The 230,686-nt window shown below is 55.3% G+C and carries 191 protein-coding genes, 8 tRNA genes, 1 other RNA gene and 4 pseudogenes (1 of these 204 cut by a window edge); 77 read left to right on the top strand and 127 right to left on the bottom strand.

Annotated features, from left to right (window positions below):
- Both P2R09_RS08815 and rplY read left to right on the top strand, forming a co-directional pair.
- Nucleotides 1-1,389: the 3' portion of a DEAD/DEAH box helicase family protein gene (locus tag P2R09_RS08815; RefSeq protein ID WP_275768862.1), read on the top strand. It extends 366 nt beyond the left edge of the window; 1,389 of the gene's 1,755 nt are visible here — the last part of the coding sequence; its start codon lies beyond the left edge, outside the window; the stop codon is at nt 1,387-1,389.
- A gap of 176 nt (nt 1,390-1,565) precedes the next feature.
- Entirely contained in the window at nt 1,566-1,850 is a 285-nt protein-coding gene (gene rplY / locus P2R09_RS08810) for a 50S ribosomal protein L25 (protein ID WP_003854168.1), read from the top strand.
- A gap of 120 nt (nt 1,851-1,970) precedes the next feature.
- Here rplY and yejK read toward each other — a convergent pair whose 3' ends face one another.
- Nucleotides 1,971-2,975, bottom strand: a complete 1,005-nt coding sequence (yejK, locus tag P2R09_RS08805; RefSeq protein WP_275768858.1) for a nucleoid-associated protein YejK — start codon at nt 2,973-2,975, stop codon at nt 1,971-1,973.
- A gap of 158 nt (nt 2,976-3,133) precedes the next feature.
- Between yejK and P2R09_RS08800 the strand changes: the two genes are divergently transcribed.
- The 6 genes from P2R09_RS08800 (at nt 3,134) to P2R09_RS08775 (ending at nt 8,649) form a co-directional block, all read left to right on the top strand.
- The gene (locus P2R09_RS08800; RefSeq protein ID WP_010248348.1) at nt 3,134-3,361 is read left to right on the top strand and encodes a YejL family protein; all 228 of its coding nucleotides are present in this window, start codon (nt 3,134-3,136) and stop codon (nt 3,359-3,361) included.
- A 22-nt stretch (nt 3,362-3,383) separates the two neighbouring features.
- Nucleotides 3,384-5,138: an LPS biosynthesis-modulating metalloenzyme YejM gene (yejM, locus tag P2R09_RS08795; RefSeq protein WP_275768854.1), complete on the top strand. Its 1,755-nt coding sequence runs from the start codon at nt 3,384-3,386 to the stop codon at nt 5,136-5,138.
- Nucleotides 5,139-5,211: 73 nt separating this feature from the next.
- Nucleotides 5,212-5,288: transfer RNA gene (locus P2R09_RS08790), tRNA-Pro, on the top strand.
- A 451-nt stretch (nt 5,289-5,739) separates the two neighbouring features.
- Nucleotides 5,740-5,943: a hypothetical protein gene (locus tag P2R09_RS08785; protein WP_003854174.1), complete on the top strand. Its 204-nt coding sequence runs from the start codon at nt 5,740-5,742 to the stop codon at nt 5,941-5,943.
- Nucleotides 5,944-6,011: 68 nt separating this feature from the next.
- Nucleotides 6,012-6,728 (top strand): 4'-phosphopantetheinyl transferase superfamily protein, encoded by a 717-nt coding sequence (locus P2R09_RS08780; protein ID WP_275768849.1) that lies wholly within the window; start codon nt 6,012-6,014, stop codon nt 6,726-6,728.
- Nucleotides 6,729-6,984: 256 nt separating this feature from the next.
- A complete protein-coding gene (locus tag P2R09_RS08775) occupies nt 6,985-8,649 on the top strand; it encodes a carboxylesterase family protein (RefSeq protein ID WP_275768847.1) in 1,665 nt (554 codons plus the stop codon).
- 230 nt (nt 8,650-8,879) lie between these two features.
- Here the strand turns inward: P2R09_RS08775 and P2R09_RS08770 are convergent, their stop codons facing one another.
- The 3 genes from P2R09_RS08770 to apbE form a co-directional block, all read right to left on the bottom strand.
- Entirely contained in the window at nt 8,880-10,532 is a 1,653-nt protein-coding gene (locus tag P2R09_RS08770; protein ID WP_275768845.1) for a multidrug ABC transporter permease/ATP-binding protein, read from the bottom strand.
- A gap of 101 nt (nt 10,533-10,633) precedes the next feature.
- Nucleotides 10,634-11,275: a DNA oxidative demethylase AlkB gene (gene alkB / locus P2R09_RS08765; RefSeq protein WP_275768843.1), complete on the bottom strand. Its 642-nt coding sequence runs from the start codon at nt 11,273-11,275 to the stop codon at nt 10,634-10,636.
- Nucleotides 11,275-12,324 carry an FAD:protein FMN transferase ApbE gene (gene apbE, locus P2R09_RS08760; protein ID WP_275768841.1) on the bottom strand — a complete coding sequence of 350 codons (1,050 nt, stop codon included), beginning with the start codon at nt 12,322-12,324 and terminating at the stop codon, nt 11,275-11,277. Before apbE ends, alkB begins: the two co-directional genes overlap by 1 nt.
- Before the next feature lie 168 nt (nt 12,325-12,492).
- Here apbE and P2R09_RS08755 point away from each other — a divergent pair, with 168 nt between their 5' ends.
- Nucleotides 12,493-12,603: a hypothetical protein gene (locus P2R09_RS08755; protein ID WP_008926126.1), complete on the top strand. Its 111-nt coding sequence runs from the start codon at nt 12,493-12,495 to the stop codon at nt 12,601-12,603.
- 361 nt (nt 12,604-12,964) lie between these two features.
- On the opposite strand, the gene ompC is transcribed toward P2R09_RS08755, so the two are convergent.
- The 6 genes from ompC to P2R09_RS08725 all read right to left on the bottom strand — a co-directional run bounded on the left by ompC (nt 12,965) and on the right by P2R09_RS08725 (nt 39,640).
- Nucleotides 12,965-14,077 carry a porin OmpC gene (gene ompC, locus P2R09_RS08750; RefSeq protein WP_275768838.1) on the bottom strand — a complete coding sequence of 371 codons (1,113 nt, stop codon included), beginning with the start codon at nt 14,075-14,077 and terminating at the stop codon, nt 12,965-12,967.
- Between the two features lie 598 nt (nt 14,078-14,675).
- Nucleotides 14,676-15,845 carry an HlyD family efflux transporter periplasmic adaptor subunit gene (locus P2R09_RS08745; RefSeq protein WP_008926127.1) on the bottom strand — a complete coding sequence of 390 codons (1,170 nt, stop codon included), beginning with the start codon at nt 15,843-15,845 and terminating at the stop codon, nt 14,676-14,678.
- Nucleotides 15,842-17,986 (bottom strand): type I secretion system permease/ATPase, encoded by a 2,145-nt coding sequence (locus P2R09_RS08740; protein WP_275768835.1) that lies wholly within the window; start codon nt 17,984-17,986, stop codon nt 15,842-15,844. Before P2R09_RS08740 ends, P2R09_RS08745 begins: the two co-directional genes overlap by 4 nt.
- Nucleotides 17,987-18,002: 16 nt before the next feature.
- Nucleotides 18,003-19,358 (bottom strand): TolC family outer membrane protein, encoded by a 1,356-nt coding sequence (locus P2R09_RS08735; protein ID WP_275768833.1) that lies wholly within the window; start codon nt 19,356-19,358, stop codon nt 18,003-18,005.
- 303 nt (nt 19,359-19,661) lie between these two features.
- The gene (locus tag P2R09_RS08730) at nt 19,662-21,596 is read right to left on the bottom strand and encodes an Ig-like domain-containing protein (RefSeq protein WP_275768832.1); all 1,935 of its coding nucleotides are present in this window, start codon (nt 21,594-21,596) and stop codon (nt 19,662-19,664) included.
- A gap of 341 nt (nt 21,597-21,937) precedes the next feature.
- On the bottom strand, nt 21,938-39,640 hold the full coding sequence (locus P2R09_RS08725) for an Ig-like domain-containing protein (protein WP_275768830.1): 17,703 nt from the start codon (nt 39,638-39,640) through the stop codon (nt 21,938-21,940).
- 748 nt (nt 39,641-40,388) lie between these two features.
- Here P2R09_RS08725 and P2R09_RS08720 point away from each other — a divergent pair.
- The 3 genes from P2R09_RS08720 to rcsB are packed head-to-tail and all read left to right on the top strand — an operon-like array spanning nt 40,389 to nt 44,872.
- On the top strand, nt 40,389-41,543 hold the full coding sequence (locus P2R09_RS08720; RefSeq protein ID WP_275768828.1) for an MFS transporter: 1,155 nt from the start codon (nt 40,389-40,391) through the stop codon (nt 41,541-41,543).
- Between the two features lie 19 nt (nt 41,544-41,562).
- Entirely contained in the window at nt 41,563-44,220 is a 2,658-nt protein-coding gene (gene rcsD, locus P2R09_RS08715; protein ID WP_008926131.1) for a phosphotransferase RcsD, read from the top strand.
- A 1-nt stretch (nt 44,221) separates the two neighbouring features.
- On the top strand, nt 44,222-44,872 hold the full coding sequence (rcsB, locus tag P2R09_RS08710) for a response regulator transcription factor RcsB (protein WP_003854204.1): 651 nt from the start codon (nt 44,222-44,224) through the stop codon (nt 44,870-44,872).
- A gap of 52 nt (nt 44,873-44,924) precedes the next feature.
- Here the strand turns inward: rcsB and rcsC are convergent, their stop codons facing one another.
- The gene (gene rcsC / locus P2R09_RS08705; protein ID WP_275768825.1) at nt 44,925-47,777 is read right to left on the bottom strand and encodes a two-component system sensor histidine kinase RcsC; all 2,853 of its coding nucleotides are present in this window, start codon (nt 47,775-47,777) and stop codon (nt 44,925-44,927) included.
- Nucleotides 47,778-48,221: 444 nt separating this feature from the next.
- Entirely contained in the window at nt 48,222-50,894 is a 2,673-nt protein-coding gene (gene gyrA / locus P2R09_RS08700) for a DNA topoisomerase (ATP-hydrolyzing) subunit A (protein ID WP_275768823.1), read from the bottom strand.
- A 177-nt stretch (nt 50,895-51,071) separates the two neighbouring features.
- On the opposite strand from gyrA, the gene ubiG reads away from it, so the two are divergent.
- The 4 genes from ubiG to yfaE all read left to right on the top strand — a co-directional run bounded on the left by ubiG (nt 51,072) and on the right by yfaE (nt 56,053).
- On the top strand, nt 51,072-51,797 hold the full coding sequence (gene ubiG / locus P2R09_RS08695; RefSeq protein WP_275768821.1) for a bifunctional 2-polyprenyl-6-hydroxyphenol methylase/3-demethylubiquinol 3-O-methyltransferase UbiG: 726 nt from the start codon (nt 51,072-51,074) through the stop codon (nt 51,795-51,797).
- A gap of 504 nt (nt 51,798-52,301) precedes the next feature.
- On the top strand, nt 52,302-54,587 hold the full coding sequence (gene nrdA / locus P2R09_RS08690) for a class 1a ribonucleoside-diphosphate reductase subunit alpha (protein WP_275768819.1): 2,286 nt from the start codon (nt 52,302-52,304) through the stop codon (nt 54,585-54,587).
- A 72-nt stretch (nt 54,588-54,659) separates the two neighbouring features.
- Nucleotides 54,660-55,790: a class Ia ribonucleoside-diphosphate reductase subunit beta gene (gene nrdB / locus P2R09_RS08685; protein WP_003854217.1), complete on the top strand. Its 1,131-nt coding sequence runs from the start codon at nt 54,660-54,662 to the stop codon at nt 55,788-55,790.
- 2 nt (nt 55,791-55,792) lie between these two features.
- Entirely contained in the window at nt 55,793-56,053 is a 261-nt protein-coding gene (gene yfaE, locus P2R09_RS08680) for a class I ribonucleotide reductase maintenance protein YfaE (protein WP_003854219.1), read from the top strand.
- Nucleotides 56,054-56,192: 139 nt separating this feature from the next.
- Here the strand turns inward: yfaE and P2R09_RS08675 are convergent, their stop codons facing one another.
- On the bottom strand, nt 56,193-57,389 hold the full coding sequence (locus tag P2R09_RS08675) for a nicotinamide mononucleotide deamidase-related protein YfaY (protein WP_275768815.1): 1,197 nt from the start codon (nt 57,387-57,389) through the stop codon (nt 56,193-56,195).
- A gap of 246 nt (nt 57,390-57,635) precedes the next feature.
- Nucleotides 57,636-57,947, bottom strand: a complete 312-nt coding sequence (gene elaB, locus P2R09_RS08670) for a stress response protein ElaB (RefSeq protein ID WP_003854223.1) — start codon at nt 57,945-57,947, stop codon at nt 57,636-57,638.
- A gap of 335 nt (nt 57,948-58,282) precedes the next feature.
- Between elaB and P2R09_RS08665 the strand changes: the two genes are divergently transcribed.
- Nucleotides 58,283-59,941 (top strand): glucan biosynthesis protein, encoded by a 1,659-nt coding sequence (locus tag P2R09_RS08665; RefSeq protein ID WP_275768813.1) that lies wholly within the window; start codon nt 58,283-58,285, stop codon nt 59,939-59,941.
- A gap of 342 nt (nt 59,942-60,283) precedes the next feature.
- On the opposite strand, the gene P2R09_RS08660 is transcribed toward P2R09_RS08665, so the two are convergent.
- The 15 genes from P2R09_RS08660 to lrhA all read right to left on the bottom strand — a co-directional run bounded on the left by P2R09_RS08660 (nt 60,284) and on the right by lrhA (nt 77,591).
- Entirely contained in the window at nt 60,284-60,742 is a 459-nt protein-coding gene (locus P2R09_RS08660) for a GNAT family N-acetyltransferase (protein WP_275768811.1), read from the bottom strand.
- A 125-nt stretch (nt 60,743-60,867) separates the two neighbouring features.
- Nucleotides 60,868-62,325, bottom strand: coding sequence for an NADH-quinone oxidoreductase subunit NuoN (nuoN, locus tag P2R09_RS08655; RefSeq protein WP_003854230.1), 1,458 nt, complete (start codon nt 62,323-62,325; stop codon nt 60,868-60,870).
- A 6-nt stretch (nt 62,326-62,331) separates the two neighbouring features.
- Entirely contained in the window at nt 62,332-63,852 is a 1,521-nt protein-coding gene (nuoM, locus tag P2R09_RS08650) for an NADH-quinone oxidoreductase subunit M (RefSeq protein ID WP_003854232.1), read from the bottom strand.
- 210 nt (nt 63,853-64,062) lie between these two features.
- Nucleotides 64,063-65,898 carry an NADH-quinone oxidoreductase subunit L gene (nuoL, locus tag P2R09_RS08645; RefSeq protein ID WP_008926469.1) on the bottom strand — a complete coding sequence of 612 codons (1,836 nt, stop codon included), beginning with the start codon at nt 65,896-65,898 and terminating at the stop codon, nt 64,063-64,065.
- Entirely contained in the window at nt 65,895-66,197 is a 303-nt protein-coding gene (gene nuoK / locus P2R09_RS08640; protein ID WP_003854236.1) for an NADH-quinone oxidoreductase subunit NuoK, read from the bottom strand. Before nuoK ends, nuoL begins: the two co-directional genes overlap by 4 nt.
- Nucleotides 66,194-66,745, bottom strand: coding sequence for an NADH-quinone oxidoreductase subunit J (gene nuoJ / locus P2R09_RS08635; protein WP_003854237.1), 552 nt, complete (start codon nt 66,743-66,745; stop codon nt 66,194-66,196). The genes nuoK and nuoJ overlap by 4 nt, the downstream gene beginning before the upstream one ends.
- Before the next feature lie 10 nt (nt 66,746-66,755).
- Nucleotides 66,756-67,298 carry an NADH-quinone oxidoreductase subunit NuoI gene (gene nuoI, locus P2R09_RS08630; RefSeq protein ID WP_003854239.1) on the bottom strand — a complete coding sequence of 181 codons (543 nt, stop codon included), beginning with the start codon at nt 67,296-67,298 and terminating at the stop codon, nt 66,756-66,758.
- A gap of 11 nt (nt 67,299-67,309) precedes the next feature.
- Nucleotides 67,310-68,287, bottom strand: a complete 978-nt coding sequence (gene nuoH / locus P2R09_RS08625; protein WP_003854240.1) for an NADH-quinone oxidoreductase subunit NuoH — start codon at nt 68,285-68,287, stop codon at nt 67,310-67,312.
- On the bottom strand, nt 68,284-71,007 hold the full coding sequence (gene nuoG, locus P2R09_RS08620; protein ID WP_275768803.1) for an NADH-quinone oxidoreductase subunit NuoG: 2,724 nt from the start codon (nt 71,005-71,007) through the stop codon (nt 68,284-68,286). Before nuoG ends, nuoH begins: the two co-directional genes overlap by 4 nt.
- 110 nt (nt 71,008-71,117) lie before the next feature.
- The gene (nuoF, locus tag P2R09_RS08615) at nt 71,118-72,458 is read right to left on the bottom strand and encodes an NADH-quinone oxidoreductase subunit NuoF (protein WP_175501446.1); all 1,341 of its coding nucleotides are present in this window, start codon (nt 72,456-72,458) and stop codon (nt 71,118-71,120) included.
- A 2-nt stretch (nt 72,459-72,460) separates the two neighbouring features.
- Nucleotides 72,461-72,976, bottom strand: coding sequence for an NADH-quinone oxidoreductase subunit NuoE (gene nuoE / locus P2R09_RS08610; RefSeq protein ID WP_003854243.1), 516 nt, complete (start codon nt 72,974-72,976; stop codon nt 72,461-72,463).
- 2 nt (nt 72,977-72,978) lie between these two features.
- Nucleotides 72,979-74,778, bottom strand: coding sequence for an NADH-quinone oxidoreductase subunit C/D (nuoC, locus tag P2R09_RS08605; RefSeq protein ID WP_275768801.1), 1,800 nt, complete (start codon nt 74,776-74,778; stop codon nt 72,979-72,981).
- A gap of 113 nt (nt 74,779-74,891) precedes the next feature.
- Nucleotides 74,892-75,569: an NADH-quinone oxidoreductase subunit B gene (locus P2R09_RS08600; RefSeq protein ID WP_003854245.1), complete on the bottom strand. Its 678-nt coding sequence runs from the start codon at nt 75,567-75,569 to the stop codon at nt 74,892-74,894.
- Between the two features lie 15 nt (nt 75,570-75,584).
- Nucleotides 75,585-76,028, bottom strand: a complete 444-nt coding sequence (locus P2R09_RS08595; protein WP_003854246.1) for an NADH-quinone oxidoreductase subunit A — start codon at nt 76,026-76,028, stop codon at nt 75,585-75,587.
- Nucleotides 76,029-76,667: 639 nt separating this feature from the next.
- Nucleotides 76,668-77,591: a transcriptional regulator LrhA gene (gene lrhA / locus P2R09_RS08590; RefSeq protein ID WP_003854247.1), complete on the bottom strand. Its 924-nt coding sequence runs from the start codon at nt 77,589-77,591 to the stop codon at nt 76,668-76,670.
- A gap of 963 nt (nt 77,592-78,554) precedes the next feature.
- Between lrhA and P2R09_RS08585 the strand changes: the two genes are divergently transcribed.
- Both P2R09_RS08585 and yfbR read left to right on the top strand, forming a co-directional pair.
- Complete coding sequence (locus P2R09_RS08585) at nt 78,555-79,772, top strand: pyridoxal phosphate-dependent aminotransferase (RefSeq protein WP_275768794.1); 1,218 nt, start codon at nt 78,555-78,557, stop codon at nt 79,770-79,772.
- A gap of 69 nt (nt 79,773-79,841) precedes the next feature.
- Complete coding sequence (yfbR, locus tag P2R09_RS08580; protein WP_275768792.1) at nt 79,842-80,441, top strand: 5'-deoxynucleotidase; 600 nt, start codon at nt 79,842-79,844, stop codon at nt 80,439-80,441.
- Between the two features lie 28 nt (nt 80,442-80,469).
- Here yfbR and P2R09_RS08575 read toward each other — a convergent pair whose 3' ends face one another.
- From P2R09_RS08575 to yfbV, 3 genes are all read right to left on the bottom strand, one after another.
- Nucleotides 80,470-81,129, bottom strand: coding sequence for a sugar phosphatase (locus P2R09_RS08575; protein WP_275768790.1), 660 nt, complete (start codon nt 81,127-81,129; stop codon nt 80,470-80,472).
- Between the two features lie 13 nt (nt 81,130-81,142).
- Complete coding sequence (locus P2R09_RS08570) at nt 81,143-81,637, bottom strand: YfbU family protein (protein WP_275770654.1); 495 nt, start codon at nt 81,635-81,637, stop codon at nt 81,143-81,145.
- 145 nt (nt 81,638-81,782) lie between these two features.
- Nucleotides 81,783-82,235 carry a terminus macrodomain insulation protein YfbV gene (gene yfbV / locus P2R09_RS08565; RefSeq protein WP_008926473.1) on the bottom strand — a complete coding sequence of 151 codons (453 nt, stop codon included), beginning with the start codon at nt 82,233-82,235 and terminating at the stop codon, nt 81,783-81,785.
- A 337-nt stretch (nt 82,236-82,572) separates the two neighbouring features.
- Here yfbV and ackA point away from each other — a divergent pair, with 337 nt between their 5' ends.
- The gene (gene ackA / locus P2R09_RS08560; RefSeq protein WP_033763118.1) at nt 82,573-83,775 is read left to right on the top strand and encodes an acetate kinase; all 1,203 of its coding nucleotides are present in this window, start codon (nt 82,573-82,575) and stop codon (nt 83,773-83,775) included.
- Nucleotides 83,776-83,861: 86 nt separating this feature from the next.
- On the top strand, nt 83,862-85,991 hold the full coding sequence (gene pta / locus P2R09_RS08555; protein WP_033743374.1) for a phosphate acetyltransferase: 2,130 nt from the start codon (nt 83,862-83,864) through the stop codon (nt 85,989-85,991).
- Nucleotides 85,992-86,101: 110 nt separating this feature from the next.
- Here the strand turns inward: pta and yfcD are convergent, their stop codons facing one another.
- Together yfcD and yfcF are read right to left on the bottom strand one after the other, a co-directional pair.
- A complete protein-coding gene (gene yfcD, locus P2R09_RS08550) occupies nt 86,102-86,626 on the bottom strand; it encodes an NUDIX hydrolase YfcD (RefSeq protein WP_003854255.1) in 525 nt (174 codons plus the stop codon).
- Between the two features lie 108 nt (nt 86,627-86,734).
- The gene (yfcF, locus tag P2R09_RS08545; RefSeq protein ID WP_008926475.1) at nt 86,735-87,376 is read right to left on the bottom strand and encodes a glutathione transferase; all 642 of its coding nucleotides are present in this window, start codon (nt 87,374-87,376) and stop codon (nt 86,735-86,737) included.
- Nucleotides 87,377-87,558: 182 nt separating this feature from the next.
- On the opposite strand from yfcF, the gene P2R09_RS08540 reads away from it, so the two are divergent.
- The gene (locus P2R09_RS08540) at nt 87,559-88,458 is read left to right on the top strand and encodes a TIGR01777 family oxidoreductase (protein ID WP_275768785.1); all 900 of its coding nucleotides are present in this window, start codon (nt 87,559-87,561) and stop codon (nt 88,456-88,458) included.
- 36 nt (nt 88,459-88,494) lie between these two features.
- On the opposite strand, the gene hisP is transcribed toward P2R09_RS08540, so the two are convergent.
- The 15 genes and pseudogenes from hisP to P2R09_RS08465 form a co-directional block, all read right to left on the bottom strand.
- The gene (gene hisP / locus P2R09_RS08535) at nt 88,495-89,268 is read right to left on the bottom strand and encodes a histidine ABC transporter ATP-binding protein HisP (RefSeq protein ID WP_275768783.1); all 774 of its coding nucleotides are present in this window, start codon (nt 89,266-89,268) and stop codon (nt 88,495-88,497) included.
- A gap of 8 nt (nt 89,269-89,276) precedes the next feature.
- Nucleotides 89,277-89,993: an ABC transporter permease gene (locus P2R09_RS08530; RefSeq protein ID WP_003854259.1), complete on the bottom strand. Its 717-nt coding sequence runs from the start codon at nt 89,991-89,993 to the stop codon at nt 89,277-89,279.
- Entirely contained in the window at nt 89,986-90,675 is a 690-nt protein-coding gene (locus P2R09_RS08525; RefSeq protein ID WP_275768781.1) for a histidine ABC transporter permease HisQ, read from the bottom strand. The genes P2R09_RS08530 and P2R09_RS08525 overlap by 8 nt, the downstream gene beginning before the upstream one ends.
- Before the next feature lie 179 nt (nt 90,676-90,854).
- The gene (gene argT, locus P2R09_RS08520; RefSeq protein WP_275768779.1) at nt 90,855-91,637 is read right to left on the bottom strand and encodes a lysine/arginine/ornithine ABC transporter substrate-binding protein ArgT; all 783 of its coding nucleotides are present in this window, start codon (nt 91,635-91,637) and stop codon (nt 90,855-90,857) included.
- Between the two features lie 259 nt (nt 91,638-91,896).
- The gene (locus P2R09_RS08515; protein ID WP_008926477.1) at nt 91,897-92,466 is read right to left on the bottom strand and encodes a UbiX family flavin prenyltransferase; all 570 of its coding nucleotides are present in this window, start codon (nt 92,464-92,466) and stop codon (nt 91,897-91,899) included.
- A gap of 112 nt (nt 92,467-92,578) precedes the next feature.
- Nucleotides 92,579-94,096, bottom strand: a complete 1,518-nt coding sequence (gene purF, locus P2R09_RS08510) for an amidophosphoribosyltransferase (protein ID WP_003854264.1) — start codon at nt 94,094-94,096, stop codon at nt 92,579-92,581.
- Nucleotides 94,097-94,133: 37 nt separating this feature from the next.
- The gene (cvpA, locus tag P2R09_RS08505; protein ID WP_003854265.1) at nt 94,134-94,619 is read right to left on the bottom strand and encodes a colicin V production protein; all 486 of its coding nucleotides are present in this window, start codon (nt 94,617-94,619) and stop codon (nt 94,134-94,136) included.
- Between the two features lie 265 nt (nt 94,620-94,884).
- Nucleotides 94,885-95,667, bottom strand: coding sequence for a cell division protein DedD (gene dedD / locus P2R09_RS08500; protein ID WP_275768766.1), 783 nt, complete (start codon nt 95,665-95,667; stop codon nt 94,885-94,887).
- Nucleotides 95,657-96,925: a bifunctional tetrahydrofolate synthase/dihydrofolate synthase gene (folC, locus tag P2R09_RS08495; protein ID WP_275768764.1), complete on the bottom strand. Its 1,269-nt coding sequence runs from the start codon at nt 96,923-96,925 to the stop codon at nt 95,657-95,659. Before folC ends, dedD begins: the two co-directional genes overlap by 11 nt.
- Nucleotides 96,926-97,019: 94 nt before the next feature.
- Nucleotides 97,020-97,934 (bottom strand): acetyl-CoA carboxylase, carboxyltransferase subunit beta, encoded by a 915-nt coding sequence (gene accD, locus P2R09_RS08490; RefSeq protein WP_275768763.1) that lies wholly within the window; start codon nt 97,932-97,934, stop codon nt 97,020-97,022.
- A 144-nt stretch (nt 97,935-98,078) separates the two neighbouring features.
- On the bottom strand, nt 98,079-98,741 hold the full coding sequence (locus P2R09_RS08485) for a DedA family protein (protein ID WP_008926480.1): 663 nt from the start codon (nt 98,739-98,741) through the stop codon (nt 98,079-98,081).
- A 29-nt stretch (nt 98,742-98,770) separates the two neighbouring features.
- Nucleotides 98,771-99,574, bottom strand: a complete 804-nt coding sequence (gene truA, locus P2R09_RS08480; protein WP_003854269.1) for a tRNA pseudouridine(38-40) synthase TruA — start codon at nt 99,572-99,574, stop codon at nt 98,771-98,773.
- Between the two features lie 2 nt (nt 99,575-99,576).
- Nucleotides 99,577-100,584, bottom strand: coding sequence for an aspartate-semialdehyde dehydrogenase (locus P2R09_RS08475; protein WP_003854270.1), 1,008 nt, complete (start codon nt 100,582-100,584; stop codon nt 99,577-99,579).
- A 304-nt stretch (nt 100,585-100,888) separates the two neighbouring features.
- Nucleotides 100,889-102,022 (bottom strand): 4-phosphoerythronate dehydrogenase PdxB, encoded by a 1,134-nt coding sequence (pdxB, locus tag P2R09_RS08470; protein ID WP_275768757.1) that lies wholly within the window; start codon nt 102,020-102,022, stop codon nt 100,889-100,891.
- Nucleotides 102,023-102,077: 55 nt separating this feature from the next.
- Nucleotides 102,078-102,241: pseudogene (locus P2R09_RS08465) on the bottom strand (AraC family transcriptional regulator); the annotation flags it as partial.
- 153 nt (nt 102,242-102,394) lie between these two features.
- Between P2R09_RS08465 and P2R09_RS08460 the strand changes: the two are divergent.
- A complete protein-coding gene (locus P2R09_RS08460; protein ID WP_275768755.1) occupies nt 102,395-103,294 on the top strand; it encodes a DMT family transporter in 900 nt (299 codons plus the stop codon).
- Here P2R09_RS08460 and P2R09_RS08455 read toward each other — a convergent pair.
- Together P2R09_RS08455 and tctD are read right to left on the bottom strand one after the other, a co-directional pair.
- Nucleotides 103,275-104,663 carry a sensor histidine kinase gene (locus tag P2R09_RS08455; protein WP_275768753.1) on the bottom strand — a complete coding sequence of 463 codons (1,389 nt, stop codon included), beginning with the start codon at nt 104,661-104,663 and terminating at the stop codon, nt 103,275-103,277. The two genes, P2R09_RS08460 and P2R09_RS08455, sit on opposite strands and share 20 nt — an antisense overlap.
- Nucleotides 104,654-105,325, bottom strand: coding sequence for a transcriptional regulator TctD (tctD, locus tag P2R09_RS08450; protein ID WP_275768751.1), 672 nt, complete (start codon nt 105,323-105,325; stop codon nt 104,654-104,656). Before tctD ends, P2R09_RS08455 begins: the two co-directional genes overlap by 10 nt.
- Nucleotides 105,326-105,445: 120 nt before the next feature.
- Here tctD and P2R09_RS08445 point away from each other — a divergent pair, with 120 nt between their 5' ends.
- The 4 genes from P2R09_RS08445 to flk all read left to right on the top strand — a co-directional run bounded on the left by P2R09_RS08445 (nt 105,446) and on the right by flk (nt 109,546).
- Nucleotides 105,446-106,426: a tripartite tricarboxylate transporter substrate binding protein gene (locus P2R09_RS08445; RefSeq protein WP_275768749.1), complete on the top strand. Its 981-nt coding sequence runs from the start codon at nt 105,446-105,448 to the stop codon at nt 106,424-106,426.
- Between the two features lie 12 nt (nt 106,427-106,438).
- Nucleotides 106,439-106,870, top strand: a complete 432-nt coding sequence (locus tag P2R09_RS08440; protein WP_275768747.1) for a tripartite tricarboxylate transporter TctB family protein — start codon at nt 106,439-106,441, stop codon at nt 106,868-106,870.
- 10 nt (nt 106,871-106,880) lie between these two features.
- Nucleotides 106,881-108,386, top strand: coding sequence for a tripartite tricarboxylate transporter permease (locus P2R09_RS08435; RefSeq protein WP_003854278.1), 1,506 nt, complete (start codon nt 106,881-106,883; stop codon nt 108,384-108,386).
- Between the two features lie 113 nt (nt 108,387-108,499).
- Nucleotides 108,500-109,546, top strand: coding sequence for a flagella biosynthesis regulator Flk (flk, locus tag P2R09_RS08430; RefSeq protein WP_003854279.1), 1,047 nt, complete (start codon nt 108,500-108,502; stop codon nt 109,544-109,546).
- Between the two features lies 1 nt (nt 109,547).
- Here the strand turns inward: flk and P2R09_RS08425 are convergent, their stop codons facing one another.
- Nucleotides 109,548-109,991, bottom strand: a complete 444-nt coding sequence (locus P2R09_RS08425; protein WP_275768743.1) for a rhodanese-like domain-containing protein — start codon at nt 109,989-109,991, stop codon at nt 109,548-109,550.
- A gap of 87 nt (nt 109,992-110,078) precedes the next feature.
- Here P2R09_RS08425 and P2R09_RS08420 point away from each other — a divergent pair.
- A pseudogene (locus P2R09_RS08420) lies at nt 110,079-111,503 on the top strand (PLP-dependent aminotransferase family protein).
- Nucleotides 111,504-111,581: 78 nt separating this feature from the next.
- On the opposite strand, the gene fabB reads toward P2R09_RS08420, so the two are convergent.
- On the bottom strand, nt 111,582-112,802 hold the full coding sequence (fabB, locus tag P2R09_RS08415; RefSeq protein WP_003854282.1) for a beta-ketoacyl-ACP synthase I: 1,221 nt from the start codon (nt 112,800-112,802) through the stop codon (nt 111,582-111,584).
- A gap of 154 nt (nt 112,803-112,956) precedes the next feature.
- On the opposite strand from fabB, the gene mnmC reads away from it, so the two are divergent.
- Nucleotides 112,957-114,963 (top strand): bifunctional tRNA (5-methylaminomethyl-2-thiouridine)(34)-methyltransferase MnmD/FAD-dependent 5-carboxymethylaminomethyl-2-thiouridine(34) oxidoreductase MnmC, encoded by a 2,007-nt coding sequence (mnmC, locus tag P2R09_RS08410; protein ID WP_275768740.1) that lies wholly within the window; start codon nt 112,957-112,959, stop codon nt 114,961-114,963.
- A gap of 36 nt (nt 114,964-114,999) precedes the next feature.
- Here the strand turns inward: mnmC and P2R09_RS08405 are convergent, their stop codons facing one another.
- From P2R09_RS08405 to prmB, 6 genes are read right to left on the bottom strand one after another with little or no spacing between them, the layout of a single operon-like run.
- A complete protein-coding gene (locus P2R09_RS08405) occupies nt 115,000-115,284 on the bottom strand; it encodes a YfcL family protein (RefSeq protein ID WP_003854283.1) in 285 nt (94 codons plus the stop codon).
- A gap of 32 nt (nt 115,285-115,316) precedes the next feature.
- Nucleotides 115,317-115,862 (bottom strand): elongation factor P hydroxylase, encoded by a 546-nt coding sequence (locus P2R09_RS08400; RefSeq protein WP_275768732.1) that lies wholly within the window; start codon nt 115,860-115,862, stop codon nt 115,317-115,319.
- Nucleotides 115,863-115,881: 19 nt separating this feature from the next.
- Nucleotides 115,882-116,685 carry a sulfite exporter TauE/SafE family protein gene (locus P2R09_RS08395; RefSeq protein WP_275768730.1) on the bottom strand — a complete coding sequence of 268 codons (804 nt, stop codon included), beginning with the start codon at nt 116,683-116,685 and terminating at the stop codon, nt 115,882-115,884.
- Nucleotides 116,686-116,693: 8 nt separating this feature from the next.
- Complete coding sequence (gene mepA, locus P2R09_RS08390) at nt 116,694-117,518, bottom strand: penicillin-insensitive murein endopeptidase (protein WP_275768728.1); 825 nt, start codon at nt 117,516-117,518, stop codon at nt 116,694-116,696.
- Between the two features lie 4 nt (nt 117,519-117,522).
- Nucleotides 117,523-118,608 carry a chorismate synthase gene (gene aroC, locus P2R09_RS08385; RefSeq protein WP_078804626.1) on the bottom strand — a complete coding sequence of 362 codons (1,086 nt, stop codon included), beginning with the start codon at nt 118,606-118,608 and terminating at the stop codon, nt 117,523-117,525.
- Between the two features lie 45 nt (nt 118,609-118,653).
- On the bottom strand, nt 118,654-119,586 hold the full coding sequence (prmB, locus tag P2R09_RS08380) for a 50S ribosomal protein L3 N(5)-glutamine methyltransferase (protein ID WP_008926490.1): 933 nt from the start codon (nt 119,584-119,586) through the stop codon (nt 118,654-118,656).
- Between the two features lie 159 nt (nt 119,587-119,745).
- On the opposite strand from prmB, the gene smrB reads away from it, so the two are divergent.
- On the top strand, nt 119,746-120,294 hold the full coding sequence (gene smrB, locus P2R09_RS08375) for an endonuclease SmrB (RefSeq protein WP_008926491.1): 549 nt from the start codon (nt 119,746-119,748) through the stop codon (nt 120,292-120,294).
- Between the two features lie 29 nt (nt 120,295-120,323).
- Here smrB and sixA read toward each other — a convergent pair whose 3' ends face one another.
- From sixA to P2R09_RS08355, 4 genes are all read right to left on the bottom strand, one after another.
- Nucleotides 120,324-120,806 carry a phosphohistidine phosphatase SixA gene (gene sixA / locus P2R09_RS08370; protein ID WP_033763107.1) on the bottom strand — a complete coding sequence of 161 codons (483 nt, stop codon included), beginning with the start codon at nt 120,804-120,806 and terminating at the stop codon, nt 120,324-120,326.
- 224 nt (nt 120,807-121,030) lie between these two features.
- Nucleotides 121,031-123,127 carry a fatty acid oxidation complex subunit alpha FadJ gene (gene fadJ, locus P2R09_RS08365; protein ID WP_275768723.1) on the bottom strand — a complete coding sequence of 699 codons (2,097 nt, stop codon included), beginning with the start codon at nt 123,125-123,127 and terminating at the stop codon, nt 121,031-121,033.
- Nucleotides 123,127-124,437, bottom strand: a complete 1,311-nt coding sequence (gene fadI, locus P2R09_RS08360; RefSeq protein ID WP_003854288.1) for an acetyl-CoA C-acyltransferase FadI — start codon at nt 124,435-124,437, stop codon at nt 123,127-123,129. Before fadI ends, fadJ begins: the two co-directional genes overlap by 1 nt.
- Before the next feature lie 158 nt (nt 124,438-124,595).
- Nucleotides 124,596-124,892 carry a YfcZ/YiiS family protein gene (locus P2R09_RS08355; RefSeq protein ID WP_003854289.1) on the bottom strand — a complete coding sequence of 99 codons (297 nt, stop codon included), beginning with the start codon at nt 124,890-124,892 and terminating at the stop codon, nt 124,596-124,598.
- A 358-nt stretch (nt 124,893-125,250) separates the two neighbouring features.
- Between P2R09_RS08355 and fadL the strand changes: the two genes are divergently transcribed.
- Nucleotides 125,251-126,534 (top strand): long-chain fatty acid transporter FadL, encoded by a 1,284-nt coding sequence (fadL, locus tag P2R09_RS08350; protein ID WP_275768720.1) that lies wholly within the window; start codon nt 125,251-125,253, stop codon nt 126,532-126,534.
- A 318-nt stretch (nt 126,535-126,852) separates the two neighbouring features.
- On the opposite strand, the gene mlaA is transcribed toward fadL, so the two are convergent.
- From mlaA to ccmA, 10 genes are all read right to left on the bottom strand, one after another.
- Nucleotides 126,853-127,617, bottom strand: a complete 765-nt coding sequence (gene mlaA, locus P2R09_RS08345) for a phospholipid-binding lipoprotein MlaA (protein ID WP_003853085.1) — start codon at nt 127,615-127,617, stop codon at nt 126,853-126,855.
- A 150-nt stretch (nt 127,618-127,767) separates the two neighbouring features.
- Complete coding sequence (ccmI, locus tag P2R09_RS08340) at nt 127,768-128,979, bottom strand: c-type cytochrome biogenesis protein CcmI (protein ID WP_275768717.1); 1,212 nt, start codon at nt 128,977-128,979, stop codon at nt 127,768-127,770.
- The gene (locus P2R09_RS08335) at nt 128,979-129,431 is read right to left on the bottom strand and encodes a cytochrome c-type biogenesis protein (RefSeq protein WP_003853088.1); all 453 of its coding nucleotides are present in this window, start codon (nt 129,429-129,431) and stop codon (nt 128,979-128,981) included. Before P2R09_RS08335 ends, ccmI begins: the two co-directional genes overlap by 1 nt.
- Entirely contained in the window at nt 129,428-129,985 is a 558-nt protein-coding gene (locus tag P2R09_RS08330) for a DsbE family thiol:disulfide interchange protein (protein ID WP_003853089.1), read from the bottom strand. Before P2R09_RS08330 ends, P2R09_RS08335 begins: the two co-directional genes overlap by 4 nt.
- On the bottom strand, nt 129,982-131,940 hold the full coding sequence (locus P2R09_RS08325) for a heme lyase CcmF/NrfE family subunit (RefSeq protein WP_275768713.1): 1,959 nt from the start codon (nt 131,938-131,940) through the stop codon (nt 129,982-129,984). Before P2R09_RS08325 ends, P2R09_RS08330 begins: the two co-directional genes overlap by 4 nt.
- Entirely contained in the window at nt 131,937-132,422 is a 486-nt protein-coding gene (ccmE, locus tag P2R09_RS08320) for a cytochrome c maturation protein CcmE (protein WP_275768710.1), read from the bottom strand. The genes P2R09_RS08325 and ccmE overlap by 4 nt, the downstream gene beginning before the upstream one ends.
- A complete protein-coding gene (ccmD, locus tag P2R09_RS08315) occupies nt 132,419-132,652 on the bottom strand; it encodes a heme exporter protein CcmD (RefSeq protein WP_003853092.1) in 234 nt (77 codons plus the stop codon). Before ccmD ends, ccmE begins: the two co-directional genes overlap by 4 nt.
- Nucleotides 132,649-133,389, bottom strand: a complete 741-nt coding sequence (locus P2R09_RS08310) for a heme ABC transporter permease (RefSeq protein WP_275768707.1) — start codon at nt 133,387-133,389, stop codon at nt 132,649-132,651. Before P2R09_RS08310 ends, ccmD begins: the two co-directional genes overlap by 4 nt.
- A gap of 67 nt (nt 133,390-133,456) precedes the next feature.
- Nucleotides 133,457-134,116, bottom strand: a complete 660-nt coding sequence (gene ccmB / locus P2R09_RS08305) for a heme exporter protein CcmB (protein ID WP_275768705.1) — start codon at nt 134,114-134,116, stop codon at nt 133,457-133,459.
- Nucleotides 134,116-134,733 carry a cytochrome c biogenesis heme-transporting ATPase CcmA gene (gene ccmA, locus P2R09_RS08300; protein ID WP_275768703.1) on the bottom strand — a complete coding sequence of 206 codons (618 nt, stop codon included), beginning with the start codon at nt 134,731-134,733 and terminating at the stop codon, nt 134,116-134,118. The genes ccmB and ccmA overlap by 1 nt, the downstream gene beginning before the upstream one ends.
- A gap of 242 nt (nt 134,734-134,975) precedes the next feature.
- On the opposite strand from ccmA, the gene P2R09_RS08295 reads away from it, so the two are divergent.
- The 3 genes and pseudogenes from P2R09_RS08295 to P2R09_RS08285 all read left to right on the top strand — a co-directional run.
- Nucleotides 134,976-135,911, top strand: a complete 936-nt coding sequence (locus P2R09_RS08295; RefSeq protein WP_275768701.1) for a formate/nitrite transporter family protein — start codon at nt 134,976-134,978, stop codon at nt 135,909-135,911.
- Nucleotides 135,912-136,151: 240 nt separating this feature from the next.
- Nucleotides 136,152-136,226, top strand: a tRNA-Arg gene (locus tag P2R09_RS08290).
- Between the two features lie 169 nt (nt 136,227-136,395).
- Nucleotides 136,396-136,572 (top strand): annotated as a pseudogene (locus P2R09_RS08285) (Arm DNA-binding domain-containing protein); the annotation flags it as partial.
- 748 nt (nt 136,573-137,320) lie between these two features.
- On the opposite strand, the gene P2R09_RS08280 reads toward P2R09_RS08285, so the two are convergent.
- Nucleotides 137,321-138,136, bottom strand: a complete 816-nt coding sequence (locus P2R09_RS08280; RefSeq protein WP_275768699.1) for a serine protease — start codon at nt 138,134-138,136, stop codon at nt 137,321-137,323.
- A gap of 94 nt (nt 138,137-138,230) precedes the next feature.
- Here P2R09_RS08280 and P2R09_RS08275 point away from each other — a divergent pair, with 94 nt between their 5' ends.
- Nucleotides 138,231-138,545 carry a hypothetical protein gene (locus P2R09_RS08275; RefSeq protein ID WP_275768697.1) on the top strand — a complete coding sequence of 105 codons (315 nt, stop codon included), beginning with the start codon at nt 138,231-138,233 and terminating at the stop codon, nt 138,543-138,545.
- A gap of 1 nt (nt 138,546) precedes the next feature.
- Here P2R09_RS08275 and P2R09_RS08270 read toward each other — a convergent pair whose 3' ends face one another.
- Nucleotides 138,547-138,846 (bottom strand): DUF4225 domain-containing protein, encoded by a 300-nt coding sequence (locus P2R09_RS08270; RefSeq protein WP_345799224.1) that lies wholly within the window; start codon nt 138,844-138,846, stop codon nt 138,547-138,549.
- A 50-nt stretch (nt 138,847-138,896) separates the two neighbouring features.
- Between P2R09_RS08270 and P2R09_RS08265 the strand changes: the two are divergent.
- Nucleotides 138,897-139,277, top strand: a pseudogene (locus P2R09_RS08265) (type VI secretion system tube protein Hcp); the annotation flags it as partial.
- 304 nt (nt 139,278-139,581) lie between these two features.
- Here P2R09_RS08265 and P2R09_RS08260 read toward each other — a convergent pair.
- Complete coding sequence (locus P2R09_RS08260; RefSeq protein ID WP_275768693.1) at nt 139,582-140,451, bottom strand: AraC family transcriptional regulator; 870 nt, start codon at nt 140,449-140,451, stop codon at nt 139,582-139,584.
- 177 nt (nt 140,452-140,628) lie between these two features.
- Between P2R09_RS08260 and P2R09_RS08255 the strand changes: the two genes are divergently transcribed.
- Nucleotides 140,629-141,528 (top strand): EamA family transporter, encoded by a 900-nt coding sequence (locus P2R09_RS08255; protein ID WP_275768691.1) that lies wholly within the window; start codon nt 140,629-140,631, stop codon nt 141,526-141,528.
- A gap of 36 nt (nt 141,529-141,564) precedes the next feature.
- On the opposite strand, the gene P2R09_RS08250 is transcribed toward P2R09_RS08255, so the two are convergent.
- Nucleotides 141,565-141,798, bottom strand: coding sequence for a hypothetical protein (locus tag P2R09_RS08250; RefSeq protein ID WP_003848934.1), 234 nt, complete (start codon nt 141,796-141,798; stop codon nt 141,565-141,567).
- Between the two features lie 285 nt (nt 141,799-142,083).
- Between P2R09_RS08250 and P2R09_RS08245 the strand changes: the two genes are divergently transcribed.
- Nucleotides 142,084-143,310 (top strand): MFS transporter, encoded by a 1,227-nt coding sequence (locus tag P2R09_RS08245; RefSeq protein WP_275768688.1) that lies wholly within the window; start codon nt 142,084-142,086, stop codon nt 143,308-143,310.
- Between the two features lie 48 nt (nt 143,311-143,358).
- Here the strand turns inward: P2R09_RS08245 and P2R09_RS08240 are convergent, their stop codons facing one another.
- The 5 genes from P2R09_RS08240 to P2R09_RS08220 all read right to left on the bottom strand — a co-directional run bounded on the left by P2R09_RS08240 (nt 143,359) and on the right by P2R09_RS08220 (nt 147,364).
- Nucleotides 143,359-144,234, bottom strand: a complete 876-nt coding sequence (locus P2R09_RS08240; protein ID WP_008926512.1) for an SMP-30/gluconolactonase/LRE family protein — start codon at nt 144,232-144,234, stop codon at nt 143,359-143,361.
- A gap of 512 nt (nt 144,235-144,746) precedes the next feature.
- Nucleotides 144,747-145,028 carry a lipoprotein gene (locus P2R09_RS08235; RefSeq protein ID WP_275768685.1) on the bottom strand — a complete coding sequence of 94 codons (282 nt, stop codon included), beginning with the start codon at nt 145,026-145,028 and terminating at the stop codon, nt 144,747-144,749.
- 274 nt (nt 145,029-145,302) lie between these two features.
- Nucleotides 145,303-146,109 (bottom strand): hypothetical protein, encoded by an 807-nt coding sequence (locus P2R09_RS08230; protein WP_275768683.1) that lies wholly within the window; start codon nt 146,107-146,109, stop codon nt 145,303-145,305.
- 9 nt (nt 146,110-146,118) lie between these two features.
- Nucleotides 146,119-146,571: a universal stress protein gene (locus tag P2R09_RS08225; RefSeq protein ID WP_275768681.1), complete on the bottom strand. Its 453-nt coding sequence runs from the start codon at nt 146,569-146,571 to the stop codon at nt 146,119-146,121.
- A 13-nt stretch (nt 146,572-146,584) separates the two neighbouring features.
- A complete protein-coding gene (locus P2R09_RS08220; RefSeq protein ID WP_003848922.1) occupies nt 146,585-147,364 on the bottom strand; it encodes an IclR family transcriptional regulator in 780 nt (259 codons plus the stop codon).
- Nucleotides 147,365-147,513: 149 nt separating this feature from the next.
- On the opposite strand from P2R09_RS08220, the gene P2R09_RS08215 reads away from it, so the two are divergent.
- The 3 genes from P2R09_RS08215 (at nt 147,514) to ypdK (ending at nt 150,421) form a co-directional block, all read left to right on the top strand.
- Nucleotides 147,514-149,112 carry an MFS transporter gene (locus tag P2R09_RS08215; protein ID WP_275768678.1) on the top strand — a complete coding sequence of 533 codons (1,599 nt, stop codon included), beginning with the start codon at nt 147,514-147,516 and terminating at the stop codon, nt 149,110-149,112.
- A gap of 2 nt (nt 149,113-149,114) precedes the next feature.
- Complete coding sequence (locus P2R09_RS08210) at nt 149,115-150,143, top strand: HlyD family secretion protein (RefSeq protein ID WP_275768676.1); 1,029 nt, start codon at nt 149,115-149,117, stop codon at nt 150,141-150,143.
- Between the two features lie 203 nt (nt 150,144-150,346).
- Nucleotides 150,347-150,421, top strand: a complete 75-nt coding sequence (gene ypdK, locus P2R09_RS08205) for a membrane protein YpdK (RefSeq protein WP_099257831.1) — start codon at nt 150,347-150,349, stop codon at nt 150,419-150,421.
- A 51-nt stretch (nt 150,422-150,472) separates the two neighbouring features.
- Here the strand turns inward: ypdK and alaC are convergent, their stop codons facing one another.
- Nucleotides 150,473-151,705 (bottom strand): alanine transaminase, encoded by a 1,233-nt coding sequence (gene alaC, locus P2R09_RS08200; RefSeq protein WP_008926517.1) that lies wholly within the window; start codon nt 151,703-151,705, stop codon nt 150,473-150,475.
- 117 nt (nt 151,706-151,822) lie between these two features.
- Nucleotides 151,823-152,347 (bottom strand): GNAT family N-acetyltransferase, encoded by a 525-nt coding sequence (locus tag P2R09_RS08195; protein WP_275768673.1) that lies wholly within the window; start codon nt 152,345-152,347, stop codon nt 151,823-151,825.
- A gap of 269 nt (nt 152,348-152,616) precedes the next feature.
- On the opposite strand from P2R09_RS08195, the gene P2R09_RS08190 reads away from it, so the two are divergent.
- Together P2R09_RS08190 and P2R09_RS08185 are read left to right on the top strand one after the other, a co-directional pair.
- Entirely contained in the window at nt 152,617-154,287 is a 1,671-nt protein-coding gene (locus tag P2R09_RS08190; protein ID WP_039659607.1) for a sensor histidine kinase, read from the top strand.
- Entirely contained in the window at nt 154,284-155,012 is a 729-nt protein-coding gene (locus tag P2R09_RS08185) for a LytTR family DNA-binding domain-containing protein (protein WP_003848909.1), read from the top strand. The genes P2R09_RS08190 and P2R09_RS08185 overlap by 4 nt, the downstream gene beginning before the upstream one ends.
- A gap of 166 nt (nt 155,013-155,178) precedes the next feature.
- Here P2R09_RS08185 and glk read toward each other — a convergent pair whose 3' ends face one another.
- Together glk and ipdC are read right to left on the bottom strand one after the other, a co-directional pair.
- Nucleotides 155,179-156,144: a glucokinase gene (gene glk, locus P2R09_RS08180; protein ID WP_275768667.1), complete on the bottom strand. Its 966-nt coding sequence runs from the start codon at nt 156,142-156,144 to the stop codon at nt 155,179-155,181.
- A gap of 160 nt (nt 156,145-156,304) precedes the next feature.
- Nucleotides 156,305-157,957: an indolepyruvate decarboxylase gene (ipdC, locus tag P2R09_RS08175; protein ID WP_275768665.1), complete on the bottom strand. Its 1,653-nt coding sequence runs from the start codon at nt 157,955-157,957 to the stop codon at nt 156,305-156,307.
- A gap of 219 nt (nt 157,958-158,176) precedes the next feature.
- Between ipdC and mgrA the strand changes: the two genes are divergently transcribed.
- Nucleotides 158,177-159,166 (top strand): L-glyceraldehyde 3-phosphate reductase, encoded by a 990-nt coding sequence (mgrA, locus tag P2R09_RS08170; RefSeq protein WP_275768663.1) that lies wholly within the window; start codon nt 158,177-158,179, stop codon nt 159,164-159,166.
- 171 nt (nt 159,167-159,337) lie between these two features.
- On the top strand, nt 159,338-159,757 hold the full coding sequence (locus P2R09_RS08165) for a DUF2502 domain-containing protein (protein WP_140033165.1): 420 nt from the start codon (nt 159,338-159,340) through the stop codon (nt 159,755-159,757).
- A 46-nt stretch (nt 159,758-159,803) separates the two neighbouring features.
- On the opposite strand, the gene P2R09_RS08160 is transcribed toward P2R09_RS08165, so the two are convergent.
- The gene (locus P2R09_RS08160; protein WP_275768660.1) at nt 159,804-161,045 is read right to left on the bottom strand and encodes an Nramp family divalent metal transporter; all 1,242 of its coding nucleotides are present in this window, start codon (nt 161,043-161,045) and stop codon (nt 159,804-159,806) included.
- A 369-nt stretch (nt 161,046-161,414) separates the two neighbouring features.
- On the opposite strand from P2R09_RS08160, the gene P2R09_RS08155 reads away from it, so the two are divergent.
- Nucleotides 161,415-162,605 carry a NupC/NupG family nucleoside CNT transporter gene (locus P2R09_RS08155; protein ID WP_003848895.1) on the top strand — a complete coding sequence of 397 codons (1,191 nt, stop codon included), beginning with the start codon at nt 161,415-161,417 and terminating at the stop codon, nt 162,603-162,605.
- Nucleotides 162,606-162,919: 314 nt separating this feature from the next.
- On the opposite strand, the gene P2R09_RS08150 is transcribed toward P2R09_RS08155, so the two are convergent.
- Together P2R09_RS08150 and P2R09_RS08145 are read right to left on the bottom strand one after the other, a co-directional pair.
- Nucleotides 162,920-162,995: transfer RNA gene (locus P2R09_RS08150), tRNA-Ala, on the bottom strand.
- A gap of 45 nt (nt 162,996-163,040) precedes the next feature.
- Nucleotides 163,041-163,116 (bottom strand) — tRNA-Ala (locus P2R09_RS08145).
- A 359-nt stretch (nt 163,117-163,475) separates the two neighbouring features.
- Between P2R09_RS08145 and P2R09_RS08140 the strand changes: the two genes are divergently transcribed.
- Both P2R09_RS08140 and P2R09_RS08135 read left to right on the top strand, forming a co-directional pair.
- Nucleotides 163,476-164,264: a formate/nitrite transporter family protein gene (locus P2R09_RS08140; RefSeq protein ID WP_003848892.1), complete on the top strand. Its 789-nt coding sequence runs from the start codon at nt 163,476-163,478 to the stop codon at nt 164,262-164,264.
- 111 nt (nt 164,265-164,375) lie between these two features.
- Nucleotides 164,376-164,729 carry a YfeC-like transcriptional regulator gene (locus tag P2R09_RS08135; protein ID WP_003848889.1) on the top strand — a complete coding sequence of 118 codons (354 nt, stop codon included), beginning with the start codon at nt 164,376-164,378 and terminating at the stop codon, nt 164,727-164,729.
- A 35-nt stretch (nt 164,730-164,764) separates the two neighbouring features.
- Here P2R09_RS08135 and gltX read toward each other — a convergent pair whose 3' ends face one another.
- A complete protein-coding gene (gene gltX, locus P2R09_RS08130; RefSeq protein WP_275768657.1) occupies nt 164,765-166,180 on the bottom strand; it encodes a glutamate--tRNA ligase in 1,416 nt (471 codons plus the stop codon).
- Between the two features lie 271 nt (nt 166,181-166,451).
- On the opposite strand from gltX, the gene P2R09_RS08125 reads away from it, so the two are divergent.
- The 6 genes from P2R09_RS08125 (at nt 166,452) to P2R09_RS08100 (ending at nt 167,798) form a co-directional block, all read left to right on the top strand.
- Nucleotides 166,452-166,527, top strand: a tRNA-Val gene (locus P2R09_RS08125).
- Between the two features lie 41 nt (nt 166,528-166,568).
- Nucleotides 166,569-166,644, top strand: a tRNA-Val gene (locus tag P2R09_RS08120).
- 36 nt (nt 166,645-166,680) lie between these two features.
- A tRNA-Val gene (locus P2R09_RS08115) sits at nt 166,681-166,756 on the top strand.
- A gap of 4 nt (nt 166,757-166,760) precedes the next feature.
- A tRNA-Lys gene (locus tag P2R09_RS08110) sits at nt 166,761-166,836 on the top strand.
- 43 nt (nt 166,837-166,879) lie between these two features.
- A non-coding RNA gene (locus P2R09_RS08105) (RtT sRNA) lies at nt 166,880-167,012 on the top strand.
- A gap of 447 nt (nt 167,013-167,459) precedes the next feature.
- Complete coding sequence (locus P2R09_RS08100) at nt 167,460-167,798, top strand: FlxA-like family protein (protein ID WP_275770647.1); 339 nt, start codon at nt 167,460-167,462, stop codon at nt 167,796-167,798.
- Here the strand turns inward: P2R09_RS08100 and P2R09_RS08095 are convergent.
- Nucleotides 167,795-168,715, bottom strand: a complete 921-nt coding sequence (locus tag P2R09_RS08095; protein ID WP_275768656.1) for a LysR family transcriptional regulator — start codon at nt 168,713-168,715, stop codon at nt 167,795-167,797. The genes P2R09_RS08100 and P2R09_RS08095 overlap by 4 nt on opposite strands.
- Nucleotides 168,716-168,810: 95 nt before the next feature.
- Here P2R09_RS08095 and P2R09_RS08090 point away from each other — a divergent pair, with 95 nt between their 5' ends.
- Nucleotides 168,811-169,827 carry a bile acid:sodium symporter family protein gene (locus P2R09_RS08090; protein WP_003848880.1) on the top strand — a complete coding sequence of 339 codons (1,017 nt, stop codon included), beginning with the start codon at nt 168,811-168,813 and terminating at the stop codon, nt 169,825-169,827.
- A 27-nt stretch (nt 169,828-169,854) separates the two neighbouring features.
- Here the strand turns inward: P2R09_RS08090 and P2R09_RS08085 are convergent, their stop codons facing one another.
- From P2R09_RS08085 to zipA, 3 genes are all read right to left on the bottom strand, one after another.
- Nucleotides 169,855-170,073, bottom strand: a complete 219-nt coding sequence (locus P2R09_RS08085; protein ID WP_275768654.1) for a DUF3820 family protein — start codon at nt 170,071-170,073, stop codon at nt 169,855-169,857.
- A gap of 1 nt (nt 170,074) precedes the next feature.
- Entirely contained in the window at nt 170,075-172,093 is a 2,019-nt protein-coding gene (gene ligA / locus P2R09_RS08080) for an NAD-dependent DNA ligase LigA (protein WP_275768652.1), read from the bottom strand.
- A gap of 75 nt (nt 172,094-172,168) precedes the next feature.
- Nucleotides 172,169-173,173: a cell division protein ZipA gene (gene zipA, locus P2R09_RS08075; RefSeq protein WP_275768650.1), complete on the bottom strand. Its 1,005-nt coding sequence runs from the start codon at nt 173,171-173,173 to the stop codon at nt 172,169-172,171.
- 218 nt (nt 173,174-173,391) lie between these two features.
- Here zipA and cysZ point away from each other — a divergent pair, with 218 nt between their 5' ends.
- Nucleotides 173,392-174,159 carry a sulfate transporter CysZ gene (cysZ, locus tag P2R09_RS08070; RefSeq protein WP_275768648.1) on the top strand — a complete coding sequence of 256 codons (768 nt, stop codon included), beginning with the start codon at nt 173,392-173,394 and terminating at the stop codon, nt 174,157-174,159.
- A gap of 141 nt (nt 174,160-174,300) precedes the next feature.
- Nucleotides 174,301-175,269 (top strand): cysteine synthase A, encoded by a 969-nt coding sequence (gene cysK / locus P2R09_RS08065; RefSeq protein WP_003848872.1) that lies wholly within the window; start codon nt 174,301-174,303, stop codon nt 175,267-175,269.
- Here the strand turns inward: cysK and P2R09_RS08060 are convergent.
- A complete protein-coding gene (locus P2R09_RS08060; protein WP_275768646.1) occupies nt 175,247-175,561 on the bottom strand; it encodes a hypothetical protein in 315 nt (104 codons plus the stop codon). The two genes, cysK and P2R09_RS08060, sit on opposite strands and share 23 nt — an antisense overlap.
- A 95-nt stretch (nt 175,562-175,656) precedes the next feature.
- Here P2R09_RS08060 and ptsH point away from each other — a divergent pair, with 95 nt between their 5' ends.
- From ptsH to crr, 3 genes are all read left to right on the top strand, one after another.
- Nucleotides 175,657-175,914 carry a phosphocarrier protein Hpr gene (ptsH, locus tag P2R09_RS08055; protein ID WP_003848868.1) on the top strand — a complete coding sequence of 86 codons (258 nt, stop codon included), beginning with the start codon at nt 175,657-175,659 and terminating at the stop codon, nt 175,912-175,914.
- Between the two features lie 161 nt (nt 175,915-176,075).
- Nucleotides 176,076-177,803, top strand: coding sequence for a phosphoenolpyruvate-protein phosphotransferase PtsI (gene ptsI / locus P2R09_RS08050; RefSeq protein ID WP_003848857.1), 1,728 nt, complete (start codon nt 176,076-176,078; stop codon nt 177,801-177,803).
- A gap of 42 nt (nt 177,804-177,845) precedes the next feature.
- Nucleotides 177,846-178,346 carry a PTS glucose transporter subunit IIA gene (gene crr, locus P2R09_RS08045; RefSeq protein WP_008926530.1) on the top strand — a complete coding sequence of 167 codons (501 nt, stop codon included), beginning with the start codon at nt 177,846-177,848 and terminating at the stop codon, nt 178,344-178,346.
- 61 nt (nt 178,347-178,407) lie between these two features.
- Here crr and P2R09_RS08040 read toward each other — a convergent pair whose 3' ends face one another.
- The 10 genes from P2R09_RS08040 to P2R09_RS07995 form a co-directional block, all read right to left on the bottom strand.
- Nucleotides 178,408-179,748: an ATP-binding protein gene (locus tag P2R09_RS08040; RefSeq protein WP_275768643.1), complete on the bottom strand. Its 1,341-nt coding sequence runs from the start codon at nt 179,746-179,748 to the stop codon at nt 178,408-178,410.
- Complete coding sequence (locus tag P2R09_RS08035) at nt 179,745-180,425, bottom strand: response regulator transcription factor (protein WP_003848852.1); 681 nt, start codon at nt 180,423-180,425, stop codon at nt 179,745-179,747. The genes P2R09_RS08040 and P2R09_RS08035 overlap by 4 nt, the downstream gene beginning before the upstream one ends.
- A 170-nt stretch (nt 180,426-180,595) precedes the next feature.
- Nucleotides 180,596-181,480 (bottom strand): cysteine synthase CysM, encoded by an 885-nt coding sequence (cysM, locus tag P2R09_RS08030; RefSeq protein WP_003848848.1) that lies wholly within the window; start codon nt 181,478-181,480, stop codon nt 180,596-180,598.
- A gap of 80 nt (nt 181,481-181,560) precedes the next feature.
- Nucleotides 181,561-182,649: a sulfate/thiosulfate ABC transporter ATP-binding protein CysA gene (gene cysA, locus P2R09_RS08025; RefSeq protein ID WP_003848847.1), complete on the bottom strand. Its 1,089-nt coding sequence runs from the start codon at nt 182,647-182,649 to the stop codon at nt 181,561-181,563.
- Nucleotides 182,639-183,514 (bottom strand): sulfate/thiosulfate ABC transporter permease CysW, encoded by an 876-nt coding sequence (cysW, locus tag P2R09_RS08020; RefSeq protein WP_003848844.1) that lies wholly within the window; start codon nt 183,512-183,514, stop codon nt 182,639-182,641. The genes cysA and cysW overlap by 11 nt, the downstream gene beginning before the upstream one ends.
- Nucleotides 183,514-184,347 (bottom strand): sulfate/thiosulfate ABC transporter permease CysT, encoded by an 834-nt coding sequence (gene cysT / locus P2R09_RS08015; protein ID WP_003848842.1) that lies wholly within the window; start codon nt 184,345-184,347, stop codon nt 183,514-183,516. Before cysT ends, cysW begins: the two co-directional genes overlap by 1 nt.
- Nucleotides 184,347-185,363 carry a sulfate ABC transporter substrate-binding protein gene (locus P2R09_RS08010; protein ID WP_039659584.1) on the bottom strand — a complete coding sequence of 339 codons (1,017 nt, stop codon included), beginning with the start codon at nt 185,361-185,363 and terminating at the stop codon, nt 184,347-184,349. The genes cysT and P2R09_RS08010 overlap by 1 nt, the downstream gene beginning before the upstream one ends.
- Before the next feature lie 253 nt (nt 185,364-185,616).
- Complete coding sequence (locus tag P2R09_RS08005) at nt 185,617-186,234, bottom strand: RpoE-regulated lipoprotein (RefSeq protein WP_039659582.1); 618 nt, start codon at nt 186,232-186,234, stop codon at nt 185,617-185,619.
- A gap of 65 nt (nt 186,235-186,299) precedes the next feature.
- On the bottom strand, nt 186,300-186,767 hold the full coding sequence (locus P2R09_RS08000; protein ID WP_275768638.1) for a DUF2919 family protein: 468 nt from the start codon (nt 186,765-186,767) through the stop codon (nt 186,300-186,302).
- Nucleotides 186,757-187,182, bottom strand: a complete 426-nt coding sequence (locus P2R09_RS07995) for a GNAT family acetyltransferase (RefSeq protein ID WP_003848834.1) — start codon at nt 187,180-187,182, stop codon at nt 186,757-186,759. The genes P2R09_RS08000 and P2R09_RS07995 overlap by 11 nt, the downstream gene beginning before the upstream one ends.
- 207 nt (nt 187,183-187,389) lie before the next feature.
- Between P2R09_RS07995 and amiA the strand changes: the two genes are divergently transcribed.
- The 5 genes from amiA (at nt 187,390) to ampH (ending at nt 194,028) form a co-directional block, all read left to right on the top strand.
- Nucleotides 187,390-188,235: an N-acetylmuramoyl-L-alanine amidase AmiA gene (gene amiA / locus P2R09_RS07990; protein WP_275768635.1), complete on the top strand. Its 846-nt coding sequence runs from the start codon at nt 187,390-187,392 to the stop codon at nt 188,233-188,235.
- Between the two features lie 100 nt (nt 188,236-188,335).
- The gene (gene hemF / locus P2R09_RS07985; RefSeq protein WP_275768633.1) at nt 188,336-189,250 is read left to right on the top strand and encodes an oxygen-dependent coproporphyrinogen oxidase; all 915 of its coding nucleotides are present in this window, start codon (nt 188,336-188,338) and stop codon (nt 189,248-189,250) included.
- Nucleotides 189,251-189,596: 346 nt separating this feature from the next.
- Complete coding sequence (gene tal, locus P2R09_RS07980; protein ID WP_003848827.1) at nt 189,597-190,547, top strand: transaldolase; 951 nt, start codon at nt 189,597-189,599, stop codon at nt 190,545-190,547.
- 57 nt (nt 190,548-190,604) lie between these two features.
- Nucleotides 190,605-192,605 (top strand): transketolase, encoded by a 2,001-nt coding sequence (gene tkt, locus P2R09_RS07975; protein ID WP_008926536.1) that lies wholly within the window; start codon nt 190,605-190,607, stop codon nt 192,603-192,605.
- A 259-nt stretch (nt 192,606-192,864) separates the two neighbouring features.
- Nucleotides 192,865-194,028 (top strand): D-alanyl-D-alanine-carboxypeptidase/endopeptidase AmpH, encoded by a 1,164-nt coding sequence (gene ampH, locus P2R09_RS07970; RefSeq protein WP_275768629.1) that lies wholly within the window; start codon nt 192,865-192,867, stop codon nt 194,026-194,028.
- On the opposite strand, the gene P2R09_RS07965 is transcribed toward ampH, so the two are convergent.
- The 4 genes from P2R09_RS07965 to P2R09_RS07950 form a co-directional block, all read right to left on the bottom strand.
- Nucleotides 194,025-195,098: a DUF1176 domain-containing protein gene (locus tag P2R09_RS07965; RefSeq protein ID WP_275768627.1), complete on the bottom strand. Its 1,074-nt coding sequence runs from the start codon at nt 195,096-195,098 to the stop codon at nt 194,025-194,027. The genes ampH and P2R09_RS07965 overlap by 4 nt on opposite strands.
- A 189-nt stretch (nt 195,099-195,287) precedes the next feature.
- On the bottom strand, nt 195,288-195,866 hold the full coding sequence (nudK, locus tag P2R09_RS07960; protein ID WP_275768625.1) for a GDP-mannose pyrophosphatase NudK: 579 nt from the start codon (nt 195,864-195,866) through the stop codon (nt 195,288-195,290).
- A gap of 144 nt (nt 195,867-196,010) precedes the next feature.
- Nucleotides 196,011-197,507 (bottom strand): L-asparagine permease, encoded by a 1,497-nt coding sequence (gene ansP / locus P2R09_RS07955; RefSeq protein ID WP_008926539.1) that lies wholly within the window; start codon nt 197,505-197,507, stop codon nt 196,011-196,013.
- A gap of 280 nt (nt 197,508-197,787) precedes the next feature.
- Entirely contained in the window at nt 197,788-198,060 is a 273-nt protein-coding gene (locus P2R09_RS07950) for a DUF1471 domain-containing protein (protein WP_275768623.1), read from the bottom strand.
- Between the two features lie 257 nt (nt 198,061-198,317).
- Here P2R09_RS07950 and narQ point away from each other — a divergent pair, with 257 nt between their 5' ends.
- From narQ to P2R09_RS07920, 6 genes are all read left to right on the top strand, one after another.
- Nucleotides 198,318-200,006, top strand: coding sequence for a nitrate/nitrite two-component system sensor histidine kinase NarQ (narQ, locus tag P2R09_RS07945; RefSeq protein WP_275768621.1), 1,689 nt, complete (start codon nt 198,318-198,320; stop codon nt 200,004-200,006).
- Nucleotides 200,007-200,134: 128 nt separating this feature from the next.
- A complete protein-coding gene (locus P2R09_RS07940) occupies nt 200,135-200,764 on the top strand; it encodes a response regulator (RefSeq protein WP_003848809.1) in 630 nt (209 codons plus the stop codon).
- Nucleotides 200,765-200,931: 167 nt separating this feature from the next.
- Nucleotides 200,932-204,048, top strand: a complete 3,117-nt coding sequence (acrD, locus tag P2R09_RS07935; protein ID WP_275768618.1) for a multidrug efflux RND transporter permease AcrD — start codon at nt 200,932-200,934, stop codon at nt 204,046-204,048.
- Between the two features lie 595 nt (nt 204,049-204,643).
- Nucleotides 204,644-205,012, top strand: coding sequence for an ArsC family reductase (locus P2R09_RS07930; protein ID WP_275768617.1), 369 nt, complete (start codon nt 204,644-204,646; stop codon nt 205,010-205,012).
- Between the two features lies 1 nt (nt 205,013).
- Nucleotides 205,014-206,141, top strand: a complete 1,128-nt coding sequence (gene dapE, locus P2R09_RS07925; RefSeq protein WP_275768616.1) for a succinyl-diaminopimelate desuccinylase — start codon at nt 205,014-205,016, stop codon at nt 206,139-206,141.
- Nucleotides 206,142-206,163: 22 nt separating this feature from the next.
- Nucleotides 206,164-206,352, top strand: coding sequence for a YpfN family protein (locus P2R09_RS07920; protein WP_003848800.1), 189 nt, complete (start codon nt 206,164-206,166; stop codon nt 206,350-206,352).
- 260 nt (nt 206,353-206,612) lie between these two features.
- Here the strand turns inward: P2R09_RS07920 and ypfH are convergent, their stop codons facing one another.
- The 6 genes from ypfH to dapA form a co-directional block, all read right to left on the bottom strand.
- The gene (gene ypfH, locus P2R09_RS07915) at nt 206,613-207,293 is read right to left on the bottom strand and encodes an esterase (protein ID WP_275768615.1); all 681 of its coding nucleotides are present in this window, start codon (nt 207,291-207,293) and stop codon (nt 206,613-206,615) included.
- Nucleotides 207,294-207,369: 76 nt separating this feature from the next.
- Nucleotides 207,370-209,343, bottom strand: a complete 1,974-nt coding sequence (locus P2R09_RS07910) for a GNAT family N-acetyltransferase (RefSeq protein ID WP_275770644.1) — start codon at nt 209,341-209,343, stop codon at nt 207,370-207,372.
- The gene (locus P2R09_RS07905; protein WP_003848793.1) at nt 209,343-210,209 is read right to left on the bottom strand and encodes a neutral zinc metallopeptidase; all 867 of its coding nucleotides are present in this window, start codon (nt 210,207-210,209) and stop codon (nt 209,343-209,345) included. The genes P2R09_RS07910 and P2R09_RS07905 overlap by 1 nt, the downstream gene beginning before the upstream one ends.
- 140 nt (nt 210,210-210,349) lie before the next feature.
- The gene (gene purC / locus P2R09_RS07900) at nt 210,350-211,063 is read right to left on the bottom strand and encodes a phosphoribosylaminoimidazolesuccinocarboxamide synthase (RefSeq protein WP_003848791.1); all 714 of its coding nucleotides are present in this window, start codon (nt 211,061-211,063) and stop codon (nt 210,350-210,352) included.
- Between the two features lie 145 nt (nt 211,064-211,208).
- Nucleotides 211,209-212,240: an outer membrane protein assembly factor BamC gene (gene bamC, locus P2R09_RS07895; RefSeq protein WP_003848789.1), complete on the bottom strand. Its 1,032-nt coding sequence runs from the start codon at nt 212,238-212,240 to the stop codon at nt 211,209-211,211.
- Nucleotides 212,241-212,254: 14 nt separating this feature from the next.
- On the bottom strand, nt 212,255-213,133 hold the full coding sequence (gene dapA, locus P2R09_RS07890) for a 4-hydroxy-tetrahydrodipicolinate synthase (protein ID WP_003848787.1): 879 nt from the start codon (nt 213,131-213,133) through the stop codon (nt 212,255-212,257).
- A gap of 143 nt (nt 213,134-213,276) precedes the next feature.
- Between dapA and P2R09_RS07885 the strand changes: the two genes are divergently transcribed.
- Entirely contained in the window at nt 213,277-213,858 is a 582-nt protein-coding gene (locus P2R09_RS07885; RefSeq protein ID WP_003848785.1) for a glycine cleavage system transcriptional repressor, read from the top strand.
- 155 nt (nt 213,859-214,013) lie between these two features.
- Nucleotides 214,014-214,481, top strand: coding sequence for a thioredoxin-dependent thiol peroxidase (bcp, locus tag P2R09_RS07880; RefSeq protein WP_003848783.1), 468 nt, complete (start codon nt 214,014-214,016; stop codon nt 214,479-214,481).
- A 93-nt stretch (nt 214,482-214,574) separates the two neighbouring features.
- On the opposite strand, the gene P2R09_RS07875 is transcribed toward bcp, so the two are convergent.
- From P2R09_RS07875 to P2R09_RS07835, 9 genes are all read right to left on the bottom strand, one after another.
- Nucleotides 214,575-216,140, bottom strand: a complete 1,566-nt coding sequence (locus P2R09_RS07875) for a sensor domain-containing diguanylate cyclase (protein ID WP_078804650.1) — start codon at nt 216,138-216,140, stop codon at nt 214,575-214,577.
- A gap of 160 nt (nt 216,141-216,300) precedes the next feature.
- Nucleotides 216,301-217,131, bottom strand: a complete 831-nt coding sequence (locus P2R09_RS07870) for a phosphodiesterase (RefSeq protein ID WP_275768610.1) — start codon at nt 217,129-217,131, stop codon at nt 216,301-216,303.
- Nucleotides 217,132-217,141: 10 nt separating this feature from the next.
- Nucleotides 217,142-218,125, bottom strand: coding sequence for an ABC transporter ATP-binding protein (locus P2R09_RS07865; protein WP_003848773.1), 984 nt, complete (start codon nt 218,123-218,125; stop codon nt 217,142-217,144).
- The gene (locus P2R09_RS07860) at nt 218,122-218,937 is read right to left on the bottom strand and encodes an ABC transporter permease (RefSeq protein WP_003848771.1); all 816 of its coding nucleotides are present in this window, start codon (nt 218,935-218,937) and stop codon (nt 218,122-218,124) included. The genes P2R09_RS07865 and P2R09_RS07860 overlap by 4 nt, the downstream gene beginning before the upstream one ends.
- A complete protein-coding gene (locus P2R09_RS07855; RefSeq protein ID WP_275768607.1) occupies nt 218,934-219,809 on the bottom strand; it encodes an ABC transporter permease in 876 nt (291 codons plus the stop codon). Before P2R09_RS07855 ends, P2R09_RS07860 begins: the two co-directional genes overlap by 4 nt.
- Complete coding sequence (locus P2R09_RS07850) at nt 219,809-220,831, bottom strand: ABC transporter substrate-binding protein (RefSeq protein WP_275768605.1); 1,023 nt, start codon at nt 220,829-220,831, stop codon at nt 219,809-219,811. Before P2R09_RS07850 ends, P2R09_RS07855 begins: the two co-directional genes overlap by 1 nt.
- Nucleotides 220,815-221,837, bottom strand: coding sequence for a substrate-binding domain-containing protein (locus P2R09_RS07845; RefSeq protein WP_039659558.1), 1,023 nt, complete (start codon nt 221,835-221,837; stop codon nt 220,815-220,817). The genes P2R09_RS07850 and P2R09_RS07845 overlap by 17 nt, the downstream gene beginning before the upstream one ends.
- Before the next feature lie 125 nt (nt 221,838-221,962).
- Nucleotides 221,963-222,571, bottom strand: a complete 609-nt coding sequence (locus P2R09_RS07840; protein WP_003848763.1) for a DsrE family protein — start codon at nt 222,569-222,571, stop codon at nt 221,963-221,965.
- A 30-nt stretch (nt 222,572-222,601) separates the two neighbouring features.
- The gene (locus tag P2R09_RS07835) at nt 222,602-223,207 is read right to left on the bottom strand and encodes a DsrE family protein (protein ID WP_003848761.1); all 606 of its coding nucleotides are present in this window, start codon (nt 223,205-223,207) and stop codon (nt 222,602-222,604) included.
- Between the two features lie 753 nt (nt 223,208-223,960).
- Here P2R09_RS07835 and P2R09_RS07830 point away from each other — a divergent pair.
- Nucleotides 223,961-225,424, top strand: a complete 1,464-nt coding sequence (locus P2R09_RS07830) for a M48 family metallopeptidase (RefSeq protein WP_275768601.1) — start codon at nt 223,961-223,963, stop codon at nt 225,422-225,424.
- Between the two features lie 50 nt (nt 225,425-225,474).
- A complete protein-coding gene (gene arsC / locus P2R09_RS07825) occupies nt 225,475-225,816 on the top strand; it encodes an arsenate reductase (glutaredoxin) (RefSeq protein WP_275768599.1) in 342 nt (113 codons plus the stop codon).
- Here the strand turns inward: arsC and hda are convergent.
- The 3 genes from hda to upp form a co-directional block, all read right to left on the bottom strand.
- Nucleotides 225,813-226,520, bottom strand: coding sequence for a DnaA inactivator Hda (gene hda, locus P2R09_RS07820; protein ID WP_033743385.1), 708 nt, complete (start codon nt 226,518-226,520; stop codon nt 225,813-225,815). The genes arsC and hda overlap by 4 nt on opposite strands.
- 102 nt (nt 226,521-226,622) lie before the next feature.
- A complete protein-coding gene (gene uraA, locus P2R09_RS07815) occupies nt 226,623-227,906 on the bottom strand; it encodes a uracil permease (protein WP_078804659.1) in 1,284 nt (427 codons plus the stop codon).
- A 137-nt stretch (nt 227,907-228,043) separates the two neighbouring features.
- Nucleotides 228,044-228,670, bottom strand: coding sequence for a uracil phosphoribosyltransferase (gene upp / locus P2R09_RS07810; protein WP_003848753.1), 627 nt, complete (start codon nt 228,668-228,670; stop codon nt 228,044-228,046).
- Nucleotides 228,671-228,898: 228 nt separating this feature from the next.
- Here upp and purM point away from each other — a divergent pair, with 228 nt between their 5' ends.
- Together purM and purN are read left to right on the top strand one after the other, a co-directional pair.
- Complete coding sequence (purM, locus tag P2R09_RS07805; RefSeq protein ID WP_275768596.1) at nt 228,899-229,939, top strand: phosphoribosylformylglycinamidine cyclo-ligase; 1,041 nt, start codon at nt 228,899-228,901, stop codon at nt 229,937-229,939.
- The gene (gene purN / locus P2R09_RS07800) at nt 229,936-230,574 is read left to right on the top strand and encodes a phosphoribosylglycinamide formyltransferase (RefSeq protein ID WP_140033153.1); all 639 of its coding nucleotides are present in this window, start codon (nt 229,936-229,938) and stop codon (nt 230,572-230,574) included. Before purM ends, purN begins: the two co-directional genes overlap by 4 nt.
- The last annotated feature ends 112 nt before the right edge of the window (nt 230,575-230,686 follow it).

Here is a 230,686-nt window from a genome sequence, read left to right as displayed (position 1 = left end):
GGCGATGATAAAGAGAGTCAGTATCAGCAGATCTTTCATCATCTGCGTCAGCACAATCCGCAACTGCGTTTACTGGGACTGACCGCTACGCCGTTCCGTCTGGGTAAAGGCTGGATTTATCAGTTCCACTATCACGGCATGGTGCGTGGCGATGAAAAATCGCTGTTTCGCGACTGTATTTATGAACTGCCACTGCGCTACATGATCAAGCATCAGTTTCTGGTGCCGCCGGAACGACTGGATATGCCGGTGGTGCAGTATGACTTCAGCCGTCTCACGGCACAGTCTAACGGCCTGTTCAGCGAAGCCGATCTGAACCGTGAACTGAAACAGCAGCAGCGCGTGACGCCCCATATTATCCGCCAGATCGTGGAGTTTGCTGAAGATCGGCTGGGCGTGATGATTTTCGCTTCTACGGTGGAGCATGCGCGTGAAATCCTGCGGCTGCTGCCAGAAAACAGCGCGCTGGTCTCGGCCGAAACGCCAGCCAGAGAGCGCGATGCCCTGATTCTGGCATTTAAGGCGCAGCAGCTGAAATTCCTGGTGAACGTGGCGGTGCTGACCACCGGGTTTGATGCACCGCACGTTGACCTGATTGCAATCCTGCGCCCGACCGAGTCGGTCAGCCTCTATCAGCAGATCGTCGGACGCGGCCTGCGGCTCTCACCGGGTAAAACCGACTGCCTGATCCTCGATTACGCGGGTAATCCGCACGATCTCTTTACGCCCGAAGTTGGCGCCCCCAAAGGGGCCAGCGACAATCAGCCGGTTCAGGTTTTCTGTCCCGCCTGCGGTTTCGCCAACACCTTCTGGGGCAAGGCGACCGAAGATGGCATGGTGATCGAGCATTTTGGCCGACGCTGTCAGGGCGTACTGGAAGATGACGAAGGTGAGCGCGAACAGTGTGATTTCCGCTTCCGGTTTAAAAGTTGCCCCGACTGCGGCGCAGAGAATGATATTGCCGCCCGACGTTGTCACCAGTGCGACAAAATTCTGGTCGATCCGGACGATATGCTGAAAGCGGCGCTGAAACTGAAAGACGCACTGGTGCTGCGCTGTGGTGGCATGACGCTGGAACAGGGACATGACGCCAAAGGGGAATGGCTGAAGGCAACCTATTTTGATGAGGAAGGCACCAGTGTCAGCGAACGCTTTCGTCTGCAGACGCCAGCCCAGCGTAAGGCGTTTGAACAGCTCTTTATGCGTCCCCATCAGCGCGCCCCCGGCGTGCCGCTGGGCTGGCAGACCGCCGCTGATGTCCTGGCACTCCAGCCGCTGCTGCGTCATCCCGATTTTGTGGTGGCGCGGGCCAAAGGCCAGTTCTGGCAGATACGCGAGAAAATGTTCGATTATCAGGGCCGCTATCGCCGCGCCAATGAGCTGCGTTAATACGTGATGCCTGGCAGGGCTGACCGGATGCTGAACCCGGCGAGCGGGTATATCGTTTGCTACCACCCGGCATAACGGCTATACTGCCGCCCGCTTTTGCATGTGCATTAGCGGTATTGAATAACCTGCCTGTTACTGGGTCGCCTGTAGCAGGATTTAAATAAAGAGATATATTAATGCTCACTATCAATGCAGTAGAACGTAAAGAGCAGGGTAAGGGTGCGAGCCGCCGCCTGCGTACAGCAAACCGTTTCCCGGCCATCATCTACGGTGGTTCTGAAGCGGCTGTTGCCATCGATCTGGATCACGACTCAGTAATGAACCTGCAATCTAAGCCAGGTTTCTACGACGAAGTTCTGACCCTGTCAGTTGACGGCAAAGAAACTAAAGTGAAAGTTCAGGCTGTTCAGCGTCACCCGTTCAAGCCAAAACTGTTCCACATCGACTTCGTTCGCGCTTAATCGCGAATTACGTTGAAATGTAAAAGGGCCGGTTGCGAAACCGGCCCTTTTATTTTGTCCCTGATACACAGAGATAATCGACGTGTCAGAGAACAGAAGCCGGGCTAAGCCCGGCTTTTTTTATTTGCTGCTGGTATGGCGCTGAAGCTGGTCGCGCAGATTGGGTGGTGTGCCCTTAATCGTCAGGGTGTCCGTGGCCGGATCCCAGAAAATGCGCTCGCCCAGTAACATCGCATCAAAATTCAGGGTCAGTCCCCCGCCGCTGCCGGCAAACTTCGTCAGCTGACGCAGCGTACTGCGATCCGCCGGGAAGCTCTCTTCCAGCTCGTAGCCCTGCTCCTGGGTAAAGGCCTGGAAGGTTTTTTCGCCCAGTGGGGGCAGCTCGCTCGACAGATCTTCCAGCGCGATTTCCTCGCCCGCCTGCAACTGTTCGTTGCAGTAGCTGTAAACCTGCTGGCGATAGTTCTGCCGTTCCTGCTTATCCAGTTCGGATTCGTTACAGTAGTCATCAACGGCCTGCAACAGACCGCGGTTCTGCGCCTTCGTGTCTAATCCCACTTCGGCACCCAGGAAGTCCATAAAGAAGTCAGCCACTTTACGTCCGACGCGACCGCGCAGGAAGGTCAGGTAACGGGTCGATTCCGGGTTGGTTTCCCACTCGGTTAAATCAATCCGCGCCACGATGTCCGCATGATTGATGTCGAGATAATGGGTGCTGCTGATATCCATCTGCTCATTGACGCGCATACTGGACTGGCTGTTCAGCACCGCAATCAGCAGATATTCCACCGCCAGATAGCGATAGTGAATAAACAGCACCACGCCACCTTCAGCGAACGGATATTTGGCCAGCTCGTCGCGCAGACGACCGGTTGCAGCACGGCTAAAAGCGAGAAAATCATCGTTGCCCTTACGACAATTACGCAGCGCTTCTGCCAGTTCACTTTCTGCATTGAACAGGCCATAGGCTTTGCTTTTTGCGCTGTAAACCCGGTGTAACTCCTCCACCATCGCGTTAACCGTGTTGGTGGCAGGCAGCAGTGAATCGCGCAGCGCCAGTTCAAGCTGGTTTTCATCGCGTTTAATTAACTGATGCAGGGCAATCTGGTCGATATCCAGACTCATGGTAGACTCTCCTTTTAGCACAGGCGCGTATTCAAACACCGCCAGCATCGGCTTTCAACTCTATGCGTGAAGCGAACGTGCTGCTTTCGATAAAATTGCGGTAAAAAGTGCGCTATTCCGGTAATATATCGCCTTTTGAAATGAGCTTAGACGACGATATGGCACAATCATCCCGTTACAGTGACGAACGCGTGGAACAACTCCTCGCGGAAATGGCCCAAATCCTGCACAAGGACAAGGCCCCCACCGATCTCTCCCTGATGGTTCTGGGAAATATGGTGACCAACTTAATTAACAGCGATGTCGCTCCGGCGCAACGTCGTTCACTGGCACGTTCTTTCGCCGATGCCCTTCAGGCATCAGTGCGTGACGATAACGCCCATTAATTGGCTGATTTGATTTCATAATATGGTAACCAACCGGCAGCGCTACCGCGAAAAAGTCTCCCAGATGATCAGTTGGGGGCACTGGTTTGCTCTGTTTAACATCTTATTCGCGCTGATTTTAGGCAGTCGCTACCTGTTGGTCGCCGACTGGCCTTCTTCGCTGGCGGGGCGCATCTACGCCTATACCAGCTGGGTTGGCCACTTTAGTTTTGTCGTTTTCGCTGCCTATCTGCTGATTATCTTCCCGCTGACCTTTGTGGTGATGTCGCAACGGCTGATGCGGGTGTTAACCGCGGTGGTCGCCACTGCCGGACTGACGCTGATAATGGTCGACAGTGCGGTGTTCAGCCGTTTCCACCTGCACCTCAATCCTGTGGTGTGGGAGCTGGTCATTAACCCTGACCAGAGCGAGATGGCGCGCGACTGGCAGCTGATGTTTATCAGCGTGCCGCTGATATTCCTGGTCGAGATGCTGTTTGCGACCTGGAGCTGGCAGAAGCTGCGCAGCCTGAATCGCCGCTCATTTGGTAAACCTGTCGCCGCTCTGTTTATCAGCGCCTTCTTCGCCAGCCACCTGATGTATATCTGGGCCGATGCCAACTTCTATCGCCCGATTACCATGCAGCGTGCCAATCTGCCGCTCTCCTATCCGATGACGGCCCGTCGCTTCCTTGAGCGTCACGGTCTGCTGGATGCGCAGGAGTATCAGCGCCGGTTGATTCAGCAGGGCGATCCGGAAGCGGTGGCGGTAGAGTATCCGCTGAGCGATATCACCTTCCGCGATGCTGGCACCCGTAACAACCTGCTGGTGCTGACTGTTGATGGTCTCAACAATGCTACGCTTGCCAAAGCGCTGCCGCAGCTTAATCAGTTCGCCAGCGAAAACGTGCGTTTTACCCAGCATTACAGCGCCGGTGATACGCCTGAGAAAGGGTTGTTTGGCCTGTTCTATGGCATCTCCTCCAGTTACATGAACGGTATTCTGGCATCACGAACACCGTCGGCACTGCTGGGGGCGCTGAGTACTCAGGGTTATCAATTTGGCCTGTTCTCCTCGGAAGGCTTTAATCCGCCGCTCTACCGTCAGGCGCTGCTGACCGACTATTCACTGCCTGCGACAGCCAGCCAGCCCAACGCCAGCACCGTGGCGCAATGGCAGAACTGGCTGGAGAAACAGAAGGCTTCGCAGGCGCCGTGGTTCTCATGGATTGCTCTGAACGGGCCTGATGTCACCGGCGACAACAGCAAAGCGCGTCAGCGCAGTTATCTGCGTCAGGCACCTGCTGTTGATGAACAGATTAGCGCCGTGCTAAGCAGCCTGCAGGCGCGTGATTTGCTGAAGAACACCGTCGTAGTGATTACGGCGCAGCGTGGTCTGGCACTGGATGGCGATCCTGACAGCGCCGGAAACCGTCAGACGCTGCAGGTGCCACTGGTGATTCACTGGCCTGATACACCGGCGCAAACTGTTGATCGGCTCTCTGATCATCAGGATGTAATGGCAACGCTGATGCAGCGACTGCTGCATGTGCGGACCAATCCGGTGAACTATTCACAGGGTGAAGATTTGTTTGCTGCACGTCGCCGTCATGACTGGGTGGCGAGCAGTGAAGAGAATAAGCTGGTGATTACCACGCCGCAGGTGACGCTGGTGCTCAACAACAACGGCAGCTATCGCGCTTATGATGCACAGGGCAACGCGCTGAAAGATCACAAGCCAGAGCTGGCGTTGCTGTTGCAGGTCCTGACCGAGGAGAAGCGGTTTATCGCTAACTGATTAATTATCAGGCAAATAGTCGGCAGGCATCTTGCATTCATGACGATAACCAGTAGACTAATCCTCCAGTGTTCGGCACGTAGCGCAGCCTGGTAGCGCACGGTCATGGGGTGTCCGGGGTCGGAGGTTCAAATCCTCTCGTGCCGACCAAATTCCCTGAAAAGCAGCCCAAAAGGCTGCTTTTTTCGTTTCTGTCATCAAAACATAACTTTCATCACATCTCCTCCAAAGCGTTCTATACTTAACAGCGTGTGGGTAACAAGAGGAGAGTTCATGACATTAATCGAAAAAGATGATCCATCCGAAGCACCCGAGTCCGGCGATAAGCAACCTTCCCCGCCAGACCAGAAGTAACCCACAGGGCCGCGTATGACGCGGCCTTTCTGTTTCTGTTCTCTCTGCCCACTCTCTCCTGCGTAACATTCAGAATTGGCCCATGTAGCAGTTAACATTTCTCTTACAATCAGCAGGTTAACGCGGGCACCAGAAACTGATCCGTCTCACAAAATCGGCCATTAGTCGCGTCTTTTCATCAAACTGAAACAAAAATGTCACAGAAATTGCCTACTCTAAACTCCCCAGAAATTGACGGATAATTTTTATGGCGATCAAAGCGAAAAGCCTGAAAGATGCGGAAGCTTTACTGCATTCAGGCATTAGCAAAGTGGAACTGGCGTATGACATTGGTAGCGACGACTTCTTTCGTCTGGCGAGCCACTGGTGCGACCGGGGTGCACGCATCAGCAGGGGTCACCACCATTTTGTTGTTTCTCTGAAGAGTTTTGCCATTCCTCCCAACGACTGATTACGGCGGGCTGCTTGCCCTGATGCATCGTGCCTGATTTAATGCCTTTTTGGCTTAAATGGTTTCGCATGCGCTATCCCGACCTGCCGCTGCCGCCTGTTCCAGGCGGCTTTATTCTTTCCAGCCACCTGAACCACAGCGATTATTTGCTGGCGGTGAGTCGCTTTGACCCGCAAAAGTATCATGACGTGCTGGCTGTCGAATGGGGTATTCCCTTACCTGCCCGACTGCAGCAGGCTGTCACTAAACGGCGTGCTGAATACCTCGCCAGCCGTTTACTGGTCCGGTCGGTAATGACAGAGCTGGGCATTGCCGATTTCATCCTGACCAACGCACCCGATCGCTCCCCCTGCTGGCCTGCTGGCGTTCAGGCGTCGCTGTCGCACAGTGCCGGTGTGCTCGTGGTAGCGGCAACCCGGCAACCCTGTGCGGTTGGCGTCGATGTTGAGCAGTTGATGTCAGAGACGACGGCGCAGGAAACGGCAGAGCTGTTGATGAATAAGCCGGAACAGCAACTGTTGCAGACGCTGCCCGTCTCCTTCAGCACTGCCGCGACTCTGCTCTTCTCCCTCAAAGAGAGCCTTTATAAAGCGCTGTGGCCACAACTGCATCAGCCGATGGATTTTCTGGATGCTGCACTGGTGTCGGTAGATTTCGCGCAGCAGCGCGCGACGCTGCAACTGGCTCAGGACTTCGGTGACTGTTTTGCGATGGGGACGTTACTGGAGGCGGAGTTTATGTGGCGCGATAATCAGGTGATCACGCTGATTAAGCATCGGCTTTAAAAAAGCATTCTAAACAGAATGCCAGTATGTTTTTTCCTGGCCTGACACCTTGTGATTTGCGACCACCACTAAAGCAGAATTCACAATAAGCAGAGGCACAACAGGGTCGATGCGTTCCGCCAGCCACAGGCATATTCCACCACTAAAAAAGAGTAACACGCGATAATGGCTGGATTTGTGCTGTTTTGTGAGCCAGACATGAGTGGGTATTGCGACACTTCAGGTATAAGAAATATTTCCCTGGAACAAGGTACGCATGAAAAATTCTCTGTTCAGATTGTCCCCTACTTTTTTACTCTTTTTGCTTGCCTCATCAGCCACTGCACAAACGATCTCCCCTGAAATTACGACGCAGTCAGGCAAAGTCAAAGGCACAGAGCATCAAAACACGCTGTCCTGGACCGGTATTCCTTATGCAAAAGCACCGGTCGGGGAACTGCGCTGGAAAAAACCGATTTCCCCTGACGCATGGCAAACCGTTTTCGATGCGACCCGGCCCGCTACGGACTGTATCCAGGTTTCCCCGGACGGAGCCAAAGGTCATGAGGATTGCCTGAATCTCAATATCTATCGCCTGACAGAGAGCAGCACACCACTTCCGGTGCTGGTCTATATTCATGGTGGCAATAATCAGCTGGGCAGTTCCACTGAGTTCGCGCCGGCGTTTATCGCTGAAAAATACAATGCCGTGATTGTCACCGTAAACTACCGTCTTGGCGCACTCGGCTTTAACCCATTGAAAGCGCTGAACGATGGCAACCCGCTGGATGACTCCGGGAATTACAGCTTACTCGACATCAAACAATCGCTTTCGTGGATCAAAGACAATATTCCGGCTTTTGGGGGTGACAGAAATAATATTACCGTTTCCGGATTTTCAGCGGGTGGCAGAGACGTGATGGCGATGCTTATATCGCCCCTTTTTAAAAATACTTTCAACAAAGCCATCGTTTTCAGTGGTGGCATGACCACCTCTGACAAACATGAAGCAGAAAGCATCTTCGCGCAAAGAGTGGCACCTCTGGTCGTTAAACAGGGCATTAAACCGGATGCAGGCGCGGCGAAAAGCTGGCTCCTGTCGGGCTCACCAGAGGTACGTCATTTTCTCTATCAGCTTCCGGCGGCAGATCTGGCAATGCTTTTTGGCGATGCGGGAATCCGCATGAATCAATTCCCGCATCTCTACCGCGATGGTGTGGTGATCCCGAAGGATGGCTTTGAGACCAAAAATTATAATGCCGTCCCCGCCATCATGGCCACAGGACAACAGGAGTTTTCTTTCTTCGCCCGTAACGACCCCCTGTTTGCAACACAGGTGAAAGACGGTTCGCTTAAAAATAATACCGCGCTGCTGAATAAATACACCTTTGCAAATTATTATGGCGGGCTGCTATACAGCCTGTTTAATGTTAACCAGTCTGCTGAGCGCATGTATAAAAATTATAACGCGCCGCTGTATGGGATGGAGTTCCGTTATGGCACGGATGCGTTTGTTACAGGTGATAAGTTATCGGCCATCGGTTCTTTCCACGGCGTGTTTATGCCTTTTTGGGATAAAAATAAGTATGCTGAATTTACGCAGGATGCGCTGAAGCTAAAAGGCTCTCAGGCATTAGGTGAATCTTTTAATTCCTACATTAAAAACTTCCTGGCAACAGGGTCACCCAACGATCAGACCCTTCCGGAATGGAAGAAATGGACGCCGGAAAATGCCGCAGCGGGGGAATCACTGCTGGTGATGGATGCTAACAAGCAGAAAGCTATTATTTACATGAGCAATAAGACTTATAGCTATAACGATATTCTCACCCGCATTGAACAGGACAACGCCCTGTCAGCAGCAGACAAAAATATTGTCATCAAAAACGTGCTGAACAATCGCTGGTTCAGCGCACCGCTTGATCAACATTTCGCCCACTAATCCGCTGCCTCCTGCGCTGGCAGGAGGCAAACTTTAACGCATCGACTTCACTGCAGATGACCTGCCGTACAGGGCTGTTATCCTTGATGTAGTGCATATGAGGCACACCTGCCAATAGATTGTTCAGTCAGCACGGTTGCCTGCTGCAGATGCTTACAGAAGTGTTAACACCGTGTTCAGCGACCTGCACGACACTTAACGCGGTAGCTGCTGAGTGTTGCCATCTGCCGTCAAAGCCCGGTATCGGTGCGTTTAACCGAGTCGAGCGTGGCGAGGTCGCGTTCATTACCGGTCAACTCCGTCAACTGGCCTTCGCGCATCTCCAGCAGCCGATCGGCATGAATGAAGTAGTGATCGTCATGGCTGATAGCAAACACCGTTTTACCCGCCTGCTGCAGCCACGGCAGCAGCTCACGATAGAAGATGCGTCGGAAATGTGGGTCCTGATCTGCCGCCCACTCATCCAGTAGCAGCACATCGCGTTCTTCTGCCACCGCCAGTAACAGTGCCAGTCGCTTACTCTGTCCTTTTGAGAGCCGCAGATTGAGCACTTTATTGCCTTCAATCTTCAGCTTGTCCTGCATCTTCAGCCTCTCCAGCCACTGCTGCACCAGCGCCGGATTGGCGACCACGCCTTCCCGCCCGATTAACCGGTCAAACAGATGCAGGTCGGTAAAGACCGCGGAGAACTGACTGCGCCAGACATCCAGCTCCTCTGCCGTGATCGCTTTACCATCCAGCAGCAGCGTGCCGGACTGCGGTTGATACAGCCCGGTCAGCAGCATCGCCAGCGTCGATTTTCCGCTGCCGTTGCCACCAATCAGAAACACCAGTTCGCCCCGGCGCAGCGTCAGGTTAATCGGCCCGACCTGGAAGCCGTTGTCACCATAGTGAAAAGAGACGTCGCGCAACTCCAGGGTTTGCCAGTCTGACGCCGCCGATGGCGCGTGAAACCCTGACTGATAAGGCGCGAGGTCAAAGGCGTTGAGCTTACGGAATGCGACCTGGGCGCTGAGTAACGTGGGTAACGCGCCCACAGCAGAAAGCAGCGGCGTGCGTAAGAACAGCAGCGTCAGGGAGAAAGTCGCGGCCACAGCAGTATTGGCCCAGCCCAGGCTGTTAGCCATGAAAAAGACCATGCCGATAGCGCCCAGGGTCATGATATTTGACCAGTTGACCGCACTCAGATGATAAGTATCGGCACGCACAATATGGTGACGCCAGGCGCGGGCATCTTCCTGATAAACCGTGTCATAGACCTGTTGTGCACGTGAGCGGTTAAGCTGTAACTCTTTACGCCCCTCAATCACCGTCTGGTAATCACGATAGAGGTTGTCTTCGATTTCGCGCAACTTTGCCATGTGCTGGTAAACCCGCGAGACCAGCATCCAGCCGCCCACCAGCGTCACACCCAGCCAGACACTCGTCACCAGCAGCATTTTTGGTGACAGCCACGCGAGATAGATGGCTGAGCCGAGAGTAATGATAACGCCCTGAAACAGCTCCGGCAGGCGCACAAAAGCCAGCGTAATTGCCCGCACGTCGCTGGTCAGTCCCGCCAGCAGTTGTGCACTGCCGAGTTGCTCGATGCGTTCAACCCGGCTATCAAGGATTCGCTTGATGAACTCGCCACGCAGTCGCCAGACAAACTGATGCCCGAGCATTGTCAGTGCCAGCTGCGAAGCCAGCGTCACCGCCATCAGCACCACCAGCTGCAACAGGAACTGCGGCAGCACCGCGAATGAGGTGTTGATGGCGACAATCATTTCGCGGTTGATAAAGGCGATCATGCCGATACCCAGCACGGCGCTTAACAACGTCAGGGCAATGACCCCGATAAAAGGCCAGCGAAACTGGCGGAAAACAACGCTTAACAACGTCATGCAGGCAATCCAACCCATCAGCTAAAAAACAGCCTGCAGTGTAATGGGATGCCAAATGATAGCAATAGTTATTCTCACCACGCCGTGACTGCCGTGGTGGGTTAAAAGGCGCGACGAAATGTCAGGTTATAACGCCAGGCACCGGCCAGCGGATGCACCCCTGGCTTAAGCGGCAGAATGCCGTGGTAACGCAGGCGCGACGGCCCGCCCCACACCACAATATCGCCATGCTCAAGCAGCACACGCTGGGTGCTGTCACCCCGTTCGAAGCCGCCGAACTGAAACACGGCCGGCAGACCCAGCGACACCGAAACGATGGGCTGGTGCAGGTCTTTCTCATCTTTATCCTGATGCAGCGTCAGCTTCGCGCCCGGCTCATAGCGGTTAAGCAGGCAGGCATCCGGATTAAAGCCAGGAAAGCCCGCCTCCGCCGCGGCCTGCTGCGCCAGCTCGCGAAACAGCGGTGGCATGGGCGGCCATTTGCGGCCATTGAGGTTATCCTGCTGCTGATAATTGTAACCGCGTGAATCCACCGACCAGCCAAAATCGCCGCAGTTGGTCATCGCCACCGACATGCGATGGCCGCCGGGCGTGATGCGATGGGCAAAGGGGTTCTGTTCCGCAATCGCCAGTATCTGCTGATACAGCGCCTCTGCGTCATCACGTGCGCGGCGCCGCAGGATAACGGCCCCCTCCGCCAGCGGCTCCTGCCAGGGTTGCTCTTCACTAAAAAGATCTAACATCAGGGTTCTCCGGATTCAGCGGGAATCAGAAAAGCAGCAAACTGCGGCGACATCCAGCTGACAAATTTATCGCCCTGCTTGCTGATCAGATAGACCGCCAGATGCTGTTCAATTGCCAGCGCTTTGGCTTTCTCGGTGCCGAGCACCATCAGTCCGGTGTCCCAGCCATCGGCTTCCAGCGCCGTGGTGGCAATCACCGTGGCAGAAACCAGTTTATGCTCAATGGGTCGTCCGGTAACGGGATCGATCACATGAGAAATGCGCTTGCCGTCCAGTTCATAATAGTTGCGATAGCTGCCGGATGTACTGATACCGTGTCCCTGCAGACTCACGCGTGCCTGCACCGCATTCTCCTGATCGGTGGGTTTCTGGATCGCCACCCGCCACGGCTGCTGTTGCGCATTAAGACCCCGGCTCAGTACGGCACCGCCGACTGACACCAGATAGTTGTTGATACCGAGCTGCTCCATCAGCCGTGCCAGATGATCGGTGGCAAAGCCCTCACCCACCGTCGAGAGATCGACATAGAGCTCTGGCAAATCTTTCTGCAACCATTGTCCATCCGCACCCTGCAGCACTCTCAGATGCTGCAATCCGGTCTGCGCACGGGCGGCGGCAATTTCGGCTGCATCCGGTGTATGGATGGGCTGTTTCGTCGGGCCAAAGCCCCATAAATTAACCAGTGGACCGACGGTAATGTCCATCGCCCCGCCGGTTTTACGGCCAATCCGCAGCGAGGTCGTAACAATGTCCGCCATGTTTTCACTCACCGGCTGCGGTGACAGGTCACGGCTCTGGTTAAAGCGCGATAACGCAGAGTCCGGCTTCCAGGTGGAGAGCTCAGCATCATCCGCGTCCAGCTGCTGCTGAATCCGCTGCTGTAAGGCCGCTTTACGCTCACTCTCAACACCCGCCAGGCTCACCCGCCAGACAGTGCCCATGGTTTTTCCTTCCAGCACCATCGGCGTTGTCGGTGCTGATTGATCACAGCCCGCTACGACCAGCAATAAAAACGACATAAACAGCAGATTAATCTTATAACTCATCATTCCTCGCCTGTAACACTTTATTAATAGCCACTACAAAGCATAAAGTTTGGGTAAATTCGCTTAAATAGAGTTGAATATTTTACTGAATCACGAGAGCATTCCCCGGTCATCTATCCTGATCCCGCCTCGCGACAGGGGATTAACATTAATCAAAGTAAGGAGCTACAGATGATCTATGCGATTCTGGTCGTTGCCCTGGGTCTGTTTGTTTACGGCAGTTATAAAGTTGTCGAACAGCGTCGTCATCGTCACATGACCCCTTCCCGGCCGCGCCAGTAACGGGCTTAACTGCACCTGATTGGGGCAATCGCTCCCTGACGTGCGCGGCAAGTGTATCAAAACGGGCGTAATGCCTGTGGCTGTGAGAGCGGTAAAGCTGGCATGAATTCTGCACTGTTGAAACAGTGTTTATCTCTGAGAGGTGCAGAATGAAAAATTCACAGAAGTGGCAGTCAGCATGGCATCACTGGTTGAGCTTTTCAGCTTTCACTCTGGCAGGCGTGGCATTTGAAGGCGCGCGGTTTGGCAGCGTTATGTCATCAGAAACAACGGCGCCGGAAGCAACGAAGTGGCCAAAGGCTGACGCGTTTAGCCCGGAAGATAACGCAGGAGCGCAGCCGTAACTGCGCTCCCTTATCACTTAGAACTGGTAAACCAGGCCTACACCCACCACGTCGTCGGTATTGATACCGGCCGCGTCGGTGAAGGCGTTGTCGTCCAGCAGGTTGATCTGGTAATCAACATAGGTAGACATGTTTTTGTTGAAGTAATACGTCGCGCCAACATCGATATATTTTTTCAGATTCTGTGTGCCCCAGTTCTGAACATCGGTGCCACGTGAGGTCACGTACGCCAGAGATGGACGCAGACCAAAGTCGAATTGATACTGCGCAACCAGTTCCCAGTTGTCCGCTTTATCCGCATAACCAAACGCTGAAGAGTCGGTGCTGCCGAAGCGGGTTGCGTTGAAGGAGCGTGAGTACATCGCTGCCAGATAGACGTTGTTCGCGTCATATTTCAGACCGCCAGTATACACTGCCGCTTTATCGCCATGGCCGAGGATACCTGATGTTTCGCTGTTCTGGTCGTTGGTACGGTCAGACTGGAAGGTTGCCGCACCAATGCCGAAGCCTGAACCCAGATCATAGGTCGTGCTCAGACCCCAGCCGTCGCCGTTCTGGCCCAGCACGTCACGGCCATTCGGTGACTCGCTGCTGTTGCCATTCTTGCCCTGATACTGGACTGCGAAGTTCCAGCCATCCACCAGACCGAAGAAATTGTTGTTACGGTAGGTCGCCATGCCGTTACCGCGCTGATACATGAAGTTATCCGCGCCATAGGTATCGCCGCCGAACTCAGGCAGCACATCAGTCCATGCGCCGATGTCATAGGCTACGCCGTAGTTACGACCATAGTCGAAGGATCCCGCATCACCAAATTTCACACCGGCGAACCCAACACGGGTAAAGCTGTCTGCTGTCCCCTGGTCTTCAGAGTTGTTCAGTGCTGCCTGGTATTCCCACTGGCCGTAACCGGTCAGCTGATTGCTGATTTCTGTTTCGCCTTTGAAGCCGAAGCGAACGTATGACTGGTCGCCGTCGGAACTGCTGTTGTCAGAGAAGTAGTGCAGGCCGTCAACTTTACCGAAGAGATCTAATTTGTTGCCGTCTTTGTTATAGATTTCAGCTGCGTTTGCTGATCCTGTTGCAACCAGCAGTGCAGGAATCATCAGGGAGAGAACGCGACGTTTCATTTTATTACCCTCTGTTATATGCCTTTATAATTTGCCACTGCTAACTGAATGATTAAAAATTCAGCCGGCAGGTCATTGTTGTTTTATAGCGGGTAATAATCCACCAGGAAAATGCTACTAAATTTCCAAAACTGTTTCATCCATCGAAACAGTTATTTCATAATGTAAATAGCGGGGAACTAATAACCAGCACAGATCGGTAAAAAAAACCGCACAAATTGATACACCCCTTCCGATATCTTTGTTATCAACAACTTACATCAGAGCATTCCGAAGCACTGAATGATAAAACTTATACGACATCTGGTAATAGAATAGACCCCGCTATCATCATTTATTCCATTATTACCTTCATTCTCCCCGAATGAGATGTACAACTTATTATTTCCCGCCGGACAATCTGTCCGGCATTTTTTTGCCTGTCATTTGCCATCGCACTATATCTTCGTAAACATTTTTAATCCGGTTAAATTAACTTCACTCTGCTTCCGCACAGTTTGTTAAATTGCGCACACTTTGTGCCCGGATAGTCTGAATATTCGCCATGTTAATTTATCACCGTAATTAAGCAAATAAGCCTCTCAGCTGGGCCGCATTTTCAGCGCTCGCGCAGCGATTCTTTGACTTTATTCAGTGGTTTAATCAGGTAATCCATGACGGATTTCTGACCGGTTTTAATCTCCACATTGGCCACCATTCCGGGCACAATCGGGAATTTTCGGCCAGCGCGGTTGGTCAGCTCGGCTTTCTGGGTACGAACGTAGACACGATAGTAATATTGATCACGTTTCACCTCATCCTGCAGCGTGTCTGGCGACACCGTTTCCACTTCGCCGTGCAGATCGCCATAGATAGAGGAGTCATAGGCGGTGACTTTCACGGTGGCGGCCAGTCCGGGCCGAATCCAGGCGATATCGCGTGGATTGATACGCGTCTCAATCAGCAGTTGATCCTCCAGCGGCACGATTTCCATCAGTTTACCGCCCGGCTCCAGTACGCCACCCACCGTGGTGACCTGAATGTCTTTGACGATGCCGCGCACCGGCGAGTAGAGCGTCGCGCGCGTCAGCTGATCCTCTTTGCCTGCGGCAACCTGCAACTGCGCATCCAGTTCCGCATTGTTTTTCACCTGCTCTTCGTGAGCGCGCACCAGATAGTCATTGCGCGCCTCGTCGATTTTGCCACGCAGATCGCTGACCTGACGACGCAAACGGATCACCTCAACCTGCCCTGCCGCGCCTTTCGCCACCAGCGGTTCGGTGAGCCGCAGCTCATCCTGCACCAGTTTCAGCGACTGCTGCAGGTTACTGATGGTTTCGGTGAGATTACGACGTCGCGACTCATAGAGCTGCCGCTCGCGCGTAACCAGGTTCGGCTCCTTCAGCGTTTCGGCACTGAACTTCAGCGGCGTGCCCGACAGCTCCGCCTCCAGTCGCTCGGACGAGGCGCGAAGCGTGCGCACTTTAGCCTGCGCCTCACCAAAGTTGGACTGGAAGCGCGTTGGATCGAGGGTCGCCAGCACCTGCCCTTTCTCAACAATGTCACCTTCATGCACATTAAGCTGTTTGACGATGCCGCCATCCAGGCTGTCGATCACCTGCGCGCGGCTGGAGGGCGTCACTTTACCGGTGCCAACTGTGACCTCATCCAGAATGGCAAAGTGCGCCCAGATCAGAAATATCGCCAGCGCGGCGGTGCAGAGCCAGATAATCGCCGATGTCCGGCGCTCATGACGGGCAAGATCTTTATCAACAATCACCAGACTCATGCCACATCTCCTTTACCTGCCGTAGCAGGTGCAGTCGCGCGGCGCAGGATCTCGTCGCGCGGACCATCAGCGACAATGCGCCCGTTATCCATCACCACAATACGATCGACCATTTTCAGCAGTGCCGGACGGTGCGTCACCAGCACCAGCGTCCGGCCGCTGATCCAGCCCTGCAGCTGACGAATCACATGCTCCTCCAGCTGTTCATCCATTGCCGCAGTGGGTTCATCCAGCAGCACCACCTGCGGCTGACGCAGGATCAACCGGCTCAGCATCACCATCTGACGTTGCCCGCCAGAGAGCCCGCGACCGCCTTCATTGATAATACGATCCAGGATGGCGGCGTCCTGCTGGATCAGCGACAGTGCACCGCTGATACGCAGCGCCTGCAGCATCTCCTGTTCGCTGGCATGGGGATTGCCCAGCATCAGGTTCTGCCGCAGCGTGCCAAAGAAGAGGCGGGAGTCATGCGACAGCCACCCGAGCTGACGGCGTAGATCAGTGGGATCGATACGCTCAATATCGACACCATCAACAATCACCTTGCCCTGACTGGCCTGTGCCTGACCGGCAAGAATCTTCAGCAAGGTCGACTTCCCTGCCCCGACCTTACCCAGAATGGCAATCTTCTCGCCGGGCTTGATCTGCAGCTGCTGCACGTTGAGCACATTCTTTTCATTCTCTTCGTCATAGCTGTAATGCACATTGCGCAGATCGTACTGGCCGGTGAGCGTCGGACAGTGCGCCAGCGTGGCGGCTTCAGGTTGATCGAGCGGCTTTTTCAGCAACTCATCCAGCCCTTTCATCGCCATTTTGGCGTGCTGCCAGCGTGAGAAGACCATGGTCAGCTGCATCAGTGGAGCGATAGTGCGGGATGAGAGCAGACTACAGGCGACCAGCGTACCGGTGGTGATTTGTGAATCGAGCACCAGGTAAACCCCAAACACCAGCATCCCTGCATAGGTGAGCTGCTGCACCGTCGATGCCCAGCCGGTAAGGCGCGCGCCCCACAACCGCTGCTGATTGCTGATGGCGGCGCTGACTTCATGCGTCTGCTCCCACTGACGCTGGAAATAGGGTTCAGCCTGAAGTGCCTTGATATCCTCAATGCCTTCAATAGTCTCCACCAGTACCGCATTACGCAGCGCGCCCTCACGCAGCCCCTCTTTAGCCAGCCGCGCCATGGGAATCTGAACCAGCAGACCCGGAATGACGATCAGCGGGATCGCCGCCAGCGGAATCAGCACCAGCCAGCCGCCTATAAACGACATGATGAACAGGAACAGGATAACAAACGGCAGATCGGCCGCGGCACCGACCGTGGTCGAGGTCAGCAACTCGCGCACCTGGTCGATCTCACGCAGCTGCGAGATAAATGAGCCGGTCGATTTCGGCCGCGCCTCATTACGGATGCTCATCGCCCGGGCAAACAGCATGGCGGAAACTTTCAGGTCGATGCGTTTACCCATTAAGTCTGAGACCTGGGTTCGCATCAGCCGGATAAGATATTCAATCGCCGCAGCGATCAGTACCCCGACAAACAGCACCCACAGCGTGGACTGTGACTGCGCCGGAATCACCCGATCGTAGACCTGCATCGAAAAAAGAATTCCGGCCAGTGCCAGCACATTACCGATCACCGACGCCAGTGAGATCTCGGTGATACGTCGCCCCATGCCGCGAAAGTTTTTCCAGAACCAGTGTGGCTCATAAGGCTGAATGAATTCGTCGATGCGTGCATCACGGCCACGCGCCGCCACCCCAATCACGCCGACATCGCCCTGAGCACGTGTCAGCAGCTCCGATAAGGCGCTTTCACGCACCACATCGCCGCCTTCACTGAGCCAGTAACGCGCGCTGCCGTCCGCATCGATATTCTCCAGCACCGCTACGCTGGCATTTTCCAGCACCAGCACCACCGGCGTGATCTCCTGACGCCAGCGCAGTTTGTTCTGCGGCACCATGGTCAGATGCAGTCCCAGCAGGCCGGAGAGCCGCTCCAGCTGCTGTGACACCGGCAGATGTTCAAACCAGCGCATCTGCTGACGCAGGGTTTTGCCATCGGCAGGCTTACCGAATCGCGCGGCGACGCGCAGCATGGCCGCAATCCAGTTATCGGTGTTCAGGGTTAACGTACTCATGATTTTTGCCTTATCGCTATTGCAGCGAAGGAAGGAGGTCGCCGCTGCTTTGCTGGCGATCGATACCCATGATATCGAGCAGATTGTCTACTGCGGCGGCATAGCGCACGGTGGCGTCCCAGCCATCGTAAAGCGCGGTGATACGTGAGCTGTCAGCCTGAAAAACATCCTGTTCTACACTCAGCAGATCGTTCAGGCTGCGCTTGCTCAGGCGATATTCATCGGCATAGACATTGCGGGTATGGTCGGCGCTGGCCAGCTGCACTTCCCCGGCAGCCTGCCGTTGCTGCGCGCCAATCATGTCGGCATAGGCGGTTGAGGCGTTCTGATTAATGGCGAGTTTGGCTTGCTGTACCGCAGCCTGCGCTGCCTCACGGTCGCCCTCCGCTGATTCAGTTTTGGCATTGACCATGCCACCCTGATAGAGCGGCGCTTCCACCTGCAGCTGCACTTCATCATCCCAGTAAGACTGGCGATCGTTTTCATAGCGGGTCCGACCCGCCTGCACTTTGATGGTTGGCCAGTGACCGGACTGTGCCTGGCGTACCCGTTCACGGGCGGCCTCCTGTTTAGACTGTGCGCTGCGCACCGCCGCGCTGCTTTCATAGGCAATTTTGTCGAGGGTGATCTGCTGTTTCAGGAGTTCCTGGGGCAGTTCTGGCAGTGTGGCGGGCACCACGCCGGTCAGTACAGTGAGTTGGGCGGTAGCGGAGCGCAGCTGGGCGCGATACTGCTCAAGCGTGGCCTGCATTGCGGCGATGCGGGTTTCCGCCTGCAGCACGTCTGACTGTGAGTTGAGCCCCGCATCGGCGCGCAGTTTCGCGATATCCCGCACCCGCTGCAGTGAAGCGATATTAGTGTGCGCGATGTCTGCCAGCGCCTGGTAGCGTTTGACTTCGAGGTAGGCCTGCAGCGTATCTTCCGCCACGGTGGTCATGGAGTCGAACAGGCCGAAGCGATAAGCCTCTGACAGTGCATGCTGTTCATCGATGGCGCTGCCGGTACGCCCAAAGTCGTAGAGCAGCTGGCTAAGCGTGATACCGCCGGAGCCATTGTTGTTGAGGCTCCCGGCGGAGTCAGCCTGATGGGAGCGGCCCGCCGCACCCTGTAGTGAGATCTGCGGATACCAGGCGCTGCGGGCGGCATCAAGATCGCCCTCGCCAACGTGGATCTGTGCCGCCGCTTCCGAGATTTTCGGATTACGGGCGAAGGCCCGGAGAATGGCGTCGCGCAGCGTTAAGCTGGCAATCTGTTCTTCGGTCGGCGCTGCGCGCCAGTTAAATTCTGCTTTGGGTAAGGGTGCGGAAAAGACCGCATTCACTGACACGCCGCTTAGGGCGCACAATAAAAAAGTTAATTGCGCTTTGTTCATTATCCATACCAACAGGGGGTTTTATCATCATGATGTTTTTCCTGGTGAACAAAGCGAGCAAAAGGGATGAAGATCAGATCCTGACAGATTTATTGCATTATTTTATTTATGATTAACATCAGAGACACTAAACAACCATTAACATTATTAGATCATATCCTGTACTTATTCCTGTTAAAAACTGATGAAATCGTTAATATTCCACGCGAACGAATGAAAATTAACCACCCGGCCACGTCTGACCACTCCAGACAGGCTTAACAGACCCGTCCGGAAGGCAGTACTTTTACTAATGATTTAGCGTCACACTATCGGCTGTGCTGCCGGATGCTGCAATAGGTGATCGGCAAGGGTATAGGGCACATCTGAGAAGAGATGGCTCTCCTGAGGGAGGACAGCAACAGATGCCTGTGCCACATGCCCCGTATCTGCCTGCTGAGTCTGACTAAGGGTTTCCAGCAGGTGATCCAGCGTCTGCCCCTCTATCAGGCTCGCCGTTTCGGTATGCGATGCCACCTGCACCGTCTGGCTGGCCGTCGCGATATTACCGGCGCTGTCTTTGGCGCTGACCGTCATCTGATATTCCCCATCGTCCAGCGGTGCCAGTTGTCCGGCCAGAATGGTCAGGGACCAGCCACCATCCGCTTTGACACTGGCGCTGTAATGCTGATCGCCCAGCGTTAATTCCACCTGGCTCCCCGGTTGCAGATTGCTGGAACTGCCCTGAATCAGATGCCAGCTGTTCACATCGGCAGCATCGATTTTGTTGTCGCCAAACGCGATGTCCAGCGTCAGGGTTGGCCGCTGATGCACGGCAACGGTAAATAGCGTGTCCCAGCTTTGGGTGTCGCTGTTGCCATAGTCATCCTGGCGATGGAAAGTGGCGGTGACCGGACCATCCGGCAGCGCCATAAGCTCGCTGGAGGTCATCGTGACCATGCCTTTTGCGTCAGGCTGGTAGGTTATCCCATTGATTTCCATTGTTCTGCAGCCCTCAATATAGAAGCTCAAATCATGCTGCGCTTCCTGATAGTTGAGGGTCATGTCACCACCGATATCCATTTCGGTGTAGACCTGCTGTAAATCCGTATGGATATTCAGTTCATGGGTGACGTCGGTGTAGTTTTTTGCCCCATCAATGGACCAGGCACGGATTTCCCCGGCGCTGATAAAGGCGTTCACCTCCGCTGCCGGGATGATCACCTGCCAGTGTCCTTCCTGGCCCAGAGTGGCGTTAAAATCTTTTCCGTTGGCGCCGCTGATAACCAGCTGATGGCCCGGCATGACGGTGGTCAGCATGCCGCTCAGCAGCAGATCCTGCTGGCTTTCCGCAAGGTTAATCACATCGTCCGCAGTAATCTTATCGAAGGTTATCTGTGGCAGGCTGCTCTGATGAGTGATCAGCGTCAAATCGTGAGAGTCAGTTGCCGTTTTTCCGTTGGGATCGGTCGCCGTGACTTTGAGGCTGTAAACGCCATCCGGCAGCGCGGTTAAATCACTTTCAGCAAAAGAACCGTACCACTTGCCGTCACTTTCCATGTGCGCGGTGGTGGTTTGCGTGCCCAGCGTTAGTTTCAGCACCGACCCCACCGGCAGGTGTGTTGCGCTGCCACTGATCTCAACACCATAAATGCTCTCGGCAATACTCACCGCGTTGTCACCACTGACCGTATCCACGGTCAGTGTCGGTTTGATGGTGCGATCAGCATAGAAACCAAAATCGACGTCGGTAGTGGTACTGTGGCCCGCTTTATTGGTGAGGGTCAGCTGCAGGCTGTGATTGCCATCCGGCACCCCTTTTAGCGCCTCAGCCGGCATAGAGGCGTTCCAGTAGCCCCACTTATTGACCGTACTGTGCCAGCTCTGGTCGTTAAAAGTCAGTGTCACTGTTGAACCCGCTTCACCTTCAGCACGCCCCCGCAGATGTACTGGCTTATGCGCTTCCCAGCTGGCGATAACCCCGTCCATGGCAATGGGTTCGTAAGGCCGTAGTGCCGGGGGAGATGAACTCTTTACCGTAGACAGCGTGTTGTCATTAAACGGGCTGCTATGCAGCGATTCCGTGGAGAAGGTGCTAATCGGCAGGTTCAGACTTTGCGTAGCCACCGGAAGGCTCAGGCTTTGCAGGGGAAGTGGCACGATGGCTGGCAGCGTGCTGTCGGTAACGGCAAAGTCGCTGACTGCCGTCTGGAAAATGGATTCAAGCCGGACAGAACGAAACGTATCACGTGTTGACATAGGTAACCTCAGTTCAGAACAGAAACGCAGACTAAAACGCCCGGATAAACCGGACGTGAAGGCTGTCGACAGGTGGTGGGTCAGCTGATGCTGCCCGTTTCCGCTGGTCGGAACTGATTACCCGCAGGTAACAGGGATGGAGAAAGAGGACGCTGATAAAGCGACAAAGGGAGACAGAATAATGATTCACGGCGTGACGCCGTTTCTTACCCCTACCCTAATCTTTCATTCTGCTAATGAATATTGGCGATTATCTGGAAAATAAATTATCACGTGACTAAATAAAAAAGCGGGTGCTTTCGCACCCGCTTCTCCGATCAGCCTGACCGACGTTATTGTTGCTACACCACATGAACCTGCAGATTCTGCTGCACCAGCACATCACCCAGGGTGTTCTCACTGGTCAGCGCCGAGTTGTGGTAGATCTCAAAGACTCTGCCCTCTACCGTGCGCTCGCCAGTCACTTCCCAGATACCGCCGTTGCTGTTCGCCAGGGTGACCTGACTGCCATCCGCGCCTTTGATCATCAAATCGTCACTCTGTTTATCCGTAATATTGAGTGCCTCATTGAGATCGAGTTTCACGGAGTTGGTGCCGGTTTTGCCCAAATCGAGCACTTCAATGTGTTCAATTTTCAGGCCCAGCGCGGTGAGGTCCAGACTGAGGTACTCACCGTTAAGCACAAGTGTATCCGTGCCTGCACCGCCATCAATATGGGTAAAGTTAAGGTCACTGACCGTCACGGTATCCGCGCCGCTGCTGCCGGTAACCGACGCCCCTTCTGCCGTCGTGCCGTCAGCCAGCGTAATCACTACGCCGCCGATGGTATAGCCCGCCTCCTCTGCCGGTGCCGCTGCCACCGCGGTGTCACTCGCTGTGGCGGTTTCACTGCTGACCGGCGTTACGGTATCCGCTTCGGTAATCAGCGTCGAGGTCACTGCGACATGGGCGCTGTTATCGTCGCTGCTGGTGCTCGTATTATGCTGCGTTTCCGTGCTGGCACTGGCGACCGTGGCGCTATCATCCGCTATTGAGAACAGCGCAAGCGACTCGGATGCCGCCAGCGTGACCGGCAGTACCGCACCCAGCAACAGGGTGTTTGTGGTGGTGTAACTGTTACCGGCTGCGTCGGTAATCGAAACTTTTGCCAGCGTACTCAGCGACAGCAGCAGGCCACCCACCGACAGCAGTGACGGTGAGAAGTTAACCGCATAACGTCCCAGCGCATCGGTTGTGGTGTTCAGCGTCGGACCGTTGTTGCCGTTGGCCAGAAGCAACGTCACGCTAACTTTCGAGCCCTGCGCGGCATTCAGCGAGCCGCCCTGCACCACCAGACCGCTGAGCAGAGCCCCCACAATGCTGAGTACAGGATCAACACCCACCAGCGGCTGATTATGCGACAACGCGGTAAAGCTGCTGGTACTGGTCGCGGTGTTGCCACCAATATCCGCCACCGTCACGGTCAGCGGATGGCTGCCGTCCGGAATCCCTTTCAGCGTCGCTGATGGCACGCTGATGCTCCATGCGCCATTCGCACCGATGGTGGTGGTGAGGATGTTGCCCGCCACGTTCACCGTTACCGTGCCGCCCGCCGCGTTAGTGCTGGTTCCTCTGATGGTCTCAGGGGCATTGGCCTCTGAGATGTTGAGGTAGCCATCGCCACCAAAGAAGCTGTTCACGCTGACCGTCGGCGTGGTGTGACTCACCACACCCAGCGACGCCGAAGTGGAACCACTGGTACCTGCACCGTTGATGACGCTGGCGGTGACAGTCTGCAGTCCATCTGCAATGGCGGCGAGGTTAGCCGCCGGAACAGAGAGACTCCAGTTGCCGTTGCTGCTCACGGTAGTGCTGTATGTCTGCCCACCCAGCGTCACCCGCACTACCGATCCCTCAGCATTGCTGGCGGTACCTGAGATAGTCTGTGCGGTTTTTACATCCACCGCGCTCAACGCACCGTCACCAAACAGTGAGGTAATGGCGACCACTGGCGTCGACTGGCTGATGGCGTTCAGCGTTCCACTGCTGTTCACCACATTTCCGTAGGCATCGGTGCCAGTGACCATCACGGTTTTAATGCCGTCAGTGATCAAGGCAAGGTCCGCTTTTGGCACGCTGATGCTCCAGTTGCCGCCACTCACTACTTTGGTGGTATAGGTCTGGCCATTCAGTGTGGCGCTGACGACAGAACCCGCTGACAGGCTGGAGGTCCCGCTCAGGGTCTGGCTGGAAGCCAGATCCAGGGCGCTCAGGACACCGTCGCCAAACACCGTATTCACTGTCAGGGTTGGCTGAACCAGTCCCAGTGAGACGCCCGCGCTGGTGCTGCTGACGTTGCCGACCGTGTCGGTGACCGACGCACTGACGGTGAAGTTACCGTTAAGCAGCGTCGAGAGCACCGCTGGCGAGACGGCAGTAGAGAACGTGCCGTCGGCGTTGACCAGCGCGGTGACGTTGGTATTACCAATCGCCAGCCTGACGCTGCTGCCCGCCGCCAGTCCGGAGACCGTGCCGCTGATAGTCTGCGTGACCAGCGATTCCGCCAGGTTAAGCACGCCGTCGCCAAACAGCGGATTGAGCGTGACCTTCGGCAGATTGTGAATGCCCACCAGCGCCCCGGCAGTGGTGCTGGTGGTGTTACCGGCGCTGTCGGTGACACTGAAACCGACCGTCAGGTTACCATCGGCAATCCCCTGCAGCAGCGCAGGCGTCAGCGAGACGGTAAAGTTGCCATTCGCATCCGTTGCCGTCACAAACTGCTGTGCGCCCACCGACACCACCACACGCGATCCCGTTTCCGCACCGCCCACGACGCCACTAATGATCTGCGTCGACAGCGCATCTGCCACGTTCAGCAGACCATCACCGAACAGCGGATTCGCCGTGATGGTCGGCAGCAGCGTATCGACGCGGACACCGGCGCTGGTGCTGGCGGTATTGCCCGCTGCATCCGTGACCGAAGCCCCTACCGTCACGTTGCCCTGTGCCAGCGTGCCCAGAATATCCGGCGTCACCGTGGTGCTGAAAGCCCCGCCCGCACCCACGGTCGCGCTGAGCTGGCTGTTGCCCACCGAGAGTGTGACCACACTGCCCTGCGCAACGTTATTTACCACGCCGCTGATCACCTGTCCGGTGGCGATATCGGCCAGATTCAGTACCCCATCGCCAAACAGAGAGGTCAGCGAGATCGAAGGTGCCTGGGTAAAGACACCGATCGACGCGCTATTCGTGGCGACGTTACCCGCCGCATCCCGGACGCTGACGCCCAGCGTCAGATTGCCATCCAGCAGTGAGGTGAGATCGCTGCCCGGCAGGTTAACGCTCCAGGTTCCGCCCGCCTGTACCGTCGTGCTGTAACTCTTGCTGCCGAAGGTCACAGTCACCTGTGAACCTTCAGCTGCATTGCTGATGACGCCACCGACCAGCTGTCCGGCTGCGGCTTCTGCAATGTTCAGCAGGTTATCGCCGCCAAACAAGCCGGTGAGCGGGCCAACGACTGGCACCGCATCGACAATCGCCGTAGCGGTTTCACCCACGGTGCGGGTGTTGCCTGCGGCATCCGTCAGGGTGACGTTAAACGCCAGCTGGCCGTCGGTGACCAGATCCAGCACCGCTGGTGGAACCACGATGGCCCATTTACCATCCTGACCCACTGAGGCAGAGAGCGTGGTCCCGCCCAGCACCACGGAGACTGTGGCACCGACCCCCGCCGAGAGTGCGGTCCCGGAGATCGTCTGCGCCACGGTGGTATCCAGCGCACTGAGCGTGCCGTCGCCGAACACCGAATCAACCACCAGCGTAAGCGCACTGTTGGCGATTTTATTGACCGTTAGCGTGGCGTCGGTCTGGTTGCCTGCAAGGTCATTCACCCGCACGCCAAACACCAGCGCGCCGTCATTGAGGTTCGACAGGACGTTCGGCGCAAGATCGATGCTCCAGCGTCCGTCAGCCCCCACCGTCGCGGTGGCGATCGGCGAGGCATCACCCAGGTAGAGGCCAATGGTCTGGCCTTCGGCTCCCTGCGCGTTACCGGTCAGCACCTGACCGAGCACCAGGTCTGCGGCGTTGACCACGTTGTCGCCGAGGAATGCGTCCACCTGCACCAGTGGCGCGGCGGTATCTACCGTCACTGTCTGGGTAGCCGTCCCCACGTTGCCGGCGGCATCCGTCAGCTGCGCGGTGATTGGCGTGGTGCCATCGGTAAGTGCCTGCATTGCGCTGGCAGGAACGGTAGCAGACCAGGTGCCGTTACTCTGCACCACCGCGTTGTAAGTCTGGCCATTGAAGGTCACGACGACCGTGCGGCCAGCCTCAGCGACATCGGCGGTGCCGATAATCGCCTGGCTTAGGGTGCTTTCATTGCCATTAACCTGGTTATCACCCGCAAAGGTATTGATCGACAGAGTCGGTGCGGTCAGATCGATCAGCACGTTACCGCTGGTGGTCACCGGTGTCGTGCCATCTGTGGCCGTCACGGTGATGCCGACGCTGCCGTCCGCATTGCCAAAGGCGGTGACGGGCAAGGCCCCGGTCGACCAGTTGCCCGACGCATCCAGCGTGGTGGTGTAGGGAACACCATTGATCACCACCTCCACTGACCCGTTCGCGCCGAGGTTAGCCGAAGTACCGCTTAACACCACGCCACCCGCGACATCCTGGGTGCTGATGATGTTGTCGCCCGACACCGTACCCAGCGTCACCAGCGGGCCTGGCGGTGGCGTCAGATCCACCGTCAGCGAGACAGGCACGGTTGCGGTGTTGCCAGCCAGATCGGTCACTGCCAGCGTCAGCGTGGTCGATGGCGTAAAGGTGGCCATCTGCTCTGGCGTCAGCGTCACGCTCCAGTTGCCGTTACCGTCAACAATTGCGGTGCCAAGAATGGTGGTATTCAGCGAAACCGTGACGACGGCACCGGTTTCTGCGCCTGTCGTGGTGCCGCTGAGTATCTGCGGCTGAATGCTCTCGGCGTAGTTAACAACGTTGTCGCCAGTGAAGTCGGTAAAGCTAAGCACCGGCGGGGTTTTGTCGAGCACCAGCGAACTGGTAATGGTGGTGCTGTTGCCCGCTGCATCGGTTGCTGTCACGCTGACCGGATAGGTGGCATCCGGCAGTGCTGAAAGCTGCGCCTGAGTCAGGGGCACCGTCCAGTTGCCATCCGCATCCACTGTTGCGGTATAGGTCGTGCCGCCAAGCGTGAGCCGCACCGTCTGATTCGCGCCCACCTCACCGGTGGTGCCGCTCAGGGTAATGCCCGCGGCAACATCGCTACTGTTTACATAGCTGCCCAGGAATTCCGGATTGACTGCAGGCTGTGGTGCGGTGAGATCAGCGGTGAATGGCAGCTGCGCTGACGCGCTATTGCCCGCTGCATCCACTACGTTGACCGTCAGCGTCTGCGGCCCGCTACCCAGTGAACTCAGGGCATTCGGCGGAATGTTTACGCTCCAGTTACCGTTGCCATCCACCAGGCCAGAATAGCGACTGCCGTTAACATCGACGGTGATGCTGACCGCCTGATTCGCCCCCACACTGCCGGTGGTGCCGGTCAGGGTCACACCTGCCGCCGCTTCACTGATGTTCAGCAGATTATCTCCGCCAAACGCACCAGGGTTAAAGCCGGGTACCGGCACGGCCACTTCGGTGACCACATTCAGCGCCGTGTTATCGCTGTTACCCGCAATGTCGGTTGCGGTCACGGTAATGGTGTGGGTGCCGCTGGTGAAAGTGGCCAGCTGCGCTGGCGACAGGGCCAGAGACCAGCTGCCGTCGGTCTGCACCGTTGCAGCCAGCGGCTGATCATTATTAAAGCCAGAGATCAGTACCGATACAGTCTGACCGGCACCGCTAATGCCGGTGGTCCCCGTCAGGATCTGTTCCGTTCCCGCCTCAGCGGCGTTCAGCGCACCGTCACCAAACGGCAGATTCAGAGTGACATCCGGCAGCGAGTTAATCACCACCAGCACCGTACCGCCGAAGCTTCCGGTGTTACCGTTCACATCGGTGACGGTCACCGTCACCGGCCAGTTGCCATCCGGCAGTGACTGCAATACAGCAGGTGGCAGGTCCAGTGACCAGCGGGAACCATCCTGACTGAGCGTTGCGGAATAAACAGTCCCATTGAGCGTGACGGTGACCCCCGCCGCGTTATCAACATTCACCGCACCGGTAAGCGATCCCCCTGCGGTCGCCTCTGCGGCGTTAATGCGCCCATCAATAAAGGGTGTATCCAGCGAGGGGTCAGCAATCGGTGTAATCGCAGAGATAAATGTTTTGGTCGCTTCGGTCGTGTTTCCTGCCCGATCCGTGGTTATGAGGGTCAGGGTATGTTCCCCGCTCCCCAGGCTGGCGATCACCTCTGGCGTCAGGCTGGCCGTCCAGTTGCCACTGGCATCGACCGTGACGGATAACGGGATAGCGTCATCACCTACCGTGACGCTCAGCGTCTGACCCGCCACGACGGTGGAGGTGCCGGTAACCTGCTGAACCGAGGCGGCTTCACTGATGTTAATGACGTTGTCGCCGAACTGCGTAACAGCAAAGTCGGCGGAAACCGGAGGGGTTTGCAGGATCTCAACGCCTGCAGTAGCCTGCGCCGGATTTCCGGCAGCATCAACAGCCGTGACCATCACCTGTGTTAGTCCATCGTCAAGGCCTGTGAGCGCACCCGATGCCAGGTTCAGCGTCCAGCTGCCGCTGGCATCCGTGGTGGTGCTGAACGTCAGCCCGCCGACAGCGATGTTCACTACGCTGCCTTCCGGCAGGTTGGTACTGTCACCACTCAGCGTTATCGGGCCTTCGGTTTCTGCCAGACTGAGCAGCGAATCGCCAAACGGTGTGTTCAGGGTCAGCGCTGGCAGGGTGTTAAACGCCACATCCAGTAAGGTGGTGGTGTCCGTGGTGATATTGCCCGCCGCGTCAGTGACAGAAACGGTGATCGCGTTGGGGCCATCCGCCAGTTGTTGCACGTCGGCCGTCGGAACAGTAATTGTCCAGTTTCCGTCGGCATCTGCCGTGGCGGTGTAGCTGACATTATTCAGCGTTACCGTCACGGGTATTGCGCCCGTGGTGGTGCCGCTGATAGTGAGATCCTGCAGCGACTCCGACAGGTTAAGGGTGTCGCCCGCACTGACCGTGATATCCGTCAGCACAGGGCGTGTGGTAATAAAATCAACCTCCTTCGTGGCGGTCGCCGGATTACCCGCGACATCCGTTGCGCTGACGGTAAAGGTCTGGCTGCTGCCTGGCACCACATCGGCAAAGGCCGTGGACGGCACATTCACCGTCCAGTTGCCGTTTGCATCAAGCAGGGTCGTCGTCGTGTAATCCGTGCCGCTCAGTGACACCGTTACGACAGTACCCGCTGCCAGCAGCGTGCTGCTGCCGCTGACCGCAACCTCTGCAGTGGACTCGGTGGCATTGATCACATCATCGCCGGCGACCACATTCATGGTTAGCGTCGGCTGAACCTGGGCGCTGGCCAGCACAACCAGACTGCCACTGGCACTGGCCGGGTTACCAGAGGAATCGGTTGCCACCACTTGCACCAGCTGATCGCCATCCGGAAGATTACCCAGGGCGGCGGCCGGAACAGTGACCGCCCAGCTGCCATTCGCGGTCACCGTGCCGCTGTACTGCAGGCCGTTCAGCGTCACCGTCACCAGCTGGCCTTCAGCCAGATTGGTGCTGGTGCCGCCGATGCTCAGATCCTGCTGCGACTCGGCCTGGTTAAGGAAGTTATCGCCACTGAGCGTTCCGATGGTCAGTGTTGGCAGGTTCAGGCTGTCAGCATCACGCGTCAGTGTGGTCTGAACCGCAACCGCCGGGTTGCCCGCTGCATCGGTCATTGAGACCGTAACCGGGTAGGTGTCGTCCGCCAGCCCCTGCATAACGCTGGCAGGGAGCGTCACCTGCCAGGTGCCGTCAGAGAGCACCAGGGTGGTGTAATCGACATTCTGGAAACTGACCGTCACTGTCTGCCCGGCATCCGCCACCGTTGCCGACCCACTGATGGCGACCGCTTCCAGTACCTCCAGGGAATTGATGATGTTATCGCCGCCGATGGGGTTGACGCTTAGCACCGGCGGTGTGAGATCAACTGTGACGGCGCTGGTCAGCAGACCGCTGTTACCGGCCGCATCGCTGGCATTGACCACCAGGGTATTGATCCCCTCGTCCAGCGTCTGCACCTGCGCAGGTGTTAAATTCAGCGTCCAGTTGCCCTGCGCATCCACCGTGGCCGGGTAATCATTCCCGCCTAGCGTCACAGTGACGGTCTGGCCGTCGCCCGGCACACCGGTGCTGCCGGTCAGTATCTGACCGACACCCTGTTCAGCCAGGTTCAGATAGCCATCACCAAACGGGGTGTTGATGCTGACCGACAATGCCCCGGTTGCCACGGTGATTTCACGCGTTTCCGTGACCGGGTTACCCGCCGCATCACTGACTGTGACAGTCAGGATGTAGGCGCCGGCCTGAATACCCGCCAGCGAACCTGCAGGCAGTGTCAGGCTCCAGTCGCTCTCCTGGGTAACGGTAGTCGTCCAGAGCTGATTGTTCAGGGTAATCGTGACCTGCTGCCCGGCTTCAGCATTGCTGCTGCCGCTGAGGACAATCGGAGCGAGGCTTTCGGCGATATTAACGCTGTTATCGCCCGCAACGGCGTTCAGGGTCAGCGTCGGTGGCGTCAGATCCACTGTTACGCTGCCCGGTGTGCTGCCGGTGTTACCCGCCGCATCCTGCACCGTGACGGTATAGCTAATGACATTTTCCGGCAGGTCAGCCAGCGCCGTAGCAGGCACGTTGATCTGCCAGTTGCCGTTGCTGTCGACCGTGCCGTTATACGTGACGCCATTCAGCTGCACGCTGACGCGCTGTCCGTCACCTGTTACACCTGTGGTGCCGCTCAGGGTTTGTGCTGTGGCGATCTCGCTGCTGTTGAGCAGTCCATCGCCAAAGGCAGAGAGGATCTGTGGTGCTGGCAGAGTGGTCGCCAGTACGTTAAGCGTCGCCTCACTGCTCAGGGTCGACCCGCCGCTGTCTGTCGCGGTGACGGTCACGGTGTAAGGTCCATCGGCGAGCGCCGTGAGTGCCTCAGCCGGAACGATCGCACTCCAGCGGCCCGTGGCCGAGACCTGCGCGGTATAGCTGATATTGTTAAACAGCAGCGTCACCGTACTGCCCTCAGGCACATTCACCGAGGTGCCGGTAACGATCAGCGACTGACCCAGCTCCTGTGCATTCAGGTAGTTGTCCTGGCTGATGGCGTCCATCGCCAGGCCAGAGGCGTTGCTGTTCACGTCAAAGTTGAGATCACGGCTAGTGGTGTTGCCTGCCACATCGCTGACCGCCACAGTGAAACTGGCGCTACCGTCATTAATGGCCGCCAGCGCACCGGCTGGCACGGTCAGGCTCCATGCTCCGCTCGCCTGCACGGTGGCGCTGTAAACCGTCCCCTCAATGTTCACAGTGACCAGCTGGCCCGCTTCAACATTGGTGGTGGTGCCCGAGAGACGCTGATCGGTGAGGCGTTCTGCGCCATCAACCACGTTGTTACCGGCAAACGCATCCAGCGTCAGGGTTGGCAGTGTGCCGGGTTCCACTTTCAGCGCCAGGTCACGGCTGGTGGTGGTGGCATTGCCTGCCGCATCGCTGGCGGTCACGGTCAGTGGATAGCTGCCGTTGCCCAGCCCGGCGTAAACCGTGGCAGGCAATGCCAGCGACCAGCTGCCATTAACGTCAGCGGTGGTGCTCAGCGTGGTGCCGTTGAAGCTGGCCACAATCAGCGCGTTTGCTTCGCTGCTGCCGGTCAGCGTGAGCGGCTGCTGGCTCTCGGCAGCGTTGATAATGCCATCGGATGGCGTGATGAAGTTCAGCACCGGAGGCAGGGTATCCACCACAATGTTGCCATTCGCCTGGCTGATGTTGCCTGCTACATCACTGATAACCACGGTGTAAGGTGCATTGCCCTGTGGCAGCGCAGCCAGAATATTGGCCGGAACCGCGACCTGCCAGTTGCCCGTGGCATCCACCGTGCCGCTGTAGTTGCTGCCGCCCAGCGTCACAACGACAGTCTGGCCGTCACCGGTTACGCCGGTGCTGCCGGTGATCACGCCACCTGCCGAGGCTTCCTCACCGTTGAGAATGCCATCATTGAATGCCACACCGGGAGTGGCCACTGGCAATGCGCTGGCGACAATCGTCAGCGTGGCGTCACTGGTCGCAAGCTCTATTCCGTTAGCGTCGCTGGCGGTGACCGTGATGATTTGCGGGCCATCCGCAGTGCCGGTAAAGGTGCCAGCCGGTAAGGTGAGGCTCCAGCTTCCCTCTGCCGCCACGGTGGCACTGACCGGCGTCCCATTAGCCACGACAGTGACAATACTGCCGTCCGGCAGACCACTGGTGCTGCCGCTAACGACGATGGCACCATTCACTTCCTGTGCATTGAGGTAGTTGTCGTCGCTAATCGGTGCCAGCGCAATCGACGGCAGGGTGTTGTCCACGCTGAAGTTAAGCGGGCTGCTGGCCGTATTACCCACGACGTTAATCACACTGACGTTCAGTGTCTGATTACCCTCCCCCAATTCAGCCAGTGCACCTGCAGGCAGAATGATACTCCAGTTGCCACTGGCGGCGACCACGCCGCTGTATTCGGTGCCATTCAGAGAGATGATCACCTGCTGGCCCGCTTCAACATTGCTGCTGCTGCCGCGCACCGTAATCGGCTGTAGCTGCTCTGCCGCCGTCACGATGCCATCACCGGCAAAGGTGCTGCTATCTATGGTCAGCGCAGGCTGTATATCCGGCGAGGTAGCCACATTCAGATCAACCACCTGGCTGCTCTGATTGCCGTTCGCACTGGTTTCCGTGACCGTTACCAGATTACTGCCTGACGGCAGTGCCGCTAGCACTTCAGAGGCGATCTGCAGCGTCCACTGTCCATTTACGCCGACCGTGGTGCTGTAAATCTGGTCATTAAGCTGGACCGTGACAACATCGCCATTCTGACCGCTGCCACTGACAACCAGCGGCTCCGCCAGTTCGCCTGTGTTCAGCGCATTGTCACCGCTGATCGGTGCGACCACCAGCGGAGGCGGCGTTGTGGCAACCGTCAGCGCACTGTTCTGGCTGTTGCTGTTACCTGCCTCGTCGGTGACGGTGATCACCACGGGATAGCTGATGCCGTTAGTCAGACCGGCCAGTGCCGCTGGCGGCACTGCCAGCGTCCAGTTTCCGCCCGCCTCAACGGTGCCTGTGTAGGTGACGCCATTCAGCGTGACACTCACGCTGTCGCCTTCAGTGCCTGCACCGCTGAAACTGAAGCCATTGGCCTGTTCAGAAATGTTCAACACGCCATCGCCAGCAGGCGTAACAAAGCTGAAATCGGGTGGCGTGGTATCCACGGTAACCGGGAATGGCGTGGTGGCGACGTTGCCGCTCAGGGTCGTGACTGTCACGTTAAGATCGTAACGACCCTCTGGCAGCAGTTGCAGACTGGCAGCAGGCACGGTAGCCGTCCAGCTGCCATCGGCGGCAACTACTGCCTCATAGGTCTGGTTATTCAGCACGAGGCTGACGCTGCCGCCGGGCGCAACGGTGCCGCTCAGGGTCAAATCCGTGGTCGTTTCAGTCGCATTGATAATGCCATCGATGGCAATCGGATTAACGGTCAGCGCGGGTAAGCCGGTATCAACAATCAGCGGTTCACTGATGCTGGTGCTGTTACCTGCCACATCGCTCACCGTCACGGTAACCGGATTACTGCCCTGCGGCAGTGCCTGTAGCGCATCTGGCGGCAGCGTGACGCTCCATTCACCATTTGCTGCGACCGTTGCCGGATAGCTTATACCGCCCAGGGTCACGCTGACGGCCTGACCTGGCTGCACTGAGCCGGTCAGCGTCTGCGCCACGCTGGCTTCATCAGTGTTGAGAATGCCGTCAGTGAAAGGCGTGTTGATTTCCGGGTCTGCCAGCGACGTAGTCGCCACCAGCAGCGGCTGATTGATCTGCACATCACCCGAAGAGACGGTAACCGTGGTGTTGCCCTGCGGCAGATTTGCCAGGTCGGCAGAGGGCACCGTCAGGGTCCAGCTGCCGTTTATATCGGTTGTGGTGGTGTAAACCGTGCCGTTGGGTTCCAGCGTCACGCTGATCGGACTGTTAGCCGGCAGGTTTGCCGAACCGCCGCTTACAGTGAGATCGCTCTGTGCTTCCAGCCCATTCAGCGCATTGTCACCACTGATCGGGGTCACCGACAGCGACGGTTCGGGTAAGATAACCACGCTGAATTGCCCTTCAGCAGGCAGCGCCGGATTACCGGCCTGATCAGTAATCGCTACGGTAAAGGTTTTCTCACCTAAACCGCCCAGCGATCCGGCGGGCAGCGTCACACTCCAGCTACCGTTCGCCAGTACTTCACCGTCGTAAGACTGCCCGTTAATGGTCAATAGTACCGGCGAGCCGGCCGGTACGCCGGTGACATTGCCGGTGACAAGAATGTCGGTGAGCTGTTCCGCGCTATCGACCTGGTTGTCGCTGGTCACGGGATCAATGGTCAGTACGGGTGACGTAGCCGCCAGCACGGTTACGCTGGTCAACTGCGTGGTGGTGTTGCCATACGCATCGCTGATGGCAACGTTGATCGGATAGATCTCATCGCCCAGCTGGCTGACAATCGCGGCGGGAACCGTCACGCTCCACGCACCGTTGGTATCCACAGTGGCGGTGTAGGTTTCATTATTGAACGTTACCGTGACCGTATCGCCCTGCGCACCGCCGCGCCCGTCGAGAGTGAGATCCTGGGTGTGCTCAGCGATATTGATATAACCATCGCTGCCCGGCGTGGAGACTTCCAGCAGCGGCGGCGTGGTGGCGAAAATCAAGGGACTGCCGGTTTGTGTGGTGTTGCCATCGGCGTCCGTCGCCACCACCGTTACGGTCTGGGTGCCATTCGGCACATTCGCCAGATCAGAGGCAGGAATATTGACGCTCCAGTTGCCACCCTGCGCCACCACGGCGCTGTAAGGCACGCCATTCAGCGTGACGCGAATGATGTCGCCTTCGTCGCCAGTGCCGCTGACGATCAACGGCTGCTGCGCATCGCTGTTGTTGATCGCGCCATCATCGCTCAGATCGTTCAGCGTCAGAGCGGGTAACGCTATAGCAACCCGTAAAGACGTATCCTGCGAGCTGCTGTTACCGGCCGGATCGGTCACGGTAACCGTTACCGGGTAAGTCTGATTGGTCAGCGAGCCCAGATCGGCAACCGGAACGGAAGCACTCCAGGTTCCGTTTTCATCAACAACGGCGTTATAGGTCTTGCCGTTTAACGCCACCGTTACGGTGTCGCCTGTGGTGCCGGTGCCGCTGATCAGCAGCGGCTGTGTCAGTTCGTTGTTGGTCAGAACCCCATCACCGCCCGGTGCGGTCACGGCCGCAACCGGAAGTTGTGTGTTGACTAACAGCGGTTGCGTCTGGGTGGCGATGTTCCCGCTGGCGTCGGTCAGCGTGACGGTCAGCGTATAGCTGCTGCCATCAGACAATGCCTGCAATGCTGCTGGCGGCAGATTAACCGTCCAGTTGCCCTGCTCATCGACTGTGGCGCTGTAACTCTGGTTGTTCAGCGAAACAGAAATCCGCTCGCCCGGCAGTGCACCTGAACCACTGACCGGCACACCCGCCGTCACTTCACTGCTGTTGAGAATACCATCGCCACCTGCGACCTCACCCACAATCAGCGTCGGTGGCAGCGTGTCGACGCTGAAATTCACCGTCTGGTCCGCGCGGTTGCCCGCCTCGTCAATGGCGGTAATGATCAGGCTGTTAGCGCCCTGCGCCAGTAAAGCGAGATCGCTGGCAGGCACTGACAGGCTCCAGCTGCCGTCGGCATTGACAGTGGTGCTGTACGTTTTGCCGTTAAGTTCCACTTCAACCTGCTGGCCCGCGACGGCCTTGCCGGTGCTGCCGCCGATCAGCAGATCGCTACCCGCATCCGTCCGGTTGAGAATACCATCGGTGATCGCACTCTCGTTCAGCGTGATTTGCGGCAGCGTAGAGGCGACCACATTCAGCGGAGCTGAGGCGGTCAGCAGCGTATTGCTGGCATCGACGGTAGTCACTGAAATCTGTTTCACACCGTCGGTGATATCGGTGAGTGCACTTGCCGGAACGGTGACGCTCCAGAAGCCATTGCTGCCCACCACCGCGCTGTAATTACCGCCGTTAAAATTAAGCTGCACCGTCTGGCCTGGATTAACACCCACCGCCGAACCGCTGATGATCAGATCGCTGCTCAGCTCCTGCAAATTAAGGAAGCCATCCGCGCTGACCGGTTCATTGATTGAGACGATGCCAGGTTCGCCTGCTGCTGGCGCGACGTTAATGTCACGGGTGTCATTAGCCACAGCACCGGCTACCGTCGTGACGCTAACCGCGATGGCGGTACTGCCCGCTGCCAGTGCGCTGAGCGCCGCAGACGGGATCTGTGTACTCCAGCTGCCATCAGGATTGACCGTGGCGCTGTAATTCTGACCACCCAGGGTGATGGTGACCGTCTGGCCCGCCTCCACGTTGCTGGTGGTGCCGGAGAGCGTCTGATCCAGGGCTTTTTCGCTGTTATCCACCAGATCGTCACCGGCAAACAGGTCAATCGCCACTGTCGGTGCGCCGGGTTCCGCTGGGGTATCCACCACAATCGCCCGATCTTCGCTGACGATTAAGCCCGCCTGACTGGAAACCGTGGCCGTGATAGTTGCACTGCCCGCCGCCAGTGCTGCCAGTGCGCTGGCTGGGACATTCAGGCTCCAGCTGCCATCCGCACCGACCGTGGCGCTGTAAGTCTGGCCGCCCAGCGTGACTGTGACGATCTGACCCGGCTCGACATTGGTACTGCTGCCGCTCAGCAGCTGGTCGCTGGTTTTCTCATCGTTGCTCAGAACATCATCACCGGCGAACTGATTGATGATGAGGGTGGGCTGGCCCGGCTCAGTCACCGGTGGCTCGACGGTGATCGGCAGCGTGTCGCTAACGCTGGTGCCCGCTGCGTTGCTGACCGTCACCACAAGCGAGGCAGATCCTGCGGCCAGCGCACCGAGTGCATCGGCCGGAATCGCGATATTCCAGCTGCCGTCAGGATTGACCGTGCCGCTGTAGCGCTCTCCGCCCAGGGTTACGATGACAATCTGGCCCGCTTCGATGTTGGTGGTGCTGCCTGAGACCGCCTGAGCCTCCAGCTTCTCATCGTTGCTCAGGATGTTGTCTTCAGCGAAGGCATTGACGGTTAACGTTGGGGCATTCGGTGAAGTGCCTGCTGACGCCACCAGGAAGTCACGGGTTTCACTGACGGCTGCGCCGAGCGTATCGGTGACTGTAGCGTTCAGGGTCGCGCTACCGGCGGCCAGCGCTGCCAGCGAACTGGCTGGGATCGAGACGCTCCAGTTGCCATCCGCGCCAACCGTGGCGGTAAAGGTCTCACCATTCAGGGTAACAGTGACCTGCTGGCCCTCAGCGATATTGGTGGTGGTGCCGCTCAGCAGCTGATCGGTGGCTTTCTCGCTGTTGCTGAGGATATCGTCACCGGCAAAGGCGTTGATGGTTACGGTGGCTTCACCCGGCTGCGTCGCCGGGGCTTCGACGGTGATCGACTCCGAGGTTGTCGCGGTGTCGCCCGCCGCATTGCTGACCGATGCGGTCAGTGTGGTGGTGCCTGCTGCCAGTGCGTTCAGCGCGGCGGATGGCACGGTGACGCTCCAGCTGCCGTCACCCTGCACGCTGGTGCTGTAGGTCTGACCACCGAGGGTCACGGTGACGATCTGTCCGGCTTCAACGTTGGTGACCGTGCCGCTGACAGGCTGATCGGACGCTTTCTCGGCGTTGCTCAGGTCGTTATCGCCGGCAAATTCATTCAGAGTCAGCGCCGGCACGCCCGGCTCCGTCACCGGTGCCTCAACCGAGATATCGCGGGTTTCACCTGCGCTCACACCATCGACGTTGCTGACGGTGGCGCTGATGACATTGGATCCCGCAGGCAGGTTGCCCAGCGCACCAGCCGGAACAGTCACGCTCCAGTTCCCACTGCCATCCACGATGCCAGCGTAAGTCTGGCCACCAAAGGTGATCGTGACCGTCTGGCCCGCTTCGACGTTGGTGGTGGTGCCAGAAAGCGTCTGGGCGGTCCCTTTTTCGTCGTTGCTGAGGATGTCATCCCCGGCAAATTCATTGATGGTAACGGTCGGTTCGCCCGGTTGCGTCACCGGCGCTTCCACGCTGATGGGCAGGCTGCTGGTCACGGTGTTACCGGCCGCATTGCTGACCGAAACTGTCAATGTCGTTTCACCTGCCGCCAGTGCGCTCAGGGCCGCTGAGGGTAGCGTGATGATCCAGTTGCCCTGCGCATCTACGCTGCCGCTGTACGTCTGACCGCCCAGCGTGACCGTCACAACCTGACCCGGTTCGATATTGCTGGTACTGCCGGTCACCGTCTGATCGGTGGTTTTCTCTGCGTTGCTCAGCTGGTTGTCACCGGTAAATTCATCCACCGTGACCGCAGGCGGACCCGTAACGACAGGCGTATCGACGCTGATCGCGCGGTTTTCACTGGCTTCAATGCCAGCCTGATTAGTGACGACCGCGGAAATCGCAAGTGAACCGGCATTGAGCGCATTCAGCGCTGCAGGTGAGAGCGTGACGCTCCAGTTGCCCTGCGCATCCACGACTGCGCTGAAGGTCTGATTGCCCAGCGTGATGGTGACAACCTGACCCGCTTCCACATTGCTGGTGGAGCCGCTCAGCAGCTGATCGGTGGCTTTCTCGCTGTTGCTGAGGACATCATCACCGGCAAACTGATTGATGGTGATAACCGGCGTGCCCGGCTCGGTCAGGGGAGGCTCGACGTTGAAGGTCAGGCTGCCGCTGGCGGCAGTACCTGCCTGGTTAGTGACGGTTGCTGTGAGGGTGGCGTTGCCGGTGGCCAGCGCGCTCAGCGCATCCACAGGCACAGTAATACTCCAGCTTCCGTCCGCGGCTACGCTACTGCTGTAGCTCTGGCCGCCCAGTGTCACGGTGACCACCTGCCCGGCTTCAACGTTACTGGTGCTGCCGGACAGCGTTTGTGGCGTCGTTTTTTCGCTGTTATCCAGCAGGTTGTCGCCGGCAAAGGGATTCAGACTGATAACCGGTGTCGCGGGTGTACCGGGATCGGCGGCAGCGACGGTAACCGGCAGGCTGCCCGTAGCGCCTGTGCCCACCGCGTTACTGACGCTGACGTCGATGGTGGTGGTGCCTGCGGGAAGTCCCGCCAGCGCGGCAGCGGGGATCGTAACGCTCCAGCTGCCATCCGCGCCGACTGTGGTGTTGTAGGTCTGTCCGCCCAGCGTAACCGTGACAATCTGACCGGCTTCGACATTGCTGGTCGTGCCGCTCAGCACCTGATCGGTCGTTTTTTCCGCATTATCCAGCACATTGTCGCCAGCGAAGGCATTCAGGGTAATGGCAGGTGTCCCGGGTGTAACCGGTGTTCCCGGATCGGTGCCACCGGCGTTGCCGCCGCCGTTACCTCCACCCCCTCCGCCACCGCCACCACCGATGCCTACTGCCAGCCCGGCTAAACCGAGCACACCCAGACCGCCTGCGGTGATGACGCCCATTGACGAGTTAGCGTTATCCGCCAGCAGTAGTGGCTCTACGCTGTCGAGTGATTCATATGTCGGCGTGATCGAACGGGAAGCGAGTTCAGCCCCTTCTGCGGTCTGCGGGAAAAGTGCATGTTCCGGTGGATTGACGCCATCATCGAACACCAGTTCGCTGTGCTGACCATCGGCGTCATCAAGAAAGAATTTTTGGTAGCGTACTGTGCTGCCGTCACGCATTTTCAGCACCAGATCGTTACCCTGCCGCTCAAACTGCGTCACCATGTCTCGCGTGCCGCTGATGCGTACAACGCTGGGTTCGGTGAGGTTAATGGACTGTGATGAACCGCCAGTGGTCTGTGAGAGGAGTGTACCGTTTTCGCGCGAGATGATATCTACACGGCTCTGTGTGAGTTCTGCCATTTATAACCTCTGTTACACCAGATTAGCTAATATACTGAATCCTTAAACATAAATTTATTTTATGCTTAACGTCTTCACGCATCATTTCACCTTCTGAGATGAAGAAGGTGTCTTAACCTGGTGCAGGTAAAAATGGCGAAACTAAGCCGCGTCACTGACCCACATAGAATAGGCACGCAGCGGTATTATTATTAGTTTTACAGTGTTTTTAGCTGTACAGACTTTCACACAATGTAAAGGTTGTGACTGATTAATTTTTAGCGTAACCATGTTAAAAATCAATTTCAATGTACAGATTTAATTATGATTAAAACATTATTACATTAGCCACAACCGAAAATTCGTTTTCAGGTAATCCGCTTTGTCTTTGTTTTTTCATGTCAATTTATTGCTGACTGTTTCCATAAATGATGCGCAGAGGCTTAAAACCACCGCGTCATTAACGTGAGGGCAACGACAGGAATTTTTTAATTGTGTGATTCAGTCAGCATTTACAGGTGGTCCTGTTCTGCGTTTTTAACAGCAAACCCTTGAAAAAAAGCAGGGAAATTTGAGTTAAGTCTTACCGGGTGAACGGTGGTCATACCAGGAAAGTTCTGGAAAAAATTTGCGATGCAACAAAAGTCGGTAAACTGCCGGTTCTGCCATTTATGCGATGTGACTGCACCACTTTTGACAAGAGGCGCAACGGCCACTGACTCGCGGCCAGTGCTACACTTTTCCGCTTTAACATTGATGAATCCGACCTATGACCGCACTGGACGCTTCACAACAACATAAACATCAAAGCCGCCTTAACTGGGGTACACGCACTATCTTTTTAATTAATGGCTTAGGGATGTCAGCCTGGGCTCCGCTGGTGCCGTTTGCCCGGGATCGTCTGCAGCTCAGTGGCGCGTCCCTGGGCGCATTGCTGCTCTGTCTGGGAATTGGTTCGCTGGCGGCGATGCCGGTGACCGGCACGCTAGTGGCGCGTTTTGGCTGCCGTCGCGTGATGTGCATCTCCACCCTGTTAGTACTGATGATGATGCCGCTGCTGGCGACAGCAGACTCTCATCTGGTGATGGCGGCTGCGCTGATGCTTTTTGGTGCCGGGCTGGGCATGCTGGATGTGGCGATGAATTATCAGGCGGTTCAGGTTGAACAGGCTGCGGATAAACCGATGATGTCGGGCTTTCATGGTTTCTTCAGCCTTGGCGGTATTCTGGGCGCAGGAACCGTCAGCCTGTTGCTGAGCCGGGATTTCACTCCACTGACCGCTACGCTGGTGGTAATGGCAATAATGCTCTTGCTGCTGCTGTGGCGATTGCCTGTCCTGATGAATGCGCGTCTGCATCAGCCCGATCAGCCCTGGCTGGTGATCCCACGTGGCTGGGTTGCGTTCCTTGGCCTGCTCTGCTTTATCCTTTTCCTGGCGGAAGGGGCCGTACTGGACTGGGGCGCGCTGCTGCTGCTGCAGAACCCGGCGATGTCACCCGCCTATGCCGGACTCGGCTATGCCGTCTTTTCCGTGGCGATGACACTGGGCCGTTTTAGTGGCGACAAGATCATCCAGCGTTTTGGCCGCTATCCTGTGATGCTCACCGGCGCCCTGACCGCCGCAGCGGGTATGAGTCTGGCCGTCTGGCTGCCGTGGCCGGAGATCGCTCTGCTGGCTTTCCTGCTGGTCGGCTTTGGTTTATCCAATACGGTGCCGATGTTGTTCAATGCTGCCGGGAATCAACAGGATATGCCTGCGAACCTGGCGATTTCTGCCATGACAACGCTGGGATATGCGGGTATTCTCTCAGGTCCGGCTTTAATCGGATTCATTTCGCAATGGATCAGCCTCAGCGGCGCATTTTTACTGATCGCCCTGTTGCTGTTAGCGGTAGCCGCCAGTGCGCGAAAAGTTGCGCGATAATTCAGGTACCTGACACGCTATGTTGTATAAGTTTCCACTGACCTCCGGCAATGTCACCCGCTTTTTTGTGGTTTTCAATCTGGTGCTCCTGCTGGCGCTGGGCTTTATGGTGCATAACTCGGTCAATGCCTGGCTGACCGGGAAACGCTATGCCATGGACGATCTGGCGCGTGACGTACAGAAACGTATTGATGCCTATCGCTTTGCCACCTGGCAGATATATGAAAACCTCTCAACCAGCGCGGCCGGTGCGCCACCTGGCAGTAACCTGCAGGAGACGCGGCTGCGTCCTGATGTCTATTATCTGGAAAAAACCCGGCGTAAAACGGAAGCACTGATTTTCGGATCACATGACAGCAGTACGCTGGATATGACCATGCGGATGTCGAACTATCTCGACACGCTGTGGGGCGCGGAAAATCCCACGTGGTCGATGTACTTTTTAAATGGTCAGGACAACAGCCTGATTATGATTTCGACCCTGCCACTGAAAGATATGGCAACGCGCTATAAAGAGAGCGCCATCAGTTCAATGGTGGATAGCCGTCGCGCTGAGATGCTGCAGCAGGCCAATGCGCTGGATGAACGCGAGAGCTTCTCGCCACTGCGCCACCTCGCCTTCCAGAACGATCACTATTTCACGCTGCGCACCACTTTTAACCAGCCGGGCCATCTGGCCACTGTTGTCGCCTTTGATCTGCCGGTTAACGATATTGTTCCGCAGAACATGCCGCTGGAAAACTTCCAGCTGCGCCAGGACACCTCAATGCCTGCCAGCAGCAGTGAACAGCAGGATGTGGAAAATACCCGTGTCTCACTGGTTAATCCCAATATTGAGATTGCGGCCACCCTGCCAAGTACGCCGTTGCAGCTGGTTTATCAGGTGCCGATTACTCGCCTGATTATCGACAGCCTGCATAATCTGCTCTGGCCGCTTCTGATCAACCTGCTGCTGTTCCTGCTCTCGCTGGCGGGTATCGTGCTGCTGCGTCAGCAGTCACTGCGTCCCAGCGAAAACCAGAGCGCTGAACTCGATTCACTGCGGGTGCTGAATGAAGAGATTGTGGCGAGCCTTCCGGTTGGTCTGCTGGTCTATGACTTTGCCAGCAACCGCACTCTGCTGAGCAATAAGATTGCTGAACATCTTTTGCCTCACCTCAATCTGCAGAAGATCATTAATATGTCCGACCAGCATCAGGGCGTGCTGCAGGCCACCATCAACAACGAAGTGTATGAGATCCGACACGCCCGCAGCGTGCTGTCGCCGCATACGCAGCTGTTTATGATGCGTGATCAGGATCGCGAACTGCTGGTGAACAAGAAATTGCAGAAAGCGCAGCAGGTGCTGGATCGCAATCATCAGATGCGCCAGCAGCTGCTGCATAATCTGGGCCATGCGCTGAATCAGCCACTGGAAAAAATGGTGGCGCAGCTGGTGCAGCTCAGCCAGCGAGATGCCGATGAAACCGTGCTGGACCTGCTCGATGAGAGCCAGGGCCTGGCGCGACTGGTAGATGATATCGTGCTGCTGAATCGGCTTGAAGCACACGACTGGTCACCGGATGCGACCGTCTTCAACCTGCAGGAACTGCTGGATGAGATTGCGCTGGAAAGCCTGCCGTTGATGCGCCGCAAAGGGCTGTCGCTGGTGGTGAATAATCATCTGGCGAATGACGAGACGCGCTTTGGCGACCGTCGCGCCCTGCGCAAAGTCCTGACTACGTTGATGCACTACGCCCTGACCACGACCCGCTGGGGGAAAATTACCCTGGAAGTTAAGGCTGCGGAGAAGCAGGCCGACAGAGTGATCATCGAACTGGTGGATACCGGTGCGGGCCTGACGGTGGATGAACTGGCGAATGTCGACTTCCCGTTCCTGGGAGATACCAGCCAGGATCGTTACGGACAGGCCTCCGGCATGGCGTTCTTCCTGTGTAAACAGCTCTGCAAGCAGATGGGTGGCAGTCTCGATATCGTGGCAAAAGCGGATATCGGCACGCGCTATAACATGCAACTGCCGCTGGTGCTGGAAGAGAAGCGTGAGGAAGAAGAGGAAAAAATTCTGGATGGCGTGACCGCGCTGGTGGAGATCACCGTGGAGGACGTACATAAAATCGTCTGCCGCCATCTGGAGAACTGGGGAGCGCGTTGTCTGACACCTGATGAGCGCATTTCCGGTCAGGATCACGATGTCATGGTGACCGACGATCCCTCGAAGCTTAGCGGCTGGGCACTGCTGCTGGCGGAAGATGAATTGGGTCATCATGCACTGAACGACCAGCAGTATCGGGTCAATTTCAATCTCAGTAATGCGATGCTGGATGCATTGCTGGCCCTGATTGAGAAACAACTGTCGCATGATGTGATGGATAACGACATGGAAGACGACGCGGCCACGCCATTAATGAGCGGCGGCTATTTCCAGCTGTTTACGGAGACAGTACCGGTTGATGTGAAGAGACTGTATACTGAGTCGGCGGAAAAGGACTACGCCTCGCTTGCTCAGACAGCGCATCGCCTAAAGGGCGTGTTTGCCATGCTCAATCTGACTCCCGGCAAACAGCTTTGTGAAGAGTTAGAACACCACATTAAAGCGTGTGACGATTCAAACATTACAAATACCACCAGTGATATTGACGCTTACGTCAATCAACTGCTGCAGCAAGGTAACCAATAAGATGAATAACTTAAACGTAATTATTGCCGATGACCATCCAATTGTCCTTTTCGGTATCCGAAAGTCTCTGGAACAAATTGAATGGGTCAACGTTGTAGGTGAGTTCGAAGACTCAACAGCACTAATCAATAATCTGTCCAAGCTTGATGCCAACGTCCTGATCACCGACCTCTCTATGCCAGGTGAGAAGTATGGCGATGGTATTACGCTGATTAAATATATTAAACGCCACTACCCGGATCTCTCGATTATTGTTCTGACCATGAACAATAACCCGGCGATTCTGAGTTCAGTCCTTGATCTCGATATCGAAGGGATTGTCCTGAAACAGGGCGCGCCTACCGATCTGCCAAAAGCACTGGCTGCACTGCAGAAAGGCAAGAAATACACGCCAGAAAGCGTTGCGAAACTGCTGGAGAAGATCAGCGCGGGTGGTTATGGCGACAAGCGCCTGTCACCGAAAGAGAGTGAAGTGCTGCGTCTGTTTGCAGAAGGTTTCCTGGTAACTGAAATCGCCAAGAAACTGAACCGCAGTATCAAAACTATCAGTAGCCAGAAGAAATCAGCGATGATGAAACTGGGCGTGGATAACGATATCGCACTGCTGAACTACCTGTCCTCTGTCAGCCAGAGTCAGGTCGAAAGAGACTAAGTTCCTCCTGAAGCGGTGCAGCTGCACCGCTTCGCCTCTGCCCTTTCCTGCCCTATCCCCGCCGCGTTTTACGAACCCGTTCAGCATAGATCGCCAGCGTCACTTTCAGCACGTCTAACGTCACCGGCTTCGACAGACAGTTATCCATACCTGCATCCATGCAACGCTGTTTCTCTTCTGCCAGCGCATTCGCCGTTACGCCCACGACCGGGAAAAGATGGCCCAGCTGACGTAATCGCTGCGTCAGGCGATAACCATCCATGTTCGGCATATTCACGTCGGTGAGCACGATATCAATCTCATTACGACTCAGGACATTCAGGGCATCAACGCCATCCTGGGCCGTTTTCACCTGATAGCCCAGCGTGCCAAGCTGTTCAGACAGCAGCATGCGGTTAATGGGATGGTCATCGACGATCAGCACCATGATGTCATCGTTATGAACTTTCTCTTCTACCGGGGTGGCCAGCAGCAGCGCATCGGCGGCGTCATTGCCCAGTGCAATCCGGTAGATGCGTGCCAGCAGCGCCGGCACCTCGTGCAGTGTGGCGGTGGAGTGGATCCAGCGTCCCGGCTGACGTTCACGCGGCATATCGACATGGGATCCGTCAAATGTGACCAGTGCGCGAAGCGGTGCATCAGTCTCCAGTTCGTAATCCGTCATGACCACATCATCCGGGCCTGGCTTACCGTTATACTCCGCAACCTGAATGCCCTGCTGCTGAATCTGACGCGTGATAAACGCCGCAAGATACTCATTGCGCATCGCCAGCCAGATTTTCTTATCCTGTAAGTCCTCCAGCAGCATCAATGACGGCTTCTGTCCCTGGTAGATCGGAATACGCACAATAAACTGGCTGCCCATGCCTGGCTCTGAGTCGACCTCGATGTCGCCATCCATCATATTGATCAGCTTTTCACAGATCGCCAGTCCCAGCCCGGTCCCCTGGAAATTACGCTGCACGCCATTTCCCACCTGGAAGAAAGGATCAAACAGGCGCGGAAGCTCTTTCGCCGGAATGCCGACACCGGTATCACGAACGCGGAAAGCCAGATAGCCCTGTGCAACGTAGGCGTGCAGAATAATACAGCCGGTATGCGTAAACTTAATCGCGTTGTTAAGCAGGTTCGAGATCACCTGCTGCAGGCGCAACGGATCGCCGTCCAGCACCTGCGGAACGTCATGTTCGATAAAGCAGTAAAGCGTCAGCCGCTTCTTCACCACCAGCGACAGATAGTTGCCGACAATGTGCGTGACAATTTCGCGAGGGGCAAACGGACGTGGCTCAATTTTCAACTGCTCTGACTCGATTTTCGAGAAGTCGAGAATATCACTGATGATCTTCAGCAGCAGGCTGGAGGAGTTGTTCATGGCCGTCACCAGCGAGTCGATACCGCTGGGTAGCTCTTTGGTCTGCAACAGATCGAGGTTACCGATAATGCCATAGAGCGGCGTGCGCAGTTCATGACTGACGGTGGCAAGAAACATCGATTTTGACTGACTTGCCTGCTCTGCCGCGTGGGCCATCTCCTGCAGAGACTGCTCCATCCTTACGCGCGCCGAGACATCAACCAGCACACAAATCGCGACGTTCTCATTACGATAGCGCGAATGCACAAAGCTGATTTGCAGGTTGGTATTGCTGCCGGTCAGCACATCAACAAAGTTAACCTGCTGCCCGCCAATGATTTCATTCAGCCGAAGGCGGTCCTCCTGCGTCAGTAACGTCAGATAATTATGTGCCAGCTCATTACTCAGAATATTGGTGCCGTCGCTGGTGCGTAAGATACAGATCCCCACCGGCGCCGAGGCGACAATCTTACGGTTAAACTGCTCATGCTCTTCCAGACGGTGTGCATTCTCCTCTGCCGGCAGGAACATCCGGCGCTCGAATACCCAGGCGAGAGTAAACAGGATAACGGCACTGAAAATATTGAGCAGCAGCGCATTGATGATCATCAGCTTGAGCTGATCCACCATGACATCGGTAGGTACTGACCACACCACATTCAGATCAGAGGGCGGAAGTGGCTTTTTCAGCACCAGCTGACGATACCCATTCAGGTAACCGAACCAGGTTTTATCATCAGGCAGATTGTCGAGCGAGAAGCCCAGGCCGCCGCGCCGCGAGTTAAGCAGTGGACGATAATTCTCATCGGTAATCGACGCAATGATCGGCAGGCTGCCCGGCTGAATAAACTCATCCAGTCGGATATTTTGCTCAACACCCAGCAGTGCCTGTAACTTGTTCGCGACGTAAACCGGCACCACCATATAGAAAGTGCCGACACCGGGCTGAGCACTGCTGTTGATCCAGTACATCGGATTTCGGCGCTCTTCTTCACTGCTGTTGCGATAACGCAGCACATTCTCACGCAGCGATTTCAGGCTGCGTTCCCGATCAGCGTTACTGCTGCCAATCGTAAAGTCGGCCAGACACTGACTCTCGCCACCGATAAAGAACACCCGATTCAGTTCATACGATGAGGCGAAGTTACTTTTCCAGTAATTGATGTAGTAGCTGAGTGAATCGAGCGAGTTGCGCCAGGTATTGCTCATTGAGGTACAGTCGCCATCCGAAAAGAGTGGCGTAAACTGCGGCTGGGTTGTTTTACCTGGCATCATGCCGGTCAGTACATCCAGGCCACTGCTGGCATTGGTTAAGCGGTTCTCGGTGATATATTTCAGTTCACGCATCATGTCCGCCGAATGGCGCACGTACCACTGAATCGTGCCGTAGTTGCTGGCAAACTCCTGCCGAACCTGCGTCTCTTTATTGTGCAGCACGCTGATAATATAAAACGCCGTCAGAACGGCGCCGAGCGTCCAGATTAGCAGCGCCAGCGCGCGGAAAAGGTAGCGCGAGATGCGAAGCGTAGTGCGGAAAGAGACAGGATATTTCAAAGGTGACTCGCAGTTGGCAAGGTTAGTCGCATCATCGATTTTTAATGCCCATACACTAGCTTTATCGGGCGAAAAAAGCCAGCCAGCCGCAGGTTTAGCGGAAAGTTTGGGAATCTTTTAAGACAGTGAAAGCGCTAGCTGTCAGTGAACAAGATGGCTTGCTTACAGACCCGCCCGTAAGAACTAAAAGCGAGAATGCTGCTTAAACAAGAAAGGCGTGCTATGCCCGAAGAGCAAAGCGTCCACGCCAGGGACGGCGTGGCCGATCCGCAGGGATGCGGGAATTCTTTGCGATCGGGCATAGCAGGCCTTTCGGCGGCGCCCCTCTCGCAGCCGCCCGGCCACGTGTATCCAGCCCTTGTCCACAGGCACCAAAAAAAACGGCAGGCCGGGTTTCCCCTGACCTGCCGTTTCTGCAACGAACCTCAGCTCACATCAGACAAATTATTCTTCGTCTTCAGCCGCGTCGTCTTCGTTTTCTGCATCCGCTTCCGGTGCAATCTCTTCATCGTCGATCTCTGCTTCTGGCGCAATATCATCCTCGCCTTCCGCTACGCTACCGTCGATTGAATCCAGCTCTTCTTCTTCAACCGGCTCGGCAACACGCTGCAGACCGACCACGTTCTCATCCTCTGCGGTACGAATCAGAATCACACCCTGGGTATTACGACCCACGACGCTCACTTCTGACACGCGGGTACGCACCAGCGTACCGGCATCGGTGATCATCATAATCTGATCGCCATCGACAACCTGAACCGCGCCAATCACCGGACCATTACGCTCGGTCACTTTGATGGAAATAACACCCTGCGTCGCACGCGACTTGGTCGGGTATTCGCTGTTGGCAGTACGCTTACCGTAACCATTCTGGGTCACGGTCATAATTGCACCCTCTTCACGCGGTACAATTAACGAGACCACACGATCGCCTTCAGCCAGCCTGATGCCGCGAACGCCAGAGGCAGTACGACCCATCGCACGGACTGCGGTTTCTGCAAAGCGCACCACTTTACCGGCCGCTGAGAACAGCATCGCTTCGTCATTACCATTGGTCAGCGCCACTCCGATCAGCTCATCATCGTCACGCAGGTTCACGGCAATAATACCGGCGCTGCGCGGACGGCTGAACTCTTTCAGCGCGGTCTTCTTCACGGTTCCCAGCGCGGTCGCCATAAAGATATTGAAGCCTTCGGTATACTCACGTACCGGCAGAATCGCTGTAATACGCTCGTTGGCTTCCAGCGGCAGCAGGTTCACGATCGGACGTCCCCGCGCACCACGACTCGCTTCCGGCAACTGATAAACCTTCATCCAGTACAGACGACCACGGCTTGAGAAGCAGAGAATCGTGTCATGGGTATTGGCCACCAGCAGACGATCAATGAAGTCCTCTTCTTTAATACGTGCGGCTGACTTGCCTTTACCACCACGACGCTGCGCTTCATAGTCGGTCAGCGGCTGATACTTCACGTAGCCCTGATGCGACAATGTCACCACAACATCTTCCTGATTGATCAGGTCTTCGATATTAATATCAGCGGTATTGGCTGTAATCTCTGTGCGACGCTCATCGCCGAACTGATCACGCATCAGCTCCAGCTCTTCGCGAATCACTTCCATCAGACGATCGGCGTCAGACAGAATGCGCAACAGCTCTGCGATCTGCTCCAGCAGACCTTTATACTCATCCAGCAGCTTCTCGTGCTCAAGACCGGTCAGTTTCTGCAGACGCAGATCCAGAATCGCCTGAGCCTGCTGCTCGGTCAGATAGTACTGACCGTCACGGATGCCGTACTGCGGATCCAGCCACTCCGGACGAGCGGCATCGTCGCCCGCACGTTCCAGCATCGCTGACACATTACCCAGATCCCACGCCTGCGCAATCAGACCCGCTTTCGCTTCTGCCGGGTTAGGTGCACGACGAATCAGCTCAATAATCGGATCGATATTCGCCAGCGCAATCGCCAGACCTTCCAGAATATGCGCACGGTCACGGGCTTTACGCAGTTCGAAAATGGTACGACGCGTCACGACTTCACGACGATGGCGAACGAAGGCGTCCAGAATCTCCTTCAGTGCCATAATCTTTGGCTGGCCCTGATGCAGCGCCACCATATTGATACCAAACGAGGTCTGCAGCTGGGTCAGTGAATAGAGATTATTCAGAACCACTTCGCCGACGGCATCGCGCTTGATCTCAATTACGATACGCATGCCGTCTTTATCAGACTCATCGCGCAGTGCGCTGATGCCTTCAACGCGCTTCTCTTTCACCAGCTCCGCAATCTTCTCAATCAGGCGTGCTTTGTTAACCTGATACGGAAGCTCATGAATGATGATGGTCTCGCGGCCCGTTTTCGCATCGGCTTCCACTTCGCCACGCGCACGGATATAAATTTTACCGCGACCGGTGCGGTACGCTTCTTCAATACCACGGCGACCATTGATGATGGCGGCTGTCGGGAAATCTGGCCCCGGAATGTGCTCCATCAGCTCTTCGATGCTGATGTCTTCATTTTCAATATATGCCAGGCAGCCGTTAATCACTTCACGCAGGTTATGCGGTGGAATGTTGGTTGCCATACCCACGGCGATACCGGAAGAACCGTTCACCAGCAGGTTAGGGATTTTGGTTGGCAGAACTTCAGGGATCTGCTCAGTGCCGTCATAGTTCGGGACGAAATCGACGGTCTCTTTTTCCAGGTCAGCTAACAGGTCGTGGGCAATTTTCGACATGCGAATTTCGGTATAACGCATCGCCGCGGCGGAGTCGCCGTCGATGGAACCGAAGTTGCCTTGTCCGTCCACCAGCATGTAACGCAGGGAGAAAGGCTGGGCCATACGTACAATGGTGTCGTAAACGGCGGAATCACCATGCGGGTGATATTTACCGATAACGTCACCGACGACGCGGGCAGATTTTTTATAGGGTTTGTTCCAGTCGTTACCCAGTACACTCATCGCAAAAAGAACGCGACGGTGAACCGGCTTCAGGCCATCACGCACATCGGGTAAAGCTCGGCCAACGATGACCGACATGGCGTAACCGAGGTAAGAATTTTTTAATTCTTCTTCGATATTGACCGGTGTAATTTCTCTCGCAAGGTCGCTCATGGAGCCGCTATCCCTCTACTTAATCCCGGATTTTAAAGGTGCGAAAGTATATCACACTGCAATGCTCTGGTGAACGTTAACCACCGATTTCCCCCGCTTTTCATTGCCCCTGAAAGGTGTGCCAACGGCGGTTAAGCGTTTATACTGTGGGCACATTTTGTCAGGAGTTACGATTCAATGAATGCACAACCGCAGAATCATCAGCATAACGTCGATGCGCAGGAAATTGCCAAGTTTGAGGCCGTTGCCTCGCGCTGGTGGGATCTGGAGGGTGAATTTAAACCGTTGCACCGTATCAACCCGCTGCGCCTGGGCTACATCGCGCAGCACAGCAATGGTCTGTTCGGTAAAACCGTGCTCGACGTCGGATGCGGCGGCGGCATTTTATCCGAAAGCATGGCGCGTGAAGGCGCCGTCGTGACCGGTCTGGATATGGGTGCCGAACCACTGGCCGTGGCGCGCCTGCATGCCCTGGAGAGCGGCGTGACGCTGGACTATGTGCAGCAGACCGTTGAAGAGCATGCCGAGCAGAACGCCGGAAAATATGATGTGGTGACCTGTATGGAGATGCTGGAGCACGTGCCGGATCCGCGCTCGGTGATTCACGCCTGTGCGAAGCTGGTCAAGCCCGGCGGCGAAGTCTTTTTCTCAACGCTGAACCGCAATCCAAAGGCCTGGCTGCTGGCGATTTTCGGCGCGGAATATGTGCTGCGCATGTTGCCGCGCGGCACCCATGATGTGAAGAAATTCATCCGCCCATCCGAACTGCTGGGCTGGGTCGATGAAACGCCCCTGCGTGAACGCCACATTATTGGCCTGCATTACAACCCGGTGACCAACCGCTTCAAACTGGCGCCCGGCACTGACGTGAATTATATGGTGCACACTCACCACGCGGGTTAAGTCATCTGCCCGCCTGAATCCGGCGGGCACTTTTTCCTCTGCCTGCTCTTCCTGTCAGAGTGGTCGCGGCCCTCGCCTCCTGGCAGGCATTCCGATGGCTGCCAATAGGTTACGTCAGCCACGCCCGCATCTGCTCAAGGTCGCGCCCCCCTGCTAGCGGCTTTTATCCATTTTTCATCCCTTTTCTGGCTGAATCCTGAGGATTGAATAAGAAACACGCGCCCGATCATAATAAGAAAAAAAAGTGTGATCCGGTTGACATGTTGCCAGGCCTTACAAGGCGTGGGCTAAGAAATTTCGCAAGAATTACAACCCCTCCAGCCATCATTTTTTGCTCTTGTTAAGCGGCCGTAAAATACTAAAATATCCCCCCATGTAGTTATGACTTTTCTCTTCCCCCCCTAGATGTAGTGTTTATCCACACATTATTCACAATGAATAGGCTGTGTATAAACCGGGATTTCTTTTAATTTTTGGATACTCACGCAAAGGTAAATACGCGACATGAACCAGAGTCTGCTCGTTACTAAACGCGATGGCCGCCAGGAGCGCATTGATCTCGATAAAATTCACCGTGTGCTGGACTGGGCAGCTGAAGGGCTGAACAACGTCTCAGTGTCACAGGTGGAACTGCGCTCTCACATTCAGTTCTATGATGGAATCAGAACGTCTGACATTCATGAGACTATCATCAAGGCCGCAGCAGACCTCATCTCTCGCGATGCCCCTGACTATCAGTACCTGGCTGCCCGCCTGGCGATCTTCCACCTGCGCAAAAAAGCGTATGGTCAGTTTGAGCCGCCGAAGCTTTATGATCAGGTCGTTAAGATGGTCGACATGGGCAAATATGATCGCCACCTGCTGGAAGATTACAGCCAGGAAGAATTCGCGCAGATGGACGAGTTCCTCGACCACTGGCGAGACATGAACTTCTCCTATGCCGCCGTGAAGCAGCTGGAAGGCAAATATCTGGTGCAGAACCGCGTCTCGGGTGAAATCTACGAGAGTGCGCAGTTCCTTTACATTCTGGTCGCGGCCTGCCTCTTCTCTGGCTACCCGCGCGATACGCGTATGGATTACATCAAGCGTTTCTATGATGCGATCTCAACGTTTAAAATCTCGCTGCCGACGCCAATCATGTCAGGCGTGCGAACCCCGACGCGTCAGTTCAGCTCCTGTGTGCTGATCGAGTGCGGCGACAGCCTGGACTCCATCAACGCCACCTCAAGCGCGATTGTGAAATATGTTTCTCAGCGTGCTGGTATCGGCATCAACGCCGGTCGTATCCGTGCGCTGGGCAGCCCGATTCGCGGGGGTGAAGCGTTCCACACCGGCTGTATCCCGTTCTACAAGCATTTCCAGACTGCGGTGAAGTCCTGTTCTCAGGGCGGCGTGCGTGGCGGTGCAGCGACGCTGTTCTACCCGATGTGGCATCTGGAAATCGAAAGCCTGCTGGTGCTGAAAAACAACCGTGGTGTTGAAGGCAACCGCGTGCGTCACATGGACTACGGTGTACAGCTCAACAAGCTGATGTATCAGCGCCTGCTGAAAGGCGAAGATATCACCCTGTTCAGCCCGTCTGACGTGCCAGGCCTGTATGATGCGTTCTTCGCCGATCAGGATGAGTTCGAACGTCTCTACACCAAATATGAGCAGGATCAGAGCATCCGTAAGCAGCGTGTTAAAGCGGTCGATCTTTTCTCGCTGATGATGCAGGAACGTGCTTCAACCGGCCGTATCTACATTCAGAACGTCGACCACTGCAACACCCACAGCCCGTTTGATCCGCGCATCGCACCGGTTCGCCAGTCTAACCTCTGCCTGGAAATCGCCCTGCCGACCAAACCGCTGGAAGATGTTAACGACGAAAACGGTGAGATTGCCCTGTGTACGCTTTCTGCGTTCAACCTCGGCGCCATCGAAAGCCTCGACGATCTGGAAGAGCTGGCTACCCTGGCCGTTCGTGCGCTGGATGCGCTGCTCGATTATCAGGATTACCCGATTCCGGCTGCCCAGCGTGGCGCGATGGGTCGTCGTACCCTGGGTATTGGCGTGATCAACTACGCCTACTATCTGGCGAAGCACGGTGTGCGCTACTCCGATGGCAGCGCCAATGGCCTGACGCACAAAACCTTTGAAGCCATTCAGTACTACCTGTTGAAAGCGTCCAATGAGCTGGCGAAAGAGCAAGGTGCCTGCCCGTGGTTCAATGAAACCACCTATGCGCAGGGCATCATGCCGATCGACACCTACAAGAAAGATCTGGACGCGATCAGCAACGAACCGCTGCATCTCGACTGGGAGAGCCTGCGTGAAGGGATCAAAACGCACGGCCTGCGTAACTCGACCCTGTCTGCGCTGATGCCGTCTGAGACCTCGTCGCAGATCTCCAATGCCACCAACGGCATCGAGCCACCACGCGGTCACATCAGCATCAAAGCATCGAAAGATGGCATCCTGCGTCAGGTGGTGCCGGAGTATGAGCGTCTGAAAGATCAGTACGAACTGCTGTGGGAAATGCCGAACAACGACGGTTACCTGCAACTGGTGGGTCTGATGCAGAAATTCATCGACCAGGCGATTTCGTCTAACACCAACTACGATCCATCACGCTTTACTAACGGTAAAGTGCCGATGAAACAGCTGCTGAAAGATCTGCTGACCGCGTACAAGTTCGGCGTGAAAACGCTCTACTATCAGAACACCCGTGACGGTGCGGAAGATGCGCAGGATGACCTGGCACCTTCTATCCAGGATGATGGCTGCGAGAGCGGCGCCTGTAAAATCTAATGGTCAGGCGGGAGATTCTCCCGCCTCATTCATTTAACGAGGCCTGGCTTCGTCTACTTTTGGACAACTTTTATGGCTTACTCCACTTTCTCACAGAACAAAAATGATCAGCTGAAAGAGCCGATGTTTTTCGGTCAGTCCGTAAACGTGGCGCGCTTCGATCAGCAAAAATATGACATCTTTGAAAAGCTGATCGAAAAGCAGCTCTCCTTCTTCTGGCGTCCGGAAGAGGTTGATGTCTCACGCGACCGTATTGACTACCAGGCGCTGCCAGACCACGAGAAGCATATCTTTATCAGCAACCTGAAGTATCAGACACTGCTGGATTCCATTCAGGGTCGCAGCCCGAACGTCGCCCTGCTTCCGCTGATCTCGATTCCTGAGCTGGAAACCTGGATTGAAACCTGGGCGTTCTCCGAGACGATCCACTCCCGTTCTTACACCCATATCATCCGTAATATCGTTAACGATCCGGCGGTGGTATTCGACGATATCGTCACCAATGAGCAGATTCTGGCGCGTGCCCAGGATATCTCACGCTATTACGACGATCTGATTGAGATGACCAACTACTGGCATCAGCTGGGCGAAGGCACTCATAAGGTCAACGACAAACAGGTTGTGGTCAGCCTGCGCGCCCTGAAGAAGCAGCTCTATATCTGCCTGATGAGCGTCAATGCGCTGGAAGCGATCCGTTTCTATGTCAGCTTCGCCTGTTCATTCGCTTTCGCTGAGCGTGAACTGATGGAAGGCAATGCCAAAATCATCAAACTGATCGCCCGCGATGAAGCGCTGCACCTGACTGGCACCCAGCATATGCTGAACCTGCTGCGCAGCGGCGAAGACGATCCGGAAATGAAAGAGATTGCGGCAGAGTGTCGTGAAGAGTGCTTCGAGCTGTTTAAGAAGGCAGCGCTGCAGGAGAAAGAGTGGGCGGAATATCTGTTCAGTGGCGGTTCAATGATCGGCCTGAACAAAGACATTCTCTGCCAGTACATTGAGTACATCACCAATATCCGTATGCAGGCAGTTGGCCTTGATCTGCCCTTCCAGACGCGCTCTAACCCGATCCCATGGATCAACTCCTGGCTGGTGTCTGACAACGTGCAGGTTGCGCCTCAGGAAGTGGAAGTGAGCTCCTATCTGGTAGGTCAGATCGATTCTGAAGTAGGCGCTAACGACTTCGACGACTTCCAGCTTTAATCATGAGTCGCGACGTTGTTATTCTGCGCAGTTCCGGCGCCCGGCTGGAATGCGCAGAAGATCACCCTAATCTGCTCTCCCTGCTGGAAGCCAATAATCTCTGCGTGGAGTTTCAGTGCCGCGAAGGTTACTGCGGCTCCTGCCGGATGCGGCTGCTGAAAGGCGAAGTGCATTACCCACAGCGGCCGCTGGCCTTTGTGCAGCAGGATGAGATCCTGCCCTGCTGCTGCAAAGCTAAAGGCGAGATCGAGCTTGAGTTGTAACTGAGGCGGAACAAGTCTGGCTTGATTTGCTGTTAGATCGAGTCAGCTTATTTATTGCTGTGAGAATGCCGCTGCAAAGGGTAATTCACAGTCACATACAAAACGGGCGCCTCTGGCGCCCGTTTTGTTTTCACTGAAATTATTGTCTGACAGTTTCAACCACATCAATCCAGCCGTAACCGGTGCTCACTTCGCTGCCGTGTAACCAGCGGCGCAGCATATTCATTGCCATCATCGCCACCACCTTCTGGCGCGTCTCCAGGTTATGACGACCGGTGCTGAACTTCACGCGCTGACCAAAGCCGCCATCCGGCGTATGTAACGCTACCGAAATCGTTTCCTGTTCCAGGCTGCCAACAGAAAGCGCCAGCGCTGCCTGCTGCTGTGCGGCAAGTTCGCGCGTGCGCGTCACCTGCTGCTCCAGCGTCTCCTGCGTTGATGGCATAATGTCAGCGCCCCGCAACGGCACGCTGGCGGCAGCCAGTTGCCAGTAAAGCAGCCCGGCAGTGTATTGCTCGCTGACCGCCAGTTGCTCACCACGCTGCGTCAGCTCGCCTGCCAGCAGCGCTGGTAAGCCTTCCGTGCCTTCAAAGATAGTGCACTCCGCCAGTAACAGACGCACCTGCTGCCACACCTGCTCCATCGCGACACGCTGACTGGCCGGGCCGGTCAGTTTGATCTCAATGATCGGCATCGACGAGCGATAGCCCATCACCACACCTTCCGGCAACGCCAGCGGCTCCAGCTCAGCGGCAATATCACTTTCACCGCGACCAAAGGTGGTCAGTCGCAGACAAATCGGCGGTTCGGGCGGCGAGAATTTTGCTTTCAGACGGGGAATGATCTGCTGCTCCACCATCACCTTAAATTCAGATGGCACGCCAGGCGTGAAGAATATCCAGCAGCGGTTGAGTTGCAGGGCAAAGCCACAGGCGGTTCCGACAGGATTATCAATCAGCTCCGCATTGGCCGGAATTTCAGCCTGCTTGCGATTGCTGGCGGCCATCACCCGGCCACGGCTGGCGAACCAGGCTTCCATTTGTTCCAGCCAATCCTGCTGCATCTCCAGTTCAACCCCACAGGCACGAGCGGCTGCCAGTGCGCTGAGATCGTCACTGGTGGGACCCAGGCCGCCATTCACAATCAACACGTCGGCCTCATGGCTTCGTGCCTGCAGGGTGTCGATGAGCGATTCCAGTGAATCCCCAACCGTGGTTCGGCTGGTCATGGGCAAACCTTGCTGGAATAAAATATCAGCCAGCCAGGCGGCATTGGTATCGACGATTTGGCCATGCAGCACCTCATCCCCGGTAGACAGCATCTCAATTCTAATCACGTCCGGTTCTCCTTTTCACGTTTATTTAACTGTATGAAGTCCACCTGCGAAACACAATCTGTGTGACCCGTGTTTGTTACTGGTTTATCTAAAGCAGCACGTTGCGCATAAAAGTGAATGAGGGCGAGGCAGGCTCAACAGAGGTGAATCAATGAGGGGGTTGAGAAAACAATAAAAAACGGCGGGATTTCCCCGCCGCACGTTTACTGCTGTCGTCTGTTACCGCGCTACATCAGCGAATCGCGATTAGCGACGCGCCAGCAGCAGGCCGAGAACCAGGCCCGCGGTTGCACCAATACCCACGCCCTGCCACGGTTTTTCGTGCACGTAATCGTCTGCACGGTATGCCGCTTGTTTAGCGCGATAGTAGTAACTGTCGGACGCCTGGCTGACACGGGATTTCACATCGTTCAGCGCCTGTTCAGCTTTGCTTTTAAGCTCAATGTACTTCTGATCGGCCGGATCGCCTGATGCCTTAAGCACTTCTTCCAGGGTTTCGGTCAGTAACGCAATATCGTCATCGAGGCCCGATTCGAATTGATTTGTCTGATTTACCATCATTTCCTCCGTGTGAATTGCAAAGCAGTTCATTAACTATAGCCATAATCTGGCGCTCTGCTGATTTCCTGCTCCAGGAATCACCTGATTTTTCATCTGTTAATCTTACTCAGTGCAGGCGGTTCGCCGCTTCGCTGCGCAAAGAAGTGTAAGACGCAGCGGCAACCGCCGAATTTCGCTTCGCTTCTTTGATTAATCTGATAAATTTTGTCGTGACTGAATTTTCCAGTAACCCTACTGTCGTACCCCTCTGTTGCCTGTGATTATCGGGCCATGAAAGTGCATGTTGCACAACAGTCACGACACCCTCGAACAGCTAAGGAATGATCTCTGGCATGAATCGAAGAATGTTTATGAAAGCGTCAATGGCCTTCTCTGCCGTCAGCGGCATGACCGGCCTGTCAACGCTGTTTGCGCAATCCGCATGGGCAGAAGATGGCATTGCTGACGGAACCGCCGTACGCTTCGATTTTGACGTATTGAAGAAAAACGCGGCTGCGCTGGCGAAGAAACCCTGGGGCGGTGCGCCAGGCGCACTGCCGGAGACGCTGGCCACACTGACCCCGCAGGCGTACAACGAAATTCAGTATGACGCCAACCACTCACTCTGGAATAACCTGCCCGATCGTCAGCTGGACGTGCAGTTCTTCCACGTCGGCATGGGCTTCAAGCGGCGCATCCGCATGTTCTCTGTTGACGGCGAGAGCCGTCAGGCACGCGAAATTCACTTCCGCCCTGAACTGTTCAACTATAACAACGCGAAGGTTGATACTAAGCAGCTGGAGGGCAAAACTGACCTCGGCTTTGCCGGTTTCCGCGCCTTTAAAAAACCGGAACTGGCCCGACGCGATATCGTCTCATTCCTGGGCGCAAGTTACTTCCGTGCGGTTGACGATACTTACCAGTACGGCCTCTCGGCGCGTGGTGTCGCGATCAACACCTTCAGTAATGGCCAGGAAGAGTTCCCCGATTTCACCGCTTTCTGGTTTGAAACGCCAAAAGCGGAAGACACGACGTTTACCTGCTACGCCCTGCTGGATGGCGCCAGTGTGACGGGTGCCTATAAATTCATCATCCACTGCGAAGAGAAACGCGTGGTGATGGAGGTGGAGAACCACCTGTTCGCGCGTAAAGAGATCCGTCAGATCGGCATCTCGCCAATGACCAGCATGTTCAGCTGCGGCACTAACGAGCGCCGTATGTGCAACACTTATCATCCGCAGATCCACGACTCCGATCGTCTGGCGATGTGGACAGGTAAAGGCGAATGGATTGCCCGTCCGCTGAATAATCCTCAGCGTCTGCAGTTCAACGCCTATGAAGATGAGAATCCGCGAGGCTTCGGCCTGCTGCAGTTGAATCACGACTTCAAGGATTATCAGGATGTGATTGGCTGGTATGACAAACGTCCGAGTCTGTGGGTTGAGCCGGTCGGCAAGTGGGGCAAAGGCGCGATTAACCTGATGGAGATCCCGACGACCGGTGAAACGCTGGATAACGTGGTCTGCTTCTGGCAACCGGCTGAGCCGGTGAAAGCGGGTAGCGAGCTGAATTTCTCCTACAAGCTTTACTGGAGTGGTCTGCCGCCAGTGCGTAGCGGTCTGGCACGCGTGGATGCGACCCGAACCGGTATCGGTGGTTTCCCGGAGGGCTGGGCACCTGGCGAACACTTCCCGGAAACCTGGTGTCGCCGCTTTGCCATCGATTTTATTGGTGGTGATCTGCAGGCCGCCGCGCCAAAAGGCATTGAACCGGTTATTACCGTTTCATCCGGCAGTGTTAAGCAGGTTGAGATTCTGTATGTCGATCCACTGAAGGGATACCGCATCCTGTTTGACTGGTATCCGAACAGCGATTCTACCCAGCCGGTAGAGATGCGTCTGTTCCTGCGCAGCAAGGATGAGACGCTGAGTGAAACCTGGCTCTATCAGTATTTCCCGCCTGCGCCGGATCAGCGCAAATATGTCGATGACCGTCAGATGACGGTGGGCTGATGGAAAAAGGCGAGGCTCAGGCCTCGCTTTTTTTATGACAAATTCTGCACTAATTTGCGATGAGAGCGAGCCGGCTCAGGGAACACGGTCAGATCGTAAAGTCGCAAAAGCCGTCATCCATGACAAGCTCGGCCCGCGCAATTACGCATCTCATCCATCAGATGCGCCCGTACCGGGCCAACGCTTTGCGTTGTTCAAAAACGCTCCCGGCGTTTTTGTCCATGGCGCGGGACGCTTTCCTCTTCTGCCCCCTGTTCCCTTCGTGTCAAGTTGCTGTATTGCTGCCAGTTTCACTCTCATTCGGCTATGTCATCATTCCAGGCTAAGAATTACTTCGCTTTTTTATGGCGCATTCTTCAGCATATCGACGTGCGGAATGCCATCTTCCAGATAGTTCTCCCCCACCGCCACAAAGCCATGCTGCCCATAGAAGTTTTCAAGATGCGCCTGCGCGGAGAGAAATATGTCACGGCCCGGCCAGTGCTGCTGACAACTGCTAATCGCCTGCTCCATCAGTCGATTGCCCAGACGCGCACCGCGCACCCGATCTGAAACAATGACCCGTCCAATTTTCACAGGGCTGGTTTCATCTTCCGGGGAAAGAAGTCGCGCACAGGCCACCAGCTGATCATCCACCGTGCCCAGCAGATGCCTGTTTTCGGCCTGTAAATCTTTGCCATCCACATCAAGGTAAGCACACTGTTGCTCCACCACAAACACCGCACTGCGCAACGCCAGCAGCGCATAGAGTTCCGGGGCGGTAAGTTCGCTATGGTGTTTATCCTGCCAGTCAATGTTCATGGTCTCTCCTTACTAAACCAGACACTCTACATCAGCGCGAGGTCGTCAGCACCTGCTGGCCACCTCATCTGACAGACAAAAAAAATCAGGCCCGGAGGCCTGATTCATTATTCGCAGTTATCAGCTTACATCAGTGGCTGAGCCATCTGCACCAGTCTGATGAGCGGCTGCGGGTAAACCCCTAACAGCAGTACCAGAATGGCAGAGATCAGGACCACGACACCACCGGCGGTGAATGCCCAGTTAGCCGGGGTATCACGGGTGTGCAGTTCCGGCGGGCTGAGGTAGAGACTTACTGTCACGCGCAGATAGTAGTAGAGGCCAATCGCACTGCCCGCTACTACCGCACCGGTCAGCCACCACAGATGCGCACTGACACCTGAAGCAATCACGTAGAATTTACCGATAAAGCCCAGCGTCATCGGGATACCGGCCAGTGACAGCATCATCACTGTCATGACCGCTGACAGGATAGGACGATGCCAGAACAGACCGCGATAAGAGTAGAGTGAATCTGCATCCGGGCCACGATACGGGCTGGACATCAGACTCACCACACCAAAGGCACCCAGGCTGCTGAACAGATAACCGGCCAGGTAAACACCGGAAGTTTCCAGCGACAGCTGATGATCTTTCACTGCAATCAGCGCGACCAGCAGATAACCGAGGTGAGCGATTGAGGAGTAACCCAGCAGACGCTTGATGTTGCTCTGCGAAATCGCCATCAGGTTACCGAACAGAATCGACACAAAGGCGATCATGGCCAGCACGGTGCGCACCGCTTCGCTGTCGGTCACCGGCGCGTACATAAACAGACGCATGATGACACCGAAGATCGCAATCTTGCTGGCCGTCGCCAGGAAGGTTGAAACCGGCGCAGGCGCACCCTGATACACATCTGGCGTCCAGAGATGGAACGGAACCAGTGAAAGTTTGAAGCCCAGGCCGATGATCATCATGCCCAGACCCACCAGCAGCAGTGGCTCATGGATCATGCTGTCCGTCAGGCTCTGACCCAGCGCAACAAAGCTCAGGTTACCGGAGTCGGCGTAGATCAGCGCAATACCAAACAGCAGGAACGATGAGGCCGCCGCAGACAGAATGGTGTATTTCAGTGCGGCTTCCAGCGAACGTTTCTGACGGAAAGCGTAGCCAATCAGACCAAACAGCGGCAGCGACAGCAGCTCAATGCCGATGAACAGCGAGGCCAGATGGTTAGCACTGGCCAGCACGATGCCACCGAGGGCCGCAATCAGCACCAGCAGATAGAACTCATCTTTGTTGTCCGGGTAACCCGCCAGCCATGGATAGGCAAAGGTACAGGTCGCCAGACTCGCCAGCATCACCAGCGCGGTATAGAACATCGAATAGCCATCGACGCGCAGCAGCGGCGTGACATCCATCGCCCCGACCTGACCGACAAAGTAGAGCGAGAGCAGCGCCAGGTTCAGGCCAACTACCGTTAGTGTGGCGTTAACGAAGTGGTTGCGTCGCCAGGCAATGGACAGCATCACAACCACCACCGTCAATCCGACGATTAACAGCGGTAGTAACGCAATCAATTGGTGAGGAGTTATTGTCATGGCGAATTACGGCCTTGTAGTTGAAATTGAAGCGGTAAACCACTGCTGAATATTGCTCATGGCAGCGTGCGAAGTATCCAGAATCGGCTGTGGATAGACGCCCAGCAGCACCAGCAGCACCACCAGAACACCGATGGTCATAAACTCACGCGGCGACATGCCTGGCAGCGGATCTTTCGATTTCGCTTCGCCATAGTAAGCGCGCTGCATCATCACCAGCGAGTAAATCGAGGCGAACACCAGACCAAAGGTCGCGATGATGATAATCATCGGCACCACCTGGAAGCTGCCGGTCAGAATCATAAATTCGCCGACGAAGTTACCCGTGCCAGGCATACCGAGGTTGGCGACAGCAAAGAAGAGCGACAGACCCGGAATCCATTTGATGCGCGACCACAGACCACCCATCTGACGCATATCACGGGTATGCAGACGCTCATACAGCTGACCACACAGAATGAAGAGTGCTGCGGCGGACAGACCGTGTGCAATCATCTGAATCACCGCACCCTGCAGCGCCAGCTGGCTGCCGGTGTAGATAGCAATCAGCACAAAGCCCATGTGCGAAATCGAGGTATACGCGATCAGACGTTTGATATCGGTCTGCGAGAAGGCCATCCAGGCACCGTAGAAGATACCAATGATGCCTAACCACATAGCGATTGGCGCAAACTCCGCTGACGCGTTCGGGAACAGCGGCAGGCTGAAACGCAGTAAGCCATAAGCCGCGGTTTTCAGCAGGATACCTGCCAGGTCAACAGAACCCGCAGTCGGCGCCTGACTGTGCGCATCCGGCAGCCAGCCATGCAACGGTACGACCGGCATCTTCACCGCAAAGGCGATAAAGAAGCCCAGCATCAGCAGATATTCAACACCGCTCGACATTGGCGTCTTCAGAAGCTGTTCATAGTTGAACGTCCAGACACCGGTCGCGTTGTAGTGGACAAACACCAGGCCCAGAATGGCAATCAGCATCACCAGACCGGAAGCCTGGGTGTAGATGAAGAACTTGGTCGCAGCGGAGATACGGGTTTTGCCGTCAGACGCTTTGTGACCCCAGAGCGCGATGAGGAAGTACATCGGCACCAGCATCATTTCCCAGAAGAAGAAGAACAGGAACATGTCGATGGAGAGGAACACACCGATTACGCCGCCCAGGATCCACATCAGGTTCAGATGGAAGAAGCCCTGATACTTTGAAATCTCATTCCATGAACAGAGCACCGCCATCAGACCGAGCAGGCCGGTCAGCACTACCATCAGCAGCGACAGGCCATCAATGGCTAAATGGAAGCTGATGCCGAAGCGTGGGATCCACGGAACGGAGAAACTTGACTGCCACTGCGGAATGCCCGCTGCCTGCGTCAGTGAATAGCCTCCCTGCAACCAGAGTTGCAGCGAAAGCGCCAACGTCAGCCCCATGGTGATCAGCGCGATCCAGCGTGGCACCTTCGCGCCAAGGCGCTCAGTGAGCCAGCAGATCAGACCGCCGACGAAGGGTATGATAATTAGCCAAGGTAATAACACGGCACACTTCCCTTTTCTTTGTCTTAGTTCGGGCTATCTTACTTGCCCGTTTGATTACCGGCAGTGCTCGCAATCCTCACATACCTCGGTATGCTCCGGTTGCTCCGCGCTGGCGGTAACCAAACTGGCTGCGACGATAACGCCCTTGCTCAGGACAATTTTTGACATTCTCAATGGGCAGATTAACTAACCTGCCCCGCTCATCAATCTTTAAATCACCAGCAGCAGAGCCAGCACCAGTACGGCACCCAGGCTCATTGACGCAACGTACCAGCGCAGGTAGCCGTTCTCACTGACAACCAGGCCTTTGTTGGCAATGCGTGACAGCAGCGCAGGCAGGTTCATCAATCCATTCAGTGGATCGCGCTTCAGCAGCCACGCAATGCCCAGGTAGGGTTTAACGAACACTTTATCGTAGAGCCAGTCGAAGCCCCAGGCCGCAAACCACCAGGTGCCGAAGAAGCGGCCTGGCGCACTGTTTGCGATACGGGTCACCAGCTCACGTTTGCCCAGCCACAGCGCAGCAGCGATCAGAATGCCGACAATCGCTACGACGCCCGAGGTGATTTCCAGTCCCACTTTGCCCGCTTCACCAAACTCGTTAGCTGGCAGTACACCTGCCAGCGGTGGCGTAATCAGCGCACCAATGAAGGTCGAGAGCAGCAGCAGTACAATCAGCGGCAGATGATGGGTAATGCCTTTACCGGCGTGCGCATGAATTTTCTCTTCGCCGTGGAACACGATGAAGATCATGCGGAAGGTGTAGATAGAGGTCAGGAACGCCCCTACCAGACCCGCAACCATCAGGTTGATGTGACCGTTAGCCAGTGCGCCAAACAGAATCTCATCTTTACTGTAGAAGCCCGCCGTAATCAGCGGCAGTGCCGCCAGCGCCGCGCCGCCAACCAGGAAGCAGGTGTAGACCAGCGGAATACTCTTACGCAGGCCACCCATTTTGAAGATGTTCTGCTCGTGATGGCAGGCCAGAATCACTGAACCCGAAGAGAGGAACAGTAACGCTTTAAAGAAGGCGTGCGTCATCAGATGGAAAATCGCCGCATCCCACGCCTGAACACCCAACGCCAGGAACATGTAACCAATCTGGCTCATGGTGGAGTAAGCGAGAACACGTTTGATGTCGGTCTGTACCAGCGCGGCAAAGCCCGCCAGCACCAGGGTAATTGCCCCGACGATGCCGACCAGATGCAGCACTTCCGGCGTCAGCAGGAAGAGACCGTGGCTGCGGGCAATCAGGTAAACACCCGCTGTCACCATGGTCGCGGCGTGGATCAGTGCTGAAACCGGTGTCGGACCAGCCATCGCATCGGCCAGCCAGGTCTGTAACGGCAGCTGTGCCGATTTACCGACCGCGCCACCCAGCAGCATCAGCGTCGCCCACTGCAGCATATGGTTGTCTGCGGCAAAGTGCGCCGGCGCCAGTTCCATCATCTCGCGGAAGTTTAGCGTGCCCAGCTCGTTGTAGAGAATGAACAGGCCGAATGCCAGGAAGACGTCGCCCACGCGGGTGATGATAAAGGCTTTCATCGCCGCTTTGCCGTTTTCCGGATTGCTGTAGTAGAAGCCGATCAGCAGATAAGAGCAGAGCCCTACCCCTTCCCAGCCCAGATACATCAGCATCAGGTTATCGGCCAGCACCAGAACAACCATGCTGGCGATAAACAGGTTGGTATAGGCGAAGAAGCGGGAGTAGCCCTCTTCTCCACGCATATACCAGGAGGCGAACATATGAATGAAGAAGCCAACACCGGTAACGACTGACAGCATGGTCAGAGACAGGCCATCCAGCGTCAGGTTCACTTTCATGTCGAAGTTGCCGACATGCATCCAGGTCCAGAGTGACTGGGTGTAGGCTTGCTGACCACTGGCGAAGAACTCGAATCCGAGCATCACTGTAGTCAATGCTGCCAGACCCACCGATCCCATACCTACCGTGGCCGACAGGTTCTCTGACCAGCGACCGCGGGAAAACGCTAACAGCAGAAAGCCGATCAGCGGAAACAAGACAGTTAAATAGAGAAGATTCATCCGCGCATCTCGCTCACAGTATCAATGTTCAGCGTCTGACGACGACGATAGAGCTGAAGCAGCAGCGCCAGACCAATACTGGCTTCCGCTGCCGCCAGGCTGATCGCCAGGATATACATCACCTGTCCATCGGCCTGACCCCAGTAGCTCCCGGCAACCACCAGAGCTAAGGCGGCGGCGTTGATCATGATTTCAAGGCCGATCAGCATAAACAGCAGATTGCGGCGTATCACCAGCGACGTCAGTCCAAGGACAAACAGCACGGCAGCAAGAATCAATCCATGTTGTAACGGGATCATGCGTTCTCCTTTTTCACCTGAGCGGCGTCAGCATTACGGTTACTCAGGACTTCGCCCTGACGCTCTTCACGACCGATATGGAACGCCACGACCAGACCTGCCAGCAGCAGCATAGAAGCCAGTTCAACCGCCAGTACATAAGGACCAAACAGGCTGATGCCGACCGCTTTGGCGTCGATGATGGTGCCATCAATGCCCTGGTCATTCGCCGTCAGGATGGCGTAAATCATCACCACCAGCAGCAGCAACGAGACGATGCCGGGACCAATCCACAATGACGGGCTGAGCCACTCACGCTCCTGCTTCTCCGTCTGCTTGCCCAGGTTCAGCATCATAACGACGAAGACGAACAGCACCATGATGGCGCCAGCGTAGACGATGATCTCCAGCGCACCGGCAAAATAGGCACCCATAGAGAAGAAGACGCCCGCGATCGATAACAGCGAAACGATCAGGTACAGCAACGCATGTACCGGATTAGTGTGGGTAATGACGCGCAACGTCGTCAGCACCGCCACCAGTCCGCAAAGATAAAACGCAAATTCCATGCCTTGCTCCTTAAGGTAATAAGCCTTTGACGTCGATAGGCTTGGCTTCGTTTTCCGCTTCGCCCTTATCTTTACCGTCAATCGCCATACCTGCCATGCGGTAGAAGTTGTACTCCGGATATTTACCCGGTCCCGAAATCAGCAGATCGTCCTTTTCATACACCAGATCCTGACGCTTAAACTCACCCAGTTCGAAATCCGGGGTAAGCTGAATCGCGGTGGTCGGACAGGCTTCTTCACACATGCCGCAGAAAATACAGCGTGAGAAGTTGATGCGGAAGAACTCCGGGTACCAGCGGCCATCTTTGGTCTCGGCTTTCTGCAGTGAAATACAGCCAACCGGACAGGCAACCGCACACAGGTTACAGGCGACGCAACGCTCCTGACCATCCGGATCGCGGGTTAACACGATACGGCCACGATAGCGTGGTGGCAGATAAACCGGCTCTTCCGGGTACATCTGCGTTTCACGTTTGGCAAAGGCGTGCAGCCCTATCAGCCAGATACTGCGAACTGTCGTGCCAAAGCCTACGACAATATCTTTCAAAGTCATTTGTTAACCCCTTACGGCGCTGTGTAGAGAATCACTGCGGCAGTCGCCAGCAGGTTCAACAGCGTCAACGGCAGACACACTTTCCAGCCGAATGACAGCACCTGGTCGTAGCGTGGACGCGGAAGCGCAGCACGAATCAGGATGAACATCATCATAAAGAACGCCGTTTTCAGGGCGAACCAGATGAACGGCGGCAGGAAGGGTCCGTGCCAGCCACCAAAGAACAGCGTTACGATCAGCGCTGAAACGGTGGTAATCGCCACATATTCGCCGACAAAGAACAGGCCGAACTTCATACCGGCATATTCAATGTGATAACCATCCGCCAGTTCCTGCTCCGCTTCTGGCTGGTCAAACGGATGACGGTGACACACCGCCACGCCAGCAATACAGAAGGTTACGAAACCAAAGAACTGCGGAATGATGTTCCACAGGTGCGTCTGGCTGTTGACGATATCGTTCATGTTGAACGAGCCCGCCTGCGCCACCACACCCATCAGCGACAGACCCAGGAACACTTCGTAGCTCAGCGTCTGCGCCGAGGCGCGCATCGCACCCAGCAGCGAGTATTTGTTGTTACTCGACCAGCCAGCAAACAGCACGGCGTAGACCGCAAGGCCCGCCATCATCAGGAAGAACAGCAGACCGATATTCAGGTCTGTCACCATCCAGGTTGGCGACACTGGCACGATAGCAAAGGCCAGCAGCAGAGAAACAAAGGCAATAACCGGCGCAAGGGTAAAGATAAAGCGGTCGGTAAATGGCGGAACCCAGTCCTCTTTAAAGAACATTTTGATCATGTCCGCGACCAGCTGGAGCGAGCCGCCCCAGCCGACGCGGTTAGGTCCGTAACGGTTCTGGAACAGGCCGAGCAGACGACGCTCGGCGAAGCTCATGAACGCGCCGCAGGCCACAACCACCAGCAGAATCACAATGGCTTTAACAATGGCCAGCAGAATGTCGATAACGTCCGGTGTTAACCAGCTCATTGCGCCGCCTCCTGCAGAGTGTCGATTTTACCGTTCGCCAGGAATGGCGGAACGCCCGGCATACCCAGCGGCAGACCAATCTGACCCGCCTGCAGTGACGCCGAGAAACGGACCGGCAGACGCACTGTCTCGCCGGCACAGCTGAATTCAACCGCCGCGCCATTGTTGACGCCCAGCTTCGCTGCATCCTCCGGGTTAATCACCAATGCAGGCTCTGTCATGCGCTGCTGGAAGACTGGTGAACGCTGTGACATCTCTTCGCTACCGAACAACCGGTGGAGAGGCGCCACACGCCACTTCGCATCACTGACAAACGCGGCAGGAACGGTTGTGAACCATGGCAGCTCACTGTTGCTGGCTTCAAACAGGCGCACGCCCGGATCGCCATGACGCAGTTTGCCGCCCACTTCAGCCTGGAACTTGTTCCACGCCTGCGGTGAGTTCCAGCCTGGAGCCCAGGCAAACGGAATCTGCGAACGCGGCGCTGATGGCTGGTTGTTCCCTTCCATAGAGAAGGCGAACATGGTGTCCTGGTCCTGCGGCTGACGCGGTTCATGAACGCTGATATTCGCACGCATCGCAGTACGTCCACTGTTACGTATTGGAGAACGCGCCAGTTTCTGACCACGGATGCGGAAGCTGGCATCAGGTGCCGCTTCTTTAATACCCGCGAGCTGTGGCAGACGGGTCACCACGGCATCGATCACGTGATCGAGCTGCGTCCAGTCCACGTGACGGCTTTCCAGCGTGCTATGCAGCGAGTGCAGCCAGCGCCAGCTTTCCAGCATCACAACGTTGCTGTCGTAATAGGCAGGATCGTAAACCTGGAAGAAACGCTGTGCGCGGCCTTCATGGTTGATAGACGTACCATCACTTTCGGCGAAGCTGGCGGTCGATAACACCAGACCCGCTTTCTCCAGCGTGGCTGTACGCTGATGATCAACCACAATCACGTTCGTGGTCTGCGCCAGGGCTGCATCCACCACGGCTTTTGGTGCGTGACGATAGAGGTCATTTTCCAGCACCACCAGCGCATCGGCTTCACCGTTGCTCAGTTGCTCCAGCGCATGCTCCAGTGGATTACCGCCGATCATGCCCAGACCGATACTGTTGGCGTGACCCGCCAGCAGAGTAATGCCGACATCTGCGCCGCGTGCCTTCAGGGCTTTCGCCACGTTCGCTGCGGCTTCAATGACTGCGCTGCTGCCTGAGTGAGTACCGGAGATGATTAATGGCTTTTTCGCGCCGGCCAGCGCCTGAACGACAACATCCATTTTCCCGTTGAGCTTGCTGTCGAAATCGGTCACTGCCGGAGCAGATTCATCCAGCGCACTGGCGATAGCGAAGCCAAGGCGCGCCTGATCTTCAACCGGCGCACGATAGCTCCATGCCGCGATATCATCCAGACGGGTTTCATCAACATGGGTAACGAACAGCGGATGCTTCGCGTTCTGACCGATGTTCATAATGGCGGCGATCTGCCAGTCTGCGACTTTCTGCGCTGCGGCCATATCACGCGCTTTGCCTTTCACCGCCTGACGGACAGAGAGTGCCACGCGTGCGCCAACCTGTGTAAGGTCTTCACCCAGTACCAGCACCGCATCGTAGCTTTCAATTTCACGCAGCGATGGCGTATAGATACCGCTTTCGCGCAGGACTTTGAGCATCAGTTCAAGACGGGCCTGCTCGTCCGCTGGCATACCGGTTGAGAAGTTCTCTGCACCCACCAGTTCACGCAGGGCGAAGTTACTTTCAACGCTGGCGCGCGGCGAGCCGATACCGATCACTTTCTTCGCCTGACGCAGCAAATCTGCACCGGCATTGACTGCCTGCTCTGCGTTCAGCGTGACCCAGTCATTGCCGCGCAGCAGCATCGGCTGGCGTGGACGATCTTTGCGGTTAACGTAGCCATAGCCAAAGCGGCCACGGTCACACAGGAAGTAATGGTTTACGGTGCCGTTATAGCGGTTTTCGATACGACGCAACTCACCATAACGCTCACCCGGGCTGGTGTTACAGCCGACACTGCACTGCTGACAGATGCTCGGCGCAAACTGCATATCCCATTTGCGGTTATAGCGTTCAGAGTGGGTTTTATCCGTGAAGACGCCGGTCGGGCAGATTTCAACCAGGTTGCCAGAGAACTCGCTTTCCAGCGTGCCATCTTCCGGGCGACCAAAATAGACGTTGTCATGCGCGCCGTAGACACCCAGATCTTTGCCATCGGCATAATCTTTGTAGTAACGCACACAGCGGTAACAGGCGATACAGCGGTTCATCTCGTGGGAGATGAACGGACCGAGATCCTGATTACGGTGAGTACGTTTGGTGAAGCGATAGCGGCGGAAGCTGTGGCCGGTCATCACTGTCATATCCTGTAGGTGACAGTTACCGCCCTCTTCGCACACCGGACAGTCGTGCGGGTGGTTGGTCATCAGCCACTCCACCACGCTTTCGCGGAACTCTTTCGCTTCGCCATCATCAATGGAGATGAATGTGCCGTCAGAGGCCGGTGTCATGCAGGACATGACAAGACGGCCACGGGTATCTTCGGCATTCTGGAATTGCTTTACCGCACACTGGCGGCAGGCCCCAACGCTTCCCAGCGCCGGATGCCAGCAAAAGTAAGGAATATCAAGGCCCAGAGAGAGACATGCCTGTAGCAGGTTGTCCGCTCCGTTCACATCATACTCTTTACCGTCTACATGAATTGTAGCCATAGTGACATGCTTCCGTAAGGCTCGTCAGAGACGAGCGTTAATCATATTCTTGCCCCGACGCACGACATTGTCGGGGCGGCGGCACCAGGCCTGTTCCGTTTTTTGGTGAATTACCAGCGCGCTTTCAACAGGTTTGGCTGGATCCCGCCAATGGCACGGGTATTACCAAACACCTGCGGCGCCATGCCGGCTTCAAACTCTTCACGGAAATATTTAATCGCACTCTGCAGCGGCTCAACCGCCCCCGGCGCATGCGCACAGAAGGTTTTACCCGGGCCAAGCTGACGGCAGAGTTGCAGTAAGGTTTCAATATCTCCTGGCTGGCCCTGTTTCTGCTCCAGCGCACGCAGAATTTTTACGCTCCACGGCAGGCCGTCGCGACACGGAGTACACCAGCCGCACGACTCACGGGCAAAGAACTCTTCCAGGTTACGCACCAGGGAAACCATGTTGATCTCGTGATCAACGGCCATTGCCAGCGCCGTACCCAGACGACTGCCCGCTTTGCCAATGCTGGCAAATTCCATCGGCAGATCCAGGTGCTGGTCGGTCAGGAAGTCAGTCCCTGCGCCGCCGGGCTGCCAGGCCTTGAACTTCAGTCCGTCACGCATGCCGCCCGCATAATCTTCCAGGATCTCACGTGCGGTGATACCGAATGGCAACTCCCAGACGCCGGGATTTTTAACCCGTCCGGAGAAGCCCATCATTTTGGTACCGGCATCTTCGCTTTTGGAGATGTTTTTGTACCACTCCACACCGTTGGCCAGAATCGCCGGCACGTTCGAGAGGGTCTCTACGTTGTTCACGCAGGTCGGTTTGCCCCACGCGCCCGCACTCGCCGGGAATGGCGGCTTGGAACGCGGGTTAGCACGACGGCCTTCCAGTGAGTTAATCAGTGCCGTCTCTTCGCCGCAGATATAACGCCCTGCGCCGGTATGGACGATCAGCTCAAAGTCGAAGCCGGTACCGAGAATATTTTTACCGAGGTAGCCCGCTTCCGTTGCTTCAGCAATCGCACGACGCAGATGCACCGCCGCTTCAATGTATTCGCCACGTAAGAAGATGTAGCCACGGTAGGCTTTTAGCGCAAAGGCGCTGATCAGCATGCCTTCCACCAGCTGGTGAGGCATCTGCTCCATCAGCAGGCGGTCTTTGTAGGTGCCTGGCTCCATCTCATCGGCGTTACACAGCAGGTAACGGATGTTCATCGACTCATCTTTCGGCATCAGGCTCCACTTCAGACCGGTAGAGAAGCCTGCACCGCCGCGCCCTTTCAGGCCGGAGTCTTTGACTGCCGCGACAATTTCATCCTGTGACATGCTTTTCAGCGCTTTTTCCGCACCGGCATAGCCGTTCTTGCTGCGATATTCATCAAGCCAGACAGGTTGCTTGTCGTCACGCATCCGCCAGGTGAGCGGATGGGTTTCAGCAGTACGAATGATCTGTTTGATTGTCATTGATACTGCTCCAGCAAAGAGGGAATGCCTTCCGGCGTCAGATGAACATGCGTGTCTTCATCCACCATCATCGTTGGGCCCTTGTCGCAGTTACCCAGGCAGCAGGTTGGCAGCAGCGTAAAGCGGCCATCAGCAGTGGTTTGACCCGGTTTGATATTCAGCTGCTGCTCCAGTGCGGACTGAATGCCCTGATAACCGGTGATGTGACAGACCACGCTGTCACAATAACGGATCACATGACGGCCAACCGGCTGACGGAAGATCTGGCTATAAAACGTCGCCACCCCTTCAACATCACTCGCCGGGATACCCAGTACGTCGGCAATCGCGTTGATTGCGCCGTCCGGCACCCAGCCGCGCTGTTTCTGCACGATCTTCAGCGCTTCAATGGAGGCTGCACGCGCATCTTCGTAGTGGTGTTTTTCGTGCTCAATAGCGTGATGCTCTTCCGCGCTCAGCACGAAGACCTCGTTAGGGTCGATCGTTTTAATGGCAATGTGTTGATCGTGCATAATTAGCGGTCCACGTCTGACATAACAAAATCGATACTACCCAGATATACGATCAGGTCGGATACCAGGCTGCCACGGATTACTGAAGGAATCTGCTGCAGATGCGGGAAGCTCGGCGTACGCACGCGGGTGCGGTAGCTCATGGTGCTGCCATCGCTGGTCAGGTAGTAGCTGTTGATCCCTTTCGTCGCTTCAATCATCTGGAACGATTCATTGGCTGGCATCACCGGTCCCCACGAAACCTGCAGGAAGTGGGTGATCAGCGTTTCGATGTGCTGCAGCGTACGCTCTTTCGGTGGTGGCGTGGTCAGCGGGTGATCCGCTTTAAACGGCCCCTCTGGCATATTGTTGAGACACTGCTCAAGGATACGCAGCGACTGCCACATCTCTTCCATCTTCAGCTGAACACGGCTGTAAGCATCGCTGACGCCATCGCCGACCGGGATTTCGAAATCGAAGTTTTCGTAGCCTGAGTATGGACGCCATTTACGCACGTCAAAGTCGAGACCCGTGGCACGCAGGCCGGCACCGGTCGTGCCCCACGCCAGCGCCTCTTCCATATTGTAAGCAGCAACGCCTTTAGAACGACCAATCAGCACGGTGTTACGCAGTGCCGCTTTGTCATATTCCTTCAGGCGCTTCGGCATCCAGTCCAGGAAGTCACGCAGCAGACGTTCCCAGCCTCGCGGCAGGTCGTGTGCTACACCACCGATACGGAACCAGGCCGGGTGCATACGGAAACCGGTAATGGCTTCAACCACGTCATAGATTTTCTGGCGATCGGTAAAGGCAAAGAACACCGGCGTCATCGCGCCGACATCCTGAATAAAGGTCGAGATATAAAGCAGATGGCTGTTAATGCGGAACAGCTCAGAGAGCATCACGCGGATCACGTTTACGCGATCGGGCACCACGATACCGGCCAGTTTTTCTACCGCCAGCACGTAAGGCATTTCGTTCACGCAGCCGCCGAGGTACTCGATACGGTCAGTGTAAGGAATGTAGCTGTGCCAGGACTGACGCTCACCCATCTTTTCGGCACCACGATGGTGATAACCGATGTCAGGTACGCAGTCGACAATCTCTTCACCGTCCAGCTGCAGGATGATGCGGAACGCACCGTGCGCCGACGGGTGGTTAGGCCCGAGGTTCAGGAACATGAAGTCTTCGTTGGTGGTGCTGCGCTTCATGCCCCAGTCTTCAGGCTTAAAGGTCAGCGCCTCCATCTCTAAATCTTCTTTCTGCTTTGTCAGCGTGAAAGGATCGAATTCGGTGGCGCGCGCCGGGTAATCTTTACGCAGCGGATGGCCTTCCCAGGTCGACGGCATCATGATGCGCGTCAGGTGCGGGTGACCATCAAAGGTAATACCAAACATCTCCCAGGTTTCACGCTCATACCAGTTGGCATTCGGGAAAAGACGGGTGATGGTCGGCAGATGCATGTCGTTTTCAGAGAGTGCCACCTTGAGCATGATGTCGCGGTTGCGTTCAATCGACAGCAGGTGGTAGAAAACGGAAAAATCCGCCGCAGGCAGGCCTGCACGGTGGGTACGTAAACGCTCATCCACGCCATGCAGGTCATACAGCATGACGTAAGGCTTCGGTAATTTACGCAGGAACTCGGTAATTTCCGGTATCTGTTCACGCTTAACCCAGACCACCGGAATGCCGGTGCGGGTTGGCTGTACAGTGAAGGCATCCGGCCCAAAACGGTTACGCAACTCGCCGATCACCGGGTCATCAAGGTGATCACGGGTTTGCCATGAAGGCTGAGCGAGATCTTGCGTGGTCAAATCTGTCATACGTTACTCACCATTCCGGCCTGGTCTCAGGCACTCAAATGAAGGCGTCAGGATGGGGCCATGCATTAAATTGTGATGTTCTGCTGCAGGCGCTCTTTTCCATCCATACGGTTTTAAACTTCGTCCGGGCTGCGCAGGTTTGTGACTGCGATGCGCTCGCCGCGTTTTCTTTCACGCTCTGAAGGCATGTTAGCGCGGTAAACGCCCTGGTCGCCGACAACCCATGAAAGCGGACGGCGCTCTTTGCCGATCGACTCCTGCAACAGCAGCAGTGCCTGCATGTAGGCTTCAGGACGTGGCGGGCAGCCAGGAATATAGACATCTACTGGCAGGAATTTATCGACGCCCTGCACTACCGAATAGATGTCATACATGCCGCCCGAATTGGCGCAGGCACCCATAGAGATCACCCATTTTGGCTCCAGCATCTGATCGTATAAACGCTGAATAACCGGAGCCATTTTGGTAAATGGCGTGCCGGCAATAACCATGAAATCCGCCTGGCGTGGCGAGGCGCGCATAACTTCAGCACCAAAACGTGCCACGTCGTGGACTGCGGTAAACGATGTGGTCATCTCAACGTAACAACAGGACAGGCCAAAGTTATAAGGCCAGAGTGAGTTTTTACGTCCCCAGTTCACCATGTCATGCAGGGCATTTTCGAGTTTGCCCATATAAACGCTGCGATGAACGTGCTGCTCCAGCGGATCGCTGACGATTTCCTGCTTTTGCAGAGGATAACGGTCGTTCTCACCACCGTTCGGGTCTATGCGGGTGAGCGTATAGTCCATCTTATTGCCTCTCTTTTACTGCTTATGAGGATTGGTGTGGCTGACCGTAGTAGTTTTCACCACTACGCGACGGCGAGCTGGAGCCCAGTCCAGTGCGCCAATGCGTACCAGATAGACCAGACCCGCAAGGAGCACCAAAATGAAAATTGCGGCTTCCACAAAGCCGACCCAACCGCTTTCGCGGATTGAAGTCGCCCATGCGTATAAAAAGAGGGCTTCGACGTCAAAAATGACGAAAAACATCGCAACCAGATAAAATTTCGCCGACAGGCGGATATGGGTGTCACCAACGGATTCAATGCCCGATTCGAATGGCGTGTCTTTATAGCGGGCGCGCGCTCTGCCGCCAAGCAACCATCCTCCGGTCAGCATGAAAGCACACAAGCCAAAGGCAATAACGATAAATACGATAAACGCCCAGTGCTGAGCGATGATTTCGGTGGTAGTTGACATACTCATTGCTTACTCATCAAAAGTGGCGCTGGCATCCTGCACGCGTTTCCCGCAGCAAACTGACCACATCGATTCAAGGGAAGGGTAAAAACCTTTTAAATGTCACTGTTATTACGGAATAAACAGCAATTTAATGGGGTTTTTTACTCCTTTCTATAACCTTTTGTCAACTTTGACAAAAGTATCCAAACATTATTTCACACCTGCATCATATTATTAACAAATGATGCCCCGCTTTCCAGCTAAATCGCTTCAGTCTGTAGGGTTAATTTTAGTGTAGCGGGTAATCACACGCATGGATCGTGCGTTTAACAAACATATTTTGACAGGTATGACTCTTTTTTCCTTCCCCTTAGCAGGGGTATTTTCTTGATCCAGAACACACTTTTGCCCTTTTTGCGTTAATTTCCTCCACCTGAAGCCTTGATACGGAACAAAAGGTTCGTTTTTATGGATTGCAGATTTCAGTTTGCAGTGGAGTGAAATACAGTGAGGGATTTACATCAGGAAGGTTGTCGTCGGGGGCGAGTGTGACAAGGGTCAGATAGTAAAAAAGCCTCTCGTTCTGTTCAAAGAATGAGAGGCTTATTTATAAGCGTTTGTTAAGGCAATGGCGCTGATGTTGAGTACAACACGTTAGCGCTATTACTCTTCGTCATCCAACAGCAACGCACCATCTGGATTGTTGCTCAGATTGTACGGATCATTAGTAGACTGCATGGCATTAAAGATAGCCAGCGCCAGCTCATTATCACTGTCAGGATTACGGCACAGCAGATACTGCGTATCCGGGAGAACCGGCAGACCTTCAGCCGCACCCATAACACGCAGTTCCGGGCTCATCATCTCGACCGGGCGCGCTGTTACGCCAAGACCCGCTTTCACTGCAGCTCGTACGGCAGCCAGAGTAGAAGCGACGTAAGAGATACGCCATGGGATACCGGCTTCATTGAGATGATCAATGGCCATATCACGGTAAGGACTTGGCTCATCCAGCAGCACCAATGGAATCGCTTCGCCGCGCTGGAAGATATAGTCCGCTGCGCAGTACCACAAGGTGGGTGAAGTACGCAGTACCTGATAGGTAAAGTTGCCCGGGCTGGACGTTGTCACCACCAGGTCCACTTCACCCTGATTGAGCATTTCCATCATGAATGGATTACGTTTAACCCGCACATCAATGGCCAGTTTCGGATAAACCGAGGTCACCCGGTTTAACAGGAACGGCAGAATAGTGTCAGAGGTGTCATCAGAGGCACCAATAGTCAGTACGCCCTGAATGTTGCTGTACATCAGAGATGTGCAGGCTTCGTCGTTAAAACGAAGAATTTTTCTGGCATAGCCTAAAAGCTGGATCCCATGCTCTGTTAAAAGCTTATTACGTCCATGTCTGGCAAACAGCTCTTTACCTACCAATTGCTCCAGACGCTGCATCTGCTGACTGACTGCTGACTGGGTTCTGCAGACCGCTGCAGCGGCGGCTGCAAAGGTATTCAAATCCGCAACGGCAACGAAAGTTCTCAGCAGATCGAGGTCGAGATTCAGTATCGGACGATTTGCATTAGTCATGTTTTTTCTTCACTTATAAGATTTTTACGAACTACTACCCTGGTGTTATTACAAGCTTATCAAAGTGATAAGCGGTAATGGTGCTTAATGACAGTCCTGTGTGAAGACTGACACAAAAAAATTTTATCTGGAACCTGCACTGTTGACTCACCCGAAGGGAGCACGATGCTTTAAGACAGAGACAACTTCTTCTGGACCGATGGCGCTGGGGTGCGCAAATGCAGGAAGCTGCGTAGTTGTCTTATTCCCACCGGAATGAATCGGGCGGGATAAAAACCACACTTAGCGGGCTATCAAGGCGAAGCGGCTAAGTGCACTAAATAATAAATTATACTTAATCATTTTTGACTTCAAAATGGAAATGATTTTGTGAAAAGCGCTGTAAATTTTGTGACAAAGGCATTTCGTGACCCTTATGCCACATTATTGATCACTTTTTAAGCCTTCAACGTTCTGAAAGTTAGTGAGGAAGTGTTAAGTAGTGCTCACTATCCTGTATTTAAGGTGCCGAATGAAACGCCTTTTTTGGTACTTTTCCGGCGATCACAAGGCCTTAAACAGCGCACTCTTAAGCAGTGTTAAGGCGTAAATAGTTCTCATGTTATAAAACTGGCCATAAAACGAACATTAATAAAATAAATTTTAACTATTCCTCAAAGTGTATATTTCAGCGGTAAAGAAAATTCCTCTCCGTATTGAGTTCACAAACTTTTTTAAATTCCAGAGGCAGATGTTGGCTCGCTACGGTTTTGGGTGGATTAAAATTCTAAAAATTTCTTTATACATAGTTTTATTAACTACCCTCAGCGAGAGCTGTTACTTTTTACGCTACGCATTCTGCAAAAAGTTGTTGAACCCGCCAAAACGGGGCGGCACCCTTCTTTTGTGACCGTGAGGAGAGTACATTGTGCTGGTTCGATTTCTGTGGCAGCCACAAGGATTCTGCCCATCAAGGCGGTAACAATGACTTTTCAAATTGATAAATCCGGAAAACTCGATAACGTCTGCTATGACATCCGTGGACCGGTACTGAAAGAGGCTAAGCGCCTTGAAGAAGAAGGTAATAAAGTTCTCAAGCTGAACATTGGCAATCCGGCGCCGTTTGGTTTCGAAGCACCGGATGAGATCCTGGTTGATGTCATTCGTAACCTTCCCAGCGCTCAGGGTTATTGCGACTCCAAGGGCCTTTACTCCGCCCGTAAAGCAATCATGCAGCACTATCAGGCACGCGACATGCGCGATGTCACGGTAGAAGATATTTATATCGGTAACGGGGTATCAGAACTCATCGTGCAGGCGATGCAGGCGTTACTGAATAGCGGCGACGAAATGCTGGTGCCCGCGCCCGACTATCCCTTATGGACAGCCGCGGTTTCTCTCTCCAGCGGTAAAGCGGTGCACTATCTGTGTGATGAGTCTGCCGGCTGGTTCCCTGACCTGGATGATATCCGTAGCAAGATAACGCCCCGCACCCGTGGCATCGTGATCATCAACCCGAATAACCCTACCGGCGCGGTCTACAGTAAAGAACTGCTGTTAGAGGTGGTTGAAATTGCGCGTCAGCATAATCTGATCATTTTCGCCGACGAAATCTACGACAAGATCCTTTACGACGACGCCCAGCATCACTGCATTGCGGCCCTGGCGCCCGATCTGCTGACCGTGACGTTCAATGGCCTCTCCAAAACCTATCGCGTGGCCGGTTTCCGTCAGGGCTGGATGGTACTGAACGGGCCGAAGAAACATGCGAAAGGCTATATTGAAGGGCTGGAAATGCTCGCCTCAATGCGTCTGTGTGCCAACGTCCCGGCGCAGCATGCGATTCAGACGGCACTGGGCGGCTATCAGAGCATCAGCGAATTTATCATACCCGGTGGTCGTCTCTACGAGCAGCGCCAGCGTGCATGGGAGTTGATCAATGATATTCCTGGCGTCAGCTGTGTGAAGCCGCAGGGCGCGCTCTACATGTTCCCGAAAATCGATGCCAAAAAATTCAATATCTTCGACGATCAGAAGATGGTGCTGGATTTTCTGTTACAGGAAAAAGTGTTGCTGGTTCAGGGCAGTGCGTTCAACTGGCCGTGGCCCGATCATCTTCGCATCGTTACGCTGCCACGCGTCGATGATCTGGAGATGGCGATTAATAAATTTGGGCGTTTCCTGCAAGGCTATCGTCAGTAATCACGCCCGCGTATACTGACGTTATTTGGGGAGAGCCGGTCTCTCCCCTGCCTGCCAACAGGAACGCGCATGACACAAAGCCACTTCTTTGCTCACCTCTCCCGTCTTAAGCTGATTAATCGCTGGCCGCTGATGCGCAATGTGCGCACCGAAAATGTCTCGGAACATAGTCTGCAGGTCGCTATGGTGGCGCACGCCCTGGCGGTGATCAAAAATCTCAAGTTCAGCGGGTCGCTTAATGCCGATCGTATTGCCATGCTGGCGCTTTATCACGATGCCAGTGAAGTGCTTACCGGCGATTTACCGACACCGGTGAAGTATTACAACGCGCAGATCGCCCACGAATATAAGAAAATCGAAAAGATTGCTCAGCAAAAGCTGATTGAGATGCTGCCGGAAGAGTTTCAGGAAATCTATCGCCCGCTGATCGATGAGCATCTGCATAGCGAAGAGGAGCAGGCCGTTGTGAAACAGGCGGATGCGCTTTGTGCCTATGTTAAGTGTCTTGAAGAGTTGTCTGCCGGGAATAATGAATTTTTACTGGCGAAAGCGCGGCTGGAAAAGACCCTGGCGCAGCGTCGTTCGCCGGAGATGGATTACTTCGTTGAAGTGTTCATTCCGAGCTTCAACCTGTCACTGGATGAAATCTCGCAGGATACGCCTTTGTAGCCCGGCGAACTGGCAGCCGGGCGAACCCTTAAGCCTGCTGACTAAAGGTAAAACTGCCGTCAGACTCGCGGGAAACCACCAGCGACGCCAGCGATTCGAGCTTGAGCGCCACGTCATCCAGCCGGGGTGTCTCCGCCGCAGGATTAATAGCAATCACCGTGCAGCCCGCATTCAGGCCGGATAAAATTCCGGCGGGAGCATCTTCTGCCACTACGCACGCTGTCGCCGCTAACCCCAGTTTCTCCGCACCCAGCAGGTAAGGATCGGGTTCAGGTTTACCTTTCGCCACCTGCTCAGCCGTAATGAACACAGCTGGCTTTGGTAACCCTGCCGCTTTGTGACGGGCATGAGCGACCGGCACCGAGCCTGAGGTGACAATTGCCCAGGGAATATTCAGTTCGTTCAGCCGGTTCAGCAACGCGACGGCACCGGGTAGCGCCCGCACACCGTCGGTGTCCGCCGCTTCAGCCTGCTCCAGCGCGGTAAACTCCGCCTGTATAGCCTCTTCCGACTGGCCTGCCATAAAATGACGCAAAGAGGTGATCGCCTGTTTGCCATGGATAAAATCCAGGATCTCATCAGCGGCGATGCCATGACGGGCACCCCACTGGCTCCAGGCTCGTTCAACCGCTGGCAGTGAATCCACCAGCGTGCCGTCTAAATCAAATAGAAAACCTCTGTAGGTCACGCGCTCCTCCTCTTCAGGCATTGATCACTTGTGCAATTTCATTTGCACTTAAATGGTACTGGCGCGGACAAGTCTGCCACAAAGCTAACATGCGTTGATACTTTTCCCACATTGGGGTCTGGGCATTGAAACCGTGATTACCGGAATCGAAGTGGGTATACCGCCCTTCTGTATTCACCATAAAACGAACGTAGCCCAGCAGCAGCGCTTCAGTTGCCGCATCAAAGCCCAAAAAGGCGAGACGGCGCGCTTCAAGCTGACCTTTATCTTTGAGGTTCGACCAGGAAACATGGAGGGCATGATGCATCTCCATAATATCGATCACCGTCCGGCAGATCGCTTCGCTGAGTTCGCCAAACTCTTTGTCCAGCTCACGCATCTGCAGCGCATAGCCGCGTTCGATGATGGTCTGGTAACGGCGGAAGCGTTCAGCATTTTCAGGCTCAAGCATCGCCATGATTTTATACTGGTTAGTGAGAATCAAACGCTGTGCATGGGTCATTTCCATCATTGACTCCCGGTCAGAGACCGCTCAGTTAATCGACAATGGAGAAATGATTGCACAGCGTTAACGATACGGAAACCGCCGTCTCGCCTTTCTTTGATTTGGCCGCAGGTTAGCGGTAATTATTTTACCGCCAGCCTGGGTTTGCCTAGAGATCGTCGAGGAAGGTGCGGTCGAGCTGTTTAAACGCCCGCTTAAGCAGATCGGCCAGCGCCTGATAAGTCGGCTTGCCTTCAACCGGTGCTATCGCCTGCCCGGCTTCTTCCAGTCGGGTACGCACCTCATGAAACCAGTTAAGCAGCGTTGGCGGCAGTGGCGTCACTGAACGCTTGCCCAGCCACCACAGTCCCTGCATCGGCAGGCTGCAGGCAAACAGCGCAGTCGCCACGGCAGGGCCTAACTGACCGCCCATCGCAATCTGCCAGGTCAGCGTAAAAATCGCCAGAGGTGGCATAAAACGAATGGCAAACCGCGTTGCCGATGAAACCCGGTTTTCAGGGAACACGGGGGCCAGGCGCTTATCAGCAGGCCAGGTCTTCATATAGTGTTGGCCGCGCTGAAACATCCGAAACCAATTGGTACTGCCAGATTCATTCGCCATGGCTCACCTCAACTAATACTGCAAAGATTAAAAAATAGTTATAAAGACACAACTTTACGTAACAACCTTCAATTATTTTTGTCTTTAAAGATGACTCCAGCTATTCTGACGCCGTTTTAACACCTCTCCGGAAGCGGAATGCGCCTTTGGGAAGAGGCCTGAGCCAAGTTTCGACAAGGCAATCTTAAAATTTTCGCGTAAGATTACCGAAATTTTTTGCGGAATCGCAGATTTCTGTCTACCGCATGATGTTTGTCATTAATCTACCAGCTTTCATGGGCTACGCTGATAGTCTGATTGCGTTTAATTTAGCCACTCTCAAAAAATAGGTACTTCCATGTCGAGTAAGTTAGTTCTGGTTCTGAACTGTGGCAGCTCTTCCCTTAAGTTTGCCATTCTTAACCCTGCCAGCGGTGAAGAGTTCCTGTCAGGCCTGGCGGAATGTTTCCATCTTCCTGAAGCCCGTATCAAATGGAAGCTGGAAGGCGAAAAACAGGAAGCGCCTCTGGGTGCTGGCGCAGCGCACAGCGAAGCGCTGAACTTTATCGTTAAATCCATTCTGGCACAAAAACCTGAGCTTTCGGCACAAATTGCTGCAATCGGCCATCGTATCGTTCATGGCGGCGAAAAACTGACGCAGTCAGTCATCATCACTGAAGAAGTCGTCCAGGGCATCAAAGACGCCTCCTCTTTCGCACCGCTGCACAATCCGGCTCATCTGATCGGTATTGATGAAGCGATGAAAAATTTCCCTCATCTGTCAGACAAGAATGTCGCGGTATTTGACACCGCTTTCCATCAGACAATGCCGGAAGAGTCTTATCTCTATGCGCTGCCGTACAAATTGTACAAAGAGCATGGCGTTCGTCGCTATGGCGCACATGGTACCAGCCACTTTTACGTGACTCACGAAGCGGCCAAAATGCTTAACAAGCCACTGGCGTCACTGAACATCATTACCTGTCACCTCGGCAACGGCGGTTCGGTCTCTGCGATTCGCAACGGCGAGTGCGTGGACACCTCAATGGGTCTGACCCCGCTGGAAGGCCTGGTGATGGGTACGCGCAGTGGCGACATCGACCCGGCGATAGTCTTCTTCCTCCACGATACGCTGGGTATGAGCGTTGACGCCATCAATAAACTGCTGACTAAAGAGTCTGGCCTGTTAGGTCTGACCGAAGTCACCAGCGACTGCCGCTACGTTGAAGATAACTACACCACCAAAGAAGATGCGAAGCGTGCAATGGATGTCTTCTGTCATCGTCTTGCGAAATATATCGGTAGCTACACCGCGCTGATGGATGGCCGTCTTGACGCCGTCGTGTTTACTGGCGGCATCGGCGAAAATGCCGCGATGGTGCGTGAACTCTCACTGAAAAAACTGGCGCTGCTGGGCTTTGAAGTTGACCACGATCGCAACCTGGCCGCCCGTTTCGGCAAGTCTGGTTACATCAATAAAGAAGGCACTCGCCCGGCGCTGGTGATTCCGACCAACGAAGAACTGGTCATCGCCCAGGACGCCGCGCGGCTGACTGCGTAAAACACTTCTCTCCGTCAGCTCAGGCTGACGGAGTTGTTTTTGACACCCTGCCATTACTGAGAGGTTCAAACGTGTCACGTACAATTATGCTCATTCCGACCGGCACCAGCGTCGGCCTGACCAGCGTCAGCCTCGGCGTTATTCGCGCCATGGAGCGCAAAGGCGTCCGTCTCAGCGTCTTTAAGCCAATTGCTCAGCCGCGTAGCGGCGGCGATACGCCGGATCAAACCACCACGATTATCCGTAAGAACTCCTCGATTCCTGCCGCTGAACCGCTGCAGATGTCACGTGTGGAATCACTGCTGGGATCGAACCAGCAGGATGTGCTGATGGAAGAGATCATCTCCCGTTACCATGCCAACACGCAGGATGCGGAAGTGGTTCTGGTTGAAGGGCTTGTGCCGACCCGTAAGCATCAGTTTGCCAACGCACTGAACTACGAAATCGCCAAAACCCTGAACGCAGAAATCGTCTTCGTGATGGCGCTGGGCAATGACTCGCCGGCACAGCTGAAAGAGCGCATTGAACTGACTCAAAGCAGCTTCGGCGGTCAGAAGAACAAAAATATCACGGGCGTAATTATCAACAAACTCAACGCGCCGGTGGACGATCAGGGGCGTACCCGTCCTGACCTGTCAGAGATCTTTGATGACTCCTCAAAAGCCAGCATCGCCAACATCGATCCAAAGCAGCTGTTCTCAGACAGCCCGCTGCCGGTGCTGGGCTGCGTGCCGTGGAGCTTTGATCTGATCGCTACCCGCGCCATCGATATGTGCCGCCACCTGGATGCGCGTATCATCAATGAAGGTGAAATTCAGACCCGCCGGGTCAAATCCGTCACCTTCTGTGCGCGTAGTATCCCGCACATGCTGGAGCATTTCCGTCCTGGCTCACTGCTGGTGACTTCCGCAGACCGCCCTGATGTACTGGTCGCCGCCTGTCTGGCTGCGATGAACGGCATTGAGATTGGTGCAATTCTGCTGACCGGTAACTACGAGATTGACGATCGTATCGCCCGTCTCTGCGACCGTGCTTTCCAGACCGGCCTGCCGGTGTTTATGGTGAAAACCAACACCTGGCAGACCTCCCTGAGCCTGCAGAGCTTTAACCTTGAGGTGCCTGCTGACGATACGCAGCGCATTGAGAAAGTGCAGGAATATGTGGCCAGCTACATTAATGCTGAGTGGATTGAGTCACTGACCGCCACCTCTGAGCGCAGCCGTCGCCTGTCGCCACCGGCCTTCCGCTATCAGCTTACTGAGCTCGCGCGTAAAGCGGGTAAACGCGTCGTGCTGCCAGAGGGTGATGAGCCGCGTACGGTTAAAGCGGCCTCTATCTGTGCTGAGCGCGGTATCGCCACCTGCGTACTGTTAGGCAATCCGGATGAGATTCAGCGTGTCGCTGCGGCTCAGGGTGTCGTACTGGGCAAAGGTGTCGAAATTGTTGACCCGGAACAGGTACGTGAGAACTACGTGCCACGTCTGGTTGAACTGCGTAAGAGTAAGGGTATGACCGAAGTGGTCGCTCAGGAGCAGCTGGAAGATAACGTGGTTCTCGGCACCATGATGCTGGAGAGCGGTGAAGTGGATGGTCTGGTTTCAGGTGCGGTTCACACCACTGCCAACACAATTCGTCCGCCACTGCAGTTGATCAAAACCGCGCCGAACAGCTCACTGGTTTCATCCGTGTTCTTTATGCTGCTGCCGGAGCAGGTGCTGGTCTACGGTGACTGCGCAATTAACCCGGATCCTACCGCTGAGCAGCTGGCTGAGATTGCTATCCAGTCAGCGGATTCTGCCAGCGCCTTTGGTATCGATCCGCGTGTGGCGATGATCTCCTACTCTACCGGCACGTCAGGTGCAGGTAGCGATGTTGAGAAAGTGCGTGAAGCAACGCGCATTGCGCAGGAGAAACGTCCTGATCTGGTCATCGATGGTCCGCTGCAGTATGACGCCGCGATCATGGAAGATGTGGCGAAATCGAAAGCGCCAAATTCACAGGTTGCAGGTCGCGCTACCGTGTTTATCTTCCCGGATCTCAACACCGGTAACACCACCTACAAAGCGGTACAGCGTTCAGCCGATCTGATCTCAATCGGACCGATGCTGCAGGGTATGCGCAAGCCAGTCAACGATCTGTCGCGCGGTGCGCTGGTTGACGACATCGTCTACACCATCGCCCTGACGGCTATTCAGTCTCAGCAGGCTGAAGGCTAAGCGTCTGGTAACAAAGAAAAAGGCATGCCACGTGGCATGCCTTTTTTTTCGCCGGTAACCGGGCAGTACGCGTTGATGCGCGTCGGTCACTGGCATGAATGCGCCCGTTTTCAGGCCCGGTTATCACCGTTGCGGCTCATCCACAGAGAGAGCGCTTTCAGCGAATCGTCGGTAAATTCATCACAGCGTGCGGTGATCTCATCGGGCGTCATCCAGATAATCTCATCGACTTCCGATTCCTGCATGGCGAAAGGGCCATGTGACACACAACTGAACAGACCACCCCAGACACGGCAATGCTGATCTTCGAAGTAGAATTTGCCATGCTCAGCAAACGGCACGGCGGCAATCCCTAACTCCTCTTCCGCTTCACGTCGCGCAGATTCCAGCATATCTTCACCGCTCTGCACCACGCCGCCTGCGGTTGCGTCCAGTTTGCCCGGCATAAAGTCTTTTATCTCGGTGCGACGCTGTACCAGAATCTTACCCATACCGTCATGAACCACGATATAGGTGGCGCGGTGACGCAGGCACTGAGCACGCATCTGCGCGCGTGTCGCCTGAGCAACGACTTCATTCTCTTCGTTTACGATATCGACCCACTCAATGCCGTCACCCGCAGTTTGATCCACCATCCGTAACCCTTTCCTGTTTGGCGTACAGTTGCGTACGCAGTTTGCCACGTCGTTATTTTTATGTGGCGTAAGGTAATCACTTCCGCCAGCATGAGCAAGCCCCGGCTGTTACCGATTTTTACCACTTTCTGCTAACCACAGCTGTACCGAGGCGCGTTGCCACTGAAACTCAGCATATTGCTGTAAGCGTGCAGGCAGAGGATCGCCATGCAGTACCAGCCGGTTAAGCATCACCGCCAGATCGGTATCTGCAATTGACCACTCGCCAAACAGGTTCTGCTGTCCGTCTGGCAGCAGACGTTCGACAGCCGTAACGAGTTTATCCACCGCCTGCTGCGCTGACGCGGTCAGCGGCGCAAAGCGTTCACCGGCAAACAGCACTTCTGTCGGACGCTCCTGACGAATCCACAGGAAATCACTGCGCAGCCAGGCCTGAATCTCTCTCGCGCGAGCTCGCTTCTCGCGGTCGCGAGGATAGAGACGTTCAAACTCGGGTGCCGGAAAACGCTCTTCAAGATATTCGGTTATCGCCGAAGATTCGCTTAACAGAAAATCATCAATCTGCAGGGTCGGAACCCGGCAGGTCAGCGACAACTCACGGTATGCCGCTGCGTATTGCTGGTTCTGCGACAAATCGACGCGTTTCAGGTGGAACGGAATCCCTTTTTCGTTAAGGGCAACGTAGGCCGACATGGCGTAAGGACTGAAAAATGATGAATCTGACCACAGGGTGATGGGCGGATAATTCATCGGTTACCTCAATTGGCTGTCAGGATTGCATCATGTTTACCGATTTTTTTTTGCGAAGGCAACGCTGAGCTGATCCGATCTGTTCCTTCAGAAGAAGAAACCGCGACGCGACTCACTATAGAGTGGCTCCACTCTTCTATGCTGAAAGGTGCAAATAACAAAAACATCAAGGGAGCCGCAACATGCACATTCTTATTACCGGTGGCACGGGACTGATTGGCCGTCACCTGATTCCACGTCTGCAGCAGTTGGGCCATCAGATCAGCGTGGTAACGCGCGACGTGGTCAGCGCGCGTGAAAAACTGGGCGAGAACGTCGCACTCTGGTCAGGACTGGCGCAACAGTCGACACTGGATAACATCGATGCGGTGATTAATCTGGCGGGCGAACCCATCGCTGACAAACGCTGGACGGAGCCACAAAAGCAGCAGCTCTGTGAAAGTCGCTGGCAGATAACCGAGCAGATCGCCTCACTGATCAACGCCAGCACCACGCCACCCGCCGTATTGATCTCAGGTTCGGCAACCGGTTTTTATGGCAATACCGGCGATCTGGTGCTGACTGAAGAGGATCAGGGGCAGGATGAGTTCACGCATCAGCTCTGCGCCCGCTGGGAGCAGCTGGCGCTCACGGCGGAAAGCGAACGCACCCGCGTTTGTCTGCTGCGAACTGGCGTAGTACTGGCGCCCGAGGGCGGCGCACTCAGCAAAATGAAGTTGCCGTTTAAGCTCGGCATCGGCGGGCCAATCGGCAGTGGTAAACAGTACATGCCGTGGATCCATATTGATGACATGCTCAACGCCATTATCTGGCTGCTGGACCATGATGATCTGCGAGGGCCGTTCAACATGGTCGCACCTTATGCGGTGCGTAATGAGCAGTTTGCCGCCACGCTGGGTCGGGTTATGCATCGTCCGGCCTTTATGCGTACGCCTGCCAGCGCCATTAAGCTGATGATGGGCGAATCGTCGGTTCTGGTGCTGGGAGGACAGCATGTGCTGCCAAAGCGGCTGGAGGCGTCAGGTTTTGGCTTCCGCTGGTACGATCTGCAGGAGGCGTTGCAGGATGTGGTGAAGCATTAACCAGAAGCCCGCGCCCGGCCAGGCGCGGGCTCAGGTTTACTTCAGCGATCCCTTAAGGAACTGCTGTAAACGTGGACTTTTCGGGTTGCCAAACACCTCAGCAGGCGGCCCCTGCTCTTCGATTTTGCCCTGGTGCAGGAAAATCACATGGCTGGATACGTGACGGGCAAATTCCATCTCATGCGTGACGACCACCATGGTTTTACCCTCTTCCGCCAGCTTCTGCATGATGCGCAGCACTTCGCCCACCAGTTCAGGATCCAGCGCCGACGTCGGCTCATCAAACAACAACACTTCCGGTTCCATCGCCAGCGCGCGCGCAATCGACACACGCTGCTGCTGACCACCCGAGAGATGCACCGGATACTTCGCCTGCGCCCGCGCATCAATGCCGACTTTATCGAGATAGCGGATGGCGCGCTCACGCGCTTCCGCTTTACTCAGCCCCAGCACCTGAATCGGCGCTTCCATCACGTTTTCCAGCACTGTCATGTGACTCCAGAGATTAAAGTGCTGGAACACCATGGTGAGGCTGGTACGCAACGCGCGCAGTTGCTCTTTGTCAGCCACTTTAAGCTGACCATCTTTGTCGCGGACTAAGGTGATCTGCTGGTTGTTGACCATGATGCTGCCTTCACTCGGTTTTTCGAGGAAGTTGATGCAGCGTAAAAAGGTACTTTTCCCTGAACCGGACGATCCAATGATACTGATCACATCGCCCGCCTGAGCAGTTAACGAGACCCCTTTCAGCACTTCATGTTCACCGTAACGCTTATGCAATTCGGTGACGCTTAATTTATTGTCAGCCATAGTTCTACTCAATGCGATGAAGAGGGTTTCACGTGGGCCAGCCAGCGGCGTTCCGCCAGGCGGAACAGGCTGATCAACACGTAAGAGATAATCAGGTATAACACAGCCGCAATGCCAAAGGCGGTAAACGGCTGATAGGTCGCCGAGTTAATATCCCGCGCGATTTTCAGCAGATCCGGCACCGTGGCGGTGAAAGCCAGCGCCGTGGAGTGCAGCATCAGAATCACTTCGTTACTGTAGGCTGGCAGTGCCGTCCGCAGCGCCGAGGGCAGGATAATGCAGCGATAGAGTTTAAAGGTGGAGAAGCCATACGCCCGCGCCGCCTCAATCTCACCATGGGGCACCGAGCGAATGGCACCGGCAAAGATCTCTGTGGTGTAAGCACAGGTATTCAGGGTGAAGGCGAGTAACGTACAGTTCAGGCCACTGCGGAAAAATGCGTTCAGCAGTTCAGTGCCTTTCACAATCTCCAGCGTGTACATGCCGGAGTAGAACACCAGCAACTGCACATAGAGTGGCGTGCCGCGAAACACGTAGGTAAAAAGCCAGACCGGGAAACTGATAAACCGGTTAGGCGAAACCCGCGCTATCGCCAGAAGGATAGCCAGACAGCCACCAACGGTGACCGAGAGGATCAGCAGCCACAGAGTGATAGCCACACCGGTAAAACGATAACCGTCAGTCCAGAGCAGCGATTTCCAGTATTCCTGAATAATCTCAATCATAACTCGCCCTCTTCACACCGACCGTATAGCGACGGTTCAGCCACCACAGCACACCATTCGACAGCGTGGTGAACACCAGATAAATCGCACCCGCCACGATGGCGAAGTAGAACGGCTGCCAGGTACTTTTCCCCGCCAGTTGCGTTGCCTTCACGACATCTTCCAGCCCCAGCAGCGAGACCAGCGCGGTGGCTTTCAGAATCACCTGCCAGTTGTTGCCGATGCCCGGCAACGCATAGCGCATCATGGCCGGAAATAGAATGCGGCGGAACACCTGCGCGCTGGTAAAACCAAATGCGGTAGCCGCTTCTATCTGTCCCTGAGGCACAGCCATAAAAGCACCACGGAAGGTTTCGGTGAAGTAGGCACCATAGATAAAGCCGAGCGTGATGATACCGGCCACCATCGGGTCGATATCAAACTGCGCCATGCCCAGCGCATCGGTTACCTGGTTGAGGACAATCTGCAGACCGTAGAAGATCAGCAGCATCAGTACGAGGTCAGGCACGCCACGAATCAGCGTGGTGTACCCTTCAAAAATCATCGCCAGCGGCCGGCTGCGCGACAGTTTCGCGCCTGCGCCAATCAGGCCCAGCAGCACGGCCAGTACGACAGAGGTGAGTGCCAGCTCCAGCGTCACCAGCGTGCCCCGAAGAATTACATCAGAATAGCCATACAGCATCGAAAGGGTCCTGTCGTGGGGTGTAAACGAAACGCTGCCCGCAAGCGAGACGGGCAGTTTAGCTTTACCTCTCCGTTTCAGACGCTTTCCGTTATCTGCGGGCCAGGTCCGGTTTCTGCATCGGGCAGAACCGGCTCAGTCCCGGCAGAACGGAAACAGAAGGTAAAGCGACAGGATGGTTAGTCGCCGTACACGTTGAAATCGAAGTATTTCTTCGCAATCTTGTCGTAGGTGCCATCTTTACGCATGTCAGCAAAGGCTTTGTCGATGGCGGCTTTCAGTTCGCTGTCATCTTTACGCAGTCCCATACCGGTGCCGACGCCAAAGATCTTGTCATCTTTGACGGACGGACCGGCAAACGCGTAGTTTTTACCGACCGGCTGCTTCAGAAAACCTTCGCTGGCCTGCACTTCATCCTGGAAGGCCGCATCAATACGACCGGCATTCAGATCCTGATAAACCAGATCCTGATTAGCATAAGGCGTAACGTTGACCCCTTTAGGCCGCCAGTTCTGATTGGCATAGGTTTCCTGGGTTGTGCCCTGCAGCAGACCGATATTTTTGCCTTTCAGCGACTCAATGGTCGGTTGAATTTTCGATCCTTTCGGTGCGACTAAACGCGCGTTAGCGGCGTAAAGCTTATCCGAGAAGGCGATCTCTTCCTGACGTTTTGCTGTGATGGAAAGTGAGGAGATGATGGCATCAATTTTTTTCGCTTTCAGCGACGGGATCAGCGCATCGAAGTCGCTTTCAACGTAGGTACATTGGGTATGAATACGTTTACAGATTTCGTTAGCGAGATCGATATCGAAGCCCACTAACTTGCCTTGCGCGTCTTTCGACTCAAACGGTGGGTAAGTTGGATCTGTGCCGATACGGATTGAACCCGGCACTGCCGCGAATACGCTGGCAGCACTGGATAAGCCCAGCATCAGGGAAAGAGCCAGAACACGCTTTTTCATAGATTACCCTCAAGTGAAGTGCTTTTTGTTATGTGATTTGTGATGTGTTTGCGCAAATTAATTTGCATGTTTCATGCCAGTTCTGCAAGTTTTCCACGCAGTTAGCGTGATGTCAGACAGGCGAAAACGCTGTGTTTGTAGGGGGAATATAGCAGTGAAGTAAAAGAGAAAAAGCGACGTTGTTAACTTTTGGTGCATCAAATGCACGAAGAGTGATCCGAGGCGCGCTTATGCACTAAATAAGTGCGCCAGCGGAACTTTATGCACCCTGCCAGCGCGCGAAGAGATCTTCCGGTAATTCGATATCGAATTGATCAATAACCCGGTTGACGGTCTGGTCAATCAGCTGATCGATGGTTTCAGGCCGATGATAAAAAGCCGGCACTGGCGGCATTATTATGGCACCCAGCTCGGCGGCGGTGGTCATCATGCGCAGGTGTCCAACGTGCAATGGCGTTTCACGTACGCACAATACCAGCTTACGCTGCTCTTTTAATATGACGTCAGCCGCACGGGTCAACAGGGAGTCAGTGTAACTGTGGACGATGCCTGAAAGCGTTTTCATTGAGCAGGGTAAAATCGCCATGCCCAGCGTTTTAAATGACCCCGACGAAATATTTGCTGCAATATCGCGCACGTCATGCACCACATCGGCCAGCGCCTGCACGTCACGCAGCGAATAGTCGCTCTCCAGCCCCAGCGTCTGACGCGCCGCCTGGCTCATGACCAGATGCGTTTCTACTTCTTCCACCTGCTGCAACACCTGCAGCATGCGCACGCCATAGATCACCCCACTTGCGCCGGAGATGCCAATGATGAGTCGTTTCATATTCCAACCTTATGTCAGCCAATGCACCATCATACGCGGCCAGCAGGTTTCTGAAAACAAACAGGGCGGGATTGCTCCCGCCCTGCTTTATGTTGACCACCCGCTGAGCGTATCAGCCCTCGTTATGTAGCTCGAGGTTTTCAACTTCGTTCTGGCGTTGAAGCGCTTTGGCGTCATCGTTGCGCAGCGATTCCAGATACTCCAGATACTGCTGATCGACATCTTTCGTCACGTAGATACCGTTAAACACCGAGCATTCAAACTGGGCGATGTCCGGGTTCTCTTCACGCACCGCTTCAATCAAATCGTCCAGGTCCTGGAAAATCAGCGCATCGGCTTTAATCAGCTGGCGAATCTCTTCCACTTCGCGGCCATGCGCAATCAGTTCCGTGGCGCTCGGCATATCGATGCCATAGACGTTCGGGAAACGAATTTCCGGTGCTGCAGACGCCAGATAAACGCGTTTGGCGCCGGCTTCACGCGCCATCTCAATGATCTGCTCTGAGGTGGTGCCGCGCACGATAGAGTCATCCACCAGCAGGACATTTTTATCACGGAATTCGGCACGGTTAGCGTTGAGCTTGCGGCGAACCGCGCTGCGACGTAACTGCTGGCCCGGCATGATAAAAGTACGGCCGACGTAACGGTTTTTCACGAAGCCCTGACGATAAGGCTTGTCGAGAATACGGGCAATTTCCAGCGCGATATCGGTAGAGGTTTCCGGAATAGGAATCACCACGTCGATATCCAAATCTTCCCACTCGCGGGCAATTTTCTCGCCCAGCTTGGTGCCCATGCGGACACGGGCGCTGTAGACGGAGATTTTATCCAGGAAAGAGTCCGGACGGGCAAAATAGACATATTCGAACAGGCACGGATTGCTTTTCGGGTTTTCAGCACACTGGCGGGTAGAGAGCTGGCCCGCTTCAGTGACATAGACGGCTTCACCCGGTGCGACGTCACGGATGAACTCAAAGCCCAGCGTATCCAGCGCGACGCTCTCGGAGGCGACCATATATTCGGTGCGACCATCAGCGATAACGCGCTTGCCCAGCACCAGCGGACGGATGCCATTAGGGTCACGGAAAGCGACCATGCCGTGGCCGATAATCATCGAGACAACCGCGTAGGCGCCACGCACCTGCTGATGTACGGCAGCGACCGCGGCAAAAATGTTGTCGGCTTCCAGCGGATCGTTTTGAAAACGATCTAACTCCTGCGCAAAGATATTCAGCAGGATTTCAGAATCTGAGGTGGTATTAACGTGACGGCGGCCCTTTTCAAACAGGTGCTTGCGCAGCACGTGGGCGTTGGTCAGGTTACCGTTATGCGCCAGGGTGATGCCGTATGGGGAGTTTACATAGAATGGCTGCGCTTCAGAGGCACTGGAGCTTCCCGCAGTGGGATAACGCGCGTGGCCAATCCCCATATTGCCCTGCAGACGCTGCATGTGGCGTGCTTCGAAAACGTCGCTGACCAGGCCATTTGCCTTTCGCAGGCGAAAACATTTCAGCGCATCAATCGTACAAATGCCTGCGGCATCCTGCCCGCGGTGCTGGAGCACCGTTAACGCGTCATAGATCGACTGGTTGACCGGCATGAAACCGGTGATACCGACAATACCGCACATGTTGTCATTTCCTCATTTAGCCGCACTCCCGGTCACATCACCGGGGTAAAAAACTCGACGTGCTTTTCAGGTAATCAAAAAACCACCTGATGATATAACTGAACTCGGGAATGAGTTGAGACTGTTGCCAGTCTGGACTTTTAGAAAAGCCAGTGAATGTATCAAGGAAGAACAGCAAAGCGGCTACGATCAGCACACCACGCAACGCCCCGAAACAGACGCCCAACACCCGGTCGGTTCCCGACAGGCCGGTTTTCTCCACCAGCGTGCCGATAACGTAGTTCACAATGGCCCCGACAATCAGGGTAGCCACAAACAGCACACCGATGGCGATACCGTTACGAACCAGTTCGTCGTCAAAACCTGTAAACCAGACTGCAAGGTAGGCGTAGTAATGACTGGCGACAAAAAACGCGCATCCCCAGGTAACAAGAGATAAGGCTTCCCGGACAAACCCACGGACGAGGCTGACCAGAGCCGAAAAACCAACTACCGCAATAATGACGTAATCAATCCAGATCATGAACTCTTCCAGCGCCAGTGCAATTGCACCCCTGCATCCAGTTCGGGGCGCATTCTAACAGAAAAAGAAAACGTTTGCGTAGCGGTTTTCTTTTTCTGCATCCATAAAAAAGGCGATGAAAAAAAACGCAATCGCCTGGGTGATTCTCCGCCGGAGAGGCCGTTGAAAATATTCACTATTTCAGGCGTACAGCGCGAACTGAGCACGCTGTACGCCGGGAAAAAGACACCGCCTGTTACTGCTATCGGCAGCGCCAATCGCCGGTTTAGCGGGCGCTGTACGGTTTCACGACACCGCCCAACCCTGAGATGCTTTTCAGCTCGCCAACTGCACTCTGCATTTTGGCTTTTGAGGCATCCGGCCCGACGTAAATACGGGTTATCTGACCCTGAACGGGCGTTGAAGGCACAGTAAAGGCGCGATAGCCCGACAGCCGCAACTGCGCGACAATCTCATTCACTTTGCTGGCGTTTTTCAGCGCACCTAACTGCACCACATAAGCCTGCCCTGCCGGTGCGGTCGTCTCTGCTGCTTTTGGCGCCGCTTCCTGCTTCGGCTGTTCGACCGCTTTAGGCGTTTCTTCCGGCTTCGGCTTCGTCTGCTCCACCGCTTTAGGCTTCTGCTGTTCGACCGGTTTCTGCTTAGGCTGCTCAGTGACTTTAGTTTTCTGCTGCTCTGCCACTTTCGGTTTGGTCACCGTCTGTGCAGGCACAGACTGATGAACCGGCGGCGGCGAAACCACAGTCGGTTCGCTATCATCATCCGGCTCGGCACGCCCCTGCTCTGCCGTGACGCTGCTTTTGCTATTACCATTACTGCTGTTGACCGCATTGCCCGCGCCTTCAGGTGGCTGGGACGGCAGCGACTGGGTAACCGGTGGCACCATTTCACTGTCCTGCTGATCGTCAGGTTTCGGCACCAGCGGAATAGCGGCAAACTCCTCTTTGTAATGCTTTTTCTGACCATCCAGCAGCCCTGGCAGCACAATCACGCCAACGGCGACCAGAATAACGGTGCCGACTAAACGGTTTTGAAACTTACTTGCCACGTCCTTTCTCCGTTTCAATCGATTCCATGACCAGTGCAACGGTGTGGAATGAACCACAGACCAGCACAGTGTCCTGCGGCGCTGCCCGCTGGCGTGCCTGCTGCCAGGCGAGCTCAACCGTGCTAAAGGCTTCGCCCTGCGAGAGGCAATCCAGCAGTTGCTCAGCACTGGCGCCGCGCGGACCGTCAAGTGGCGCGCAGTACCAGGCATCGACCATGGGTGCCAGCGCCGTCAGCGTACCGGCAATATCTTTATCATGCAGCATGCCCACGACGGCATGCACTTTGCCGCGTTTCGGCAGCGTCGCCAGCCGTGACGCCAGATAGGACGCTGCATGCGGATTATGGGCGACATCCAGAATCACGCGCGGTGATTCACTAATCGTCTGAAAACGCCCTGGCAGCATCGCCAGCGGCAGGCTGGCGCGAATCTGCGCCTCACTGACCTCAAGCCCTGAGACACGGAGCGCCACCAGTGCCGTCGCCGCGTTAGGTAACGGCACCTGGGGCAGTGGCAGATCGTTCAGCTCCCCCAGCGCATCACGCAGCGACCAGCTTTCGGCCTGGGCATGCCATGACCAGTCACGGTTGCGCTGTAACAGCTCAGCGCCTTTTTCCTGCGCGACCACCGCGATGCTGTGTGGCATATCGGGTTCACCGACGACTGCCGGTTTCCCCGCCCGGAACACACCCGCTTTCTCACGCCCGATGCTTTCGCGATCCGGCCCAAGCCAGTCAGTATGATCCAGTGCAATGCTGGTGACTACGGCGACATCGGCATCCACGATGTTGGTGGCATCCAGCCGTCCGCCGAGGCCGACTTCGAGGATCACTACATCCAGCTGCGCCTGGCGGAACAGATTGAGCGCAGAGAGCGTGCCAAATTCGAAATAGGTCAGGGAGATATCCGCACGTCCGGCTTCAATCTTCGCAAAACTGGCGCAGTGCTGCGCTTCACTCAGCTCCTCTCCCTGGACCCGAACGCGCTCGGTGTAGCGCACCAGATGTGGCGAGCTGTAGACGCCAACGCGGTAGCCCGCTGCGATCAGCAGCGTTTCCAGGGTCCGACAGGTCGTGCCTTTGCCATTAGTACCGGCTACGGTAAAGACAAAGGGAGCGGGTTTCAGCAGGTCGAGACGAAGCGCAACCTGACGAATACGGTCCAGACCCAGTTCAATGGCCTGAGTATGCAGGTGCTCAAGATAATAAAGCCACGTGGCCAAAGGCGACGTGGCTTGAGGAAGGTGAAGATTGTCCATATGTCCCGTTTTGCTTATTTATACCTGGCAGACTGGTGCTGTGGTATACGGTGCATTGGTAAGAGGTGCTTTGGACGCACCTCTCTATCTCCTGTCAGGCCTCGTTGCTTTCCGATTCAGTCGTCACAGGAGCGGACTGTTCACCGTCATGCAGCGGTGCCGGCAGGTTCATCATTTTTGCCAGCAGGCTTGCCAGTTTGTAACGCATTTCCGGACGACGAATGATCATATCGATCGCGCCCTTCTCAATCAGGAACTCACTGCGCTGGAAGCCTGGCGGCAGTTTTTCACGTACGGTCTGCTCGATCACGCGTGGACCGGCAAAGCCGATCAGCGCTTTAGGTTCCGCGATATTGAGGTCACCCAGCATCGCAAAACTGGCCGAAACGCCACCCATCGTCGGGTCAGTCAGCACAGAAATATACGGAAGACCGCGCTCGCGCATTTTGGCCAGTGCCGCACTGGTTTTCGCCATCTGCATCAGCGACTGCAGCGCTTCCTGCATACGGGCACCACCACTGGCGGAGAAGCAGATCAGCGGACAGTTATCTTCCAACGCCTGCTCAACCGCACGCACAAAGCGCGCACCGACCACAGAACCCATTGAACCGCCCATAAAGGCAAATTCAAAGGCTGCCGCAACAACCGGCATGCCGTGCAGCTGACCTTTCATGACAACCAGCGCATCTTTCTCGCCGGTGTCTTTCTGGGCCGCTACCAGACGGTCTTTATACTTTTTGGAGTCACGGAACTTGAGCAGATCTTTAGGTTCAAGTTCACTGCCCAGCTCAACCATAGTGCCCTGATCGAGGACACTGCCGAGGCGCTCACGGGCATGCATACGCATGTGATGGTCACACTTCGGGCAGACCTCAAGATTACGCTCCAGCTCGGCGCGGTAGAGAACCTGACCACAGCTGTCACACTTGGTCCAGACCCCTTCCGGGATACTGGCTTTGCGCACAGGCGTTCCGGTGCTTTTATTAAGAATGCGTTCAATCCAGCTCATTGATGACCTTTCTGTTTAAAACTGACCTGGTCCAGTCGTCTTGATACTGCTGAAAACCGCTTCAGCAGACGGTAAATGTCGCTCATTAAACCACAACCTGTTCAGACTGTGGATAAAAATCTGGTCTTACCCCTGAGCGAAGCCTTATGGCAGCTTCTGCTGCTTAGCCTGACGGCGATGACGCCAGACTTCAATCACACCCGGCAGAATCGACACCAGGATAATGCCGACAATCAGCAGCTTCAGGTTCTCCTGCACCACCGGCAGATCGCCAAACAGGTAGCCGGCGTAGGAGAACAGCAGCACCCATAGCAGTGCACCCGTCACGTTGAACAGCGCGAAGTGGCGATAGGACATATGGCCCATCCCCGCAACAAACGGCGCGAACGTCCTGACGATGGGCACAAAGCGCGCAAGGATAATGGTTTTTCCGCCATGACGGGCATAAAACGCATGGGTTTTATCCAGATGGCTGCGACGGAAAATCTTCGAGTTCGGGTTACTGAACAACCGTTCGCCAAACAGGCGGCCAATGGTGTAGTTCACCGCATCCCCCAGAACCGCCGCCACCACTAACAATGCCACCATAATGTGCACATTGAGATCGTTACCTGGCAGCGCGGCCAGGGCGCCCGCCACAAACAGCAGCGAATCACCCGGCAGGAATGGCGTGACCACCAGTCCGGTTTCGCAGAACAAAATCAGGAACAAAATAGCGTAAATCCAGATACCGTACTGTGCAACCAGTTCAGCAAGATGCACATCGATGTGCAGAATAAAATCGACCAGAAAATGGATAAACTCCATAGCGCGCCCTTTTAAGTCCTGAAAGTAAATTAATCCGCGAGGAACAAGGGTCCCATCGACGGTTGTGGTAACGCAAAGTGGGATGGGTAGTCCACCGCCACCAGATACAATCCCTCTGCCCGGGCTGTGGCTGCGGCCAGTGTCCGATCTTTCGCCGCCAGCAGCGTGGCCATCCATGACTCAGGCTTATTGCCGCAGCCTATCTCCATCAGGCTGCCCACGATATTGCGCACCATGTGATGGACAAAAGCGTTGGCTTTGATATCCACAATCACGTAAGGGCCCTGACGCGTGACGTTAAGATGAATCACGTTGCGCCACGGAGTACGCGACTGGCACTGCACGGCACGAAATGAGGTAAAATCATTTTCGCCTAACAAACATTGCCCGGCGCGCTGCATCTTTTCCGCATCCAGAGGATGGTAGAAGTGCGTGACGCCCTGCGACAGCACCGCCGGACGCAGGCGCTGATTATAGATCAGGTAGCGATAGCGTCGGGCCGTAGCGCTGAAGCGGGCATGAAATTCATCCGGCACCGCTTTCACCCAGCGCACCGCAATATCCGGCGGCAGGTTAGCGTTCACGCCCAGCGTCCAGGCGCCATCAGGTCGTTGCGATGTCGTCTCGAAATGGACCACCTGCCCCGTTCCGTGAACGCCCGCATCGGTGCGGCCCGCGCAAAAAATGCTGACCGGGTGATCCGCGACCTTCGACAGCGCGCGCTCTACCTTCTCCTGCACGCTGCGGACTTCATTCTGACGTTGCCAGCCGTAGTAACGGCTGCCGTCATACTCGATGCCGAGCGCCAGTTTTTGCGTCTGACCATCGGACATGGTTACAGATACTCCTGAACCAGTTTCTCGGCAGTTTTCACCGCCATCAGCGCACCGCCAAAACGAATGTTGTCCGCCACTGACCAGAACTGCAGCAACTCCGGAATACCGTAGTCGTTACGTACTGCGCCGATGCTCAGTTCGCCGTTGCCTGAGGCATCCGTAACCGGCGTCGGCACCTCATCCTCTTCGCTCAGACGAATATCTGACGCCAGCGCCAGCTCGGCACGCGCTTCTTCCGCAGAGAGCGGGCGCAGGTTTTCGATATGCACAATCTGCGCATTACCGTAGAACACGGGTGCCTGTACGCTGCTGACCGCAATCGGTAAGCCTTCGTCCTGCAGGACTTTACGCACCTGATCAATCAGGCGACGTTCACTTTCCACGCTGCCTTCTGCATCGGCCTGTTGGGGCATCAGGTTAAACGCCAGCTGACGACCAAAATGGTGTTCATCGGCTGGAATACCATTCAGCAAGCGGGCACTTTCCCCAGCCAGCGCATCCACCGCCACTTTGCCGTAGCTGGAGACCGAAATCAGGTTAGTCACCTGTAAACGACTCAATCCGGCTGCATCCACCAGCGGTTTTATCGCGGTCAGCAGCTGGCTCACCAGATTATCTGCCACGCTGATAATGTTGCGATTACGATAATCAGCCAGGACCTGCGGGTTCACATCCGGCACCACCAGCGGCACATCAGGTTCCAGCGCAAACAGCTCGCTGCTGTCGATCACCAGGCAACCGGCGTTAGCCGCTTCATCGGCAAAGCGCGCCGAAGCGTCACGTCCCGCCACGAAAAAGGCCAGCTGCGCCTGTGACCAGTCGAACGTCTCTGCGTTATCGACCCGCACCGAGCGGCCCTCGTAACGCTTGATTTCGCCCGCGCTGTTTTCGCTGGCCAGCAAATATAATTCACCAACCGGGAACTGGCGTTCCGCCAGCAGTTCCAGTACAGCGTTCCCTACTGCGCCTGTCGCGCCAAGTAGCGCAATATTCCAGCCGTCAGACATGTTGGTTTACTCCAGACAATGACATAAAAACAGAAGGCGGTGATATTCACCGCCCAGGGATTCAGATTTATCCCCATCGTCTTTCACGTTGCATCTTTGTTGGCTGCGTTCACTCAACCGAATCACTTACCTGAGTAAGCTCATCGGAACTCGTGCTCTTGCCGCCGCAATGCAACCCGAAATCCATGGGGTATCTCCCCCCGGAAACCACCGTCATGCAGCCATGCCAGCAGTACGCATCGCTTCCGTCAACTGACTGATTCAGAGCGGAAACCGCGCCGGGGCGACTGACCTGCAGCGCCCGTTATTTCGGGGAGATGATTGCGTTAAAGCCCAGCTGGTTTAGCTTCTCAGCCGTTGTGGCGTCATCACAGTTCACCTGCAGCGACGACCATTCGCGGCGCTCCAGATACTGCTTGCGCAGGCGATCAAATTCGCCCGGTTTGGCCGCCACTTTACGCAGGGGGGCATCATCGCGGCGCACATCATACACCAGATGCGCCAGGCGTTTCAGCGTTGGCTGATCCAGCGGGCCATTCAGGGTGATTTCACTGAATTCCGGCACCGGCAGTAAAGTGCTAAGCGGCACCTGCTGCGGCTGACCAATAAAATCGCACCAGGCTTCAAATACCTGCGTAGTGCCGCGCGCTTTGCCTTCCAGGGTGTAGCCCGCGATGTGTGGCGTGGCGATATCAACTTTATCCAGTAACGCCAGTGAGAGATCCGGCTCCGGCTCCCAGACATCCAGTACAACGCTGAGATCCGGCCGCATTTTCAGCACCTCCAGCAGCGCGCTGTTATCCACCACCGGACCGCGACAGGCATTGATCAGAATGGTGTTGGGCTTCAGCGCCATCAGCAGCGCCGCATCGGCCAGATGCCAGCTTTTATAGGGACCGTCTTTAAACAGCGGGGTGTGGAAAGTCAGAATATCGGCCTGTGCGGCGACGGCTTCCAGCGAGAGGAAATCGCCCTCGTCACCCCGATCGGCGCGTGGTGGATCGCACAGCAGGGTTTTGATGCCCCAGGCCTCCAGACGCTTTTGCAGACGCCCGCCAACGTTACCGACACCGACGATGCCGACCGTGCGGTCACGCAACTCAAAGCCGTCGCGCTCCGCCAGCAGCAGCAGCGCAGAGAATACATATTCCACTACGGCAATGGCGTTACAACCCGGTGCGGCAGAGAACGCAATGCCCGCCTGTTGCAGCCAGTTCTCGTCGATATGATCGGTGCCCGCCGTGGCGGTTCCGACAAACCTGACCGGCTTTCCTGCCAGCAGTGACTCATTCACCTGGGTGACTGAGCGCACCATCAGGCCATCGGCATCGGCCAGTTCTGCCACCGGCAGCGGACGTCCCGGCACCGCGACAACATCGCCGGTACGACTGAATAACTCACGGGCGTAGGGCATATTTTCATCGACCAGAATTTTCACTACGGCTTTCCTGTCAGTTGCATAGAGGGAAGTGATTCTGGCACAAAGCGACGCGTTAGCCTAACCGTGTGCGATAGCGATCGGGCGCGATTTCCGCCTGCTGCTCAAACATGACAATCAGCGCTGGGGCAGAACGGTATGCCAGCGCAAGGGCGAGACGCTGCACAGGTTCCTCTGCTCCGGCAGCACGATGGCGCGCAGAAAACGCAGCCGCTGTCGTGACCCGCCCGAGGTCATATGACGCGGGGAGTGACAGGTCACTTTCAGCGTCACTCTGTCCCATCAATCACTTATTTTTCCGATATTAATGATCTGAATAAATCCGGACACGCGTACACTGCGCCTCATTAATTATACATATAGAGAGTCAGCATGTTTTTCCTCTATCCGCTCTTTGCGGTAATAATCTGGTCAATAAACTCCATTGTCAGCAAGCTCTCAGCCAGTGCGATCGATCCCGCGGCGATCTCTTTCTATCGCTGGCTGCTGGCGCTACTGGTGCTGACGCCGTTTGTGCTGCCCGGCGTGTGGCGGGCGCGTGTGGCTATCAAGCCGCATCTCTGGCGGCTGGCTATGCTTGGGCTGCTCGGGATGGTGCTCTATCAGAGCCTCGCGTACTACGCGGCACACAGCGTAAGCGCACTCTTTATGGGCATTATTGGTGCACTCATTCCGCTGCTCACCGTGCTGCTGAGCGTCATGATCCTCCGCATTGCGCCGACGCTCGGTATCCTGCTCGGCAGTATCATCTCATTCATCGGTCTGGTATGGCTGGTCAGTGAAGGCAATGTGATGCAACTGCTGAATCATGGCCTGGGCAAAGGCGAACTGCTGATGCTGGCCGCATCCGCCGCCTATGCACTCTATGGCGTTTTGACACGGCGCTGGGCGCTGCCACTGCCGATCTGGCAAAGCCTGTATGTGCAGATTTTATTTGGTGTCGTGCTGCTGTTGCCTGGTTTTCTGCTGGCACCTGAGGTGGCACTTAACCGGCATAATCTGCCGCTGGTGGCATTTGCCGGTCTGTTTGCGTCGATCATCGCGCCGTTTCTGTGGATCCATGGCGTGCAGCGTCTGGGGGCCAGCACCACCAGCATCTTTATGAATCTGATTCCGGTATTTACCGCGGTGATTGCGGTGATATTCCTGCATGAACAGCTGCACAGTTACCACTGGATTGGCGGCGGTCTGACGCTGGGCGGTGTAATCCTGGCGCAGCGACTGCGTACGCCGTTAACCCGGCGTAAAACGGTCAGCCTGCCACCGAGGTAAACAAGACGGTTACCCGCAGCCCGCCAAGCTGCGGGCTGCGGTCCAGCTGCATTGTGGCACCATGCCAGGCACAGATATCCTGGACCAGCGCAAGACCAATACCCGCACCAGTCTGCATGCCGACATTATCCAGCCGCTGAAAAGGCTGCAGTGCTTTGGTCTGACTGGCATCCTCAATACCCGGACCACTATCCTCAATTTCCAGTTTTCCAGGTGTCACGCGCGCCGTCACCACGCCATTGTGCGGGGTGTATTTAATGGCGTTATCCAGCAGGTTGGCGCACAGCTCGCCCAGCAGAACACCATCCCCCACCACCTTATGACACTCTTCACCCTCATAACCGAGGTCAAGCTGTCGGGTTCGCGCCGCCGGATAACGGCTAAAACAGGCTTCACGCACAATGGCGGCCAGATCGACACGTGCCATTGGCTTATCTTCACCATGCCGCGCTTTAATGCGTGCCAGCTGTAGCAGCCGGTCGGTAAGTAAAATGGTCTCATCCAGCGTGTGACGCATCCCAAGCAGGCTCTCCTGCCACTGCTCAGGACGATCGCTGTTGAGTGCCACGCTGACCTGGGTTTTGAGGATGGTCAGCGGGGTGCGAAGCTGGTGAGCCGCGTCGGCGCTGAAGCGATCCTGACGCGCCAGCAGCCCGCGCAGGCGCTCCAGGTAACGGTTAAACGCGATGATCAGCGGCTGAAGCTCTGACCAGGGTAATGACGGCAGTGGCGTTAACTCTCCCCCATCCCGCTGCAGGACTATGCGTGACAGTCGGCGTAGCGGTCGTAGCACCCGACGCAGCATCAGACTGGCCAGCAGTAGCGTCATCAGAACCAGGCCGCTCTGACTGATCAGCGCAGTGCGCATCAACCGGCTGGCGAACTCCTGACGAGAATTAATGGTTTCAGCCACCAGGACCAGTGCCATGCCTTCAACACCCGCCTCACTAACCGGTTGCCAGAGTGCCGCAACGCGAATGCGATGCTGGTGATAGCGACCATCATAGAAGTGCACCAGCGCCGGATAAGCGGTCGACATTTCACTGGCTGGCGGAATCGGCGGCAGATCGTCGTAACCGGAGAGGGTTTTTCCCTGCGGGGAAATGACCTGATAAAACAGCTGATCATTCATATTGCGTTCAAAGCTGTCGAGCACCACCCAGGGAACATCGACTTCCAGATGCTGCTGTCGCACCACCAGACGTTCTGCCACGGTTCGGGCCGAAGCCAGCAGCGAGCGGTCATAGGCCTGGTTGGCTGCTGCCAGCCCACTCTGATAGTGGGTATAGACTGACAGCGCCCAAAGCAACAGCAGTGGCAGGCCCAGCCACGCCAGCAGCTCGCCGCGCAGCGAGTGAATCAGCCGCACGGCAAGGTTTCCAGGCTGTAGCCGAGTCCGCGCAGCGTCACAATCGCTACATCACTGCCCGCCAGTTTTTTACGCACCCGATGCACATACAGCTCAATGCTCTCCGGACTGGCCTCATCAGCCAGAGTAAAGGTCTGTTCATAGAGATGCTGACGGGAAACGGGCCGGCCATGACGCTGCATCAGTGTAGTAAGAATGCTTGATTCGCGCGGCGTTAATGCCAGCGGCTTTTCAGCCAGCAGAAAATAGCCTTCCCCATCCAGCACCAGTTGCCCCAGTGACTGACTTTGCGCGGCCTGGCTTTGACTGCGCCGCAACAGCGCGCGCAATCGCGCTTCCAGCTCATCCAGTTCAAACGGCTTGGTCAGATAATCATCCGCCCCAAGATTCAGGCCGCGCACCCGGTCATCCAGTGCACTGCGCGCCGTTAACAGCAACACCGGCACACCCTGTCCACGCCGCCGTAACCGCGTCAGCACCTCCAGACCATCAATACGCGGCAGGGAAACATCCAGCACGACCAGCGTATAGGCTTCACATTGCAACGCGTGATCGGCGGCAACCCCATCTGCAACCCAGTCAACGGCGAAGCCCTTTTGCGTCAGCGCCTTCTGCAGCCAGCGTGCCAGTTCAACGGTATCTTCAACCAGTAAGAGACGCATATCACATCCTGTCATTAAATCCGGGCAGTGAAAGGTAAATGAAAGGTAACTGTTTTAACAATTTTGTAACGCCAATATTACAGCTGTAATCACACTCTGGAAGAATGAATGGAGCCCACGATGAAAAAAATAATCCATACCGCCCTTACCTCTGCCCTGCTGGCGCTGATGGTGCCGGCTGCCAATGCCGCTGACGCCCCTGGCCGCACCGAATGTATTGCACCTGCCAAACCGGGCGGCGGATTTGATCTTACCTGCAAGCTGTTGCAGGTCTCGCTGCAGGAAACCAAACAAATTGAAACCCCGATGCGCGTGACCTATATGCCTGGCGGCGTGGGTGCGGTGGCCTATAACGCCATTATCGCCCAGCGTCCGGCTGAAGCGGGCACGGTGGTTGCCTTTTCTGGTGGATCGCTGCTGAACCTGTCGCAGGGCAAATTTGGTCGCTACTCGGTTGACGATGTGAAGTGGCTGGCCGCCGTGGGAACGGACTACGGTATGGTCGCCGTACGCGAAGATGCGCCATGGAAAACCCTGGGCGAACTGATGGCGGCAATGAAAGAAGATCCGACCAAAGTGGTTGTCGGTGCCGGCGCGTCAATCGGCAGTCAGGACTGGATGAAAACAGCGTTGCTGGCGCGCGAAGCGGGCATCGATCCCCGCAAAATGCGCTATGTCGCCTTTGAAGGCGGTGGAGAGCCGGTAACGGCGCTGCTCGGTAATCATATTCAGGTGGTTTCCGGCGACATGAGTGAGATGGTGCCACATCTGCAGGGCGGCAAAATGCGGGTACTGGCGGTAATGTCCGATCAACGTCTTCCTGGCCAGCTGGCTGAGGTCCCTACCGCCAAAGAACAGGGTTTTAACATCGTCTGGCCCGTCATTCGTGGCTACTACCTCGGTCCAAAAGTCAGCGATGCTGATTATCAGTGGTGGGAGCAGGCATTTAAAAAGATGGTGGATACCCCGGAGTTTAAAAAACAACGCGATATGCGTGGTCTGTTTGAATTCAACATGTTCGGGCAGGAACTCGATAGCTACGTGAAAACGCAGGTGGCGGATTATCGTGAGAAGGCAAAATCATTTGGTCTGGCCAAATAAGCGGAGCGAATCATGAGCGATCGTATTTTTGCGGGCCTGTGGCTGGCCCTGTGCCTCGGCGGCATGGTAATAGCCTGGCAAATTCAGAGTGAATACAGCTACGAACCGGTAGGACCACGACCGTTCCCGATGGCGATCCTTGGCCTGATGGCAATCTGTGCCGTGCTGATGCTGTTTCGTAAACCCGACACCATTCACTGGCCAGCCCACAGCATACTGAAACGTCTGGTGGCGCTGGCGGCAATGATGATGCTCTATGGCTGGCTGTTTGAAGCGCTGGGCTTTGCCATCAGCACAACGCTGCTGACGTTTGGCATCGGCTTGCTGTTTGGTGCGCGCTGGTGGGCAGCCGCACTGTCCGGCGTGGTAATGGGCACCACACTTTTTTATGCCTTTGACCATCTGCTGGAAGTGACCCTTCCGGTCGGCAGCTGGCTGAGTTAAGGAGAGTATCATGGATACCTGGTCCTTTTTAATGCAGGGCTTTGCCGTCGCCATGACGCCAGAGAACCTGCTGATTGCCCTGATTGGCTGTTTTATCGGTACCATCGTCGGCCTGCTGCCAGGTCTGGGGCCGATCAACGGCGTGGCAATCCTGATGCCGCTGGCCTTTGCCCTGCACTTACCGGCGGAATCGGCGCTGATCCTGCTGGCAACGGTCTATATCGGCTGTGAATATGGCGGACGCATCTCCTCCATCCTGCTTAACGTGCCCGGTGATGCCGGCGCGATCATGACCGCGCTGGATGGTTATCCGATGGCGCAACAGGGCAAAGCAGGCGTTGCCCTGTCCATCTCAGCCGTCAGTTCATTTATCGGTTCAACCATCGCGATTATCGGCATTATTCTGTTCGCGCCCCTGCTGGCCAGCTGGTCGCTGGCATTTGGCCCGGCGGAATATTTTGCACTGATGGTATTCGCTATCGCCTGTCTTGGCAGCATGATGAGTCATAATCCCCTGAAGTCGTTCCTTGCGGCATTAATAGGGCTCAGCATGGCCACGGTGGGCGTGGATGCCAATACCGGCGTATACCGCTTTACCTTTGACAGCGTTCACCTTTCCGATGGCATTCAGTTTGTGGTGGTGGTGATTGGTCTGTTCTCAGTCAGCGAAATTCTGCTGATGCTGGAGTCCACCAGTACCGGGCAGAAAGCGGTCCGTGCCAGCGGTCGCATGATGTTCAACATGAAAGAAGCCTCTATGGCAACCGGCGCAACGCTGCGCTCCTCGTTTATCGGTTTCTTTGTGGGTGTGTTACCTGGCGCAGGCGCCACCATCGCCAGTGCTATCGCCTACATGACTGAGAAAAAGATCAGCGGCAGCGATCAGTTCGGTAAAGGCGATATTCGTGGTGTGGCAGCACCGGAAGCGGCAAACAATGCTTCTGCCTGTGGATCCTTTATTCCGATGCTGACACTGGGTATTCCCGGCTCAGGGACAACAGCGGTGATGGTCGGCGCATTAACGCTCTACAACATTACACCAGGACCGGCGATGTTTGTTGAGCAGCCAGATATTGTCTGGGGCTTGATTGCTGCCCTGCTGATCGGCAACGTAATGCTGTTGATCATGAATATCCCGATGATCAACGTCTTCGCCCGCATGCTAACCATACCATTGTGGTTTCTGGTGCCAGCCATTGCCGCTATTTCTGCCGTGGGCGTCTACGCGGTGCACAGCACCACTTTTGACCTGTTGCTGATGGTGGGACTGGGTATCTTTGGTTATATCCTGCGTAAAATGGATTTTCCGATGTCGCCATTGATTCTGGGATTTGTGCTGGGTGAGATGCTGGAGCAGAACCTCCGTCGCGCCCTGTCGATCAGCAACGGCAACATGGTCATTCTGTGGGAAAGTCTGATCTGTAAAATCCTGCTGGTTCTGGCAATTGCGGTTCTGCTGGTGCCGCCAATCTGGAAACGCTGGCGTCGTCACCAACTGAAGCGCACCGAAGCGTAATTCTCCTGCCGAAACGCGCATGCCCCCGTGGGATTTCCCGGGGGCTTTTGCTATCATGGCCTATTCTTTTTCCGGCGCACCCCACGCTGTTCTGTTTTTCCAAGGAATCCGCCATGCAACCTCTTAGCGGCCCCGGTGTGCCGGTCGATCGTTCATCTGTCAATCCGCAAACCGGCGTAACGCGTCACGGTTCCGTGGCCGGTGAACAGCCTCTTTCGCCTGCGCAGCGCACGACGTTAGAACGCCTGATCGTACGTATCTCTTCGCTCAGCAATCTTAAAGCGCCTGAACTCTGGGCGGGGCTCCGTCATGAAGTGGGCGTCAAGAGTGAAGCGGAGTTGCAGTCGCGTCATTTTCCGGCAGCGGAGCAGTATCTTAATAACCGCCTCACGCAGACGCAAAATGGACATGCCACCCGCCTGTTGATGACCCAGCTCACCGACTTGCTGCCCAAGGGCAATAACCGCCAGGCTGTCAGCGATTTTATCCGTCAGCAATTTGGCCAGACAGTGCTCAGCGCGCTGAGCCAGGATCAGTTGCGCCAGGTGCTGACGATGCTGCAGAACGGGCAGATGACGATTCCCCAGCCGCAGCAGATTCGCGTCAGCGACCGAACGCTGCTGCCTGCTGAGCACCATACGCTGAATCAGCAGGTGGTGCGCCTTGCCGCTGCCACCGGCGAATCCACCGGTAAGCTGTGGACAGCTGCGCTGAAGCTGGTGAACCTGACCAGCGGCGATCCGATCCCGTCACGTCACTTCCCGCTGCTGACCCAATATCTCCAGGTGCGCCAGACGCTGAGTCAGCACAGCGCCCCCACGCTGCACCTGCTGGAAGCCTCCCTGAAACAGCCGCTTGATCAGCAGGAGCGGCAGCAGCTGGAGGATTACAGCCAGCAGCGTTTTCAGGCCACGCCACAGACGGTGCTCACGGTGACTCAGACTCAGGATTTGCTGAATTTTCTGTTCAGCCGTCGCGCAGACCGGGCAGAAAAACTGCACGAACAACCGCTGGCTGCCAGCGAGATTAAACCGCAGCCGATCTGGTCACCCTTTGTCGCCTCGCTGCCGCCGCCGATTCAGTCACTGGCAGGGCGTCCGCTGTTGGGTTTCTTTATTGCACTGGTCGTCATCACCCTTTTACTCTGGCTGGTACTCTGAGCTAACAGCCACAGGATGCTTTGGTCGCGGTAACGGGCCATTCACCCGCCGCATCACCCCAGGTCAGCGGATGACCATCACGTTTCCAGAAATCCAGCCCGCCAATTAACTCCTTTACCTGAAAGCCCAGAGATGCCAGCTTCAGGGCCGCTTTCGTCGAGCCGTTACAGCCAATGCCGTCACAATAAGTGATATACACTTTGCTGCGATCAAGCCGGGCCGTCGTGCTGGCATCCATCCCGCGATGCGGAAAGTTGATGGCGCCGCAGATGTGCCCGGCGCGATAAGCCTCCGGCGCACGCGCATCAATCACCACGATAGCCTGACGCTGCTGCCCCAGGTCTTCCGCCAGATCCCACGCGTCGGTGTAATACGCGAGTTTTGCCTGAAGATAGTCGAGGCTTTGCTGCGGCGTGGCAGCCGGAATGCGTAAAACTGATGACATAGCGATTCTCCTGTTGTGATGAATTCGCAGTTTACGGCAAAGTGGACTGCTTACTGATACCTATTCTTCATCGGGGATAAGACCGATATGTCTTCACCGCTGTTACAACTTTTCCAGCATCAGACCAGTGGCGGCGTGCGTGAACGTCTCTGCGCGACCCTTCGGCTGGCGATTAACCGGCACCATCTGCGCGCGGGTCAGCAGTTACCCTCTAGCAGACAGCTGGCGCTGGATCTGCAACTTTCACGCGTGACGGTGGAAGCGGCCTACGCGCAACTGGAGAGTGAAGGCTATCTGCGACGTGAAACCGGTCGCGGTACTTTTGTCGCCATCATCATCCCCGGCACCCCCTCATCTTTGCCGACACGGCATCAGCCCGCCCGTTTTTCGGCGCGCGGCCAGCAGGTTCTGGCAACCGGTGGCTGTCAGGATCCCCCTTTTCCTCACGCGTTCGCATCCGGTTCACCGGAGTTACGTGCGTTTCCTCATCACACCTGGCGACGCCTGAGCAGCAGCGTACAGCGTTCTCTGGGCAGCGCCGCAATGGGATATGGCGATCCCTGTGGCTATCTGCCGTTACGCAGTGCACTTGCTGATTATCTGACACTCTCCCGGGGCGTCGCGTGCCAGCCGGATCAGGTCATCATACTGACCAGTTCCCAACAGGCGCTGCAGTTACTGAGCATGATGCTGGTCGATCCTGGTGATGAGGTGTGGATGGAGGAGCCGGGCTATGCCGGTGCCCGCAATGCCTTCCTGGCTGCAGGCGCACGGGTGCGTGGGATTATTGTTGATGCCGAAGGCGCCCTGCCCACCAGTGGCAGTGCAACGCTCATGTACCTGACGCCCTCGCATCACTATCCAACCGGCGTCACGCTCAGCCTGCCGCGACGTCTGGCATGGCTGGACTGGGCGCAGCGCAACCAGAGCTGGCTGATAGAAGACGATTACGACAGCGAGTTTCACTACAACGAACGTCCGATTCCTGCATTGCAGGGTCTGGACCGGCATCAGCGGGTCATTACGCTGGGCACCTTCTAGAAATCGCTGTTTCCTTCCCTGCGACTGGCCTGGATGGTGGTGCCGCCGGCGCTGGTTACGTCCATAGGCCGGGCACGGAGCGTGCTGGATGGGCACAGCGCCCTGCTGCCGCAGGCTGTCACCGCCGCCTTTCTGCAACAGGGACATTTCGCCAGCCATCTGCGCCTGATGCGTCAGCTCTATCACAGCCGTCGCGATCGGTTGCTTGAGCAGATTGAGCAGCGGCTCTCGCCGTGGATCACGCCAATAGCCAGCGGCGGTGGATTGCAGCTGACGGTAACAGTACAAAAGGATGAAGCACGCTTAACCGCGCTGGCAACACAACAGGGATTGTTGCTACCGCGACTGAGTCCGCTTTATGCCGGACACGCATCTCAGCAAGGCTGGATGCTCGGTTTTGCCGCGCTGACGCCTGACGAGATTGTGGCAGGATGCGATAAGTTACTGCGGCTGCTGCAGCGGGAGGGTTAACACGGAGGGGTAAATGAGGTAACGGCGATGGGCTTTAAAAACAAAAAGGGCCGGCAAGCCGGCCCTTCAGAGCACTGATTAAGCCTGATATTTACGCATGGTCAGTGTGGCGTTGGTGCCGCCAAAACCAAAGCTGTTAGACATAACGGTGGTCAGCTCTTTTTCCACTGGCTCAGTCACAATGTTCATGCCGGTTGCTGCCGCGTCCAGCGAGGTAATGTTGATGCTTGGCGCGATAAAACCATGCTCCAGCATCAGCAGCGAGTAGATCGCTTCCTGCACGCCAGCGGCACCCAGTGAGTGGCCGGTCATTGCTTTGGTCGCAGAGATGTATGGCGTGTTATCGCCAAACACTTCACGAATCGCACCCAGCTCTTTCACATCACCTACCGGGGTAGAGGTTCCGTGGCTGTTCAGATAGTCGATGGGTGTATCAACACCGTGCATCGCCATCTTCATGCAGCGTACTGCGCCTTCGCCGGATGGCGCAACCATGTCTGCGCCGTCTGACGTCGCACCGTAACCGACGATTTCAGCATAGATGTGCGCACCACGAGCCAGCGCATGCTCCAGCTCTTCAACAACGACCATGCCGCCGCCACCTGCGATAACAAAACCGTCGCGCTCGTTGTCATAGGTACGTGACGCTTTTTCCGGAGTGTCGTTGTAACGGGTAGAGAGCGCGCCCATCGCGTCGAATTCACAGGCCATTTCCCAGCACAGCTCTTCGCCGCCGCCAGCAAAAACAATATCCTGCTTGCCGAGCTGAATCTGCTCAACAGCATTACCGATACAGTGCGCCGAGGTGGCACAGGCGGAGCTGATTGAGTAGTTTACGCCATGAATCTTGAACGGCGTGGCGAGGCAGGCAGAGACGCCAGAAGCCATCGCTTTGGTCACCACGTAAGGGCCAACCGCTTTCAGGCCACGTGGGCTACGCATCGCATCAGCACCAAATACCTGAAAACGTGGAGAACCGCCGCCTGAGCCTGCAATCAGACCCACACGTGGGTTGCTCTGATACATTTCAGTGGTGAGGCCGGAATCTTTAATCGCTTCTTCCATGGAAAGATAAGCATAGATTGACGCATCACTCATAAAACGCACAACTTTGCGATCGATGAGGCCGGTGGTATCCAGTTTAACGTTACCCCAGACGTGACTACGCATGCCGGAATCTTTCATCTCTTCAGAAAAGGTGATGCCAGAGCGTCCTTCACGCAGAGATGACAGCACCTCCTGCTGGTTATTACCAATACTGGAAACGATCCCTAAGCCAGTAATCACAGCACGTTTCATTCAATCTTCCTCATCCACTTCTTCTTAATTGGCATGCACTCTAGCGTACACTTGTACGCCGAACAAGTCCGATCAGCTATTTCCTTTTGTAAATTTGCGTCATGTCACGTGGGTCGCTAAAATCGCGCCACTGCCTGAAAAATGAGCCTTTACCGTGAAATTAACCCCGGTCGAACATGCGCAGCTAAACTGGAATGAACAGGGTACACCTGTTTCCCGAGCGTTTGGCGACGTCTATTTCTCTAATGACAATGGTCTGGAAGAGACACGCTATGTCTTCCTTGGCGGCAACGGTTTTCCCCAGCGTTTTGCTGAGCATCCACGGGATCTGCTGATCGTGGCGGAAAGCGGTTTTGGCACCGGCCTCAATTTTCTGACGTTGTGGCAGGCGTTCGATGCGTTTCAGCGTGACCAGCCTGATGCCACTTTAAAACGTCTGCATTTCATCAGCTTTGAGAAATTTCCGTTAACCCGTGATGACCTGGCTGCGGCGCAGCAGCACTGGCCTGAACTGGCCCCGTGGGCGGCGGCGCTGCAGGCGCAATGGCCCGCCGCCCTGCCCGGCTGTCAGCGACTGCTGTTTGACGGCGGACGCATCACCCTCGACCTGTGGCTGGGCGATATTAACCAGCTGATGGGAGAGCTGGATGAGAGCCTGAATCGTCAGGTGGATGCCTGGTTCCTGGATGGTTTCGCGCCGTCGAAGAACCCGGATATGTGGACGCCAGCACTGTTCAGCATGATGGCAAAACTGGCGCGTCCGCAGGGGACATTCGCGACTTTTACCGCCGCAGGCATTGTCCGGCGCGGTCTGCAGGAGGCCGGCTTTGACGTCATCCGCCGCAAAGGATTTGGTCCCAAGCGCGAAATGCTATGCGGGCCGTTACAGGATGCGCCTGCGCTGCCTGCCGGGCAGCCCTGGTATCATCGTCAATCTGCGGCGCAACGTGATGTTGCGCTAATTGGCGGCGGCGTTGCCAGTGCCACGCTGGCGCTGGCGCTGCTGCGTCGCGGCTGGCGGGTGACGCTTTACTGCGCCGATGAGGCGCCGGCGCTGGGTGCGTCCGGCAATCGTCAGGGAGCACTCTATCCGCTGCTCAATCAGCACGATCCGGCGCTTGCCACCTTTTTCCCGGCAGCATTCAGCTTTGCCCGACGACTCTACGATCAGTTAACCGTAACCTATGAGCATCACTGGAGCGGTGTACTGCAGCTGGGCTGGGATGAGAAAAGCCGTAAGAAGATTGATCAGATGCTGGCGATGGGTCTGCCTGAATCCATCGCCCATGGCGTCAATACGGCAGAGGCTGAGAGGCTGGCAAATGTCGAACACGGCTGCGGCGGCATTTTCTACCCACAGGGCGGCTGGCTCTCACCGGCTGAGCTGACCAGCGCGATGCTCACGCATGGCGAAACCCAGGGATTACGCATTCACTGGCTGCACCGCGTCAGCGAACTTTCACGCGATGACGATCACTGGACGCTGACGTTCAGCGATCGGCCGGCGGTCCGTCATGCCACGGTGGTGCTGGCAAACGGTCATGCGATCGCCGACTTTACGCAGAGCGCCCCGCTGCCAACCTATCCGGTGGCCGGTCAGGTAAGCCATGTTCCCTCCACGCCGGGGCTTAATGCACTCCACACCGTGCTCTGTTACGACGGCTATCTGACGCCCGTCAGCCCACAGTTTGGTACTCACTGCATCGGTGCCAGCTATCACCGTGGCGAAACCGCCACAGATTACCGGGAAGAGGATCAGCAGGAGAACCGCAGCCGCCTGTTGCATTGCCTGCCTGACAGCCGCTGGGCAACAAACGTGGATGTCAGTGGCGGTGAAGCAAGAATGGGCGTGCGTTGTGCCACGCGGGACCACCTGCCGATGGTGGGCGGCGTACCGGATTATGATGCGACGCTTAAGCAGTATGCTGATTTACCGACCCGGCTGGCAGCAGGTCATGACATCGCTGACGCACCTGATTTCACGGGCTTATACCTGTTTGGGGCGCTCGGATCGCGCGGCCTGTGCAGTGCACCGCTGGCAGCCGAAGTGCTGGCAGCCCAACTGACCGGTGAGCCGCAGCCGCTGGATGCCAGTACGCTGGCAGCCCTCAATCCGAATCGTTACTGGGTAAGGAAATTACTGAAGGGAAAAGCGGTTTAACTGGCGATGATAAGGGCGGCATGCCGCCCTGCACGGTCAGGCGGAGAGCTGACGAGCCTGGACAAACAGGTTGTCCCACATCCCCACCACTAATGCCTGATCGCGCGGCGAGAGTTCACCCGCCGCAATGGCATTTTGCAGGCTGCGGGAGACCTGAATCTGCAGCGCTTCTGGCGTATGTTCGCCCAGTTGCTCCACCTCGGCCACGGCCAGTGTCAAATGCCCGCGCAGATAACCGCTGGCGAACAGCTCATCGTCACTGGCATGCTCGACCATGTCGTCAATCAGGGCCAGAATACGCGCTTCAAATTCTGCGATCATCTCAATTCCTCTATTTATAATGCTTTTCTGCATCACAGATCGTCCGGCCAGGGAAACTGCGACGCTGTTAATGACGGCCTGCCATAAAATTCCGCCAGGGCGGTAATAAAACGCGCGGGACGGGCGGGAATGCCCGACGTCAGATAGCTCATGACCTGAGCATGGACTTTACGCTGAAACGCAATGCGATCCGGCTCACAATCTCCATCGAGATTGTCACAACTCACGTTGAAGGGAAAGCCTGCCGCCGTACAAAACATCCACTCCAGCGCCTGCGGCTTCACTTCCACGGCTTCAAACTGACTCTGGGTCAGCGCGTCGCGGCCATCCGGGCAGTACCAGTAGCCAAAATCGACCAGTTTGCGGCGGGCTTCACCGGCGATGCACCAGTGTGAGATCTCGTGCAGAGCGCTGGCGTAGAAGCCGTGGGCAAAGACCACGCGGTTCCACGGCGACTCTGCATCCGCAGGAAGATAGATCGGTTCATCGTCGCCTTTAATTAGACGGGTCTGAAATTCATCGCTGAAACAGCGATCAAACAGCGTGATCAGCTGTTCATAATGATGAGTCGGGTTCATGACGGTATCACGTAAAAAGTTACGAATGCAGCGTGGCCAGCCAGGCCAGAACGTCGCTGCCGTGGCTGTCCCACAGTAATTTAAGGCTCATGACGGCAGAGACAATGACCACCATCGGGCGGATCAGTTTCTGTCCGCGGCTCAGCACCAGCCGCGCGCCCAGACGCGCGCCGCAGAACGCGCCGAGCATCATAACCAGGCCGGTTCCCCACACCACTTTGCCGCCGAACATAAAGAACAGCAGGCTGCCCAGGTTTGAGGTGAAGTTAAGGACCTTGGCGTGTGCGGTCGCTTTGGCCAGGTTGTAGCCGCAGAGCGTGACGAAAGCCAGTGCATAAAAGGAGCCTGCGCCCGGTCCGAAAAATCCGTCGTAGAATCCCACGGCTCCGCCGCCCACCAGCGCATAAGCCAGGCCATGCAGGCGGCGCGCCTGATCCACTTCCCCCAGGCGCGGCATCAGCAGGAACCACAGGCCGATGGCGATTAAAAACAGCGGCAGCATCTGACGCAGAAAATCCGCCTGCAGACGCTGAATCAGTATCGCACCCAGCACGGACCCCATCAGCGTCATGGCGATATTCAGCCACTGTTCATTCAGCTTCACTGCACCGCGCCGGACAAAGTAGAGGCTGGCGGAAAACGATCCGCCGACCGATTGCAGTTTATTGGTCGCCAGCGCCTGGGCGGGAGAGAGGCCCGCCGCCAGCAACGAAGGTACCGTAAGTAATCCCCCGCCACCCGCGATTGAATCAATAAAACCGGCCAGCATGGCGATTAAAAACAGCAGCCCGACCAGCAGCGGGCTGACCACAAACCAATCCATGGAATCCCTTACAGTAAATGTTTATCCAGCAGGGCCTGACAGGCAGGCGGTAGCGGCGGTGGCTCACGTTTCACCGGTGCACCAGAACCCGGTTGCTTCGGCAGGAACCAGCTCTGCAGTTCTGCGCCACAGCCATCGCCTGGCGGCGGTGCGGGCTGATCTTCACAGCCTATACTGCCTGCCGGGCAGCGCAGCCGCACATGCATATGAGCACGATGAGCAAACCACGGACGCACTTTACGCAGCCAGTCGCGATCGTTACCGGCATCAGCACAAAGCTGCTTTTTAATCGCCGGATTGACGAAGATGCGTGTGACATCATCATCTTTGGCCGCCAGTTTAATCAGGCTGTCGATTTCCGGCTGCCAGTGGCGCGCAATGACATTTTTATCGCCTGGCCCAACCAGATCCAGCGGCTGCGGCTTCAGCAGTTGCTGCGCGCTCCAGCGGTTTTTTGGTAACTGCAGCCAGATATCTACATCCAGTCCGGTCTGATGACTGGCGTGACCGCTGCTGAAGCGCCCGCCTGCTGCCATGCCCATGTCGCCAATCAGCACGTTACCCAGTTGCAGGTTATGCACCTGGGTGCTGAGCCGCTGAATAAACTGAATCAGATCGGGATGACCGAAATAACGCCGCTGATCCTGCCGCATCACCTGATAGTTGGGTGAATTCAGCGGCAGCGACTGCGCGCCAACAATACAGCCATTGGCAAAGCCGCCAATAGATTGCGGTGCGCCGCTGATTGGATGCTGAATATTTTGCCACGGCGTCGCCGCCAGGCTTGAGGCGCTGATCAGCAGCGCACTCAGGGTAAGCAGGAGCGCTTTCATGCCATCACCAGCGCGGCACGGAGCTGTTAACGTCACCGTTCTGCGCCCGCTGGCGCAGCAGATGATCCATCAGCACGATCGCCATCATCGCCTCGGCGATCGGCACGGCACGGATCCCCACGCAGGGATCGTGACGACCTTTGGTGATCATCTCCACCTCTTCGCCATCGCGGGTAATGGTTTTACCCGGCACGGTAATGCTGGAAGTCGGTTTCATCGCCACATTGGCGCTGATGATCTGACCGCTGCTGATGCCGCCCAGAATGCCGCCCGCGTGATTGCTCTGGAAACCATCGTGACGGATCTCGTCGCGATGCTGACTGCCGCGCTGGTTTACCACCGCAAAGCCGTCACCAATTTCGACGCCTTTGACGGCATTGATACTCATCAGCGCGTGCGCCAGATCGGCGTCCAGTCGGTCGAAAACCGGCTCGCCCAGGCCTGGTGGCACGTTCTCAGCCATGACAGTGACTTTGGCGCCAATGGAGTCGCCCTCTTTTTTCAGGCCGCGCATCAGTTCGTCCAGCGCTTCCAGCTTGTCAGCATCCGGGCAGAAGAACGGGTTCTCTTCCACGATGCTCCAGTCTTTCAGCTCGCAGGCGATATCACCAATCTGTGACAGATAGCCGCGCACCACCACACCGTGTTTCATCTGCAGGTATTTCTTGGCGATGGCACCCGCCGCCACACGCATCGCGGTTTCGCGCGCCGACGAGCGGCCGCCGCCACGGTAGTCACGCTGACCATATTTCTGCTCGTAGGTGTAATCCGCATGGCCCGGACGAAACAGATCTTTGATCGCGCCATAATCCTGCGAGCGCTGATCGGTGTTCTCAATGAGCAGACCAATTGAGGTGCCGGTGGTCACGCCTTCAAACACACCGGACAAAATTTTCACCTGATCCGGCTCGCGGCGCTGCGTGGTATAGCGCGATGTGCCAGGACGACGGCGATCGAGATCGTGCTGAATATCGGCTTCGGTCAGCGGAATGCCTGGCGGCACGCCGTCAACAATGCAGCCCAGCGCAAGACCGTGGGACTCGCCGAAGGTGGTTACTCGAAAAAATTGCCCGATGCTGTTTCCGGCCATGCTGTTTCCTTCTCAGGGTTTGGCGGGCGATACTTCGCCCCACTTTTAGTCTTTATAAAAAGAGAAATGGTGTTGTGCGTCGACAATCTGCTGGCGCGTCAGCGTAAAGACGCCGTCACCGCCGTTGTCGAATTCCAGCCAGGTAAAGGGCACATCGGGATACTGCTCGATCATGTGCACCATGCTGTTGCCCACTTCGCAGACCAGAACGCCCTGCTCGCTGAGATAGTCAGGTGCACAGGCCAGAATACGGCGCACCAGCTTCAGGCCATCGCTGCCTGCCGCCAGACCCAGCTCAGGTTCGTGGCGATATTCGTTTGGCAGATCATCCATGTCTTCCGCATCCACATACGGCGGATTCGTGACGATCAGATCGTATTTTAGCTGTGGCAGCTCGCGGAACAGATCAGCACGAATCGGCGTCACCTGATGAATCAGTCCATGCTCTTCAATGTTCTGCTCGGCGACGGCCAGCGCACCGGTGGAGATATCCACGGCGTCCACTTCCGCTTCCGGGAAGGCATAGGCGCAGGCAATCGCGATGCAGCCGCTGCCGGTACACATATCCAGGATATGACGCGGCGGCGTGCTGACCAGACCGGCAAAGCGGTTCTCAATCAGTTCGCCAATGGGTGAACGTGGAACCAGCACGCGCTCATCCACAAAGAATTCGTGACCGCAGAACCAGGCTTTATTGGTCAGATAGGCGACCGGAATGCGCTCGTTGACGCGACGGATAACGCGCTCAACGATCAGCAGACGTTCGCTGGCAGTCAGACGCGCGTTACGCATATCTTCCGGAATATCCAGCGGCAGCCAGAGTGACGGCAGGACCAGTTGAACGGCTTCGTCCCAGGGATTGTCTGTACCATGTCCGTACCAGATTCCGGCAGCGGAAAAGCGGCTGACCGCCCAGCGCAGCATGTCCTGAATGGTGTGCAGTTCGTTCACTGCCTCATCGACGAAAATTTTGTCCACGTAGCCCTCCGCAGGCCTTTTGCTAAATCGGCCAGTAGTGTGCCATGAAGCCGGGGAGAATTCAGCGCAGCGAGGTGAAAAAGCTGACATTTAATGACACTTAACGGTAAGGTAGCGGCTCTGCTGTGTGACAGCCTTTTCTGATATGACTGACCTGCTATGAGTAAAAAAACACCATTAAGCCCGGATGATGAAGCGCTGTTTCGCCAGTTAATGACCGGCACACGTCAGTTAAAACAGGACACCTTTGTCCATAAAGCGCCGGTGAAAACCCGCCAGATTCCGGTGAAACGTCTGCTTTCAGAGCAGGCGGACAACAGTCACTACTTTTCGGATGAGTTTCAGCCGCTGCTTTCTACGGAAGGGGCAACCCGTTACGTTCGCGCCGATGTCAGTCACTTTGAGCTGAAAAAATTGCGTCGCGGTGACTATACGCCGGAAATTTTCCTGGATCTGCACGGATTAACGCAGCAGCAGGCCAAGCAGGAGCTGGGGGCACTCATCGCCGCCTGCCGCCGTGAACATCTGTTCTGCGCCAGCGTCATGACCGGTCATGGGAAGCATATTCTGAAGCAGCAGACGCCGCTGTGGCTGGCCCAGCATCCGTGGGTGATGGCTTTTCATCAGGCGCCGAAGATGTTTGGCGGTGACGCCGCGCTGCTGGTTTTGATTGAGATTGAGGAGTGGCAACCGCCTGAGTTGCCATAAAAGGGGCCGACGGGATCGGCCCAGAGACGTCAGATCGCTTTCGCCAGTTTTTTGGGACTGACCTGCCACAGCAATTTACCTGCGCTTGCCGCGGGATCGAACTCCACGCAGGCAATGGCGGAAGTAGCAAACATGGGCGGTGCTTCCTGTGGGCACAGTTCAGAGACTAAATACCCTACCAACGGTAAATGTGAGATCACCAGCGCCGATTTAACGCCTTCATTAGCCAGCGCCTGCAGATAGCACCCTACCATCTCAGGATCGCCACCCGGCGTTAACTCCGGCAGAACGTCCTGGCCTTCCGGCAGGGGAAAGGCTTCACGCACCGTCGCGAGCGTTTGCTGCGCGCGTAAATAGGGACTCACCATTACTCGCTCAATGTCCGGCGTCTGGCTGTTAAGCCAGTTGGCCATTTGACGTGATTCGTTGCAGCCACATAAGGTCAATGGCCTGACTGAATCACTGGCTGCTTCCAGAGCCGCATCGCCGTGACGCATGATAAAAACTTGCATAAAGCACCGCTGTTGTTTGTCGACATCGCCCGACGCGTAGCGCCTGACTCTTCACTCTGCGAATGAACGCTGTGTTTTACCCTAATGGCTTCAGTATAGTCAACCGGTTGTTTATTAAATAAGCACTTCTCAGAATCATGCTGCGCCGCACACTCTGGCGGCGTTTTTCTAAGCCGCTGAATCGGATTGGTTATTCCATTTTCAGCAGAAATGTAAAATTTCGTCTATTTTTTAGCCGCCTCAACCAACGCGTCACAGGGTGTAAAACGTTCCCCATGTTGCTGCGTAAGCCGGGTTAATCTGTTGACCATTTCCGCCGCGCCCAGTTTGTCCATGTAGTGGAACGGACCACCCAAAAATGGCGGAAAGCCGATGCCAAACACGGCACCGATATCGCCATCGCGCGCGCAGCGGATCACCTGCTCATCAAGACAGCGGGCCGCCTCATTGAGCATCATCATGACACAGCGTTCAGCAATCTGTGCCTCACTCTGCCTGGCCTTCGGTGTGACCTTCAGCAAAGTATAAAGTGAGGCGTCAGGTTTTTTACGCTGCCAGCGCGGCTGGTCATAGCGATAAAAGCCTTTGCTGTTTTTACGTCCCTTGCGGCCATCTTTCAGCACCGCATCAAACGCGGCCGGCGCGGCAAAGCGTTCGCCATAGGCCTGATGCAGGATGGGACTGATTTTGCTGCCGACGTCGATACCCACCTCATCCAGCAGCTGAATCGGGCCGACCGGAAATCCAAACTTCACCAGCGCCCGATCAATATGTTCAATGGGCTCGCCCTCCAGCAGGCAGAGCATCGCTTCATTTATATAAGGTGTCAGGATGCGGTTAACATAGAAACCCGGCTTGTCCGCCACCACAATCGGGGTTTTTCCCTGGCTCCGCGCCAGCGCCACAATCGTCACCAGCGTTGCGGTTGAGGTGTTCAGATGGGGAATCACCTCCACCAGCGGCATTTTTTCGACCGGACTGAAATAGTGCAGCCCGATGACGTTTTCCGGACGCTGCGCTTTGGCGGCGATCTCTTCGATCGGCAACGAAGAGGTGTTTGAGGCAAACAGCGTGTGCGGCTGGCAGTGTGCTTCCACTTCGCTCACCATCTGCTGCTTCAGCGCTAAATCTTCGAATACGGCTTCGATCACCACATCACGCTGTGAAAAGCCCTGATAATCGGTGCCGCCCGTGATACGAGCCATCTGCTGTTGACGCTGTGCCGGCGTCAGCTGGCGTCGTTTAACCTTTTTACTCAGCAGCTCCCAGCTGGTTTTCAGCGCATGATTTACCCCTTCCAGGCTGATATCTTTGATGCGCACCGGCAAGCCCGCGTTGATGGCGGTGATGCTGGCGATGCCGCCGCCCATCAGGCCACCGCCGAGAATAGCGACGCTTTTCACCCTGGCAGGCTCCGCGTCTCCGCCCCGCTCTTTCTTCATGGCCGTGGTCGCGAAGAAGATTCCGCGCAGCGCAACGGATTCTGGCGTCATCGCCAGTTCACCAAAGGCACGCGCTTCAGCATCGTGTCCTGCCCGGCTGCCCTGTTCCAGCCCGATGCGCACCACCTCAATAATGCGATTTGCCGCCGGATAATTGCCCTGGGTTTTGGCGGCTGTCTGACGGCTCGCCAGGGCAAACAGTGCCTGACGGCCAATCGGGCCATGCAGCAGACGGTCGCGCAGCGGCAGCGTTCGTCCGCTGACTTTGCCCTTTTTCACCCGGGCGATGGCGGTCTCCAGCAGAATCGCCTGCGGCACCGCGTCATCAACCACACCCAGCTTACGTGCCTGTTTAGCCCGCAGCGTTTTGCCGGTCAGAATCAGCGGCAGCGCCTGCTGCACGCCGATTAAGCGTGGCAGTCGCTGAGTGCCGCCAGAGCCTGGCAGCAAGCCGAGCTGTACCTCCGGTAATCCGAGCCGGGTTTTATCATCCAGCGAGCAGATACGTGCATCGCAGGCCAGCGCCAGCTCCAGTCCGCCGCCGAGGCAGGCACCGTGGATGGCTGCAACCACCGGGAACGGCAGTGCGTCGAGCGCAGCCATCACTTCCTGGCCCTGTTTTGCCAGCGCTTCAGCTTCCTGCGCGCTCTTGCAGCGGTCGATCATGCTGATGTCCGCACCCGCAATGAAGTTATCCGGTTTGCCGGAAATCAGCACCAGGCCAGCCAGCTTTGGATCGCGGCGTGCCTCCGCAATAATCGCGGTGATCTGCCCGGCAAATTCCGCTTTCAGGGTGTTCATTTTCTCATCAGGGACATCAATCGTGATGATGCCGACGTGATCCAGTCGCATCTTCAGATGAAACGCATTCTGCTCCATTATTCGGCCTCCAGAACCATTGCCGCACCCAGACCGCCTGCTGCACAGGCAGTGACCAGACCTAACCCGCCACCCCGGCGGCGTAATTCGTTCAGCGTCTGGGTAATCATGCGCGCGCCCGTGGCGGCGAAAGGATGACCATAGGCGATTGAACCGCCCAGCACGTTAAAGCGTTCTTCATTCACTTCGCCCAGCGCATGCGGACGATTCAGTACCTCACGGGCAAAGCGCTCATCGCGAAACATCTGCAGGTTGCTCAGCGTCTGGGCAGCAAATGCTTCATGCATATCGATCAGCGTCAGATCGGCCAGGGTCACGCCAGCGCGATCCAGTGCCAGCGGTGAAGCGTACGCCGGACCCAGTAGCATGTCCTGCTGCACCCCGATGGCGGAAAAAGCGTAGCTGCGCAGATAACCCAGCGGTCTGATACCCAGCTCGCGTGCGCGGCCCTCGCGCATCAGAATCACCGCGGCTGCGCCGTCGGTGAGTGGCGTACTGTTGGCCGCAGTAACACTACCGTGCTGGCGATCAAATGCCGGACGCAGTCGGGCGTAATCCTCCGCTTTGGCATTCATGCGGACGTTATTGTCCTGATCGATAGCGGTTTTCCACGGCGGCACAAAAGCGGCCATCACTTCCTGATTCAGTACCCCGGATTGCCAGGCTCGGGCGGCATGCTGATGGGATCGCAGTGCCAGCGCATCCTGTGCTTCACGGGTAATGCCGTGACTCTTCGCCATCTGTTCGGCTGTATCGCCCATGCGCAGGCCGGTGGAATACTCCGCCACTGCGGGTGGCACCGGCAGCAGATCACGCGGGCGCAGACGTCGCAGGATCTGCAGTTTCTGCCCGACGCTGCGGGCTTTGTTGAGATCCACCAGCGCACGCGCCAGCGTTTTACTGACACCGATTGGAAGCACTGAAGAGGAGTCAGCCCCACCCGCGATGCCCGCAGAGATGGTGCCCGCCATCAGACTTTCTGCCACATTCGCTACCGCCTGAAAACTGGTAGCACAGGCACGGCTGACGCTGTAAGCATCGGTATGTACATTCAGCCCGCTGCTTAAAACAATTTCCCGCGCAATGTTCGGCGCTTCCGGCATCTGCACGACCTGCCCAAAGACCAGTTGCTCTATCACTTCAGCGGGAAGTTCACTGCGCGCCATTAATTCGCTGACCACCATACGTCCCAGTTCAATGGCGGGAATGCCATGAAAGCCGGTCGCCTGGCGCAGGAAAGGGGTGCGTAACCCATGGGTTATTGCGATGCGTTCACCATCACGCGTCAGCAGCGGCTGCGCTTTGCTCATTATTCTCACCTGTGGCTGGTACTGTGGCATCATTGCCTGAAGAGGTCTGACCTGATCAGTGTTAACCACAAGCGGGTGAGCCGCCAATATCGGAAAGGAAAAAGTGCGAAGGGAAACACGAAAATGAAAAACGCCGCATGTACGCGGCGCTTTGAGATTTAACGCAAACCGAGCTGAAAAATCAGGGTTTCAGCCTGGCAGCTGAAGGTGAAATCGACATCGAGCTGTACGCCCTGATTCACTTCGCTGAAGCGCGATTCAATCACACAGGGTTCTGATTCAACCTCACGCGCGCGCTGGGTAAGTTGCGCTAATTTCGCTTCCGCATCGGCACGCTGAGCAAACCATTCTGACCAGCTTGCAGTGCAATCGGTGTTATCCATCACTGTGCCCACATCAACACAGCAACAGGCTGCGGTTTCGGTCGCACTGCATTTTTTAATGGCATCAGTCATTTCATTCTCCTGACCAGCATTCTGGCGGTTTGCGCGATTTTATGACCGAAATTTTACCTGCTTGCCCAAAAATGCGCCACGCGTATGGCCCTAAGTGACGAATATCACAATAAAAATTGATCCAGAACAAACTGGAATCGGTATGCTGTGCAGAATTGGGGCTGTTTTGTTAAGCAGATCGAATTTTAAGCGATCAATTCTGAAATATTTGAAAAACAATATTGCAACATGCACACAGGTCGGACCTATACTCTCCGCACTGGTCTGATATGTGCGCTTTACATCAGTCCCTACAATCCGCCGTCCTTTGTTACGCGACGTTATAGCGTTAAATAATAATTCACATGAGGTTGTGGTCATGAACCATAAAAACCTGTTTGCAAAGTCAGCCGTGGCGGCTGCAGTGGCGCTTGTCTCTTCACACGTTTACGCAGCTGGATTTCAGTTAAATGAATTCTCTACGATTGGTTTAGGTCGCGCATATTCAGGCGAAGGGGCAATGGGCGATACGGCGGCGTCAGCCAGCCGTAACCCGGCGACGATGGCATTAATGGATCGTCCTGAATTTTCACTCGGTGCGGTTTATATTGCGCCAGATGTCAACATCAGTGGTCGCAGTCCCAGCGGACGCAGCCTGGATGCCAATAATATTGCCCCGAATCAGTGGATCCCCAATATTCATTACGTTCAGCCTATCAACGATCAGTGGTGGATTGGCGCATCTGCAACGTCAAATTATGGCTTAGCGACAGAGTTTAATAATGGCTACACCGCAGGCGGTTACGGGGGTAAAACCGACCTGATGACCGGCAATTTCAATCTCAGCACCGCCTATCGTCTGAATGAGCATTTTAGTGTGGGTGTGGGTTTTGATGCGGTTTACGCCAAAGCCAAAATTGAACGCTATGCAGGTGAATCAGGCGCGAGGCTGGGCATTCCGGCTGATACCCAGGTGGCCCATCTGAAAGGCGATAAGTGGGGCTACGGCTGGAATGCCGGTGTTCTGTATGAAGTGGATGAAAATAACCGCTTCGGCTTTACCTATCGTTCAGAAGTTAAAGTTGATTTCGATGGCGATTATAAGAGCAACCTCTCATCACGGCTGAATGCGTTTAATGATCCGACCGTGACCGGTGTGCCTGATGGCACCAACGGCACGACCGTTCCGGGCGCATTAACCCTGAATCTGCCGGAGATGTGGGAAGTGTCGGGCTGGCATAAAGTGGCACCGCAGTGGGCGGTTCACTACAGCATGGCGTACACCAGCTGGAGTCAGTTCCAGGAGTTGAAAGCGACCGGTTCAAACGGCCAGACGCTGTTCTATAAAGATGAAAGCTTCCACGATGCGTACCGCATTGCGCTGGGCACGACCTATTCCTACGACAAGAACTGGACTTTCCGTACCGGTATTGCGTTTGATGACAGTCCGGTACCAGCAGATAAGCGTTCTATCTCTATTCCGGACCAGGATCGTTTGTGGCTAAGTGCCGGTACCTCTTATGCCTTTAACGATAATGCCTCTGTTGATTTAGGCATCTCTTATATGCACGGCCAGAAAGTGACTGTGAAAGAAGGTCCTTATACCTTTACCTCTGAAGGTAAGGCCTGGCTTTACGGCGCGAACTTTAACTACAAGTTCTGATGGAATAGCACGATCAAAAAGGGCGACTCTGGTGAGTCGCCCTTTTTTCGTGGCGGCGGGTCGCTGGCTGGCTCAGGGAGCATGCGCCCTTTGCAAAGACGCAAAACCCGCCATCCCTGACTGCTCAGCGCGGGCGATTACGCACCTCATCCCTGAGATGCGCCCGCTGCCGGGCCAACGCTTTGCGTTGTTTAAAAACGCTCCCGGCGTTTTTATCCATGGCCCGCGATGCTTTGTTCCGGGCGTATGCTCCCACCACTTCAGCTGCTGTGCGCTCTGCAGAAAAACACAGCGACACGCAGGCAAGGGATCCTGCATTTACTGCGCGTCGATATCCTTCAGGTCATCCTGAATCGCGGCTGCGTTAGGGTTGTCTTCCGGCTTGAGCTTGCCACCGCGCGCCAGGAAGTCGTGACGCTGGAAGTAAGCGTTACGAATAAAGGCGTAGGGATCGCTCTGCTGTTTCAGGATTGCATCAGAATCCAGCAGCTGCGCACGGGTCTCGATCCCTTCAAGTGTCCATTTACCGATCGACATCGGCCAGGTCAGCCAGCCAAGAATCGGATAGAGGGTATCAACGTAGTCGCCGCCATCCTGACGAACCGTGAAGCTGCCATAGGCAGGCAGTTCAACGTAAGGACCATAGCCAACGCCGTAATGACCCAGCGTAGTACCGAAACGGTGCGGCTCTTCACGCGCCAGTTCCGGATTCGCTTTACCGGCAACGTCAATGAAACCGCCCAGGCCCAGCACGCTGTTCAGGAAGAAACGGGTAAAGTGAATACCCGCATCACGCCCGTCACCCACCAGGATGGCGTTGACCATGCTGGCAGGTTCTTCCAGGTTGCCGAGGAAATTGCTCAGGCCGGTACGTGCCGGAACCGGCACATAATCGCGCCAGGCGACAGCGACCGGACGTAACACATACGGATCCAGCACATTGTAGTTAAAGTTAAACATCGTGCGGTTAAAGCCTTCGAATGGATCGCTGCGCCCGGCAGGATCGCTATTCGCGGGCTTTGAACTGGCACAACCCACCAGAAGGACGCTGGCCACAGCCAGGCTGGTCAGGCGATAATTCATTCCAATCTCCCTGTGCGGATGAAAAAGGTCTACCCATCGTTCAGGTCACAGCCCGGAGTCGAATCGGCTTACCCGATGAGCATAGCTGACTTTGTGCCAGAGGCAGCAGGCAATGGCACGCATCATTGTTAACATTATCAATTTTTACGTTCAGGGAAGCTGCTTATTGATCTCTACCGCGATGGACTGATGCCCATCCCAGGGCGTTACGGCGCTCAGCCCCAGCCAGTCACCCGGCTGCGGATTGGCGCTGCCATCGCGTGAAACGCGCACCCTTACTGCGACCTGATGCTGCGCCGAAAGCAGGCGATCTGGCATCATGGCGTTACTGTCATCCAGCGTCAGCGTCAGCGGGAAATGACTCAGCGGCATCCGCTTAACCGCCACCGGCACGGGTGAATCCCCGTCAGAAACCGAAATATACAACACTCCGTCTGGCGGTAACATTTTTTCTGCCTCAGGTGTCAGCGTCACGGTCAGCGCCAGCTGACGACTCTGCTGCCCTGACTCACTTCTGGCCTTTTCAATGCTGCGGGCGATCATCGCGTGCCGCTTGTCATCGGCAGGCAACAGAGCTAAAAGCGTCTGCCATGCGTCGATAGCCTGATCGTATTGCTGCTGTCCGTAAGCATTAAACGCCAGCAGGCTCAGCGTCCGCAGGTTGTGCGGATCTGCTTTCAGCAATGAGTGCAGCAGCAGTGACGCCTGCCGGTTATCCTGCGGGTCAGAAGATCGCGTCAGAACCTCTGCATAATCCTGTTTAAGCGCCAGATCGTTGGGGGACAGCTGTAAAGCATGCTCAAAGGCCTGACTGGCGATCTCTGTATTATTCAGCACCATGCCGAGCCGCCCCAGCATGGTCCAGTCGGCCAGATTATCCGGTTCTGTTTGCAACGCGGTACGCAATCCGAGCTCTAAACGCGCCAGCTCTTCCATACTCAGCGGCTTAGCGCCAGGGTCCATCAGACGGGCACGCAGCTCAGGATACGCCTGCTGCACCTGCATCCAGCCAGTGAATTGTGCCAGGCCGCCGGTTTTCAGATAAGTGCCCAGAGAGACCGCAATCAGTACAATCAGGCCTGGCAGCAAAATCCAGCGGCTACTGGTGTGTGATTGCAATGCCTGTGCTGGCGGAATATCCGCCAGTAGTGTCTGCTGTAATTCCCGCTCCATCAGCGGACGTTCAGCGACCACGCCCTGCGCTTCATCCTGCGCCAGCTCATCTATACGCTGATGGTAGAAGCGCTGATTAAGACGATCGCGATCGCCTGTGCTGGCCTGACGTTGCCACCAGCCCGCCGCCACAAACAGCGTGCAGGCTGCCAGCAGTAACAGAAAAAGGGTGATCCAAAATGCACTCATTACGGCTTCCTGTCTGACTTCAGTAGCGCATTAAGACGCTGTTGCTCATCTTCATCCAGCTCACTGCGGGTTTTACGCTGACGGCTGCGCAGGATGATCACCGCGCCGCCCAGTAGCGCAAACAGCGCCGGGCCCGCCCAGAGAATCAGGGTGGAGGGCGTGACCGGTGGCGAATAGCTGACGAAATTGCCGTAACGCGCCACCATATAGTCGATGATCTGCTGGCGACTCTGGCCCTGCTTCATCAGCTCGTAGACTTTTAATCGCATGTCGGCGGCAATCATGGCATTCGAGTCGGCGATGCTGTTGTTCTGACATTTCGGACAACGTAATGACGCAGTCAGGTCACGGTATTGCTCTTCCTGGGCTACCGAGTCAAATTGCAGCGTGTCGATGGTCGCCCAGAGATTGATACTGAACAGCAGGCCGCAGAGCAGTAACAGCGTTCTCATGATCCCGCCTCCGCGCTGTATTTCATCCACAACGGTTTCACTTCCTGCTCCCAGACACGCGCATTCAGATCGCCCGCATGGCGATAACGAATGATCCCTTTGCCGTCGATCAGGAAGGTTTCCGGCGCGCCATAGACACCGAGATCGAGTCCCAGCATACCGTTGCCATCATAAAGACTCAGCGCGTAGGGATTGCCCAGTGTGTTCAGCCAGTTAACGGCCTTGCGTCGATCGTCTTTGTAGTTCAGTCCGACCACGCGGATGCCCTGCTCCGCCAGCGTATTCAGATACTGATGCTCCGCGCGGCAGGTCGGACACCAGGTCGCCCAGACATTCAGCAACATCGGCTTGCCATCCGTCAGCACATGCTGGTCGTAGATTTTGCCCGGCTGATCCAGAGCTTCCAGCCGGAACAGCGGCACCGGTTTGCCAATCAGCGCAGATTCGAGTCGGGTCGGATCGTCACCCTCGGCATTGCGGGTCAGTTGCCATAGCAGCGCCGCCGCCAGCAGCAGAAACAGCATCAGGGGAATAAACAGGATTTTCTTATTCATATCCGCGCCTCCGTTTCCGCTTTTTTGCGCGAACGGTAGCGGGGATCGAACAGGCAGAATAGGCCACCCAGCGCCATCAGTGCACCACCGAACCAGATCCAGCGAACAAAGGGTTTGTAGTAAATGCGCACGGCCCAGCTGTCATCATCCAGCTCTTCACCCAGCGCTGCATAGAGATCGCGGCTGAAACCGCCATCGATCGCTGCCTCAGTCATCATGGTGCGGGCAGCGGTGTAAAAGCGTTTTTCCGCCTGCAGTGTTGCTTCATGCTTGCCGTTGCGGGTGACATCAATAATACCCATGCCGCCGCTGTAGTTCGGCCCCTGCAGATTCTGCACACCACGGAAGACAAAGTGATAGTGATGAATATCGACACTATCGCCTGCCTTCATCCGCACATCGCGCTCCACGCTGTACTGCGTGCTGAATGCAATGCCAATCACCGTGACCCCTACGCCCAGATGGCCCAGCACCATGCCCCAGTGACTGCGTGACAGATGACGTAATCCGGCAAAGAACGGGTGACGATGGGTGGCGCGTTCGTGCAGCTCCAGCAGTGTCAGTACAATAATCCAGAGCGACATCAGCAGGCCAACCACGGTCATCGCCTCAATGCGATCCTGCAACCACCAGGGAATGATCATGGAACAGGCCAGGGTCACGATCAGCGCCAGCGCCAGCCGTTTTGCCAGCTTTTGCGGTTCATCGCGACGCCAGCGCACCAGCGGTCCGATTCCCATCAGTAGCGCAAACGGCGCCATCAGCCAGCTGAACATGGTGTTGAAGAACGGCTCGCCGACCGAAATGCTGCCCAGCCCCAGTTGCTTATGTACCAGTGGCAACAGGGTGCCGAGAAGGACCACCAGCATTGCGGCAATCAACAGCACATTATTGCCCAGCAAAAATGATTCGCGCGACCAGGTTTCATTCTGTACCCGGCCACGCACCTGCCCGCCTTTGATGGCGTAAAGCAGCAGCGAGCTGCCGATGACAATCACCAGAAACGCGAGGATAAACATCCCGCGCGCCGGATCGGAGGCGAAGGAATGCACCGACACCAGCACCCCGGATCGCACCAGGAACGTCCCCAGCAGGCTCAGCGAAAAGGCCGTAATCGCCAGCAGCACAGTCCACGCTTTGAAGGTGCCACGCTTTTCAGTGACCGCCAGCGAGTGCATCAGGGCGGTGCCCGCCAGCCACGGCATAAACGACGCATTTTCAACCGGATCCCAGAACCACCAGCCGCCCCAGCCCAGTTCGTAATAGGCCCACGCCGATCCCAGCACAATGCCAATGGTCAGAAAGACCCAGGCCGCGGTCGTCCACGGGCGTGACCAGCGCGCCCAGGCGGTATCCAGCCGGCCAGCCATCAGTGAGGCGATGGCAAACGCAAAGGCCACCGAAAAGCCGACATAGCCCATATAGAGCAGCGGCGGATGGAAGATCAGGCCGATATCCTGCAGCATGGGATTCAGGTCATGGCCGTCTATCGGGAAGTCCGGCAGCGTGCGGCCAAACGGATTAGACGTCAGCAGGATAAACAGCAGGAAGCCAAGATTGATCATCCCCATCACTGCCAGCACGCGTGCCAGCGCATCCTGCGGCATACCGCGACTGAATATCGCCACCGCCAGTGTCCAGGTGCTCAGCAGCAACACCCACAACAGCAGCGATCCTTCATGTGCGCCCCAGGTGGCGGCGATGCGATAGTAAACCGGCAGCAGGCTATTAGAGTTGGTGACGACATAGGCAACGGTAAAGTCGTTGCTGATAAAGGCCCAGACCAGCAGTGCAAACGCCGCCGCGATACAGACAAACAGACCCGAGGCCAGCGGACGCGCCATCCCCATCAGGCGGGCATCCTGGCGCACCGCGCCCCACAGTGGATAGCTGCTCAGCAACAGGGAGAGGCCCAGCGCCAGGCAGAGCAGAAAGGTTCCAGTTTCGGGCATCATGATGATTTATTCCCTGCCTGATAGCGCGACTGCGGGCCGGTTTGATCACTCTTCATCGCGTTTTCAATCTCCGGCGGCGTATATTTCTCATCATGTTTTGCCAGAACCTCTTTGGCGATCACCTGGTTGCCCGCCGCCAGCACGCCCTGCGCGACAACGCCCTGCCCTTCACGGAACAGGTCCGGCAGGATCCCTTCAAAACTGACGCTGACCACACCACGCGCATCATAAAGTTTGAACGACACAGCCAGCGTTTTCGGATCGCGCCGGACGCTGCCGGGCATCACCATGCCACCGACGCGCAGCCGCTGTCCCGCTTCGGGCTTCTCGTGCGCCTCCCCTTTGCCGTAGAGGATTTCGCCTGGGGTATAGAAGAGATCGATGTTTGAGCGCAGCGCATACATCACCAGCGCGGTGGCCAGGCCAAGACCGAGCAGGATCGCCACTGCCGCATAAAGACGGTTGCGTCGACGGATATTCACAACTTCTCTCCTGCCGCTTCAGCCGCGGCTTTTTTCGATTTTGCTGCCCGGATGCGACGTTCACGTGCGTCACGCTGGCGAATCTCCGCCAGCAAACGGCGGCGCAGTAACAGGGTATGCAGCGTCAGGCCGATAAGTGAAAGCAACGTGCAGGCCACCGCCAGCCAGACGTAGAAAGCGTAACCGCCCATGGCAAAGAAAGCGTGCCAGGAGGAAAAGGCTGGAGTCATGCCTGCTCCCCCCGCTTCGCCACATCAATCGCCCAGGGACGATGACGTTCGGTTAACAGAATCAGGTTACGCAGTCGCATCAGGGTCAGCGTAATAAAGACCAGCAGATAGCCGAGGATTGCCCAGCGCAGCGGCGTGCGCATGACCGGCGCAATCGCCTGCTGGAGAATGCCCGACGAGCCCTGATGCAGGGTATTCCACCACTGCACTGAGAAGTGAATGATCGGCAGATTGACCACGCCGACCAGAATCAGAATACCCGCAGCCCGGCCTGCGGTGCGGCGGTCATCAAAAGCGTGATACAGCGCAATCACGCCCATATAGAGGAACAGCAGTACCAGCTCTGATGTGAGGCGGGCATCCCAGATCCACCAGGTGCCCCACATCGGCTTGCCCCATGCCGAGCCGGTGACCAGCGCAATAAAGGTAAAAACCGCACCCACCGGAGCCATGGCGGCGGAAACCAGATCGGCCATTTTCATCTGCCACACCAGGCCGATAAAGGCGGCGATGGCCATTGAAGCATAAACACCCATCGACCACATTGCAGCGGGCACATGAATGTACATGATGCGGAAGCTGTCACCCTGCTGATAGTCAGCGGGTGCGTATCCAAATCCCCAGACCCAGCCCAGCAGCAACGCCGCCAGCCCGGCGATGGCGAACCATGGAACCAGTCGCCCCGAAAACTCATAAAGCCGTTCGGGTCTGGCCAGCTGATGTAACGCTTTCCACATATCAAATGCTCACATTAACGATAAAAGAGTGTTGCCGCGTCTTGTACGCGCGGTTATTGCAAAATGGCTATTGCAACGCGATGCGTAGCGCCGCCGCCGTAGCAAACGGCGCGAGTGTCGCACTGCCCACTAACATAGCGCCAAGAATCGCCAGATAGCCGCCAATCGGCAACCCCTGACTGGCCGCCTCCATCGCCGCACTGGCGAAGATTAAAACCGGAACAGCCAGCGGTAATACCAGCAGGCTCAGCAGCACGCCGCCGCGCCGTAAACCCACCGTCAGACCCACGCCAATCGCACCGAGAAAACTCAGGGTTGGCGTACCCAGCAACAGCGTCAGGGCCATTGCCCGCCAGCCATTAAAATCCAGTGACAGCAGCAGCGCGGCCAGCGGCGACAGGATAATCAGTGGCACGCCAGTGACCAGCCAGTGCGCCACCACTTTGCCGATAACCGTTACCGGCAGCGGCGTCGGCAGCAACACCAGTTGCTCCAGCGAGCCATCGCTGAAGTCATCACGGAACAGACGCTCCAGCGCCAGCAGCGACGCCAGCAGCGCAGCAACCCAGGCAACGCCCGGTGCAATGCGAGCCAGCTGTTGCGGGTCCGGTCCGATACCTAAAGGAAACAGGGTAATGACGATCAGGAAAAACCAGAGTGGATTGACGACATCCGCGCCGCCACGAAAGGCGATGCGTAATTCACGCTGGATGAGGCGAAACAGCATCACTCTGCCTCCACATCGCCGAGGCGAATTTTACGCACCCGCGCTGCCTCTGCAGGCAAATCCTGATGGGTGGTCAGGATCACTGCACCGCCGTTATCGGCATGCCGGGCGAACTGCGCCATTAATTTTTCAATACCCGCTTTGTCGATGGCGGTCAGCGGCTCGTCAAGAATCCATAGGCGAGCCTGACTGAGCCACAGACGTGCCAGCGCTACCCGACGCTGCTGCCCTGCCGACAACCGGCTGACGGGCACCTCTTCGTCGCCCGTGAGATCGACACTTTCCAGCGCAGCAAAAATCTGCGCATTACTGCAATCGGGATGGTAAAAGCGCAGATTTTCCAGTGGCGTGAGCACGCCTTTGACGCCGGGCTGATGACCCAGATAGAGCATCGCCTGATGCCAGCTTTCACGCTGACGCAGGATCGACTGCTGCTGCCAGCGTATTTCACCCTCTTCAGGACGGCTCAGCCCGGCCAGCAGGCGCAGCAGCGAGGTTTTACCGGCACCATTGGGGCCTTCAATCTGCACAATGTCACCTGCGGATACGCGAAATGAGAGCCGCCAGAACAGCGACCGTTCGTCGTATGCACAAGTGAGTGTAATGATTTCCAGCATTGAGGGGGGAGTCGCACCAGCTAAAAGTGGCCGGGATATTACCACAATGTTGCTGTGGGCCGAAGTGTGAGCCAGCGCTCAGTTTCGCTAGTAAGGGATTATTCGTGCGTTTTCATCAGCAGTCTGAATAAAAATGCAGTTCCGAAAAACGTTGTTACGCTTATTCGCATCGGACGTTACATTTCCGGCAAATAAAAAACGGCTACGCTTATAACGTTACAGCACTATCACCAGGAGAAAATATGAAGCCTTCATCAGATAATGAGCAGGGTCCTAACGACGTAGAGAGCGAAGAAAAGGACAAGGGCACTGACATCGAAGTTGATGAGGAGGCTTTACCCTCCCGCGCGGCTGCGATTCATGAAGAGATTCGCCAGGATGGAGAAAAGGAGCTGGAGCGCGACGGTATGGCGCTGCTCTGGTCAGCTATCGCTGCGGGCTTGTCCATGGGCGCGTCACTGATGGCTAAAGGGATATTTAAGGTACATCTGGATGGCGTATCGGGCGCTTTCCTGCTGGAAAATCTCGGTTATACCTTTGGTTTTGTTATCGTCATTATGGCGCGCCAGCAGCTGTTTACCGAAAATACCGTTACCGCCGTATTACCGGTGATGCACAAACCTACCTGGGGTAACACTGGCCTGCTGTTACGGTTATGGGGCATTGTGTTGCTGGGTAACCTGATTGGTACAGCACTGGGTGCGCTGGCCTTCAATGAGATGCCGATTTTTGACGAGGCCACCCGCCAAGCGTTTACCGACATCAGCATGAAGGTCATGGAAAACACCCCAGGCGAGATGTTTGCCAATGCGGTCATTTCCGGCTGGATTATCGCCACCATGGTCTGGATGTTCCCCTCTGCGGGCGGCGCGAAACTGCTGGTGATTGTGATGATGACCTGGCTGGTTGCGCTGGGCGACCTGGCGCACATTGTTGTTGGCTCGGTGGAAGTGCTCTATCTGGTGTTTAACGGCAGCATTAGCTGGCATGAATTCCTGTGGCCGTTTGCCCTGCCGACGCTGCTCGGCAATATCACCGGCGGCACCCTGATTTTTGCGCTGATCAGCCATGCACAGATTCGCAATGACATGAGTGAAGCCGCTGTGGCCAAAGCAAAAGCTGAGAAGCGGAAGCAGGAAAAACGCCGCCAGCGTGAAGAGACGGAAAACGCGGAATAAATGGCAGGGGCAGACAAGGCTGATTTACCGGTATTGTCTGCCTTTCAGGCATGCTGGCTGAACCTATGATATTGAGATCAAACCGTCAGGCTGAAGCGGAGAATCTTTTCAGCGTGATCGGTCTGCACGCGTCCGTTCTTAACCGCGTTCAGTGCAGAAAATCGGGATTGCTGGCGGAATGAGCAAACGCGCGGCAACCTGGTGAATATTCAGGACTGTTTCGCTATACTGCACGCCGCTGTCCTCTTAGTTAAATGGATATAACGAGCCCCTCCTAAGGGCTAGTTGCAGGTTCGATTCCTGCAGGGGACACCAAATGCCCGTATCTCAACGTCTACTTTATCCATTCCATTCAGTAAGCTAATTCAATTCTATAATCCACCTGCGTCTCCAGCAGGCTCACAAAATCCACAGTGTCATGTTGGTACAATTGTTGGTATGTTTGATTCGATAATGCAAATACCATCAGCCCGAGATTTTTACTATGCCACTCACTGAGTTAAAGGTAAGGAATTCAAAGGCTGCTGCGAAGCCTGTCAAAATAACAGACGGTAATGGTATGCATCTTTTGATTACCCCACACGGTTCTAAATACTGGCGTTTTCCGTATCGCTTTGGCAGCAAACAAAAGATTCTTGCTCTCGGTGTTTATCCTGAGGTTTGACCTGCTCCCCGTTGATTAACACGCCGCGATGTTAGTAATGTCTTCATAAGCCACATGAGGACATCCCCATGAACGCGGGATCCGCGATAAGAAAATGCATTTAAAGCAGTGGTGTGAAATTTTCGACCAGATCCTCAACAAATCCACAGCAAAATAATGAGCACCAAAATCATATAAGGAATTAAAAATGAATAGATTTTCAACAGTTGCAGCCCTGTCTTTAGCAGTTTTGCATACCGACTGCGACAGCAAACCCTCCTCTTCCGAAATCCAGAAAGCTATGCAGGACAACATTGAGCACACAAACCAGACAGCGATTCGGTGAGAATAGCAAAGACATGCTCACGACTCTAAACAAAGCTGAGAAGGTTTCCTGTAAGGAGTCAGAGGAAAAAGGGATATCCCTTTGCAAAGTGGATACTGATATAACACTACACATGATGGACGAGAAGCAAACTGTAGCTGAATTTAAATTCATTAAAAACGATGGTAACTGGAAAGTGTCACTGTGACCTAACGCATCAATCTACAATAGAAATTCTTAGAAAAATCCCGAAGGAAAGATATTTTATTAAATTGCAGCGCCAGGAAATATATCAAAAAAAACAAACCTTTCACACCATTATCAGGGTTATTTGAGGGGTGAATAACACTCACTATTGATTTACACAAATTAATGAATGAGTTTTTGCAACCCTACTTAACTGTGCGAGAAGGTATAAAAATTATATTTTCCAAACCATATCTAAGCATCATCATCATTTAAGTATGAATTAAGATTATCAGCAAAATCAATGAAGGTAGAACCTACCAGAAAATTACCTCTTTTAGGTCGATGCTCTTTGAATATACCAATAGCCTTTAAAGAAACTCCTCCATCCAATTTATTAATTATCAACTGAGCAATTACGCTCCCACTCATACCTGCAAGCGAAGTAACGGTTTTATTAGTACTGGCACCCTCAAAACAGATGTTTTTTTCTTTTCCGCCAGCAATAAAATGAAAATAAATATCTTCGGCTTTTCTTTCATAAAAAAAGTTGTGAAAATTAATATTAAAAGGTGACAAGCCTTTCTCAGGGTGCATTTTATGTAACTTATTAACTTTTGATGGATATCCCATGATCAAAAATGAAGATGTTTTCTCAAAAAAATCGTTATTAACTTTAGTATCAAAAAGAACGCTATTTGGTATTGCCTCCATGATTTTTTCAGACATAGGAATAATAGCGTAATCTTGTTCATCATTAAAAAATACTTCCAGATGCTCGAACTTAAATTTATTTCCGTCAATCGACATGAACGACAATTCACTTTTTTGCATCTCTTTGATTACATGGGAAGCAGTAACAATACAAGGTATATGGTCACCCAATAGATATATAAAACCGCTTCCGATCAAAAAGGCCTCTTGTTTACGGTGAGGTTGAGTTATAAAAAAAGACACTAGTGAACTCTGCCATTCCAAAGCTAATTCAGTAGTCTTGCTCTCATCAATCCACGTTGGGGAATAGTGTATAATTGAAAAATGCGGATAAATTAATTTTGAGTCCTCTAACACTTTCATTTCCTTTTGAATGACAATATAATTTTTTCTGGTAAATTATTAGCAATGTGAGTTATGATCAATATAAATCTACAATTTGTGTGATGACATGAACATTTTTGAAACTGAACAAAAACTTGCTGAACACGGTTTCAATGCGAAAGATATTGCGGCTTTAAGAATGCAAGCTGAAAAAAGTGGAACGACTTACCCGGCTTTACTTAAAGAGCTTAGTATACGCTTTATTGCTTCCATGATCCTTGTAATCATTCTTGCTATTGCCTGGATATATACACTTATGTACAAGGACAACCTCGCTATCACCTCATACTCAATAACAATGCTAATCATAGCTCCAATTTTTTACATCTTTACACCGATGAAGCTAGGCTACAAATCATTCCTATATACAAGAAAAAATTGACTTATTTTTTATTATCGTATATCGACTTAAGAGCGGAATAGTCGTTATATATTTCAACCCCTAATTCAAAACGGCTCATATCTTTAATACCCCGAACAAAATCGGAGTTTATGTAGTAATAAAGACGAAATGTTTCGGGTTTTCTTATCAGTCTGAACATGCCATAGGCCGAGAGAGCAAGATCCATACTGCTGTAAGCAATTTCACCTGTTTTTTGATCAAAGCCCAAGAACCTGGCTGCTCCAATGTAACCATCTTTCAAGAATCCCTGGGCGTCATTTTTTCCTGTAATAACATTCATAACATCTTCCTGAACGCCATTCACGCCATGAAGCGTGAACATCGCACCAAAACCAACCAGGGAACATGTCTGCTGGTGGGGGCGGTGGTGCAGGAAAAGTTCAGTACCGGGACCTATCGGTTCAGGCACTTATTGACAAAGCTACTCCAGCGATAATGCGCTATGTATCCAACGGCAAACATGTCGCCAAAGTTGAGCTTTCGGTATGTAAAGCCGGAGGGAGACAAATTGAGTACTGTCGCATTACGCTTGAAGACGTCCTTATTACTAATTTGGTTTTCAATGGCACTACAAATGGCGACCTTATCGGAGTCTCATATCAGTTCCAGGCATCAAAAGTCAGAACACAGTATTGGGAACAGTCAGCGAGTGGCGGCAAAGGCGCTGAAACTCAGTCAGGGTGGGGTATTAAAGGTAACAAAGAACTGTAATGCCTCAAGAACATTAGATGGTTTAACACGTTCCGACGCTTTTTATTTAAGGTGTCCATCAAGATTGGCACCTTCATATTTTATCTGCCAATAAGAATGTTTCTCAAAGTATAACTCTTAATCCGATGAGACAGTCTTGACACATTCATGAAGCATTAATGAAAATTAAGACTCATATGTTAAGCCAGAATTCAAAAAAGTTTTAATGATCTGAAGAATCATTGCCGACTGGCTAAATGGTAATCCAGGGCTGGTTATTTAGTGTGGTTTAATATCAGTATCTATCGCGGTAAGTTCATAAATTTTAACAACTCCCCCGCCGGCACGCCGAAGGCGTCATGCCATAAACCTGACGAAAACGATGACTGAAGTGTGCTGAAGAGTGGAACCCGCACTGAAAAGCAATGTCGGTCAGCGTCAGGTCAGGTCGCTCAAGCATCGTCCGTGCACGTTCCATACGACGGCGCATTACAAACTGGTGCGGCGCTTCGCCAGTGGTGTGACGGAACATGCGGGCAAAGTGAAACTCACTCAATGCCGCTTCCTGCGCCAGCACCGTCAAGGTTAAAGGCTGATCGAGATGGGTTTCAATAAATTCCAGAACCCGCCGTAATACCGCTGGTGCCAGTCCACCGCGCACCTGGGGCAGTTGCCACCTGACTTCGCTGTAGTGCTGCAACAGATGGGTCAGAAGCAGTGTGGATGCACTGCTCAGCATCAGCTGGCTTGCGGGCTGTTGCCAGTCACTGCTCAGAAGAAAGTGCCGATAAAGCTGGGTAATGCGGTCATCAGTGGAAAAGACTTTCTCATGCAGATTTAACTGCGCCGGGCTGCGGTCCCAGACCCGTTCGGCCAGCTGCCGCAGCTGGTTTTCGCTGCAATAGAGATGAACAAAGGCGAGATCGGCTCGCAGATCCCAGGTTGATGCCGTGCCTGCCGGCATCAGACAGAAGCGATCCGGTGCGCCACCGTTACGCCAGCCGTGTGGGGTTTTATGCCAGGTGTCGTAGCCGCCCGCGACATAAAGGCTCAGCGTGTGATGATCGCTCAGGTTGGTGACGCGATCGCCGCTGTTGAACCAGGCTGCCAGCTGAATGCCGCTATTAAGATGTACATGGTCACGCAGTTGCGCTTTGTGACGTTGCAGCATTTCAAAGGTCTGGTAGGTACGCATCTAAGTATCAGTTCAGATAAAACAGAAGATCAGTTTACGGATTGTAAGGGACAGAGAACAGGTCACATTGGGACGGAGGATAAAAATGCGCAAGATTTTGCAAATCCGGCGCAATGACCTGCAAGACCAGAACACAGTGCAGATGCAGAATCAACGCTTTAGATCGGAGAATCTGGCATGAACCTGTTTTTGTATCTTTCTGTCGTACTTATCTGGGGCACGACCTGGATCGCGATTTATGCGCAACAGTCTGCGGGCGATAACGCAGTGGTCGTCGCGGTGTTCTGGCGGTTTTTGCTGGCTTCACTGGTCATGCTATTGCTGCTTAGGCTGATAAAACGGCTGCACAGACTGACACTTCAGGATCATCTCTTCTGTATGCTGCAGGGCTGTTGTGTCTTTGGCTTCAACTTTGTCTGTTTCTATTATGCTTCCGGCTATATCAGCAGCGGACTGGAGTCAGTGATTTTCTCAATGGCTGTGATGTATAACGCCATTAATAGCTGGGTATTCTTTCGTCAGCGCCCCTCTGCACGTCTGATTCCGGCGATAGTGCTGGGGATAGCAGGCATTGTTGCCCTGTTCTGGCACGATCTGCGCAGTACGCAGGCCTCGGCTGAATTGATATGGGGCATTGGATTGAGTGCACTGGGCACATTGGGATTTTCATTCGGCAATATGATCAGTCAGCGACATCAGCGTCTGAAACGCGATGTACTGACAACCAACAGTTACGGCATGTTATACGGCGCGGTTGCGATGGCCCTTGTCTCGCTGGCGCAGGGGATTTCGCTGCAGCCAACATGGAATACCCAGTGGGCGGGAGCCTTAACTTATCTGGCTATGGTAGGGTCGGTAATAGGGTTTGGCGCCTACTTTACGCTGGTCGGTCGCATCGGAGCCAGTCGTGCTGCGTATACAACTGTCCTGTTTCCACTGGTTGCACTGGCACTTTCCACCCGATACGAAGGGTACGAATGGCATGCCAGCGCCATCCCTGGCCTTGTCATGATTTTGCTGGGCAATGTCGTGATGTTTGCCCGCTGGCCGGCACGCCGTCGCCGGGTCATTATCTGACATGAAGGCGGGCTAAGGCCCGCGTCCGGATGGGCGTTACGCCGACTGCTGCTGAAGAAGTTTCTGTGGTTGATTGATCGCTTTACGCGCAATCCAGTAAAGCAGAACACGCTCATCATCACTATCACGATCGGCCATCGACAGCAGTTTTAATGCCAGGGTCGATTTGGTCACAGGCTGCTGTTCTGTACTGAGTTCAATCACCGCCTGACCGATGATGCAGCAAACGTCATCCTCACTGCTATTGGATTCATATGTCCGGTCTTTCATATTTCCTCCTGTTAAGTGAGCTGTAAGCCTGGCAAATAATCTGGAAACCTGCTCACAGAAAGAGCGCTCTGAAACATTATTTTACGGCTAATTACGCTTAATCATTACTTTGCCGCTTTGCTTACTATTGATGCGGCGTCGCGAATCCCTTCCATTGCCATTCATACCGCCTGAATGGCATTTCATTCCCTGATCCGTTCCATTCATGCCTTAACTGCACACGCGCGCGAATCACGGCTTTATTCTGACCGCAGTTTCCAGATTCCCGGACGGGAGAGAAAAATCATGAACCAGACTCAACAGGCTTCTTACCAGCGTTCCCGCTGGCTTACATTGTTCGGCACGGTAATCACTCAGTTCGCGCTGGGGTCAGTCTACACATGGAGTTTGTTTAATGGCCAACTGTCACAGAAGCTGGATGCTCCCGTCAGCCAGGTCGCTTTTTCTTTCGGCCTGCTAAGTTTAGGCCTGGCTATCGCCTCTTCGCTGGCCGGGAAATTACAGGAACGTTTTGGTGTACGCCGCGTCACTATCGGTGCGGGTGTACTGATGGCGCTGGGTTTCTGGCTCACCGCTCACGCAAATAACCTGATGATGCTCTATTTCAGTGCCGGCTTGCTGGTCGGTCTGGCCGATGGCGCAGGTTACCTGATGACGCTGTCTAACTGCGTGAAGTGGTTCCCGGAGCGCAAAGGGATGATCTCTGCCTGTGCGATTGGGGCATACGGTCTGGGCAGCCTGGGATTTAAATTTATCTGCGGGGCGCTGCTGGCGACGGTGGGTCTGGAACAGACCTTCATGATCTGGGGCGTGCTGGCGATGTCGATGATTATTCTCGGTGCGCTGCTGATGCGTGAAGCGCCTCTGCAGCAGAGCGGGACCTCAACTAAAGGTCAGCCACATACGCGGGATTACACGCTGGCACAGTCGGTACGTCTGCCGCAGTACTGGATGCTGGCGCTGATGTTCCTGACCGCCTGTATGAGCGGCCTCTATGTGATAGGCGTTGCCAAGGATATCGGCGAAGGCCTGGTGCATCTTTCCACGCAGACGGCTGCCAGCGCAGTAACAGTGATCGCGATTGCCAACCTGAGCGGTCGTCTGGTACTGGGTGTGCTCTCTGACAAAATGATGCGCATCAGAGTCATTTCACTGGCACAAATTGTGTCGCTGATCGGAATGAGCGTGCTGCTGTTTACCCGGATGAATGAGATGACCTTCTTCCTGTCACTTGCCTGTGTCGCCTTCAGCTTTGGCGGCACTATCACAGTGTTCCCATCGCTGGTGAGTGACTTCTTCGGGCTCAACAACCTGACTAAAAATTACGGTCTGCTCTATCTCGGCTTTGGTATCGGTAGCGTGCTGGGTTCACTGGTCGCCTCACTGTTTGGTGGTTTCACCGTCACCTTCAGCCTGATTATGACGCTGCTGGTCATCTCGCTGTTCCTGTCACTCACTATCCGCTTACCGCAGAGTTCCGTCACAGCAGAACCGGTGTTGCAACGCCATTAACGCTTACGGACAATGACTACGGGCCGCGATTGAGCGGCCCGTAGTCGTTTAGCCCCGGAATCGCGGCTCTGCCATTCCCGCCACCGCCAGGTCTACTGCAAAGATATCGCCGGACTGCGGATAGCGTGCCAGCTCCTCTTCCGTGCGATCTTCACGTGAACTGGTAATGAACAGCGTTTTAAGATCGGCACCGCCAAAGGCCACCATGGTTGGCCACTTCACCGGCAGCAGGATCTCATCGACGATTTCGCTGCTCTGCGGATCGATACGTACCACGCGTCCGCCATCAAACTGTGCAGACCAGTAAAATCCTTCACTGTCTACAGCAGCGCCATCCGGTAGCCCGCCCTTCGCGTCGAAACGACGGAACAGCGTGCGCTCACCCGGTTCGCCCTGCTCATTCAGCGGATAGCGATAGAGCGCCTCATTTGGCGTGTCGCTGTGATACATCCAGCGTCGGTCAGGAGAAAATGCCAGCCCGTTGGAAATTTTAATGTCGCGCGCCTTCACCTCCAGCTTCAGGTCAGGCGTCACACGGCACAGCAGGCCGCCGTTTTTGTCCTGCGGTTCCCACAGGCTGCCGCACCAGAAGTTACCCCAGGGATCAACGCGGCCATCATTAAATCGACTTTGCGCAGCGATACCGGGATTCTCTGCGACCTTTTTCTCCGGCTTACCCTGCGCATCCAGCAGCCAGACACCGCCGCGCAGTGCCGCTATTATCCCGCCCTGCTCACGCAGTCCAATACATCCCACCTCTTCCGCCTGCGGGAAGGTTTGCAGCTCGCCGCTGACTGGATTAAAACGGTGAATGGCCGGTGCCAGGATATCGACACAGTAGAGCACCTGCTCCTCCACTGACCAGAGCGGGCATTCGCCCAGCTCTGCCTGTAAAGCCAGAATATTTTTAACGTCATGCGGCATGTTTCTCTCCCATTGAAATGACATGCTAATAATGTAGTGGTAAAAACTTTTAAATGAGAATTATTTTCGCTTGATTTTGAGACTATTCTCTTTGATAGTATCTATTATTCAGTTCATTCCGATGTCTTTAATTGCCCTTGCCGCACACTTCAGCATTTTGAAATATTCCGTCATATCTTCTTAAATAACTCTACAAAGCCTGCATCTTCACTCCACTTTTCCGGCGTAGTGTCGTAGTCATTGGAAAAGAGGAGAAGCTTCCGATGAAGAGATTAATTAAAGTCGCTTCTGTCGTTGCACTGATGACGTTATTAAGCGGTTGTATTATCAGTCCACGACACGACAATGGCTGGCATCGCGGAGGTGGCGGCGGATATCATGGAGGCTACTATGGAGGTTATCACGAAGGGTATCATGGCGGTTACTATCGCCACTGACGGGCAAAGATGTCACACAGCATAAAATAAAAGCATTACATTTTAAGGGCGGGATATTTATCCCGCCCGTTTTATTTAGCTTTTCAATGCGTAATTACACTGGAACCACGCTTTCTTCAGTCCCGGAATATGACTCTCCTGGGCAGGTAGCGCTTCGACCTTATCAAATCCTTTACTGCTGCAGTAATTCGCCAGATCAATATCCATTGCGTCACGATTAACCTTTGCCGGGTCAAAACGGTACTGCACGGTATTTGAATCCGGATCTTCATCAACACGTTCGAATGCCCCGGGTTTACTGGCAGTACATCCACTCAGCAAAATCAGCGCTACTGCGCCGGTAATTAGTTTTTTCATAGTTGTTGTCCTCACGTTGCCGCGCAGTGTATGACGCAGCATGCCGCTCATCCATAGGATTTATGCGCGAAAATTAAAACTTGAGAAGCTTTTGCCGATTAATGTAATACGATTAAACGGCTATCGCTATCGTGTCAGAAATGACAGGATGTACTCAGACAAGACGAAACGAAGACTGCACCACACCAGGAAATGCCAAAAGTAAAAAAGCTGTTCCTCTCTCTTCCCTGCCCGCGCTTAGCGGGCTTTTTTTTGCCCGCGATTCCGCGGTCGCTTACTGACCCGTCATTGCCACCATTCTACGTAACAGGTTGGCGGCGCGTTTGTCAGGTAATGCCAGAATGGCACTGTAGAGATCAATGGACATGCCACACAGCGATGAGCGATCCACTGCCGTGTCAGCTGGCATATTTAGCTGCTGCAGTTTGTCGCCCCATTTCAGAAAGAGGCGTCCGACGATCTTTTGCAGATCATCCTGCGCCTGTGTCTTATCGAGGGGCTTTTCGGGCGGAGGGCTGTTAAGCAGCAACTGCTCCATGGCATCCGCTTCTTTGCGATTCAGCGAAGACGGTAAAGTAGTCAGTAAATTAATTCCTCCACTCACCTGCGGATAGAGAAAACGGAAGCAGAGACCCGGATCGATTTGATTCAGCGCCCGCATCTCTTCTACCGAGACGCCGATATAGTTAACCACTGCTGCATCCGTTGCGCGCATCAGCCGTTGGTTGACCACCTCAATCAGCCAGCCACGCAGTTCACCTGTTGCCTGCAGAGCGGGCTCGCCTGCACGGATTCGACGGGTCAGCTCCTGGGTCAGCAATAACCAGAGCGCGGGTTCCTGCGTTTGCAGCACGCGATAGCCTGGCATCTTTGCCAGTTGATTTACTGCCTGCTCATGCTGGCTTGCCTGCAACTGATGCGGCGCGACCCAGCTGAACCAGAGCAGATTAGCCATGATCAGAGGCAGCATAAAAATGAGCAGCCCCTGCCACAAACGCAGTCGGGTCGTTTTGATCAGCACAATAACGATCAACGCCAGCAACGCAAACGCAGCCAGCGTAATAAAAAGCAGAGAATTCATGCTGCGGGGTTAATCCTTACGCACATCGATTAGCACAGGACAGTGAGCACGCTCAATCACCGCTGCGCTGACCGAGCCTTTTAATAACCTGTTAAACGAAGAGAGGTGGCGACGTCCCATGATAATCATGCTTGCCTTAAGCTGCTGTGACTGGGCAACAATGGTATCTGCCGCCTCACCTGCCAGGATCATGCCACGCGCATTAATGCCGGCGCGCAGTAACGGTGCCAGTGCATGACGCACCACCATTTCCGCCGTATTTTGCTCATCCTGTGCTGCCACAAAATCGGCCGGGTCTTCACCCGCATCGATTTCCATCGGCTGATTACAGGAGGAGTAGGCAGGATCGACGCAGCACAGCACCACCACATCGGCGCGATGTGCCAGCGCTTCTTCAATCGTTAAGGCAACCACTTTCTCGGCAACCGGAGAGTGGTCTATGGCCATCAGCAGGGTTTTCATCAGATGCTTATCCTTAAATCGCGGCAACTTTGCCGATTTCACGCACCAGCGCCTCTTTACACTTCAGCATCTCGTCACGAAAACGCGCTTCATGTCGCAGAAAACGTGCAGAGGGCACCAGTAAAGAGACAGAAAAGCGACCAAACAGTGTATCCAGCGCAAACGCCATGGTAGAGATCCCTTCCAGTGTTTCACCGCGATCCACGGCGATACCGGTTTCGCGGACTTCCCTGATAAGTTGCAGCAATTGTGGCAATGTTTTCACCGTCTGATCGGTCAGCTCCTGCCAGGCGTCGCCAACAATCGTCCGGACATCTTTTTCACACTCCAGTGCCAGCAACGCCCGTCCGCCGGAGGTACTGTAGAGCGGCAGATTCAGTCCCATATGCGGGACAACCCGAAGTTCACGTGACGCCACGACATGGTGAATAATCGCCAGCTGGCTGCCGCTGGCGCGCGCCAGCGAGACCGTTTCATTAGTATCGGAAGAGAGCTTTTCCAGTAGCGGACTGACCAGATCAACCACGTCGGTATGCACGCTGGAGATCAGTTTTAACAGGGCAGGTCCCAGACGCAATCCGCCCGCCCCACTGCTGCGCACAAGCTCTGCGCTGTCGAGCGCAGCGACAATGCGCTGCACCGTTGAACGGGGCAGTTCCACCGCCTGAGCGATCTCGCCAAGGCTCATGCCGCCCGGCTGTTCGCCCAGCGCATTAAGAATTTTTGCCGCACGGGCGATGACCTGGATACCGCCCGTTTTTTCATCCTCGCGGCTGGAGGGTTGATGTGCCATAGCGTCGTCCTGTTTGAGCTGCCTTACTGTAGCGCGAATGCCGCACTTTTTACAGCCTGTACCACATTGCAATACAGCATACCGGGATGTAATATTACGCCCTGTACCACATTGCAGTACACTGCATCATAATAACGAGATTGCCAGTAATGAACGCTAAGCCCGCCACGCCGCCGGCTCCTCATCCTTTTACACTGCGACTAGCCCTGGGCCTGATCGGCGTGCTTATCGCTGCGCTGACCTCCGGGCTGAACGACCGCGTCAGTGATATCGCGCTGGCTGATATCCGTGCCGCAATCGGCATCGGTTTCGATCAGGGTAGCTGGATCATCTCCGGCTATCAGGCGGCAGAAGTTGCGGCGATGATGATTGCCCCCTGGTTTGCCGTCACCCTGTCGCTGCGGCGTTTTACACTCGGCGTGTCGGCGGGATTTATGCTGACCGGCATTCTGCTGCCGCTGGTGCCGGATCCCACGCTGTTTATCAGCCTGCGCGTGCTGCAGGGGTTGTTTGGCGGCGCACTGCCGCCGATGCTGATGACTGTTGCTCTGCGCTTTTTGCCACCGCCTTTTAAGCTGTTCGGCCTGGCGGGCTATGCCCTGACCGCGACGTTTGGCCCCAATATGGCAGCGTCGCTGGCCTCGATATGGACCGACCATGTCAGCTGGATGATGGTGTTCTGGCAGGTGGTGCCTGGCATGCTGATTGCGATGGTGCTGATTAGCTGGGGGATACCGCAGGACCCGCTGCGTCCGGAACGTTTTCAGCAGATCGATCTGTTCGGCATGGTGACCGGTTGCAGTGCTGTCGCGCTGCTGGTGCTGGTGCTGACCCAGGGGGAGCGTCTTGACTGGCTGAACTCGCCACTGATCGCCGGTATGCTGCTCGCCGCGCTGCCGCTGCTGCTGGTTTTCCTGATCAATGAGTGGTTTCACCCGCTGCCGCTGTTTAAATTACAGATGCTCAGACGGCCCAATCTGGCGCACGGTTTGCTGGGGCTGGCCTGCGTGCTCATCCTGGGACTGTCGGGCTCCGCGCTGCCGTCGGCCTACTTTGCTCAGGTGAGCGGCTTTCGCACCCTTGAGTTTGCCCCGCTGGCACTGACCGTAGGCCTGCCACAATTGCTCATTGCGCCGCTGATTGCGGCCCTGCTCAATATCCGCTGGATTGATTGCCGCTGGATGCTGACAGCGGGCGTCGGCCTGCTGGTGACTGCCTGTCTGCTGGGCTCGCAGATCACCAGTGATTGGGCGCGACAGAATTTCTGGCTGCTGCAAATCCTGCAGGCGTTCGGACAACCGATGATCATTTTGCCGATTTTGATGAGTGCCACCAGCGTTGTGGCCCCACCTGAAGGCCCGTTTGCCTCCGCGATGTTTAACACGGTGCGCGGGTTTTCCAGTATTGCCGCCTCCACGCTGGTTGAGGTTTTCCTTTCTCATCGTGAGCAATTTCACTCCAGTGTTCTGATTAATCATGCCGCCAGTCGTAGCTGGCTGATGACCGCGCCAACGGCCGACCAGGCCAGCCGCAGTTTGCCGCTGTTGCCGGATGGCAGCATCAGCGCCATTGATAAGCTCAGCGGATTCGCCACCCTCGTCCGGCATCAGGCCACGATCCTGAGCCTGAGCGACAGCTGGCTGATGCTGACCGGCTTTGCCGCCTGCCTGTTATTGCTGACCGCCATCCTGCCAAAACGGGTCTGGCCGCCTCAAACTTTGATTCAACACCCTCCCCGGAATAACTGAATATGCGTGCTTTTGAAATGAGAAGAACCCTGCTGCTGAGTCTGCTGCTGCTGGTGTTACTGGCCATTGCCTTTGTCGTCTGGTCGATGATGACCAGCAACGATCACCGCACTAATGATGCTTACGTCAATGCGGATTACACCCTGGTAGCACCGAAAGTCTCGGGCTACATAAGCCATGTTGAGGTGCAGGATAATCAGCAGGTCAAAGCGGGCCAGTTGCTGGCAACGCTGGATGACCGTGACTATCGGGTGGCGCTGGAGAGTGCTGAAGCTGACCTGCAGGTGAGTCAGGCGAAACTGCTGAGCAGCCAGGCTCAACTGGAACAGCAGCAGTCGATGATTGATCAGCAGAAAGCCAGCGTCGCGGCAAGTCAGGCTTCTGCGCAGTATGCGGTTCAAAGCGCCGATCGCTATAACCGCCTCTATAAAAGCGGCACCGTCGCCGCTGACGATCAGCAAAAGGCCAGCTCAAATCAGCGCTCGGCGCTGGCAGCTGTGCATCAGAGTCAGGCTGCACTGGCATCGGCAATAAAACAGGTGGGCGTATTACAGGCTGCGGTGCGTTCAGCGGAAGCGGATGTTGCCGCAGCTAAAGCCAGCGTCGATCAGGCCAGGCTGAATCTCTCCTACACGCGTATTACGGCTCCTGTTGACGGCATGGTGGGTCAGCGTGCGGTGCGGACAGGCGCATACGTTTCAGCCGGAACCCGTCTGCTGGCCGTGGTCCCCCTGCAGCAAACCTACATTACGGCTAACTACCTTGAGACGCAGTTAAGCGATGTGCACCCAGGACAGCGGGTTCGAATCCGGATTGATGCCCTGCCAGGCGAGACATTCACCGGTCATGTGGACAGCATCGCACCGGCCACTGGTGCAACTTTTTCAGCGATCGCTCCCGATAACGCCACAGGCAACTACACTAAAGTCGTTCAACGTCTGCCGGTGAAAATTGTGCTGGATGGCGACCAACCGCATCTGGCTCAGTTACGTGTCGGCATGTCGGCGATCCCTGAAATTGAGGCGCCCTAAAATTGTGAGCAATATCTCAGAACGGGCCTATTTCATTTGGGTGGGATTACGCGTAAATTAGCGCCTGATCCTGTTCTGAGAGTTATTCAGATCGACCCGGAAGAGAGCAGACCATTACTGAAATGGCGATCTCTTTTCCACATCTGTTCGCGTTGCACTGGTTTGGGATCGCCATCATCGTAACCGCTCAGAGGAGTTGCTTTGTGAAATATGCCTTGATGGGAATATCTTTTTTCGCGTTACTTTGGTTCGGAACCTTTGTTCTGCTGCTGAAGTAATGGCGTGACAGTGCCGCCATGGGGCGACCATCGTGTCGCCCCTGCTGGCTATCAGCTCTCTTCTTCTGTTTTCATGCTGCCCGGCAATACGCCATCGGCACGAAACATCGCCTTAATTCCCCGTACTGCCTGACGAATACGATCGCTGTTTTCAATCAGCGCAAATCGCACATGCGTGTCGCCATAGTCACCGAACCCGATGCCAGGGGAAACACAGACTTTCGCCTCCTGCAGCATATGTTTAGCAAATTCCAGCGAACCCAGATGTGCATAGTGGTCGGGAATTTTTGCCCAGACGTACATCGAAGCTTTGGGGTTATCCACCATCCAGCCCGCTTCATGCAACCCTTTGACCAGCACATCACGGCGGCGTTTATACTGCTCAGCAATGTCACGCACGCACTGTTGATCCCCTTCCAGCGCCGCAATCGCTGCTACCTGTAGCGGCGTAAAGGTGCCGTAGTCATGGTAACTCTTGATACGCGCCAGCGCGGCGACCAGCTCTTTATTACCCACCATGAAACCGATACGCCAGCCCGCCATGTTGTAGCTTTTTGACAGGGTAAAGAATTCAACGGCGACATCACGCGCGCCCGGCACCTGCATAATCGACGGCGCTTTCCAGCCGTCGTAGACGATGTCGGCATAAGCCAGATCGTGGATCACCAGCACGTTGTACTGCTTCGCCAGCGCAATCACCCGCTCGAAAAAGTCGAGTTCCACACACTGTGCGGTCGGGTTGGACGGGAATCCAAGGATCATCATTTTTGGCTTGGGGTAGCTTTCACGGATAGCGCGTTCCAGCTCATTGAAGAAGTCGACACCCGCCACCAGCGGCACCGAACGCACCTGCGCTCCGGCAATCACTGCACCGTAGATATGAATCGGATAGCTGGGATTGGGCACCAGTACGGTATCACCATGATCCAGCGTCGCCAGCATCAGATGCGCCAGCCCCTCTTTGGAGCCGATGGTGACAATTGCCTCAGATTCAGGATCGATCTCCACCTGATAGCGCTCAGCGTACCAGCGCGAAATCGCTCTGCGCAGACGCGGTATGCCGCGCGAGGTGGAATAACCGTGGGTATCGTCACGCTGCGCCACCTGGCATAACTTTTCGACAATGTGAGGCGGAGTAGGACCATCCGGGTTACCCATTGAAAAGTCGATAATATCTTCGCCGCGCCGACGCGCAGCCATCTTCAGTTCAGCGGTGATGTTGAAAACGTAAGGAGGTAAACGTTCAATACGCGAGAAACGACGGGGTGTGCTGTTATCAGCCATGATGTCCTCTGGATTACGTAAGCGCCCGGACCGTCCGAGCGACGTGGGTCACTGCGGTGACCCGTTACGAACATAACGTGGCGAGGATCATTTTGTCGAGGGTGGCGGAAAATTTTTTTATTTTTGCGGATTCAGCCGTCCCAGCAACCAATCGTTCACCCAATGGCCATCCAGCAGATAATTATCCCGCAGCGTGCCCTCCAGCTGAAAACCGTTTTTCTCAAGAATACGGCGTGACGCCCAGTTCCCTTCAATCACCATCGCCTTGAGTTTGTGAAAATCGGCTTCAAGCAGAAACTGACACAGCGCCTCCAGCGCTTCGCTGCCATAGCCCTGACCACAGTGGCGATGCAGCAGCATATAGCCCACTTCCGCCTGACGATACGGCTCCCATTCCGGGCTGCAGCCAAACAGGCCAATGGGTTCACCGCTGTTCTGGCGTCTTGCCACCAGGCAGAGCATATGAAAACTGCCCGGCTGCCAGGGTGCCAGACGCTGTGTGAAACGCTGTCGAATATCCGCTTCATCCGGGATTTCGCTTACCCATTTCATGGTGTCGGGATCTTCATGGACGGCACGAAACAGTTGCCAGTCTTCGGGTTGTAATTTACTCAGGGTTAATCTGTCGGTGACAAGTTGCATCTGTGGCTCCCGATGGGCGCGGTTTTCCAGCGGTTACTGGCGCGCGTCATCGCGCAACATAGCAAAACGGCTTCACAGCGACCAGCCTGAAAAACTGTTCCCCTTTATTCCACTCAACTTTTCCTCTTTTTACTGGATTGCCGTAAAAATTGATCTGAAACATAAACTTGTGGCGGGATTGATCGGGGTGCTAGCGGTACGCGATCACATTTTTTATCATAGAAGCACTTTCCATCGCTCACGAGTCGCCTGTGTCCTCCCACTTCACGATGTTACTGGCAGTCTTTGACCGCGCCGCCCTGATGTTGATCTGCCTGTTCTTCCTGACGCGCACCCGGCCTTTTCGTCAGCTGCTGCAAAAAGATGAGCACACCCGTGCGGAAAAAGTGGCGGTCACTGCCATCTTTTCCCTGTTTGCGCTGTTCAGTACCTGGTCGGGCGTCAATGTCGACGGTTCGCTGCTGAATGTGCGGGTTATTGCCGTGATGGCGGGTGGGATTCTGTTTGGTCCCTGGGTTGGCATCGCCACCGGTGTGATTGCGGGTCTTCACCGTTTTCTGATCGATATTCATGGTGTCACTTCCGTGCCCTGCCTGATTACCAGCATCATTGCCGGTGTCGTCGCGGGCGGGATTAATCGCCGGGTGCTGAAAGAGCATCGCTGGCGCGCCGGTATCGTCGGCGGCATGCTGTGTGAAGCCCTGACGATGTTGCTGATCGTCCTGTGGGCGCGCCCTGCCTCACTCGGGCTGGCGATTGTGTCGGAGATTGCCCTGCCGATGATCCTCGGCGCGTCCAGCATCGGCATCATCGTGTTGCTGGTGCAAAGTGTTGAGGGAGAGAAAGAGGCTATTGCTGCCCGCCAGGCCAAGCTGGCACTGGAGATCGCCAACAAAACGTTGCCGCTATTTCGTCAGGTGAACAGCGACTCGCTGCGCAATATCTGTGACATTATCCGAAGAGAGATCAAAGCCGATGCGGTGGCGATGACGGATAAAAAGCAGATTCTGGCCTACGTCGGCTATGGCGAACATAATTATAAGCATGGCGATGATGGCATCAGCCCGACGACGGCGCAGTCTATCAACAGCGGTAAAATTATTATTAAGAACAATGATGAAGCGCACCGCACTAAAGATATACATTCGATGATCGTCATCCCGCTGTGGGAAAAAGGCAAAGTCACCGGCACGCTGAAAATCTATTATCGCCGCGCACACCGTATTACCGGCTCGCTGAAGGAGATGGCGATTGGCCTGTCACAAATTATCTCAACCCAGCTTGAAGTGTCGCGTGCCGAGCAGCTGCGTGAGATGGCCAATAAAGCGGAACTGCGCGCGCTGCAAAGTAAAATAAATCCCCATTTCCTGTTCAATGCGCTGAATGCTATTTCCTCTTCTATCCGGCTCAATCCCGATACTGCCCGCCAGCTGGTCATTAACCTTTCACGCTATCTGCGCTACAACCTGGAACTGAACGACGATGAGCTGATCGACATCCGTAAAGAGCTGTGGCAGGTGAAAGATTATATCGCCATTGAGCAGGCGCGATTCGGCGATAAACTGACGATGATTTATGACGTCGATGAAGATCTGCATTTTCTGCTGCCAAGTCTGCTGATTCAGCCACTGGTAGAAAACGCCATTGTGCATGGGATTCAGCCCTGTAAAGGTAAAGGCGTGGTCACGCTGAGCGTTCGTGATCTGGGCGATCGGGTGCGGATCTCCGTGCGGGATACCGGTCAGGGCATCAGTGACGAAGTCGTGGAACGGGTGGCGCGCAACGAGATGCCCGGCAATAAAATCGGTCTGCTCAATGTGCACCATCGCGTCAAACTCCTGTCAGGTCAGGGACTGAACATCGTGCGGCATCAACCGGGGACCGAGATCGCTTTTACGCTGAGTAAAAATGGCCAGCGCCTGGCGGAGAATCTGTTATGAAAGCCATTATTGTGGAAGATGAATTTCTGGCCCAGCAGGAGCTGAGCTGGATGATTCAGCATCACAGCAAAATCGAAATTGAAGCCTGTTTTGATGATGGTCTTGATGTACTGAAGTATCTGCAACAGCATCGGGTCGATGTGATTTTCCTCGACATTAATATCCCCTCGCTGGATGGTATGTTGCTGGCACAGAATATCCATCAGTTTGCCCACAAGCCGCTGATCGTCTTTATTACCGCGTGGAAAGAGCATGCGGTAGAAGCATTCGAGCTTGAGGCATTTGACTACATTCTCAAGCCCTATCAGGAGTCGCGGATTGTCACCATGCTGAACAAGCTGGAAGCCACCGCACAGGCGCAGCAGGCTGTGAGTCATCTTAGTGCCACGCCTGCGCCGCAGACCGTTAACCTGATTAAAGATGAACGCATTATCGTCACTGACGTGAATGACATTTACTACGTTGAGGCGCATGAAAAGCTGACGTTTGTCTATACCCGGCGCGAGTCCTACGTCATGTCGATGAACATCACCGAGTTCTGTTCACGCCTGCCGGAGCAGCAGTTCTTCCGCTGTCACCGCTCTTACTGCGTCAGCCTGAGCAAGATCCGCGAAATCGAGCCGTGGTTTAACAATACCTATCTGCTTAAGCTGCGCGATCTGGAATTTCAGGTGCCGGTCAGCCGCAGTAAGGTTAAGCAGTTCAGACAGCTGATGCGTCTGTAATGCAAGAGAGTAAGGGAACAATTCAGGCAGGGAAGTGGCTTTCAGGAAAACAACAGGAAAAGGCAGGAGAAGTCAGGCGGTGATTTCCCGAGCCTGAACGGCTGAAGCCTTCAGGTCGGGAAAGCGATCGCGCGCACAAAGGCTGTGCGCGCGGAGAAAAGCAGAATCAGATTTCGCGGCCCAGCGTCTGACGCAGATGCGCGCCCGCACCCAGCAGGCCAGGCTGATCGTGCGTAATCATGTAAACCGGGATGCTGGCAACATAGTCGCGGAAGCGTCCTTTATCTTCAAAAGCCGCACGGAAACCGGACGCCTTAAAGAATTCCAGGAAGCGAGGCACAATGCCTCCCGCAATATAAACGCCGCCAAAAGTGCCCAGGTTCAGCGCCAGATTGCCGCCAAACCGGCCCATAATGACGCAGAACATGGAGAGCGCGCGACGGCAGTCGGTACAACTGTCATCCAGCGCACGTTCACTGACATCTTTCGGCTTCAGTTTTTCCGGCACGCGGTTGTCAACTTTCACAATGGCACGGTAGAGATTAACCAGACCGGCACCCGACAGCACACGTTCAGCTGAGACATGGCCCAGTTCTTCACGCAGCACTTCCAGGATCTGATCTTCTTCTTCGCTGTTGGCCGCAAAATCGACATGACCGCCCTCACCTGGCAGGCTCACCCAGCGCTTGTCCACATGCACCAGATGGCTGACGCCTAAGCCGGTACCAGCACCATAAATGGCGATAGGTTTATCTTTGACCGGCTCTGAGCCGCCAAACTGAATCACGTTTTCGGCGGTCAGCATCGGAATAGCCATGGATACCGCTGTAAAATCGTTAATGATTTCCAGGTGTTCAAAACCGATGTTCTCTTTGAGCTTGCGCGTAGAAAACGCCCAGTCATGGTTGGTCATTTCAACCCAGTCATCGGTAATCGGGCAGGCGATAGCAATACAGCCATCTTTAACGTCCTGCTGTTGTTCATCAAGATAGTGGCGGATGACGGCTTCGAGGCTGTCGTATTCTGATGTTGAGAATGTTTTGGCCTGGGTGATGCTGCCGCTTTCCACCTCACACAGGGCGAGGCGCGCGTTAGTACCGCCGACATCGCCGACCAAGGCATAGGTTGTCATTCTTCTGTTGCTCCGCTTGGGGTCTTAAGAGTTGGAGGACACTATAAAATTCTGCCCATAAAACAACAACGCTCACCGGTGCGATTGGTGAGCGTCTTACTCAGTTGTGCTACAGCCTAACCGCGTTAGTCCAGCCTGCACAGCGGCAACTATCTGAATCTTAGCCTCCGTTGCGTTGATTCAGGCAGGCGGTGACTTTTCTTAGCAGTGGCGGCAAATCTTCTTTCTGCATAACCACCTCAACCAGCGACAGCCATTGAGGCGCGGCAAGTCGCGTCATCACCTCGTCTAACTGCACGGTTTCACTGATGCGCCAGCTCTGCGCCTGGCCCTGAAGGCTAAGGGCGTGTGGCAGAGCCGTCCAGTTCCACGGGGCGATATCATTGTAACGTTGTGTTGCGCCATGAATCGCCCGTTCGACGGTATAGCCGTCATTATTCAGTAAAAAGATTATCAGTCGCTGCCCATCGCGCAACATCGACCCCAGCTCCTGAATGGTCAGTTGCGCCGAACCGTCTCCGATGATCAGGATAGCCCGTCGATCAGGGTTGGCGGTCTGCGCGCCAAACGCTGCCGGAAGAGTATAGCCGATTGATCCCCATAATGGCTGAACCACCAGCTGTGCCCGCGAGGGCAGTCGCAACGCGGCGGCACCAAAGGCGGCCGTCCCCTGCTCGGCCAGAATCAGGTCGCCGGGTTGCAGAAACCCCTGCATGGCCTGCCAGAAGGCGTGCTGACTGATCACCGCCGTGGGTTCTGCTAGCTGCGCGGCGGGGATTGCGGCGGCAGGCTGCCACTGCTGACCATAACGTTCAAACAGCGGTTGCAGTTCACTGAGCGCATCCGCCATCGACAACGGCGCAAAACGTTCATTACCCACGCTGGCATTGAAGGGCTGCAGATCGATCAGTCGCTTGGTGGCAAACTGCTGTGTAAAACCTGCCGTAATGGTGTCGGTAAAACGGACACCGACGCAAATTGCTGCATCCACCTGTTCAATCTGTTCACATACCTGCCCTGCACTGGCCGCGCCGGCATAGGTACCGACGTAACCTGGCTGCTGCTCATCCAGTACGCCTTTGCCCATCAGCAGACTGGCGCAGGGAATCGCGCTCTGTTCGCGCAGCGCGGCCAGCGCAGACTGCTGCTGCCAGCGCAGCGCCAGAAAATCTGCCAGCAGTGAAACACGCTGTGCCGGTGCCAGTAAACGTTCTGCCGCGGCCCTGAAAGCGCGACGTGCGTCAGCCGGTGAGGGCTGATGGGTGTTCAGCGGCTGTGCAGGTGGCTGTACAGCCATGGCTGCCACGTCCACCGCCAGCGACAGATAGCCGGGACGACGGGCCTGCAGCGCACTGATAATTACCCGATCAATCTCAGCCGTGGCATTGTCGGCAGTCAGCAGTGCCGTTGCCACACTGACTTCGGCAGCCATGCGAATAAAATGCTGGAAATCACCATCGCCCAGCGAGTGATGCACGCAGTCACCCTGCAACTGCGCCTGCGTGGCTGGCGCACCCACAATATGAATCACCGGCAGATACTCAGCATAACTGCCCGCCGTGCCATTAATTGCGCTGAGCTCGCCAACACCAAACGTCGTTAACAGTGCCCCCGCGCCGTTACAGCGCGCATAACCGTCCGCCGCATAGGCTGCGTTGAGTTCATTGGCGCAGCCCACCCAGCTGATTTCAGGATGGGCGATAACGCGATCCAGGAATTGCAGGTTGTAGTCGCCCGGCACACCAAACAGATGCTTGATACCAATCTCCTGCAGACGGGTCAGCAGGTAATCTCCGACAGTGAATGTGGACATTGCGCGTTCCTTTCAGGGAAGAGTCGGGTTAAGTATCTGACAGAGGGTGAAATTAGCGAGGAGAGTGGCTATTTTAACCAGCCGCAATGCCTGGCAAGACGACGTTACGCTGGCGGAATATTCTGTAAAATCGCGAACTGCTGCGCGCTGTCACTAAGTGTAACCGTATACACTGATAGACTTTTGGCACATATTCCCGTTTTTGCTCAGGAGCGCTAAATGTCCTCTTTCCCCCATCCCGATCGCTATCAACAGATGGAATATCGCCGCAGCGGCCGCAGCGGCATCAAACTGCCTGCAATTTCGCTGGGACTTTGGCACAACTTTGGTGACAGCACGCGGGTCGATAATAGCCGTGAGCTGCTACGTCATGCATTTAACCTCGGCATCACCCACTTCGACTTAGCGAATAACTACGGCCCGCCTCCGGGCTCGGCGGAAGAGAATTTTGGTCGTATTCTGCGGGAAGATTTTCGTGCCCATCGTGATGAGCTGATTATCTCCACCAAAGCGGGCTATACCATGTGGCAGGGGCCTTATGGAGACTGGGGGTCGCGTAAATATCTGATTGCTAGTCTGGATCAAAGCCTTAAACGCATGGGGCTGGAATATGTCGATATTTTCTATCACCACCGTCCCGATCCGGAAACCCCGCTGGAAGAGACGATGCGCGCGCTCGATCATGTGGTGCGCCAGGGCAAAGCGCTTTACGTAGCTCTTTCTAACTATCCGGCTGAACGGGCTGCCCAGGCGATTGCTATCCTGCGCGATCTCGGCACTCCCTGCCTGATTCACCAGCCGCGTTATTCGATGTTTGAACGTACCCCTGAGCAGGGATTGATTCAGACGCTGGGCGATGCGGGCGTTGGCTGTATCGCTTTCTCTCCACTGGCAGGCGGTGTGCTCACCGATCGCTATCTGCAGGGCATTCCGGAAGATTCGCGTGCGGCCAGCGGCAGCAAATTCCTGAGCGAAAGCCAGCTGACCGAAGAGAAGATGGAAAAAGTTCGCAGACTGAATGTCATCGCACAGCAACGTGAGCAGAAACTGGCGCAGATGGCGCTGGCGTGGGTGTTGCGTGATGATCGCGTCACGTCAGTGCTGATTGGGGCCAGTAAAACGGCGCAGATTGATGACGCGGTGGCCATGCTCGCCCGTCGTCAGTTCAGCGACACCGAATTAGCGGCTATTGACGCGGCTCTGATGTAAGCATTCACCGCCCGGCGCAGGTCGGGCGTTTTTTTCACCAGAATAGTCTCAATCCCCCTTCTCTCCCCAATTTCCTCACAATTTTCCGACACAATGATGCGGTAACAGCAGTAATACGCAGGCATAATCACTGCGCCACAACAGCATCAGCCTGTTGATGAGGAGAATATAATGAAAAGAGCTCTAATTTTTGCTGCCCTGCTGGCGCTGTTTTCGCCGCTGGCCTGTCACACAGCCGAGGCCTCCAGTGCCTCTATTTCTCTGGCCCCTGGCGTCACCCTGAATCTGGGCGATCGCGATAATCGTGGTAATTACTGGGATGGCGGTCGCTGGCGTGAACCCCGCTGGTGGAATGACCGCTATACCTACAACGAACGCCGCTGGTGGCGACACGAAGAGTGGCGTCGTCAGCAGCAGTGGGAGCGTGAACGCCGCTGGCAGGAGCGCGACCGCGAGCGCCGCTGGGATCATCAGTATCGCCGCGATCGCGACTGGGATCATCATGACCGTCGTGGTCCAGGTCCTGGCCCGCGTGGTTTTGGGCCCCACGGACCCGGTGGGCCCGGTCCGCATGGCCACGATCGTCACTAACAAAAAACGCCCGGCATAGCCGGGCGTTTTTTGTTTCCAGAAACCCTTACAGTCCCAGCGCTTCACCCACCAGCAGGTAAAGATTCAGCGCAATCACCAGCAGCACGATCAGTCGTCCGGTGTTCTGCATCAGACGCGAGTTCACCATATCATCGCCCATCAGCTCGCGGTTGCCGGTAAAGGAGAGCAGCGGAATCAGCGCCAGCGCGATACCAAAGCTCAACAGCACCTGACTCATCACCAGCACCTTTGTTGGGTCCCAGCCTGCCCAGATGACAATAAACGAGGGCAACATGGTGACAGTTCGACGCACCCAAAGTGGAATGTGGAAACGGATAAAGCCCTGCATTACCACCTGCCCCGCCAGCGTACCGACCACTGTTGAGGAGAGTCCCGCGGCCACCAGGCTCAGACCAAATACCGTTGCGGCAGCCTGACCTAACAGCGGTTGCAGCGTCAGATAGGCCTGATCGAGCTCTGCAATTTTGCTGTGACCACTAAAATGAAACGCCGCTGCCGCAGTTGCCATTATCGCCAGGTTTACAAATCCGGCAATGGTCATGGCAATCGCCACATCCAGTTTAGTTGAGGAGTAACGCTGACTTTTACTGTCCTCACTTTTGCCCTGCGTCAGCGCAGAGTGCAGATAAATTACGTGCGGCATGATGGTCGCCCCAAGCACGCCGGCGGCCAGGAATACGGCATCCGACGTCGGTAACGCGGGCAGCGCCATGCCGACCACCAGCTCTTTAATATTGGGCTGGGAGAAGAAAAGTTCGACAATATAGGCCGCCGCCACAAATAACAGCAGTCCACCAATCACCAGCTCCAGCGGCTTCTGTCCGCGACTCTGTAACATCAGTATCAGGAAGGTGGCGATGCCCGTCAGCACCGCGCCCTGCATCAATGAAATGCCGAGCAGCAGTTTGAACCCCAGTGCGGCACCGATAAACTCCGCCAGATCGGTGGCCATCGCGATAATTTCCGCCTGCACCCAGTAAAACCAGACGGCAGGCCGGGGAAAGCGATCGCGGATGTGTTCGGCAAGATTTTTGCCGGTGGCGATACCCAGCTTGGCAGACATGAGCTGAATCAGCATGGCCATGATATTGGCCCACACCACCACCCACAGCAATTTGTAGCCGTAAGCAGCGCCTGCCTGAATGTTGGTCGCAAAGTTGCCCGGATCGATATAGCCAATAGCGGCGATAAAGGCGGGCCCCAGCAGTGCGAGTTTGACTTTTCTGACTCCGCGAGCAGCGCGCTCGGCGGTACGACTCTCAAGCATATCCGGTACCCTGTCTGAACATTTGCCTGCCCCGGCAGCTTAGGGGTTAGCATGTGCAAGTGAAATTCGTTTATTGTTATCGGTGTAATAGATGCTGCTATAAAGTATAGCCATTGCTATACATTACAGTAAAGGAAGTGAGTGCTAAAAATGTGAGCAACGGTGTCACTTTACGCTCTGTGTAAAATTCAGACAATAATTATGTGGTTATCTGGGTTGAACGATTTTTAAACAGGGCGTGATCTCTGGAACTTTTCTGGAAAATATAGCGATAGCGAATACTTATAATGTGGTTCAGATCTCGTTTTTAAGTAACGCGTTACATAGAATACGCAACAAAATACAACCCTCCTCAAATTTGGAGCAACTATGTCCCATATTTTGCAATTTCTTTTAGCACTGGTGGTGGTCGGGATACTCTCCTTGCTGGTCAGTCACGATCGTAAAAGCATTCGCATTCGCTACATTATACAGCTACTGGTGATTGAAATTGTGCTCGCCTGGTTCTTCCTGAACTCAGAAGCGGGACTGGGTTTCGTCAAAGGCTTCGCCGGCTTCTTTGATCATCTGCTGAAGTATGCGGCCCAGGGAACAAACTTTGTCTTCGGTAACATGAATGATAAAGGCCTGGCGTTCTTCTTCCTCAACGTATTGTGTCCAATCGTCTTTATCTCTGCGCTGATCGGTATTCTGCAGCATTTCCGTATCCTGCCGTGGGTTATTCGCGGTATCGGTACTGTGCTGTCGAAAGTCAATGGCATGGGAAAACTGGAATCTTTCAACGCCGTGAGTTCTCTGATACTGGGACAGTCAGAAAACTTCATTGCCTATAAAGATATCCTGGGCAAGATGTCACAGCGCCGCATGTACACCATGGCCGCGACGGCGATGTCGACCGTTTCGATGTCTATTGTCGGTGCCTATATGACCATGCTGCAGCCAAAGTATGTAGTCGCCGCACTCGTGCTCAACATGTTCAGCACCTTTATCGTGCTGTCATTGATCAACCCTTACCGCGTTGAGAACGAAGACGATCTGCAGTTGCAGGATCTGCATAAAGGTCAGAGCTTCTTCGAGATGCTGGGCGAATATATCCTGGCCGGTTTTAAGGTCGCGATTATCGTTGCCGCGATGCTGATTGGTTTCATCGCGCTGATTTCAGGTCTGAATGCGCTGTTTGATCTGATCTTCGGCATCAGCTTCCAGGGCGTGCTTGGCTATGTCTTCTATCCGTTTGCCTGGGTGATGGGTGTGCCGTCTGGTGAGGCGTTGCAGGTCGGCAGTATTATGGCGACCAAGCTGGTATCGAATGAATTTGTTGCCATGATGGATCTGCAGAAAATTGCAGGTCAGTTGTCACCCACTTCAGAAGGTATTCTTTCCGTGTTCCTGGTGTCGTTCGCCAACTTCTCTTCCATCGGCATCGTGGCCGGTGCGATTAAAGGTCTGAACGAAGAACAGGGCAACGTGGTTTCCCGCTTTGGCCTGAAGCTGCTGTACGGCTCTACGCTGGTCAGCGTGCTCTCCGCCGCTATCGCCGGTCTGGTTCTGGCGTTCTAAGTGCAGTGCTGAACATCAAAGGGCGAGCCTGTCTCGCCCTTTTCGTTTTTCGCCATCCCTGCTTTTCTTCCCGCTAAATACCTCTTCAGGCGACGTCCGCCCTTATACAATACACTCAGATTCTGCATTTAAAGCGTGCACGAGGCGCAGCACAGCGTTATCCGGGCAGAACACGGCGGCGCTTGCCGGATAAGTACGCATTAAGCGTGCGCAGCAGCTGATTTGCAAAGCAATAGTGTTAGATTCGCAGAAAGGCGAATGAAAGATAAATCAGAAAGGATTTTGACAACATTGACAACGACGTTGTCAGAAAATGGTGGAGATAAGCGGGATCGAACCGCTGACCTCTTGCATGCCATGCAAGCGCTCTCCCAGCTGAGCTATACCCCCACATCTGGAATCGTTTTTTCAGTGCCAAACTTTTGGGAAAAAGTTTGGTGGAGCTAAGCGGGATCGAACCGCTGACCTCCTGCATGCCATGCAGGCGCTCTCCCAGCTGAGCTATAGCCCCGAACCGAAAAACTGTCGCGTTAAGCGACGGACGGCATAATATGAAACCGCCTCCAGGGTGTCAACGGCAAAATGACATTCTCTGTTTGATCGCTGAAAAAGGCGGCAACCTGCGGAGTTTCAGCAGCATGCTGCAGATAAAAATCATGTCTGGTCATGCAGTACCGTTTTTTAACTGTTATACCCGCTGCCATCAGGTTAATTCACGGTTAAATATGTTATAGGAATTTTCTTGTCTTCGTCTTTTTCGCATGCAAAACTTAGCCCGCTAATTTAGTGGCCACCGGGACCCTCTCCCGCGCGCCGCGCGTCCACCAGGCGTTATCGTCCCATTAATCATAAAAAAACTATTGAGATACTATGTCGCTGCATACACCTAAAGAAATCGCACAACTGGCGATCCAGTCTGGCGTGGCTAAAAGTCGTGCGCCTGTCAGCATCCTTCTGATTCTTGGCTTTATGGCGGGTGCATTTATTGCGACCGGCTTCCTGTTGGATCTTCACGTCATTAACTCCCTGCCTGCTGAATGGGGCTCTTTCGGTGGCCTGTTAGGTGCCGCAGTCTTCCCTGTGGGTATCATTATGACCGTGCTGGCGGGTGGCGAGCTGCTGACCGGCAATATGATGACGTTACCCGTGGCCTGGTTCGCCCGCCGCATCAGCTTTATGAGCGTAGCGCGTAACTGGTTCTGGGTGACCCTGGCGAACTTTATCGGCAGCGTGGCTGTTGCATGGTTCTTTGGCCATATGCTGGGCATGACCGAAGGTGACTACCTGAAGAAGACCGTGGCTATCGCCTCTGCCAAGGTTCATGCCGATTTCCTGCATTCCTTTATTTCAGGCATTGGCTGTAACTGGCTGGTGTGTCTGGCTGTGTGGCTGGCATTTGCCAGTAAAGATATGGTTGGCAAAATCTTCGGCATGTGGTTCCCGGTGATGGCGTTTGTTGCCATTGGCTTCCAGCACGTTGTCGCTAACATGTTTATTATTCCGGCCGCCATTTTTGCCGGTCAGATGAGCTGGGCAGAGTACTTCCCTAACTTTGTCGCCGTCTTCCTGGGCAATGCCGTAGGAGGAGCCGTCTTCGTTGGTCTGGCCTATTTCCTGGCATTCCGTCCTGCTGCCGAACCTGCCAGTAATCCTCAGTAATTCTGTTTTGCCTTTTGTCATCAGACAAAAGGCAATTTCAGCCTCCATTACTTTTCACCGTTACTTTTTGCTGTAATATGTACCGCTAATGTATTTAACAGGGACAGTGTCGTGAAAAAGGAATGGCTTACCCCCGAAGAGCTGGCTGCAGAAACGGGTTACAGTCGGCAAACGGTGAATAAGTGGATCAAGCGGGAGAACTGGACAACCACGCCGAAGCCTGGAGTTCAGGGCGGCAAGGCACGTCTTATTCATATTGATGAACGCGTAAAAAGTTTTATTCAATCCACCCGCAACCTTAATGAACCCACAGCCACCTATGGCGCAGTAACGAATTCATTACCTGCGTTATTGTTAAGTTCCATCCAGCAAATGAGCCAGGATGAACAGGATCAACTCACTGCATTAATCTTACGTGAAGGGATTAAAGGCGTGCTGGAGCGACTGGGAATTGGTGAAGAGTAAGAAAACCGGAAGCGTAGTGCCTCCGGCTGTGTTCATTACGCCTGCGCTTCGCGCTCACTGATAAAGGCCAGGGCCTGCTCAATACGGGCCACGCTGCGGCTGCGGCCAATCGCCTCCACGGTGACATCCAGACCCGGTGACTGACCGGCACCGGTCACGGCCACACGCAGCGGCATGCCGACTTTACCCATACCCACTTCCAGCTCATCTGCGGTGCTCTGAATCGCCTGATGCACGTTTTCAGCAGTCCATTCAGTGATGGCGGCCAGCTTGTCACGCACCACTTCCAGCGGCTGACGCGCGACCAGACGAAGATGTTTCTTCGCCGCATCGGCATCGAACTCTGCGAAGTCTTCGTAGAAGTAGCGGCAGGATGCAGCCATTTCCTTCAGCGTTTTGCAACGCTCGCCCAGCAGACCCACCAGCTTCGCCAGTTCCGGTCCGGTGCGAGTATCAATTTTCTGCTCTTCAATATGCCACTGCAGATGTGTCGCCACATATTCTGGCGGCAGCGTATTAATATAGTGGTGGTTCAGCCACTGCAGTTTCTCAGTGTTGAACGCACTGGCAGACTTACTGACGGCATCCAGAGTAAACAGCTCAGCCATTTCAGCCACGCTGAAAATTTCCTGATCGCCATGTGACCAGCCCAGACGAACCAGGTAGTTGAGCAGCGCTTCCGGCAGGTAGCCGTCATCACGATACTGCATCACCCCTACTGCGCCATGACGCTTGGAGAGTTTTTTGCCATCATCGCCCAGAATCATGGAAACGTGAGCGTAGACCGGAACCTGCGCACCAATCGCTTTGAGGATGTTGATCTGACGTGGTGTGTTATTGATGTGGTCTTCACCACGAATAACATGGGTGATACCCATATCCCAGTCATCGACAACAACGCAGAAGTTATAGGTTGGCGAACCATCGGTGCGGCGGATGATCAGATCATCCAGTTCCTGGTTACTGAACTCGATCGGTCCACGAATCTGATCGTCAAAGATGACCGAACCTTCCTGCGGATTGCGGAAACGCACCACGCATGGTTCATCATCGGCATGATGTTCATGGCTGTCACGGCAGTGGCCGTCATAACGCGGCTTTTCGTTGTTCGCCATCTGTTCTTCGCGCAGCGCTTCCAGGCGTTCTTTAGAGCAGTAGCATTTATAAGCGGTTCCGGCTTCCAGCATGTCATCAATGACCGCGTTATAGCGATCAAAACGTTTAGTCTGGTAGTAAGGGCCTTCATTCCAGTCGAGGCTCAGCCAGTTCATACCATCCATGATGGCTTCAATAGCTTCCGGCGTGGATCGCTCCAGATCGGTATCTTCAATGCGCAGCACGAACTCGCCCTGGTTGTGACGGGCAAAGAGCCAGGAGTAAAGTGCGGTACGTGCGCCACCGACATGCAGATAGCCGGTTGGGCTTGGCGCGAAGCGTGTTTTGATTTTCATTGAGTATTGCCTTAGATGCGCGGGTTCTTTGTCTGGATGACAAAAAACAGGTTAGACGCGAAAAACAGTGGGCATATTCTAGCATCTGACGGTGAATCCTCAATGCATGCCCGCCGGTTGCGTCCCGGGAAAAGGGACTTTTCTGCCAGTAAAACCAGCACATTGGCTAAAAGCGCAACAGGATGTTTAAAAATAAACCGAACGCACATTTATGTTTTAAAAAGCGTTGACTCAAAATCAACTATCCCTATAATGCGACTCCACACAGCGGGGGTGATTAGCTCAGTTGGTAGAGCATCTCCCTTACAAGGAGGGGGTCGGCGGTTCGAACCCGTCATCACCCACCACTCTTAACAGCGTGGCCCGCAGTGAACAGGTATGATGATATGGGTGATTAGCTCAGTTGGTAGAGCATCTCCCTTACAAGGAGGGGGTCGGCGGTTCGAACCCGTCATCACCCACCATATCTGACCTGTTAAAGCAGTACTGAAGTACGAAGTGGGTGATTAGCTCAGTTGGTAGAGCATCTCCCTTACAAGGAGGGGGTCGGCGGTTCGAACCCGTCATCACCCACCACTTCGGGTCGTTAGCTCAGTTGGTAGAGCAGTTGACTTTTAATCAATTGGTCGCAGGTTCGAATCCTGCACGACCCACCAATTCAGAATAAAGCGCCTTTTAGGCGCTTTTTTCGTTTCCGGGGCACGGACGTGACCGTGCGGGATGAGAACCTGCTGCAGGTTCGACTGAATCGCTGGCGATTCAGGCTGATGCGTTAGCATCACCCGGAGGGCGAGGCCCACGATGGGCCGAGGCTATCCTGCACGACCCACCCATTCAGAATAAAGCGCCTTTAGGCACTTTTTTCGTTTCTGTCGTAACCCAAGGTTGGCTTCCTCTCTTTCCAGTGACCTCAAGCTCTAAAAAAACGCGCTGGCTCAGGGAGCGCAGGCCTTTCGCAAAGACGCAAAATCGCCATCCATGGCAGGCTCAGCGCGGCACATTACGCACCTCATCCCTGAGGTGCGCCCGTAAACGGGCCAACGCTTTGCGTTGTTCAAAAACGCTCCCGGCGTTTTTGTCCATGTCCCGCGATGCTTTGCTACAGGCCTGCGTTCCCATCGCTTTGAACTTGTTTGCAGTCTGTAAGCTTTTTTGGTGTCTGCTTGTTCCTGCTACACGGAGCTAACCTCTCCGGCTTTTCGCAACCTTAACAATCTCCGCGCTAAAGTCGTTTCACTGCGTGCCGATAACGTATGTGACGACTTACAGGGAGAAAATGATGTCTTCAATTTCCGGAATTTTAAGCAGTGCGGTCAGTAGCGGTGACAGCGGCGGCAGTGTTGCCTCTCAGGTCGCAGCCCTGAATAAACAGATTCAGAATGTCTTAACGCAGGTCAAAGAGCTGGCCGACAACAAAGAGCTGACTGACGAACAGAAAGCTGAAATGCAGCAAATGTACCAGTCGCAGCTCACCATGCTGCAGGCACAGATTGCGCAGCTGGAGCAGAAGCAGGCGGAGCAGGATCAGCCAAAAAGTGACAGCACGCCTGTCAGTGAGAACAAAGCAGACGGCATTAACCGCCCTACCGACACCAATAAAGTGGACGTCTATATCTAAAACGCGGGGCTGGCTTCGCGTTGTTGCGCCAGCAGCGCTGCCTGCTGGCGCACCTCCTGCCAGATCGCTTCGGCAGCAGGCGTCAGCGAGCGGTTTTTACGTTTGATCAGCGTCAGGCTGCGATTAATTTCCGGATAAAGACGACGCACCCTAAGGTCACGATCGGCCGGTAACGGTAAGGCCAGCGCGGGCAGAATACTGATGCCGATCCCCACTTCTACCATCGGAAACAGCGTAGCGGGATGGCCTATCTCCTGCACCACTTGCGCTCTGATGTTCTGCTGCTGCATCGCCGCATCAATCAGTACCCGACTGCCGGACGCGTAATCCTGCAACACCATGGTGCGACCATCCAGCATCGGCCATTCAGCCCTTTCCACCTGCGCCAGCGGATCATCATCGCGGCACAACAGCAGGAAAGGCTCATCCAGAATCGCGATGCTATCAAAATCACTATCGCTGAGCGGCCCAATCACGATCCCGAAGTCGACCTCGGCGTTACGCACACTTTGCAGCACCCACTGCTGGGCGCGATCGTGCAGTATCACTTTGATATCGGGAAAGTGCTGCTGACTGGCAGCCAGACATTGCGGCATCAGATGCGCAGAGATGGTCTGGCTGGCTGCCACTCTGACGGTGCCGCTGCGCTGCTCCCCAAAACTGCGGATATCCAGCAGCGTCGTATGAATCTCCTCCAGCAGGCGCTCCATCCGTGACGCCAGCTGTTTACCTGCCTCGGTCAGCATTACCTCACGCGTGGTGCGATCCAGCAGCCGGACGCCGGTTTCCGCTTCCAGCTCTTTGATACTGTGGCTGACCGCCGACTGACTCAGACCTATCGCCTGCCCCGCCTGACTGAAACCACCGTAGTGTGCCACTGCAATAAAAGTCCGAAGCTGACGCAGCGTGTAATTCATCGATTATGCTCATAGATTAATTCAATAAATCAATTTTATTTCTAAAACCAATTCACGCACAATCGCGCTATTGAAAAATTTACCGGATTTTAACAATGGGCTTTTTAAAACTCGATCCGATGATGGTCAAACTCATCATCACCGTACTGCTGGCGTCGTTTCTGCCAGCGAAAGGGATCTACGTCGATGTCTTCAGCTACCTCGCGACGGCAGCGATAGCACTGTTATTCTTTATGCACGGTGCCAAACTTTCGCGTGAAAAAATCATCGCAGGCAGCAGCCACTGGCAACTGCATCTGTGGATTATGTTCAGCACCTTTGTGTTGTTTCCCGCGCTGGGTCTGCTGCTGGTCTGGTGGCATCCGGTTGATGTCGGTCCGGAAATTTATACCGGCTTTATCTACCTCTGTATCCTGCCAGCCACCGTTCAGTCCGCCATCGCGTTTACCTCTATGGCAGGCGGTAATGTCGCGGCAGCGGTCTGCAGCGCTTCGGCATCAAGCCTGCTGGGTGTATTTATTTCGCCGTTGCTGGTGAACCTGGTGATGGATATTCACAGCAGCGCGCCCAGCGACGGTCTGGAGCAGATCGGTAAAATTATGCTGCAACTCATGGTGCCTTTCATTCTCGGCCACCTCTCTCGTCGCTGGATCGGTGGCTGGGTTGAGAAACACCGTAGCCTGATTGGCAAAACTGACCAGACCTCGATTTTGCTGGTCGTTTATTCCGCCTTCAGTGAAGCCGTGGTGAATGGCATCTGGCATCGCGTTGGCTTGACTACGCTGTTGTGGATTGTGGCAGGTTCAATCATCCTGCTGACCGCCGTGCTGATTATCAACCTGCTGGCCTCGCGCCTGTTCCGCTTTAAACGTGCCGACGAGATTGTGGTGCTGTTTTGTGGCTCGAAGAAGAGTCTGGCGAACGGGGTGCCCATGGCGAATATTCTGTTCCCGGCCAGCACCGTGGGGATTATCGTGCTGCCGCTGATGATTTTCCATCAGGTTCAGCTGATGGTCTGCTCGTTTATTGCTGGCCGTTATAAGAAGACCAATGAGAAACAGCAACAGCAGACGCTGAAGGTTAAAGATTCGGTGATGGAGTCACAGAAGTAGAACAGGTGCCCGCCTGCGCGGGCACTGCTACTTGCGGGTCTGGAGCGGTTTAACTAATCCCTCCAGACCTTCAATTTTTATTGTCAGAGTCAATTGCATCAAATCCCCTAACAGCCCCGACGGAAAGTCGCCACTGCGGGCAAACCACAGCAGATAAGGCTCAGGCAGATCGATCAGCATCCGCCCTTTATATTTCCCAAACGGCATCGGCGTATCGGCTATCGCCACCAGCTGATGTTCATCCATCTCAGGCCCCCAGCAGGCGAATCATTTCCGCTTCATCAATCACCTCTATACCCAGTTCCTGGGCTTTCGCCAGCTTGGAACCGGCAGCTTCTCCGGCAATCAGCAGATCGGTTTTCTTCGATACGCTGCCGCTGACTTTTGCGCCCAGCGCGACGAGCTGCGCTTTGGCATCATCACGGTTCATCTGCGACAGCGAGCCGGTCAGCACCACCGTTTTCCCCGCGAACGGACTGTCGATCTCTTCGGCTTTCACTACCACCACCTGCGGCCAGTTAACACCAATCTCTTCGGTCAGCTGACGGATAACCTCACGGTTGCTCTCCTCTTCCATGAAGTTGCGAACGTGTGTGGCAACAACTTTGCCCACATCCGGTACTGCAATGAGCGCCTCAAGATCGGCATCCATCACCTTCTGCAGCTCACCAAAATGGTTAGCCAGATTAGCGGCGGTAGCTTCACCCACTTCACGAATGCCCAGCGCATAGAGGAAACGTGCCAGCGTCGTCGACTTCGCTTTCTCCAGCGCATCAACAACGTTTTGCGCCGATTTCGGCCCCATGCGATCCAGTCCGGTCAGCTTGCCCGCCGTGAGACGGAACAGATCGGCTGGTGTATTGACGTACTCTTTCTCCACCAGCTGGTCGATAATCTTATCGCCCATGCCATCCACATCCAGCGCCCGACGTGAGACAAAATGCTTCAGTGCCTCTTTGCGCTGTGCGCCGCAGATCAAGCCGCCAGTGCAGCGCGTGACTGATTCACCTTCAACCCGTTCAACCTCAGAACCGCAGACCGGACAATGGGCAGGAAACACCACCTCACGCGTCTCTTCAGGCCGCTCCGCGATAACCACATTGACGACCTGCGGAATCACATCGCCAGCGCGGCGAATCACAACTCGATCACCGATGCGTAAACCCAGCCGTTCGATTTCGTCTGCATTATGCAGTGTGGCATTGCTGACGATAACGCCTGCGACCTGCACCGGCTCCAGGCGAGCCACTGGCGTGATAGCGCCTGTGCGGCCAACCTGAAATTCGACGTCCCGCACCCAGGTTAGCTGTTCCTGTGCCGGGAACTTAAAAGCAATCGCCCAGCGCGGCGCTCGCGCCACAAAGCCCAGCTGCTCCTGCAGCGCCTGTGAATCGACTTTGATCACGACACCATCGATATCAAACCCCAGGTTTGGACGCTGTTGCTCAATTTCCCGATAGAACGCCAGGGCTTCCTCCGCATTATGCACCCGCTTAATGCGGTCGCTGACCGGCAGGCCCCAGGCTTTAAACTGTTGCAGGCGCTCCATGTGGCTGTGTGGCATCTCACCGCCTTCCAGCAGGCCAAAACCGTAGCAGAAAAAGGTCAGCGGACGTTTGGCGGTAATGCGCGGATCAAGCTGACGCAGGGAACCTGCTGCTGCATTACGCGGGTTAGCAAAAACTTTGCCGTCTGTCCGACGCGCTTCTTCATTCAGCTTTTCGAAGCCGCGCTGCGTCATAAACACCTCGCCGCGCACTTCCAGCCGGGCCGGGATGTTGTCGCCCTTTAACCGCAGCGGGATAGCGCGAATGGTACGGACGTTGGCGGTTATGTTCTCGCCGGTCGTGCCGTCACCGCGCGTCGCGGCCTGAACCAGCAGGCCATTTTCATACATCAGGCTGACCGCAGCGCCATCGAGCTTGAGTTCACAGCAGTAAGTAATGTCCTCACTGTTTTTCAACCGATCCTGTACCCGCTTGTTGAAAGCCATAAATGTGGCTTCATCAAACGCGTTGTCCAGCGACAGCATCGGCACTTCATGGCGAACCTGCTCAAATACCGTCAGCGGCGCAGCACCCACACGCTGGGTTGGCGAATCCGGTGTAATGAGATCGGGATGTTCCTCTTCCAGCTGACGCAGTTCACGCATCAGGCGATCGTATTCAGCATCCGGCACTTCCGGCGCATCCATGACGTGGTAGAGATATTCGTGATGGCGCAGCGTGGTGCGCAGTTCGGTGATGTGATCCTGGACGGATTTCATAAAGCCCCATCAGATAAAAAACCCCCGACAGGCGGGGGTTTGTTTTAACAATTCAGATAGCGTTTAGCGCAGGTGTCAGACGCCAACCACATCGCGGATACGCGCTTTGTAAGTTTCCAGCTTCTGTGGCGTCATCATGCGACGCTCATCGTCCAGCACCACGCCACCAACATCATCAGCGATACGCTGTGCAGACTGCAGCATCAGCTTGAAGTTCTGATTCGCATCGCCATAAGAGGGCACCATCATAAAGATGGAGATACCAGGCGTGCTGAAATCGGTCATCATGTCAGGATTGAACGAACCTGGCTTGACCATGTTAGCCAGACTGAACAGCACCGGACCACTGCCTGCCGGACTAAGATGACGATGGAAAATATTCATTTCACCAAACTGAAAGCCCGCCTGCAGAATACCCTGAAGCAACGCTTCCCCGTTCAGTTCGCCGCCCGAATGTGCAGCAACATGCAGCACCAGTACGGCTTCTTTCGGTTTTTCTGCTGGCGCTTTAGCAACAGGTTGTTCAGGCGCAGGTGGAGCTGACACCTCAGGCTGCGGTTGTGGCTCAGGTTCAGCCTGGTACTGCGGCGCAGGCTGCACAGACTCCAGCGGATCCAGATCCAGCAACGGGTCGGCCTGAACAGGCGGCGCGACGAAAGTCTGCGCTGGCTGCTGACGCACCGGTTCAGGGCGCGGCTGTGGAGCAGGCTTCGGTGCCGCAGTGAACAGCGGATCGCTGTCAGGTTCGGGCTGCGGTGCGGGTCGTGGCGCAGGCTGACGCACAGGCTCAGCGGGCGCTTGCTTACGCGGCGCTTCTGGCTGTGGTTCGCGGATCTCATCGAAACGCGGTTCCTGATGGACGTTGCGCTCAGAACGAACACGAACCTCGCCGACGCCGTCATCTTCGTCGTCAATCAGGTCCTGCTCATCATGGTCATCACGTTGTTTTAGACGTTTGTGCGGGCGATCGCGGAACACTGACGAACGCTCTTTACGGCTGGTCCACAGCCCGTGAAGAAGGAGCGCTATAATGGCGATCGCGCCAACAACGATTAATATCAGACGCAAATCCTGCATCATTGTATTCTCTGTTGTTCCAATACCTTGCCACCGCGGCAAACTTTATCCTCTAACTGTATTTGCCCTGCTACACAAGTGCAAGTCTGTGCAGTATTTTCTGACAAATAAGATAGGCAACCCACGCTTTTTCGCTGTTTTTTTACCCAAACGGCACCTGGCCTGGAGAAAAAGCCAGGTTATAGTGAGCGCGCCTTAACACCTTCAGGAGAAATGGCTTTATGGCCCATGAGAATTCCGTCTCAAATTTTAACGGCATGCACTACTTTAGCCAGGGCTGGAAACTGGTCCGTCTGCCTGGCATTCGCCGCTTTGTGGTGATGCCACTGCTGATCAACATCATTATGCTGGGCGGCGCATTCGTCTGGCTGTTCTATCGCCTCGGCGACTGGATTCCACGCCTGATGGCCCATATTCCCGACTGGCTGCAGTGGCTGAGTTATCTATTGTGGCCACTGTCGGTGATTGCGATTGTACTGGTGTTCAGCTATTTCTTCTCAACGCTGGCAAACCTGATTGCTGCTCCATTCTGCGGCCTGCTGGCCGAACAGCTCGAAGGCCGCCTGACCGGTAAGCCTCTGCCCGACAGCGGCTGGGCGGGAATGATTAAAGATGTGCCGCGCATTATGAAGCGCGAGATGCAAAAACTGAGCTATTACCTGCCCCGCGCGCTGGGACTGTTGCTGCTCTACTTTATTCCAGGATTTGGTCAGACGGTGGCGCCCGTGCTGTGGTTCCTGTTCAGTGCCTGGATGTTATCCATTCAGTATTGCGACTACCCGTTTGACAACCACAAAGTGCCTTTTCAACAGATGCGAAACGCCCTGCGCCGGCACAAAATGGCCAACATGCAGTTTGGCGCACTAACCAGCCTGTTCACCATGATTCCGATTCTTAATCTGGTGATTATGCCGGTTGCTGTTTGTGGTGCCACCGCCATGTGGGTTGACCGTTACCGGCCGCAACTGGCCCGCAGTGAGGTGCGCTAGTCACACCCGCACCCCTTATGCTCTTTTTAGCAGGGCTTATTGCCGGGCGAAATATAGATATACGATTTCTTTCCTTCCGCCCCCAGGCAGAACAGGTATGCTCATAGCGTTCCCAATAATTCATACAGTTAAGGACAGGCTATGAGTAAGATCTATGAAGACAACTCTTTGACAATTGGTCATACGCCATTGGTTCGACTGAACCGCATCGGTAACGGCCGCATCCTTGCGAAAGTTGAATCCCGTAACCCGAGCTTCAGCGTAAAATGCCGTATCGGTGCCAATATGATTTGGGACGCAGAAAAACGCGGTATTCTGAAGCCCGGTGTTGAACTGGTCGAACCGACCAGCGGTAACACCGGTATTGCGCTGGCCTATGTTGCCGCAGCGCGCGGCTACAAATTAACCCTGACGATGCCAGAAACCATGTCAGTGGAACGTCGTAAATTGCTGAAAGCGCTGGGTGCTAAGCTGGTGCTGACCGAAGGCGCTAAAGGCATGAAAGGCGCCATCAGCAAAGCGGAAGAGATTGTCGCCAGCGATCCAGACAGATATGTCCTGCTGCAGCAGTTCAGCAACCCGGCTAACCCGGAAATCCATGAGAAGACCACCGGTCCGGAAATCTGGGAAGACACGGATGGCGAAGTGGATGTCTTTATCGCAGGTGTCGGCACCGGCGGTACGCTGACCGGGGTGAGCCGCTATATCAAAAACACCAAAGGCAAGAAAGACCTGATAACCGTCGCCGTTGAGCCAACGGATTCACCGGTAATTGCTCAGGCGCTGGCGGGTGAAGAGATCAAGCCTGGTCCACACAAAATTCAGGGTATCGGCGCAGGCTTTATTCCGGGCAACCTTGAGCTGAATCTGGTGGACCGCGTAGTGGCGATCACCAATGATGAAGCGATCAGCACAGCGCGTAAGCTTATGGAAGAGGAAGGTATTCTGGCCGGGATTTCATCCGGTGCTGCCGTCGCCGCTGCGCTGAAGCTGCAGGAAGACGAAACCTTCGCGAATAAAAATATTGTGGTCATTCTCCCCTCCTCCGGCGAACGCTATCTGAGTACGGCTTTGTTTGCCGATCTCTTCACGGAAAAAGAGCTGCAGTAGCAGCGGCAGATAGTCTGAAAATGGAGAAAAAAGCACCCGCCTGGGTGCTTTTTTGTGGTGCAGATCTCACTTTCATAACCCGGCAGATTGATTTCAGTGACGCCGATCTGGTATTCAGACTGCCAATTATTTCGATGCCTGAAATTAATCCGCCTTTGAAGTGGATCAAGCTGAATCGATTTACGGATTCAGTGAAACGGCGAATCACGGCATAATTAACCGGTGACGTGTAGAATCGGTTTTGAGAAGCAACGGAATGTAGATTTGACGCCTGCGCGTCTTTGGTCAGCATGATGCTATACCCGCGCACCTACACAGGCTAAAGTGAAGGCTCCAGGCTAGACTTTAGATCCATAACACTCATCCTGATAACGTTGGGGAAATAGAATGTTCCAGCAAGAAGTTACCATTACTGCACCAAACGGTCTGCATACTCGCCCAGCTGCGCAATTCGTAAAAGAAGCCAAAGCTTTCCAGTCAGAAATTACCGTGACCTCTAACGGTAAATCAGCAAGCGCGAAAAGCCTGTTCAAGCTGCAGACATTGGGTTTAACCCAGGGAACGGTTGTGACGCTTTCTGCAGAAGGCGAAGATGAGCAGAAAGCAGTTGAGCATCTGGTCAAACTGATGGCTGAACTGGAGTAATCTCCGCTCAGCTCTCCAGCCAATCGACTCCTCTGCGCCATTGAGTGCAAACATCTTGATCGCGGACAACCTGTCCGCGTTATTGCTTTCGTAGAGTACGTGTCCCGCGACAATGGCACCGCATAGAGTCCCATCAGCCATCGTGATTAAAAGGTAGCGTTATGATTTCAGGCATTTTAGCATCACCAGGTATCGCTTTCGGCAAAGCACTGCTGCTGAAAGAAGACGAGATCGTCATCAACCGCAAGAAAATTTCTGATGATCAGGTTGAGCAGGAAGTACAACGCTTCCTTGATGGCCGTAGCAAAGCGGCATTACAACTGGAAGCGATTCGCGTCAAAGCGGGTGAAACCCTCGGTGAAGAGAAAGCAGCCATCTTCGAAGGCCACATCATGTTGCTGGAAGATGAAGAGCTGGAGCAGGAAATCATCGATCTGATTAAAAAAGATCACGCTTCTGCCGATGCTGCTGCCTACTCTGTTATTGATGGCCAGGCGAAAGCTCTGGAAGAGTTAGATGACGAATACCTGAAAGAGCGTGCGGCTGACGTGCGTGACATCGGTAAACGTCTGCTGCAAAACATCCTCGGTCTGCACATTGTTGACCTGAGCGCTATTCCGGACGAATCCATTCTGGTGGCAAAAGATTTAACGCCGTCAGAAACCGCACAGCTGAACCTGAAAAAAGTGCTGGGCTTTATCACCGATCTGGGTGGCCGTACCTCACATACTTCAATCATGGCGCGTTCGCTGGAGATCCCAGCCATTGTCGGCACCGGCAATGTGACCGTCACGGTTAAAAACGGCGATTTCCTGATCCTGGATGGCGTTAACAACGCAATTCACGTCAATCCTTCTGAAGCGATTCAGGAAGAGCTGAAAGCCGTACAGAATCAGTATCTGTCGGAAAAACACGAATTAGCCAAGCTGAAAGATCTGCCAGCCGTTACGCTGGATGGTCACCAGGTTGAAGTCTGCGCCAACATCGGTACCGTGCGCGATATCGCCGGTGCTGAACGCAATGGCGCTGAAGGCGTTGGTCTCTATCGTACCGAATTCCTGTTCATGGACCGTGACTCTCTGCCAAGCGAAGAAGAGCAGTTCCAGGCGTATAAAGCCGTTGCTGAAGCGATGGGTTCACAGGCCGTTATCGTCCGTACCATGGACATCGGCGGTGACAAAGATCTGCCTTACATGAACCTGCCGAAAGAAGAGAACCCGTTCCTTGGCTGGCGTGCTATCCGCATCGCTATGGATCGCAAAGAGATTCTGCATGCGCAGCTGCGTGCTATCCTGCGCGCCTCCTCCTTCGGTAAACTGCGCATCATGTTCCCGATGATCATTTCGGTTGAAGAAGTTCGCAGCCTGAAAGCGGAACTGGAACTGCTGAAAGCGCAGTTGCGCGAAGAAGGTAAAGCCTTTGATGAAAGCATCGAAGTCGGCATCATGGTGGAAACCCCGGCTTCAGCCGTGATTGCGCATCATCTGGCGAAAGAAGTCGACTTCTTCAGTATTGGGACAAACGATCTGACGCAGTATACTCTGGCGGTCGATCGTGGTAATGATTTGATCTCGCACCTGTACAACCCAATGACGCCGTCTGTGCTTAACTTAATCAAGCAAGTCATTGATGCATCTCACGCTGAAGGTAAATGGACCGGCATGTGTGGTGAGCTGGCAGGTGATGAACGTGCTACACTACTGTTACTGGGAATGGGGCTGGACGAGTTCAGCATGAGTGCCATTTCTATCCCTGGCATCAAGAAAATCATTCGTAATACTAATTTTGAAGATGCGAAGGCATTGGCAGAGCAGGCACTGGCTCAACCGACAGCGGAAGACCTGATGAACCTGGTAAACAAGTTTATTAAGGAAAAAACGCTCTGCTAATCTGCATGATGCTGGCCCCAAATTACTGCTTAGGAGAAGATCATGGGTTTGTTTTCTAAACTTTTTGGCGAAAAAACGGATAGCGCTGGGACAATTGACATCGTAGCGCCTCTGTCAGGCGAAATCGTGAATATTGAAGACGTACCAGATGTGGTGTTTGCAGAGAAAATCGTGGGCGACGGTATTGCTATCAAACCCAGCGGCAACAAAATGGTTGCGCCTGTTGATGGCACTATCGGTAAGATTTTTGAAACCAATCACGCTTTTTCGATCGAATCAGACAACGGCATTGAGCTGTTTGTCCACTTCGGTATCGATACGGTAGAACTGAAAGGTGAAGGCTTCAAACGCATCGCTGAAGAAGGCCAGAAGGTCAAAAAAGGCGATGTGGTTATCGAGTTCGATCTGCCGTTGCTGGAAGAGAAAGCGAAATCAACCCTGACACCGGTTGTCATCTCCAACATGGATGAAATCAAGGAATTGATTAAGCTGTCTGGCCAGGTCACCGTCGGCGAAACGCCGGTGATTCGCATCAGAAAGTAAGCATACGTTGATATCATAACGGCACCTGCGGGTGCCGTTATCGTTTCTGCAATACACCTGTTCAGGGCTGCCAGTGTGGCAGACGCAGCGTCAGTTCAAGTCCACCTTCTGGCCGGTTCCTGGCATCAACCTCACCATGATGCGCCAGTACGACCTTGCGCACGATAGCCAGACCCAGACCATACCCTTTACCCATCAGCGGCGAATTTACCCGCACAAACGGGTCAAAGATGCTGGAGAGTTTATCCTCGTCGACACCCGGCCCCTGATCGCACACCTGAATCGCCAGCCACTGCGCTTCTGCGCGCAAATGCACCTCAATCCGCTGTCCTGGCAGAGAGAAACGCAGCGCGTTACGTAACACGTTCTCTACGCCGCGCCGTATCAGCTCGGCATTGCCACGCACAGTGTAATCAGCCTCGGCATCGACATGCAGCTCAACCTGCACACCGGGAATCTGCGCTTCATAACGGACATCAGTAAGGACTGCCTCCAGTAAACCGGTCAGGTCAAAATATTGCTCATCCGGAATGCTTTCATGCTCGGCCCGCGACAGCGTCAGCAGTTCGCCAATCATCTTGTCCAGCCGACGTGCCTCTTCATCAATGCGATCAAGCGAACTGTTTACGCTCTCTGGCGTCTGTCTGGCCAGTCCGGTAGCCAGCTGAAGCCGTGCCAGCGGTGAACGAAGCTCATGCGAGATATCGTGCAGTAGCTCTTCACGGGCGCGCACCAGGGTGTCCAGCCGCTCGACCATGGCATCAAAGGCTTCTGCAACGTTTGAGATTTCGTCGTGGCGCTTTCGCATGATCGGGAATAGCCGCACACGTAAATCACCCTCGGCGACGCGGGAAAATCCCTCACACAGCTGACGCATAGGCCGCGTCAGATTCCAGGCCAGCAACAGGCTGAACAGCAATCCCACCGAACCGGCAAAGATGAAAATCGGCTCAGGAATATTCAGAAATTTGCGTGGCATCAGATTATGCATGCTGTCTTTGCGCATGCCATCCAGGTCGTAACGCAGCTGATACTCTTTGCCATCAGCACCCTGAACCCAGCGCACCACCTCTTCAGGAAGACGCCCCACATAATCCAGATTGCCGCTGTTTTGTGATTGTGGCGATTTTGCCTGCTGCGTCACATGGAAAAACTGTCGATCGCTGTTATCCCAGTCCGACAGCATCGCATTCAGCGCCTCAGGCCCGCTGCGCGCCAGCACCGATGCGGCAGAAGTCATCTGCAGATCGACAATGCGCCGGATAGCCACAATTTCAGGCGGTTCGTGACGTTTACCGGAGAGCGTGAAACCCAGCCAGATAAGCTGACTCATGATGACAAAAACAATCCAGAAGCCGATAAAAATCTTCCAGAACATGCGTCCACGGTAACTCTGTTTCATCGAATGCGGTAACCGATGCTGCGAACGGTTTCAATGTTGATGCTGTCAGCAGTTAATGCACTGAGCTTCTGACGGATATTGCTGATATGCACATCCACACTACGGTCATAGGCTTCACGCGGACGACCCAGCCCCTTCTCAGAGAGCTCATCTTTCGACACCACCCGATCCGGGGCTCGCAGCAGTAAATCCAGCAGGTTAAATTCCGATGCCGTCAGATCGAAGGCTCGCCCCTGCCATTCACTCATGCGGGTAGCCGGATTCAGCGTCAGCTCGCCCCAGCGCAGCGGCTCTCTGGCATCAGGTTGCGGAACCTGCTCTTCGAAACGACGCAATACGGCGCGCAGGCGGGCCACCAGTTCCCGGGGATAGCAGGGCTTTGGCATGTAGTCATCCGCCCCCATCTCCAGACCAATCACCCGATCAATGTTATCGCCTTTGGCGGTCAGCATAATCACCGGTATCCGGCTGTTCTGACGCACCTGCCGCAGTACATCAATGCCGCTCATGTCGGGCAGCATAATGTCCAGAATCATGGCGGTGAACTCACCTGATAGCGCGCCCTGAATGCCGGCGCTGCCGGTCAGAACCAGCTGCGCATCGAACCCCTCGGCGATCAGGTACTGGCTTAGCATCGTGCCTAATTCAACGTCATCATCAACAAGCAAAATTTTCATGTTTATCTCTCGACAGAATTGGCGCTATTTTGTCCTGTACCGGGCATTCGTGCAGCCTGATTTACGCGATCCTTACAGATTCAGTCTATCTGGCGCGCGTAATGCTGTTTAAAAAAAAGCCTGTGGGCAGCAAACGCTGCGCACAGGCTGTGTGACCGCATCAGCAAAGGTTATTGATGATAGAGTCCGGTAGAGAGATAACGATCGCCGCGATCGCAGGCGATCGCCACCACCACGCTGCCCGGATTAGCCTGCGCAATACGCAGCGCCCCTGCCACTGCGCCGCCTGAACTGACGCCACAAAAAATACCTTCACGGCGTGCCAGCGCCCGCATCGTTTCTTCCGCTTCTTTTTGCGCCATATCCATCACATCATCCACCAGATCGGGACGGTAGATGCCCGGCAGATAGGCCAATGGCCAGCGGCGAATGCCCGGAATGCTGCTACCTTCACTCGGCTGTAAACCGATCACCTTCACGCCCGTGTTGTTCTCTTTCAGGTAACGCCCCACGCCGGTGATGGTGCCGGTCGTGCCCATGCTGGAGACAAAATGGGTCATGCGCTGGTTCGACTGCTGCCACAACTCTGGCCCGGTCGTCTGATAATGGCCCAGCGGGTTATCAGGATTATTGAACTGATCCAGCACCCGCCCTTCACCGCGCGCTGCCATTGCCTGCGCCAGATCGCGTGCGCCTTCCATGCCCTGCTCTCGCGGCACCAGAATCAGCTCCGCGCCGTAGGCACGCATTGCATCCTGCCGCTCCTGACTCATGTTGTCTGGCATCAGCAGGCGAAGACGGTAGCCTTTCATCGCTGCGATCATCGCCAGTGCAATGCCGGTATTGCCGCTGGTGGCTTCAATCAGCTGATCGCCGGGTGAAATGTCACCGCGCAGCTCTGCCTGATTGATCATCGACCAGGCTGCGCGATCTTTTACCGAGCCCGCCGGATTGTTACCTTCCAGTTTGAGCCAGACCTCACTGCCGTTGGCAGGCGTCAGGCGCTGCAACTTAATCAGCGGGGTATTGCCGATGGTATTTTCAAGAGTCGTCACGGTCTGCTTCCTGGCCTTTACAAACAAGAGGCGAAAAAAAGGCGGGAGTCACACTCCCGCCCGTTGTTGATGAGAAAATATCAGGCGCTTTGTGCAAAGGCAACCGGGCGCAACGGTGTGTCACCTTTATAGAGGCGCGCCTGCTGCAGGCCTACGAAGAGACGCTCGCCACGAATTGGGGCCGTCTGATCACCTTCAAACACCAGCGAGAACGGCTCGCTCTGCCAGCCAGCAGGCTGCACCACCAGCTGCCAGAAGTGGCCACGCGGGCTCACTTCCAGCACCTGCACCGGTAACGGGGTTTCCAGACTGCTGCGGCGTGACACGTCGATTTCCCACGGACGCAGGAACAGCTCCACGGCGCCCTGATGTGCCGAGGTATAGCCCAGCGGCCAGTGATGCGCGCCCACGTGGAACTGCGATCCCTGAATTTCGCCATCAAAGCGATTCACTTCACCCAGGAACTCCAGCACAAAGCGGGTTGCCGGATCGCGCCACACATCATCTGGCGTGCCGACCTGTTCGATGTTGCCCTGGCTCATCACCACCACGCGATCGGCGACTTCCATCGCCTCTTCCTGGTCATGGGTCACAAACACACTGGTGAATTTAATCTCTTCATGCAGCTGACGCAGCCAGCGGCGCAGCTCTTTACGTACCTGAGCATCCAGCGCGCCAAAGGGTTCATCCAGCAGCAGAATCTGTGGTTCAACCGCTAATGCACGCGCCAGTGCCACACGCTGTTTCTGGCCGCCCGACAGCTGTGCCGGGAAGCGATTCGCCAGATGGGCCAGTTGCACCATCTCCAGCAAACGCGTAACACGCTGTTTGATTTCTGCCGTTGAAGGACGTTCACGACGCGGCAGGACAGTCAGGCCAAAGGCGATGTTGTCGAACACTGTCATATGACGGAACAGCGCATAGTGCTGAAACACAAAACCGACCTGACGGTCGCGTGCATGCAGGCGGCTGACATCGTTGCCATGAAAACGGATCTGACCGCTGTTCTGATGCTCCAGCCCGGCGATAATACGCAGCAGCGTGGTTTTACCCGAGCCTGATGGGCCAAGCAGCGCCACCATTTCACCCGAGGCAATATCCAGAGAGATATCGTTCAGCACCGAGGTGCGACCAAAGGACTTGTTGATCTTGTTAATCTCAATGCTCATGATTTCCCTCCTGTTGCAGGCGTTTATGCTGTTGCTCTAAACGCCACTGCACAATGCTTTTCAGAAACAGCGTCACAATTGCCATCAGGGTTAACAGTGCGGCTGCGGTGAACGCGCCAACGGTGTTGTAGTCCTGATGCAATAATTCAACCTGAAGCGGTAACGTATAGGTCTCACCGCGAATCGATCCCGAGACCACCGAGACCGCACCAAATTCACCAATCGCACGGGCGTTGGTCAGCACGATACCGTACAGCAGCGCCCAGCGTATGTTCGGCAGCGTTACACGACGGAACATCTGCCAGCCAGAGGCGCCTAACAACACCGCCGCTTCATCTTCATGACTGCCCTGACTCAGCATTACCGGGACCAGTTCGCGGACCACAAACGGACAGGTCACAAACACCGTCGCCAGCACCATACCCGGCCAGGCAAACATAATCTGGATGTTATGCGCATCCAGCCAGCCGCCTGCCGGACCATTCACGCCCCAGAACAGCAGGTACATCAGACCGGCCACGACTGGCGATACGGCAAAAGGAATATCGAACAGGGTCAGCAGCAGCTGACGCCCCGGAAAGGTAAAGCGCGTGACCAGCCAGGCAAGCAGCGTGCCGAATACCAGGTTAACCGGAACGGTAATCAGTGCCACCATGACAGTCAGCCAGATAGCGTGCAGCATGTCCGGGTCGGCCAGATTGCTGAGCGCCACGATCAGGCCCTGATTGAGCGCCTCCCAGAAGATGGAGGCCATCGGCACCACCAGCAGCAGAATAGAAATCAGTACGCCAGTACCAATCAGCAGCCACTTACCCCAGTTCACCGGCTGACGCGCCGCGTGATTAAGTTGTGAAACCTCAGCCATTAGTGACCTCCCAGACGACGGCCAAAGCGGCTCTGTAATGTGTTAATGGCGAATAACAGAATCAGCGAGGCCGTCAGGATCACCGAGGCGATGGCGCTGGCCGCCGGATAGTCGAACTCCTGCAGCCGGACAAAAATCATCAGGGAGGTCACCTCGGTTTTCCAGGCGATGTTACCGGCAATGAAAATCACCGCACCAAACTCACCCAGGCTGCGCGTAAAGGAGAGTGCCGTACCGGCCAGCAGCGCAGGGGCTACCTCTGGCAGCACCACGCGGCGGAAGCTCTGCCACGGTGTGGCACCCAGGGTTTCGGCGGCCTCTTCATACTCCGGGCCTAACTCTTCCAGCACCGGCTGTACGGTTCGTACCACAAACGGAATGCTGGTAAAGGCCATGGCAATGGCGATACCAATCCATGTGTAGGAAATTTTGATGTCGAAATGGGCGAACCACTGTCCGTACCAGCCGTTGACCGAAAAGAGTCCGGCCAGGGTGAGACCCGCTACGGCGGTAGGCAGTGCAAAGGGCAGATCCATCAGACCGTCCAGCAGTGCACGGCCCGGGAAGCGATAACGGGTCAGAATCCACGCCATCAGCATGCCGAACACGGCATTAAACAGTGACGCAACACCGGCAGAGAGCAGCGTCACTTTATAGGCGGCAATCAGCTGCGGGTTAGTCACCACATCCCAGTACTGCTGCAGCGTCATCTGCGACAGCTGCATGATCACCGCGCTGATCGGCAGCAGCAGAATCAGGCAGGTAAAGAGCAGGCTGGTGCCAAGGCTGAGACCAAAGCCGGGCAATACGCGTTTATGGCTGGCTGCAAACATTATCCGCGCCCCGCCGCTAACAATTTATCGAGCTCACCGCCGCTGACAAAGTGCGTCTTCATCACTTTGTCCCAGCCACCAAAGGCATCTTCCACCCGGAACAGGCTGGTCTGCGGGAAGCGATCTTTCTGCGCTGCCATCAGCTGTGGATTATTCACGCGATAGTAGTAGTGCGTAATAATATTCTGCGCTTCTGGGGTGTAGAGATAGTTCAGATATGCGCTGGCCGCATCTGCGGTTTTGTTAGTGGCGACGTTCTTATCCACCCACGCCACCGGAAACTCCGCCAGAATATTGGTTTTCGGCACCACGACTTCATATTCATCTTTGCCGTACTGGTTACGGATGTTATTCACTTCCGACTCAAAGCTAATCAGGACGTCGCCCAGACCGCGCTCAGCAAAAGTCGTCGTCGCGCCACGACCACCGGTATCAAACACTTCCACGTTTTTCAGGAACTGCGTCATAAAGGCCTGCGTTTTGGCCTGATCGCCGCCATCAGCTTTGTCCGCTGCGCCCCAGGCGGCCAGATAGGTGTAGCGGCCATTACCGGACGTTTTCGGATTCGGGAAAATCAGCTTTACATCGCTGCGGGTCAGATCTGACCAGTCATGAATCTGCTTTGGATTTCCTTTGCGCACCAGAAACGCCATGGTGGAGTAGAAAGGTGAGCTGTTGTTCGGCAGACGGCTTTTCCAGTCTGCAGCAATCAGGTTGCCTTTATCGTGCAGCACCTGCACATCCGTCACCTGATTGTAGGTCACCACATCCGCGCGCAGTCCCTGCAGGATAGCCAGCGCCTGTTTTGATGAACCGGCATGTGACATCTTGATAGTGAGCGGATCGCCTGGATGTGTGGCATCCCACTGTTTAACAAACGGAGCATTCAGGGCAACAAACAGCTCCCGCGACACATCGTAAGAGCTATTAAGAAGTTCAGTGGCGTTGGCTGCGCCAGCAAGGCTCAGCGACAACGCGATACCGCTCACGATTTTTTTCATCGCTTGTAATGTCATTTGGCACCCTGAAAAAGTTTGATGCGGATCTCACCCGCTGAGGCATCAGTTTATTTATAACTCAGTGAAAACCAGTAACGGTTTTATATATCGTTTAATGATTTCAAAGTCGAAAAAAGCATAAGACGGCGGCAGAGTTTATGCACAAATCAGCAAAAGCCGATGGGGAGAGGGAACCGCGTGCAGCGTGGGCTGGCAGGGGTTCTGAGCTGTTCAGCGGCCGCCAGAGGGGCGGCGCGCTGATAAGGCAGGCTTAACGCTGCCAGACAATCTTGCTGATTTTCCAGTTTTTCAGGGTATCGTCAGAAGGCATCAATCCTTCCGGCCCGTGCCAGTCGCCATGATAGACATAAGTCAGATGCTGACTGCCTGGCGCACGGCACGCCACGTCACGCGCGTCGGGGCCGCTGGCTAAGGTGCAGTTGTCGAAGGCTTTGCTGAACTTATTACTGAAGGCATCACCCACTTTGCTGCCGTCGCTGCTGGCAATCGCGCTATCCATGACCTCAATACGATCGACCTGCGACTCTCCATAAATCACCAGCTTAACTTTGCCATCATTCAGCGCCTGCCAGAATGAAATCACCTGACCATTCTCGCTGCGCATGCCCTGTCGCAGCGAATAGTCACCGTTCAGCCCGGCACTGATCGCGTCCTCTTTCATGGCGGTCGAGGCGGTTAACCCACCCACGCCCTGTTCAGTCGCGGTCAGCGTGGAACCAAACCAGTTCCATGGCAGCGCAGAAGACCAGTGATACGTCAGCGGATTCCACCAGCTTGCCTGCTGGCTGCTGTCAGCGCCGGAACCCGAACTGGCACAGCCGCTCAGTGCAACGGCGGCGATCAGTAGCGTGGAACGAACAGCTTTCATGAGAACTCCTGTAAATACGATGCCGGAAAGGCGGAAATGATTGGAGTCGCAAAGCGACAAAAAGTTTAGTTGAGATGGTGTTCGGGCAGAAAGCAGTCGCGGCAGCGGCGATTAAACTGCAGCCAGATCAGCGCCAGCAGGTCGAACAGCGTCAGCAACAAGGGCAGCGGTGAGCTGAGCAGATCACCCTGCACAAACTGCCAGCCCTGCCAGAGGAGATTCACCAACAGCGACAGCGCCAGTACCCTGCGCCAGTGCTGCCAGAGTCGCGGCAGGCGCGTGCGATAACCGGTCAGCAGCAGGCCCGCCAGCGCGGGTAAACCCAGTGCCAGTCCAATCCAGAACGCCTGACGATCCGGATAGAACAGCGCCAGCAGATCGTTGCCCTGTTGCCGTGACGCGCCAGCCATCGCCAGCAGCAGCCAGGTTCGGGCCTGAAGCAACAGGATTAGCCAAAAAAGAAACGGCAGCCGTAGCTGCCCTTTCGCGTCGTATTCGTCCGGCTGATAGCCAGGCAACGGATTAGTATTCACGATCTTCAATCAGACGCTTACCAAACAGCAGCGCATCAACCGGCTCATAATCGAGCTTCTCATAAAACGCCACCACCTGATCGTTCTCTTCACGGATCATCAGATGCAGTTTCGGACAGCCTCGCGCGATCAGCTTTTTCTCCAGACGGTTCATCAGCGCATTCGCGAAGCCGCGTCCCTGATAGTCAGGATGCACCGCCAGGTAATACGCCGCGCCACGGTGACCATCGTAACCGCCCATCAGCGTGCCAACGACGACACCGCCAACTTCAGCGACCAGAAAGAGATCGGGGTCGTGATTCATTTTGCGTTCGATATCCAGCTCCGGATCGTTCCATGGCCGTAACAAATCGCAACGTTCCCATAAGGTGATCACTTCTTCAAAATCTTCCTGGCGGAAGGCGCGGATTTCCATCTTCTTTACCTGCAAATAAGCACAATTTGCTGATTATCACGCATTCTCTGCTGCACGCAACCCTCCATGGCGAGGGACAAATAAAAAAGCGCAAATTTCCTGTTCGCGACCTGCAATACAAAGTAATGCCCTGAAATGTTTCTGTGATCGCAGGCAGCAGAGGCTTAGGCTATAACACCGGCAAGATTCCTGTTACCGGACCCCCACATGCACCTGCTTAAACGTTTGATTCATCGTCGTCAGTTACTGCTTTCCGGGCTGGCGCTAGCCATTTTAACGCCGCGTGCGGTTCAGGCTAAAGAAAAAACCCTGACCGGAGCAAATCCTCATACGCGCCCTGCTCCAGCCGCGAAGAACGGCAAACGCATCGTCATGATTGATCCTGGCCACGGTGGCATCGACTCCGGTGCTGTTGGCGAAGAAGGTTCAGAAGAGAAACACATCGTGCTGGAGATCGCTGGCAACGTGCAGCGCCAGCTCCAGAGCCATCCGCGCATTGAAGTGCGCCTGACCCGCGACAGCGACCATTTTATCCCGCTCTATCAGCGCGTCGAAATCGCTCATCAGCACGGCGCCGATCTCTTTATGTCGATTCATGCCGACGGCTTTACCAGCCCCGACGCCAGTGGCGCCTCCGTATTTGCGCTCTCTAATCGTGGGGCCAGCAGCTCCATGGCGCGTTACCTGTCACAGCGGGAGAACGATGCAGACAAACTGGGCGGCGTGAAAGCGCAGCAGCAGGATCACTATCTGCAGCAGATCCTGTTCGACCTGGTGCAGACTGACACCATCAAGAACAGCCTGACACTGGGCAAGCACGTACTGGACCAGATCCGACCGGTGCATCATCTTCATAGCCAGCACACCGAGCAGGCGGCCTTTGCGGTACTCAAGTCACCGTCGATCCCCTCCGTGCTGGTTGAGACTTCCTTTATTACCAATCCGCGCGAAGAGCAATTACTCGGCACGACGGCGTTTCGCCAGAAAATTGCCTCTGCAATTGCCAGCGGCATCGTCAATTACTTTGATGAGTTTGACCGCCGCAACGCCTGATGTGGGTAGCGGGTTTAGGTCCGGGCACTCGCCGTACTCATGCAAGCGGCGCGGTTTTGCGTATAATCGCGTCAGACTTTGACAAACGATAAGCGAAAAGATGGCTGATATTTCACGCGTAAAAGCATTCCTGCTCGCACTGCAGGATGAGATTTGTAACCAGCTGGCAGTTGAAGATGGCGGCGCACAGTTTGCCGAGGATAGCTGGCAGCGTCCTGGCGGCGGCGGCGGTCAGAGCCGCGTCCTGCGCAATGGCGCGGTGTTTGAGCAGGCAGGCGTCAACTTTTCGCATGTGCATGGCGATCAGATGCCAGCATCAGCGACCGCGCACCGGCCAGAGCTGGCGGGTCGTAGCTTTGAAGCGATGGGGGTCTCTCTGGTGATCCACCCGAGCAATCCCTATGTGCCCACCAGTCACGCCAACGTGCGCTTCTTTATCGCCGAGAAACCGGGTGCCGATCCAGTCTGGTGGTTTGGCGGCGGCTTTGACCTGACCCCCTTTTATGGCTTCGAAGAAGATGCGCTGCACTGGCATCAGACTGCAGCAAACATTTGTCAGCCTTTTGGTGAAGATGTTTATCCACGCTACAAAAAATGGTGCGACGACTATTTTTATCTGAAGCATCGTGATGAGCAGCGCGGCATTGGCGGTCTCTTTTTTGACGATCTCAATAGGCCCGACTTTGAGCAGAGCTTCAGCTTTATGCAGTCGGTAGGCCGCGGCTTTATCGATGCTTATCGGCCCATTGTGGCGCGCCGTAAAGATCATCCTTGGGGCGATCGTGAGCGCCAGTTCCAGCTCTACCGCCGTGGTCGCTATGTGGAGTTTAATCTGGTGTGGGACCGTGGCACGCTGTTTGGCCTGCAGACCGGTGGCCGCACAGAATCGATCCTGATGTCGATGCCACCGCTGGTGCGCTGGGAATATGATTACCAGCCCGAGGCCGACTCTCCAGAAGCGGCTCTCTATCGCGATTTCCTGCCGGTAAAAAACTGGCTGAACCTGCCCGTCTGATTTCTTCTGCCGCTGCAGCGCGAGCCTGCTTCCGCGCTGCGCTTACCTCTCTCCTGATCGGTTTATTCTTTTTTACAGGGCACGGATTGCTACAGTGCAGCCTGCGTCATTCCGCGTGACTGCTATGCTTACAGATGGAATATGGCGCATCCCACGGTAAAAACCGCATGACGGCTCCTTCGCACCGCCTCGCAGCGCAACAATCAGAGAAACCGCATTTCCATCAGAAAGTCTCTGTTGCAATGTTATGGGTTCGCGTTACCGGTAGCAGAACATGCCACAGACCGGCTGCGAGGCCTGAGGTGCTCCCTGTTCGCTTTCATTTTTCTTTTCAAGGAGTTTAGAGATGAATCAGTTAGAAGCCCTAAAACAGTTCACCACCGTGGTGGCGGACAGTGGTGATATCGAATCGATTCGTAATTACCATCCGGAAGACGCCACCACCAACCCCTCACTCATTCTGAAAGCGTCCGGTCTCGAAGGGTATAAACACCTGATGGATGACGCGATTGAGTACGCCAAAAAACAGGGTGGCAGCAAAGAGACCCAGATTATTAATGCCAGCGACAAAGTGGCGATCAACCTCGGTATGGAAATCCTGAAGAGCATACCGGGCCGTGTTTCGACCGAAGTGGATGCGCGCCTCTCCTTCGATCGTGGCATGTGTGTCACCAAAGCAGAAAAACTGATTCGGATGTATGAAGAGCACGGTATCGACCGCTCTCGCGTACTGATTAAGCTGGCGTCGACCTGGGAAGGTATCCGTGCAGCAGAAGAGCTGGAGAAAAACGGCATTAAGTGCAACCTGACACTGCTCTTCTCCTTTGCCCAGGCGCGTGCCTGTGCCGAAGCGGGCGTGTTCCTGATCTCCCCGTTTGTTGGCCGCATCTATGACTGGTACAACTCACGCAAGCCGATGGAACCCTATGTGGCGGATGAAGATCCCGGCGTGAAGTCTGTGCGTCGCATTTACGATTACTACAAAAAGCACCGTTACAGCACCATCATCATGGGTGCCAGCTTCCGTAAAGTGGAGCAGATTATCGCGCTGGCGGGCTGCGATCGCCTGACGATCTCCCCTAACCTGCTGGAAGAGATGCAGAACAGTGATGCGCCGCTGGAGCGCAAACTGGAGCCCTCCACAGAAGGCTTCCATCAGCCATCGCCGCTCTCCGAAGCGGAGTTCCGCTGGGAACATAACCAGGACCCGATGGCCGTTGAGAAACTCTCTGACGGCATCCGCCAGTTCGCGGTTGACCAGCAGAAACTGGAAGATGTGCTCGCCGCACGCCTGTAGTCCTCATTTTAATCGGGCGGGACATTCCCGCCCTGATGCATAACAAGGGAGAACTGTATGTCCTCACGCAGAGAGTTGGCAAACGCGATCCGTGCACTGAGCATGGATGCCGTCCAGAAGGCAAATTCAGGCCACCCCGGTGCGCCGATGGGTATGGCCGATATCGCCGAAGTGTTGTGGCGCGACTTCCTCCAGCACAATCCGACCAATCCCGCCTGGCTTGATCGCGACCGCTTTATCCTCTCCAACGGCCATGGCTCCATGCTGCTTTATAGCCTGCTGCACCTCAGCGGCTATGACCTGCCAATTGAAGAGCTGAAAAATTTCCGCCAGCTGCACTCTAAAACACCGGGTCACCCGGAAATTGGTTACACCCCAGGCGTTGAAACCACCACCGGCCCGCTGGGTCAGGGACTGGCTAATGCCGTGGGTCTGGCGATTGCAGAACGCACGCTGGCCGCGCAGTTTAACCGTCCGGACCATGACATTGTCGATCACCACACCTATGTGTTTATGGGCGATGGCTGTCTGATGGAAGGGATCTCGCACGAAGTCTGTTCACTGGCGGGCACCCTGGGCCTGGGTAAACTGATCGGCTTCTACGACCATAACGGTATTTCAATCGATGGCGAGACCGAAGGCTGGTTTACCGACGACACCCACAAACGCTTTGAGTCCTACAACTGGCATGTGATTGGCGACATCGACGGACATGACGCTGATGCTATTCGTGACGCCATTAAAGAAGCACAGAGCGTTACCGATAAGCCTTCACTGATTATCTGCCGCACCATTATCGGTTTCGGGTCACCGAACAAGGCCGGTAAAGAAGAGTCGCACGGCGCAGCGCTGGGTGAGGCTGAAGTTGCCCTGACCCGTAAGCAGCTGGGCTGGAACTACCCGGCGTTTGAAATCCCGGCTGAAATCTACCAGCAGTGGGATGCCAAAGCGGCAGGTGCTGAACGTGAAAAAGCCTGGGATGCGAAATTTGCCGCTTACAAAGCAGCCTATCCTGAGCTGGCGAAAGAGTATGAACGCCGCATGAATGGCGAAATGCCGGCAAACTGGGAAACCGAAGCAGCCCGTTTCATTCAGGAACTGCAGGCTAATCCGCAGAAAATCGCCAGCCGCAAAGCGTCACAAAATTCGCTGGAAGCGTACGGTAAAATGCTGCCGGAATTCCTTGGCGGCTCGGCTGATCTGGCGCCGAGTAACCTCACTATCTGGTCAGGCTCCAAATCGATCAAAGAGGATCCGGCCGGTAACTACATTCACTACGGCGTACGTGAATTTGGCATGACGGCGATTGGTAACGGTATCGCGCACCACGGCGGTTTCGTTCCTTACACTGCCACCTTCCTGATGTTTGTGGAATATGCGCGAAACGCCGCGCGTATGGCGGCGTTAATGAAGGCGCGTCAGATTCTGGTCTACACCCATGACTCCATCGGTCTGGGCGAAGATGGCCCGACGCACCAGCCGGTTGAGCAGATCGCCAGCCTGCGTCTGACGCCAAACATGAGCGTATGGCGCCCTTGTGACCAGGTGGAAACGGCGGTGGCGTGGAAAGCGGCTATTGAACGCCATCACGGTCCAACCGCGCTGATCCTCTCCCGTCAGAACCTGCTGCAGCCGGAACGTACGCCGGAGCAGATCGAAAATATCAAACGCGGCGGCTACGTGCTGAAGGATTGCGACGGCACGCCAGACGTGATTCTGATCGCCACCGGTTCTGAGATTGAAATCACGCTGGGTGCAGCAGAAAAACTCACCACGGGCGGTCACAAGGTGCGGGTGGTTTCACTGCCTTCAACTGACCTGTTTGATGCGCAGGATGCCGCTTACCGCGAATCTGTTCTGCCGAGCGGCGTGAAAGCGCGTGTGGCAGTCGAAGCAGGTATTGCTGACTACTGGTTCAAGTATGTCGGTCTGGATGGTGCAATTGTCGGGATGACCACCTTTGGTGAGTCCGCCCCTGCCAGCCAGCTGTTCGCAGAGTTTGGCTTCACGGTTGAGAATATCGTCAGCCATGCTGAAGCATTACTCAAGCCCGTTTAATGCCTGTGCCCTTCCCGGCTCACCGGGAAGGGCCATTTCATCTTAAAAACTGAAACAGAAAAAAACCTCTATTCCCCTCTTCACGCCCCGCGCAAACTGATTACTATAGAGCCGTCCTATTCAATGCTGCCTGTACGCTGGCTGGCCCTCTTTTCCTGCTGTTGTTCCTGCCGGGATAAAAACGGGTCTGACCTGCCGCATCCTGATGAGTGAAGGCAGATTTTCTCCGATATCTATAGCGAAGCCACTTCCGTTGAACATGCGTACACCCTATTTACTGGCCCTGATGGTTTCACTGCTTCCTTTAAAAAGCATGGCGCAGGTCGCGCCCGATCCGCTGCTGGCTTCTCAGATTGTTGATCGCTATGCGGAACATATTTTTTATGGCAGCGGTGCAACCGGCATGGCGCTGGTGGCGATAGATGGCAATCAGCGGGTGTTCGCCAGCTTCGGTGACACCCGTCCCGGCAACAATGTCCGTCCGCAGAAAGATTCACTGATTCGCATCGCCTCGCTGAGTAAGCTGATGACCAGTGAAGTGATGGTGAAGATGGCTGAACGCGGACAGATTCGCCTTGACGATCCCCTGAGTAGATATGCGCCTCCAGGTGCACGCGTGCCCACGTACAATGGCCAGCCTATTCGCCTGATTAATCTCTCAACCCACACCAGCGGACTGCCGCGCGAACAGCCAGGCGGCAAAGCGCAGCGTCCGGTGTTTGTCTGGCCGACGAAAAGCGAGCGCTGGACATGGCTGGCGCGCGCCAGCCTTAAAGCGGCACCCGGCAGCAGTGCCGCCTACTCCAACCTGGGCTACGATCTGTTGAGCGATGCGCTGTCACGCGCCGCCGGCACCCCTTATCCGGCGCTGTTTCAGCAACTGATAACCCGCCCGCTGGGCATGAAAGACACCACCTTTACGCCGTCGCCCGAGCAGTGCGGACGCCTGATGGTGGCGGAGAAAGGTGCCAGCCCGTGTAATAACACGCTGGCGGCGATCGGCAGCGGCGGCGTCTATTCCACGCCGGATGATATGGGCCGCTGGATGCAGCAGTTCCTTAACTCTTCGGTAAACCATCGCACGCCGCAGATCGATAGACTGCAAACGCTGATTTACCGTCGCGATCAGCTGCACAAAGTTGAAGGCATGGATGTGCCAGGTAAAGCGGATGCACTGGGTATGGGCTGGGTCTATATGGGGCCAAAAAATGGTCGCCCGGGCATTATTCAGAAAACCGGCGGCGGTGGCGGTTTCATCACCTATATGGCGATGGTGCCGCAGCATAACGTTGGGGTGTTTGTCGTGGTGACGCGCTCGCCGCTGACCCGCTTTACGCCAATGAGCGACGGCGTGAACAATATGCTGGCCGAACTGGTGGGTAACCAACTGGGCTCACCGATGATGGTGCAGGCCATTCCTTAACGCTGCTGTACGCTACCGTCAGACTGGCTGACCCACAGGGTTGGCCAGTCATCACTGCTGTGCCAGGCGTCACAGGTCGACTCTTCCGCATACTCCGCTAACACAAAACGCGTGCCATCAAACTGCCAGCGTGTCGCACTGCCACAATCACCCAGTCCCCGTCCTTTACCAAACGTATAGAGCTGGCCGCTGGCCGCATCATACTCGGCGTTAATCAGCTCCAGCTGACGATCGCTGGCACCCGGCGGTGTAAACGGCAACGTTAAGGTAATACCCCGCGCCACGTAAGGCTGGCTGCGCGTCACTTCAAACGCCAGATCGATCACGTTATAAGCCCCCATTTCACAACTCACCAGCAGCAGTGCGCGCTGGTCAGTGAGGGGAGCCACGCTGACTTCCCGGCGTAGCGGATCGAGTGAACAGGAATCGGTATTGACCCGCCAGGTGCCGTAATCAATGAGTCCGCTGGTCTCACCGCGCGTCAGGGCTGCGGGCGGCTCGACAGCAGGCGGCAATGGCGGCAGCGCAGGCGGCGGCGGAACGTCCCAGCTGGCACGGTCGCCACGCTTGATCCACGCGCTCAGGCTGTTGACCCGCCCCTGGGTGTCATCCATCAGCAACAGTGCAGCTTTCATGCCGCGCAACGAGATCAGCGCATTGGGATCAAAGGTGAGCTGCAGGGTTTTCGCCTCCATCACCAGATCAAGGAACTCATCTATCGCGATGGTATTGCTGGTGGCGAGATGATGAGGTTCTACCGTCCAGTGTTTGAGGTCGGGTTTAAGGCGGCGCTGATCGAGCAGCAGGTTATCCTGAAGCGGACCGCCAGGCAGCGCACCACTGTAGGCGCTGCCATAGTCAATGCGCAGCAAGGGGCGATCGTTGACGCCCGCATGACGCGAAATCGTCATCACCAACCCTTTGTCGCCTGGAATATTGCGCGCCACGCAAAAGGCGACATTGTTGCAGGTAATTTGCCAGTCGTTGAATGACTTTTGCAACGGTTCCGCCTGAACACAGGCAACCCACAAAGACGGCAACAGCCACAGCGATTTCATCCAATACGACATTAAGAAAATCGATCCCCGAATAACCAGAATGGAGAGGATAGCGCATCAACGGGCCTGGCAGGGTTCGCATTCTGTGAACCTGTGCAAAAAGCGCAGTTAAGTGCTTAAAAAGCGTACATAAGGTGGATAAAGCTGCATCCTTCCACGTTCAGCGCTGCTGCGCGGCAACAGGTATGACAGATGGGTTTCCTAAGGCCTCAGCCATCCCGCAATCTGCGCATGCTGTAGCAGCATAATGGTTTTACCGTCGCGGATACGGCCATCGGCCACCATCGCCAGCGCATCAGGGAAGCTCAGTTCCAGCACATCAATTGACTCATCCTCAACGCCACCGCCTGGGTTGTCGCGCAGTGATTCGTTGTATTCTGCCGCAAAAAAGTGGACCAATTCCGTGACGCCGCCCGGCGACATATAGCAGGTAAAAATTTTCTCCACCTCACCGACTGCATATCCGGTCTCTTCAATCGCCTCTTTGCGGATGCAATCTTCCGGGGAGTCGTCGTCCAGCAAGCCCGCGCAGGCTTCAATTAACATGCCGCCGTCGTTGCCGTTGACGTACGTCGCGATGCGAAACTGGCGTGTCAGGACGACACTGTTCTTTTCGCGATTATAGAGCAGGATGGTCGCCCCATTTCCGCGATCGTAGACTTCGCGTTTATGACGGATAACCTCGCCACGGTGATCGGTGATGTCATAGGTGTAGTTGCGCAGCACAAACCAGTTTTCAGACAGGAGCTTATTTTTGATGATGTTGATCTTAAACGACATGGAGACTCCGCTACCGCATAAAGGGAGTTATTCATCATAGGGCCAGGCTTGCCGGAAAACTATCCTAATTCGCATTGGCAAAAAGGCGATTAGCGGCCAAAAAAAAGCCAGCCCGAAGGCTGGCCCTGATTGATGCAGACCTGATCAGCGTGACGTATCGTCAGCCAGTCGGGTTGACTGAGGCTCATCCTCGTGATGATCCTGTTCGGTCTGCGCGATAGCGTTAACACGCTTACGCACACCAAACCATCCCAGCACCAGCAGCACTGCAATCAGCGGAATAGAGGCAATGGTGTACGTCCCGTTCGGGTAGTCAAACGCCATCAGCACCAGCACGCTGAACAGGAACAGCAGCGTCAGCCATGAGGTGAACGGCGCACCTGGCAGCTTGAAGCTGACATCATCTGCTTTGCCTTCTTTGATCGCTTTGCGCAGACGCAGCTGGCAAACCACGATAAAGGCCCAGGAGGAGATAATGCCCAGTGAGGCAACGTTCAGGACGATCTCAAATACCTGAGAAGGCACATAGTAGTTAAGCACTACACCGATGACATAAACGGCAATGGTGACGAGAATACCGGCATAAGGGACCTGCTGACCGTTCATCTTTGACATGAATTTCGGTGCAGAGCCACCCATCGACATGGAACGCAGAATACGCCCGGTTGAATAGAGGCCGGAGTTCAGGCTGGAGAGCGCTGCGCTCAGGACCACGATGTTCATGATGCTGCCAACGTAAGGCACGCCAAGTTTCGAGAAGAAAGTCACGAATGGACTCTGGCCCGCCTGATAGGCATTCCATGGCAGCAGCAGCACCAGCAACACAACTGAACCGACATAGAACAGACCAATACGCCAGATCACACTATTGATCGCTTTCGGCAGCATGGTTTGCGGGTCTTTACATTCACCGGCCGCTGTACCGACCAGCTCAATTGAGGCAAAGGCGAATACAACCCCCTGAATCAGCACCAGCGCGGGCAGCAGGCCATGCGGGAACAGGCCGCCGTTATCAGTAATCAGATGGAAACCAGTGCTGTTGCCATCCAGCGGCTTGCCGGTGCCAAGAAACACCACACCCACCACCAGGAAAATCACAATTGCCAGCACTTTCACCAGCGCGAACCAGAACTCCATCTCGGCAAACCATTTAACGCCAATCATGTTCATGGTGCCGACAATCGCAAGCGCACCGAGCGCAAAGACCCATTGTGGCACATCACCAAACGCGCCCCAGTAATGCATGTAGAGCGCAACGGCGGTGATGTCGACGATACCGGTCATCGCCCAGTTGACGAAGTACATCCAGCCTGCAACGTAAGAGGCTTTCTCACCCAGGAATTCACGGGCGTAAGAGACAAAGCTGCCACTGCTCGGGCGGTGTAACACCAGTTCGCCCAGCGCACGCAGAATGAAGAAGGAGAAGATGCCACACACCAGATAGATGAGGGCTAAAGCGGGGCCAGCAGCCTGCAAACGGCCACCTGCTCCCAGGAACAAACCGGTGCCGATAGCACCGCCGATCGCAATCATCTGAACGTGACGGTTACCCATCGCTTTCTGGTAACCAGCATCGTGAGAATTCAGCCAGCGGCGTTTCGCAGCGCGCATCTCACCTGGGGTTTTCTTTTTAGATTTCATAGCATTCCTGTTTGTCCGGACCATCAGTCGTCTTCTCCCCAATGCGAACGTAACGCCCTGCAAAATGGGGGATTTTCCTCTGTGCGTTTGCCCGTGAGTGAGTGCCGGGCAGCGCGGGAATTTACGGCGATGAATCCTACCCGTTCTGCAAGAACGAAGCAAAATATACCGGGCAGATGCACAGGCTGATTTGTAAGAATCAATCCTGATGCACAAAAACAAAAAAACCGGCCATTTTCAGGCCGGTAAAAGCTACAGGGATGGAAACTGGAAGGTGGGGTTAGCGATAAATCTCTGCGGTGCCGCTCCACAGGCTGGAGTCGCCTGGGTTATCGACGCCGATAACACGGTAATGGCTGGCGCCCATCTCTTGCGCTTTTTGCGATAACTGGCGATTCGCATCATCCAGTGAACCGCGTACGCCGGAGACAGACACGCTGCCGATGCTCTGCATACCCAGCGCCTGTGACTGATCGACTGGCGCGGCGGCGAAGGTGGCAAATGAGGCGGTAGCCAGTAAAGCACCCGCCAGTACAGCACTCAGTTTTTTCATTGGATGCTCCTTGATCTGTGATCGGGATTGCGTTGCTAATGACTGAGTGAATTATTAGCGCTGCAATGAAAAGCAACATCGGCACGATGTAAACCTGTTCCCTTTTTAACCGTAAAATCGTAACGCATCCTGGGAAGTGTCAGTCGAGGTCATTTTATGTGCGATGTGTAATGTCCTGTGCGATAAACAGGGAATAGATCATTTGCGTTGCGTGACTTCGCTCATATAATTCCCCCACTCAGAAGAGGGCCATTCATGTGATCGTTAAACGTTCCGTTACACAAAGCATCGCTCGGGCCCTCAGCGCCATTGTCCTGCTGTCGCTGCTCACCACCAGCCTGGTCTTAGTCACGCTACTCAGCAGTCAGCGCGACGCCGAGGCGATTAATCTGGCGGGTTCACTGCGCATGCAGAGCTATCGCATGGCCTGGGATGCCAGCCGTCAGCCGCAAAACCTGCCGCAACATTTCGCGCGCTATCAGCAAACGCTGGATGCGCCGGTGCTGCAGAATCTTGATCGGCCCTGGGTACCGCGCGAAGTGGGCGTTCGCTACCAGCGACTGCGCGCCGCCTGGCCTCTCCTGCAACAGACGTTGCAACGGGGTGATAGCGTGGTCTTGCAGCAGCAGGTGCCCATTTACGTCAGGGAAATTGATCGCTTTGTTCTGGGTCTGCAACGTTATACCGAATTAAAAATGCATCTGGTGGCAGCCAGCAGCCTGGTCGGTGTTATTGCGATTGTGGCGCTGGCGCTCATGACGATTCGCTTTACCCGACTGCATGTCGTGCGGCCACTGAATGCGCTGGTCACAGCCAGCCGCTACGTCGAGAATGGCAACTTTGCTTTTCCGCCGTTGCACGTTGAGCAACAAAATGAGCTGCGGGTTCTGTCGCATGCCTTTAGCGGTATGGCGGCACGCCTGCATTCGCATTACCAGTTGCTGGAGAGTACGGTTCGCGCAAAGACGGAAGACTTAACTCAGGCGAATCGCACGCTGTCGCTACTCTATGACAGCTCACAAATGCTGACCGCCAGCCCACTGCATCCGGCGCTGTTTGAAGCGGTGCTGACCACGGTACTGACGCGTGAGAAACTGACGGCAATCTGGCTCGAGAGCGACCAGTTTCAGTTCCGCGCCGGTGACGAAAAGGCGGCTGGTGAGTGGCAACGTCAGCCATTACAGCAGGATGAGCAGCAGATTGGCGAACTGCGCTGGCAGACGTGTGGCGCTTCCCCACCGGATGAGCTGATGCGCAGTCTTGCGGCGATGCTGGGACGCGCAATCTGGATCTGGCAGGCACAGCAGCAGTATCAACAAATGCTGCTGATTGAAGAGCGGACGACGATTGCCCGGGAATTACATGACTCACTGGCGCAGTCACTCTCCTTTTTACGTATTCAGCTGACCCTGTTACGCCGCACCGTGGACAGGGATGACAGTGCCGCCCATGCGATTATCGCTGACTTCGATCAGGCGCTGGCTGATGCCTACCGGCAGTTGCGCGAACTGCTGACCACCTTCCGCCTGACCATTGAGCAGGCAGATCTGGTGGCGGCGATGCAGGCAATGATCGCCTCGTTGCAGGAAAAGAGCGGCGCAGAGATACATTTTAACTATCAGACCGGCCTGCAAAGTCTGGAGGCACAGCAGCAGGTGCATGTCTTGCAGATCGCCCGGGAGGCGTTGCTGAATGCGATTCGTCATGCGAGTGCGCAGGTGATCAACGTGGACTATCAGCACAGCGATCAAGGTGAGCATTTACTTACAATAACGGATGACGGTGTGGGCATCGGCAGTACTGACGAACCTCCAGGCCATTACGGTCTGACGATTATGGCTGAACGAGCCCAGCGCCTTAATGGTAATCTGACCCTTCACGCACAGGAACAAGGGACCCGGGTTGAACTGCGCTTTCCACCGCAACCGGCACAGCAGCTAACGTAATTTATCCTTCAAATAATTAAAACACGCTACTGGCTATAGATAGCAGGCTATTCCAGGCTGAACACAGGCATACCGGTGCGCGATATGTGTTGCCCCGCCGCAGTCTGAAACGATAAAACGGAGAAATTATGCAACAGCCCGCATTAACATTGATGATTGTGGATGATCACCCTCTGATGCGCCGCGGCGTTCGTCAGCTGCTGGCACTGGATCCCCGGCTGGACGTGATCGCCGAGGCTAACAATGGCACCGAAGCGCTGGCGGAAGCCCGCCGTCAGGAACCTGATATCATTCTGCTCGACCTCAACATGAAAGGCATGTCCGGGCTGGATACCCTAAAGGCGCTGCGCCACGAAGGTATCAGCTCGCGCATCCTGGTGCTGACCGTCTCCGATGCCCGCAGTGATATTTTTGCCATGGTGGATGCCGGTGCCGACGGCTATCTGCTCAAGGACAGCGAGCCAGAGATTCTGCTGGGACATATTCTGCAGGCATCGCGGGGTGAAAAAGTCTTTAGTGAGGGCGTTGCCAGCTATCTGGATAACCGTCAGCACAGCGCCGACCCTCTGCGTCTTCTCACTGACCGCGAGCGCGACGTACTGCAGGAGGTGGCACGTGGCCTGTCAAACAAAGAGATCGCTGCCATTCTGCATATCTCTGAAGAGACAGTGAAAGTGCATATCCGTAACCTGCTGCGCAAGCTGGATGTCCGTTCACGCGTTGCCGCCACGGTGATGTGGCTTGAAAGCCGCAAATAGCCAACGAATTTACATTTTCTCCTCAATTTCTCCACGATTTCCCTCGCTGCCGCACGTAAAGTGAAAGGCGGCGGAGAATCGTGTAAAGACCCTGCGACCTTTCTGCCTGTGCGCCCGTTGCCGGTGGGCCTGACCGATAATAATAAGTCCTGAGGAGTGTCGATTTAATGTCGAATTTCTTTATCGACCGCCCCATTTTTGCCTGGGTGCTGGCGATTCTGCTGTGCCTGTGTGGCACCCTTTCGATTATTTCGCTGCCTGTTGAGCAGTATCCCGATCTGGCTCCACCTAATGTGCGTATCACCGCTAACTATCCCGGCGCATCCGCCGAGACGCTGGAAAACACCGTGACTCAGGTGATCGAGCAGAACATGACCGGCATCGATAATCTGATGTACATGTCCTCGAACAGCAGCAACACTGGTCAGGCGCAAATCACCCTCACCTTTACTGCCGGGACCAATCCCGACGAAGCCCGCCAGCAGGTTCAGAACCAGTTGCAGTCCGCCCTGCGCAAATTGCCGCAGGCGGTGCAGTCGCAGGGCGTGACGGTTAACAAAACCGGTGACAGCAATATTCTGATGGTGGCTTTCGTCTCGACCGACGGCAGTATGGATAAGCAGGATATTTCAGACTATGTCGCCAGTAATATTCAGGACCCGCTGAGCCGTATTGATGGCGTTGGCCAGGTTGATGCTTACGGCTCGCAATATGCGATGCGCATCTGGCTCGATCCCAACAAACTGATCGCTTACGCGCTCACCACCGACGATGTCGTTAATGCAATCCAGTCGCAGAATACCCAGGTGGCTGTAGGTCAGGTCGGTGGCCTGCCGTCGGTGGAGAAACAGGCACTTAACGCCACGGTCAACGCCCAGTCGATGCTGCAGACCCCCGAGCAGTTCCGGGCCATTACCCTGAAGAACAATCCCGACGGTTCTGTGGTGACGCTGGGCGATGTCGCCACCGTGGCGCTGGGCGCAGAGAAGTATGATTATCTGAGCCGCTATAACGGCCAGCCTGCGTCAGGTTTAGGCGTGAAGCTCGCGTCCGGTGCCAATGAGATGAACACTGATAAGCTGGTACGGGCGCGTATAGAGGAACTCTCGCACTATTTCCCCCACGGCCTGGAAGCAAAAATTGCCTATGAAACCTCGCCGTTCGTCAAAGCATCAATTACCGATGTGGTGAAGACGCTGCTTGAAGCGATCGTGCTGGTATTTGGCGTGATGTATCTGTTTATGCAGAACTTCCGCGCCACCTTAATTCCCACCATTGCGGTGCCGGTGGTGCTGTTTGGCACCTTTAGCGTCCTTTATGCCTTTGGATTCAGCATCAATACCCTGACCATGTTTGCCATGGTGCTGGCGATAGGGCTACTGGTGGATGATGCCATTGTGGTGGTGGAGAACGTTGAACGCATCATGCATGAAGAGGGACTTTCGCCGCGTGCTGCCACACGAAAATCGATGGGACAGATTCAGGGTGCACTGGTGGGTATCGCGCTGGTGCTCTCTGCGGTGTTTGTGCCAATGGCGTTTTTCGGCGGTACCGTTGGCGCCATTTATCGTCAGTTCTCTATCACCATTGTCTCGGCGATGGTGCTGTCAGTGCTGGTGGCGATGATCCTGACGCCAGCGCTCTGTGCCACACTGCTCAAACCCGCTGCGCAGGGCGAGGTGCACGAGCGTCGCGGCTTCTTCGGCTGGTTCAATCGCCACTTTAATCGTAACGCTGACCGCTATGAACGCGGCGTTGCGGGCATCCTGCGCACAGGTGGTCGCTGGCTGCTGGTCTATGTCGCGATTATTGGCCTGATGGCGTTTCTGTTTCTGCGTCTGCCGACGTCATTTCTGCCGCTGGAAGATCGCGGCGTATTCCTGACTCAGGTTCAGCTTCCGGCAGGTGCGACGCTTGAGCAAACGGCCAGCGTCGTTGCCAAAGTCGAAAATTATTATCTCACCGAGGAGAAGGCCAACGTACTGTCGGTTTTCTCCACTATCGGAGCCGGGCCGGGCGGCAATGGACAGAACGTCGCACGTCTGTTCGTACGTCTGAAAGACTGGGAAGCGCGACCTGGCGCCGATCGGACTTCGTTTGCGATTATCGATCGCGCGACGAAAGCGTTTCAGAAGATTAAAGAGGGTCGGGTTATTGCCAGCAGTCCACCTGCTATCACCGGCATGGGCAGCAGCTCTGGTTTTGACATGGAACTGCAGGATCACGCCGGTATCGGCCATACCCAAATGATGGCGATGCGCGACAAACTGCTGGAAATGGCAGGCAACGATAAGTCGCTGTCACGGGTACGGCACAATGGACTGGATGACAGTCCGCAGCTGCAGATCGATGTGGATGCCCGTAAAGCGCAGGCGCTGGGCGTGTCGCTGGATACCATCAACGACACGATGACCACGGCCTGGGGTTCAACCTATGTGAACGACTTCCTGGATCGCGGTCGGGTGAAAAAGGTCTATGTACAGGCCGCCGCCGAATTCCGCATGCTGCCGGACGACGTCAATAAGTGGTATGTGCGCAACAGCAGCGGAAAAATGGTCCCCTTCTCCGCGTTTGCCACCAGCCGCTGGGAGACCGGATCACCCCGTCTTGAACGCTATAACGGTTATTCTTCACTGGAGATTGTCGGGGAAGCGGCTAATGGCGTCAGCAGCGGAACGGCAATGGATGAGATGGAAAAGCTGGTGAATGCCCTGCCGCTGGGCGTCGGGTTCCAGTGGACAGGTGCTTCTTATCAGGAGCGCCTCTCCGGTTCACAGGCACCGGCGCTGTATGCCATTTCGCTGCTGGTCGTCTTCCTCTGCCTGGCCGCACTGTATGAAAGCTGGTCAATTCCGTTCTCGGTGATGCTGGTGGTCCCACTGGGTGTCGTCGGTGCGTTGATTGCGACCTGGCTGCGCGGACTGGAGAATGATGTCTACTTCCAGGTGGGCCTGCTGACAGTCGTCGGGTTATCCGCCAAAAACGCCATTCTGATTGTGGAATTTGCTAATGAGATTAACAGTAAAGGACGCGAACTGGTGGAGTCCACGCTGGAGGCGTCGCGCCAGCGTCTGCGACCCATTCTGATGACCTCGCTGGCCTTTATCTTTGGCGTGCTGCCGATGGCAATCAGCAGCGGCGCAGGCTCCGGCAGTCAGCATGCAGTGGGCACCGGCGTGATGGGCGGAATGATCTCCGCTACGCTGCTGGCGATCTTTTTTGTCCCGCTGTTCTTTGTTCTGGTCCGTCGTCGCTTCCCGCTCAAAGAGAAGCCGCACGACTAGCGCCAAATAAAAAGCGGTCACTGATTTCAGTGACCGCCTTACTTATGTGTGTGTTAAGAATTCCAGCAAGCGGGATAGTCCTGCTTTTCTCTTAGCGTGTTACTTATTGCGTAACATTGCTTCGATAAATTCTTTCCAGGTTCCCATTTCGGTGTCAATCATAATGCCCTCTCTTATTGTAATGGCGATGTTTCGCTCTGTAATGGCAATGTTACGCTCTTTTTTTAATCAGATGAATACGGTTACACCTGTTAACTCTATCGGCAGAAGCAATAAAAACATGAATTCTGCCGGTTCTGGAAGCTGACGCACATTTCAGCAACTCCTTAACTCGATTGAAAATAATTTATTTTAAGCCCAGCGGTAGACTATTTTATCTGCATGGCGAAATTCCGAATAAAATAATGCTAAGCAGGGTAATGATTACCTGAGAAATTGATAGCGGTTACCCGAGGGTAAACGGTGGCTTTCACGACACGATCGCGGGTCAGATTCCCGCGCCCGGGCAACTGCCGCAACGGATCACACTATGGTAAACTCGCGCTTTGGCTGCTTTTTCAGCTTTTACTTCTCACAGGACAATAAGGATCGGGCAATGAGCACGCAGTGGGTGATGTTCGGGATTAAAAATTGCGACACCATAAAAAAAGCCCGGCGCTTTTTAACAGACGCAGGCGTTGAGTATCACTTTCACGATTACCGTGCCGATGGCCTGAGCGATGCTCTGCTGCAGGAATTTATCGATGCGCTGGGCTACGAAGCCCTGCTTAACACCCGCGGCACCACCTGGCGTAAACTGCCAGAGACCGACCGTGAAGGGGTTACCGATGCCAGCAGCGCCAAAGCGCTGATGCTGGCGCATCCCGCCATGATTAAGCGCCCGCTGTTGCGCACCCCGGATGGCAGTTTGCTCGCCGGTTTCAGCGAAGCCACCTATCAGAATGCTATCCAGGAGAAGTCATAATATGTTTTGCCCGGTCATTGAGCTGACGCAGCAGCTTATTCGTCGCCCCTCCCTCAGCCCCGATGATGCCGGATGTCAGGCTCTGCTGATCGCCCGTCTTGAAGCTATTGGTTTTAAGATTGAAACGATGAACATCGACGACACCCTGAATTTCTGGGCCACCCGTGGCGAAGGTGAAACACTGGCGTTTGCCGGTCACACCGATGTGGTCCCGCCTGGCGATGCCAGTCGCTGGATCAACCCACCGTTTGAGCCCACCATACGCGATGGCATGCTGTTTGGTCGTGGTGCGGCCGACATGAAAGGTTCACTGGCCGCCATGGTCGTGGCCGCCGAACGTTTTGTTGCAGTGCGTCCCCATCACAGAGGGCGACTCGCCTTTATGATTACCTCTGATGAGGAAGCCAGCGGGACCAACGGCACGGTTAAAGTGGTTGAACGGCTGATGGCGCGCCGGGAACGGCTCGACTATTGCCTGGTCGGTGAGCCGTCCAGTACGGAAGTGGTCGGTGACGTGGTGAAAAATGGCCGTCGTGGATCAATTACTGCCAACCTGACGGTGCATGGTGTGCAGGGCCACGTCGCCTATCCGCACCTTGCGGATAATCCGGTCCACCGAGCAATGCCAGCGCTGAATGAGCTGGTCGCCACGGAGTGGGATCAGGGGAATGAGTTCTTCCCGGCAACCAGCATGCAGATTGCCAATGTCCAGGCGGGCACCGGCAGCAACAACGTGATCCCTGGCGAGCTGTTTGTGCAGTTTAACTTCCGCTTCAGCACTGAACTCACTGATGAGCTGATTCGCCAGCGCGTCGAAGCATTGCTGGATCGTCACCAGCTGCGTTACACCATTGAGTGGAAACTTTCGGGTCAACCCTTCCTGACCACGCGCGGTAAGCTGGTTGATGCCGTCGTAAAAGCTGTCGCGCACTATAATGAAATTAAGCCGCAACTGCTGACTACGGGCGGAACCTCTGATGGCCGGTTTATTGCCCGGATGGGGGCGCAGGTGGTTGAACTGGGACCGGTAAATGCCACCATTCATAAAATCAATGAGTGTGTGAAAGCCTCAGACCTGCAGATGCTGAGCCGGATGTATCAACGCATCATGGAACAACTGATCGCCTGATGGCGATGTTAAGGAGCAGCAAATGGAATTTATTAAAGATTACTGGTGGATCCTGGTGATCCTGCTGATGGTTGGCGTGCTGATGAACGTTTATAAAGATCTGAAACGCATCGATCACAAGAAGTTTATGGATAACAAACCAGACCTGCCGCCGCATCGTGATTTCAACGATAAATGGGATGACGACGACAACTGGCCGAAGAAGAAGTAAACGAAAATGCCCCTGCTCTGCAGGGGCATTTTTATTGTTCTTCATAAAGTCAGCCCTCATTAGCGTTAAGATCGAGCCTGCGCAGGGTACACGGTCAGATCGGAAAGTCGCTAAAGCCAGTCCATGGCCGCTCGTCCCGCGCCGTCCCTGGCGCGGGACGCTTTCCTCCTCTGACCGAGCTCCCTGCGTGTTGAATTTATGCGTAGCGGCGGGATTGCCCCTGATTCGGCATTGTCAGCAATCTGCTTGCAGGGGCATTTTTACATCAACGCGATAACGTCATCGTCACCGGGTTTTGCGCCGCTTAACGCCTCATCAAAGTAGCGTTTTGGCACCGTATAACGCAGATGATTCAGCGCCAGTTCCATACTGCGATGATCGATGGCGTGCGCCAGATCGTCAACGATGTCCAGAGTGACGTCACCCCCGCGAGCGGTCAGCCGCTGTTCCGCCTCCTGTGCATGGTGCAACGGGACCTGCTCATCATAATCACCGTGGATCAGATGAATCGTGGTGCGGGTGCTGGCTTTCTCCGGCAGCGTGATAAACCTGCCATTGAACACCACCGCGCGGCCCGCCAGATCAGGATTCGCTTTGACACCTTCCAGCACCATACTGCCGCCCTGCGAAAAACCGACTAAGGCTGTCGCTTCCGCCCGCACGCCGCTCTTTTTTTGCCAGTGACGCACCGACTCGACAAACTGCGGCATCGCCGCATCAACCCGCTGCTGGATAGTCTGATCGTGCAGATCAGTTTCGCCAAACCACTGACGAACCGCGCCAGGCGAGCCAACGGACACCACCAGCGCGTCGGGAAAGGTTTTCGCAAACCAGTGACCAATCTCACCCATTGAATCCGGGTTATCGCCAACGCCATGGTAGAGCAGAAACAGCTGTGCTGTGGTAGCAGGCTGTTGAACAATTACATATTTCAGTGTCATGTTGTTGACCTCCTGTGTTCACTCTACGCCGCGTAGCAAAAAATGATATGGGGATAATTTGAACCAGCTGGTCGAATTATTTCAACGGCCGGTAGAGTAAGTCCGCAGTCACGCCCAGGCTCTGGAGCGCTGTTGCTGCCTGCTGACGTAACACCGCGACCAGCGCTTTACGGCCACTCACGCCTGCCTGCCGGGCAAGCTCGCTTAGCGCATCGGGTGCGGCAACGACTGCGGCCAGCAACGGGGTGGGCGCGACGCTGGCTTCTGCCAGACGCTGCAATACCGGCAGGCTCGCCTCCAGGGGCCGCTGCGCCCAGGCAAAACCGACGGCCAGATGCATATCCTGGGCTGTTAATCCATCATCTGGGATCTGATCAAACTGCAGGTCCAGCGCGATATGTTGTCGCAACAATGGCCAGTCACGCGCCAGCTGTTCTGCCGCCCGGCGCGCTAATCCCCTGCCCGCAGCAGAACAGGGCAGAATAGCCATCGCCGCATAGCAGCCGCTGCTGGCTTCGCGCTGACTGCCTATTCGCACCAGAGTGAAACCACAGGCGCGCCAGAACGCCCAGAGTGATTCAGTGTAGCCGAAGCTGACAGAGAGGTAGTCGTGTTCGGCAGCCGCACGGGCCGCGGCGGCCACAAGCTGCTGACCGGTTCCCCGGCGACGGCTCTCAGCCGCCACGGCAATACGGCTGATTCGTTGCGAGCGCAGGATTGCCGCTTCGGCAAGACCGGCGTGGGCAGCCAGCGATTGCGCCACCAGGTTCCCGCGTGGTCGCCGGGTGCCCGCCCAGACCGCCTGCGCCAGTGCTGGCTCAAGACCGCCCTCCTCCACCAGCCAGAGTGCACCCTGTAATGCAGGTGTCTCGCCCGCCCGCCACAACGTCATACCCGGCGCATCCAGCAGGCGGCGCAGATCAAGTGGCGAGGTGCGATAGTGCGCGCTGGTGAGCAGGCGATAGGCGGCTGCCAGCGTGCTGAAATCGTGACGTTCAACAGGATGCGGTGTGACCGGAGAATCGGGTGCAGTCGTGCTGGCATCATCAAACAGCAGCGCCTGATTCAGCCACTGCTCCAGCGGATCACAACGCGACCAGCGCAGCGGCTCGTCCAGCGTGAAATAGTGCACCCCGGTAAGCCCGGCGCAGAACTTAAGGATAAAGCCGCGCCCGCTGCCTTCGTAGCCCTGCACGGTGGTGGTGAGCAACACGCGAGGATAACGGCTGACCAGCGCCTGCAGTAGCGGGGCCGGTATCGCCGCCGCTTCATCCACAATCAGCCAATCCGCCTCGGGCGGCGGCTCCAGCGCCAGCAGCGCATCCGGCGCCATAAAGTGAAAATGCTCAGCGGCAAAGGTGGCCAGCACCTCCGTTGAAGCTTTCGCGGGTGCCGTGACCAGACAATGGCGATTCTCGCGGGCCAGCATCCCCGCCAGCGCCGATTTCCCCCGTCCACGGGCGGCGGTCAGCACCGCGATCCCCGATGGCAGTCTCAACAGTTGATCGAGTATCGCCTGCTGCTGTTGCGGGGCCTGACAGTGCCATTCTGGCCAGTCAGGCTGCACCGGAAAACGGCATGGCTGATGCTGCCGCTCCAGCAGTACCTGGTCATCCGCCAGAATCAGCTGTTGCAGATGGTGAACAAAACGGGGTGTTGGGATGGGCTGAGCGACATCGGCCCAGCGCAGGCTGTCGGTGTCAGGCTGCTGCGACCACTGTTCCCAGGGCGGGACCAGCAGTAACAGCCAGCTACCGGCGGTGAGCGTGCCAGCCAGCGCAGCGAAAGCCTCGGCATGAAAGCCCTGGCGGGCATCGAATATCCCATGACGAAATTCACGGCCAAGCAGCGTGCGAACCGCGCCTGGCTGTTTGTGCATAAGTGACTCACCAGAGGAAGCAGAGAAGAGCGGCTCCAGGCTTATCACCAGCCAGTCGCCTGGCAACGCATCATGCCACTCTGCAGCACGCTCCAGGCACCAGTCCGGGTCGCCGCTGATCACGGCCAGGCGACGCACACCGGCCTGCTGCATAGGCTGTGTTGCGATCATCAGTTGCTGGCGAAGGTGTTGCACTGTCCTGGATTGCCACCATCAAATCCGCGCTTAAACCAGGTGTAGCGTTGCTCAGAGGTGCCATGGGTAAAGCTGTCCGGCACTACGCGGCCCTGCCCCTTCTGCTGCAGACGGTCATCGCCAATCGCCTCCGCGGCGTTCAGCGCTTCCTGCAAATCCCCTGCTTCAAGGATGTTCTCTTGCTGCATATAGTGTCCCCAGACTCCGGCAAAACAGTCTGCCTGCAATTCCATTTTCACAGAGAGCTGATTGACCTGCGTCTGGCTCGCGCCCTGCTGCATTTCACGTACTTTAGGCTCAATACCCAGCAGTTTCTGAACATGGTGGCCCACTTCATGCGCGACAACGTAGCCCTGGGCGAAGTCGCCGTCAGCGCCGAGTTTGTTTTTCATCTCGTCATAGAAAGAGAGATCGATGTAGACAGTCTGATCGGCTGGACAGTAGAAGGGTCCCATCACGGATTGGCCTGTGCCGCAGCCGGTTCGGGTTGCCCCGCGATACATCACCAGCTTTGGTGCAACATACTGTTTGTTCATCTGTTTGAACAGCTTGCCCCAGGTATCTTCCGTGGTCGCAAGAATCACCTTAGTGAATTTTGCAGCCTCGTCATCATTGGTGCTGACGCTGCGCTGTTGCTGCTGGCTGGTTGGTGCAACGTCCCCACCCGTCAGCAGCGCGGTAAGGTCATAACCGTAATAACCTGCAATAGCCACCACCACCAACAGGATGATACCGCCTTTGCCGCGCGGCAGACGAATCTGACGGCCTCCGCCACCTAAACCGGACGATTGATCGCGACGGTCCTCTACATTGTCGCTTTCGCGACGCCCTTGCCAGCGCATGCTCTCTTCCCTCAGTCATTTTTTTCAGATGGCATGATTTTAGTTGCGTGACCGGGCAATCACCAGCTTTAGGCTGAAATGAAAACGGAGAGCCTGGGCTCTCCGTTTTATTCTGCTTACTTACTGCACTGCAGGCTGACTCAGTCGAGTTTTACACCCAGCCGCTGTGCCACTGCTTCATAAGCTTCGACTACGCCACCCAGGCTCTGGCGAAAACGGTCTTTATCCATTTTATCCAGGGTCTCTTTGTCCCACAGGCGTGCACCATCTGGCGAAAACTCATCGCCCAGCGTGACTTCACCGTTAAACAGACCAAACTCAAGTTTGAAATCAACCAGAATCAGACCCGCATCGTCGAACAGCTTGCTCAGCACTTCGTTGGCTTTAAAGGTCAGTTCCTGCATCCGCGCCAGGTTCTGCTTGCTGACCCAGCCAAAAGTTTCGCAGTAGGATTCGTTGACCATCGGGTCATGCTTTTCATCATCTTTGAGGAAAAGATCAAACAGCGGGGGATTGAGCACAATGCCCTCTTCCACGCCCAGACGTTTTACCAGCGAACCTGCGGCGCGGTTACGGACCACGCACTCTACCGGCACCATCTCCAGCTTCTTCACCAGCGCTTCGGTATCAGACAGCAGCGCTTCCATCTGGGTTGGAATACCCGCTTCCTGCAATTTGGTCATGATGAAGTGGTTAAACTTGTTGTTAACCATTCCTTTGCGATCAAATTGCTCAATTCGGGCGCCATCACCTGCTGACGTATCGTTGCGGAATTCGAGTATCAGCAGATCCGGATTATCGGTGCTGTATACGGTTTTCGCTTTACCGCGATACAACTCAGCTCGCTTTTGCATCTTATTCACTCCAGACTTGAAATAACGGGTGTTCAGCGGCCAGTGCCGCTGCGGCGATTGCCTTGACGCAATCGTTTACTTCGCCGCGCGCTATTATGCCAAAAACAAAATAAAAAGGCCGGAGAATCTCCGGCCTGAGGCAACTTTATTTGTTCAGCGCCGCCTGGAACACGGCCACCAGCGCATCGTTCTGCGACTGGGTCAGCACATGCCCTTTCGGGTCGATAAATTGCAGACTGGTGCGGTTGTCCAAATCACCGACCTGCACTTTGTAATCACCGTCAGGTAATTCCGGGTCTTTTGCGCCAATGGAATCCCAGTCGCTGCTGCTCAGTGACTTGTAGGTCACTTTCATGCTACCCGTTGAGCGAGTGGTATCCGTCACCTCCATCCCAACGCGTTTCATCGCTTCAGGCAGACGCTGCCACGCCACATTATATGGCGTGCGCAGGATCAGCATTGGCAGGCCGGTATCATCTGCGCCGCTCTGCACATCAATAGCCCCACTCACCCGACCTGCCGCCGCGTTTTCACTGGCGGTATCAATCTTGTCCAGACCGGTGCTGATTTCATTCAGCATCTGCGCGGTATAGCGCTGAATCTGCACAGGTGAGGTAACGGTTTTGCCCGCCTGCTGCAGCTCCAGCAGACGTACGGTGAGCTGCTGCTGATAGCTCTGCGACTGCACACTGATCTGGTAGCGACCACGATACTGCTGATCTTCATCAGCACGGTTCCACTGTACCCAGTCGGTCGTCAGCTGCTGGCCGGCGTCATTACGTGAAGCAATCGCGAAATTGTTTGACTGCACGACGCTCACGACGCGGGGCCAGACTGAACCACGGCTACTATCAATCATCAGTGCGCCCGTGTTGTTGCTGAACTGCGCACGGGTGCCGTTCATCAGCGCCAGCGGCTGGGCAGGTGGACGAATGTCGAGCTGCTTGCCGGTGGGTGCCTGACTGCTGGTGCGCGGTACATCGTAATCACCACGCTGTACCGGCAGGATCATGCCGGCCGGCGCTTTCAGTTCACTTAACTGACTGGCTTCAAGATAAGATTCGTCACCACTGACCTGGCGCTTATAACGCTGATCACTTGAACAGGCCGACAACAGCATCAGGGTAGAAAGCCCCACCACTGTGGCTACTGTTGACCGCTTTACTGAGTAATTCATTCAAACTCCCTAAATTATCGCAAACCCGCTTTCACCAGCGCCTGCTCCACTTTCGGCTGGCCAGCTGCAGTCAGTGGCGTCATTGGCAGACGCAGCGTGTCGTTAGCGATTAATCCTAGCTGTTTCGCAGCCCATTTCACCGGGATAGGATTGGGTTCACAGAAAAGCGTCTGGTGCAGGTGCATCAGACGCTGATTCAGGCGGCGTGCTTCAACGAAATTGCCCTGCTGTGCAAGTTGACACAGTTGAACCATTTCGCGTGCAGCGACGTTTGCGGTCACCGAAATGACGCCTTTACCGCCCAGTTGCATAAAGTCCAGCGCAGTCGCGTCATCGCCACTCACCAGAATGAAATCTTCATTTACCAGCTCTTGGATCTGACTAACACGCGATAAGTTCCCGGTTGCCTCTTTGATTCCGATAATATTTTTGATTTCGGCCAGGCGGGCAACGGTTTCCGGCAGCATGTCACAACCGGTGCGCGAGGGAACGTTATACAGCATCTGTGGCAGGCTGGTGCTATTCGCAATCGCTTTGAAGTGCTGGAACAGCCCTTCCTGGGTCGGACGATTGTAATAAGGCGTCACGGTGAGGCAACCCACCACGCCGGAATTTTCAAAACGCTTCGTCAGAGAGATGCCTTCAGCGGTGGCGTTTGCACCGGTTCCGGCTATCACCGGGATACGGCCATCAGCCAGTTCCAGGGTCAGCATCACCACATCACCATGTTCTTCATGGCTCAGGGTTGCAGATTCGCCTGTGGTGCCGACGGAAACGATCGCCGCGGTGCCGCTGGCGACATGATAATCAATCAGTTTTTTCAGACTCGACCGGCAGACATTACCGTTGTCATCCATTGGCGTAACGAGTGCAACAATACTTCCCGTAAACATTGGCGATCCCCTCGACAAACAAGTGCTTCATGGTACGTTTTACACTTAGGGAAAAGCAAGCAAGCCACGCCATTCCCGCGCTTGTCAGCAGTTTTTTTTATGTTTACCTTATGGTTATTAGCGAAAGCAGAGGAAAAGCCATTTTGCCGCAATCTCAGCCCCATCATCTGGTGATCACCGCGCTTGGTGTTGACCGTCCGGGTATCGTCAACACCATTACCCGACACGTCAGCAGCTGCGGTTGTAATATTGAAGATAGCCGTCTTGCCATGCTCGGGGATGAGTTCACGTTTATTATGCTGCTGTCGGGCAGCTGGAACGCAATCACACTGATTGAATCGACATTGCCGCTGAAAGGCGCAGAGCTGGAGCTGCTGATCGTCATGAAGCGAACCAATGCCCGGCTTCGTCCGCCGATGCCGGACACCGCATTCATCCAGGTTGAAGTGGCCGATTCGCCGCATATTATTGAGCGTTTCACCGATCTTATTGATAAGCATCAGATGAACGTGGCCGAACTGGTGTCGCGAATCACACCTGCGCAACACGAATTGCCACCGACACTCTATATTCAAATGACGGCCCACAGTCCAACGCGAACCCGTGGCACGTCGTTTGAGCAGGCTTTTAATACCCTGTGCCAGGAGCTGAATGCCCAGGGAACGCTACGTCTCTACAGTGTCTCAGACGCCGACAGCAGCGAACCTGTCAGCGCGATACGCTAAGCTTTGGTCCTTAAACCGGAGTTATTTCTCCACATTACTGACGCCTGAATGCGCGGCTATGTGGTGAAATACCCCCTGATGGTAATGTTGCTGCTGGCCGTTTCTGGCCGGATGGTGTATTACCCACAGCCTGAATAAGAAAATGGAGAGATGTGATGAATCCACTGAAAGCCGGAGATACTGCACCCGCATTTAGCCTGCCTGACCAGGACGGCGAACACGTGAATCTGACCGACTTCCAGGGACAGCGCGTTCTGGTGTACTTCTACCCGAAAGCGATGACACCAGGCTGCACCGTGCAGGCGTGCGGTCTGCGTGACAACATGGATGAGTTGAAAAAAGCGGGCGTGGAAGTGCTGGGTATCAGCACCGACAAACCGGAAAAACTGTCAAAGTTTGTCGAAAAAGAGCTACTGAACTTTACGCTGCTGTCAGATGAAAATCATGAAGTCTGCCAGGCGTTTGGCGTCTGGGGTGAAAAAACGTTTATGGGGAAAACCTATGACGGTATTCATCGCATCAGCTTTTTGGTTGATGCCGAGGGCAAGATCGAAAAAGTGTTTGATAACTTTAAGACGTCGAATCACCACGACATGGTGCTGGATTACGTCAAATCAGCCTGATGTTAAGGGGCGCGTTAGTCTGACCGCCGCGCCCCTGCTTCTCTTTTTCCCGCACGTTTACCCTGCCGTAATGAAACATCCAGTTTCACCCGACTAGGGATCGGCAACGATCACACAGTTACGTCCGGCACTCTTCGCCTCATAGAGCGCCGCATCCGCCTGTTTCAGGCTGTTTTCCAGTCCCGCATCCTGCGAACCATTCCAGGCCGCCACGCCAATAGACAAGGTAATGCGCCCAACGTCAGTCAGCCAGGCTTCAGCAATGCCCACCCGTACGCGTTCTGCGATGATCTGCGCCTCATCCAGGGCCGTTCCTGGCAATAGCATCAGGAACTCCTCTCCGCCATTGCGACAGACCACATCAGACTGACGGGCGCTGGCACGCAGCGTACTTGCCACCTGCTGAATGACCCGGTCGCCCACGTCGTGGCCCCAGCTGTCATTAACGTTTTTGAAATGATCGATATCCAGTGCCAGCACCGAAAAAGGCTGGCGCAGGGTCCGATAGTACTCCAGCACCGCATTCAGACCCCGGCGATTGAGTACCTGAGTCAGCGGATCGGTCTGCGCTTCTGAGTTAAGGCGACCAATTTTATCCTGCACCAGCCCAATACCGGTGAGCAGCGCGCGCTTTACCTGGGCCGCTTCAAAATACCAGGCGGTGATGCCGCCAATTTCTTTTGATACGCCCTGCGCATCCATCCGGCTGGCTTTGCGCGCCAGCTGGAAGAGTGGCCGGGCAATCAGACGTGCCATGACTAAGGCCACCAGCAGAGTCAGCAGCGCGAACGGCACAGAATTTTTCAGCACTTTCATCAACAGACCGGACAGCGGATCCAGTGTGACGTTAATCGGCTTCAACGCTACCACTGTCCAGCCGGTCGTCGGCACCACGGCAAAGCCCGCCAGCTGTGTGGCATTACCCGGACCGGCAAGCATCAGCGAGCCATTGGTCTGGTCATCACGCGGATTGACGATGGCAGGCAGCGTTTTGCCAATCAGTTGACGATTCTGGTGATACAACACCTCATTGTTGCTATCGAGCACATAAACCGTTGTGCCATCGCGATAGAACTGCTCACCCAGCAGCGCATTGAGTATGCTTTTCTTCTTCAGGTAGATAGTGCCGCCGATGTAGCCCAGGTAGTCACCCTCGGGACTCCAGACAGGCCATGAGACAAAAACCAGCAGATTATTGGCGGCAGAAAGGGAGGGTTTACTGATGATCGGCTGTCGCAGGGTCAGCGCCTCTCGCGAGGCGTCACTGGTGAGGTGCATACCCTGTAACGTCAGTGACTCGGGGGAAATTGCTTTGATCACGCCCTGCGCATCCACGATCGCGACGGAGTTGAAACTGGTGGTCTGCTCACGCAGTCGATTGACTTCATTGTTCAGCAGCCCCTGATTAGTAAAGTCACGGCTGAGCTGATTGGCGCTGTAATGAAGTTGAGACTGCGCCAGCTGGAAGAAAATTTCACTGGTTGAGGCGAGCTTGGCGGCATACGCCCGGTTAGCCTCAAGCGTGGTGTCAATAAGCACCTGGCGCTGAACCCGCCAGGTAGCGTAGAGTGCGTTCGCGAGTGTGATAACAATGCTGACAATCACCAGCAGGGCGATCAGATTGCGCAAATCGGCCTTGGGCCGGATGTGCTTTAGCATGGCGTCGCCGCGCCGAAGATGAGTGTCATGTCGTGAATGCCTGATTATTTTTTTAAGTGTGCCAGAGGCCCTGATATCCGGGCTTAAGTCTACACTGTGTCGGCATTTTTGAGCAGCACTAAGACAAATTTTACCCCGCTTAATGCAGATTTAGCTGGCACTAATCGATTAATCCCTGACTATCGTAAAATGGCCAGGGTCCTGAAAAATGGCCAATCGCGCACTGATGTGTGACCATTCCCTCTCCGGGTTGCCAGCAATGCAGTAAATAGCCGGGCGGCTCCAGGATAAAGTGCGCGGGCCCCTCCGGATGCAGATCCAGCGCGACCTGATGCGATACGCCCGGCGCGACACAGGCGAGCGTGCCAGCAAAGCGGGTCTGCAGGCTGCGATGCAGATGTCCACACAAGACCCGTTCTACCTGCGGATGACGGGCAATGATCGCCTCAATAGCCTGCGGATGGCGTAACCGTTGCCGATCCATATGCGCAATGCCGCAGGCAAAAGGCGGATGGTGCAGCATGACCAGGGTGGGCTGATCCGCGGACATGCCCAGCGCCTGGTCCAGCCATTCTAACTGTTCCTCATCTACCTCACCCCACGGCTGTTGCGGTACGCTGGAATCCAGGGCAATCAACCTGACGCCGCCCACACTCAGCTGCCAGTTCAGTGTGGGTCCGGATTGCAGATAGCCGTGATCAGGGAAGGCAGCCCGCAGCGCCTCGCGGTCGTCGTGATTGCCCGCCATGAGATAAAACGGCGGTTGCAGGCGCTGCAGGGCTTCCCGCAAAGTCTGATACTCATCCGGCCTGCCAAAATCGACCAGATCGCCGGTAATTACCACTGCATCAGGTCGCGGCTGCAGCGAGTTGAGGGTATCGATAACCTGCAGTAACGCCGCATGGGTATCGACCTGTTTGTATGAGAGGCGGCCATGGGCCTTGATATGCAGATCGCTGATTTGAGCAATCAATGTGGGTTGAAGAGACACAACAGACTCCTTAGCAACTGAATTCCAGCGCGGCGTGGCTGGTCAGCGACCAGCTGATACGCTGCCCCGCCTGCCAGATTTCGCGCGCATGACGATCGACCTGAATGGGATTATCCAGTCCGATATCAATCAGTAAGCGCTGTGAAGCGCCGAGAAACATACTGCCCACCACCACGCCGCGCTGGGCATAGCGCGTATCATCGGCCAGCAGAACATCTTCCGGGCGGCAAAAACGCACAGGATGGCCTTCCGGGTCGTGCGCAACGCAGTTAATCGCACCCACAAAATCGGCCACAAAGCGGGAGGCAGGACGCTGATAAATGCCCTGCGGGGTATCAAGCTGCACCAGACGGCCCTGCTCCATCACCGCGATGCGATCGCCCAGCGCCATCGCCTCCTGCTGATCATGCGTGACGTAAACGGCGGTGATCGCCAGCCGCTTAAGCAGCGCACCGATCTCCAGACGCAGTCGGTCGCGCAGCCTGGCATCAAGCGCCGCCAGCGGCTCATCAAACAGCAGCACTTTAGGCCGGGCGGCCAGCGCACGTGCCAGCGCCACACGCTGTTTCTGCCCGCCGGACAACTTATCAATCGCGCGATGTGCCAGAGGCGTCAGATCAACCAGCGCCAGCATCTCTGCAACCCGCGCCTCTCGCTCGGCACGCGGCACGCCCTGCACCTTCAGGCCATAGGCGACGTTCTGCGCCACGTTAAGTGTCGGGAACAGCGCGTAGTTCTGGAACACCATGCCGACATTGCGTTTCTCAATCGGCAGCGCGGTAACGTTACGTTGATCAAACCAGATCTCGCCCGGCGGATCGCTGCTTTCCAGGCCACTGATAATGCGCAGTAGCGTGGTTTTACCACAGCCCGACGGTCCCAGCAGAACCAGCGTTTCTCCGGCATGCACGCGCAGATCGAGCGGATGCAGCGCGACCTGCTGATTGAAGCGACGCGAGCAGTGGCGCAGCGTCACATTGATGGCCTCATTCATACAGTTTCCTCTCTCTGCTGCCGCGACGTTTGCCGTTCCAGCCAGTGATTACAGGCGTTAAGCAACAGCAGCAGCGGTAAAATCATCATGATAAAGATCAGCGTGTAGGCGGACCCGACTTCCAGCCGCATGGAGGTGTAGCTGTCGGCCAGCCCCACCGGCAGCGTTTTGGTCAGCGGTGTGTGGAGCATCCAGGTAATGTTGAACTCCCCCACCGACAGGGTAATGACCATAAATGCACCCGCCAGAATGCCGTTACGGCAGTTCGGAACGACCACAGTAAAAAAGCGACGCCAGAAACTCGCCCCCAGGCTGGCGGCGGCCTCTTCCAGGCGCGGAAGATCAATCGCCTGCATCACCGACAGCACCGGGCGAATCATGAAGGGCAGTGTAAAAAGCACATGGCCGATCAGGATAAAGAGCCAGCTGTCACGCAACGCACTGAACTGACCGTAAAGCAGAATGATGCCCAGCGCGGTGGCGAGGCCCGGCAACGCCACCGGCAGCATCAGACACTCCTCAATACGCGAGGCCCAGCGTGACGGTGACTTCAGTAAGCCCCAGGCGGCGGGTACGCCAGCAATGACCGTCACCGCCAGACAGCTCAGCGCAATCAGCAGTGACAGCCAGAAGGTGTCGGCATACATCTGCCACACCTGCTCCACCCACTTCAGTGTCAGGCCACTGCGCAGGCCCGCGAAGTAGTTCTGTGTAACGCCCGCCAGCATCGAGAGCATGACCGGTACGATCATAAACAGTGCGGTGAGGCTGGTGATCGCCACCTGCAGCCAGAAGAGACCCCGTCGTTTCATGATTCATGCTCCTTCCGGCGCGTAAGGCCATTAGCCAGCATCAGCGCCAGCCAGGCCACCGCGCCCATCACGACTGAGAGTGCCGCCGCGGTGGCAAAGTTAGCGTAATTGGTGAACTCACCGTAAATGGTGAGCGGCAGCACAGCGAGTTCGGTACCCAGCGTAAATGCGGTGCCAAACGCGCCCATACTGGTGGCGAAACAGAGTGCGCCACAGGAGAGCAGCGCCGGTTTCAGTCCGGGTATGATGACGTCTATGATGATGCGCCACTGGCTGGCACCCAGTGAACGGGCCGCCTCTTCCAGCGATCTATCCAGTTTCTCACTGGCCGCCACCAGCGTTACGATGGCGCGCGGCAGCGAAAAGTAGAGATAGCCAACAAATAAGCCGCTGAGTGAATAGGCGAAGACCCAGCGTTCATGAAACAGGCTGAGACTGAGTTGCGCCAGCACACCCTGACGCCCCGCCAGCATAACCATCAGAAATCCCACCACCACGCCCGGAAAAGCCAGCGGAAAGGTCAGCAGCGCCAGCAGCGTTCCTCGTCCGGTAAAGCGCCACCGCGCCAGAAAGCAGCCCACCACTGCCGCAATCAGCAGCGTGACCAGCGTCACCGCTGCCGAGAGCAGGACGGTATTCAGCAGGCTTTGCAGATATTGCGGCTGGCTGATTACCGTCCAGTAGCCACTGTGATGCGTCGTACGATCCTCCGTCATGCCGATCTGCAACAGGCGGGCAAACGGCAGCACCCAGAAGGCGGCAAAGAAGAGCAGCGCAGGCAACAGCATCCACGGCCAGTTTGCCCCCAGCGGGCGGAGCCGATGGCGAAGCGGCCCGCCCGTGGTTAAGGAATTAATGTCTGAAAGTGACATCAGCGAATCTCACTCAGATAGCGGGCGGAGAAGCCCTTCTGTGCATCGGCCATCTGCTGATAATCGACCGTGTGGGCGCGCGCATAATCACTGTCAGGCAGAAAATATTTTTTCGCCTCAGGTGACATTGCGCCAGCCCGTACCGGACGCAGCCAGGCATTGGCCCAGATCGCCTGACCCGCATCGGACAGCACGAAATCGATCACTTTCTTACCGTTTGCCGGATGCGGCGCGTTCTTCACGAGACTGATAACGTACGGCACCGTCACCGTTCCCTCACTCGGGATCACAAACTCGACATTGGCGTGATCTTTGTAGCGGGCGCGATAGGCGTTGAAGTCATAGTCGATCAGAATCGGGATTTCGCCTGAAATCAGCCGTGCATAGGCGGTCTGCTTAGGCACAATGGGCTGGTTGCGCTGCAGCGCTTTGAACCAGTTGATGGCGGGAGTGAAGTCATGCAGGCTGCCGCCTTTGGCCTGATTCACCGCGACTGCGGCCACATAGCCCACAAAGGCACTGGCCGGATCAAGATAACCCACCATGCCTTTATATTCCGGCTTCAGAAGATCATCCCAGGATCGCGGCACCGGCGCGCCACCCAGCGCATCAACATTCACCATAAAGCCCATGGTGCCGGAGTGCAGCGCTACCCATTTGCCCGCCGGATCTTTCATACCGGCCGGGATTTCATCCCAGTGAGCCGGCTTATACGCGCTGACCACATCAGCACTGACAGCCTGAATGCCGAAGCTGACGCCGTAATAGACCACGTCGGCAACCGGATTATTTTTCTCTGCCACCAGCTGCGCCAGCGCCTGACCCGAGTTTTTATTGTCCTGCGGCACATGAATGCTGGTCGCTTTTTCAATCGCCTGAAGCTGCGTGGCCCAGTCGGCCCACTCAGGCGGGCAGTTGTAGCAGATAGCATTTTCCGCCGCCTGGACCCATGAACTGGTCAGCGTGCAGCCGGCCAGCAGCGCCGCGCTGGCGATATATCTGAGATTAAACGTGAGTGACATGATGTTTCCCTGAAGAAGAGCCATAAAATGCCGGGGCGATACTCTCCCCGATCCGTAAATGATGGGGCAGCAGGTGGGTTTCACTGCCCGGATTCAGAAGCAGATCAATGGCGAGCGTTCCCATCAGCGCAATCGGCTGAACCACGCTCGCCAGTGACGGTGAAAGCTGTTCGCCCAGCGCAATGCCGTCGAAACCGATCACTGACAATTGATGCGGCACGCTGACACCTGCACGCGCAGCCGCCCCCAGCAGGCTGATAGCCAGCAGATCGTTACTGCAAATCACTGCAGTCAGCGGCGAAGGTGCATTCATCAGCGGCAGCAGCGGCTTGAAATCGGAGTGGATATGGCTCGGCATCTCAATCATCGCCTGCGGCGTCAGACCAGCCTGCTGCATGGCCTGGCAGTAGCCGAGAAAGCGAAGACGCGCGCGATCGGATTGCTGCATTGGGCCTGCGGCCATCACGATGTGACGGTGGCCCAGAGAGATGAGATGGGTGGTCGCTTCGGCCATCGCTTTGCGGTTGTCGACGTGCAAAGCAGGCCACGCGTGCTGTTGGGGCACGCTGTGGGTCAGTACAAACGGCATCTTCGCTGCCGCCAGTGTGGGCAGCAGAGCACTGCGGTCGGCGTCTGCCACCGTCAGTACCAGACCGGCAACACGCTGGTGCAGCATATGTTCGACAATGGCTGCTTCCCGCTCAGCCTGATAATCACTGGTCGCCACCAGCAACGCATAGCCTGCCTGCTGTGCCTGCTGCTCCATCGCCTGCAATTGCATGGCAAAAACCGGATTGAGCAGAGAAGGCAGCAGTACACCGAGCGTGGTGGAGTGGCGGGTACGGAGCTGACGGGCAATGTGATTCGGCCGAAAACCTATCTGTTCTGAGGCGGCAAGCACCTTTTTCAGGGTACCCGGTTTAAGCAGATGAGGATCAGAGAAGGCGCGCGCAGCGGTTGCGCGGGAAACCCCTGCCAGTCTGGCTACGCTGATTAAATCGGTCATGTCTGCCTCGTTTATCGTCAATGAGATCGATCTCATTGCGGTCTAAACTAGTGGCGTTATATGACAGGCTTATCTCAGGAAGTTGACTGGCAGATGACAGCGGCAGTGACGCCGCTGCTGGAGAGTTAAAGCATCAGGAAGGCGTAACCGCTGTTTTCCAGGGTGGCAACGGTGGTGCCGCTGGAGATGGTATGAGTGACCATCGGGTCAATCCAGTTGCGATCAAGCTGATGAAACGCGACAGACTGATCACAGATAGTCACCTGAACGCCCGCTTTTTTCAGCTCGCTGATCAGCTTCAGGTTCGGGTTATCGACGCCATAAGCTTTGCTGAACTGATCATTATTCAGCGCTGATGACACTGCATCACCGTTAATCGACACCACAAATTTCAGCTGGTCGAGTGGCACACCCGCCGCATAATAGAGGTTGGTGACGCGCGCTACGCGCTCCAGACCCAGATTCGGCTTACGAATATCGCCTTCATTCCGGTTAATCTGGAAAACAATTTTATTACTCAGGCCCGCTGTCGTGCCGGGTTTAAATGCGGGCGTATCGACATAATGTATTTTGCCGTAGCCCTCGATTGCTGGCGTACTCCAGAAATCAGCAGGCTCAGATTTATTATCTGCCATTTTCCCGCTGACCTTATCGTATAATTCCGGCAACTGTAAAACATTGCCCCCAATAAATCCGGCAACGGCTGCCATCACCACTAAAGCTGCTGGACGCATTTACTTTTCTCCCAATTATTTAAATATGAATTACATTGCCAGCCACGCGTATCCCTGATTTTGCAGGGTTGATACGGTGGTTGGACTGGAAAGCGCATGTACCACGGATTTATCAATCCAGTTATTGGGATAGTGATGGAATGCCACGGACTGATCGCAGACCGAGACTTTCACTCCCGCCTGATTCAGCTCATTAATCAGCTTCAGATTTGGATTTTCGATGCCATAAAATTGTTTGAAATGGGCATTGTCCAGCATGGCGGGCGTCGCATCTCCGGTGACTGACACCACAAACTTCAGTTGGTCAGCCGGAATACCCGAGGCGATATAAAGATTGACCACCCTGGCTACACGTTCCAGCCCCAGATTGGGCGCGGTCATCGCCCCGTCGCTTCGGGTAATCTGGAAAACAATTTTGTTGCTCAGGCCCGGCACCGGTTTAAACGCGGCGTCAGGCTCGTAATGAATTTTTCCGTAACCTTCAATCGCCGGCGTGCTCCAGAATCCGGGCGCTTCCTGTGGCTCGGTTGCAAAATGGCGTGTCACTTTGTCGTAAATATCGCCACTCTGTGTGACAGCCGCGCCAACGACTCCGCCAATAATGGCGATTAACGCGTATGAAACAACTGAACGCATAACACTTCTCTCCGGCATATTATGTCTGGCAGATTCAGAATTGAATCAGGTCGGCTATCTATACCACAGCGCAGGTGTAATGCTTGCCTCTGTAAATTCAGGTCAACGCAGCGCTGATAACTATTGGAATTATTCACAGCCGGAATTAATCGAAAAGTTTCATGATGAGAAATAAAAAGTCTTATCTGGAGTGGACCTGACTATTTCTCCTTTTTCCTTTTCGATGCTATTCATTATATAAAAATAACAACCAGGCTAATCTGGAATAGGTGGAATAATGCGTGATAGACGATTTGATTTATCAATGGTTGAAAGGCATTTAGCGGCGCAGAGTGCGTTATTTTTTCAGAGTAGACCTGGAAAAACACATGCCATGTTCAGTTTTTTTGAGTGAATTTACATAACTTTATAAAAATAAGCTTACTGGCTTCGGTTGTCTGACAGCAGATTCTGCTCTGATTCAACGAAGCGCAATGTAAATAAACAACAACGACGTAATATAACCGCTGACGACCCCGGCAATACCCCGCCAGTTTTTTTTCGTTTAACTGCCGTTTAAACTGGCAGGATATTCAATTTTTTTCTTCATAATCGGCGATCTTACTCAAATCAGGCGGGCGATTTGCCAGAAAACAACATTTCTTTCTTTTGAGGCTCTGGTTAAGATAGTCACGAACCGTCGTTATCTGCGAAAAACGGAACATTCCCGCTGCGCACCTGTCCATTCTCAGGGCCTCTCTACAGGATTCAGGCATGTTGAACTCGTTAAAGAAAACGCTGATCGCCGCGCTCCTTCCGACGCTCATTTTCTCCACTCTGACACCCGCTAACGCCGATGTCAGTGACTCACTTCCCGATATTGGTACTACGGCGGGTTCGACGCTATCAATTAATCAGGAATTGCAGATGGGCGACTTCTATGTGCGCCAGCTGCGCGCCAGTGCCCCGCTAATCAACGATCCGCTGCTCAATCAGTACATCAATCAGCTGGGGCAACGACTCGTTTCTCACGCCGACTCGGTGAAAACTCCGTTCCACTTCTTTCTGATTCAGAACGACGAGCTTAACGCCTTTGCCTTTTTCGGTGGCAATGTGGTGCTGCACTCGGCGCTGTTCCGCTTTACCGACAATGAAAGCCAGCTGGCATCGGTGATGGCACATGAAATCTCGCACGTCACCCAGCGCCATCTGGCGCGTGCCATGGAAGATCAGAAGCGCAACGCGCCACTGACCTGGGTCGGTGCGCTTGGCTCTATTCTGCTGGCGATGGCCAGTCCGCAGGCGGGCATGGCCGCGCTGACGGGTACTCTGGCGGGAACGCAGCAGGGAATTATCAGCTTTACGCAGGGCAATGAGCAGGAAGCAGACCGCATCGGGATTCAGGTGCTGCAGCGCGCTGGCTTCGATCCCCAGGCAATGCCGAACTTTCTGCAAAAACTGGCCGACCAGAGCCGCTTCTCTTCGAAGCCACCTGAAATTCTGCTGACGCATCCCCTGCCCGACAGTCGTCTGGCGGATGCCCGCAACCGTGCTAATCAGATGCGGCCGGTGGTGGTGCAATCCACGGAAGATTTCTATATGGCAAAGGTGCGTTCACTGGGCATGTACTCTACCGGACGTAATCAGCTGACCGATGAACTGCTGAGTCAGTACGCCAGCGGGAACGCACGTGAGCAGATGGCGTCACAATATGGCAAAGCCATACAGTTTTTGCAGGCGAAGAGTTACGCCGATGCGAAACGGATTATCACCCCGCTGCTGGCGAAGCAGCCTAATAATGTCTGGTTCCTGGATATCATGTCGGACATTGATATCGGGCTGAACCAGCCACAGCAGGCCATCGCCCTGCTCACCGCCGCAACCGGTACCAAAAACAGTCCGGTGGTGCAGCTCAATCTGGCCAATGCCTACGTTGAAGCGGAACAGTATGCCAATGCCAGCCGTATTCTGAACCGCTACACCTGGGCCAATAAAGACGATCCCAACGGCTGGGATTTACTGGCACAGGCCTCGGCGCAGCAGGGACTGAATGATGAAGAGTTATCGGCGCGGGCAGAGAGCCTGGCGCTGAATGGCCAGCTTGATCAGGCGATCACCACCCTGAGCAGTGCCAGCGCACAGGTGCCGCTCGGCAGCCTGAAACAGGCGCGTTACGATGCCCGTATCGATCAGCTGCGCCAGTTACAACAGCGCTTTAAGCAGTATCAGAAAGGCTAAGCACTCACACCGCCAGCACGCCGCGAACAGAGAAGAAAGGAGAGTCAGAGATGGTGACGATTTATCACAACCCGCGCTGCAGCAAGAGCCGTGAGACGCTGGCGCTGCTGACTGCCCGCGGAATTGAGCCGGATGTGGTGCTCTATCTGCAGACGCCGCCCGACCGCGAAACGCTGCAAATCCTGTTACAGAAAATGGGGATGCAGAGCGCACGCGAGTTAATGCGAACAAAAGAGGCGATTTACAGCGAGCTGGCGCTTGACGACAAAGGCGAAAGTGCGCTGCTGGATGCGCTGGTTGAAAATCCGGTGCTGATTGAAAGGCCGATAGTGATCAATGGCGATAAGGCGCGGATTGGCCGCCCGCCAGATGCGGTGCTCGACATTCTTTAAAGGCCGAGCGTCTCTTTAACAAAGGGAATGGTGAGTTTGCGCTGGGCGCTGATCGAGGCGCGGTCAAGACGATCCAGCGTATCAAACAGCGTGCGCATTTCACGATCGAGTCGCTTCAGCAGGAAGCGACCCACATCTTCCGGCAGCTCAAATCCGCGTAACCCGGCACGCAACTGCAACGCCTGTAATTTATCTTCATCAGAAAGCGGCTGCAGGCGATAGATTTGCCCCCAGTCAAGGCGCGAGGCGAGATCGGGCAGCTGAAGATTAAGCTGGCGTGGCGGACGATCGCCGGTGATAAACAGACGCGTGTTACCGGTTTCCAGAATGCGGTTATAGAGATCGAAGATCGCCATTTCCCATTCCGGCTCGCCTGCAATGCACTCGATGTTATCGATACAGACCAGTGACAGCTGCTCCATCCCTTCCAGAACGTCCGGAACAAACCAGGTGCGTTTATCCAGCGGAACATAGCCCACGGCTTCACTGCGCGCGGACATTTCGGCACACGCGGCGTGCAGCAAATGGCTCCGCCCACCGCCTTCGCGTGACCAGAAGTAGAGATAGCTGCCATGTTGTTGGTTGAGCGCGCCTTTCAGGGCGGCAATCAGCGACGGGTTTTCCCCCGGCCAGAAGCTGGAGAAGGTTTCATCGTCAGGTAAATAGAGTGGCAATGACAATTGTGCCGGCGTGTTCAGAAGCACCTCAGCAAGAGAACAAGCAAAAAATCGGGGGAAGTCTAACACAGTTTTCAGAAAGAGATGAATGGGGCGTCCCTGCCCCGGATCCTGTCAGTCTCGCAGCGATCACTGCTCGCGCGGTTCTTCAGCCTCCAGCACCACTTCTTCAGGTCTGAGCAGCGAGATAACCCGGAAGATCAACGCCAGTCCGACACCAACGATCGTCGCCAGCGCCATGCCTTTCAGCTCCGCTGCGCCGATATGCACTTTCGCCCCGCTGACCCCGATGATCAGAATCACCGAGGTGAGGATCAGGTTCTGCGCTTTGTTGTAATCGACTTTGGATTCGATCAACACCCGGATACCGGAGGCGCCAATGACCCCATACAGCAGCAGCGACACACCGCCCATAACCGGAACCGGGATCGCCTGGATCACCGCCGCCAGTTTGCCAACGCAGGAGAGCAGAATCGCCAGAATCGCCGCGCCGCCAATCACCCATGTGCTGTAGACGCGGGTAATCGCCATCACACCGATGTTTTCACCGTAGGTAGTGTTGGGTGTGGAACCAAAGAAACCGGAGATGACGGTGGATAAACCGTTGGCGAACATCGAACGATGCAGACCGGGGTCGCGAATCAGATCTTTCTTCACGATATTGGCGGTGACTACCAGATGACCGATATGCTCGGCAATCACCACCAGCGCCGCAGGCAGAATCGTCAGCATCGCCACCCACTCAAAGCGCGGCGTATAAAAGGTCGGCAGTGCAAACCAGGGCGCTTTGACCACGCCGCTCCAGTCCACGATGCCCATAAACGCGGAGAGCAGATAACCCGCCACGACCCCGACCAGAATCGGGATGATCGCCAGGAAGCCACGGAACAGCACCGAACCGAATACGGTTACCGCCAGCGTGACCAGCGAGATCAGCACAGTTTTGCTGTCGGGCGCACTGCCTTCAGCTGGCAGCAGGCCCGCCATATTCGCGGCCACACCCGCCAGCTCCAGACCGATGACAGCGACAATTGCACCCATCGCCGCCGGAGGGAACATCACATCGAGCCAGCCGGTTCCGGCGCGTTTGACAATCAGCGCCACGATGCAAAACAGCACGCCGCAGAGAATGAATCCGCCCAGTGCGACCTCATAACCCAGCGGCAGCAATAGCAGCACCGGCGAGATAAAGGCAAAGCTCGAACCGAGATAGGCGGGAATTTTGCCTTTACAGATAAAGAGATAAATCAGTGTGCCGACCCCGTTAAACAACAGCACTGTCGCCGGGTTGATGTGAAACAGAATGGGTACCAGTACCGTGGCACCAAACATGGCAAACAGGTGTTGCAGGCTGAGTGGAATGGTTTGCAGTAACGGCGGTCGTTCACTGACGCCAATGGCGCGACGAGTCATCATTTATCCCCTTATTTTTTCCCCGACGATTCGGGCCTGAGGCACAGCAGCAGGCACGCCGATGCGCCTTGCGGCAGGCCGAATCCGTGGGGTGTTTTTTGCCAAAAAAAAGCCGACTCTCTGGTCGGCTGTGCGTTTTATTTGGTTCCGAAAATTTTGTCCCCGGCATCGCCGAGCCCGGGAATGATGTAACCCTTTTCATTCAGCCCCTGGTCCACTGACGCGGTATAAAGCTCGACGTCAGGATGCGCTTTCTCCAGCGCGGCAATCCCTTCTGGCGCGGCAACCAGAACCAGCACTTTAATGCTGGTGCAGCCCGCTTTCTTCAGCAGATCGACGGTGGCGATCATGGAACCGCCGGTCGCCAGCATCGGGTCGACCACCAGCGCCAGGCGCTCTTCAATGTTAGAGACCAGCTTCTGGAAGTAGGGAACTGGCTCCAGGGTTTCTTCATCACGGTAAACACCCACCACGCTGATACGGGCGCTGGGAACGTGCTCCAGCACCCCTTCCATCATGCCCAGGCCGGCACGCAGAATCGGGACCACCGTGATTTTTTTGCCTTTGATCTGGTCGATCTCTACCGGGCCATTCCAGCCCTCAATGGTGACGCGCTCTGTTTCCAGATCGGCGGTCGCTTCGTAGGTCAGCAGGCTGCCCACTTCAGAGGCCAGCTCGCGAAAACGCTTTGTGCTGATATCATGCTCACGCATCAGGCCAAGTTTATGTTTGACCAGCGGGTGTCTGACTTCCACGATCTTCATTGGTGTTCTCCCGGAATGAGTTGAGCTAAAAAAAATCGCGGGATTATACCGCCTTTTGCGCCCTGCGCCACCTGCTCTTGCGCAAAGCCGCGGCTTTTACCGGAACAAATAGAGGATTAATGAAAATTGCCCGATGCGCAATCCCGGACTCGCAAACGTTTGCCTGCACTGATAGAATTGCCGCGCTTTATTTTAACCACCAACCGCAATTCGCGTGGGGACCTCGCAGTGACCGACAAAACCTCTCTCAGTTACAAAGACGCCGGTGTTGATATTGATGCTGGTAACGCTCTGGTTGACCGTATTAAAGGCGTAGTGAAAAAGACGCGTCGCCCGGAAGTGATGGGTGGACTGGGCGGTTTTGGTGCGCTTTGCGCGCTGCCGCAAAAATACCGTGAACCGGTGCTGGTCTCCGGCACCGATGGCGTCGGCACCAAGCTGCGCCTGGCGATGGATCTCAAACGCCACGATGCCATTGGTGTTGACCTGGTCGCGATGTGCGTTAACGACCTGGTGGTACAGGGCGCTGAGCCGCTATTCTTCCTCGACTACTACGCCACCGGCAAACTGGATGTGGAAACCGCCTCTGCGGTGATCACCGGCATCGCCGAAGGGTGTCTGCAGTCGGGTTGTGCGCTGGTCGGCGGTGAAACCGCTGAGATGCCAGGCATGTATCACGGCGAAGATTACGACGTGGCAGGTTTCTGTGTCGGCGTGGTGGAAAAGTCAGAAATCATTGATGGCAGCAAGGTGAAGGATGGTGACGTACTGATCGCCCTCGGCTCAAGCGGCCCGCACTCCAACGGCTATTCGCTGGTGCGCAAAATTCTGGAAGTCAGCAACACGGATCCGCTGGCTGAACAGCTGGAAGGCAAACCGCTGGCTGATCATCTGCTGGAACCGACCCGCATCTACGTGAAAAATATCCTGAGCCTGATTGAGCAGGTCGATGTGCACGCTATTGCGCACCTGACCGGCGGCGGCTTCTGGGAGAACATTCCGCGCGTACTGCCTGACAATACTCAGGCCGTGATCGACGAGAAGAGCTGGGAATGGCCGGCGGTATTCAGCTGGTTACAGCAGGCGGGCAACGTCAGCCGTTTCGAGATGTACCGCACCTTTAACTGCGGCGTCGGCATGATCATTGCCCTGAGCCCGGCAGAGGCGGACAAGGCGATTGCGCTGATGCAGGCCGCAGGCGAGAAAGCCTGGAAGCTCGGCGTGATTAAAGCGTCGGATGCTGAAGAGCGTGTGGTTATTAACGGATGAAAAAGCTGGTTGTACTGATTTCCGGCAACGGAAGTAACCTTCAGTCCATCCTTGACGCCTGTGAAAGCGGGCAGATTCACGGCAGCGTCGCTGCCGTGTTCAGCAACCGTGCCGCCGCTTATGGCCTGACGCGGGCGCAGGAGGCGGGCATTCCCGCCCATGCGCTTGCCGCCAGTGACTTCGCTGACCGCGAAGCCTTTGATCGTCAGCTCATCGCTGAAATCGACGCATACCGTCCAGACCTGATTGTGCTGGCCGGTTATATGCGCATTCTCAGCAGCGCTTTTGTGGCGCATTTTCATAATCGCCTGCTGAATATCCACCCTTCCCTGCTGCCGAAATATCCGGGTCTGCATACGCATCGTCAGGCGCTGGAAAATGGCGACAGCGAACATGGCACTTCCGTGCATTTCGTGACGGACGAGCTGGATGGCGGACCGGTGATCCTGCAGGCCAAAGTGCCGGTTTTTCCTGGCGACAGTGAAGCGGAGATTACGGAGCGGGTACAGCACCAGGAACACGCTATCTATCCGCTGGTGATCAGCTGGTTTGTTGAGGGTCGGCTGGAAATGCGAGACGGCAAAGCCTGGCTGGATGGCGAACCGCTGCCGCCGCAGGGCTATGCTAACGACTGATGCACTGGAAGCCAGGGCTTCTTATGAAGTACTGGCAGAGTAAAGGCTCAGGGAGCCTATGCCCTCCGTAAAGACGCAAAAAATGCCATCCATGGCAGCTCAGCGCGGACGA

It is taken from the genome of Pantoea sp. Cr_R13 (assembly GCF_029222565.1).
Taxonomy (GTDB): Bacteria; Pseudomonadota; Gammaproteobacteria; order Enterobacterales; family Enterobacteriaceae; genus Pantoea; species Pantoea eucalypti.
The sequence above is the reverse complement of the archived record's forward strand: the minus strand, read 5'-3'. Positions and strand labels throughout refer to the sequence as shown.

Excerpts from the sequence above, each read along its gene's own strand:
- rplY (WP_003854168.1), top strand. The coding sequence starts at position 1,566 with ATGCTCACTATCAATGCAGTAGAACGTAAAGAGCAGGGTAAGGGTGCG.
- yejK (WP_275768858.1), bottom strand. The coding sequence starts at position 2,975 with ATGAGTCTGGATATCGACCAGATTGCCCTGCATCAGTTAATTAAACGC.
- P2R09_RS08800 (WP_010248348.1), top strand. The coding sequence starts at position 3,134 with ATGGCACAATCATCCCGTTACAGTGACGAACGCGTGGAACAACTCCTC.
- yejM (WP_275768854.1), top strand. The coding sequence starts at position 3,384 with ATGGTAACCAACCGGCAGCGCTACCGCGAAAAAGTCTCCCAGATGATC.
- P2R09_RS08785 (WP_003854174.1), top strand. The coding sequence starts at position 5,740 with ATGGCGATCAAAGCGAAAAGCCTGAAAGATGCGGAAGCTTTACTGCAT.
- P2R09_RS08780 (WP_275768849.1), top strand. The coding sequence starts at position 6,012 with ATGCGCTATCCCGACCTGCCGCTGCCGCCTGTTCCAGGCGGCTTTATT.
- P2R09_RS08775 (WP_275768847.1), top strand. The coding sequence starts at position 6,985 with ATGAAAAATTCTCTGTTCAGATTGTCCCCTACTTTTTTACTCTTTTTG.
- P2R09_RS08770 (WP_275768845.1), bottom strand. The coding sequence starts at position 10,532 with ATGACGTTGTTAAGCGTTGTTTTCCGCCAGTTTCGCTGGCCTTTTATC.
- alkB (WP_275768843.1), bottom strand. The coding sequence starts at position 11,275 with ATGTTAGATCTTTTTAGTGAAGAGCAACCCTGGCAGGAGCCGCTGGCG.
- apbE (WP_275768841.1), bottom strand. The coding sequence starts at position 12,324 with ATGATGAGTTATAAGATTAATCTGCTGTTTATGTCGTTTTTATTGCTG.
- P2R09_RS08755 (WP_008926126.1), top strand. The coding sequence starts at position 12,493 with ATGATCTATGCGATTCTGGTCGTTGCCCTGGGTCTGTTTGTTTACGGC.
- ompC (WP_275768838.1), bottom strand. The coding sequence starts at position 14,077 with ATGAAACGTCGCGTTCTCTCCCTGATGATTCCTGCACTGCTGGTTGCA.
- P2R09_RS08745 (WP_008926127.1), bottom strand. The coding sequence starts at position 15,845 with ATGAGTCTGGTGATTGTTGATAAAGATCTTGCCCGTCATGAGCGCCGG.
- P2R09_RS08740 (WP_275768835.1), bottom strand. The coding sequence starts at position 17,986 with ATGAGTACGTTAACCCTGAACACCGATAACTGGATTGCGGCCATGCTG.
- P2R09_RS08735 (WP_275768833.1), bottom strand. The coding sequence starts at position 19,358 with ATGAACAAAGCGCAATTAACTTTTTTATTGTGCGCCCTAAGCGGCGTG.
- P2R09_RS08730 (WP_275768832.1), bottom strand. The coding sequence starts at position 21,596 with ATGTCAACACGTGATACGTTTCGTTCTGTCCGGCTTGAATCCATTTTC.
- P2R09_RS08725 (WP_275768830.1), bottom strand. The coding sequence starts at position 39,640 with ATGGCAGAACTCACACAGAGCCGTGTAGATATCATCTCGCGCGAAAAC.
- P2R09_RS08720 (WP_275768828.1), top strand. The coding sequence starts at position 40,389 with ATGACCGCACTGGACGCTTCACAACAACATAAACATCAAAGCCGCCTT.
- rcsD (WP_008926131.1), top strand. The coding sequence starts at position 41,563 with ATGTTGTATAAGTTTCCACTGACCTCCGGCAATGTCACCCGCTTTTTT.
- rcsB (WP_003854204.1), top strand. The coding sequence starts at position 44,222 with ATGAATAACTTAAACGTAATTATTGCCGATGACCATCCAATTGTCCTT.
- gyrA (WP_275768823.1), bottom strand. The coding sequence starts at position 50,894 with ATGAGCGACCTTGCGAGAGAAATTACACCGGTCAATATCGAAGAAGAA.
- ubiG (WP_275768821.1), top strand. The coding sequence starts at position 51,072 with ATGAATGCACAACCGCAGAATCATCAGCATAACGTCGATGCGCAGGAA.
- nrdA (WP_275768819.1), top strand. The coding sequence starts at position 52,302 with ATGAACCAGAGTCTGCTCGTTACTAAACGCGATGGCCGCCAGGAGCGC.
- nrdB (WP_003854217.1), top strand. The coding sequence starts at position 54,660 with ATGGCTTACTCCACTTTCTCACAGAACAAAAATGATCAGCTGAAAGAG.
- yfaE (WP_003854219.1), top strand. The coding sequence starts at position 55,793 with ATGAGTCGCGACGTTGTTATTCTGCGCAGTTCCGGCGCCCGGCTGGAA.
- elaB (WP_003854223.1), bottom strand. The coding sequence starts at position 57,947 with ATGGTAAATCAGACAAATCAATTCGAATCGGGCCTCGATGACGATATT.
- P2R09_RS08665 (WP_275768813.1), top strand. The coding sequence starts at position 58,283 with ATGAATCGAAGAATGTTTATGAAAGCGTCAATGGCCTTCTCTGCCGTC.
- P2R09_RS08660 (WP_275768811.1), bottom strand. The coding sequence starts at position 60,742 with ATGAACATTGACTGGCAGGATAAACACCATAGCGAACTTACCGCCCCG.
- nuoN (WP_003854230.1), bottom strand. The coding sequence starts at position 62,325 with ATGACAATAACTCCTCACCAATTGATTGCGTTACTACCGCTGTTAATC.
- nuoL (WP_008926469.1), bottom strand. The coding sequence starts at position 65,898 with ATGAATCTTCTCTATTTAACTGTCTTGTTTCCGCTGATCGGCTTTCTG.
- nuoK (WP_003854236.1), bottom strand. The coding sequence starts at position 66,197 with ATGATCCCGTTACAACATGGATTGATTCTTGCTGCCGTGCTGTTTGTC.
- nuoJ (WP_003854237.1), bottom strand. The coding sequence starts at position 66,745 with ATGGAATTTGCGTTTTATCTTTGCGGACTGGTGGCGGTGCTGACGACG.
- nuoI (WP_003854239.1), bottom strand. The coding sequence starts at position 67,298 with ATGACTTTGAAAGATATTGTCGTAGGCTTTGGCACGACAGTTCGCAGT.
- nuoH (WP_003854240.1), bottom strand. The coding sequence starts at position 68,287 with ATGAGCTGGTTAACACCGGACGTTATCGACATTCTGCTGGCCATTGTT.
- nuoG (WP_275768803.1), bottom strand. The coding sequence starts at position 71,007 with ATGGCTACAATTCATGTAGACGGTAAAGAGTATGATGTGAACGGAGCG.
- nuoE (WP_003854243.1), bottom strand. The coding sequence starts at position 72,976 with ATGCACGATCAACACATTGCCATTAAAACGATCGACCCTAACGAGGTC.
- nuoC (WP_275768801.1), bottom strand. The coding sequence starts at position 74,778 with ATGACAGATTTGACCACGCAAGATCTCGCTCAGCCTTCATGGCAAACC.
- P2R09_RS08600 (WP_003854245.1), bottom strand. The coding sequence starts at position 75,569 with ATGGACTATACGCTCACCCGCATAGACCCGAACGGTGGTGAGAACGAC.
- P2R09_RS08595 (WP_003854246.1), bottom strand. The coding sequence starts at position 76,028 with ATGAGTATGTCAACTACCACCGAAATCATCGCTCAGCACTGGGCGTTT.
- lrhA (WP_003854247.1), bottom strand. The coding sequence starts at position 77,591 with ATGACTAATGCAAATCGTCCGATACTGAATCTCGACCTCGATCTGCTG.
- P2R09_RS08585 (WP_275768794.1), top strand. The coding sequence starts at position 78,555 with ATGACTTTTCAAATTGATAAATCCGGAAAACTCGATAACGTCTGCTAT.
- yfbR (WP_275768792.1), top strand. The coding sequence starts at position 79,842 with ATGACACAAAGCCACTTCTTTGCTCACCTCTCCCGTCTTAAGCTGATT.
- P2R09_RS08570 (WP_275770654.1), bottom strand. The coding sequence starts at position 81,637 with ATGGAAATGACCCATGCACAGCGTTTGATTCTCACTAACCAGTATAAA.
- yfbV (WP_008926473.1), bottom strand. The coding sequence starts at position 82,235 with ATGGCGAATGAATCTGGCAGTACCAATTGGTTTCGGATGTTTCAGCGC.
- ackA (WP_033763118.1), top strand. The coding sequence starts at position 82,573 with ATGTCGAGTAAGTTAGTTCTGGTTCTGAACTGTGGCAGCTCTTCCCTT.
- pta (WP_033743374.1), top strand. The coding sequence starts at position 83,862 with ATGCTCATTCCGACCGGCACCAGCGTCGGCCTGACCAGCGTCAGCCTC.
- yfcD (WP_003854255.1), bottom strand. The coding sequence starts at position 86,626 with ATGGTGGATCAAACTGCGGGTGACGGCATTGAGTGGGTCGATATCGTA.
- yfcF (WP_008926475.1), bottom strand. The coding sequence starts at position 87,376 with ATGAATTATCCGCCCATCACCCTGTGGTCAGATTCATCATTTTTCAGT.
- P2R09_RS08540 (WP_275768785.1), top strand. The coding sequence starts at position 87,559 with ATGCACATTCTTATTACCGGTGGCACGGGACTGATTGGCCGTCACCTG.
- hisP (WP_275768783.1), bottom strand. The coding sequence starts at position 89,268 with ATGGCTGACAATAAATTAAGCGTCACCGAATTGCATAAGCGTTACGGT.
- P2R09_RS08530 (WP_003854259.1), bottom strand. The coding sequence starts at position 89,993 with ATGATTGAGATTATTCAGGAATACTGGAAATCGCTGCTCTGGACTGAC.
- P2R09_RS08525 (WP_275768781.1), bottom strand. The coding sequence starts at position 90,675 with ATGCTGTATGGCTATTCTGATGTAATTCTTCGGGGCACGCTGGTGACG.
- argT (WP_275768779.1), bottom strand. The coding sequence starts at position 91,637 with ATGAAAAAGCGTGTTCTGGCTCTTTCCCTGATGCTGGGCTTATCCAGT.
- P2R09_RS08515 (WP_008926477.1), bottom strand. The coding sequence starts at position 92,466 with ATGAAACGACTCATCATTGGCATCTCCGGCGCAAGTGGGGTGATCTAT.
- purF (WP_003854264.1), bottom strand. The coding sequence starts at position 94,096 with ATGTGCGGTATTGTCGGTATCACCGGTTTCATGCCGGTCAACCAGTCG.
- cvpA (WP_003854265.1), bottom strand. The coding sequence starts at position 94,619 with ATGATCTGGATTGATTACGTCATTATTGCGGTAGTTGGTTTTTCGGCT.
- folC (WP_275768764.1), bottom strand. The coding sequence starts at position 96,925 with ATGGACAATCTTCACCTTCCTCAAGCCACGTCGCCTTTGGCCACGTGG.
- accD (WP_275768763.1), bottom strand. The coding sequence starts at position 97,934 with ATGAGCTGGATTGAACGCATTCTTAATAAAAGCACCGGAACGCCTGTG.
- P2R09_RS08485 (WP_008926480.1), bottom strand. The coding sequence starts at position 98,741 with ATGGAGTTTATCCATTTTCTGGTCGATTTTATTCTGCACATCGATGTG.
- truA (WP_003854269.1), bottom strand. The coding sequence starts at position 99,574 with ATGTCCGATGGTCAGACGCAAAAACTGGCGCTCGGCATCGAGTATGAC.
- P2R09_RS08475 (WP_003854270.1), bottom strand. The coding sequence starts at position 100,584 with ATGTCTGACGGCTGGAATATTGCGCTACTTGGCGCGACAGGCGCAGTA.
- P2R09_RS08460 (WP_275768755.1), top strand. The coding sequence starts at position 102,395 with ATGTTTTTCCTCTATCCGCTCTTTGCGGTAATAATCTGGTCAATAAAC.
- tctD (WP_275768751.1), bottom strand. The coding sequence starts at position 105,325 with ATGCGTCTCTTACTGGTTGAAGATACCGTTGAACTGGCACGCTGGCTG.
- P2R09_RS08445 (WP_275768749.1), top strand. The coding sequence starts at position 105,446 with ATGAAAAAAATAATCCATACCGCCCTTACCTCTGCCCTGCTGGCGCTG.
- P2R09_RS08440 (WP_275768747.1), top strand. The coding sequence starts at position 106,439 with ATGAGCGATCGTATTTTTGCGGGCCTGTGGCTGGCCCTGTGCCTCGGC.
- P2R09_RS08435 (WP_003854278.1), top strand. The coding sequence starts at position 106,881 with ATGGATACCTGGTCCTTTTTAATGCAGGGCTTTGCCGTCGCCATGACG.
- flk (WP_003854279.1), top strand. The coding sequence starts at position 108,500 with ATGCAACCTCTTAGCGGCCCCGGTGTGCCGGTCGATCGTTCATCTGTC.
- P2R09_RS08425 (WP_275768743.1), bottom strand. The coding sequence starts at position 109,991 with ATGTCATCAGTTTTACGCATTCCGGCTGCCACGCCGCAGCAAAGCCTC.
- fabB (WP_003854282.1), bottom strand. The coding sequence starts at position 112,802 with ATGAAACGTGCTGTGATTACTGGCTTAGGGATCGTTTCCAGTATTGGT.
- P2R09_RS08405 (WP_003854283.1), bottom strand. The coding sequence starts at position 115,284 with ATGATCGCAGAATTTGAAGCGCGTATTCTGGCCCTGATTGACGACATG.
- P2R09_RS08400 (WP_275768732.1), bottom strand. The coding sequence starts at position 115,862 with ATGAACCCGACTCATCATTATGAACAGCTGATCACGCTGTTTGATCGC.
- P2R09_RS08395 (WP_275768730.1), bottom strand. The coding sequence starts at position 116,685 with ATGGATTGGTTTGTGGTCAGCCCGCTGCTGGTCGGGCTGCTGTTTTTA.
- mepA (WP_275768728.1), bottom strand. The coding sequence starts at position 117,518 with ATGAAAGCGCTCCTGCTTACCCTGAGTGCGCTGCTGATCAGCGCCTCA.
- aroC (WP_078804626.1), bottom strand. The coding sequence starts at position 118,608 with ATGGCCGGAAACAGCATCGGGCAATTTTTTCGAGTAACCACCTTCGGC.
- smrB (WP_008926491.1), top strand. The coding sequence starts at position 119,746 with ATGAGTAAAAAAACACCATTAAGCCCGGATGATGAAGCGCTGTTTCGC.
- sixA (WP_033763107.1), bottom strand. The coding sequence starts at position 120,806 with ATGCAAGTTTTTATCATGCGTCACGGCGATGCGGCTCTGGAAGCAGCC.
- fadJ (WP_275768723.1), bottom strand. The coding sequence starts at position 123,127 with ATGGAGCAGAATGCGTTTCATCTGAAGATGCGACTGGATCACGTCGGC.
- fadI (WP_003854288.1), bottom strand. The coding sequence starts at position 124,437 with ATGAGCAAAGCGCAGCCGCTGCTGACGCGTGATGGTGAACGCATCGCA.
- P2R09_RS08355 (WP_003854289.1), bottom strand. The coding sequence starts at position 124,892 with ATGACTGATGCCATTAAAAAATGCAGTGCGACCGAAACCGCAGCCTGT.
- fadL (WP_275768720.1), top strand. The coding sequence starts at position 125,251 with ATGAACCATAAAAACCTGTTTGCAAAGTCAGCCGTGGCGGCTGCAGTG.
- mlaA (WP_003853085.1), bottom strand. The coding sequence starts at position 127,617 with ATGAATTATCGCCTGACCAGCCTGGCTGTGGCCAGCGTCCTTCTGGTG.
- ccmI (WP_275768717.1), bottom strand. The coding sequence starts at position 128,979 with ATGAGTGCATTTTGGATCACCCTTTTTCTGTTACTGCTGGCAGCCTGC.
- P2R09_RS08335 (WP_003853088.1), bottom strand. The coding sequence starts at position 129,431 with ATGAGAACGCTGTTACTGCTCTGCGGCCTGCTGTTCAGTATCAATCTC.
- P2R09_RS08330 (WP_003853089.1), bottom strand. The coding sequence starts at position 129,985 with ATGAATAAGAAAATCCTGTTTATTCCCCTGATGCTGTTTCTGCTGCTG.
- P2R09_RS08325 (WP_275768713.1), bottom strand. The coding sequence starts at position 131,940 with ATGATGCCCGAAACTGGAACCTTTCTGCTCTGCCTGGCGCTGGGCCTC.
- ccmD (WP_003853092.1), bottom strand. The coding sequence starts at position 132,652 with ATGACTCCAGCCTTTTCCTCCTGGCACGCTTTCTTTGCCATGGGCGGT.
- P2R09_RS08310 (WP_275768707.1), bottom strand. The coding sequence starts at position 133,389 with ATGTGGAAAGCGTTACATCAGCTGGCCAGACCCGAACGGCTTTATGAG.
- ccmB (WP_275768705.1), bottom strand. The coding sequence starts at position 134,116 with ATGCTGTTTCGCCTCATCCAGCGTGAATTACGCATCGCCTTTCGTGGC.
- ccmA (WP_275768703.1), bottom strand. The coding sequence starts at position 134,733 with ATGCTGGAAATCATTACACTCACTTGTGCATACGACGAACGGTCGCTG.
- P2R09_RS08295 (WP_275768701.1), top strand. The coding sequence starts at position 134,976 with ATGAAGCCTTCATCAGATAATGAGCAGGGTCCTAACGACGTAGAGAGC.
- P2R09_RS08275 (WP_275768697.1), top strand. The coding sequence starts at position 138,231 with ATGAACATTTTTGAAACTGAACAAAAACTTGCTGAACACGGTTTCAAT.
- P2R09_RS08270 (WP_345799224.1), bottom strand. The coding sequence starts at position 138,846 with ATGAATGTTATTACAGGAAAAAATGACGCCCAGGGATTCTTGAAAGAT.
- P2R09_RS08260 (WP_275768693.1), bottom strand. The coding sequence starts at position 140,451 with ATGCGTACCTACCAGACCTTTGAAATGCTGCAACGTCACAAAGCGCAA.
- P2R09_RS08255 (WP_275768691.1), top strand. The coding sequence starts at position 140,629 with ATGAACCTGTTTTTGTATCTTTCTGTCGTACTTATCTGGGGCACGACC.
- P2R09_RS08250 (WP_003848934.1), bottom strand. The coding sequence starts at position 141,798 with ATGAAAGACCGGACATATGAATCCAATAGCAGTGAGGATGACGTTTGC.
- P2R09_RS08245 (WP_275768688.1), top strand. The coding sequence starts at position 142,084 with ATGAACCAGACTCAACAGGCTTCTTACCAGCGTTCCCGCTGGCTTACA.
- P2R09_RS08240 (WP_008926512.1), bottom strand. The coding sequence starts at position 144,234 with ATGCCGCATGACGTTAAAAATATTCTGGCTTTACAGGCAGAGCTGGGC.
- P2R09_RS08235 (WP_275768685.1), bottom strand. The coding sequence starts at position 145,028 with ATGAAAAAACTAATTACCGGCGCAGTAGCGCTGATTTTGCTGAGTGGA.
- P2R09_RS08230 (WP_275768683.1), bottom strand. The coding sequence starts at position 146,109 with ATGAATTCTCTGCTTTTTATTACGCTGGCTGCGTTTGCGTTGCTGGCG.
- P2R09_RS08225 (WP_275768681.1), bottom strand. The coding sequence starts at position 146,571 with ATGAAAACCCTGCTGATGGCCATAGACCACTCTCCGGTTGCCGAGAAA.
- P2R09_RS08220 (WP_003848922.1), bottom strand. The coding sequence starts at position 147,364 with ATGGCACATCAACCCTCCAGCCGCGAGGATGAAAAAACGGGCGGTATC.
- P2R09_RS08215 (WP_275768678.1), top strand. The coding sequence starts at position 147,514 with ATGAACGCTAAGCCCGCCACGCCGCCGGCTCCTCATCCTTTTACACTG.
- P2R09_RS08210 (WP_275768676.1), top strand. The coding sequence starts at position 149,115 with ATGCGTGCTTTTGAAATGAGAAGAACCCTGCTGCTGAGTCTGCTGCTG.
- alaC (WP_008926517.1), bottom strand. The coding sequence starts at position 151,705 with ATGGCTGATAACAGCACACCCCGTCGTTTCTCGCGTATTGAACGTTTA.
- P2R09_RS08195 (WP_275768673.1), bottom strand. The coding sequence starts at position 152,347 with ATGCAACTTGTCACCGACAGATTAACCCTGAGTAAATTACAACCCGAA.
- P2R09_RS08190 (WP_039659607.1), top strand. The coding sequence starts at position 152,617 with ATGTTACTGGCAGTCTTTGACCGCGCCGCCCTGATGTTGATCTGCCTG.
- P2R09_RS08185 (WP_003848909.1), top strand. The coding sequence starts at position 154,284 with ATGAAAGCCATTATTGTGGAAGATGAATTTCTGGCCCAGCAGGAGCTG.
- glk (WP_275768667.1), bottom strand. The coding sequence starts at position 156,144 with ATGACAACCTATGCCTTGGTCGGCGATGTCGGCGGTACTAACGCGCGC.
- ipdC (WP_275768665.1), bottom strand. The coding sequence starts at position 157,957 with ATGTCCACATTCACTGTCGGAGATTACCTGCTGACCCGTCTGCAGGAG.
- mgrA (WP_275768663.1), top strand. The coding sequence starts at position 158,177 with ATGTCCTCTTTCCCCCATCCCGATCGCTATCAACAGATGGAATATCGC.
- P2R09_RS08165 (WP_140033165.1), top strand. The coding sequence starts at position 159,338 with ATGAAAAGAGCTCTAATTTTTGCTGCCCTGCTGGCGCTGTTTTCGCCG.
- P2R09_RS08160 (WP_275768660.1), bottom strand. The coding sequence starts at position 161,045 with ATGCTTGAGAGTCGTACCGCCGAGCGCGCTGCTCGCGGAGTCAGAAAA.
- P2R09_RS08155 (WP_003848895.1), top strand. The coding sequence starts at position 161,415 with ATGTCCCATATTTTGCAATTTCTTTTAGCACTGGTGGTGGTCGGGATA.
- P2R09_RS08140 (WP_003848892.1), top strand. The coding sequence starts at position 163,476 with ATGTCGCTGCATACACCTAAAGAAATCGCACAACTGGCGATCCAGTCT.
- gltX (WP_275768657.1), bottom strand. The coding sequence starts at position 166,180 with ATGAAAATCAAAACACGCTTCGCGCCAAGCCCAACCGGCTATCTGCAT.
- P2R09_RS08100 (WP_275770647.1), top strand. The coding sequence starts at position 167,460 with ATGTCTTCAATTTCCGGAATTTTAAGCAGTGCGGTCAGTAGCGGTGAC.
- P2R09_RS08095 (WP_275768656.1), bottom strand. The coding sequence starts at position 168,715 with ATGAATTACACGCTGCGTCAGCTTCGGACTTTTATTGCAGTGGCACAC.
- P2R09_RS08090 (WP_003848880.1), top strand. The coding sequence starts at position 168,811 with ATGGGCTTTTTAAAACTCGATCCGATGATGGTCAAACTCATCATCACC.
- P2R09_RS08085 (WP_275768654.1), bottom strand. The coding sequence starts at position 170,073 with ATGGATGAACATCAGCTGGTGGCGATAGCCGATACGCCGATGCCGTTT.
- ligA (WP_275768652.1), bottom strand. The coding sequence starts at position 172,093 with ATGAAATCCGTCCAGGATCACATCACCGAACTGCGCACCACGCTGCGC.
- zipA (WP_275768650.1), bottom strand. The coding sequence starts at position 173,173 with ATGATGCAGGATTTGCGTCTGATATTAATCGTTGTTGGCGCGATCGCC.
- cysZ (WP_275768648.1), top strand. The coding sequence starts at position 173,392 with ATGGCCCATGAGAATTCCGTCTCAAATTTTAACGGCATGCACTACTTT.
- cysK (WP_003848872.1), top strand. The coding sequence starts at position 174,301 with ATGAGTAAGATCTATGAAGACAACTCTTTGACAATTGGTCATACGCCA.
- P2R09_RS08060 (WP_275768646.1), bottom strand. The coding sequence starts at position 175,561 with ATGCTGACCAAAGACGCGCAGGCGTCAAATCTACATTCCGTTGCTTCT.
- ptsH (WP_003848868.1), top strand. The coding sequence starts at position 175,657 with ATGTTCCAGCAAGAAGTTACCATTACTGCACCAAACGGTCTGCATACT.
- ptsI (WP_003848857.1), top strand. The coding sequence starts at position 176,076 with ATGATTTCAGGCATTTTAGCATCACCAGGTATCGCTTTCGGCAAAGCA.
- crr (WP_008926530.1), top strand. The coding sequence starts at position 177,846 with ATGGGTTTGTTTTCTAAACTTTTTGGCGAAAAAACGGATAGCGCTGGG.
- P2R09_RS08040 (WP_275768643.1), bottom strand. The coding sequence starts at position 179,748 with ATGAAACAGAGTTACCGTGGACGCATGTTCTGGAAGATTTTTATCGGC.
- P2R09_RS08035 (WP_003848852.1), bottom strand. The coding sequence starts at position 180,425 with ATGAAAATTTTGCTTGTTGATGATGACGTTGAATTAGGCACGATGCTA.
- cysA (WP_003848847.1), bottom strand. The coding sequence starts at position 182,649 with ATGAGCATTGAGATTAACAAGATCAACAAGTCCTTTGGTCGCACCTCG.
- cysW (WP_003848844.1), bottom strand. The coding sequence starts at position 183,514 with ATGGCTGAGGTTTCACAACTTAATCACGCGGCGCGTCAGCCGGTGAAC.
- cysT (WP_003848842.1), bottom strand. The coding sequence starts at position 184,347 with ATGTTTGCAGCCAGCCATAAACGCGTATTGCCCGGCTTTGGTCTCAGC.
- P2R09_RS08010 (WP_039659584.1), bottom strand. The coding sequence starts at position 185,363 with ATGACATTACAAGCGATGAAAAAAATCGTGAGCGGTATCGCGTTGTCG.
- P2R09_RS08005 (WP_039659582.1), bottom strand. The coding sequence starts at position 186,234 with ATGAAAGCTGTTCGTTCCACGCTACTGATCGCCGCCGTTGCACTGAGC.
- P2R09_RS07995 (WP_003848834.1), bottom strand. The coding sequence starts at position 187,182 with ATGGAAATCCGCGCCTTCCGCCAGGAAGATTTTGAAGAAGTGATCACC.
- amiA (WP_275768635.1), top strand. The coding sequence starts at position 187,390 with ATGCACCTGCTTAAACGTTTGATTCATCGTCGTCAGTTACTGCTTTCC.
- hemF (WP_275768633.1), top strand. The coding sequence starts at position 188,336 with ATGGCTGATATTTCACGCGTAAAAGCATTCCTGCTCGCACTGCAGGAT.
- tal (WP_003848827.1), top strand. The coding sequence starts at position 189,597 with ATGAATCAGTTAGAAGCCCTAAAACAGTTCACCACCGTGGTGGCGGAC.
- tkt (WP_008926536.1), top strand. The coding sequence starts at position 190,605 with ATGTCCTCACGCAGAGAGTTGGCAAACGCGATCCGTGCACTGAGCATG.
- ampH (WP_275768629.1), top strand. The coding sequence starts at position 192,865 with ATGCGTACACCCTATTTACTGGCCCTGATGGTTTCACTGCTTCCTTTA.
- P2R09_RS07965 (WP_275768627.1), bottom strand. The coding sequence starts at position 195,098 with ATGTCGTATTGGATGAAATCGCTGTGGCTGTTGCCGTCTTTGTGGGTT.
- nudK (WP_275768625.1), bottom strand. The coding sequence starts at position 195,866 with ATGTCGTTTAAGATCAACATCATCAAAAATAAGCTCCTGTCTGAAAAC.
- ansP (WP_008926539.1), bottom strand. The coding sequence starts at position 197,507 with ATGAAATCTAAAAAGAAAACCCCAGGTGAGATGCGCGCTGCGAAACGC.
- P2R09_RS07950 (WP_275768623.1), bottom strand. The coding sequence starts at position 198,060 with ATGAAAAAACTGAGTGCTGTACTGGCGGGTGCTTTACTGGCTACCGCC.
- P2R09_RS07940 (WP_003848809.1), top strand. The coding sequence starts at position 200,135 with ATGCAACAGCCCGCATTAACATTGATGATTGTGGATGATCACCCTCTG.
- acrD (WP_275768618.1), top strand. The coding sequence starts at position 200,932 with ATGTCGAATTTCTTTATCGACCGCCCCATTTTTGCCTGGGTGCTGGCG.
- P2R09_RS07930 (WP_275768617.1), top strand. The coding sequence starts at position 204,644 with ATGAGCACGCAGTGGGTGATGTTCGGGATTAAAAATTGCGACACCATA.
- dapE (WP_275768616.1), top strand. The coding sequence starts at position 205,014 with ATGTTTTGCCCGGTCATTGAGCTGACGCAGCAGCTTATTCGTCGCCCC.
- P2R09_RS07920 (WP_003848800.1), top strand. The coding sequence starts at position 206,164 with ATGGAATTTATTAAAGATTACTGGTGGATCCTGGTGATCCTGCTGATG.
- ypfH (WP_275768615.1), bottom strand. The coding sequence starts at position 207,293 with ATGACACTGAAATATGTAATTGTTCAACAGCCTGCTACCACAGCACAG.
- P2R09_RS07910 (WP_275770644.1), bottom strand. The coding sequence starts at position 209,343 with ATGATCGCAACACAGCCTATGCAGCAGGCCGGTGTGCGTCGCCTGGCC.
- P2R09_RS07905 (WP_003848793.1), bottom strand. The coding sequence starts at position 210,209 with ATGCGCTGGCAAGGGCGTCGCGAAAGCGACAATGTAGAGGACCGTCGC.
- purC (WP_003848791.1), bottom strand. The coding sequence starts at position 211,063 with ATGCAAAAGCGAGCTGAGTTGTATCGCGGTAAAGCGAAAACCGTATAC.
- bamC (WP_003848789.1), bottom strand. The coding sequence starts at position 212,240 with ATGAATTACTCAGTAAAGCGGTCAACAGTAGCCACAGTGGTGGGGCTT.
- dapA (WP_003848787.1), bottom strand. The coding sequence starts at position 213,133 with ATGTTTACGGGAAGTATTGTTGCACTCGTTACGCCAATGGATGACAAC.
- bcp (WP_003848783.1), top strand. The coding sequence starts at position 214,014 with ATGAATCCACTGAAAGCCGGAGATACTGCACCCGCATTTAGCCTGCCT.
- P2R09_RS07875 (WP_078804650.1), bottom strand. The coding sequence starts at position 216,140 with ATGCTAAAGCACATCCGGCCCAAGGCCGATTTGCGCAATCTGATCGCC.
- P2R09_RS07865 (WP_003848773.1), bottom strand. The coding sequence starts at position 218,125 with ATGAATGAGGCCATCAATGTGACGCTGCGCCACTGCTCGCGTCGCTTC.
- P2R09_RS07860 (WP_003848771.1), bottom strand. The coding sequence starts at position 218,937 with ATGAAACGACGGGGTCTCTTCTGGCTGCAGGTGGCGATCACCAGCCTC.
- P2R09_RS07855 (WP_275768607.1), bottom strand. The coding sequence starts at position 219,809 with ATGTCACTTTCAGACATTAATTCCTTAACCACGGGCGGGCCGCTTCGC.
- P2R09_RS07850 (WP_275768605.1), bottom strand. The coding sequence starts at position 220,831 with ATGTCACTCACGTTTAATCTCAGATATATCGCCAGCGCGGCGCTGCTG.
- P2R09_RS07845 (WP_039659558.1), bottom strand. The coding sequence starts at position 221,837 with ATGACCGATTTAATCAGCGTAGCCAGACTGGCAGGGGTTTCCCGCGCA.
- P2R09_RS07840 (WP_003848763.1), bottom strand. The coding sequence starts at position 222,571 with ATGCGTCCAGCAGCTTTAGTGGTGATGGCAGCCGTTGCCGGATTTATT.
- P2R09_RS07835 (WP_003848761.1), bottom strand. The coding sequence starts at position 223,207 with ATGCGTTCAGTTGTTTCATACGCGTTAATCGCCATTATTGGCGGAGTC.
- P2R09_RS07830 (WP_275768601.1), top strand. The coding sequence starts at position 223,961 with ATGTTGAACTCGTTAAAGAAAACGCTGATCGCCGCGCTCCTTCCGACG.
- arsC (WP_275768599.1), top strand. The coding sequence starts at position 225,475 with ATGGTGACGATTTATCACAACCCGCGCTGCAGCAAGAGCCGTGAGACG.
- uraA (WP_078804659.1), bottom strand. The coding sequence starts at position 227,906 with ATGACTCGTCGCGCCATTGGCGTCAGTGAACGACCGCCGTTACTGCAA.
- upp (WP_003848753.1), bottom strand. The coding sequence starts at position 228,670 with ATGAAGATCGTGGAAGTCAGACACCCGCTGGTCAAACATAAACTTGGC.
- purN (WP_140033153.1), top strand. The coding sequence starts at position 229,936 with ATGAAAAAGCTGGTTGTACTGATTTCCGGCAACGGAAGTAACCTTCAG.